Consider the following 226,508-nt stretch of genomic DNA (forward strand, 5'->3'; position numbering starts at 1 on the left):
CGGCACTGGATCGAGCGCATGCCCGCCGCCTTCGATGGCAGCTGGAGCAACCACTCCACCTTCCTGCCCTATCGGCTTGCCCGCGAATTTCCCGACACCATCCATGTCGAGCCGGAAAGCCGGTTCTTCGCGCTCGACTGGACCCGTGACGGCCTCGCCGGGCTGTTTCGGGAGAGTCGCCGCCTGCCGCCGGAAGCGACCAGCCTGCATCTGTGGGCGCATCTGTGGTGGGATGTGGAGCGGCGCGACATGTCGGACTTCAACCATACGCGGCTGACGCCCGATTATGTCGCCCACGCCCGCACCACCTATGCCCGGCTGGCGCGCCGGCACCTGCCGCCCGGCCTCGCCTCCCCGGCGCTCGTTTATGGGCTGCGGCGGCTGTTGCGGATGAAACGATCATGAGCGCCGCGCCTCCCTCCAAGAGCCGGGCGGTGCTGCTCACCCATGTGGTGCCCTCGCCCCAGGGCGTGGGGCTGGTGCGGCGGGCTTGGCGCTGGGCCTGCGAGCTGGCGGCGGTGCATGAACTCGACATTGTGGTGGTTCCCCGCGAGGCCGATCCACCGCTGCCGCCAGTTCCACTGCCGGGCCGGCTGCATGTGCTACGCGGCGCCGGCCCGGCGCTCCACCGCCGCCACCTGGCGGACTGGTTCGAACCGGACGCGACAATCGCCGCCGCGCTGGCGGCCCTTCCCGGCCCGGTGCCGGCGAGGGTCATTGTGTTCCGCTTCTACCTGCACGACATGGCCGCGCATCTGCCCCCCGCCTGGCGCGCGGTGGCGGAGATGGATTGCGATGACTGGGAATCGGCGACACGGCTCAGCCTCGCCGGGCTGGCGCTGCGTCGGGCTCGGGTGCGCCGCGCCGTGAAGCGGCTCTGGCAGGCTTGGCGCTATCGCCGGCTGGAGCGGCGATTCCTGCCAAGCTACCGCGTGGTTCATCTCGCCGCCGCCGAGGACGCCGCCCGCGTCAGTCGCTGGCCGGGCATGGGCGAGGTGCGCGCCACGCCCAACCGCGTCGTTGTCGATGCGCTGCCGGCCCTGCCCCCGCCGCCCGCGGGCGGGCGCACCCTGTTGTTCGTCGGTGCGTTGTTCTACCCGCCCAATGAGGACGCGGTGCTGTGGTTCGCCCGCGCCGTGCTGCCGCGCCTGCGCCGCCTCGTGCCGGAGGTCGAGATCGTCGTCGCCGGCACGGCCGGGCCCTCGCTGCGCCGCAAGCTGGCGGCGCATGGCATCACCTATGCACATGCGCCCGCCGATCTGCGCCCGCTCTATGCGCAGGCCAGCGCCATCATCGCCCCGGTGCGCGGCGGCGGCGGCACCAAGGTGAAAGTGCTGGAGGCGTGGCATTATCGGCGTCCTCTGGTCGCCACCTCGCATGCGATGCGCGGGCTACAGGGCGAGGCCGGGCGGCACGCGCTGGTGGCCGATACTGCCGAGCCCTTCGCCCGCCATTGCGCGGCGCTGCTGACCGATCCGGCGCTCGGCGCCCGCCTCGTGGGCGAGGGCGAGAAACTCCTGCGCGCGCAGTACAGCCTCACGCCGCCGCCCTTCGGCCTCCCCCCTGGAGCCGGAACGCCCCGTGCCTGAATCCGCCCCCCTGCTCATCGTATCGGTCGCGACAGGCTATGGCGGCGCCGAGCGCACCATCGAGACGCTGCTGCCGTTGCTGCTCGCGCAGCGCCGCGTCGAGGTGTTTGCCAGCAATCCGCTGCATCTGGAGCGGCTTCAGCGTCTCTCGCATCCGGGGCTGGGCATCCATGCGGTGGATGCGACACAGGGCGACTTCGCCGCCGCCGCGGCCCGCCGGCTGGTAAAGCGCGTTCTGGCGCTGCGCCCGGGCGCCCTGCTGACCAACACGCTCGATTCGCTGCGCATCCTCGCGCTGGCGACGAAATGGCTGCCGGGGCTCGACGCCCTCGCCTGCGTCGCCGCGCATGATTTCCTCTGGTTCGACCATGCCGCGCTGCTGCCGCACGTGCCCCGCGCGACGCTGGTGGTGCCGGACCGCTCCGTGCTGGAAAGGCCGGATTATCTCGCCGCCCATGTCTGGCCGCACGGGCCGATGCGGGCAGTGGTGATCCCCAATCCCGTCGACATGCCCGAGGCACCGCCGGCGGCGCTGACCAGCGACGCCCCCTTCCTGCACCTCGCGACGCTGAACGGCTTCAAGGGCCATGCGGCGCTGGTCGAGGCCGCCGCTGTGCTGAAAGCGCGCTGTCCCGGCCTGCGCATCGTCTCCGCCGGGCATCGGCCGATCCCCGCGCTGGAGCGCGACCTCATGGAACAGATGGCGGCGGTCGACACTGCCGGCACGCTGGAACTGAAGGACCATGTGCCCGACCCGTCGGCGCTGCTGCGCCAGGCCCGCGCGGTGCTCGTCACCTCCGTTTCCGAGCACGGCGGCCCGGAGACCTTCAGCCGCGCCATCATCGAGGCCTGGGCGCAGGGGCGCCCGGTCATCGCCTTTGCCTGCGGCGCGCCGGCGCAGCTGATCCGGCACGAGGTGGACGGCCTGCTGGTCGACGAAGGCGATGTCGCGGGGCTGGCGGAGGCCATCGAGCGACTGCACCGCGATCCCGCCCTCGCCGATCGTCTCGGCCGCAACGGACGCGAACGCGCCGCGCGCGACTTCGCCACGCCGCAGGTTCTGGCGCAGTGGACGGCTGTTCTCGACGGGCGCTGGTGCGTGCGCCGCCTCGCCCCTCCCGCCGGAGCGGGCCGCAGCGGCCCGGCGCTGCTGCTGGATGTCTCGCTGACGCTGGAAATCGGCTGGCACTCCCCCGTCGGCATGTCGCGGGTGGAACGGCACACGGCGGACCACATCGCGACGCAGCCGGTGCGGGTGCAGCTGGTGCGGCGCAGCCCGGAACACGGCGGCTACCGCCGGCTCACCGGGCAGGAACTGGAATTTCTCGCCGGCACGCCGGACGGCCTAGGGCGGATCGCCGATGCCGAGCTGGCCGATGCCGAGCTGGCGGCGGGCGCGCTGCCGCCACCGCCCCGCCCCCGGCCGCCGGGTCCGGTGACGCGGGCGCTCGCCTCGCTTCAGCTCACCGACCCGCGCCTGCGCCGGCTGATAACGCACCGGCTTGCGCGCCGGCTGATCCGCAAGCTGGAACGCCGCCTGACGGCGCGGCTGCGCCGCGCGCCGCTGCCCGCCCCACCCCTCACACCGGCGGCAGGCGATGTGCTGCTGAGCGTTTCCAACCCGTGGGACTATCTGGCCCCCACCGTCTTCACCGCGCTGCGGGCGCAGGGCGTGCGGCTGGTGCTCGCCGTGCACGATCTGATGGTGTGGGAAACGCCGCAATGGACCGCCGGCCGCGACCCGCGCCGCTACAGCGCCGACATGCTCGGCACGCTGGCGCAGGCGGACGCGCTCGTCGCCGTCTCCCAGCACACGGCGCGGCAGGTGGAGCGGGCGCTGGCGGAACAGGGCCACCCCGTCCCCGCCCTGCGCGTCGCCGCACCCGGCGGCCTCGACACGGCGGGCGCCCTCGCCGGCGGGCCGCCGCCGGGGCTGCCAAAGGACCGGCCCTTCGTGCTCTATTGCTCGACCATCGAGATCCGCAAGAATCACATCCTGCTGCTGAATCTGTGGGAACAGCTGCGCGAGACCCTGCCGCCGGAGCGCCTGCCGGTGCTGGTTCTGGCCGGGCGCTGGGGCTGGGGCGTCGACGCGGTGCGGCTGGCGGTGGAGCGCAACTGGCGGCTGGCGCCGCATGTGCGGGTGGTGCCGGCGCTGCGCGACGAACAATTGCGCTGGCTCTACCGCCATGCCTGCTTTTCCGTCTTCCCCTCCTTCACCGAAGGGTTCGGCCTGCCGGTGGCGGAAAGCCTTGCCCTCGGCACACCGGTGCTGATCGCCGCCCACCCCGCCTTGATCGAAGCCTCGGCCGGGCTGATGCCGGCGCTCGATCCCGGCGATCTGCCGGTCTGGCGCGCGGCGGTCAGCCGCCTGTGCCTCGACGACACATATCTGGCGCAGTTGCGCGCGAAAGCCGTGCACTACGCTCCCGCGCCCGCGGACCTTCTGCCGCGGGCGCTCCTTCAAGCCGCCGACGTGGCCCGCGAATGAACGTCCCCCCGCCCCAGACGCCGCCCCCGCTGGAGCCGCAGGCGCTGCGGGCCGCGCTGCGCCATTTTCAGGACCGGCTGCAGGCGCAGGAGGCGCAGTTCGCCCGGCTTCAGCGGCAGATCAAGCAGCAGGCGGCCGAGCTGGCCGAGTGCCGCGAGGCGCTGCAACGCCAGCCGGGTGCGCGGTCGCGCCTGTCCGATACGCCGGCGCTGCGCCACCTGGCCCGCGCGCTGCGCGGCCTGCTGCCGCGCCGCTGGCGCGAGAGGCTCGCCCGCATACCCTTCGCCACCGGGGCGGAGGGGGCGCCGGACTATCGCGTGCGCCTGCGCTCCCTGCGCGCCTCCGGCCAGCTGGCAGGCACGCGCAGTGTGGCGCTGGTCGCGCCGGAAAGCCTGCACCGCGCGGCGACGGCAGCAGCCCATCTGATCGAGGCGATGGGGCTGCGCTGCACCGTGCACACCGCCATGCCCACCGCCTTCACCGACGACCTCTATCTCGTGCTCAGCCCGCGCGCTTTCGCGGAGCTGCCGCCGCCGGACCGGCGCATTCTGTGGCTGGTGGAATCCGGCGAACTCGCCGGGGAGTGGAACGCCACGCTTCACGCCCGGCTCGACGGCTCGCTCGCCGTGTTCGAGGCGGTGCTGCCGCGCATCGCCGAGTTGCAGGCGCACGGGCTGGTGCAGCACCAGATTTTCCATGTGCCGCTGACGCCGTTCACCGCCCCCAACCCGGTGCGGCCGGACCGCTCGCCGCTCGGCCTGCCGCATATGCTGGCGCGGGCGCTGCATGGCTGCGGCGTGGTGGATGACGCCACCTTCGAGGCCGCCACCGCCGAGACCCGGCTCGACGCGCCAGCGCTCGTGCTCTGCCTGCCGGAGGCGCCGGAACGCTTCGCCCTCGCCCGCGAGAGCCAGCGCCACGGCGCGCTGCTGTTTCCCGGTCTGCGCCATGTGGAGGGCTGGAAGGGCACCGCGCTCAGCTACCGCTATCTCGCGCGCCGCGCGCTGGCGGCGGGACGCGAGCGGCTGGTGATCTGGGAGGACGATGCGCGGCTTCCCGCCGATTTCGACACCCGCCTTCCCGCTCTGCTGGCGCGGCTGGAGGCGCAGGCCGGCGCCTGGGACGTGTTTTCCGGCCTGATCACCGATCTCTCGCCGCACGGAGAGGTGAAGGACGTGCATGCCGATGGCGCGAATCTGCTCGTCGAGCTCGACACCGTCATCGGCATGGTGTTCGGCGTCTACGGTCCCAAGGCGCTGAACGCGCTCGCCGGCTACCGGATGGAGGGCGAGGACGTGATGAAAGACACGATCGACCGCTATCTCGAAACACTCGAACTGCGCTGCTGGACCGTGTTTCCGCCGCTGGTCGGCCATGCCGACCATGTGTCGTCCACGCTTTGGGACCCGAAGGGCGGCCGTTTCCTCAGCAATGAGTGGCTCAACCCGATGATCGATGGCAGCCAGTTCCGTCTGCTGGCGAAGATCGCCGACCGGCTGGAAGGCGCCGCGCCTCCCCCGCCGGACGGGCGCTGACGCCTCCACCAGCGGGCGCCGGCGCCCGCTCCGTGCATCACGCGATGCCCACCGCGCGGACAGTGGGTTCCTCGTCCGCCACCTCCTCCACCGGGCTGATCGACACCGCCATGTCGGTCATGACGGCATTGCCGAAGATCGTGGCGAAGGCGGCATCCGCCGCGTCGCGCCCGACGCCGATGCGCACCAGCCCCTGCAGCGCCGCCTTGCGGGTGGGGTCGAACAGATACCAGGCGCCGTCGAGATAGCATTCGAACACGGCGTGGAAATCCGGCGGGTCGAGCTGCCAGGCATAGGAGCTGGCGAAGCGCGCCGGGATGGAGAGCGCGCGGCAGAAGGCGATGCCGAGATGTGCGAAATCCCGGCAGACACCGGCGCGCTGCACCATGGTGTCATAGGCCGAAGTCTCGGAGGTCGAGCTGCCGCTGAGATAATCGACATGGTCGTAGATCCAGTTGCAGATCGCCGTGACCCGCTGGTGCCCCGGCGGCAGGGCGCCGAATTCCCGCAGCGCGAAACGGGCCAGCCGGTCGGACTGGCAGTAGCGGCTGGGGTTGAGGAAGGGCGTCACCTCCAGCGGCAGCTCCGCCACCGGCGTTTCGCTGAGGCTGGCGGGGTCGGCGTCATACATGGACAGGTCGATGGTCGCGGCATAGTCGACCTCGAACGTGCCGGGTTCGACCACCACCCGCACCAGCCGCGTGCCGCCGTCGAGTTCGTGCCGGTCGACGGCCACCGTGGGGGTGAGGTTCAGCCGCTCGCTGAGGATCTTCTGGTTGCGCAGCGCCGCCGCCTCGATGTTGAGGAGAAAGACGGTGGTGTCGCGCACCTCATAGGCGAGCCGGGAGGCGACGTTGAATTTCATGGGGGCGGTTCCGGTGGGAGGACGTGCCCCTATGACGCACGCCGCGCGGTTCGGTTCCCCGGGATACCGCAGGATTCGCGCGGGCCCTGCTTGAAGCCTCAGTCATTCCGGAAAGACCGCAGGCCTGTCCGGGAGCGTGGCCGCCCAGGCTAAACCCAGACCCTCAACCTTTTTGGGCAGCCGCGGGGACGGGCTGACCTCTGCCCTCTTCTGCGCTGAAGGCCGCAGGATCGGCGTCATCTGAGCGCCGATATGCTCCTTTCAGTTGCCCATACAGAAATACTAAATACTATAGGTTGCAGTCTGACTTCGCCGCACGGGCGAGCCAGACGATCTTTATCGTCACTACATAGGGCATTCCTTTTGGAGTCATCATCATGTCCACGCTCCTGACGATCAATGTAACCAACCAAATATCAGCAACGCTGAATTTCTATATATTCCAGCAACCCTCCCTATACACAGGCGGCTCGAGGGTCTACAGCAACTCACTCTACAGTGAGCCCCTCGGCAATTACGACTCAACCGGCAGCGTGCTGACGTTCCAGGTCAGCCCGCAGCCCTACGCCTGCATTCAGGAGGCGTACCAGCAGCCGCAGGTCGGCCAGTCCTCGGGCTTCGCCTCCGCCTACCGCGCGATCGATCTCGCACCGGCATCCGGCACCGCCAGTGACTGCACCACCGCGTCGGTGAGCCCCCTCGGCCTGTCGCCACCCACGGTAGGCCAGAATGTGCAGACGGGCGCGTTTCGTATCATCACGCCGACCTACCAGCCACCGTACATGTACAATATCGGCTCGGCGGCGCAGGCGAACGGCAGCGTCATGCTCTCGAACTTCGTCATCGCCAACCCGACCAACAACACGGATTGTCAGCCGATCCTGCAATACTACGTGCAGACAGGCAGCTACACGCCCGGCACTGTGATCAACTTCACCCAGTCGAGCGTCAACGCGGCCCTGTGCGACTTCACGGGCGGCCATTCCACAATCGATGTCACGCTGAATGCGGACTTCACGTGGACCGTCCAGACGATCCGGTAAACGATCTCAGCCGGCGGCGGCCGCATCGCGGCAGTTCTGGCACCCGCGGCGCGCTCTATCTCGGCCGCACGGCGGAGACTGATGTGGAGCCGTTTCCGGGTTAGGCCCTGGCGATCTTCACCCTATTGTCGTGCAGCGCCGCGCCGCCGATTCATATCCATTCACCACAGGAGAAGGGTAACGACGTGACAGACCTGGATCAGATCTGCACCATTCTGTATCGGGCCTTCATCGAGATCCGCGTCGATGCTTATGAGAAGAACAACAACGTCGCCTTCTGGCTGGCGGACTTGCTGCACAACATTCCCTGCGCCATCAAAACCGAAGCGGCCGCCGGTGGCGATTTCAGCCGCGTCCTCAGCGAACTCCATCGTCGCGCCGAAGAGCGCGGGTTGACGTCTTGGGTCAACAACGCATTGTCCAACGGTCGCTGACCCCGAACGCCGCTCGAGTACACCTCACACCTTCCCGATCCGCACCCTGTTGTCGTGCAGCGCCGCGCCGCCGACGGGGGCGATGGGATCGGCGCCGGTGAGGCTGTTGATGCCGCGCCCGCCCTTATGCGCGCGGTTGGGCCAGATCGATTCCGCCACCACCACGCCGCGCCGCAGCCCGTCGAACAGCCGCGCGTGCAGCAGCACCGCGCCGCGCGCGCTGGCGACATCGAGCAGGTCGCCCTCCCCGATGCCGAGGCCGGCGGCGTCCTCGGGGTGGATCAGCAGTTCCGGCCGCTTCTCGCGGGCGAGCGACCCCTCGGTCTCGGTGAAGGTGGAGTTGAGGAAGGAGCGCGCCGGCGCGGTGACGAGGCGGAACGGGTACTCCGCAGTCGCCTCCTCGGTCACCGCCCAATGGTCGGGCCATTCCGGCATGTCGCGATAGGGGCCGAACTTGCCCGGCGAGGCATAGCGCGAATGCGCCCAGTCCGGCTTCAGCCGGAACTTGCCGTCCGGCCAGTTGAAGCCCTTCACATAATGCGCGGTGTCGAAATCCGGCTGCACGTCAAGGAAGCGGTTCGCCTCCAGTTCCTCCACCGTGCCGCGCCCCTTGGCCTGCAGCAGCCAGTCGACATGCGCGCGCGGCGTCATCTCGAAGCCGGGATGCGACGCGCCGAGCCGCTGCGCCAGCGCCACGATCACCTCGTGGTTGGTCCGGCACTCGCCCGGCGGCTCCACCAGCTTGGGGCCGAGGATGACATATTGATTGCCGCCGCCCTGATAGAGGTCGTCATGCTCGGTGAACATGGTGGCCGGCAGCACGATGTCGGCCATGGCCGCCGTCTCGGTCATGAACTGCTCATGCACGGCGACGAACAGGTCGTCGCGGGCAAAACCGCGCCGCACCGTCTCCTGGTCCGGCGCCACCGAGACCGGGTTGGTGTTCTGGATCAGCATGGCGGTGACGGGCGGCCCGCCGAGCAGCGCCTCGGCCTCGCCGGTGAGGATGGCGCCGATGCGCGACTGGTCGAGCTCGCGCGCCGTGGTGGGAATGTCGAGCCCCTCCACCATGCGCTTGTTCCAGCCATAGATCGCGCTGTTGGAATGGAAGGCGCCGCCGCCCTCATGCTGCCAGGCGCCGGTGACAGTGGGGATGCAGCTCACCGCATGCATCGCCACCGCGCCATTGCGCGAGCGGGTGAAGCCATAGCCGGCGCGGATGAAGGTCTTCTTGGTGCGGCCGATGGCGTGGGCGAAGGCGACGATCTCCTCCGCCGGCAGGCCGGTGAGGTCCGCCGCCCATTCCGGCGTGCGGGTGGCGAGATGCGCTTCCAGCCCGGCCGGGTCGTCGGCGAAGGCGGTGAGATAGGCGCGGTCGGCCATCCCGTCGCGAAAAAGCACATGCATCACCGCGCAGGCGAGCGCGCCATCCGTGCCGGGGCGGATGAGGATCGGGATATCCGCCTGCTCCATGGTGGGCGAGCGATAGACATCCACCACCGCGATCTTCGCCCCGCGCTCCTTGCGGGCGCGGATGGCGTGGGTCATCACATTGATCTGGGTGGACACCGGGTTGGTGCCCCAGATCACGACGAAATCGCTCTTCGCCATTTCGCGCGGGTCTGGCCCGGCGAGCTTGCCGGTGCCGGCGAGGAAGCCGCTCCAGGCCGGGTTGACGCAGATCGAGGAGAAGAAGCGCGAATAGCCCTTGGCGCGGGTCAGCCGGTTGATGCCGTCGCGCATCACCAGCCCCATCGTGCCGGCATAGTAATAGGGCCACACCGTCTCCGGCCCATGCCGCTTTTCCGCCTCGGCAAACTGGTGGGCGATCTCGTCCAGCGCCTCGTCCCAGGCAATCGGGGCGAAGCGCCCCTCCCCCTTGGCCCCCATGCGGCGCAGAGGCCGGGTCAGCCGGTCCGGGTGGTTGGCCCGCTCGGCATAGCGCGCGACCTTGGCGCAGATGACGCCGGCGGTGAAGCTGTTGGCGCGCGAGCCGCGCACGCGGCCGATGCGCCCGTCCTCCACCTCGATCTCCAGCGCGCAGGTGGAGGGGCAGTCATGCGGACAGGCGGAATAGAGGGTGCGGGTCGGCGTGATGTGCTGATTCATGAAAAAGGCGCTCCGCCAGTATCCTAGCGGAGCGCCCTCGGTTTTTACACCTGTCCGATCGGTGCTGCGATCAGGCTCAGTGCGCGGTCGCCTCGCGGCGGCGGCTCTTCACGATCCAGCCGAAGGAGACAACGAAGACCGCGCCGACCACGGCCGCGAGATAATGCGGCAGCGGCGAGGCCTTCAGGCCGACCGGGTCCTCGGGATCGGCGATCACCTCGACCAGCCACGGCGCCCAGCCCTGCATCGCCTGCAGCACCACCTTGTCGCCCACCAGCATCTCGCCGGCGATCCAGCCGAGCAGCGCGGCGCCGAACCAGATGAGGATGGGGAAGCGGGAGATCAGCTTCAGGATCAGCTGCGAGCCGAAGATGATCAGCGGGATGGTGAGCAGCAGGCCGAAGATGAACAGTTCGGCATGGCCGCGCGCCGCGGCGGCGATCGCCACCACATTGTCGAGGCTCATCACCGCGTCGGCGATGGCGATGGTGCGCACGGCCTTCCACAGGCTGTCGGCGCCTTCGACATGGTGCCCCTCGCCGCCCTCGTCGAGCACCAGCTTGATGGCGATCCAGAACAGCAGCAGGCCGCCCACCACCTTCAGGAACGGCACGCCGAGCATATACGACACCACGAGGGCGAAGATGATGCGCAGGCCCACCGCCGCACCGGCGCCGAGCAGGATGCCCCATTTGCGCTGCTTTTCCGGCAGCGAACGGCAGGCGAGCGCGATGACCACCGCGTTGTCGCCGGAGAGCAGCAGGTCGATCCAGATGATCTGGAGCAAGGCCACCCAGAAGATCGGGCTTGAGAAATCCATCATGTCCTCTCTGGTCGTCAGGTCTTGTTCAAGATGACGGCAGTACACCCGCCCCATTTCTGGCATACATTATAATTTACGCCAGAAATCGCCCCTGAAACTGCCGACGCCCGCGCTCTTCTCGAGTCGCGGGCGTCGAGGGGGAGGGAAGCCCCGTCAGATCACGAGCCGTGCGGGCCCGCCGCATGAGCCCCGCCCTTGAAGCGGGAGATCGCCCAGCCGGCGGCCAGCACGATCACCGCGCCAGCGGCGGCGGCGGCATATTCATAGTGGTGGACGACGGCCTCGCCGAAATAGTCCATCACCTTCACATCGGAGACGAACATCTCGCCGGCCACCCAGCCCAGCAGCGCCGCGCCGGCCCACACCAGGAAGGGGAAGCGGGCCAGCAGGCCCATGATCAGCGCCGCGCCGGCGATGATCATCGGGATGGAGATGACGAGGCCGATGATGATCAGCGTCCAGTTGCCATCCGCCACGGCGGCGATGGCGACGACATTGTCGAGGCTCATCACCAGGTCGGCGACGGCGATGGTACCGACAGCGCGCCACAGATTGTCATGCGCGGCGACGCCGCCCTCTTCGCCCTCTTCCGGCAGCACGAGATCAACGGCGATGTACATGAGCGCCAGCGAGCCTACGATGCGCAGCCAGGGCAGGCCGAGCAGCACGGCGATGATGGCGGTGAACACGATGCGCATGCCGACGGCGACGCCGGCGCCCAGGATCATGCCAGTGCGGCGCATCTTGTCGGGCAGCGAGCGGCAGGCCATGGCGATGACCACGGCGTTGTCGCCCGAAAGCAGGACGTTGATCCAGATGATTTTGAGAAGTGCCAGCCAGAATAGCGGCTCAAGGTAGCTCATTGCGGTCGTTCCCTCACCTTCCCGTCCGGATGCGGACGGGACTCCAAGTCAGTTGTGTCGGCGTTGGCGCGCCATGATTTGAGGTGAGGCAAGAGGAGGTGGCTCCGGCGGGCCCACTCCCGGGCGCTCTTGGCGCGCCATTAACGGCATCCCCGCTGCGGGCCACTTCTCCATGGCCGGACCCCCGCAGCGCCCATTTGGGGAACATACATAATAATCCATGCGGTGGCCAAGCCCGAATACCGCATTTTTCTCAGCAAATGATGTTGCGAGAGCTTAGTCTACGCTGCTTCGCAAAAAGAAACACCCCGTCCGGTGGTCCGGACGGGGTGCGATTTCACCGCCTTGCCACCCTTACGGGCGGCGGATCGTGCGATCAGCCGACGATTTCGTTGCCGGAGAAGAACTGCGCGATTTCGATCTGCGCGTTCTCCAGGCTGTCGGAGCCATGGGCCGAGTTCTCGCCGACGGACAGGGCGAATTCCTTGCGGATGGTGCCCTCGGCCGCGTTGGCCGGGTTGGTGGCGCCCATCACTTCACGGTACTTGGCGACGGCGTTCTCGCCTTCCAGCACCTGCACGACGATCGGCTCGGAGATCATGAAATCCACGAGCTCGCCGAAGAAGGGACGCTCCTTGTGGACGCCGTAGAAGGTCTCGGCCTGGGCGCGGGTAAGCTGGATGCGCTTCTGCGCGACGATGCGCAGGCCCGACTTCTCGATCAGCGCGTTGACGGCGCCGGTGAGATTGCGACGGGTGGCGTCGGGCTTGATGATGGAAAAAGTGCGCTCGAGCGCCATGGTCTGTATCCCTGGAAATGTGGGGGCGAAAGGTTCGCAGCGGCTTATAGCGGCGCCTCCGTCCGCGGACAAGAGAAGGCCGGGCGGCGTTTTCGACACGCCTTGGCAACATCCCCCGCCGAATCGTTCGTACACGAAATAACCCGCTTGCGGCGGAACCCCGCCGCGCTCATCTGTTTAGGCAACAGAGCGGCCGGAGTGCCGTGGCGCAGGGATGTTACCGATGAAGAAATGTGTTCTGGCCATCGCGGGGATGGTGGCCGTGCTCGTGGGATTTCTCGCCGTGCCTTTTCTCCCGGTCGCCGACGCGACGACCGACCCGGCGCGGGAGCCGGCAGGCTACAAGACCTGCTATCTCGAACACCGCGCCGTGTTCACGGACGGTGCCCCGCGCTGGGTGAAGGCGCCCCGCTGCGTATTCGCGGAATAATCGCCGTTCACGACTTCATGATTACCTCTTGGAACTCTTCCGGGAGTACGCACGTTAAGTAGGTGTTAACGGACGAAACGAGACGCATACGAATGAACGTACCTGAAACGTATCGTTCCGCTGCAGCCGCCAGAACGGGCGGCGCAGAAAGAGAAGTTCTGTGCCTGGAGTTTCGTGCCGACGTGATGAGCGCGTTAAGGACGCAATGAAGCCCGGTGGCCCTTTCCACCGGCAGGTGGATGAGGTGCCGAGATGTACAAGGCCATTGCCATCAGTGCTGTAGCCGCCGTCATGGGTTTCACCGCGCTCTTCGTCGGCGCGGCCGACGCGACAGGCTATTTCAAGCGGCAGCTTCCGGTCGCCACGGTTGAGATCCCCGTCGAGCAGGTGGCCGGCGATTGCGTGATGCAGTCGCGCTGGGTCACCGATGCCGGCCGCATGGTCGAGGTCGAGCGGCCCGTCTGCTACTGACGTGCGGCGGCGGTCCGAGGCGGTGTCGTCGGTCTCATCGGACACACACTCCACCTCACCGCACTCATCATCCACTGGTTTCACAGGTTAGGCTCGCGGCATCCCCACTCCCCCAAGCCCCAACGCGAGCCCATCAGCCCCGGCTTCTCCCCCAAGGAGCCGGGGCACTTTTTTGTGCGTTACTCCGGCGGCCGGATGAACAACAGCCAACGGCGCGTTCAGCCTGCGTTGCGCCGCCCCCGCGCAGGATAGGCGCATTCCGGAAACGGAAACAGCCAATGGCAGCCGCCGTTCCCGCCGACCCGGCGGAGGCTGAAGGCTGAACGCCCCGGCCGCGCTGCGCGAGGCCGGGGCGTTTCTCCCCCTCCCCCATGCCAGCTTCAGCCACGCTGATAGAAGCGATCATCCTTCCGAATTAGTCAGTACCGCCAAGCTGTTGCACACTGCCAGCCCTGTTCGGCGCGCCCATGCGCCGGCCATGACCCGGGAGTGCTCTCATGCCGACCTCGCCGCTGCCCGAGACGTTGGAACAGCTCGTCACGCGCCGCTACCGCATCTTCGCCGCCTATAATGCATGGGCCAATCAACGGCTTTTGGCCGCCGCGTCCCAGCTCAGCGACGCGCAGTACCGGGCCGCGCGCGGGGCGTTTTTCGGCTCGGTGCACGGTACGCTGAACCATCTCCTCGTGGGCGACCGGCTGTGGATGCGCCGGCTCACCGGGTCCGGCATGGAGCCGGCGGGCCTCGACACTATCCTGTTCGAAACGCTCGCGGAATTGGCGCCGGCCCGCACGGCCGAGGACGCTCGAATCGCCGCCTATGTCGACGGGCTCGACGCGGCGACCCTGGCAGCCGAGCACAGCTACGTCACCGTCAACGGCACCCGCTTCACCCAGGTTCTGGCGACGATTCTCGACCATGTGTTCAATCACCAGACCCATCACCGCGGCCAGGTTCACTGTCTTATCAGTGGCTTGCTCGGCAATGACGCCGCGCCCTCGCTCGACCTCGTCGCCTTTCAGCGCGAGAGCGGCTCCGCCCGCCAGGGCTAGGCGGCGCGCGCCGTTACTCTTGCCGACGGACCGCCGGCGCGGCACAAGACGGGCATGATCATTCTCGACGATATCTCGCTCCGCATCGCCGGCCGGCTCCTGATCGACCACGCCTCGGTGGCGCTGCCGGAAGGCGCGCGGATCGGCCTCGTCGGCCGCAACGGCACCGGCAAAACCACACTTTTCCGCGCCATAACCGGCGAATTGGAGCTGGAAAGCGGAGACATCCGCATCCCCGCCGCTGCGCGCATCGGCCAGGTGGCGCAGGAGGCCCCGGCCGGGCCGGAGAAGCTGATCGACGTGGTGCTGGCGGCGGACACGGAACGCGCCAAGCTGTTGACGGAGCGCGAGAAGACCAGCGACCCCACCCGGATCGCCGAGATCGAGCTGCGCCTTGTCGACATCGACGCGCACGCCGCACCGGCACGCGCTGCCCGCATTCTCGCCGGCCTCGGCTTCGATGATGCCGCCCAGCAGCGCGCCTGTTCGGAGTTTTCCGGCGGCTGGCGCATGCGGGTGGCGCTGGCCGCCCTGCTCTTCGCCGAGCCGGACCTGCTGCTGCTGGACGAGCCGACCAACTATCTCGACCTTGAAGGCACGCTGTGGCTGCAGGACTTCCTGTCCCGCTACCCCCGCACCGTGCTCATCGTCAGCCATGACCGCGAACTGCTCAACCAGTCGGTTGGCTTCATCCTGCATCTCGACCAGGGCAAGCTAACCCTCTGGCGCGGCGGGTATGATTCCTTCGAGCGCCAGCGCGCCGAGAAACAGGTGGTCGACCAGAAGGCACGGGCCAAGCAGGAAGCCAAGCGCAAGCATATGGAAGCCTTTGTCGAGCGCTTCCGCGCCAAGGCGACCAAGGCGAAGCAGGCGCAATCGCGGCTGAAGGCGCTGGCCCGCATGGCACCAATCGCCGAGGCCGCGAGCGAACAGGCAGCGGCGATTTCCATCCGCCATCCCGAGCGCATTCCCTCCCCGCCTATCCTCACGTTGGATGGCGTCTCGGCCGGCTATACGCCGGGCAAGCCGGTGCTGCGCAACCTCACGCTGCGCATCGACCATGACGACCGCATCGCCCTGCTCGGGCCGAACGGAAACGGTAAGTCCACCTTCGCCAAGCTGATTTCCGGCCGGCTGGCCCCACTGGGCGGCAGCATCGTGCGCGCGGCTGGGCTCGACATCGCCTATCTCGCCCAGCACCAGCTCGACGAGCTGGTCGCCAATGAGACGGTCTACGACCATGTGCGCCGGCTGATGCCGGAGGCGCCGGAAGCCAAGGTGCGCTCGCGCGCGGCGGAAATGGGCTTTTCCGGCGCGACGGCCAATACGATCATCGCGGCGCTGTCGGGCGGTGAGAAGGCGCGGCTGCTGCTCGGCCTCGCCGCTTTTCACGGTCCGCATCTGCTGATTCTGGACGAGCCGACCAACCATCTCGACATCGCGGCGCGGCAGGCGCTGATCGAGGCGATCAACGATTTTCCCGGCGCCGTCATCCTCATCAGTCACGACCGCACCCTCCTCGACGCCTCCGCCGAGCGTTTGTGGCTGGTGGCGGAGGGGACGGTGCGTCCCTATGACGGCGATCTCGACGAATATCAGCGGCTCGTCGTCGGCCGAACCGCCTCCGCGTCGCGCAAGGAGGCGTCAGGCAGCCGCGCCGATGAACGGCGGCAGGCGGCGGATCGGCGCAGCGAGACGGCGCCTCTGCGCAAGCGGATCAAGGATCTCGAAGCTGCGATCGTGAAGCTGGAGCGCAGCCTCAGCGCGCTCGACGCCAAGCTCGCCGACGACACGCTGTATACGCGTGCGCCGCTGGAGGCGCAGCGTCTGGCGCGTGAGCGCAGCGCGGCGGCGGAAACGCTGGCGAAGGCGGAAGAAGACTGGCTCGACGCCTCGGCCGCGCTCGACGAGGCCATGGCCTCCTAGCTCCAACGCCGCGCACGAAGCCGGAATGCCGGGCTGAAGCGGACTTTCATTTTCTGAGACACAAGTAAACGCCGTGGGAGGCCCCTCGCACGGCGAGATGCCGCATGCGCGTTACAGAATCGCCCGCCGACCGATAGCCGTGACAACCGCATCGCACGATGTCCAAAAGCAAAAAGCCCCGGCACAAGGCCGGGGCTTTCCGTAGAACCGATCCTGGAAAGGATCAGAAAGAACGCTTCGCCGAGAAGGTGACGCGGTTCTGCTCGGTGGTGTCGGTGACGTAGGTGCCGGCCAGAGCCGAACCACCGTTGTATTCAGCCGACAGGTAGTCGTACTGCAGGACGAGGGTGAGACCCTTGACCGGCTTCCAGCCGATGTTCACGCCGACGTTGTAGCCGGTGAAGTCGACGCTGTTGACCGCGTCAACCTTGTAGTTGTCGGTCGCGGTGTAGCTGCCGACCACAGTGGTGAACACAGTGGGGGTCCAGTAGTGGCTCAGCGAACCGCCAACGTACCAGCCGGCGACGCCTTCACCGAAGTAGTCAACAACCGGGATGGTGCCGGCGAGGCCGAGGTAGCCCGGAGCGCCCTGGGCATAGGCGCCCTCGACGTACAGAGTGGTGGTCTCAGCGAAGTCGAAGCGCACGCCAGCGAGAGCGGCCCAACCAGCGCTATCCTGCCCGAACACGAGAGGCTGATTGTTGAAGTAGGTGTCGCTCAGGTCATGATAGGCGCCCGAGATCTTGAACGCGCCCCAGGTGCCTTCATAGGCGATGTTCGCGACGATATCCGGAACCTGCTGGCCGTCGGACGTGAAGCTACCACCAAACGGGGTCTGATCGCCGAAGGAGTAGTCGTCTTCACGGGCATTGCCGTCTTCGATAGCGATGGTCGCCGAGAAGCCGTTGCCGAAGTCAGCGGTGTACTGGACCACGTTGAGCGACTGATCCGAGTAGAAGTTACCCGGACGGATGCCGTACCAGCCGTCGCCAGCCCAGAAGTCGAAGGCCGAGGTGGCCTGACCGAAGGTGAAGCCCGCGAACTGGATGTAGGCGTACTTCAGAACAGCGCGGTTACGCGTGCCGTCCGAGAACACACCGGTGGTGCCGTCCGAGGACTGACCGTAGCCGTAGGACTGACCCTGCTCGAAACGACCCTCGATGTAGGAACGGAGGGTGCCGTATTCGGTCTGGGTGCGGGCGTCGAGCTGAACAGCGGCGCGGCTGTAGAAGTCGAACTGGCCGTCCGGATCGCCCTTGTAGCGAATGCCGCCTTCGCCGATCTGACCGGCGGTGATGGTGCGCTCGACCTTGGTGTAGTAGGTGTCGGCCGTCACGTAGCCGCCGACCTTCAGGCAGGTATCGGTGCCGGGGATGTAATAGAAGCCCGCGCCGTAGGTGGAGCAGATCTTCACATATTCCGCAGCCTTCGCCTTCACAGGCAGATCGGCCGCCGCAGCAGTCCCGACCATCGCAAGCCCGGCAACCGAGCCGAGCAGCACATTCTTAATGACCGTCTTCAATTTCATTCTCCCCCAAATTGGACCAATGTTGGGTTTTCGATTGTCAGGACCCGCCGCACGGCGCGGCACCCACAGCGATACTGTTCGAAACCACCGGGCGGTGCAAAGCCAAAGTGGTACCAAAGGGCCCTCGGCGCCTATTCCGCCACGATGTGTTGCTGTCGAGACACAATTCTCACGCCCCACCAAGCGGCCGCGAGACCGCCCGAAAGCCCGTCAAAAGCCTTGGTAAATCAGGGGTTAACCGGCACGCGACAGAGTTCGTCGCCATTGGGCGCTGCAGAATGTGGCGACGGGCGCCACCCGTGGGCCGCAATCAGCGGCGCTGCCAACGCCCGTTCTCGTCCTGCTGCCAGTAGGTAACCTCGTGACCTTCGGCCTTCGCCGCGCGCCACGCCTGGCGGACAGGTTCGACGGCGTCGGAATCGTTGCCGTCAAAGAGATGGATCACCCGCTGATAGCGCCCCGTGTCGGGAATCACCGCGCCATCAATGAGAAAGCGCACCACGGCGCAGTTGAGATTCGATTCGTCCGTGGTGAGCAGGATGGGCTGCCGGGCCGGTTCGCCCTGGCGGTCGGTGCCATGCGGCAGGAAGGCGGCGTCGTCATAGGTCCACAGCAGCGCATCCAGCGCCTCGATACGCTCGGTGGAGGTCGCCTGCACCGCGCAGCGCCACCCCCGCTCCAGGCACTTCTCCAGAAGCTGGGGCAAGGCGGCGTCGAGCGGCCGGTTCTGCAGGTGATAGAAGAACACGTCGCTCAATGTCCCCTCCCCCGCCTGCCCGGCCGCATTTTCTCAGTGCGGATCACGATTCGTAGTGACGGGCCACCAGATCGTCGAGCAGGCGCACGCCCCAGCCCGAGCCCCAGCTCCGGTTGAACTCGGTGGCGGGCGAGGACATGGCCGTGCCGGCGATGTCGAGATGTGCCCACGGCACGTCGCCGACAAAGCGCTGGATGAACTGAGCGGCGGTGATCGAGCCGCCGAACCGCCCGCCCGTGTTCTTCATATCGGCGAACTTCGAATCGATCAGCTTGTCGTAGTCGGCAGAAAGCGGCAGGCGCCACACCTTCTCGCCCGTCGTCAGCCCCGAATCCGTGAGTCGCTCGGCAAGCGTGTCGTTGTTGGAGAACAGGCCCGCATGTTCGGTGCCGAGCGCGACGATGATGGCACCGGTGAGCGTGGCGAGGTCCACCATGAATTGAGGCTTGAACCGCTCCTTGGCGTACCAGAGCACATCACCCAGAACGAGCCGGCCTTCGGCATCGGTGTTGATGATTTCGATGGTCTGGCCCGACATGGAGGTAACGATATCGCCCGGCCGCTGTGCCTTGCCGTCGGGCATGTTCTCAACGAGGCCGATAAGGCCGACCACATTGGCCTTGGCCTTGCGGCTGGCCAGCGCATGCATCAGGCCGACGACACAGGCGGCACCCGCCATATCGCCCTTCATGTCCTCCATGCCAGCGGCCTGCTTGATGGAAATGCCACCGGTGTCAAAGACCACGCCCTTGCCGACGAAGGCCACCGGCGCCTCATCCGCCTTGCCGCCGTTCCACCGCATCACCACGACGCGGCTTTCCTCGCCCGACCCCTGGCCGACGCCGAGCAACGCGCCCATGCCGAGCTTCTTCAGATCCTTCTCGCCCAGCACCTCGACATCTACGCCCACCTTGGCGAGGTCGCCCGCGCGCTTGGCGAATTCGGTCGGGGTGAGCACATTGGCAGGCTCGTTCACCAGATCGCGGGCGATCACCACCCCCTCACCGATGCCCTCGCGCTTCTTCCAGGCGCGCTTCGCGGCGGAATCGTCCGTTATATAAAGAGTCACTTTCGGCTTCGCGGTCGCCTCGTCCGGCTTCTTCTTCGTCTTGTAGCGGTCGAAGGCATAGGCGCGCAGGCGCAGGCCAAGCGCGAGTTCGGCCGCCGCATCGCCCGGCACTTCGCCACCCGGCAGCGCGAGGATGACGCTCACATCCTTCGCCCCAGCCGGCAGGCGGCCCATGATGGCCCCGCCCAGCTTCAGCCAGTCGAACGCCTTGAGGTCGGCGGGCTTGCCGACACCCATGACGAGAAGGCGTGAAGCGTCGAGACCTGCCGGCGCCAGCAGATCAATCTGCTTGCCGGACTTGCCGGTGAAGCGCTCGGCCTGCATCGCGCTCGCCAGCTGGGCGGAAGCGGGAGCAAGCAGCGCTTCGACTGACCCCGCCAAGGCTGGCGCGTCTCCTTCCACGGGCTCGGCGGCGAGAACGACGACAAGCCCCTCCAGACGGGCCGGGAGCTTGGCAAAACTGATCTTCACATGGTCGGGCATCGGGGCACCTTGATTTGTCGCGGCTCGGTTCGTTTCTCTTTAGCCGAATGAGCGACAGGGCACGAGCCTCAAACGGGCCGTGCGGGGGACGCGGCTCCGCCCGATTTGCGCCGGAAGGCCCGGGCAATTATGCATCGTGTTCAAGCATGGCCACGCCGGGGCAGCGGGCAGTCGTCGACAGGGATCAGGATAGCCGCTGGATGAACCGCCTGGACCGCTATGTGTTCCGATCGGCCGTGACCGCGTTTCTCGGGACGCTGCTCGTGCTGACCGCCATGATCTGGGTGACGCAGGCCCTGCGTGAACTCGACATCATGACGACGCAGGGCCAGACGATCCTTGCCTTCATCCTCATCACCGCCCTCGCGCTCCCCGCTCTTATTCTCGGCCTGGCGCCGGCGGCGCTGTTCATGGCGGTCGCGCAGACGCTCTTCCGCATGAACAGCGATTCCGAAATCGTGGTGGCGAGCGCGGCCGGCATCTCGACCTGGCGATTCCTGCGTCCGCTGGTGATTCTGGCGCTGCTGGTGGCGGCGGGATGTGCGGCGTTGTCGATGGAACTCGTTCCGGCGGCAATGCGCCAGTTCCGCTATGAGATCACCCGCGTGCGCGCGGATGTGGTCGCCTTCATCGCCCAGCCCGGCCGCTTCACCACCCTGTCCCAAGGCATGGTGTTCCATGTGCGCGAGCGCAACGCCAATGGCGTGCTGGGCGGCATCTTCATCAATGACGCGCGTGATCCCAAGCAGGTGAACACCTATCTCGCCGAACGCGGACAGGTGATCGACTCGGCTGAAGGCACGTTCCTCGTGCTTGAAGACGGTGCCATCCACCGGCGCACGCCCGGAAAACCCGACAGCAATGTCGTCGAATTCCAGCGCTATGCCTTCGATCTCTCGCCTTTCACCACGAGCGGAGAGACCACGATCTATCGGGCACCGGAGAGACCGTTCGCCGACCTCTGGAACCCGGACCCCAAGGACATCGTCGTCCGGCTCGAGGGCACGGGCCGCTTCACCGAAGAATTGCACCGCAGGCTCTCGCTGCCGTTTTACGTGCTGGCCTTCTTCGCCATTGCCTGCGCCGCCCTTGCAGAACCGCGCACGACGCGCGAGGGACGCGGTCTCGCACTGGCGGGCACCGCGCCGTTCATCATCTTCCTGCAGGTGACGAGCTTCGGATTGATCAACCAGGTTCGCAGCGAGCCGGCCCTGATCCCGGTCGTCTATCTCGTGCCCATCCTGTTCATCCTTGGAGCGATGGCCTCGCTGAGCGGCCGTTTCAAGCCGCGGATGCCGGAAGCGATTCGCATCCGGATCGACCGTCTTGCCCAGCGTGTCGCACGCGCTACCGTGAACTGAGCCGCCGATGCGTCATCGCAACAACACCACCGGCAGCGGAGCGGCGGCATGATCGGCCCCACGCTGGGATTCTATTTCGGGCGCCGGTTCATCTCGGCGGTGATGGGCATCTTCCTTGGCTGCGCCAGCCTGATCATGCTCATCGACCTGCTCGAACTCTCCCGCCGCGTGGGCGAGCGCGATGTCGACTTCGGCACGCTGCTGCTGCTGGTGTTCTACCGCATGCCGTTCTTCACCGAGCAGCTGCTGCCCTTCGCCGTTCTGTTCGGCGCGATAGGCACCTTCCTCACATTGTCACGTCGGCTGGAACTGGTCGTGGCGCGCGCGGCCGGCATTTCCGCCTGGCAGTTCATCGCCCCGGCGGCACTCATCGCGGTGGCGCTCGGCACGTTTTCCACAACGGTCTACAATCCGATGTCCGCCGTCTTCAAGGAGCGCGCGAGCCGTTTGGAGGCGGAGATTTTCAACCGCCAGACCGGTCTCTTCTCGGCCGGTCGCAGCGGCTTCTGGCTGCGCCAGCAGAGCGTCGACGGGCAGGCTATCATCCAGGCGGCCGCGACCAGCGATGGCGGGCGCGAACTGACCGGCGTCAACGTTTTCCTGTTTGACGACAAGGACAAGCTCCTGGAGCGCATCGAAGCCCGCCGCGCTATCCTTGATACCGGCGCGTGGCGGCTGGAAAATGCGCACGTATTAACTCCGGCAATAGGTTTGCAGGAGTACGACGTCTACATGCTGGCCACCAATCTCACCCCGAACCAGGTTCAGGAATCGCTGCAGAGCGAGACCGTCCCGTTCTGGGATCTCCCGGCCGCCATCGATGCGGCAACGCGGGTGGGATTTGGGGCTGAACGCTACCGGCTGCAGTATCAAAGCCTCCTCGCCAGACCCGCGCTGTTGCTAGCGATGGTGCTGATTGCGGCTTCGGTCAGCCTGCGCGTGTTCCGGTTCGGCGGCATCGGCCAGACGATTCTCGGTGGCGTCGCCGCCGGCTTTCTGCTTTATGTTTTCACCAAGCTCGCCGAGGATCTCGGTGAGGCCGGGATTGTGCATCCCATTATCGCAGCGTGGTTTCCAGCGGTCGTAGGGGCATTGATGGGTATTCTCATCCTGCTTCACCGGGAGGACGGATGAAGGTCGGCACTGTGCTAGCCGGCCAGGCAGATTCGGCGATCCCGCGACTGAAACGTCGCCTGCGTCAGTCTGCCTGCGCGTTTGTGTTCGGCTCCATTGCGTTGGCCGCCCTCGGCCCAGCGTCGCCTGCGCTTGCCCAGATGACGGCTGCCCAGCCTACGGCGGCCCAAACATCACCCCAGCCGTCCGCCGCGCAGCCGGTAGGCCTCGCGGGCGGCTTTGTCACGCGCCAGACCGACCCCAACGCCAAGATGCTGGTGACGGCGGACCAGCTCGTCTACGACAACACCCGCAACGAGGTGATCGCTGACGGCAACGTCCAGATTTATTACGACGGCGCCGTGCTGGAAGCGCGACGCGTCGTCTATGACCGCAACGCCAACCGGCTGCGTGCGGAAGGCGGCGTCCGCCTGAAGGACAAGGACGGCACGGTCATTGCGGCCGACAATCTCGATCTGTCCCAGGATTTCAGCGACGGCTTCGTCAATTCTCTGCGGATCGATTCGCCGAAGGACATGCATTTCGTCGCCTCCCGCGCCGACCGCGAGAATGGGGACACCACGATCCTGACGAGCGGCGCCTACACGCCGTGCGAACCCTGTAAGGAGAACCCGCAGAAGCCGCCCATGTGGCAGGTGAAGGCGGCGAAGATCATCCATAAGGAAAAAGAGCAGACGATCTATTTCGAGGACGCCCGGCTCGAATTCCTGGGCATCCCGATCGCGTGGGCTCCCTATCTCGAGGCGCCCGACCCGACGGTGAAGCGCAAGTCCGGCTTCTTGATTCCGCAGTTTGTGAACACGTCCGAGATCGGTTACGGCGTGACCGTTCCCTATTTCTGGAACATCGCGCCCAATATGGACGTGACGTTCTCGCCGCTCTTCGTCTCCAAGCAGGGCGTGCTGCTCGACGCCGAGTTCCGGCACCGGCTGGAGACCGGAACCTACAGCATCCGCGCTGCGGGCATCGACCAGCTGGACAAGGACGCGTTCAACGGTCAGCCCGGCGATCGCGACCAGCGCGGCGTGCTCGAGACGCACGGCCGCTTTAACATCAATGAGAATTGGTACTGGGGTTGGGACGGCTGGCTGATGTCAGACCAGACCTTCCTCCAGGACTACAACCTCATCAGCGCGCAGACGCGCGAGGTCACCTCGCAGATCTACCTCGTCGGCCAGGGCGACCGGTCCTATTTCGACCTCCGGGCGATGTATTTCACGGGCCTGACCTCTTATGACGTCGAGGCTCAGCAGCCGGTCATCCACCCGGTGCTCGACTACAGCAAGACACTGGGCGAATCGATCTTCGGCGGGCAGTTCAGCTATGACGTGAACTTCACCAGCCTGACGCGCGATCAGATTGACCTGCGCGCCACCTCGGCCGCCTATGCGCCGTTGAACCCGACGCTGTTTGACGGCCCGACCAATCAGTGCGACCTCACCCGTGTTGCGGCGGCAGGCGCAAACGTTCGTGATGCGTGCCTGATGCGCGGCATGGTCGGCAGCTACAGCCGCCTGTCCGGCGTGGTCGACTGGCGCCGCACCTTCATCGATCAGGCCGGCCAGACCTGGACGCCGTTCTTCAACATGCAGCTCGATGTCGCCTCGGTGCAGGCCCAGACCGAAGACGAGCCCTGGCTCGGCACCGGTGGCGACACGCAGCTGGTGCGTGCCATGCCCGCCGTCGGCCTCGAATACCGCTACCCCTTCATCGCTGTGCAGAGCTGGGGCACGCAGACCATCGAGCCAATCGCTCAGGTCATCGTCCGCCCGGATGAAACCCATATCGGCCAGCTGCCGAACGAAGATGCCCAGAGCCTGATCTTCGACGATACCAACCTGTTCGAGATCAACAAATATTCCGGCTATGACCGCGTCGAAGGCGGTGGCCGGGCCAATGTCGGCATCCAGTACACCGCCAACTTCAACGACGGCGGCCAGATCAATGCTCTGTTCGGGCAGTCCTACCAGCTGTTCGGCACCAACTCCTACGCCAATTACGATATGGCGAATACGGGTGCGGAATCCGGCCTTGAGGACGATGCCTCCGACTATGTGGCGCGGCTTTATTACCAGCCGACGGATAGCTTCTCGCTCGTCAATCGGTTCCGTTTCAACAATACCGACTGGTCGGTCGAACGTTACGAAGTCGAAGGTCGGGCCGTCATCAACAAGAAGCTGACGGTTTCCGCCCTTTACGGCCTGTACACCGCCCAGCCGCTGCTCGGCTATTACGAGGAACGCGAGGGCATCCTCGGTACGGGAACCCTGAAGCTGAACGACAATTGGAGCCTGCAGGCGGCCGCCCGCTACAATCTCAATCTCGACGAGATCGACTTCACCCTGTTCGGCATCTCCTATATCGATGAGTGCTTCGGCATCGCGCTCAGCTATCGCTCCGACTACACGGAGAGCGGAAACCGGCAGCGCGTGGACACGGTGCTCCTCACCTTCACGTTGAAAACCCTGGGTGAAGCGGGCATCTCTACCAATGTCGGTTCGAACAGCAGCAGCAATTGAGCGGCGGGGTCGCATTGACGCCACATCCGCCGACAAGAACAGCGGGTGAGCGTTCGGCCGAATGTGCCGAACGCCGGTGTGATCGTCAGGATGGAGAGAAAATGCGGGCAGGGTCATTGATACGGGATGGCTGGCATGCCAGTCGTCATCGGGTCGTGGGCCCGTTCGTTCGCGCGCTCCTTTTCGGCTGCGCGCTCGTCGTTTGCTCACCGCTCGTTCCGGCGCCCGCGCAGGCCCAGCAGATACTGGTGCTCGTGCAAGGCCAGCCGATCACCAGCTTCGATGTCGCCCAGCGCATCAAGCTCGCCCAGCTCACCGAGCGGCAGACGCTGACGCAGAAGCAGGCGCTTGAAGACCTGATCGACGAGCGCCTCAAGATCGTCACCGCCGAGCGCTTCGGCGTCACGGCGGACCAGGACGAAGTCGACAAGATGTTCGCCCGCATGGGCAGCCGCAGCGGGCGTACGCCCGAGCAACTGACCCAGGCCTTGGCGCAGTCCGGCCTCGACGCCGGCATGCTCAAGAACAAGATGCGCGCTGACTATGTCTGGAACAACTATGTGCGCGGTCGCTTCTCGTCGGTCGCAACCATCCGGGATTCGGACGTGTTCGCGGCGCTTCAATCGAAGGGTGAGGACCTGACCCGTGCCCAGCGCACCACGGAATACACCGTGCGCCAGATCGTGCTTGTGGTCGGACGCACGGCCAGCCCCGGCGAACGTTCGCAGCGCATGGCGGAAGCCAACACCCTGCGCAAGCAGTTCACCGATTGCGAGGCCGGCGTCCAGACCGCGCGCGGCATGCGCGAGACCGTCGTCCGCGATCCCGTCATCCGCACCTCGGCCGATATGAGCGCGCCGGTGCGCAAGATCATGGACGAGACGCCGGTCGGCCAATTGACCGCTCCGGAAGTGACCCGCGCCGGCATCGAGATGATCGCCATCTGCAACCGACGCGAAGTGGTCGGTGAAAGCGCGCAGAAGCGCGAGGTCCGCGCCGACCTGGAGAACAAGCAGTTTGAAGCGGTGTCGCGCAAGCTCCTCGACGAGGCGCGCAAATCCGCCATGATCCAGTACCGCTGAGCGGCGCATGACACCCCCGCCCGCTCTGGCGCTCACTCTGGGCGAGCCGGCCGGCATTGGGCCCGACATTACCCTCGTGGCCTGGCTGACGCGCCAGGAACGCGCCCTGCCGGCGTTCTTCGCCATCGGCGATGCGGCGGTGCTGCGCCGACGGGCCGCAATTCTCGGCCTCGACGTGCCGGTCCGCGAATGCGCCCCGGAAGAGGCCGCTGCCCTCTTTCCGAATGCGCTTCCGCTCGTGAGCGCGGGGCCGGCCGTCACCGCCGCGCCGGGCCATCCGGATGAGACCAGTGCGCCGTCTGCCCGCGCGGCGATCGATGACGCCGTGGCCCTGGTGAAGGCGGGACGTGCAACGGCGGTGGTGACCAATCCAATCTCGAAGGCGGTGCTTTACGCCGACGGCTTCGCCTTTCCCGGCCATACCGAATATCTCGCTCATCTCGCCGGCACACCGGCCCCGCGCCCCGTCATGATGATCTGGTCGCCGGAACTCGCCGTCATTCCCGCCACGATCCATGTACCGCTCGCCGATGTGCCGCGCCTGCTGACGCGCGAATTGATCATCGAGACCGCCCGCATCACCGCCCATGATCTCAGGCACCGCTTCGGCATCGAGGCGCCTCGCCTCGCCATTTGCGGGCTCAATCCGCATGCCGGCGAAGAAGGCACGCTGGGGCGCGAGGATGAGGAGGTTACCCGTCCGGCGGTCGAGGCGTTGCGGCAGGAGGGAATCGACGCCCGCGGTCCGCTTCCGGCAGACACGCTGTTTCATGCGGCCGCTCGCGCCACCTATGACGCCGCCATTGGCGCCTATCACGACCAGGTGCTGGCGCCGGCCAAGGCGCTGGCCTTTGATCGCGCGGTCAATGTGACCCTGGGCCTGCCCTTCGTGCGCACCTCGCCCGACCATGGCACGGCCTTCACTCTTGCGGGGACGGGTCGGGCCGACCCGTCCAGCCTGATCGAGGCCCTGCGTCTGGCGGACCGGCTCAGCGCGCGCGACGCGGCTCGGACAGAGCGCTGAGGCGAGACAATGAGCATCGACAATCTGCCGCCGCTGCGTGACGTCATCCGGGAGCACGGGCTCTCGGCGCTGAAGTCATTGGGGCAGAACTTTCTGCTCGATCTCAATCTCACCTCGAAGATCGCCCGTACCGCTGGCCGCCTCGAGGATTTGACTGTGATCGAGGTCGGCCCCGGTCCGGGCGGCCTGACCCGGGCGATCCTGGCGTTGGGCGCGCGGCGCGTGATCGCCATCGAGCGCGATACACGTTGCGTGGCAGCACTGGGCGCGGTCGCGGCGCACTATCCCGGCCGGCTGGACGTGATTGAGGGCGACGCGCTGGAGGCCGACTATCGCGCCCTCCTCTCCCCGGGGGAGCGCGCCGTCATCATCGCCAACCTGCCCTATAATGTTGGAACGCCGCTGCTTGTCGGCTGGCTGTCGGCCGATCCCTGGCCGCCCTGGTATGACAGCCTGACGCTGATGTTCCAGCGCGAGGTCGCCGAGCGCATCGTCGCGGCGCCGGGTGACGATCATTATGGCCGCCTCGCCGTGCTGACCGGTTGGCGGGCACAGGCGCATATCGCTTTCGACGTGCCGCCGTCCGCCTTCGTGCCACCGCCGAAGGTCACGTCCTCCGTGGTGCATATTGTGCCGCGCAAGGCCCCCCTGCCCTGTGCGCTGAACGCGCTGGAGCGCGTCACCGAGGCCGGCTTCGGCCAGCGCCGGAAGATGCTGCGGCAGAGCCTCAAGGGCCTGGGCGTGGACACTGGCGCTCTTCTGGAGGCTGCCGGCATCGCCCCGACGGAACGGGCCGAGCGGGTGACGGTGGAGGGCTTTGTCGCCCTTGCCAACGCCTGGGTAGCGATGCGGCACGCCGGAAGGGAGTGAGCGCGGCGACCCGCGCTTTTCCGCTGCTAGTCCACCAGTTCGGCGAGTTCGCGGTCCAGCCGCTCGATCACGGGCTCAAGGCCCGGCTGGCGTTCACGCCGCAGACGCTCGGCGAGCAGGATGTTGCGCAGATTGGCGAAGGTCGAATTCAAATCGGCATTCACCAGCACATAATTGTAATCGCGCCAATGCGCGATCTCGGTACGCGCGTTGCGCAGCCGCTTCTCGATCACACCGGAGGCATCCTCGGCGCGCCGCTCAAGCCGGGTCTTTAGCTCGGCCGCCGAGGGGGGCAGGATGAACACGCCGACAATATCCTGGCGCATCTTCTCATAGAGCTGCTCGGCGCCCTGATAGTCGATATCGAACAGCACATCCCGTCCGGCGGACAGCGCGGCTTCCACCGGTTCACGCGGCGTGCCGTAGAAATTTCCGTGCACCTCCGCCCATTCCAGGAGGTCACCGGCATCCCGCAGCCGCTCGAAGCGCTCGCGGGTGAGGAAGTGGTAATGCACACCCTCGACCTCGCTCGGCCGCCGCCCCCGCGTCGTCACCGACACGGAGAGATAGATGTCGGGATTCTGTTCCAGAAGCAGGCGGGCCAGCGTCGACTTTCCAGCCCCGGAGGGGGAGGAAAGGATAAGCATCAGCCCCCGCCGCCCGCCAATCGCGGCGCCTGGGGTCGCGGCATTCTCGTTGGTGTCGCTCACCCTGTCCCTCACTCGATGTTCTGAACCTGTTCGCGGAACTGTTCGACCACGCCCTTCAACTCCAGCCCGATAGCCGTCAGCGAGACGTCATTGGCTTTGGAGCAGAGCGTATTGGTTTCGCGGTTGAATTCCTGCGCGAGGAAATCGAGCCGGCGGCCGATCGCGCCACCTTCTCCAAGCATGGCGCGCGCCGCCGCCACATGGGTCACAAGCCGGTCTAGCTCCTCGCGCACGTCCACCTTGGAGGCGATCATCAGCGCCTCCTGGTGCAGGCGGTCAGGGTCGAAATTGGCACCCGTATCCATCAGCACGCGGATCTGGTCGGCCAGCTTCGCACGGATGGCCTCCGGCCGCCGAGCCGGATTGGCCTCGGCGGCGGCCGTGAGCCTGGCAATCGCGTCGAGACGATCGCCCAGCACGATCGCCAGCGCTGCGCCTTCCTGCACCCGCATGGCAGCAAGATCCGCCAGCGCCTGCTCGAAGCCGGCAATGATGGCCGTCTCCAGCGCCGCCCGCGCGTCGTCGCTTTCTTGTGCCTCGCTGATTTCAAGCACGCCTTTCAAACTGATGAGGCTTTCCAGCTGAACAGGGGGCGCGCCAAGATCCTCGGCCACGCGTCGCACCGACTGTGCGATGCTGCGCAACACGGCCTCATTGACGCGCACGCTGACCTCGGGGTCGGTGCGCGTGAGCGAGAGATTGGCATTGACATTCCCGCGCGCGAGGACACGCGCCGCGCTCTGCCGCAGGCCGTTCTCCAGCCCCTCCCAGCCGCCAGGAAGCCGCAGCCGAACGTCGAGGCCCTTGCCGTTGACGGATTTGAGCTCCCAGGCCCAGCTCCAGGCACCGCTGGTGCCCTGCGCGCGTGCGAACCCCGTCATGCTGGCCAGCGTCATGCCTTCCCCCCCCCTGCCCCGTCCCCAGACGGCGGGCGGACCATAACGGCGGGCGCTCCCGGCCTCAAGCCGGCAAAGGCTCCTCGCGGGCTCAGTCGACGGGAGTGGCGCCCGTCGTACCCGACGTGCCGGCCGGCTGCGCCGCCGGGTCGACCTTGCGCTCGCGCTCGATCTGCCGCCAGCGCGCGACGTTCTTGTTGTGCTGGTCGAGCGTCGGGGCGAAGGCGTGTCCGCCGGTACCGTCGGCGACGAAATAGAGATTGTCGCTCGTGGCGGGACGGGCGGTGGCCTCCAGCGAGGCGCGTCCGGGATTGCCAATCGGCCCCGGCGGCAGAGCGGGAATCGTATAGGTGTTGAACGGGGTCGGCGTGGTGATGTCGGTACGGGTCAGCGGCCGCTCCAGCCGGCCTTTGCCGCGCACCAGACCATAGATGATTGTCGGGTCCGACTGCAGCCGCATCTTCTTGTTCAGCCGGTTGATGAAGACGGACGCCACCTCCGCCCGCTCCTCGGGGACACCGGTTTCCTTCTCCACGATGGAGGCGAGGATCACCAGTTCCTGCGGCGATTTCAGCGGAAGGTCGGGGTCGCGCTTGTCCCAGATTTCCTTCAGTGCGGCATCCTGCGTGCGCGCCATACGGCGCAGCAGGTCCTCGCGCGACGTACCGCGCGTGATCTTGTAGGTATCCGGCATCAGGCTGCCCTCACGCGGCACCTGACGCACGCTGCCGGACAGTTCCTCCACCGCCAGCACCCGCTCCACGATCTGGTCGCTGGTCAGGCCTTCGGGGATGGTGACGACATATTCGATCACCTTGCCCGAGACGATGGTGTTCAGCACCTGCTGGATGGAGGAGCCGGCGGCGAAGGCATATTCGCCAGCCTTGAGCTTACTGGAGGCGCGCGTGCCTGCAGCCGCACCGACGAAAACCCATTTGTCGTCGATCACCCCCTGCTTGAGCAGGAGATCGGCAATGTCCATCAAGCCATAGTCATTGGGGATGATGACCGCCTTCTCTTGGGCCAGCGGACCGGGCGCGTAGTAGCGCGTCTTGCCGATCCACAGCGCGCCGCCGCCAAGGACGATGGCGACAATGAGCAGGGTGAACACCATGCTGCCGGCGACGACGAGCGGATGATTCGCACGACGCGACGCCCGATGCCGGTCGCGCTCCTTGCCGGGGGGCGTGGGAGCGGCAGCGCCGTTAGGCGTCGGAGAAGTCGGATCGGTCATCGGATGCCTCGCCTCGCGTTCGCGGGCAGCGCAACGCACTGGCAGACTACCCGGAAAAATGGCGAAAGCGGGAAAGCGACCACTCCAGGGCGTCGCTCTCCCGCCGTTTGCCGGTCTCGCTCAGTTCGCGTAGCGCTTGAACACGACGGACGCGTTGGTGCCGCCGAAGCCGAAAGAGTTCGACAGCGCATACTCGATCTCACGCTTGCGCGGCGTGTGCGGCACAAGGTCGATCGGTGTGTCGATCGAGGGATTGTCGAGATTGATCGTCGCCGGGGCGATCTGGTCGCGGATGGCGAGCAGGGAGAAAATCGCCTCCACTGCGCCCGCCGCGCCGAGCAGATGACCGATGGCCGACTTGGTCGACGACATCGACACCTTGGCGGCGTTATTACCCAGCAGGCGCTGGACCGCGCCGAGCTCGATCTCGTCTGCCATGGTCGAAGTGCCATGAGCGTTGATGTAGTCGATCTCGGCGGCGGTGATCCCCGCACGCTTCAGCGCCGCAGTCATGCAGCGGAACGCCCCGTCGCCGTCCTCGGACGGCGCAGTGATGTGGTAGGCGTCGCCCGACAGGCCGTAGCCGACGATTTCGCCGTAAATCCTGGCGCCGCGCGCTAGCGCGTGATCGAGCGCCTCGACCACGACAACGCCGGCGCCTTCACCCATGACGAAGCCGTCGCGGTCCTTGTCATAGGGGCGCGAGGCCTTCTCGGGCGTGTCGTTATAGCTGGTGGACAGCGCACGACAGGCGGCGAAGCCGGCCAGACCGAGGCGATTGATCGAGGATTCGGTGCCTCCCGCCACCATTACATCGGCATCGCCGAAGGCAACCAAGCGGGACGCATCGCCAATGGCATGCGCACCGGTGGAGCAGGCGGTGACGACGGCGTGATTCGGGCCCTTGAGGCCGTGCTCGATAGAGACATAGCCGCCTGCGAGATTGATGAGGCGGCCGGGAATGAAGAAGGGGGAGACGCGGCGCGGGCCACGTTCCTGCATCAGCAGCGCGGTCTCGGCGATGCCCTGAAGCCCGCCAATACCGGAGCCGATCATCACGCCCGTGGCGCACTGGTCTTCATAGGAAGCGGGATGCCAGTCGGCATCATCCAGAGCCTGACGTGCCGCCGCCATCGCATAGACGATGAAATCATCGACCTTGCGCTGCTCTTTCGGCTCCATCCACTGATCGGCATTGAACGTGCCGTCGGAGCCATCGCCGCGGGGTAGCTGACAGGCAATCTTGGCCGGAAGGTCGGAGACATCGAAGCTCTCGACGCGACGGGCCCCGCTCTGTCCGGCAAGCAGACGCTGCCAGGTGATCTCGACACCGCATCCGAGCGGCGTCACCATGCCGAGGCCGGTAACGACGACGCGCCTCATCCGATATCTCCGGAAACGTCACACCAGTGGGCGCCGCGACGGACAAGCCGCCGCAGCGCGCGAGAGCAGCCCTCAGGCCGCGTTCTTTTCCAGGAAGGTGATCGCGTCGCCGACGGTCAGGATCGTCTCGGCGGCGTCGTCGGGAATCTCGCAGTTGAAGGCTTCTTCAAAGGCCATGACCAGCTCGACGGTGTCGAGGCTGTCAGCGCCGAGGTCGTCGATGAAGCTCGCATTCTCGGTAACCTTCTCGGGCTCGACGCCCAGATGCTCGGCTACAATCTTCTTCACGCGCTCGGCAATATCGCTCATCGGTTCACCCTCGTCCGTATCCGGAGGTTGCTACGTTGTACCATTTGGCCCCCGCGCGAACGCGGCTTTGGCGGCCTGCTTTTTTGCCCCGATTACAGGATGTCCCGAACGATTCCGCAATGGATATGCGGTGTTCGACCCTGTGAGCCGAGGCGGCTGTTAGCACACTTCAAACGCCAAAACCAGCACCGTTAAAGTCCGGTTAAAGGCGCTTGGGCGGGCCTCGTCAGATCATGGCCATCCCGCCATTCACATGCAGCGTCTGGCCGGTGACATAGCCGGCCTCGGCGGATGCGAGATAGACGGCGGCAGCGGCGATATCCTCGGGCGAACCCAGCCGCGCGGCCGGGACGGCGGAGAGAATCGCCTGCTTCTGCTTGTCGTTCAGCACGTCGGTCATCGGCGTGGCGATGAAACCCGGCGCGATGCAGTTCACCGTCACGCCGCGCGCTGCAACTTCCTTGGCGAGCGCCTTGGACATGCCGATCATGCCGGCCTTGGCGGCGGCATAATTGCCCTGGCCGGCATTGCCGGTCACCCCGACCACCGAGGTGATGCCGATGATGCGGCCGGTGCGCCGGCGCATCATCGAGCGGGCGGCGGCGCGGGTGAGGCGAAAGCCGGCGGTGAGGTTCACCGCGATCACCGTGTCCCACATCTCGTCGGTGAGGCGCACGAACAGGCCATCGCGGGTGATGCCGGCATTATTGACGAGAATGTCCAGCTCGCCCATGGCCTCCTCGGCCTGCGGCACCAGCTGCTCCACCTGCTCGATGTTCGAGAGGTCGCAGGGCAGCACATGGGTGCGCTCGCCCATCTCGGCGGCCAGCGCCTCCAGGACCTCGCGCCGCGTGCCCGACAGCGCCACCGTCGCGCCCTGCGCGTGCAGCGCCTTGGCGATGGCGCCACCGATCCCGCCCGTGGCGCCGGTGACGAGCGCCGTCTTCCCGGTCAGATCGAACATGGGAAACTCCTGAATTGCTGTCTCAAGCCTGGGCTGCGGAAGCGACGTAGGCGGCGACATCCTCGGGCGCGCCAACGCTCGTCGCGGCCACCTGGCGGGCGATACGCTTGGTGAGGCCGGAAAGCACCTTGCCAGTCCCCACCTCGACCAGCCGGTTCACGCCCTGCTCCGCCATGAACGCGACGGATTCGCGCCAGCGCACCGTGCTCGTCACCTGCTGGACCAGCAGAGCGCGAATCTCATCCGGCGTGTTGACCGGCGCGGCGGTGACATTGGCGACCAGAGGCACCTTCGGCGCCCGAACCTCGACGCCTGCCAGCGCGTCGCGCATGGCGTCGGCGGCGGAAGCGATGAGACGGCAGTGGAAGGGAGCGGAAACCGTGAGCGGAATCGCGCGTGAGGCACCCTCGCGCTTGGCGATCTCGCAGGCGCGCTCGACCGCGGCCGCGTTGCCGGAGACGACCACCTGACCGGGCGCGTTGTCATTGGCGATGTCGCACACCTCGCCCTGCGCCGCTTCGGCGGCAACAGCGGCCACCTTATCGAAGTCGAGACCCAGGATCGCCGCCATGGCACCCGTGCCCACCGGGGTCGCGGCCTGCATCGCGGTGCCGCGCAGGCGCAGCAGGCGGGCTGTATCGGCAATGGAAAGCGAACCGGCAGCGGCAAGCGCCGAGTATTCGCCCAGCGAGTGGCCGGCGACGAAGGCCGCGTCGCGGGCGAGGTCCAGCCCCGCCTCGACTTCCAGGACGCGGAGCGCGGCGAGCGAAGCGGCCATCAGGGCGGGCTGGGTGTTGGCGGTCAGCGTCAGCGTCTCGATCGGACCGTCCCACATCACGGCGGAGAGCTTCTCGCCAAGCGCGGCGTCCACTTCCTCGAACACGGCGCGCGCAACCGGGAACTGGTCGGCGAGGGCCTTGCCCATGCCGACGGCCTGGCTGCCCTGACCGGGGAAAACGAACGCGATGCTCATGACGTTGGAAGAACCTATACGCTGAGAATTGGCGGGCGCAGGAACAACGCCCTGCGTGACATGTCAAGTTGCAGCGGCCCGGCCCTGTGGGCAGACGTGCGATTCCTGCGGCTCGACGACGCTCTATTCTGTACGGGCGGCGGCGCCGATGTCCGGAGGGACGCGATGCCGCCACACCTCGCGTATATAGAGTGTGGCGGGGGCGCAGGGATGGGGAGCGCGGCGCAGCAAAGCCCGCCTCTCCTCTCCCCGCGCCTTGATTTCCCGCGTTTTTCGCGTATAAGCCCGCGCACTGTCAGTCCCGGCCGGGGGCTGAACGGACGGTTGCGCATGGCTTTTTGGTTCCGCGCAGCAGTGAATCTGCGGATTCGCGTCGTCCCGTGTCCCCGCCTTCGAGAATATTCGAGCCTTTCCGGGCTCGAAGGGCTCGGCGTCGGGATGATGGCCGCAATAGTGCGGAACATATGGAAAGGCATGAACATGGCTCTTTACGAGCACGTGTTCCTCGCGCGCCAGGATGTGACGGCGCAGCAGGTCGAGGAACTCACGACACGCTTCAAGGGCGTGATCGAGGCGAATGGCGGCACGGTCTCCAAGACCGAGTACTGGGGCGTGAAGACGCTCACCTACCGCGTCCGCAAGAACCGCAAGGCGCATTTCTCGCTGTTGAACATCGACGCTCCCCCGGCCGCTGTGGCCGAGATGGAGCGCCAGATGCGCATCGACGAGGACATCCTGCGCTACCTCACCGTCCGGGTCGAGGAGCTTGAGGAAGGCCAGTCGGTCATGCTGCAGAAGCGCGACCGTGATGACCGCGGCGACCGCGGTTTCGGTGACCGCGGCTTCGGCGGCGATCGCGGCTTTGGTGGCGGCGGACGCAGCTTCGGCGGCGATCGTGGCGACCGCGGCCCGCGCCGTGACCGTGAAGAAGCTCCGGCCAACGTGGAGACTGAGTGATGGCTTTCGGTGGCACCGGCGGCGCAGCCGCGAACTCCTCGGGCGCCCGTCGCCCCTTCTTCCGCCGTCGCAAGACCTGCCCGTTCTCCGGCGCCAATGCGCCGAAGATCGACTACAAGGACGTGCGTCTGCTGCAGCGCTACATTTCCGAGCGCGGCAAGATCGTTCCCTCGCGCATCACGGCCGTGTCGGCCAAGAAGCAGCGCGAACTGGCCCAGGCGATCAAGCGCGCGCGCTTCCTCGGCCTGCTGCCCTTCGTGATCCGCTGATCGCGTGAAATTTCTGTCCCCGGCCACGGCCGGGGACATTTTCTGAACCCCATTTCCGACAGGTCGCCGGCCTTCCGGGGATCTTGGCTGGGACGGACGATGATCCGCCCCTAACCGCTAAAGGCGGGACAGCGCGTCGATGATACAGAACTGGCTCATAGCGCTCGGCGCCGGCGCGGCGTCCGCACTTCTCGTGGCGACCGTCTCCACGGGCAGCCCGCTTGCGCTCCCGCTGTTCTATCTCGCCCCCCTGCCCGTCCTCATTGTCGGCCTCGGCTGGACGCATGTTTCCGCGCTGGTCGCTGCCTCGACGGCGGCGGTCGCCATCGGGGTGTTCTTCGGCCTCGAACTGCTGACCGCCTATGTCGCGGGCGTCGGTCTGCCGGCCTATGTGCTGGCCTATCTCGCGCTGATGGCCCGCGAGCCGCAGCCGGGCGCGCCGCTGGAATGGTTCCCGGTCGGGCGCATCGTCCTTGCCTCCGGCATTCTCGGCTGCCTCGCCGTGGCGGCACTGATCCCGCTCGTGGCCGGCAGTGTCGAAGGCTATCAGGCCGCTCTGCGCGCGCTGTTCCAAGCGATGTTCGAGGAGACGCCGGGCGCCGGCGGAGCAGATGTGGAGCGGATGATCGACCTTCTGGTCCTCATCATGCCGCCTGCCGCCGCTGTCGTGACCATGGTTACGCAGATCGGCAATCTGTGGCTGGCCGCCCATGCCGCTCGTCTCTCCGGCCGGCTTATGCGCCCCTGGCCCGATCTCGCGGCTATCTCGGTGCCGCGTCCGGTCGCCGTCGTGCTCGTGGGCGCGTTCATCGCCGCCAATCTGGCAGGTGGTTTCGTCGGCCTGCTGGCGCAGCTGCTCGCCTCCACCCTGGTCATGGTGTTCGCCTTCATCGGGCTCGCCGTCATCCACTGGATTACGCGTGGTGCCGCCGGCCGCGCCCTGGTGATCGCCACGGTCTGGATCGCGGCGCTGGCCCTTGGCTGGCCCTTCGCCATCCTCGCCCTGCTCGGCCTCGCGGAAACGCTGTTAGGCGTGCGCTACCGGTTCCGCCGGGGCGGGCCGCCCGGACGCCCGCCGGCCGCCAACGACATCTGAATTTCCCACCTTTCCGCATTGACGCATCGAATGGAGAACTAAAATGGAAGTCATTCTGCTTGAGCGTGTCGCCAAGCTCGGCCAGATGGGCGAAGTCGTCCGCGTCCGCGACGGCTATGCCCGCAATTTCCTTCTGCCCTCGGGCAAGGCGCTGCGCGCCACCAAGGAGAACAAGGGTCGCTTCGAGTCGATGAAGGCCCAGCTCGAAGCCCGCAACCTCGAACTCAAGTCCGAGGCGGCGAAGGTTGGCGAGAGCCTCAAGGGCACCGAGGTCGTTCTCGTCCGCCAGGCTGGCGAGACGGGCTATCTCTATGGCTCGGTGTCGACCCGCGACATCGCCGACGCGCTGACCGCTGCCGGCTTCTCCGTGGAGCGCCGCCAGATCGTCCTCAACCACCCGATCAAGACCATCGGCGTGCACGAGGTGCCGGTCACCCTCCACCCGGAGGTCGAGGTTACGGTTCGCGCCAATGTCGCCCGCAGCCCCGAGGAAGCGCAGCGCCAGTCGCGCGGCGAGGATCTCAGCGTCGTGCGCGATGACGAGGACGAAGAAGAGTTCCTGGAAGAGGCCGCTGCTGAAGACGGCGAAGACGCCGAAGGCGAGCAGGCCTGACACTTTACCTTGCGTTATCGGCGCAAAGTCCAAGCCCGGCCAGCGATGGCCGGGCTTTTTTGCATAGATGGGGCTGTTCAGGAGGTTGCGAGGCTCGAAAGCTTGTGATGCAATGATCGGCAGATAAACGACATGCCCAGCGCATGGGCAGGCAGTCTTCGTGCGGAGACGGGCCTATTCGCGTTGTCTTCGCCGGCTGCCCCGTACTTTGGGATTGGCCGATGGAACGGTTGCTCGCCAAGGTCCTCGCGCGCATTGTGCGCCGTGGCTCTCTCTCCGTGGTCTTCGCCTCCGGCGATCGCGCCGTGTTCGGGGATGGCAGCGGACCACCCCTCGCAGTGCGCTTCACCTCTCATGCCTGGCAACGCCAGATCGTCCTCGATCCCGAATTGAGCTTCGGCGAGGCCTATATGGAAGGCGGCATGGTGGTGGAGCAGGGCGACATCGCCGAGGTGCTTGCGCTGCTGATGGCGCAGGTCGGCCTTGAGGTGCCCAGTGCCAGCGCGCATCTCTTCCTGCGGCTGCGCTTTCTGTTCCGACGCCTCGCCCAGTTCAACCCACCGGACCGTTCGCAGAAGAACGTCGCCCATCATTACGATCTCGATGGACGGCTCTATTCGCTGTTCCTCGACGCCGACCGGCAATATTCCTGCGCTTATTTCGAGACGCCCGACCAGTCGCTGGACGATGCCCAGCTGGCCAAGAAGCGCCATATCGCCGCCAAGCTGCTGTTTGATCGGCCGGGTCTTTCCGTGCTCGACATTGGCTGCGGTTGGGGCGGAATGGGACTTTACCTCGCCGCCCATGCGGGAGCGAAGGTCACCGGAGTGACGCTGTCGCAGGAACAGCATGGCGTGGCGAGGTGCCGCGCCGAGGAGCGGGGCCTCGCCGGGCGGGCCGATTTCCGCCTGCAGGATTATCGCGACGTGGAAGGGCCGTTCGATCGCGTCGTCTCGGTCGGCATGTTCGAGCATGTCGGCGTCGGCCATTACGAGGAGTATTTCGCCAAGGTGGCGCAGCTCATGAAGGAGGACGGCGTCGCCCTCATCCATTCGATCGGCCGCTCGGAAGGTCCCGGCATCACCAATCCCTGGATCGCCAAATACATCTTCCCCGGCGGCTACATCCCCGCGCTTTCGGAAGTGCTGCCGGCGATCGAGAAGGCGGGGCTACTCGTCACGGATATCGAGATCCTGCGCCTGCATTATGCTGAGACGCTCAAAGCGTGGCGGGAGCGTTTCCTCGCCCATCGCGAGGAGGTGGAGCGGCTCTACGATGCGCGCTTCGTGCGGATGTTCGAGTTCTACCTCGCCTCGTCCGAGATGGCTTTCCGCCATCAGGGGATGATGGTGTTACAGGTGCAGCTGGCCAAACGCGAGGGCGTGGTGCCGATGACCCGCAGCTATATCGCGCAGGGCGAAGCGGCGCTGCGGGGCATGGAGAACCAGAACCGGCCCGGTCTGCGATTGGCGGGTGAGTAGCCGACAACCTCTGGCCGTCGGGCGGGTGGCGGCGGAATCCCGTCAAGCGAGATTCGGCTTTCCACAGGCGCTCCACAGGACAAAATAGGCCGCGCGCGATTCGCCCCGGACATCTGCCCGGTGCGGCGTTAGCTGTGGCGTCGACCCACCTGCACCCGGAACAGCCATGCTCGATTCTCCGAACCGCCCACCGGCGGAGACCGATGCGTCCTATCGCACCGCCCCGCACAATATCGAGGCCGAACAGGCACTGCTGGGGGCGATCCTCGTCAACAACGAGGCCTTCTACCGCGTGTCCGACTTTCTGGAGCCGCGGCACTTCTTCGAGCCGATCCATGTCGCCATCTTCGAGACGGCGGCCGCGCTGATCCGTGCCGGCAAGGTGGCGACGCCGGTGACGCTGAAGACCTTTCTGCCGGCCGATTTCGACGCCGGGGGGCTGACAGCGCCGCAATATCTCGCCCGCCTTGCGGCGGAAGCGACCACGATCATCAATGCCGAGGATTACGGGCGCACCATTTACGACCTCTCGGTGCGGCGCGATCTCATCCAGATCGGCGAGGAGATCGTCAACGAGGCCTATGAAGCCCCGATCGACGCCACACCGCAGGAGCAGATCGAGGAAGCGGAGAAGCGGCTCTACGAGCTGGCCGAAACCGGCCGCTACGATGGCGGTTTCATGCGCTTCAACGACGCGCTGAAGGAAGCCGTCGACATGGCGAGCCGCGCCTTCCAGCGCGACGGCCACCTCTCCGGCACCGCCTCCGGCCTCGACGACCTCGACCAGATGATGGGCGGGCTGCAGCCTTCGGACCTCATCATCCTCGCCGGCCGCCCGGCGATGGGTAAGACCTCACTCGCCACCAACATCGCCTTCAACGTCGCGGCGGCCTACACATCGGAAACACTGCCCGACGGCTCGATCCGCGCGGTGGATGGCGGCGTGGTCGGCTTCTTCTCGCTGGAAATGTCGGCGGAGCAGCTCGCCACCCGAATTCTCGCCGAGCAGGCCGAGATCGCCTCCTACAAGATCCGACGCGGCGACATTTCCGAGCACGAATTCGACAAGCTCGCCAGCTGCGCCCAGATGATGCAGACGATCCCGCTCTATATCGACGACACCGGCGGCATCTCCATCGCCCAGCTGCGCGCCCGCGCCCGAAGGCTGAAGCGCCAGCGCGGTCTCGATTTCATGGTGGTGGATTATCTCCAGCTGCTCACCGGCTCGTCCAAGAGCTCTTCGCAGGGCCGCGTACAGGAGATCACCGAGATCACCACCGGCCTGAAGGCGCTGGCGAAGGAACTCGGCGTGCCGATCATGGCGCTGTCGCAGCTCTCGCGTCAGGTCGAGGCCCGCGACGACAAGCGTCCGCAATTGTCCGATCTTCGCGAATCCGGCTCGATCGAGCAGGATGCCGACGTGGTGATGTTCGTTTTCCGTGAGGAATACTACCTCAAGGGCCGCGAACCGAAGGAAGGCACCGAGGAATGGTTCAAGTGGGACCAGGACATGAAGGCCGCGCAAGGCATCGCCGAAGTCATCATCGGCAAGCAGCGCCACGGCCCGACCGGCACGGTGAAGGTCTCGTTCGAGCCGCAGTTCACCCGCTTCTCCAATCTGGTGCAGTCGGACCGGCTGCCTGAGCCGTGAGCACCATCGTGAGTTCTGATTCCCTCCCGCTCGATGAGGCCGGCGGTCTTCTCACCCTGGATCTCTCGGCCCTGGCGGCGAACTATCAGGAACTGGCGCGGCGCGTCGCGCCGGCTAGCTGTGCCGCCGTGGTCAAGGGCGACGGCTACGGCATCGGCTTGGCGGCGGCAGCCACCACGCTCTGGCAGGCCGGTGCGCGCAGCTTCTTCGTCGCCCTGCTGAGCGAAGCCCGGCGCCTGCGGGCCCTTCTCCCCGACGCTGAAATCTTCGTTCTCAACGGCCTATTCCCCGGCACCGAGGCTGCCTATCAGGAGAACGGGCTGCGGCCGGTGCTCGGCAGCACGGACGAGATCGCGAGCTGGCGCGATTTCTGTGATCGTATCGGCCAGGCGCTGCCCGCCGCCATCCATGTCGACACCGGCATGAACCGGCTGGGGCTGACCCCGGCCGAGGCGGTGAATGTGGCGGAGGGCCGGGACGAACTCGGCTTTCCGCTCGCCCTGCTGATGAGCCACCTCGCCTGTGCCGACGAGCCGGACCACCCGCTCAATGCGCGCCAATTGGAGGATTTCCGCGCCATTGCCGCGCTGTTCCCTGGCGTGCGTGCCTCGCTGTCCAATTCCGCCGGGGCGCTGGGCGATCCTGCCTATCATTTCGATCTCGTCCGACCGGGTATCGCCGTCTATGGCGGGCGCCCGCGGGCGGATGTCGCGCCGCTGCGGCCGGTGGTGCGGCTCGAACTGCGTATCGCCCGCATCCGCCACGTGCATGAGGGTGAAACGGTCGGCTATGGCGGCGCCCACACTGCCATACGACCTTCGCGCGTCGCCATACTCTCCGCCGGCTATGCCGACGGCATCCCGCGTCTCGCCGGCGCATCCGACTTGCGCCCCGGAGCGGAGGCCGTGGTGGCGGGCCATCGCTGCCCCTTGATCGGCCGCATCTCGATGGACCTGCTCGCCGTCGACATCACCGAGCTGTCTGAGGATGCGGTCCAGCTCGGCGACTTCGCGACCCTGCTTGGAGACGGGCTGACGCTCGACAATCTGGCGCGCCACTCCCAGACCATCGACTACGAAATCCTCACCTCGCTCGGCCGCCGCTATCACCGGCGCGCCGTCCCGGCGGCGCAAGAGATTTGATCCCGGTTTGTTCCCGCGCTAGAAGCGCGGGATCTTCTCAGTGCGGGACCCCTTCTCCATGGCCAAGCGCAGCACCAGCTTTCTCTGCCAGATCTGTGGCGCCGTGCATGCGCGCTGGCAGGGCCGCTGCGATGCCTGTGGCGCGTGGAACTCGATCGCCGAGGAAACCACGGCGGCCGATACCATGCCCGCCACGCTGCGCGGCGGACGGCGCGGCCGACTGATTGCGCTGGAAAGCCTCACCGGCACCTCGGAAGACGCGCCCCGCGTACAGGTCGGCATTTCTGAACTCGACCGCGTCGCCGGCGGCGGCATCGTGCCCGGCTCGGTGCTGCTGATCGGCGGCGATCCCGGCATCGGCAAGTCGACCCTGCTGATCCAGGCCTCGGCGAAGCTGGCAGGCGCCGGGCACCGCATCATCTATGTCTCCGGCGAAGAAGCCGTCGCCCAGGTGCGCCTGCGCGCCGAACGGCTCGGCCTCTCCGGCGCTCCGGTGGAACTGGCCGCTGAGACTAATGTCGAGGATATTGTCACCACCCTCTCCGGAGGCCGCCGGCCCGCGCTGGTGGTGATCGATTCGATCCAGACCATGTGGACCGACACGGTGGAATCCGCGCCCGGCACGGTGACGCAGGTGCGCTCCTCGGCGCAGATCCTCATCCGCTACGCCAAGCGCGCCGGCGCCGCTGTCATTCTGGTCGGCCACGTAACCAAGGACGGCCAGATCGCCGGCCCGCGTGTCGTCGAACATATGGTCGACGCCGTGCTCTCCTTCGAGGGCGATGGCGCCCATCATTTCCGCATCCTGCGCGCGCAGAAGAACCGCTTTGGGCCGACCGACGAGATCGGCGTGTTCGAGATGACCGGCCTCGGCCTCGCGGAAGTGGCCAACCCGTCCGCCCTGTTCCTGTCGAACCGCGACAGCGGCGCCCCCGGCACGGCGGTCTATGCCGGCATGGAGGGCACGCGGCCGGTGCTGGTGGAAATCCAGGCGCTTGTCGTGCCGACCAGCCTCGGCACGCCGCGCCGGGCCGTGGTCGGTTGGGACCCCAGCCGCCTCTCCATGGTGCTGGCCGTGCTGGAAGCGCGCTGCGGCATCAAGCTCGGTGCGCATGATGTGCATCTCAACGTCGCCGGCGGCTTCCGCATCAGCGAGCCGGCGGCGGATGTGGCCGTGGCGGCGGCGCTCATATCCTCGCTCTCCGGCGCAGTGCTGCCACCCGACAGCGTCTATTTCGGCGAGGTCAGCCTCACCGGCGCGGTGCGCGCCGTGCCGCATGCGGTGGCGCGGCTCAAGGAGGCGGCGAAGCTTGGCTTCACCCGCGCCGTGGCGCCGGCGGCCAAGGGAACAGTGGCCAAGGGATCGCCCCCCAACGGACGCGACGCCGGCGAGGCGCCACTGGCGGTCGATGCCATCACCTCTCTTGGGGATATCGTCGCCACCATCGCGGCCAAGGGATCGCGCCGCAGCAGCGGCAAGCCGCAAGAGGGATGACGCGCGGGCCTCACCGCGCTATACCTCGCGCGGCCCGCTGCGGGGCCGGAACAGTCCAGATTCGCTGCGCTTTCGCGTGAAGCCCAGCCCCACCACGGTGAGATCGTCTTGACGCTCCTCGACATCATCCTGATCGCCGTGATGGTCGTGTCCGGCCTGCTCGCCATGGTGCGAGGCTTTGTGCGCGAGGTCTTCGCCATCGTCTCCTGGGTGGCGGCGGCGCTGGTCACGCTCTATGCGTATCCGCACGCTTTGCCCTTTGCCAAGCAGTACATCAGCAACGACACCTTCGCGATGGCCGCGACCGTCGGTTCGCTGTTCATCGTTACCCTCTTGATCGTCTCGATCATCACGGTGCGGATTTCCGACCTCGTGCTCGACAGCCGCATCGGCGCGCTCGACCGCACCCTCGGATTCCTGTTCGGCCTGGCCCGCGGCTTCCTGATCATGGTTGTGGCCTTCCTGTTCTTCAACTGGCTGGTCCAGAACGAGCAGGGCCAGCCTGAGTGGATTCGCGACGCGCGGACCAAGCTGGTCTTGCAAAGTGCGGGTGACTGGCTCATCTCCATCCTGCCGGAAGACCCTGAGAGCCTCATCCGCGAGATGCGCAGCTCGAAGGACGCCGAGCCGACCGAGCCGCCGCCCGAGCCCGTCGCACCGGGCAGCGCGCCGGCCACGCCGAGCCCGGTGACGCCGTCGGCGCCTTAATTCGACCGTGCCCGTGCGCGAAGCGTCCCGGGCACAGTTGCTTTTGAGCAGAGTGGAGCGGGCGCAGCCTTGACCTGCGCCGAGGAGCGAAGACCCAATGGCCGATCTGATGGGTGATCATGTGGCGTCGAAATCGGCGCAGCCGGACGATTTCTACGACGACTACGGGGACACGCTGCGCGAAGAGTGCGGCGTGTTCGGCATTTACGACCACCCCGATGCGGCGGCGATCACCGCCCTCGGCCTGCATGCCCTGCAGCATCGCGGCCAGGAAGCGGCTGGCATAACCACTTATGACGGAAGGCGTTTTCACTCCGAGCGGCGTCTTGGCCTGGTGAGCGACGCCTTCTCCGATGGCGAAGCGATCAAGCGTCTGCCGGGTCATATCGCGGTCGGCCATGTGCGCTATTCGACCACGGGCGAAACCATCCTCCGCAACGTCCAGCCGCTCTTCGCCGAACTCGATGGCGGCGGCTTCGCCATTGCCCATAACGGCAACCTGACCAACGGCCTCACCCTGCGCCGCCAGTTGATCCGCGACGGCGCGATCTGCCAGTCGACCTCCGATACCGAGGTGATGCTCCACCTCGTCGCCCGCTCCAAGCGCGCGCGCTTCACCGAGCGTTTCATTGATGCGCTGCGTTCGCTGGAAGGCGCCTATGCCTTTGTCGGCCTCACCAACAAGAAGCTGGTCGGGGCCCGCGACCCGCTCGGCATCCGCCCGCTGGTGCTCGGCGAGCTCGACGGCCACCCGATCCTGACCTCCGAGACCTGCGCCCTCGACATAATTGGTGCGCGTCACGTGCGGGACATCGAGCCCGGCGAGGTGATCGTCTTCTCCTCCGACAAGGTGGAAACACTGCGCCCCTTCGGCAGCGTGCCGCCGCGCCCCTGCATCTTCGAGTACATCTATTTCGCCCGTCCGGACTCCGTGGTTGGCGGCCGCTCGGTCTATCAGGTGCGCAAGACCATGGGCATGCAGCTCGCGGCGGAAGCGCCGGCCAACGCGGATCTCGTGGTGCCGGTGCCGGATTCCGGCGTGCCGGCGGCGATCGGCTATTCCCAGGCGTCGGGCCTGCCCTATGAGCTCGGCATCATCCGCAACCACTATGTTGGGCGCACCTTCATCCAGCCGACCCAGTCGGTGCGCGACCAGGGCGTGCGGATGAAGCACTCGGCCAATCGGGCCGTCGTCGAGGGCAAGCGTATCGTGCTGATCGACGACAGCCTCGTGCGTGGTACCACCTCGGTGAAGATCGTCCGTATGATGCGCGAAGCCGGTGCGCGCGAGGTGCATTTCCGCATCTCCTCGCCGCCCATCACCCATCCCGACTATTACGGCATCGACACGCCCGACCGCGACAAGCTGCTGGCGGCGACGCACGACCTCGAAGGCATGCGCCGCTATATCGGCGCCGACAGCCTCGCCTTCCTTTCCATCGACGGAATCTACAAGTCGATGGGTTATGAGGGCCGCGACCCGCTCCGGCCGCAATTTACCGACCATTGCTTCACCGGCGAGTACCCCACCCCGCTGTCGGATCGCGACGGCGAAGTGGCGCCGCGCCAGCTCTCGCTCCTGGCCGAGGCGAGCTGAGCGGCATGGTCGAGCTGCGCGAATGGCATCGCGGCCGGCTGATCGACCATATCTCACTGGTCGTGGCCGATTATGAGGCCTGCCGCCGCTTCTATGCGGCGGTGCTTGCCGTGCTTGATGTGCCCCTTGTGGAGGGCGATGGCTACTTCTTCGCCGACGAGCTCTTCGTCTCGCCCGGCGTGCCGACCACGGGGCGCGCGCATATCGCCTTCCAAGCGGGCGACGAGGAGACGGTGCGCCGATTCCACGCCACCGCCCTCGCCCATGGCGGCCGGGACAATGGATCGCCGGGGCTGCGCAACTATCACCCCGGCTACTACGCCGCCTTCGTGCTCGATCCCGAAGGCAACAACATCGAAGCGGTCTTCCACGGCCCGGCCCGGCGCTCCGCGCCGTCCGTGGTCATGACCGACGACAACTGAACCTTCAAGGAAACGCCATGTCCGACCTTCCTGCGGCCGAAGCTTCCCTGCGCCCGCTCGATGGCCGCATCGCCCTCGTTACCGGCGCCACACGTGGCATCGGCCGGGCGACGGCCCTCGCTCTTGCCGCCGCCGGTGCGCATGTCGTGGCGGTGGGTCGTACCAGCGGCGCGCTGGAGGAGCTCGATGACGCGATCATCGCAGCAGGCTCGACGGCAACGCTTGTGCCGCTCGACATCAAGGACGGCGAAGGCATCGACCGGCTTGGCGGCGCGCTTTATGAGCGTTTCGGTCGGCTCGACATTTTCGTGGGCAATGCCGGCGTGCTGGGCCCGATGACCCCGCTGGCACAGATCGAGCCCAAGGAGTGGAACGACACGCTGGCGGTGAATCTCACGGCGAATTGGCGCCTCATCCGCTCGCTCGATCCACTCCTGCGGCTCTCCACGGCCGGGCGCGCTGTCCTCGTGTCCTCCGGTGCCGCTCACAAGGCCCGGCCATTCTGGGGCGCCTACGCGGTCACCAAGGCGGCCGTTGAAGTACTCGCACGCACCTGGGCCGCGGAGGTGGAGAACATCTCCAGCCTCAGGGTGAACCTCATCAATCCCGGCCCGATCCGCACCCGCATGCGCGCCAAGGCCTTCCCAAGCGAAGATCCGGACACGCTGCCGAGCCCGGAAGAGCTGGCGCAGGCCATCCTCGCGCTGTGCCTTCCGAGTGTCGTGGAAACGGGTCAGCTGTATGATTTTCCGACGCGCGGCTTTAAGGGTTTCCCGATACCTTCCTGAATAAGCGAACGGTTGAGGGTTGGAATGTGGAGATATTGATCGGCACCAACCATCTGGCGCTGATGGCCGGTTCCGAGCTGATATGTCTGGAACTGGCCCATTATTTCCGCAGCTTGGGACATCGCGTCACGCTGTTCGCCAATGTCGCGTCGGACCCGATGGCGGGCATGTTCAAGTCGCGGCTCGGGCTGGAAATCGTCACCGACCCACAGGCGATCGCGCCTTTTTCCTATGATGTCGTCTATCTCCAGCATCATGTCGCCGGGCTGTTCGACTACCGTCTTGACTCCGCTTCGCGGGAGCGCACGGCCTTTGTGTTCGGCAAACTGGGGCGCCGAACGTTCATGGAAAGCGGTGGCTGGCGGTTTGATCGCCTGCTGGCCGACGCCTATTTCGCAAATTCCGTAGAAACCGCGCGAAGGCTCAAGGAGCTTGAGGTTACCGCGCCCGTTTCCGTTTTCTACAACGCTGCCCCGTCGGCCTATTTCCGGCAACCTCCCGAAACCGCGCGAAAGCTGGGGAGGATCACCGTCATCACCAACCACCTCGATCCGGCTCTGGCTACTGCATTGGACCAGCTCTCACCCGACATCGAGGTTGAGCGCGTTGGGCTCCAGTTCCGCCAAAGGCTGGTGAGTCCCGAACTGATCGGCCGTTCCGACCTCGTCATCAGCATCGGCAAGACGATCCCCTACGCGCTCGCCGCGCGCGTGCCCGTCTATGTCTACGACCATTTCGGCGGGCCGGGCTATCTCACGGCCGACAACTTCGCCCTGACAGCGCGATTCAACTTTACCGGCCGCTGCTGCGAGCGGCGGCTGGGCCCGGGTGAACTTGCCCGCGAGATCACCGCAGGCTACGCCGCTGCGGATGCGTTCGCCCGGGCACTGGGCGACTCAGTGCTCGAGCGTTACCGGCTGGAGCCCTATCTTGACGCCATGCTCTCCGTGCCGCCTTCCCAAAACGCCGAACGTGCGGAAAAGCTGGCCCGCGACCCTATGATCGCACAGGAGCGACTTCTGGCCGCTGATCTGCGCGAGCACTGGCGCAACGCGCAGAACCAGCAGCGGCAGGGACGAAGGTTCAGACACTCCGTGCGCCGTTGGCTTGATGCCGGCCGCCGCTGGACGCGGCACACCGCCCGCAAAGGGCTGCACAAGCTGCGAAAACTGCCTCAGTCCTTCTCGGCGTAGGGATTGTCCTTCTCGCGCAGCGTCAGGCGGATCGGAACGCCGGGAAGGTCGAAGGTGGTGCGCAGATTGTTGACGAGATAGCGCACATAGCTCTCCGGCAGCGCATCGGCGCGCGAGCAGAACAGCACGAAGCTCGGCGGGCGCGCCTTGGGCTGTGTGATGTAGCGCAGCTTGATGCGACGGCCCGACACGGCCGGTGGCGGATGTTGGTCGGTGGTCTCTATCAGCCAGCGGTTCAGCGGATTGGTGGAGACGCGGCGGTTCCACACCTCATGCGTCTGCTGCACCGCCCGCACCAGGCGGTCGAGCCCCTCTCCGGTGAGGGCCGAGACCAGCACCACCGGCGCGCCCTTCACCTGTGGCAGCCGGTCGTCGGCCTCCTGGCGCATGCGGGTGACGAACCCCTGCTGGTCCTTCACCAGATCGGATTTCGAGATCGCCAGCACCACCGCCCGCCCCTCGCGCTCGACGAGGTCGGCGATGCGCACATCCTGCTCCTCGAAGGGATGGGTGGCGTCCATCAGCACAATGACGACTTCGGCGAAGCGCGCGGCGCGCAACCCGTCGGCGACGGATAGCTTTTCCAGCTTGTCATCGATGCGCGCGCGCTTGCGCATGCCGGCCGTATCGAAGACGCGCAGTTCCACGCCGTGGCGTTCCACATCCACGGCGATGGAATCGCGTGTGATGCCGGCTTCAGGCCCGGTCAGCAGCCGATCCTCACCCAACAGGGCGTTGATCAGGGTCGACTTGCCCGCATTCGGCCGCCCGAGAACGGCGACGCGAATGCGTCGCCCGGCCTCCGGGTCGGTCCCTTCGTCCTCATCCTCTTCGTCCGGCACGCAAAGCGCCAGCGCACGAAGCAGGTCAGCCATGCCATCGCCATGCTCGGCGGAAAGCTCCACCGGCTCACCGAGCCCGAGCGCATAGGCGTCGAGCGTGCCGCTTTCAGATCCTTTCGCCTCGGCCTTGTTGGCCACGAGAATGGTGTGCTTGCCGGAACGCCGCGCCAATTCGCCGAAAGCCCGGTCGCTCGGTGTCACACCGGCCTTGGCGTCGATCAGGAACAGCAGCACATCGGCATCGGCGATGGCGGCTTCCGTCTGGGCGCGCATGCGGCCTTCGAGCGATTCCGCCTTGGCCTCCTCCAGCCCCGCCGTGTCGATGACGCGGAAGGACAGATGGCCAAGGCGCGCATCGCCCTCGCGCCGGTCACGGGTCACGCCGGGGCGATCATCGACCAGCGCCAGGCGCTTGCCGACCAGACGATTGAACAGCGTCGACTTGCCGACATTCGGCCTGCCGACAATCGCGACGGTAATCGTCATGGGAAAAAGGGGCCTCCGCGCCCGTCAGCTCTACCGGGCCGGCGCAGTGGCGCCCGCCGCTCCGGCCGCCGGCGGCTCGTTCTGGTAGGGATTATAGGCCGAGTTCGCCGGCTGCGGCGGGGCCTGATTATAGTCGACCCCCGGAACACCCTCGGGGAAAACCGGCTGGCGCGCGCCCGGAAGCGGCTTTTCACGTTCATTGAACGGGTTGATCGCGTCGAGCGTCTCGCAGCCGGCGGCAGCCAGCGTGAGACCGAGAACCGGCAGCAGAAACAGGACGCGGCGCAGGCGGGAACGATAAGAGGACGTGTCACGGCGCATCAGCACCTCCTCACGGCGCGGGGGGAGCGGAAGCCGGCGGCGTGGCCGGAACGGGCTCGGCTGGGGCCGGCGTGGCAGTAGGCGTTTCGGTGGGAGCGGGAGCGGGAGCGGCCGCCGCTGGCACGGCAGTTGCGGGCACCGGCATCGATGAGGCCGAAAGCGTGCGCATCAACTCGGCGCGGCGGCGCAGACCGGGCGGCGTCTGCCCATCGTTGAGGATCGCGGTAAAGGTCTCCGTCGCCGCTTTATAGTCACCTGCCTTGTACTGGGCGAGGCCGATGATCTCGCGGGCGGAGTGGCGGAACGCCCCCTCGGGCGTGTCGAGCGGCTTCATCCGGCCTTCGATCTCGGCGAGCGACGCCGTATCGACCAGCAGCATTGCCGCGCGAACCTGGGCGACATTCTGCATCAACGTGCTGACCGAAGGGTCCTTCGCCAGCCCGTCGTAATCCGCGACGGCGGCGGCGGCATCATTCTTGGCAAGTTCGTCGGCCGCCCGGAAACGCGCGAGGAGCCGGTAACCGCTGGTGCCGTCCCTCTCCAGTGCGACGAAAGCGGCTTCGGCTTCCGCCGTCTTACCCTCGGTGGCGAGCTTCTGGGCCGCCTCGAAACGCGCGCCAGACGCCTGATCCTGTTTCAGCTTCCACCACTCGTAGCCGCGCCAGCCGGCGACGGCGACGACGATGAGCACGGCCAGGCCGATGACAAAGCCGCCATAGCGGGTCCACAGGCGGCCGAAACGCTCGCGGCGCAGGTCCTCGTCGATCTCGTTGAAGATGTCAGCCATGAAACGTCCGTGAGCAACTCGTCGCGGGCCGCCGCAGCAAGGCGGGGCCGGTACTGGAAAGGGCCGCGTAAACTACCGATGCGGCTTGAACAAGGCAAATCGAGCGGCGGAGCGGGCGGCGCCGCGCTTTGCCCCGGAAAGAGGCCGCCTATCCCTTCTTGGGGGCGTAGACATGCTCCGGCCCGGGGAAGCTGCGCGCGCGCACCTCGCTGGCATAGGCTTCCACGGCGGCGCCGATGGCGGGCCCGATTTCAGCGAACTTCTTGACGAAGCGGGGGACGCGGTCGGACAGGCCGAGCATGTCTTCCAGCACGAGAATCTGGCCGTCGCAGGCCGGCGAGCCGCCGATGCCGATCGTGGGAGGCGCGACCTCTTGGGTGATCTGGCGGGCCAGCGGTTCGGAAATCGCCTCCAGCACGATGGAAAAAGCGCCGGCATCGGCGATAGAGCGGGCGTCGTCGAGAATCAGCGCCGCACTCGCCTCATCGCGGCCGAGCGCCTTGAACGAGCCGAGCGTGTTAATCGCCTGCGGCGTTAGTCCGACATGGCCCATGACCGGCACACCGCGATCGGCGAGAAAACGCACTGTCTCTGCCATGCGGCGCCCACCTTCGAGCTTCACGGCACCGGCCCCGCTCTCCTTCAGCACCCGGGCGGCGGTGGCGAAGGCCTGCTGCGGCGAACCCTCATAGGAGCCGAAGGGCAGGTCCACCACCACCAGCGCCCGCGCCGAGCCGCGCATCACCGCCTGGCCCTGCAGGATCATCATGTCCACTGTCACCGGCACGGTGGTCTCCATGCCGTGCATCACCATGCCGAGCGAATCGCCCACCAGCATGAAGTCGACATGCGGGTCGATCAGGCGGGCGGTATGGGCGTGGTAGGCGGTCAGCGAGACAATGGGCTCGCCGCCCTTCTTCGCGCGGATGTCCGGAGCGGTAAGGCGGCGGACAGCGGACTGAACGGACATGTCAGGCGATTTCCTCGTTTTCCTGCATGGGCTTACTCAGCCCATGACCGGCACCCCGACGATGTGGGGGTGGAACCAGAAAGAGAGGAAGGCATAAAGCACGACACCCAAGCCCACCGCAATGAGATCACCCCACCAGTTGGTCGGCGCGACGGGAAGCGGGGCGTTCCGGCGCTTGGCCATGATCCGCAGCACCACCGCCCAGGCGAGGATGACGACCGCGAGCGTTACCGTCGCGGCGTCGCCATTGGCGAGAAGATGCGCCAGCGCCCAGGTCTTGATGGCGACGAGGAAGGGGAACTTCAGCCACGCCTTGATGTGGCTCGGCACCAGCGCCGCCACGGCGAAGATGGACGAGAACAGCATGAGCAACAGAGCGAGATGGCGCAGACCCACCGGCGGATCGTAGAGCTGGGCCGGACCTTCCGCCCGCCACTGGCCGAAGCCATAGGCGATCATCAGCACCCCGGCGATGGCGAGGACGCCATGCACGATCCGATAGGTGGTGGCCCCCAGCTGCGCCGTGGCCGCTGCGGCCATCTTGCGGCGCGCGGCAATAATGTGAATGGCAACGAACAGGGCGAGCCCCGCCAGCATCAGGATCATGATCGTCCTCCCCGTGTGACGGCGCGCACGCTAGAGGCTTTCCAACCGCCGCGCCATCCGGGCAAGGGCCGACTTTTTGTCCCGCCCCGCCGATGCTGGGGGTCCGTGGCGATGCGTAAACCATAGGGCGCATCTGCTCTCCCACCGGCGACGCCCGCATGTCACAATGATGACACCATTGGTGGGAGGAGCCGGAATGAAAGCCGTGCTGGCGTTTCTTGCGCTGGGTCTTGCGTCGGTTCTCGTACAGCCGGCATCCGCCCAGTCCACGCGGATGGCGGCCGTCGACGCGCCGCCGGCAACGGTCGCAGCGCCGCCGGAGATGAGCCCGCCCTCCACGGCCACCCCGGCCGCGCTCTCCGCGCCCGCCGTCTCCACCACGCCGGACGGCGCTCTTCCCGCGACTGCGCCGTCAGGTGTCACGCCACCGATCGAGGCGGCATCAGCCGCTCCCCTTCCCACACCGCTGGAAGCCGCAGCGCCGCCACCGCCCGAGGTGCAGGTGACGATCAGCCTTTCCAAGCAGCGCATGGTGGTGTCGGTCGCCGGCAAGGAGCGTTACGCTTGGCCGGTCTCAACCGCCCGTAAGGGCTACCGCACCCCGCTCGGCACCTATCGGCCCGAGCGGATGCACAAGCGCTATTTCTCGCGCAAATACGACAATGCGCCGATGCCCTACGCGATCTTCTTTCACCGGGGCTGGGCGATCCACGGCACCGACGCCGTCGGCCGTCTCGGGCGCCCCGCCTCGCATGGCTGCGTTCGCCTGCACCCGAGCAATGCGCGCGCGCTGTTCGCCCTGGTGAGCGAACATGGCCGCGCCAACACGCAGATCACCGTCAGCCGCTGAGAGCAGGCCGGAAGGCGGAGAGAGTCACGCCGCCTTCTTCACATCCTTCACATCGGTGAAGACGATGCCCGGCCAGCGATCGCCGGTGTAACCGATCATGAAGGCCGAGGGGCTGAGGAAGACCAGATCGCCATCCAGGTCTTCCGCCGTCGACAGTCGATTACCGGCGGCGAAATCCGCGAGCTTCTTGGGATCCTCCGACGACACCCAGCGGGCGAGCTGAAATTCCGACATGTCGAAGCCGACCTCCAGCCCGTATTCGGCCTCCAGCCGGTTCTTCAGCACATCGAGCTGCAGCGGGCCGACAACGCCGACCAGCGCAGGCGAGCCGTCCGTCGGCCGGAACACCTGAACGACACCTTCCTCGGCCATTTCCTGCAGCGCCTGCTTCAGCTTCTTCGCCTTCATCGCGTCGGGCAGCTTCACCCTGCGAAGAATCTCCGGCGCGAAGGAGGGCACACCGACGAAGTTGATGTCCTCGCCCTCGGTCAGCGTGTCGCCGATGCGCAGATTGCCATGGTTGGGGATGCCCACAACGTCGCCGGCATAGGCCTCCTCGGCCAGCTGGCGGTCCTGGGCGAAGAAGAACTGCGGCGTGGCGAGGCTCATCGGCTTGCCGGTGCGCACCAGCTTCGCCTTCATGCCGCGCTGAAGCTTGCCCGAGCACAAGCGGGCAAAGGCGATGCGGTCGCGATGGTTCGGGTCCATGTTCGCCTGGATCTTGAACACGAACGCGGTCATCCGCGCTTCCTCGGCTTCCACCTTGCGCTTGTCGGCCTGCTGCGCGCGCGGCGGCGGGGCGTAGCGGCCGAGCCCCTCCAACAGGTCGCCGACGCCGAAATTGCGCAGCGCGGAGCCGAAATAGACCGGTGTCAGATGCCCTTCGAGGAAGGCCTGGATGTCGAAGGAATTGCCGACCTCGCGCACGAGGCCGAGTTCCTCCGCCAGATTCTCCTCGTCCAGCGTGACATTGAGCGCGGCGATCTGCGCCATGCTCATCTGCCGCAGCGGGCCGGTCTTGCCCTCGTCGCCATCGAGCAGGCGCATGCCGCCAGTGGCGACATCCATGGTGCCGACGAAATCACGCCCCTGCCCCACGGGCCAGGTCATCGGCGTGGTGTCGAGCGCCAGCGTCTTCTCGATCTCGTCGAGAATCTCGAAGGGATCGCGGCTCTCGCGGTCCATCTTGTTGATGAAGGTGATGATGGGAATGTCGCGCAGGCGGCACACTTCCAGCAGCTTGCGGGTGCGCGCCTCGATGCCCTTGGCGGCGTCGATCACCATCACCGCCGCGTCAACCGCCGTCAGCGTGCGGTAGGTGTCTTCCGAGAAATCTTCATGGCCCGGTGTGTCCAGCAGGTTGAACACATGACCGTCGAACTCGAAGGTCATCACCGAAGTCGCGACGGAAATACCGCGCTCGCGCTCGATCGCCATCCAGTCCGAGCGCGTGGAGCGGCGGTCCTTCTTCGCCCGCACCTGCCCGGCAAGCTGGATCGCGCCACCGAACAGCAGCAGCTTTTCGGTCAGCGTGGTCTTGCCCGCATCGGGATGCGAGATGATCGCGAAGGTGCGGCGGCGCGCAACCTCGGTGGCGATGGGTGAGGCTGCTGAATTGGAGAGTGCGTTCATGCGAGCCGATGTGGCAGGGAAGCTGCAGCGGATCAAGGGGTGGGCGGGCTTTCGTGGTAACGAGAAAGCCGCCGTCAGCCGAACTGCTTCTCGTAAATCTCGGGCTTGAAGCCCACCAGCAGCGTGCCTTCGGCTTCGAGCACCGGCCGCTTGATGAGGGATGGCTGGGCCTGCATCAGCGCCACCGCCTTCGCCTCATCGATACCGGCCTTCTCCGCGTCGGGCAGATTGCGGAACGTGGTGCCGGCGCGGTTGAGCAGGACTTCCCAGCCGACCTTGCCGGCCCAGTTCTCAAGCCGTGCCGCGTCGATGCCGGCAGCTTTGTAATCGTGGAACGCATAGGCGACGCCCCGCCCGTCAAGCCAGGCGCGCGCCTTCTTCATCGTGTCGCAGTTCTTGATGCCGTAGATCGTGACGCTCACGCTCGCCTCCTCCGCAAGGCCGCCCCCGTGATAGCGGGGACGGCACGGCGTTTGAAGACCGAAGGGCGCAGTCTACTTGGCGGTCGCGGCACCGATGGCGCCACCGGCAACCGCGCCAATGCCCGCGCCCCAGGCCGCGCCGGTGCCGCCGCCGGCGATGCCACCAATCACGGCGCCCGTGCCAGCGCCGATCAGAGCGCCCGTGCCCGCCCGGCGCTGTGTGGTGGTGCAGCCGGCGACGAGGAGCGCGGCGACGGCGATGACGGTGAGCTTCGTGGCGATAGCTTTGGACATTGGCGTTCTCCCCAGGATTCGATGGCTGAAAGTACCTCCCCCACGCCACCCTCACAATCGCGCTCGACTAAGCATAAGCACGGAGAGCAACCCAGAAGCGAAAACCGTCAGCGCCAGCTTCTCACCCACCGGCCGGGTTCGTAGACCCATTGACCTCGACGCAGCACCCAGCGCGGGCCGACATATTCAAACCCACGGCGGCTTTCTTCCCAGTGCCCGGCCGACCAGACCCATCCCCGCCCCGGCCACCAGGCCCAATGTCCCGGCACCCAGGTGTAACCCCGGCGTGGCGCCGGGCGAGGTTCGCGTCGGGGAGCCGGCGGAGGGCTCGTCGGCGCGGACTGCGCCTGTGCCGTTTGATGCGCCGCGATGCCGAGAGGCACGGACACAAGCGCGGCGGCGGCCTTGAGAAGGGATCGGCGCGAGAGCATCAAACTCACTCCAGCTTGAAAGAGGTGCGGCAACAGCCAAGCCCTGAGCAGGGCGTGGGTCGCGAAGCTGGATGATGACCGCCGCGCGCTGCCAGCGCAATCGTCGCGGCCTCGCGGTATCGTGGCCTGCGATTCAACGTCGAAAAGGTGTATGATGGCGCCAACCGCCGGACGGGCAACGATCCGGCAGGCCGGGAGGTCGCCATGCACCGCTATCAACGCCGTCTACGTCTGTTCCTCGCCGTCACGCTGTTTTCCGCCCTCGCCGTCAGCGCCGCCGCCGCGCAGGAGCCGGGAGCCGATGCCACCTGGAAGTCGCTGCGGCCGGATATCTTCGGCGAGCGTCCCATTGAGGAGGCGAGCCCGCTTGTTCGTCTCACCGCCCCGAAACGGGCGGAGGACGCGGCCATGGTGCCGATCGATGTGGAAATCGTGCTGCCCGAGGGCGATCCGCGCACCGTTTCCAAGCTGACGCTTATCGTCGACGAGAACCCTGCTCCGCTTGCGGCTACCTTCACCTTCGGTGGCAGTCGCCGCGATGTGGCGCTCGGCACCCGGCTGCGGGTGAACTCCTATTCCTATGTGCGCGCCATCGCGGAAACCAGCGATGGCGGGCTCCACATGGCCGAGCGCTATGTGAAGGCCTCGGGCGGCTGCTCCGCCCCGGCGATGAAGGACGAGGAAGCACAGCTGAAAAATCTCGGCCAGCTCAAACTGAAATCGGTGAAGGCGGACGGGATGGGTGACGCCAGCCAGGCGAGCCGCGTGTCGCAGCTGCAGCTGATGATCCGTCACCCGAACTATTCCGGCCTGCAGATGGACCCGCTGACGCGGGCCTATATCCCCGCCAAGTTCGTCGACAATATCCGCGTGACCCAGGGCGACGAGCTGATCTTCTCGATGGTCGGCGGCATCTCGCTCAGCGAGGATCCTGCGATCCGCGTCTCCTACGACCCGGACGGCAAGGAAGTTCATGTCGACGCCGGCGACACGGACGGGCGCAAGTTCGAGGGCGAGCTGAAGCCGGCGAGTTGACCCGCCGGAGCGGCGACAAGCGGGAGCCGCGCCTCGCGGCTTCCGCTTTCCATCAATAAAAACAGGTGACTTCCGCTTCCGCCTGCGCCCGATGCAGATCGGCCACGATGTCGCGGAAAAGGCCGGTATTGCGGAACAGCTCCGCCTGCTGGCCCGCCACCTGGCTCACGCTCATGATGGTCTCGGCTTCCTCATAGCGCTCATAGGGCATGATCGTCGCGATGGTGTCGATCGAGCAGGAGCATTTCTCGAGTGCCTGCCGGGTCTGGCCGTTCACGATCATGCAGGCGAACACATAATCGGCCCGCGCCGCCGTCGGGTAATCGTTGATAAGGCCGGAATTCGGCGCCTTGGGCGCCGGCTTGCGCGCGCCGGCGGTGAGGCCAGGGGACAGCATCTCCTGTGCCAGCACGCCGCCCGCCCCCAGCAGCGTGAAGGTCAGGACGGCGGCGAGGCGGCCCGCCTTTGAAATCCGCGCGGAGCGTGTGTTCGCCATGGTCATTTCCTCTCTGGGGCGGCCGCCTATTTCACCGCCGGCGTGTTGGTCACGCCGGTCAGAGTAAGGCTGGTCTCGATCATGTTTGCACTGCCATCCGCCTTGGGCGTGACGACATTGATGGAATAAAGTCCGCCGGGCACCGCGTCGGCGAACAGGAATTCGTAGCGCCGCCCCACCAGTTCCAGCAGCTTGTCCTTGTTGGGGTCCTCGGCGAAGGGAAGCATGGTGAGCTTCCAGCCCTCGACCTCACGGCCCTCAAAGGAAAAGCGCGCCGGCGTCACGGTGCCGGTGGAGAGATGCTCACGCACGCGGTTGCGCAAATAGAACGGGCTGCCCTTGGTCAGCTGCGCGATTTCCTTCACGTCGCGTTCCAGAAGGATAAGCGCGATCGGGTTGCCGTTCATGGTCGGAAACGGACCAGCCTCCCCCTCCTGCGTGCCGCGATGGATGACCACATCCGCGATCCGCTTGGTGGGATCGTCGGCCGGCGCCTCGACCTTCATGTCCAGCGTTTCCTCGAAGCCGTCGCCAAGCTTGGCCTCGGAGGTCACGTGCTTATAGGCATAGATCAGTGTCGTTCCCGGTTGTACCTGGGCGAGATAGGGACGCTCGAAGAACAGTTCGGCAGCCGTCGGCGCGGCAAACGCGGCGGTAGCGGCAAGGGTCGCGAGCGAGGCTGCGGCGGCAAGGGTCCGGGCAATACGCAACATGGAAGGCCTCCGTCAGCCGGCACGATCGGGCTGGAAATAGCGTCGGTAGTCATAGATCTCGGAGCCGTCGGCATCGGCTTCGGCCAGCGCCAACAGGTCGGCATGCAGCGGCGACAAATGGCAGGCGGGATCGGTGGCGGCGGCATCGCCGGCAATTGCCATGGCTTGGCAGCGGCAACCGCCCCAGTCGATTTCCTTGCGGTCGCAGCTCTTGCACAGCGGCGGCATCCAGTCCGTGCCACGGAAGGCGTTGAAGGCAGGCGAATTCACCCAGACATCGCTGAGCGAATGGTCGCGCACGTTCCAGAAATCGAGGCTCGGAATCGTCTCAGCCGCGTGGCACGGCAGTACCTTGCCGGAGGGCGTGACATTGAGCGACTGCCGGCCCCAGCCATTCATGCAGGGCTTGGGATACCTGGCGTAGTAGTCCGGCACGACGGCATCGATGGTGAGGGTGCCCTTGAGCCGGGTGCGCGCCTCCTCCACCACGTCCAGCGCCCAGAACACCTGGTCGCGCGTCGGCATCAGCGCGCCGCGATTGCGCAGCGCCCAGCCATAATACTGCGAATGGGCGATTTCGATACGCTTGGCGCCGAGGGACAAGGCCAGGTCGATGAAGTCCGGGATCTGGTGGATGTTGGCGCGATGCACCACGGAGTTGATTGTGAGCGGCAGGCCGAGCCGGCGCACCTCATGGGCAACGGCGAGCTTCCTCTCATGCGCGCCGCGGAAATTTGAGACCTTGTCGGTCATATCCGCCGTCGCGCCCTGGAAGGACAACTGCACATGGTCGATACCGGCATCGGAAATCGACTGCAGACGCTCCGCCGTCACGCCCACGCCGGCGGTGATGAGATTGGTGTAGAGCCCCACCTCGACACAGTGGCGGATCATCTGTTCGAGATCGCGCCGCGCCGTCGGCTCGCCGCCGGAGAGATGGACCTGCAGCACGCCGAGCTTGGCCGCCTCGGAGAACACCCGCAGCCAAGTCTCGGTGTCGAGTTCGACATTGCGCCGGTCCAGTTCCACCGGATTGGAGCAATAGGGGCATTGCAGCGGACAGCGATGGGTCAGCTCCGCCAGCATGCCGTAGGGGATGGGAGGCGCCGGGCGTGCCGGCACCTCCACCTGGTGGCGAGGTTCGTCGATCAGGCTCATGATGCGGCATCCCCGACCAAGGGCGAGGCGACCTCGATCAGCCCTTTCTCGGCCAGCCCGGCGAGGAAGGCATCGACATCGGTCGCGATGGTCTGGCGCTCCACCGTGAAGGCGGCGGCGAGTTCGTCGACGATGAGGCCGATGGAGCGCACACCGTCCACCTTCTTCAGGATCTCGACCGCGACAGGATCGGGATTGAGCACCCGTTCCGGCGCCAGCAGCACCCACTGGCCCCGCGCCTCGTCATGCCGAAGGCGCACGCCGCGCGCCAGCCTGGGAACGCCGTTCGCCGCAAGAGTCGCTGTCATCACCCCTCCTTCGGGACGAAGGCTCCCGGATAGGCCATCTTCGGGTCGATATAGGCGAAATAGAGCGCGTCGAGTTGCACCCACAGCACGTCGCACTTGAATTCCAGCGCCCGGATCGCCTGTTCCTGCTGCTCCGGCGTGCGGGCGTGCTGCTTAACATAGTCGAGCGCGAAGTCCGCATCGCGCGGCGCCTGGGTCAGGCGCTTGTCGAAATAGGCAAGAGTCTCCTTGGAGACGAAATCATAGTTCTTCAGCATGCCGGCCACACGCTCGCCGATGATCCCGGGCGAGAACATCTCCGTGAGCGAGGAAGCGATGGCCTCCAGCAGCGTCTTCTCACGGACGAAATGTACATAGGCGTCGACCGCGAACTTGGTCGCCGGCAGCAGGCCCCGCAGCGAGGTGACGGTATGGCGGTCGAGCCCTAGGCTGTCGGTCAGCACCAGCCAGCGGGCAATGCCGCCCTCCCCCTCATGGTCGCCATCGTGATCGACGATGCGCTGGCGCCAGACACGGCGTAGTTCCGGCTCCTCCATGCGGGCGAGAATGGCGGAATCCTTCACCGGGATCATCGCCTGGTAGTAATAGCGATTGAGCGCCCAGGCCTGAACCTGACCAAAGGTCAGTTTGCCATTATGCAGCAGTTTGTGAAAGGGATGCAGGCTGTGATAGCGGCGCGTGCCAACATCGCGCAGGCGCGCTTCAAGTTCTTCCGGCGAAAGAAGCGTGGTCATAGGGCAATCTCCATCCCATCGTGAGCGATTTCCCATCCGGCTTTATTCGCCGTGATCCGCTCATCTGAGCCATCAACCAGCACCGGATTGGTGTTGTTGATGTGAACATAGATTTTTCGCCCGACGTTGACCTCGCGCAAAGCCTCGATCGAACCGCGCGGACCCGACATCGACATATGCCCCATCCGCGCCCCGGTCTTGGTGCCGACACCGGCAAGCACCATCTCGTCGTCCTGCCAGAGCGTGCCGTCGAACAGCACCGCATCCGCCCCGTCCAGCCGCGCGCGCAAGCCGTCGGTCATGGCCGCACAGCCAGGGATATAGAGAACGCGCCTGCCGCCGGCGGTGAGTTCGACGCCGATGGTTTGCTCGCCCTCGCGATCGGTGGTGAGCGACCCCTGCTCGGCCTGCTCGCGCGCTTCAAGATAGAGGGCGATCTTGCCCGGCACCGGGAAAATCGTCGCCTGCACGCCTGCGACAAGTTCAAAAGACGCGCCCAGCTGCACCGGGCGGCGCGCCACGACATCGGGAGCCAGCACATCGAAGGCGCTGCTGCCCGCGAGCACTGACTGTACGCCCGGCGTCGCCAGCAGACTGAAAGGCTGCGCCTCGCGCAGGCTCAGCAGACCGGCGACGTGGTCGATATCGGCATTGGTCAGCAGCACGGCTTTGAGCGGCGAGTGCCGCAGCCCCTCTCGGGGATGCAATGCGGGTGTCGCCTGCAATTGCGCGAGAATTTCGGGCGCGCAGTTCACCAGCGCCCAGTCGCGACCATTAGAAGTCACGGCGATCGACGCCTGCGTTCGCCGCCGCACACGGGGATCGTTCGCCCATGCAAGCGAACAGACCGCGCAGCGGCAGTTCCACTGAGGGAACCCACCGCCCGCGGCTGATCCGAGGATCACAAGCTTGAAGTGGGACGGGGGCGTGGTCATCGGCAAAGCGATTTCATGCCATCCCGTCCCCAGAAGGCTCAGAAGTCAGCCGGATAGTAGGCGTTGACTTCCATGCCGACGCAGACTTCAACAATGCGAGGAGCAGTCCAGGCCATATCGTCCTCCTGATGTTGTCCAATCCCTCTTTACTTCATAAGAAGATTATAAGAGATTGAGTTGCTTTGCGGATATTTCACCGCTTCAATAATGTGATGATCCTTTGGTCATCCGTCAAGAAGACCTGACCATCTTTCCCTCAGGCACACATTATACCACGGCGATGTGATCGCGAACGCTGCATCTCAATTCCCGTCCGCGTCCAGCATGAATCCACGGCCTCGCACCGTGACGATGAGGTGCGCCCCTTCCGGCAGAGCCTCCGCCAGCTTGTGGCGGAGATAGCCGACATACACATCCACGACGTTCAGCGAGGCGCCGCCATGGCCAGCCCACAGCGCCGCGAAGATATCCGCACGCGAGAGGGGCTCACCGGGATGACGCATAAGCAGCGCAAGGAGTTCCACCTCACGCTCGGTCAGCCGCACACGGACGCCGCCAAGCTGCGCCTGCCGGGTGTCGAGATCGAGCGAGAGCGCGCCGACCTCCAGCGTGCGGGGCTCACTCCCGGCACCGCTGCGGCGCAGGGCCTGCACCTTCACCCGCGCCAGCAGTTCCTCGAAGGCGAAGGGCTTGACGATGTAGTCGTCCGCCCCCGCCATCAGCCCCTCGGTACGCTCATTCACGCTGGAACGGGCGGACAGCATGAGAATCGGCGCCGTCTGCCCGCCGGCCCGGAGCGCCTTGCACACTTCGATGCCCGAACGCCCCGGCAGCATCACGTCGAGAATGATCGCCCCCCACGGCTTGCCCGTGGCAACCCGCAGCGCCGCCTCGCCGTCACCGACCAGCTCCACGTCGTAACTCTCGGAGGAAAAACCCCGCCGCAGCAGCGAGCCGATATCGGGATCGTCCTCCACGACCAGAATGTTCATTGGGCGGCCTCCAGTGTGATGTCCGGCAGCGGGAGCGGCAGGCGCACCGCGACGCAGGTGCCGCGCCGCCCCCCGGCCTCTCCCGTACTGCTTTCAATGGCGATTCGACCCCCATGGCGGTCGACGATCCACTTTGCGAGGGCGAGACCTATACCGAAACCCGTCCCTTCGCGCGTGCCGGCCGAGCCGCGCCAGAAGCGCTCGAACACATGCGGCAATTCGTCGGGTGGAATGCCGGTGCCATGGTCGCGCACCTCGATCACCACCTCCTCACCCTCCCGGCGTGCGCCGAGCCGCACGCTCTCGCCGGGAGGCGAGTGACGCACCGCATTGGCGACGAGCCCATCAAAGGTCTGACGCAGCCATTCGCGGTCGGCATCGACGGCCAGCCCCTCCGCCCCCTCCTCCGCCTCCAGCACGAGCCCGCTCGCCCGCGCCAGCGGCGCCATGCCCTCGCACACGTCGGTCAGCAGGTCCGACACCAGGAACAGCGAGCGGTCGAGCTCGATCTGGCCGCTTTCGGACCGCGCGATACGCAAAAGGTCCTCCACCCGGCGATGTAGCCGGCGCGCGCGCGACTGGATCACCAGCAGGGCCGCGCGCAAATCCTCCTCGCGCGGTTTCTGGGGACGCAAGGTGATCTCGACCTCGCCGAGAATCACCGTCAGCGGCGTGCGCAATTCGTGGCTGACATCGGTGAAGAAGCGCCGGCGCGCCATGTCGACATTTTCAAGCCGGGTGTTGGCGGCGCGCAATTCAGCCGTGCGGGCCTCGACGATTTGCTGCAATTGCTTCTGATCGGCAACCAGCCGGGCTTCGCGGCGGGCGAGATGCGCCGCCATGCGGTTGAACCGCGCCATGGCGAGGCTGAGTTCGTCATGCCCCGTCACGTTGACACGGGTATCCGATCGCCCGCGCGCGATCGCCGCCGCCGCCGCCGCGACATCCGCCACCCGGTTCACCAGCGTGCGTCCGAGAAGATGGTAGAGCGCGACCGCCAGCAGGAAGGCGAGCGCCACGCCGGCCAGCCCCCAGCGGATGGTGCGTTCACGCAGTTCCCGCACCTGATTATAGGCGTCGAGGGCGGTGGTACGCTCCTCCTCCATGGCCTGGCTGAGCGGCGCGCCGAAGCCAGCGGCGAACACATCGAGCGCGACGCGGGCCGCCGTCGCGGGCTCCTCCGTCTTCAGCGCGAGGTCGACCTGCCGGTCCAGCACATCGAACTGCGCCCGCAGCCGGGCGATGGTGCGGCTGCGGGCCGCCATCAATGTCCGCTGTTCCTCGCCGACCAGCCGGCCGACATAGGACGAAAGCGCCTCCTCCAGCCGCGCGAAGGCTTCCCGCGTCCGCTCGGCGGCGAGAACGCGGCCGGCGCGGGCGGGTGTACGCTCGGCCTGCGGCGACTCGTGCCCGGCCTGCAACGCCAGAAGCGCGTAATCGCCGATGCGTCCCGAAATCGTGGAGAGGAGTTCCAGCCGGGTCTGCGCGGAAACGAGCCGATCCAGCTGGCCGCTGACCGCTCCCAGCGCGAGGACAAGCGCCAAAGTCGAAGCCGCCGTCACAAAGACGGCAACCGACAGCAAGAGCGCCATGCGCGCTCTAAGCGATGAGAACAAGCCGCGCCCCATCCCGCCTCACCGGATGACGCCACCCCATGCGATGGCGTCCCAATGATTTCACGGACGCGACCCGTGCGCACGCTGCGATGCAACAGGCCGCCCTGGCGAGGGGCCCACGCTACGGCGCTGTCAGATCTCTCGCCCACTCGCGCCGGGAGGCGCGCAGCGCCATTTGAGCACCTTCCATTTAGGGTGGGTCTCGGTCCACTCGGCAATCACCGGCATGGCGCCGATCATGCACTGCATGGGCGCCGGTGGCGCTTCAAGCCCGACAGAGACCGCCTCCTCGCGGCACGTGCCGGGGCTGGCAATGAGGCAGATGGAAAGAATGAGCTCCATGTTGTTCCTCGTGGCGTGAGTGCAACGCCGTCCGAACGCTCCCCCGAAAGGCCGGCCTCGATCTCTACGCCGCACGCGGCAGTCGGATCACTCATGAATGCTGCAACGCAGCAAGAACCTTGCCAGCTGTATCCGGCTTGGCCGTCGCATGCGCTCCAGGCGATTGTGCGCATCCCTCGCCCACAGCCGGCGAACTATGCCGCATTTTTGGTCGTGCCGCCAGTTTCCTCAAGGTGCGAGCGTTAGGCATGCGCGACAATATTCCGTGGGGCAAGCGCGCGTGCCGGCGTCATACGAATGAAGAATCCCTTGCAGATAAAGGCGAAGCGGGCCTAGTCTCTCGCCGTAACGTGTCTGGTCGCGCTATCGGGCCAACCGGTTTGGTGTTCCAAACGCTGCAACAAAGATAGCCGGGACATCGGGGGACAATTCCCGTCCCTTGTCATGCAACCCCGTTCTGGGAGGAATAGATGGCCAAGATCAACAAGGTACTCATCGGCGAGTCGCTGGTGGGCGACGGCAACGAGGTCGCCCATATCGACCTCATCATCGGACCGCGCGGCTCCGCGGCCGAAAGCGCCTTCCTGAATGCGCTGACCAACAACAAGGACGGCTTCACCTCGCTGCTCGCGGTCGTGACTCCGAACCTGCTCGCCAAGCCGAACACCATCCTCTTCAACAAAGTGACCATCAAGGACGCCCGCCAGGCCGTCCAGATGTTCGGTCCCGCCCAGTATGCGGTCGCCAAGGCCGTCGTCGACAGCGTCGCTGAAGGCGTGATCCCGGAAGAAGAAGCCGACGACCTGTTCATCTCGGTCGGCGTGTTCATCCACTGGGAAGCGGCGGACGACGCCAAGATCCAGCAGTTCAACTATGAGGCCACCAAGGAAGCGCTCAAGCGCGCCGTGGAAGGCCAGCCGACGATCAAGGAAGTGCTCGCTCAGGCCGCTTCGGCCAAGCACCCCTTCGCCGCTTAGATCGGAAGCAACCCTGGGCAGACAACAGCTCCGCCCGCGGCCCAATACCCGAAGGGCCTGCTCCAGCGGTTGGCGGCGATCTTCCTGAACAAGTGAGGGCCGCACAGGCCCTTGCTTGCGCCACGGAGGCGGCGGTTTCCGCCCTCTCACGCCGACGCAGATCATTTTGGCCCGGGGCTTCATCGCTCCGGGCCTTTTTCATTCAGGGCATGCGGGAGGCGCGCTTGTGGCCGGCCAACGCTGCCGATCCGTCAGACCACCGGAGAACAAGCTTCGTTTCGTTCGGCTAGGCCGCATCCAGGCTAAGGCGCACCGCGTCGAGGCACGCAGGCGTCGCCCGCTCCTCCGGCGTCAGGTTGATCGGCATGTCGCGGACGACCCGCACCGGCGCGCCGTCCAGCACGACGATACGGCTCGCCAGTTCCACCGCCTCGCGCCGGTCGTGCGTCACGAACAGCACGGCGGCCGGACGACGGGCGAGCAGGCGACGCAGCAGATCCCGCAGCCGCGCCGCGCCCGCCTCATCCAGCGAAACGAAGGGCTCGTCCATCAACAGCACGTCGGGCGCGATGGCGAAGGCGCGGGCCAGCGCCACGCGCCGCTGCTGGCCGAGCGACAAGCGCTCAGGATAGGCCCCCGCGAGATCCGCCATCCCAACCTCCTGGAGCATCTCCTCCGCCTGCAGTCGCCCCGCGTCCCCCGACGGCAGCGGCAGGGCGACATTCTGAAGCACCGTGCGCCATGGCAGAAGCCGGGGGTTCTGGAACGCATAAGCGAGGCGCGGCGCGGCAGTGCCGAAACGGATCGTTCCACGGAAATCACGGTCCAGCCCGGCCACGATGTTGAGCAGCGTGGTCTTGCCGATGCCGGACTCACCCAGCAGTGCCACGAAGGCACCTTCCGCAATATCGAGATGGAAGTTGCGAAAGACCGCACGACCAACCCCTCCCGCCTGCGCGGGATAGTGCTTCTCATCGATCTCGATTGTGATCGCGCTCATCGCCGCCACCGGTTGGCGCGACGTTCCCAGGGCTGGAGAAGACCGATTTCGATGAGTTGCACCACCGCCGTGAAGGCGAGCGCATAAGCGAGGATACCAGCGACATCGAATAGCTGGAACGCGGTCTGCAACTCGAAGCCGACGCCGTTCGAGCGGCCGAGCAGTTCCACAACGAGCACGATCTTCCAGGTGAGCGCCAAGCCGGAACGGGCACTGGCGGCGAAGAACGGCACCAGTTGCGGCAGGACCACCTCGCGCAGCGCCCGCAGGCGCGGCACCCGGTAGACCTGCGCCATCTCGTCGAGATCGCGCGACAGCGCCGCCGCGCCTTCGCGCATCGTCACCGCGACATTGGGAATCTTGTTGATCGCCACCGCCGTGATCGCCGCCACCTCGGTGAGGCCGAACCAGACATAGCAGAGAATGATGACGACCAGCGCCGGCAAGTTGAGCAGCACCACCAGCCACGGTCCGAACAGTTCATTCAGCGCCACCGACCGGCCCAGCACGATGCCGATGGCGGATCCAAGCGTCATGGCGATGAGGAAACTCGCGGCGACGCGGGCGAGCGTGATGGCGACGCTTTCGGGCAGCACGCCGGTGCGCGTGGCGCGCAGCATGGCCGCGAACACCTCAAGCGGGCCGGGCAGCAGGCGCGACTGCGCCCACAGCGCGGCGACTTGCCAGAACAGCAGCAGCGCCAGCAAGGAGGCGGCCGTCAGCAGCAGACGCCGGGACGTGGACACGGTTTCACTCGCCGATAGGGCCGAACAGCGAACGGTCGAAACGGGGATCGGGTCCCACCAATTCCTCTCCGCCTATCTGCGCCAGCACCTCGAACAGCTTGGCGCAGGAAACCCGCTCCGCCTCGCCGAACGCGCCGGGAATGCCGGCGCGGTAATAGTCGCGCAGGCGGGCGAACTCAGCATCGTCCGCCACCTGCATCAGCGGGCGAAGACGGGTCCAGGCCGAATCGTCGGTGGCGAGCACGCGATTGGCCGCCGCCGCCGCACGCAGGAAGGCCGCGATCGCCGCGCCGCGTTCCGCCATGACGGCGTTGCGCCAGACAAAACCGACCAGCGGCGGCACCGGGTCGATGCCAAGCCCTCGCACCATCTCGCTGACATCGATCAGCCGGGCGAAACCGCGGGCGTCGAGCCGCGCGGCATAGGGCCAGAAAGTCAGCACCGCATCGACGCGGCCGAGCGGCAATTGCTCGCTCACCAGCGGCGGGGCGCCATAGACCGGCTCGGCGGCGCTGGCGAGATCGACGCCGAGCTTCGCCTTCCCATAGGCGCGCAGCAGCAGCCAGCTCTTGTCGAGCGCGCCGCCGGCAACGCCGATGCGCCGGCCGCGCAGATCCTCCAGTGTCTTAACCGGCCCATTCGCCGCCACCATCACCGCGCCCAGCGCGTTGGAAAACGGCGCGAAACGCATGCGCTCACCATCGCTCGTACGCCGCATGGCCCAGAGCCAGTCGCTGACGATGAGGTCGATATCACCCGCTTGCAGCGCCACCGTGGTCGCCTGCCCGCTGGCGAAATCGACGCTTTCCAGCGCCAGCCCTTCGCGCCGGTCGAGCCCCTCGGCACGCATCGTCTCCACCAGCCAGTTGAGCGTGCCGAATTTCAGCGTCCCGACACGCAGCGCCAACGCCGGGCCACCTTGGGCGCGCAGCAGCGAGGGCGTGGCGACGAAGCCCGCCGCCGCCGCGAGCAAGGCTCGGCGCGAAAGCGGCGAGAGGGTGGCACGGGTCATGGGGCGGCCTTCCCGGTAAGCGGCGGATCAAGCAGACGGTTGCGCACGAGATAGGAGATGCCACGCAGCCAGGATTCATCCGTGTTGTTGCGGATATCGGCGCTGCCGGCGCGCAGCACCTCGCCGGTAGCGGCATCGCGCAGCTGGAAATTGATGTTGAGAATGAGATTCGACACCTTCTGCACCAACCCTATGACCTCGATCTGCGCACCGAGGGCCTGAGCGATCGGCAATTCACAACCATTGCAGTTGCGAAACGGCGTAGCTTCCGTGATCTGCGCCCGCTGGGGCGAAAGGTCCAGCACGTCATAGCCCGCCTCCTTCAGCCGGCGCCGAACTTCTTCGGTGATGAGGTCGAGCCTGCGCTTCTCCTCCGGCTTCGGACCACGAATGTCGACCTCGCTGCTGGTGTCGAGCAACTCGAAGTCGAACACCGCAACCCGCGTCGCGGCCTGCGCGGCGCTCACCACTCCAAGGCCGGACCCCAGCGCTATCGACAAGGCGAGAGCCAAACCGAGGAAGCGGCCGGCACGAATTGGAAATCTCATTCGACTTGCCTCCTCGATGGGCGACTTCTTCCCGGCCGGCGCAATCATATCGACAAGAACTCCTCCTGCAACCCATCGGGAAAAAGTTCCCGTCTGAAATATTTCGTCTATGCTTGCGACAATAGGAACGTTACATTCTCTTATTAGTTTCTTATGTACTCAATTTTATTGAATGCCGGATTTTGTTTGCGTAGAGTTTTCCCCAAGGCTCACGAGAAAAGTTCCGAGGACCATCTCCTCGAGAACGCAAGCCGCGGGATGGAAAGCCGATGATGAGGATGGCAGGCGCTGTCGGCGCGACGCTTATGGCGATGGTATACGCCTCTGCCCCCGCCGGGGCGCAGGAAGCGGCGGCGCCCACAACTCCCCCTGCCTCCCCGCCTTTGGCCGCCAAACCGGCGGCGGCGATCGGTCCGGAACAGACCTTCCTGATCGGCGTAGTGCGCCAGCTTCCCGAGCCGCCGCCTTGGATCGCGCCCCTGCAGATGCCGCCCGATGACCTCGGCATCGCCGGCGCCGAGCTCGGCATTCGTGACAACCTCACCAGCGGCCGCTTCCTCAAGCTCGACTACAAGCTGTCGAGCGAGATCGTGCCCACGGATGGCGACCCGCTTTCGGCCGTGGCAAAGCTGGTCGAGGCCGGCAATCGCTTCATCCTGCTGGACGTGCCGCCGGATGCGCTGCTGAAGATCGCCGATACCTATAAGGATCGCGACATCGTCTTCATCAATGTCGGTGCCACGGATGATCGGCTGCGGCAGAAGGACTGCCGGGCCAATGTGTTCCACATCGCCCCCAGCCGCTCCATGCTGACCGACGCGCTGGCCCAATTCCTCGTCACCAAGCGCTGGCAGAACTGGTTCCTGATGGTCGGGCGAACCGACAATGACAAGCTCTATGGCGAGGCGGTGAAGCGCTCGGCCAAGAAGTTCGGCGCCAAGATCGTGGCCGAAAAGACCTGGGACTATGGGCCGGACGCCCGCGCCACCGCCCAGTCCGAAGTGCCGCGCGGCACACAGGTCGGCGAGTACGACATGCTGATCGTCGCCGACGAACTCGGCGAGTTCGGCGACATCCTGCCCTACAATACCTGGCTGCCGCGCCCGATCGCCGGCACCCAGGGCCTGATGGCGCTTTCCTGGCACCCGACGATGGAAAACTGGGGCGCCTCGCAGCTGCAGAGCCGGTTCTTCAAGCAGTCCAAGCGGATGATGCAGCCGCTGGATTTCCAGATGTGGCAGGGCGTGTTTGCCGTCGGCTCGGCCAGCCTGAAGACGCGCAACAGCGACCCGGCGAAGATCGAGGCGCAGATGCTCTCGCCCGATTACGACTTGCCGGTGTTCAAGGGTGTCGCCGCGTCATTCCGCAGCTGGGACCACCAGCTGCGCCAGCCGATACTGCTGACCCACGCCACCAATACGGTGACGCTCTCGCCGCAGGCCGGCTTCCTGCACCAGACCTCGCCACTTGATACGCTGGGCTTCGACAGACCCGAAACGCTCTGCAAATTCCAATAAAATCAAACGATTGCCTGGAGGAAACGATGAAACGACAGATGCTGCTGTCCACCGGCCTGGCCACCCTTGCGGGGCTGATGCTGGTGGATGCCCTGCCGGCCGAGGCGTCTCCGCGCGCCTTCGTGACCAATGAGCGCGACCACACGATGAGCGTGGTCGACATGTCGACGCTGAAGGTCACGAACACCATCAAGACCGGGCGTCGCCCACGCGGCATCATCGCCAGCCCGGACGGCAAGCTGATCTATGTCTGCGCCTCCGACGACAACCGCGTCGAGGTCTATGACGCGGCGACCCTCAAGCTGGTGAAGACGCTGCGCTCAGGCCCCGACCCCGAGCTGTTCGTGCTCCACCCCTCGGGCAACCCGCTCTACATCGCCAACGAAGACGACAACATGGTCACGGTGGTCAATGTCGAGAACAACGACCTGATCGCGGAAATTCCGGTGGGCGTCGAGCCGGAAGGCATGGGCATCAGCCCCGACGGCAAATACATGGTCAACACGTCCGAGACGACCAACATGGCGCATGTGGTCGACACCTCGAACAATGAGATTATCGAGAACATCCTCGTCGATTCCCGCCCGCGCATTGCCGAGTTCAGCAAGGATGGCAAGCAGCTCTGGGTATCGTCGGAGGTCGGCGGCACGGTGGCGGTGATCGACCCCGCGACCTGGAAGATCGTCAAGAAGATCTCGTTCAAGATCCCCGGCGTGGCGGATGACGCCATCCAGCCCGTCGGCGTGCGGATCACCAAGGACGGTTCGAAGGCCTTCGTCGCGCTCGGCCCGGCCAACCGGGTCGCAGTCGTCAACGCCAAGACGCTGGAAGTCGAGAAATATCTGCTGGTCGGCCAGCGCGTCTGGCAGCTCGGCTTCACGCCGGACGAGAAGTTCCTGCTCTCGACCAACGGCAATTCCAACGACATTTCGGTGATCGACGTCGCCGACGAGAAGGTCACCAAATCCGTCACGGTCGGCCGCCTGCCCTGGGGCGTGGTCGTGGTGCCGTGACCGACATTTTCACCAGAAAACTAAGCAATATCGGGAGGAACCCCTTCATGACTCTTCGACGCAAAGCCGCTCTTTCCTTCACCTTCGCCGCCCTTCTCGCCACCTCCGGCGCTGCCCTCGCGGCCGGCGACCTGACGCTGAAGCCCACCGAACTGAAGCCGCTCGAACTCGGGCTCGGCAATGCCGGCTATGGCGTCTCGGAGACCAAGTACAATCTGGAAACCGGCAAGGCCTACAGCCTCGAACTCAGCTCCACGGGCAAGAAGGAATGCGCCTGGCAGGCGCCGGAATTCTTCAAGAGCATTTTCCTGCGTAAGGTGGAGGTCGAGGAGGTCGAGGTGAAGGCCGTCGCCCTAACCGAGATCGAGTTTGAAAAGGAAGGCGAGGCCGAACTTTTCTTCGTGCCCATCAAGCCCGGCACCTTCGCCTGGTACTGCAAGGGCATGGAGGAGCGGGGCATGAAGGGCGAGTTCATCGTCAAATAGCCCCGACCAGGCCTGTATTTCGATCCTCGTGACCCTTGTCCCCGGCCCCGCCGGGGACTTTCTTCTCTCGGTACGGGAGATGCCATGACGGAACCGACCAGCTCCACGCCCCACGCCCCCGGCCCGGCCGATGGTGTGCCGGCGCTCGATATCCGCGCGGTCAGCCATGCTTTTGGTGCGCGCAAGGCGCTGGACGATGTCAGCCTCACCGTGCCCGCCGGCAGCTTCACCGCCCTCCTCGGCCCCAACGGCGCCGGCAAGACGACGTTGTTCTCACTGGTCACCCGGCTCTACGACAACCGCAGCGGCGCGATCCATGTGCTCGGGGCCGACGTGCGGCGCCGGCCCGCCGAAGCGCTCAGTCGGCTCGGCGTGGTGTTCCAGGCCCGCACGCTCGACCTTGAACTCTCCGTGCTCGACAATCTGCTCTACCACGCCACGCTGCACGGCATCGGCTTTGGCGCCGGGCGCCGCCGGGCGATGGAACTGCTGGCGCAGGATGGCCTGGCCGAACGCGCGCGCGAAAAGGTGCGCGACCTCTCGGGCGGGCAGATGCGCCGGGTGGAAATCGTGCGTGCGCTCATGCACCGCCCGCGCCTGCTGCTGCTCGACGAGCCGACCGTCGGCCTCGACATCGCCTCGCGCGCGGCCGTGGTCGCCCTTGTCCGCGCGCTGGTGGCAGATGAAGGGATCGGCGTACTATGGGCGACCCATATCATCGAGGAGATCGGCCCCGGCGACCGCGTTGTGGTGCTGCACCGCGGACAGATCCGCGCCAGCGGTTCCTATGAAGAGATGCGCGCCCGCGCCGGCGGCGAGGACCTGTCCACGGCCCTCCTGCAGCTGGTGAACGACACGGGTGAGGCAGCGGCATGACCCCGGCGCGATTCCGCCTGCCGCTGACCGGCTATGTCATCGTCCTCACCGGCATTTGCTGGCGGGAGGCGCTACGTTTCCTCAACCAGCGCGGCCGCTTTCTCTCCGCCCTGGTGCGCCCGCTGGTGTGGCTGTTCATCTTCGCCGCCGGCTTTCGCTCGGTGCTCGGCGTCTCGATCATCCCGCCTTATGAGACCTATGTGCTCTACGAGGTTTATGTGACACCGGGCCTGGTGGCGATGATCCAGCTGTTCAACGGGTTGCAATCCTCGCTCTCCATGGTTCACGACCGCGAGGTCGGCGCCATGCGTATCCTGCTGGTGAGCCCCTATCCGCGCTGGTACCTGCTGGTGTGCAAGCTCGTCGCCGGCATCGGCGTGTCGCTGCTGCAGGTCTATGCCTTCCTCGCCGTCGCCTGGTTCTGGGAGGTGGAACTGCCGCCCATCGGCTATGTCACCGTTATCCCCGCGCTCCTCCTCTCAGGCTTGATGCTCGGCGCCATGGGGCTGCTCATGTCCTCGCTGTTCCGGCAGATGGAGAACTTCGCCAGCGTGATGAACTTCGTCATCTTTCCGATGTTCTTCGCCTCCTCGGCGCTCTACCCGCTGTGGCGGGTGCAGGAGAGCAGCCTCGCACTATGGTGGATCTGCACATTCAACCCGTTCACCTATGCCGTGGAGCTGATCCGCTTCGCGCTTTACGGCCAATTCGCCCCTTTTGCCGCGCTGGTGGTCGCGGGGTGCGCGGCGCTGTTCCTTGCCGCCTCGATCTTGGCCTATGATCCTTCCGCTGGCGTCATGGCCCGTCGCGGCGGACCGGAAACGGCAAAATGAGCCGGCCCCTGCACGGCCATGTCGAAACGGAAGCCGGAGAGCTTCCGGGCAATATCTCGAGGAAAAGCCCATGCCCACATCCTACCCCGCCTTGCGTCGCCTAAGCCTCGCCGTGCCTCTCCTGCTCGTGGGCGTCGCCCCCGCCCTCGCCGCCGCCCCCAGCGGGGGGCTCTGGCCCTGCATCCAGCGCAAAGTGCCTGAGCTTGCGGTCGGTCAGATGTGGTCCGGCCCTCCGATCGAAAACCTGCAGTGGCAAGACGACCGACAGGTCGCCGATCTTGTGCCGGTGCTGGCCGCCCAGCGCACACCCATCGAGGAGGCGACGAAGCAGATCGACGCCTTCGCCGGCACGCTCGGGCCGAACGACAAACAGCGTCTCACCCTGCTGTTCGCCGGCGTGTTCGAGCAGATCAATGCCCGCCGCAGCCGCATCATGAGCGGCATCGAGCGCTATTCCGAGCACCAGATCGAGCTCTCCAAACGCATCAAGGAAGAGAGCCTCGCCCTCGCCAAGGCCAAGAAGGCCGCGACCACCGACGAGGACAAGACCAAGGCGCAGGAACTGGAGAAGCAGTTGCTGTGGGACACGCGCGTTTATGATGCGCGCCAGCAGTCGATGACGGCCGTGTGCGAAAGCCCGGTGCTGCTGGAACAGCGCATCTTCGCGCTCGCCCGGGCCATTCAGGAAAAGCTGCCGTAAACAGGTGGCCCCGGCCTGTGCGGCCGGGGCGTCCCCCAACGCGCCGCGAGGTGTCGCGCGCCGAGTTGAAGGCGACGTTCAGGGAAGAAAGCGACGCTCAGGGCGTCGGCTGGCCTTCTTCCAGCGGCAGGCCGGCCTTGGCCCAGCCATCGCTACCGGCGGGATACCAGGCGATGTTAGTGTAGCCATATTCGGTGATCGCGCGCTTGGCGGCGTTCCAGCTCATCCAGCAATCGGTCTGGCAGTAAAGCACCAGCGGGGCTGCGCGGTTGCCGCCGGCCAGAGCATCCAGCCGGGTGCGGAAATAGGCGTCGATCTCGGCCGAAAGGGCACCATAGCCGACATTGGGAAGCCAGACGCTGCCGGGCAGATGATCGCGCCTCTTGTCGCGCCACAGCGTGCCTGGAGGGAGGTTGGCCGGCTTCACATCCCGCGGCATCACATCAACGAAGATCGCCGCTTTAGCGCGCCAGAGCTTTTCGGCCTGGGCTGTGTCGATCACCTGGGCGCCTTTGAGGGTGGCCGGCGTCGGGGCACGGTAAGCCTCCATGCGGTAGCCCGTCGGCTCGGGCACAACGTCTTCGCCCCGGCCGGCGGCGGGGGCAAAGACATAGAGAACGGCGGCGAGCCCGGCCATGCCCAGCCAGGCCAGCCGGTGGAGGGTGGAATCGGGCCGATAGCGCTTCACCGCCGCCTCCTGCAGATCTAAGGCGCCGCTTCGAGGGGGCGGTCCTGATTGTCGAGAAGAGGCACACCGTAATCGAGCAGGATACGGTTGATCGCGCCCTGCTCCTTCTGGATGAAGCCGTTCAGCTGATGCTTCCAGTTCAGCTCGCCGGGGCGGATGCCAAAGGTGATGCGGTAAATAAGCGAGGGGTCGCCCTTCTCCTTCACCAGCGGCACCACCGAGAGCGGGACAGTCGACTTCTTGGCGTAGTAGCCGCCGATCGGGCCCCACAGGATGCCGGCATCGATCTCACCCTCGTCGAGATCGGCAATCATCGCCTCGGCCGGGCTGTCGAAGCGGCGATCCACCATCAGCGCGTAGGGCCGCGCCAGCGGCATCAGGCCATTGCGGGTGAGGAGATCGCCCGGCGGCGTCCCTGCGATGACGCCGATCCGCCGGCCCTTCAGACGCGGATCCTCCAGCGTGTCGACGCCGGCGAGATCGCCATCCTTCTTGGTGATCAGCACCCAGGCCGAGCGGTAATAGGGATTGGTGTTGAGGATCGGGTCGCCGGCGGCGACATAACCCATCACCACATCGCAGCGCTTGGCGCCGAGCGTCATGCGGTAGAAGCCGGTAGCCTGCGGAAACCAGGTGTAATCGAGGGCGAGGCCGAGCTTCTCGGCCATGAGCTCGGCGATCTTGTTCTCGAAGCCCTGCCCTTCCTCATTGGTGAAGGGCATGTTTGCGGGATCGGCGCAGACCCGCAATGTCGAGCGATCAACCAGATCGGCCACCTGGGCCGAGGCCGCGTGGGGAAAGGCGGCGAGGGCGAGGAGCGTCACGCAGACCGCGACACCCCTCCCCTTCTTGCGCGCCGAGCGATGGCAAAGTCCCGGCTGTGCGCTGTCCGCCATGGGCTCAGCTCGGCCGTCCGAAGCACTGGTTTTCATTTGACGTGTACGCCTTGGTCTTGTCCTCGCGCTTGCTGGGACGCTCGCGGCCGAGGGCGCCGTCGGCGCGGGCCTTGAGATAGACGTAGATGTCGTCGAGATAGCACATAACGTTCTTATTCTCGCCGAAGGCGGGCATGACCTGGTCGGCCGTGCCGACACCGACATTCTGCTTGCCGTTGACGACGATCTCCATGAACTGCGCATAGGTCATGGTCTTGAGCGAGTTGGCGAGCGCCGGCGCATAGCTGGAGCCCATGCCGTCCGGGCCGTGGCAGACATGGCACTCGGCATGGTAGCGGCGATAGCCGGAATAGGTGTACCAGTCCATCGTGCCGTCGGCCTGAATATTGTAGATCGGATCGCCGTCCGGCAGCGTGTACTTGCCGAGCTCGTCCTTCTCCTTTTCGACCGGTGCCGGGGCGGCGGCGGCCGGAGCCTGTTCCTGCGCGAGGACCGGAGCGGGAAGGGACAGGGCGGCCGCCAGGATGAGCGCCGCAGCGCCGGCGGATGCCGGCAGCATGCCGGAAACAAACCATCCGCGAACAGGTTTCGTCATGAAGCAGTCTCCTCAAGGCGCCGCAGGGGCCATTCTGGCGTCCGGGCAGCGTCACGCGGGACGCCGCTCCACGGCTTGGAATTTTTCTAAGAGTCTCATAAACGCCGGGGCTGCGAGACGTGAGGGCCCGGCGCACCGGTCAAGCCGGCGGCCAGGCCCCTTTTTCGTCTCGAACCGGCGGGCGCGGTAAGACGCCCGCCGTTCCTTGGCTCAGTTCGGCAGAGCGAACACGGTCAGCTGGCCGCCGAGATTGGTGTAGTTGGACAGGGCGGCATAACCACCCACCGCACCGAGGCCGGCATTCGGGTCGGTCAGGCCGGCCGCCAGGCCGATGCCCGCCCAGCCACCGACACCCGACAGGATGGCGATGTACTGCTTGCCCTTGTGCTCATAGGTGGTGACGTTGCCGATGATGCCCGACGGGGTCTTGAACTTGTAGAGTTCCTTGCCCGTCTTGGCGTCAACCGCCTTCAGGTAACCTTCGAGCGTGCCGTAGAAGACCACGTCGCCGGCGGTGGCGAGAGCACCCGACCACACCGAGAAGGGCTCCGGCAGCGACCAGACGATCTTACCCTTGGTGTTGTCCCAGGCGATGAAGTTGCCCATGCCGCCATGGCTGTTCGGCGCGGGATACATCGACAGGGTGGCACCGACATAGGGCTGGCCCGCCGTGTAGCTGACGCGGAACGGCTCGTAGTCCATGCAGACGTGGTTGGTTGGCACGTAGAACAGGTTGGTCTTGGGCGAGAACGCGGCCGGCTGCTGATCCTTGGTGCCGAGCGCGGCCGGGCAGATGCCCTTGGTGTTCACGTCCTCACCCTGCTGGGCAGTCGAATACTTGGCCACGACCAGCGGACGACCATAGGTCGGGCTGTTCTTGTCCATGTCGACCTTGGTGGCCCAGTTCACCACCGGATCGAACTTCTCGGCGACGAGCAGTTCGCCGCTCACGCGGTCAAGGGTGTAGCCGAAGCCGTTACGATCGAAATGGGTGAGCAGCTTGCGCGGCTTGCCGTCGAACTGCTGATCCGTGAGGATCATTTCGTTGACGCCGTCGAAGTCCCATTCGTCATGGGGGGTCATCTGGTAGACCCACTTGGCCACGCCGGTATCCGCGTCGCGAGCCCAGATGGTCATCGACCACTTGTTGTCGCCAGGACGCTGGGCCGGGTTCCAGGTCGAGGGGTTGCCCGAGCCGTAATAGACGAGGTTGGTTTCGGGGTCATACGAATACCAGCCCCAGGTGCACCCGCCGCCGATCTTCCACTGATCGCCTTCCCAGCTCTTCAGCGAGGAGTCCTTGCCGACCGGCTTGCCGAGCGCCGTGGTCTTCTCCGGGTCAATGAGCATCTCATTGTCCGGGCCCATGGAATAGCCGCGCCACACCTGCTTGCCAGTCTTGGTGTCGTAGGCCGTCACATGGCAACGCACGCCGAATTCGCCGCCGGAGATGCCGACGATGACCTTGTCCTTCACCGGGAGAACGGTCGCGGTGTTGGTTTCGCCCTTCTTCGGGTCGCCGTTGACGACCGACCACTTCTTGGCACCGGTCTTGGCGTCGAGCGCGACGAGGGTGGTATCGGCCTGATGCAGGAAGATCGTGCCGTCGGAATAGGCCAGACCGCGGTTGACGGTGTCGCAGCACATCACCGGGATGACGTTCGGGTCCTGCTTCGGCTCGTACTTCCAGATGATACGCCCGTCATTGTTCAGATCGAGGGCGTACACGATGTTGGGGAAGGGCGTGTGGACATACATCACATCGCCGATGATGAGCGGGCCGCCCTCATGACCACGGAGGACGCCCGTCGAGAAGGTCCAGGCTACCTGGATCTTGCCGACATTGCTGGCATTGATCTGGTCGAGCTTGGAATAGCGGGTATTGGCGTAGTCGCCGGTCTGGATACCCCATTGCTTGGGGTCTTTGATGATACTGACCAGCCCGTCATTGGCCGATGCGGGCCAAGCATAGAGCGCCGCAGCACCCAACAGTGCTGTCGCAAGAAACTTGCGCATGCTTATTCTCCTCGTGAACGATCCTCCGGGACCGACCGAATGCACGGACGACCCGCCGCGGCTTGTTTGCCGTCTGACCTTTTTGTCTTCGACAGCGTGTCACGACCGGCTGGAGGGAGAAACAGCCGGATCTCACGGGGGCTTCCGCCCTAAGCTGGCCTACGAACCGGACCCGGGAACTTCTTCCCGATTGCCGTTGAAGCCGAAGACGAGGTTACGCTAATCCGAATCCCTCGGACTGGCAATAAGAACTCTTATGAGAAATCGCTCTTATTATATTTTTGCTGCAAGAGCGAAAAGATATACAAAATACCACGTGCGAGCACTGTTTTCCGGGCAGTTTTACCTCCGAACGCCTGCTGCAACGCAGCACACTATTCCCATTCGAGCTCGTGATAGGCCGCTATGGCGTTACGCGCGTTGAACTCGGCAAAAAGCGCCCAGTCCTCGCGCTCGGACACAACTGCGTGCGCGGGCGCCTCGCTCATCGGCTGGCCGGCGTCGAGAAGCTGGCGAATGTCGCGACGCAGCGCGGTGAGGTAGCGCCGCTCCGCCTCCGCGCCCTGTGGCCAGGCGACGCTGGCGGGGCCGTGGCCGGGAACCGCGCGGGCAACCGAAGCCCCCGCCAGTTGGTCCAGCAGGGTGAGCCAGCCGTTAAGGCTGCCATCGAGGGTCGGGATGTGGCCAACAAACAGCAGATCGCCCATGACCCACGTGCCGGTCGTCGAATCGAAGATGGTGAGGTCGTTGTCGGTATGCGCCGTGGGATGCGCGCGCAGTTCCAAGGGCCGTCCGCCGAGATCGAGCGTCAGGCGGTCTTCGACCAGCAGGTCCGGCAGCACGATCCGCGTCCCCTCCCCTGCGGGGCCAAGCAGGCGCTCGACCTGGGCGAGATAGGTCTCGGCGCGCAGCGAAAGCGCGCGCGGCATCTTGTGGTGCGCGACGAAGCGAACGCCGGCCTCCGCGAAGGCGGCATTACCCAGCGTGTGGTCGGGGTGCATGTGGGTATTGATGACGTAGCGCAGCGGCTTGTCCGTCACCGCGCGCATGGCGTCGCGCATCAGCGCCCCGGCACGATAACTATTGCCGGTGTCGATCACAGCGGCGGCATCATCGCCGACGATCAGCGTCATATTGGCGATCGCCCCGTCATTGGACGGAGCGACCAGTTCATAGGGCGCGCGGAACACGTGCACCCCAGGCGCCACGGTTTCGAGGGCGACAGGATGGCCGGCACTCGCCGGCTCGGCCTGCCCCCAAGCGGACCGCCCGCCCCCGAGTGCCAGGGCCGCACCGAGGGTGAGCAGGTCACGCCTATGCAGTCGCGGCAGCTTCGCCATCGCCGCACCTCTCGCAATGCCTCCCTCAGGAGGCACGCCGACTACTTCTTGGTGCCGTCGGCGTTGAACTGGCCGAGATAGGCCTCGAGGTTCAGGCGGTCGCTTTCCTTCGGCAGGCCGGCGAACACCATCTTCACACCCGGCATGTAGCCCTTCGGGTTTTCCAGATAGGCGCTCAGCACTTCCGCCGTCCACACATCGCCCTTGGCATTGTGCTCCTTCAGCGTGTCGGAATAGGCGAAGCCTTCGATGGAGCCCATCTTGCGGCCAATGATGCCGTTCAGTTCCGGGCCGACCTTGTTCTTGGCGCCTTCGCCGACGGCGTGGCAGGCCATGCACTTCTTGAAGACGTTGGCGCCCTTTTCGGCATCGCCAGCGGGGCTTTGGGCCAGCGCGGCGGTGGTACCAAGAACGAGCAGGGCGGCAGTGGTGACGAAGCGATTCATGGCGTCCTTCCAGGCGGTGATCATTGAATGGCGCCCTTATGTGAGGCGCTTGCGACGGGCGCGGATGTTAGCGCTACCTTTAGAATGATCCTAGAGGGCGAAAGGTCCAGTCCGCCAACGGCGAAACGCCCGGCGCATTTCGTCGCGGGAGCCGCTTCACCGGGTGAGATCGGCGGGATAAAGCGACTTCCAAAAGGCGCAGTTATGCGCTGTCGAGGCATTGAAAAGCCCCAGCTTGCCCGGCTCCAGATTCATCACGTCGTCATCGGTCTGGAAGGGCTTCCATCCGGGCGCCCCCGGTGCGGAAGGCGTGCCGGTGAGGGCGAAGCTCGACCAATAGGCGGTCATGATCGCCGCGAGCTGCTGCGACGCCGGCTTCAGATCTGGTCCGGCACGTTTCATCGTGTTGTCGAAATGCGGGAAGAAATAGGGCAGCTCGGACGAATGCACAGCCCCCATCTCAAAACCGGGATCGGATGGGGTCACTGGCGGCGCGTCCGAATCCCCAAAGACGAATTCATAGACTGGCACGAACGCGCCCATCAGCTTGGCCGCTTCCAGATAGGCGCAGTTGTTGATCCCGACATCCCGGCGGAAATCCGACCACACCGAGCCGAGTGTCGCCGGTGGCGAAGAGGCGTAGGTCGGCGGGTATTTTTCCAGCACCGCCTCAGCCTTGTCGCCATAGACCTTGCGGATCTCGTCGGGATAACTCGCCGCCGTGACCACCTCGCCTTCAAGGGCGGCATAGCCGACATAGAGCCGCTGCTCATCCCTTGTGCCCCCATTCATGACGGGCACCTTGACGAACTTGCCGGCCGGAAACGCCTCGGCGCCCGGCAGCGGCACAGTCTTGGCACCGATCAGCGGCGTGAAGGTGAGGATATTGGCGCCGGCAATGTCGGCCGCCGCCTTCAACAGTTCGTCCACCGGCTTTGCCCGCAGGCAGGCCACCGCGCTCGCGGGATCGCCGCAGCCGACCTTGGCGGCCATCGCCAGGCCAACCTTCTCGCCCTCGGCAACGCTCGGCAGCCAGCTGGCACAACCGGCGCTCACCACGATGGCGCGCTCAAACAGGCCCGTGGTCTCTTCCGGCGCCAGCAGGTGCATGCAGACGGAACCCGCGCCCGCCGATTCGCCCGCCACCGTCACATTGCCGGGATCACCGCCGAAGGCCGCGATGTTGCGCTTGACCCAGGCGAGCGCCGCGCGCTGGTCCAGCAGGCCATAGCCGCCATTGTAATCGGCGGGAAAGGAGGGATGGGCGACAAAGCCGAACGCGCCCAGCCGGTAATTGAACGACACGACGACGAGATCGCCGTCCTTCGCTAGCGCATCCAGCGGGTAGAGGCCGCTGGAGCCGCCGACAAACGCCCCGCCATGGATCCATACCAGCACCGGGCGAGGCGCGGCGGCGGCGTCTCCCGGGCGGTTGGGGGCGGTGACGTTGACGAACAGGCAGTCCTCATCATCGCTCGATTCCGGGATGCCGTAGCGTTCCAGCTGCGGGCAGGCGCTGCCATAGCGGGTGGCGTCGCGCACGCCGCTCCAGGGCGCCGCTGGCTCCGGCGGGGCGAAACGGCGCTCGCCGGTCGGCGGCAGCGCGTAGGGAATGCCCTTGAACGCCCTTAAACCCTCCGCGACGACGCCGCGCACCGCGCCCTGCTGCGTCATGACAACGGCAGGATCGCCTGCCACCGGCGTCTGCGCCTTGGCATGGCCCGCCAGTCCAAGAGCGGCGCAAAGCAAAAGCGCGCCCTGCCATGGAGGGGAGAGAAGCTTCATGACGCCACCTCGTGAATTCGCCGGTACCGAGCCTGCCACGACAAGCTACAGGATACCATCAAATGATGGCGCTATGATACTTCCAGTTGCAGGCCCTGAGCGGCCTCCGTATGGCCCAGCCACTCGAAATGCGCCATCTGCCAGACGGACCAGCGCTCGAATTCGGCGAGAAACGCCGGATCGAGAGCGGCGAGACGCCCGTCAGAGCCTACGCGGAACCAGCCTTTTGCCTCCGCATCGGCGAGGAGGCTGCCAATATGGGCGGTCGACACCTGAAGCCGGTCGGCGAGATCGCGCCGCCGCAGCGGCACATTCGGGGCGGCGCCGTGGACACTCTGCGCGTAATGGTTGCCGATCACGACGGTCAGCAGCAGGTAGCCGCAATCGCGCTGAGCAAAGGACAGCACGCGGGGGAAAGGGTGAAGCAGCGTGCCATGGGCAAGCACATAGGCGGCCGAACGGGCGATGAGATCGCCGAGGGCGTCGGCATCGCCGAGGAGCGCGGCGCTGCGCGGTCGCGCGGGCTCGCAGGGCGGATCGAGCCGGTCGAGCGCCTCGACGAACAGGCGCAGCGAGCGACCGATTTCGGCGATCACCAGCGGAGAGGGGCGCAGCAAGGTGACACGGCGGTCGGCGGGGTCGGCCTCCACCGTGACCAGCCGTCCGGCCCTGAGCGCCGCAACGAAGCCGGCGGTCTGGCGCGGGCTCACCCCCGCCACCTTCTGCAGGGAGGAAAGCGTCGGCGGCGGCCCGGCGCGGTGGCGCCACTGGTAGTAATTATGGATCAGCATGTAGCAGACGAGATAGCGCCCCAGCTGATCGAACATTTTGTAATAGGGCCAGCGCACCGGCGGGCCCGCCGCCATCCCGGCGCAGTACTCAGCCAAGGCGAGCGGCAGGCCGGGATGGCGCAGCAATTCGTCCGCGCGCGCGGAAAGTTCGGCGGGAAGTCCCGCTGGCCGGCCAGTGGGGCCGCGTGTTCCCTGCTCGAGCGTACGCCGCGCCACAAGTGATACCTGCAAAGTTTGGGCTGGTCGGCCCGATCGACTTAGAAATACTTGGAACCGACCTGAGAGCGGAGGTAGCCTGAGCCGGGCGCCTTCGTTGGCAGCTGCACGCCGTCGCCACCACCAAGACACGCCCCCGGGAGAACCGCCCATGTGCAACGATCACACCTTTGTCCCATCGCGCCGCATGACGCTCGCCGCCGGTCTGGGGTTCGCCTCGGCGGCCTTCCTCGGGGGTCTGGCGCTGCCGGTCGGCGCCTTCGCGCAGGAAGCGCTGCCGAACGCCATCAGTCCCGACGAGGCGCTGAAGCGGCTGATGGAAGGCAATGGCCGCTACACCTCGAACGCTCTCAACAACCGCGACTTCTCGGCGGGACGCGCCGCCCGGGCCAAGGCTCAATACCCCTTCGCCGGGTTGGTGAGCTGCGCCGATTCTCGCGTTGCTCCGGAACTCGCCTTCGACCAGGGACCGGGCGAATTGTTCGTCGTCCGCGTCGCGGGCAACTTCGTCAATGACGACGGCCTCGCCAGTCTGGAATATGGCGTGAAGTTTCTAGGAGTGCCGCTCATCATGGTGCTCGGCCACACCAACTGCGGAGCCGTCGACGCGGCGATCAAGGTGGTGAAAGAGAACATCAGCCTGCCGGGGCATCTCAACGAGCTCATCGACAGCATCAAGCCCGCCGTCCAGACCGCGCTGAAATCCAACCCGCAAGACCCGCTCAACGCGGCGATCGTGGAAAATGTGCGCTATAATGTGAAGGAACTGTCCGAGGCGACGCCGATCATCACCGAATACGTCGCGAACGGGAAGCTGAAGGTCGTCGGCGGCGTGTATGATCTTGCGACGGGCAAGGTCAGCCTGGTGTAGTCAGTCTATGGGCAGCCCGGTAGATCGGGCTGCCCGTTCGAACGCGCCCGGTCGCCGGGCAATATCTCAGATGGCCGGCCCGAGATCGACGATGCGCTCATGCGTCACCGTCGGCGGCGCCTCGAAAGTGGGCCCGACGAGGCCGCGCCACAGCTGGAAATCCTCCGAGTTGCGGAAATCCACCATATGGTTGTCGAGCGTCTCCCAGCGCACGACGAGCCGGTAGACATTCGGCGTCTCGATCACCTGGTGCAGGGCGACGCCGTGACAGCCCTTGGCGCGCAGGAACAGCGGCACGGCCTTGGCCACCCCCGCCTCGAAGGCGGCTTCCTCGCCCGGCTTGATCCGTAGTTCGGCAATCTCAATGATCATGCGTTTCCCCAACCCTTGTGATCGTGGCGCGCGGCGGCGCCCTAGGGATCACAAGCACGAACCCGGCGCCGCAACAAGGCGGCGCCTTTCATGAGGCGCCGGGTGCACCAGCGCTATTTCATCAAACCCGCAGCCCGCAACGCCTGCTCGATGACTCCCTTGATGCGGGAAACGGCCGCCGGGCTCGAGGGCGAGGCGGGATCAGCCTTCGCGGTGGCCACAGACTTACGCGGAGGCGGCGCGGCCAACGGCCTTTTCGCGGCCGGGCCGCTCCGGGGGGCAGGTTGCGGGGCAACCGACTTGGACGGGACGTTGTGGACCGAACCGGCTCCGGCCGCATCGTCCGCGATACCCCAGAAAACGGCGATTTCCCGCGTCGAGGAGATACCGACATCGAGCATGTAAGGCCCCGGCGCGCCAAGATCGCTTGCCAGCGGCGTGCCGTGGCCCATGGCGGCGACGGTGTTCAACTCGATCACCGCTTCCCCGGCCCGGTTGCTCCAGATGCGCCGCACCCGGCCTCCGGAGATTTCCTCCTGCGACGGCGCGTCATCGAGCCGATGCGCCGTGCGCCATTGCGCGGCGATGTCCTCGGCATTGGACGGCGCCACGGTGTGATCGGCCATACCCTGCCAGATCGCCACCCGCGGCCACGACCCGGCATGGCGCGAGGCCTGCCGCAGGCGCGCCCACAGTTCCTCGTCCGACGCCGGCGCCTGCCCACGCATGCAGTCGAAGGCTTCCGGCACGCTCGACGCACAGCCATAGGCGAGGCCGGCGATGATCGCGCCGCCGGCGAAGACTTCCGGGTAGGTCGCCAGCATCACATTCGCCATCGCCCCACCGGCGGAAAGGCCGGTGACGAAAACGCGGTCGCGATCGAGGCCGTGGGCCGCGATCATCGCGTCGATCATCTGGCGGATGGACAGCGCCTCGCCGGAATCGCGCCGCGTATCGCCGGGGCGGAACCAGTTGAAGCACAGATTGGGATTATTGCCGGGGCTCTGCTCGGGATAGAGCAGCGCGAATCCCGCCCGATCGGCGAGTTCAGACCAGCCGGAGCGATGGTCATAATCGCCCGCATTCTGTTTGCAGCCGTGCAAAACGACGACGAGCGGCGCGTTCTTCGGAAGCCCCGCCGGGCAGTAGCCATGCGCCCGCAGCCGACCGGGATTGGAGCCAAAATCGGCGAGAGATTCGAGCTGGCTGGGCGACGAGCCCGGCGTGTAAAGCGAGCCCTGGCGCGCGCCGAAGGCGGCGAACTGGGCCATTGTTTCCGACATTGTCCGCAAGGGAAGTCTCCTGGTTGCGGCGCCCAGTATCTGGACGGCGAAAGGCTAACGCCCCTCCGTCGAGATCGTTGCTGCACTGCACAAAAACAAGGGGTGTCGCGTGGGCGTGAGCAGGAAACGCATGTCGAGTACCTTCGCTGCGCTTATGCTGCGCAACATATCGACCCGTGGGGGCGCCTCGCGCTCCACAGCCTCGCTCGGCTCAACGTGCGGCTATTTCTCGATAATCTCGCGAATGCGGGTTGCCAGCACGTCCATGGCGAAAGGCTTGGTGATCATCGCCATGCCCGGCTCGAGGAAGCCGGATGCCAGCGCCGCGTTTTCGGCATAGCCGGTCATGAACAGTACCTTGAGGTGTGGCCGGGAGACTCGCCCGCCATCGGCGACCTGCCGCCCGTTGAGGCCGGGCAGGCCCACATCGGTGATGAGGAGGTCGATGCGTTGGCGGGACTGAAGGATTTCCAGGCCCTTGGGCCCGTCCCCCGCCTCTATGGCGCGATAGCCAAGCTCGCCCAGCACTTCGACAATGAGGCCTCGCACGACAGGCTCGTCCTCCACCACCAGCACGACCTCGCCATCCTCCGAACCCGGGGCTTCGCTGAGGCTGCTTCCGCCTTCCTCGATCTCCTCCTCCCCACGATAGCGCGGCAGATAGAGCTTGATCGTCGTGCCCTGCCCCAGTTCGGAGTAAATGCGGGCATAGCCTTCGGACTGGCGTGTGAAACCGTAGACCATGGAAAGGCCGAGGCCAGTCCCCTGCCCGATCGGCTTGGTGGTGAAAAAGGGCTCGAAGGCGCGGGCAATGGTTTCCCGGCTCATGCCGGTGCCGGTGTCGGTGACACAGATGCAGACATACTGGCCGGGTTTGACCTCGCGCTGGCGGGCGGCGAAGTGGCTGTCGAGATGGGCGTTGCAGGTCTCGATGGTCAGCTTGCCGCCTTCCGGCATCGCATCGCGCGCATTGATGGCGAGGTTGAGAATGGCGCTCTCCAGCTGATTGGGGTCGCAGCGTGTCAGCCACAGACTGCCGCCCAGCACCAGCTCCAATTCGACGCGCTCGCCCAATGTGCGCCGTAGCATGTCCTCCAGCGAAGCGATGAGCGGGTTGGCCCGCACCGGGCGCGGGTCGAGCGGCTGGCGGCGCGAGAAGGCGAGCAGCCGGTGGGTAAGCGAGGCCGCGCGGTCGGCGCAGGTCTTCGCCCCGCCCACCCAGCGCGCGAGATCATCCGTGCGCCCCTGCGCGATGCGGTTGCCGAGAATGTCGAGGCTGCCGGTAATGCCTTGCAGCAGATTGTTGAAATCATGCGCGATGCCGCCGGTGAGCTGGCCCACCGCCTCCATCTTCTGGCTCTGCCGCAGCGCTTCCTCCACCGATCGCTGTTCGGTGATATCGCGCCCCACGGCATGGATACGGCCATTGCCGGGTACCGCGCTCCACGCGAGGAGGCGATACTCGTCCGCCTTGGTGCGATAGCGGTTCTCAAAGGCCACCGTGGTCCGGCCGTCCGAGCACTTCTGCAGTTCGCGCGTGTTTGCTTCCAGGTCCTCGGGATGCAGGAACTCGGCAATCTTGCGCCCGACCATCTCCGCCTCGTCCCATCCCAGAAGCCGCTCGGCCGAAGGGTTGACGGCCGTGATGACGCCCTCGAAATCGCAGACGAGCATCAGGTCCTGGCTGATACGCCAGAGCCGGTCACGATCCTGGGCAAAAGCCTCCTCCGCCCGCTTCTGCGCCTCGATGTCTGTATTGGTGCCGACCCAGGCGGTGATGGCGCCGCGCGCATCGATGAGCGGCACGGCGCGGGCCAGATGCCAGCGATAGCCGCCATCGGCGGCGCGCAGGCGGAACTCGGCCTCATAGGTGTCGCCCGAGGCTAGCGCCTGGACCCACCGCTCGCGGGCGCCCGGCAGGTCGTCGGCATGCACCAGCTGCATCCAGCCATCGCCGTCAAGGCTGCCGCGCTCCGTCCCCGAATAGGCGTAGATCTGGTCGTTGAACCAGTCGAGCCCGCCATCGGCCCGCGCCGTCCAGACCTGGTTGGGCATGTTCTGCGCCAGCGCGCTGAACTGCGCCTCGCTCTTTTCCAGCGCCAACTGGGTGCGGCGCCGCTCGGTGACATCGAGCACGGCGCCGACCAGCCGCAGCGGCGCGCCCGCCTCGTCGCGGTCATAGGCGGCCTTGCGCGCCATGATCCGCTCCTCGCCGGTGTCGTGGCGGCGGATGCGGTACTCGACATCGAGCAGGGCGACGCCGGCGGCGCGGCTCGCGGCGTTGGAGATGATGCCGGCATCTTCGGGGATCACCAGCGCCTCGACCCGCTCGGCCGGCATCTCCGGGACGGGAGCAAAGCCGAACAGGCGGCAGAATTCGGGCGTCGCGCTGATGAGATTGGTACGCAGGTCGATGGAGAACAGGCCGACGCCGCCCGCCGCCTGGGCGCGGCGCAGCCGCTCCTCGCTCTGGCGCAGCGCCTCCTGCGCCTCATACTCGGCCGTCCGGTCGCGGATAAGCTTGACGAAGCCGATCGGCCGGCCGCTCTCGTCGCGCAGCGGCATCATTTCGCTGAGGCCCCAGAAAAGCTCGCCATTCTTGCGCAGGTGCCAGCGCGCATCATGCGCCCGGCCGGACTCCAGTGCCTCCCGCCGCTTCGCCGCCGGACGGCCGGCGGCGCGATCCTCGGAGGTGAAGAAGATGTCCATGGGCTGGCCGAGCATCTCCGCCTCGCTCCAACCGAGCATCTCGGCGGCGCCCCGGTTCCAAAGCGTGCAGAACCCATCGAGATCGGTCGAGACGATGCCGTAATCGACGGCGCTATCGAGGATCTGCCGGTGATGCGCCTCGCGCTCCCGCAGGACTCCCTCCACGCCGGCACGCTGAATATGGGCCCAGGAGCGCTCCGTGACCTCGCGGATCACGCTCAACTCATAGTCCGACCAGTCATGAGGCCGCTTGTCGTGGATGGCCATCAGCGCGATCAGGCGACCATCCTTGACCAGCGGCATGCAAATCGTCGCCGCGATCCCGAGAGTGGCGAAGGCGCTCGCTTCCTGCGCGGACAGTTCGACATTCGTGTCGCGCAAGATCAGCGGACGCCCGCCCCGCAGGTAATGGCTGACATGACTGCCGAAATCGCTCAAACGGTAGCGACCCAGAATGGAAGGCGAGCCGGGCGCGTGCCAATCACCGCGAATGGTGAAGCCGTCCTCGTCCTCGTCCATATCGGCATAGGCGCAGATGGAGACTCCGAGGTGCTCGGCGGTCATGCGCGTGGTGATGGCGAGAATGTCGGCCGCATCATGGGACCCGGCCACCGCGCGGCCGAGATCGTCGAGGAAGCGCAGCCGTGTCTCACTCTCCTCCAGCGCCACCCGCGTATGGTGGGCCTCGGTGACTTCCACCACCACGGCGATGACACCGGCGGGCGCCCCGTCGTCGCCGGCCACGGGCGAATAATCGAGGTTGAGCCAGACCTGTTCGGGATGACCGTCGCGATGAAGGGTCAGCGGAAGGTCGCGATAGGAGAGCGTGCTACCCGCTAGCCCGACGCGCATGACATTGTCGTTGAAATCGGCGACTTCGGGCCAGCCTTCCCGGACATTCGAGCCCAGCAGCCGGCTGTCCCGTCCGCCGGCGAAGACCGAATAGGCATCGTTGTAGATCATCACCCCGTACTCGCCCCACAGCAGGACGAGCGGCACCGGGCTGGCAAGCATCAGGCTGACGGTGTTGCGAAGGCTGGCAGGCCAGCGTTCCAGAGGACCGATGGGGGTTGCGGACCAGTCAAACGCTGCGATGCGTCGCGCAAGGGGACCACCGCCGGCAATGAATGCGCGATCGGTGTTTACGACGCTCTCGTCCAGCCGCACTTGACACCCCATGACCCAAGAGTGGGCCCTGCCTCCCACCGGAAGGGACCTCGACGTGCCTAAACGCGCCTGACGCAAGCGGGTTCCGCCCGCAGGGGAATTTCGTTCGGTCGCACACCGGCGCCCGTAGCGGCCTCAGCTTCCGGGCAATCGTCTAGATCTCGGCGGGGGCCGGCATGTGCGCTGGCTGGAGCAGAAGCCGGACCAGGGGATTTGGGAAACGTCGCGCCATGGTGACGGCGTGGAACGTCTCCACGATGCCCGGCAACTGATCGCCTTCCACGAGCACGCCCGCCGCGATCTCGTCCTTGACGACGATGGGCGGAAGAACGGCTAGTCCAATGTCCTCGCGGGCGAGAAGGCGCATCATCGCCATATCCTCGACTTCCGCCACGATTTGCGGCCGGACGCCGAGGCGATCGGCGAAGGCGTCGAAGCCGATGCGCACAGGGCTGTCCACCGTCGGCAGGATGATGGGATGGCGCCGAAGCCGCTCCGCGAAGCTCGCGGCATGGCCCAGCCGGTCCGGGGTCCCGACCAGGCTGACCGGACGCTCCGCCAGACGATGGGTGACGAAGGGCGTGAGGGCATCACCGGCCGGCGCCTGATTCAGCAGAACGACATCGAGATTGAGCGCCTCCAGCGCCCGCAGCAATTCGCCCGCGCTGCCCGAGCGCAAAACGAGATCGATATCCGTGCGGCCAAGCACCGGGCGCAGGAACTCCATCTGGAAATTGCGCGACAGCGTGGCGAGCGAACCGACCCGCAACGCCTGCCGCGCCGCTCCCGTCTGGCGGAGCGTCCCCAGCAGTTCATCGCCCGTCGCGAAAATCGCGTCGGCATGATCGAGGACGATCTTGCCGGCCTCGGTCAGATGCAGCTGCCGCCCGCGACGCTCGAACAGCGCATGGCCCAGCCGTTCCTCAAGTTTGCGGATCTGCACCGAGAGCGCCGACTGGGTGAGATTCAGCCGCTCGGCAGTGCGGGTCAGATGGCCGTCATGCGCGACCGCCCAGAAATAGCGCAGATGATTGTAGTTCAGCGAGGACATGACGTTCGATATTAGCGAACGATTTTACGCCGACAATGAATTTTTCTTCCATTCCACCGATCGATAACCAAGGCCGCCAACCGCCATTCGTGCAGGGGAACCGCCTTGTCGCTGTATCTGCTCCCACTCGCCGCACCACTCCTGCTGCTGGTCGCCGCCCTCGCCGGGTTCGTGCGAAAAGGCCGGCGCCCGCCCCTCGTGCCAGCCCTCGCGGAGGGTGCCGCGCTCGGCGCGCTGCTGATCGCGCTCGCGTCAGTCGCGGCTCTGATCCTTCGCGGCCCCGGCGACAGCGGGCTGATCGGATGGGCGGGCATCGGCCTGTCGATCCGGCTCGATGCGGTCAGCGCGACCATGCTCCTGCTTGTCACCTTCATCGGCTGGATCGTGGTGCGATACGCGCGCACCTATCTCGATGGCGAGGCACGGCAGGGCCTGTTCCTCGGCTGGCTGTGCGCGACACTCGCGGCGGTCCTGTCCCTCGTCCTCGCGGGCAATGTCGTCCAGCTGGTTGCGGCATGGATTGCCACCAGCGCCGCACTGCACCGCCTGCTTCTGTTTTATCCCGAACGCCGGGCAGCGCAGCGCGCCGCCCGCAAGAAGCACCTTTTCTCCGCGATCGGCGCCACCGCGCTGCTGATCGCCGGCGCGCTCCTATGGATCAATTCCGGCACGAGCGATATCGCCACCATCAACACGCTGGCGCGCAACGGCGACGGCTCCTGGCTCATCGTCACGGCGGCCGCCCTGCTCGCACTCGCCGCCCTGCTGAAATCGGCGCAGTTCCCGACCCATGGCTGGCTTACCGAGGTGATGGAGGCCCCGACCCCGGTCTCGGCCCTCCTTCATGCCGGTGTAGTCAATGCGGGCGGCTTCCTGCTGATCCGTTTCGCCGATGTGATGCTCGCCGCGCCCGGCGTACTCGCCGTGCTGGCCATGATCGGCGGGTTCACCGCGCTGTTCGGCGCGCTCGTGATGCTGACGCAGCCGGCGGTGAAGACCTCGCTCGCCTGGTCCACAGTGGCGCAAATGGGCTTCATGATGCTGCAGTGCGGCTTGGCGCTGTTTCCGCTCGCCCTGCTCCATATCGTCGCCCACTCGCTCTACAAGGCGCACGCGTTCCTTGCCTCCGGCGGAGCTGTCGAACAGGTGGCCGCCCTTCGGCGCCCGGGACCGGTCGCCGTCCCCGACGGGCACGCGGTCGGCCGCGCCTTCCTGATCGCGCTCGGCATCTATGCCGCAATCGGGGCGGCGTTCGGCGCCACCTTCGGCTTCGAGCATAAGTCGCCCCAAGCGCTCGCGCTCGGCGCCATCCTGATCTTCGGTGTCGCCTATTTGCTGGCGCAGGGCCTGGCGGACGCCGCGCCGCAACCGCTGACACGCAGGACTGCGCTCTTCGCCGGTGCCGCCGCCATCGGGTACTTCACGCTTCAGACCGCGGCCGAATGGCTGACGCGGGGGCTTCTCCCGGCGACGCCGGCGCCAGGACGGCTGGAATGGACGCTGATGGCGCTCGCCGTGCTGAGCTTTGGGCTGGTGGCCGTCGCCCAGGCGCTGTTCCCGCTCTGGGCCTCGCATCCCGCCGCCGCCGGCCTGCGCGTCCATCTCTCCAACGGCCTTTATGTCAACGCGATCCTCGATCGCATCCTCGGCGGCTGGTCCATCTCCAAGGCGTCGTGAAGAAAGAAGCTCCAGGACAAGCCCATGCTGATGACCCCGATCCATCCGCCGCTGCTGTCGCCTAATGCCGTCCTCGAAGCGGCTAACCGGGCGGCGCGCGCCATTCCCCCGCTCTGGCCCCTCGCCGCGAGCGTGGCCGTCAATCCCTTCCTGGGCCAAACCAGAGAGCCCCTCGCGACGGCCGCCGCCCGCCTCCGCCGCGCCGCCGGCATCGCGCTGACCATGCCAAGGAGCTGGTACGCGGCGCGGCTACGGTCCGGCGAGATGACCGAGGACGATCTGCACGCGGCCTTCCAGAGCGCGCCTGCGGCCGCCGGGCCGGCGACCTTCGCCGCGTTCAAGGAGGCCATCCAATCTGAACGCCCCGCGCCTCACGCGCTCCCTACCGTCGCCGATCTGGCGCGCGATGTCACGGCGATCGACTGGCCGGGCGTGGTCAATGAGCGCATCAGCCACTGGGCCGCCGGCCATTTCGATCAGGGACAGGCCCTCTGGGCCACGGAGCGGACAGACGGCGCCTACACCGCGTGGCGGGTCATCGCGACGCGCGATCTGACGCCCGAAATCGCCGGCCTCACCGGCTTCGCGCGGTATGTGGCGGAGGCGCCACCCAAGGCCGAAGACGCGATCATCGACTGTGTCGCCCGCCTTGGCCTCTCAGGGGCGGCGCTGGAAGGTTATTTCCACCGACTGCTGGCGTCGCTCGGTGGCTGGAGCCAGTTCGCCCGCTATCGGCTCTGGCAGGCGGAACTGGGCGGCGGCACCGACACGTCGGTCTCCGACCTCCTCGCCATCCGCCTGATCTGGGAAGTGGCTCTCCTGCGCCATTTCGGCGCTGCGCTCGCGCCGCAGTGGCAGGCGACGCGCGCGGCCTATGCCGTGCCGGTTTGCGCCTCCCCGGACGACATCATCGACGCCCTGTTGCAGGAAGCGAGCGAGCGCGCGGCGCAGAGGCGGCTCGCCACCCTGTTGGCGGGAAGCGCGCCATCTCCCGCAGAAGGTGAACGTCCGACACTGCAAATGGCGTTCTGCATCGACGTGCGCTCGGAAGTGTTCCGCCGCGCGCTGGAGAGCCTCGATCCCGGAATCCGTACCCTTGGCTTTGCCGGGTTCTTCGGGCTGGGCATCGGCCATCGCCGCTTCGCCTCGGACACTGTCGAGGCGCGTCTGCCGGTGCTGCTGTCTCCGGGCGTTTTCACCTGCGCGGGCGACGCGACGCCGGCCGTCGCAAAGGCGGACCTGGCCGCCCGGATCACCGCCCGCGCCCATCGGGCGTGGGGACGCTTCAAGCTGGCCGCCATTTCCTCCTTTGCTTTCGTCGAGGCCACCGGCTCGATCTATGTCGCCAAGCTGCTCCGGGATGGACTCGGACTGAAGGGCAATAGCGCGCCAGACGACCCCGCGCCGCGCCCGGCGCAGGGGCTCGACCTTCCCACCCGGCTGACGATGGCCATGCGCGTGCTTCAGGCGATGTCGCTCACAACAGGCTTCGCACGGCTTGTTCTCCTCGCCGGCCACGGCGCCAGCGTCGTCAACAATCCCCATGCCAGCGCGCTGAACTGCGGCGCATGCGGCGGCTATTCGGGCGAGGTGAATGCGCGGCTGCTGGCCTCGCTGCTCAATGACAGGGGGGTACGGGCGGGTCTTGCCGAGCGCGGCATCGTCATCCCCGACGACACGCTGTTCCTCGCCGCCCTGCACGACACGACCACGGATGATGTAACCATCTACTCCGCCGACCATCCCTCCTCGGCCCATGCCTGGGATATCGACCGGACGGAGCGCTGGCTGGCGTCTGCCGGGGCGCTCGCGCGGGGCGAACGGGCGCTGCGCCTGCCCCGCGCGCGGCGCCCCGGGGACATTCCGCATCGCGCTCGAAACTGGGCCGAGTTGCGCCCCGAATGGGCGCTGGCTGGTTGCCAGGCCTTCATCGCCGCGCCACGGTCGCGCACGGCCGGGCGGGATCTGGCCGGCAGAGCCTTTCTCCACGACTATGACTGGCGGCGCGACGACGGTTTTGGTGTGCTGGAGCTGATCCTGACCGCACCCGTCGTCGTCGCCAGCTGGATCAGCCTGCAATATTACGGATCAACCGTCGCGCCCGAGGTCTTCGGAGCGGGCAACAAGCTGCTGCACAACGTGACGGGCGGCATTGGCGTGGTCGAAGGCAATGGCGGCCTGCTGCGGGCGGGGTTGCCGTGGCAGTCCGTGCATGATGGCGAACGGCTGACGCACGAACCCCTGCGCCTTTCCGTACTGATTGAGGCCCCGCGTGAGGCGGTGGGCGGCATATTGGAGCGTCACCCGGAGGTCCGCGCGCTGTTCGACAATCGCTGGCTGCACCTGTTCACCCTGGACCACGAAGGCCGCATGGCATGGCGCTACGCGGGCGACCTCGGCTGGGAAAACAGTCTGAGCGAGACGGCAGACAAGATCGAACCTCAGCCCGACGCGGATGCCGTCCCGCGTCACTCCCACTCGATGGTCAATGGGCTTGAGTTCGTATTGTAATTATTGGTGTTTCAGCTTAGTTCGCCAAGTCCATACCAACTGCGATACCATCAGAGTAAAGGTGCTGGATTCGTGGATTCTATACAGCAACCAGATCGCCATAATTGCGTTCAACATCATAAACGAGCGTCGGGAGAAGGAAGAACATTTCGCCCTATGGCGCGAATGGTGCGGCGTTCAGTCTGTTCTGCCCAAGCACGATGACGGTGCAATGATTCTGAGCGCGTGTGATGCCGTTGTAAAGCAGCCTGCGCAGATGCTCGGCGCTGCCAGTCGCCGTGTGCGGCCACAACACGATGACGTTCGGAAACTCACGGTTTTTGGCGCGCTGGATCGTCATGGCCAAATGGCCGTGCTGCTGCCGGAAACCTAGACGCGAGCGGTTACGCACGGCCTCCCGCACGAACTCCTTGACTTGCGCCGAGGTGAAAGACGCTTGCCCGTGCGCGCGGCGCAAACGGTCCATTCGGCTGATTGCCTGCACGATGGGCGCGTGTCCGGTCAGCGGCGCTAGAAGCGCGCGAAGTTCGGCGTATGACGCGGTTTCTGGCAATGCGACGTCGGCCATTAAGGCATCCGCTTCGTCGTTGTCGCGGCGATCCCATGTGTGAGGATACGGGCCAAAGGTCGCGCCACCGTTGTTGCGTGTCCACTGTCTCGTCTGCACAGTGGCAAGCGCCGCCCGGATGATGGCGTTGCTTGCATCGGGTGTGAGAATGGCCACCTGCCCTTGGCGCTGCGATATGTCGTTGGCAATCGTCCAAGCAAGTAGACCCGTATTGGCCTGCGTCGCAACAGCATCCTGAAGCCGAAAACCTGCGCCGTTCCATGTCGTCCTGTTCTGTGCGGTTCTGGCGGTAAGGACCGCTTTCACATCGCGGCCTTCGCGCACGGCCAGCGCAGCGGCGAGAAGGCCGCGCTGACTGGTACGCCGGACAACTGTTAGACGATGTGTCTGGCCCGCGCCTTCGAGCCAACTCATGAGTGGCGCGGTGTCACGTCCGTTGTGAAGACACTGGAAGGCATCCGCCGCCGCCACGATCCGGCAAGAAGGCGAAAGCCCTTGAAGAACGCGCATCCGGTATTCATCGAGGTCTTGCGCCTCATCCACCAGGATAAGGGGAAAACTCCGCGCTACCCATTTCTGAACGGCTTCGTTTTCCAGAAGCCCCGCTGCCAGAGCGCATGGCCCGTCAAATTCGCTCAGGGCATCGGCCTGCGTCTGCATCGCTGGTGTAATCAGACTCCGGCGCCGCGCGGCCAGCGTCCTGGCGAACACATCGAAGGTTTGGCAATCAAAGCGCCGGTAGAATGCCGGGTTCTCGCCAAGGCGCGCATCCAAACGGCGGCGCGCCCCGTTCATGAAGGTCAGCGCCAAGAGCTTGTGCCCTTCGCCAAGCGCGCCGTCCTGAACTATCTCCCCCGCGCGGCTCACAAGATTGTGGGTCTTGCCAGTGCCTGCCGCACCCTCGAAGAAATCGAACGTCATGTGGGTACAAACTGGAAAACGTGCATGTCGGCGGTCGAGTCCGCTACAATGCGCGTAAAGAACGGCGTGTTGGCGTTCGCGGGATCGCGCAACACGCCACACAAGGCATTGAGCAATTGCGCGGCACGCGCCCGGCAGGCCACATTCTCCATGAGAACGACGGCGGCGCTCTCATGGGTCGGGGCATAGGATTTCTGGGTGAGTAAGTGGGCAGTAAGCGCCTGCGCGTTAGCGAACGGCCTCCCCAGCCCGGCCCCCAGCGCGGCCAGCATCACGGCTTCATCTGCGGCCGCGATCCACGAAACCACATGCTCCATCGCCCAGCCCTGCGGCCAAAACACCACGCAACGCGGCGGCGGGTTGCTGGCCTTCACCGCATCGAAGTAGCCACGCCCGTCATTGTCCCCATCCACCAGAATGCTGGGCCGCGCGTGAACGGCGCTGACCAGCCTGAACGTGTCGGCGATCTTGGCGTCGATGGTCGGCACGACTCCGACGAAGGTGGAAAGAAGCGGAGCATCGTCCCCGGCGTCCTGCCAGCCTTGATGCAGTTCAAGTGCGGTTTGCAGCGTCTCCAGCCATGCCACGTCTGAAACTCCTTCGGGGATCAGGACGCTTTCGTGCATGAGCGCGGCTACCAACTTCTGCCGCCATGCAAAGAGAAGATGCTGCTGGTGATTGGTCGGCTGTGCGGGCACCGGGTCCATGAGCGGCTTGGCGCTCAGGATTCCCTCGCGCGTTTCGACAAAGAGCGTGTCGGGCGCGGGAAACATCGCAGCGACGATGGGCGAATGCGTGGTGACGACGGTCTGGTTGCATAGCGCGTTGAGGCGATTGACCAGCCGCTTCTGCTGCGAAGGCTGGATATGAAGTTCCGGTTCCTCGACGGCCAGCACGAAGGACTGGCCGGTTTCCGCGCGCGCCTTACCGAATTGCATCAGCAATAGAAGGCTTTGCAGGGAGACAAGGCCCGTGCCCTGCCGCTGTGAGGGAAGGGTCGGCCCGGTGCCATGCACGAAATGCGGCATGACGCTTTCCAACACGGAATCGCTGTCGGTCGCGGTCAAGCGCAATTGAAGTCGTGGCGCGGTGGCCATGAGCGTCCGCAGTTCGTCGTTGGCGGCGTTGACGATCTCGGAAAGTCCCGGCTGGTCTTCAAGCCGCGCGCCCTCCGGCGGATTCGAGAGTCGCGCCCGTTCGGCGCGGACGGTCTGTGCGGGCATGTCCCCGCGCGTCGCTACCACGCGGCGGAACAATTCCGAGGAAAAGGAAATCCAGCGGTCCCATGTGCGCGAGGCCGGAACCAGAAAGAAGCCCAACTCTTGGAGCGCCTTGGTCTGAATCGTTCGCAGATGCGCGTCTTCTGCGAACGGATCGCCCAGCGTCGCCTCGTCGTCCACGAAAAAACGGATCGTCTCGGCCTCCAACTCGTCGAGATCGAAGCGCGCGGCAAAGCCAATCTGCACCGCCAGGTCGGTATGCTGTGCGTCCGGCGCGGCGTTCAGCGTCTTGGCGTTCGGGTCGTACCATTTCTCGACCCCTCGTTCGGGGCTGAACCAAGAGGAATGATGATGCGGGTCATTGGGTGTAAAGCCCGTCACGGTGGCGATGCACAGGATGCGCGCGGATTCATCCGGCGCGCTGCCGTGAAAATCGTGTTCGGTCAGGCGGCGCACCAGACGGTCGCGCCCGAACAGCAACGCCAGTGCTTCGACGACAGTGGTTTTGCCGCTGTTGTTCGGCCCCACCAGCACGGCATGACGGCCCAACGAAATGTCCGCAGAACGCACGCCCCGGAAGCCGGAAATCGTCAGACGTACAATGTGCATCCCGCCCCCTATTTTTAGCGTTCAGGATTCGTGTTTTTTCTTGTCGTCGGCCATGTCGTCACAATTCCCCCTTGAACGCCTTGTCGAGAATCGCCGGAAGCATGGCGTCCAGCTCGGTGGCGGCTTCGGTTTGGAGCGCCTTCACTGCATCGACCTTGGCTTGAAGGGCATCGAGTTCGGCAATAACTCGTTCCTGCACCAAGATGCTTGGAACAGGTATCTCAAAGGAAAGTAACTTGTCTGTATTGAGTTTCCTCGTGTCGTGCCCAGAACGATCTACAAGACCGAGGACTCGTGGATTCCAAGCCCATAGCACCGCACACAAGTATTCTGGCAATATTCTCGCATCAGGGATGAGGGCCTTCATGTCCTGGTTGATAGTCGCTGGGGCATGCAACAAAGCGGCAGGAAATGTGTGCGCGAGGATCATGCCGCGGACGACGACCAGCACGGCACCTGGGGCTATGAGCTTTGCCGGACTCTCCTTGCTGGCAATCTCGGTGATGTGGTCAACGGCGTCGGCTAACACACGACGCTTCATATCCTTAGGCGTTATCCACGGAATATCGCCGCCCCAAAAGTGCGGTGCATCCTTCGATGGTGTTCCGCCGCCACGAACTGTCACGAGCGAACCAAGCGCAAGGCGGGGGGCGGTTTTGGTCAGTGCCTCTAGGATGCGCGCGGCGGCACTTGTGGTTAAGGCATCCATGCCTTCGGCGGATACCACTCGCAATCCACGCGCCTCCGCCACCTTCGCAGCCAATTCCTCAATGCGCTCGACGATCCGGCGCTGCTCGTCGAGCGGAGGCAGGGGAACGTGGATAGCTGCAAGTTTCTCCACGCCAAGAGTTCGGTTGCGACCGGCGCCTCCTGGTGACGCTCGTAGAAGCTGGTCGCGCCCTTCTGCCTGCGTGAACCAGTAGTTAAGGAACCGAGCATCGGCTTTTGACTTGTCGGTCACGCAAGTCAGAAACCTGTGTGAGCCAATCATTCCTCGCTCAGCTTGGGAGGCAACGGCAGTTGCTCCCTCCCAAGCGAAGACGATATTGAACAACAAGTCGCCCGGCTCTACAGCGAAGACTCGCTTGTCTCCAATTTCTAAGCCGGTGGTGGGCGCTTTGTGGAAGACACCTTTCCCGAAGGAGCGTATGCCGATTTCCCGATACAGCTCCTCAGCACTGGTGAGAACGGGGCGTCTCACCAGTGGAGCGATTTCACCCATGGATGCTTTGGGCCACGCTGTCGTCATGCAGGCGACCCCAACGCCGTCTTGATTTCCCGCATCAACTCGGCGATTCGCAGTTCTTTCTTCAAGATGTCATCGGCAAGCTTCTCCGGCGGCAGATGCTCGAAGTCTACCTTCGCGCGTGGGTTCTTACGGTCAAGGTTGCAGGCAGCGTCCAACAACTCCTTGACCGGCACCTTCCACGCCTGATCGTTCTCCTCGCGTTTTGTCCACCACGCCATGCAACTCTTGAACTCGTCGAACTGCATGGGCTGGGTCTTGGTGTAATTCTTGCGCCCTTCGGGCAACGGCTGCTCGTAATACCAAACATCTTTAGTCGAACCAGATCGGTCGAAAAACAGGATGTTGGTTGGGATGGGCGTGTATGGAGAGAAAACGCCATTGGGCAGCCGCACAATGGTATGCAGGTTGAAGTCCTTGATAAGCTCTTCCTTGATGCGAGCACAAACACCATCGCCAAACAGTGTTCCATTCGGCACGACTACGGCAGCACGCGCTGGGCGGCCGCTTGAAGTCGGCTGGCGTTTGAGTTTGCGCATTATAAGTTGGAGGAACAGCAGCGTAGTTTCTGCCGTCTGACGGTCTTCGGGAAAGTTGCCCTGGATGCCCTTTTCCTCCTCTCCGCCGAAAGGCGGGTTGGTGATGATCACATCGACGCGCTCTTTTTCACCGATCTCGGAGAGCTTGAAGCGAAGCGCGTTGCCCGGGTCGATTTGCGGCGCGTCCAGCCCGTGCAGCAGCAGGTTCATCTGGCAGAGCAGATAAGGCAGGGACTTGGGTTCGCAGCCGGTGATGGTGTCGTTTTGCAGGCGCTTGCGGTCGGCGACGGTCTTCACCTGCTTTTCAAGGTGGTTGTACGTTTCCACCAGAAACCCGCCCGTGCCGCTCGCCGGATCGAGGACAGTTTCGCCGAGGCGCGGGTCGGTGACTTCCACCATGAAGCGGACGACGGAGCGCGGCGTATAGAACTCGCCGGAATCGCCCGCCGCGTCGCGCATTTCGCGGAGCATGGATTCGTAAAGCGCGCCGAGGGTGTGAAGCTCCTCCGACGACGTGAAATGAATCCCGCCAACCTTGTTGATGATGTCGCGAAGCAGATAGCCGCTCTTCATGCGGTTATCGACGCCCTTGAACACCATGGCGATCACGTCGCGGCGGTTGTCGCCGTTGGAGCTCGAGAGCGACCGCAGGTAGGCGAATAGGCCGGGGCCCTTCGTCCCATCCGCCCGCACGGCTTCGTCGGAATTGATGAAGGAAAGCAGTTCGTCGCCCGTGACGCCCTGCGGATCAGCGGCCCAATCGCGCCAGCGATACGGAGCCTCGATGGCGGCCCTGAACTTCTGGCCAGACAGCGCGGTTTCCTCCTCGCGCTGCTGCTCAAGGTCGTCGAGGAATTTGAGGAACATGATCCATGTCAGCAGCGGCAGGCGGTCGAGGTCGCCGTTCAGCCCCTTGTCCTTGCGCATGATGTCACGCGCAGACTTGAGGAGGCTCCCGAGCATCTGGGAGGTCGTCATTGGTGCGGCGTCTGAGCCGTTCTTCTTTTTAGTTCGTGCCATAGAGCAGTCCTTGCAGGTCGGTCACGGCCCGGCGAAGCTCGTCGGGGCCACCGAATAGCTTGATGATTTCGGCGGGCTGGCCGTGGGTTGAGATGGGCGGAACCTTGAGCACGTCCGGCAAGACAAACTGAGCGTCGCCATGTTCCGCATATTTTTCCAGAAGCTCGTCGAGCACCTGGCGCGCCTCGGGGGAGAACTTCTCGAAATAGTCCTTGCGCTCGGCCTTGAGGCTCTGCGCTCGTTCGCGCCGGGTGCGAAGCGGCGCGTTGAAGGCGAGATGGCATAGGAGGTCGAAGGGGTCGGCATCAGTCTGGCCCGTCTGTTCGGCCAGCACGTCGAAATCGATCCCGCGCTCGGTCAGGGCAGCGATGATCTCGCTACGCTGGTCCGCGTCCGCCCACCGCCTGCGAAGCTCGGCGGAGGTCGGAGCCAATGACCGCACGCTTTCGGCAGCATAGTCAGTGTATTTGACGACGCGAAGCTGCTTGCCGTTCGGATCAAGCTCGTGGACCAGATGGGCCACGACTTCGACTTTGCCGCCGTCGAAATAGAATTTGCGCGGCTCGCCGGTCGGCGGTTCGATCACGCCGGGTTCGCCTTCCTCTGGCGGGGCGGGCTCCGGCTCCTGCCCTTCGGGAATGATCTCCGTCGTTGCCGTGGTCTCGCCGTCGTCGTTGACTTCTTCTTCCGTGATCCGAGCCGGATCGCCGTCGAAATCCGGGTCAGCGAACATGCGGGTGGCCGAGCCGGTGTAGTCGAGGATGTTGAACCACAGCTTGCCGTAATCGTCGCGCAGGCGCGTGCCGCGTCCGATGATCTGCTTGAACTCGCTCATGGACCCGACAACGCGCGCCAGCACGACATTCTTGCAGGTGGGCGCATCGACGCCGGTCGTCAGAAGCTGCGACGACGTGAGGATAACCGGCGTTTTGGTTTCGAGGTCCTGGAACTTGGACAGGTGGCCGCGCCCGATGGCGCCCTCGTCGGCGGTGACGCGCGCCACATAGTCGGGATACTGCGCCACAAGGTCGGCATTGAGGTTGACCAGCGCCTGCCGCATTTCCGAGGCGTGTTCCTGATCGACGCAGAACACGATGGTCTTGGCGAAACGGTCGGTCTTCTTGAGAAAGTCGGACAGGTGGCGTGCGATCGCCTCCGTCCGGGCACGCAAGGCTATGGTCCGCTCGAAGTCCTTGGTCTGGTACTCGTCATCCGGGATCGTCCGGCCGAAGCGGTCAACCTCGTCCCTGCTCGGCCGCCATCCGGCCGCGTCCCATTGTGTAACAACACGATGAACGCGATAAGGCGCGAGAAAGCCATCGTCGATGCCCTGCCGCAGGCTGTATTCATAGATCGGATTGCCGAAATAGAGGTAGGTGTCGCGGTTGTCTTCGCGCAGGGGCGTAGCTGTCATGCCAAGCTGGTAGGCGGGCTTGAAATGCTCAAGGATGACGCGCCATGAACTATCATCCCGCGCGCTTCCCCGGTGACACTCATCGACAATGATGAGGTCGAAGAAGTCCGGCGGATAGTCGCGAAAAAGCCCTGCGCGGCGCTCGTCCTCTGCAAGCGCCTGATAGATGGCGAAATACATTTCCCGGCTTTTGACGATTTCACCAGATTCGATCTTGTGGCGAGCATCCCCGAAAGGGGTGAAGGTCTTGTCCTTCGGATCGTCGATGAGGATGTTGCGATCCGCGAGGAACAGGATGCGCGGCTTGCGATACTCCCCGGTCGTGTTCCAGCGGCTCGACCAGAGCTTCCAGCAAATCTGGAAGGCCACGATGGTCTTGCCCGTTCCTGTCGCCATCGTGAGAAGCAGGCGCTTCTTTCCGGCAAGGATGGCTTCGACCGTGCGGTTGATGGCGATCTGCTGGTAGTATCTCGGCGGCTTGCCGCCGACCGTATTGTAGGGGGCAATCAGGTGTTCGGCGCGCTCGGGCGTGTCGATCCCGCTGCCCGCCTGATAGCGCCGCCAAAGGTCGTCGGGCGCGGGGAAGTCGGCGACGCGCGTTTCCGTCCCCTTGAAATAGTCGATCTCGATGATTTCGGCGCCGTTGGTGGCGTAGGCATATTTGAGGCCGAGGATTTCCGCATAGTCGCGGGCCTGCTGCACGGCATCGGTCGCGGATTTGTAGCCGGCCTTCGCCTCGACCACGGCGAGCGGAAAGTCCCGCGTGTAGCGCAGCAGGTAGTCCACCCGCTTGGGCGGCTTGCGGACGAAGCCCTTGCCCACGGGAATGACGCGACCATCCGTGATGGTGCGCTGCTCGGCGATGGAATGGGGTTCATTATCCCACCCCGCCGATTGCAGCTTGGGCACGACGAATTTTCGGCAGGTATCGGCTTCGTTCGTCATGCGCCCCCGCTGCCCCCCTGCTGTTCCTCGACCTTACGCTTTATCCAGTTTGCGATTTCCTGCCGCTGGAATCGCCACGATCCGCCGACCTTGAAGCCAGGAATCTTGCCTGCCGAGGCGAGCTTGTAGGCGGTCTTCTCATTGATCTTGAGAAGTTCCGCCACCTCCCGGATCGTCAGGATTTCGTCGCCCATGCGCCCACCGTGACTCGTAGTTGGGGAAGTTTATAGAAGATCGGAGAAAATCAGGGAAGATAGCGGCAGCTCCCCATCCTGGGGCGAGCAGCGGCGGTTGGGCCGGGGCTGCCGCAGCATCACGTTGAAAATTCCGCTCTGAAAACGGGGCTTTAAGGATGGTCCGATGTAGGCGGCCACCTCATCGATTTTGATGGGTGGTTTGTCAGGTTCATGAAACGCTAAGCGAGCCTTTGCGAATCGCGAAGAGTGCGAACTCGACATCGGTTTGCAAATCAGCCAAAATACCGAGCATGAATATGCGTTCTGGCGGAAAGTTAAACCGACTCCAGCAGGAGCTCCCCGAAGGGCTCCTGGCCGATGCCGCCTGGATGGAAGCCCACGACTATTCGTCGGCGCTGCGCAGCCAGTATGTTCGCGCGGGCTGGCTCGATAGCCCGGCCCGGCGGGTCTATCGCCGGTCGCGCACGCCACTCACCTGGCAGCAGGTGGCCGTCTCACTCCAGACGGTGCTGGGCCTTCCGTTGACGGTCGGCGGGCGTACCGCGCTCGAACAGCAGGGTTACGCCCACTACCTTTCGACAGCAGTGCGCGAGGTTCACCTCTACGGGCCGAAGCGCCCGCCAACCTGGCTGGCGGGCCTGCCGCTCGACGTGACCTTTCATTGGCACAACAGCCTGCGGCTGTTTCCCCGCGGCGCCGATGCACCGCCCGAGTCAAACCCGGTCATGGTCAGCGCCGGCGGCCTGACCTTACCTGTCCGCTATTCCGGCAAGGAGCGGGCCATTCTCGAATTGCTCGACGGACTGCCCGAGCATGAGAGTTTTCATCAGGCCGACGCCTTGATGGAGGGGCTGAGCGATCTGAGCCCACGCCGTTTGCAAGCCCTACTGGAGGCTTGCGCCAGCGTGAAGGTGAAGCGGCTTTTTCTCTACTTCGCCGACCGCCACCGCCATGCGTGGCGATCCCGGCTCGATGTATCCCGCGTCGATCTGGGTTCGGGCAAGCGCGTCCTCGCTAAAGGCGGCAAGCTCGATCCGCGCTACAACATCACCGTGCCGTCCGATCTTGGAGGTCCGTGAAGTTCATGGCCTTCCTGGACGCATATCGGCAGCAGGTCGCCCTGCTCATTCGCGTCCTTCCTTTCGTGGCGGAGGAGCGGGCTTTCGCGCTCAAGGGCGGCACCGCGATCAACCTGTTCGTGCGCGACATGCCGCGCCTCTCCGTGGACATCGACCTGACCTATCTGCCGGTCGAAGACCGGGCCACATCGCTCGCGGCAATCAACGCCGCCATGCTGGGGATCAAGGAACGGATCGAGCGGGGCATCCCTGTCGCGCGAGTCAATGCTTCGCGTTCCGCCGACGAGAATATCGTCACCAAGCTGATCGTTCGGGCGAGCGGCGTGCAGATCAAGATCGAGGTGACGCCAGTGCTCCGCGGTGCGGTCTATGATCCCATCGTAATGAGTGTGGTGCCCGTTGTCGAAGACGCCTTCGGCTTCGCCGAAATGCAGGTCGTGTCATTCGCCGACCTCTACGCGGGCAAGATCGTGGCGGCCTTCGACCGCCAGCACCCGCGCGACCTCTTCGACGTGCGCAGCCTCTTGGCAAACGAGGGCGTCGGCGACGAGTTGCGCCGCGCTTTTCTGGTCTACCTCATCAGTCACAACCGTCCGATGGCCGAAGTTCTCGCCCCGACCCGCAAGCCGCTGGGCGAAGAGTTCGCGCGGGGCTTCGCCGGCATGACTCAGGAGCCTGTCGCGCTCGCGGCCCTTGAGGCCGCGCGGGAGGCGATCATCGCCGCGATGGTCGCCGACATGCCGGAAGATCACCGGCGCTTCCTTGCCGGCTTCAAGCGCGGCGAACCGGATTGGGCACTTCTCGCGATACCGGAGGCGCAGCATTTGCCCGCCGTCATGTGGAAACAGCGCAACCTCGCCCAGCTGCCCGATGCCAAACGGCGCGAACTGGTCGATGCATTGGAGCGCGTTCTCTTTCCCTGACCTCAATGCCATCGAAGGGGCGGGTCCTTCGGCGGTGCTGATGCTCAGTTATCCTCGAACGCCTGCTTTCCCTTCGCAACCCACAGCGCCAGCGCCTTGTCGCGCTCTTCGCTTCGGAGCTTGTCGGCCATCCAGAGCAGTGCGCCGTAGATCATGGCGCGATCATCGCCGGTCAGGTCCACGATCCCGGCCTTAACCACGAGGCCGCCGAGTTCGATCAGATGCCGCGTCCGCCTGCGACGCTCGACCTGCCAGGTGCGCATATCATTCCGCGCCCGCGCTCCCTGATGCCGGTTGCGCGCCGCCCGGTTGCGGTTGAGCGCCACCAACGTCGCGGTCAGACGCTGATGCAGTTCGGCGTGTCCGCCCCGGAAAGAACGCGGCGCCACGCTTCGCCCATGCCTCCCTCTTTCCGGCGTCCTTGGTTTCGGCCAGCACGATCAGCGCGCCCGCCAGTTCGTCGGCGGTCAGCGCGTCGGCTCCTGTGGAGATGACCAACTCGCCGAGTTGCTGCACTTTGCGGGCTTTCAAGTCCCGCGCCTTCTCTTCCAGCGATTTCAGTTCTGCATCGAAGTCCCGTGGTTTGCGCATCATCGTCTCCATAAGCTGTCGATGGAGCGATGATAGTTGAGCGCCTGCCGAAATGCTTTAAGGGTGACGGGACGGCCTGGAACGGCGCGATCGGTCCCGAGAAATTAGTTTCGAGGGCGCGCTTATACGTCGTTCCGACGCGCGCTTCGCCGTGGTGATGTTCGGATCGCGATGGCGATCTATCATCTTCACGTCAAGGTCATTGGCCGCAAGGCCGGCTCCAGCGCGGTGGCGTCCGCAGCTTACCGCTCGGCCTCGCGGCTGCGCGACGCGCGGATTGATCGCGTTCAGGACTTCTCGTCGAAGCGCGGTGTCGTGCACTCAGAGGTGTTGCTGCCCGACGGGGCGCCCGAGATGTGGCGCGACCGCGAGCGGCTGTGGAACGATGTCGAAGCCTTCGAGGTGAGGAAGGACGCCCAGCTCGCCCGCGAGGTCGAGTTTGCCCTGCCGCGCGAGATGAGTCAGGCGCAGGGGATCGCGCTCGCCCGTGACTTCGTCGAGGCGGAGTTCGTCGATCTCGGAATGGTCGCCGACCTCAATGTGCATCGGGATATTGGCGGGGACGGCATGGCCAAGCCCCATGCCCATGTCATGCTCACGATGCGCTCGGTTGACGAGGACGGTTTCGGCCCGAAGGTGCGGGAATGGAATGCGACCCAGATGGTGGAGCGCTGGCGCGCACGCTGGGCGGAGCTTGCCAATGAGCGGTTGGCCGACCTCGATATCGACGCGCGGATTGATCATCGCAGCCTGGAGGCTCAGGGCATCGCGCTGGAGCCGCAGAGCCAGATCGGTGCACCCGCGCAACGCATCGAGGGAGAGGGGATCGAGGCCGCCGATCGTGCTGAGGTTCATCGCGAGATCGCGCGCGGCAATGGCGCGCGGATCATCGCCGATCCGGCGCTGGCACTGGATGCCATCACCCACCAGCAATCGACCTTTACCCGGCGGGACATGGCTCGGTTCGCCCACCGCCACAGTGACGGCATGGAGCAGTTCAACGAGGTAATGGGCGCGATGGGCCGCGCGCCCGATCTCGTCGAGCTCGGCAAGAACGGACGCGGCGAGGACCGCTTCACCACCCGCCAGATGATCGAAGCCGAGCAGCGTCTGCACAGGGCTGCCGGTCTCATGGCGGAACGCGAACGCCATGCCGTAAAGGATACAGAGAGGGAGGCGGCTCTTCAGCGTGCTGAGCAGCGTGGCCTTGTTCTCTCCGGTGAGCAGTCTAACGCTCTGGCGCACATCACCGGCACGCACGATCTCGGCATCGTCGTCGGTTATGCCGGGACGGGGAAGAGCGCCATGCTGGGTGTCGCGCGTGAGGCCTGGGAGGCGGCGGGCCTGGAGGTTCGCGGCGTCGCGCTATCCGGCATCGCGGCGGAAAATCTGGAGGGCGGATCGGGTATCACGTCCCGAACGATCGCCAGCCTCGAACATGGCTGGGGGCAAGGCCGGGATCTGCTCACCTCACGCGATGTTCTGGTGATTGACGAGGCCGGCATGGTCGGCACGCGCCAGTTGGAGCGCGTGCTCTCCCATGCCGCTGATGTTGGCGCCAAGGTGGTACTGGTTGGCGATCCGCAGCAACTGCAATCGATCGAGGCGGGCGCCGCCTTCCGCTCGCTTGTTGAGCGTCACGGCGGCGCCGAGATCGGCGAGGTGCGCCGCCAGCGCGCGGACTGGCAGCGCGACGCCACGCGCAATCTGGCGACCGGTCGGATCGGCGATGCGATTCATACCTATGAGAGGAACGGCATGGTCCATGCCGCTCAGACGCGGGAGCAGGCGCGGGGCGAGCTGATCGAACGTTGGGACCGTGACCGGCAGGTCGCGCCTGATCGCAGCCGCATCATCCTCACCCACACCAATGACGAGGTGCGCGCCCTCAACCAGGCCGCCCGCGAGCGGATGCGGGAGGCGGGCGATCTCGGCGAGGAAGTGCAAGTCATCGTGGAGCGGGGAGAGCGTTCCTTCGCCAGTGGCGACCGTGTGATGTTCCTGCAGAACGAGCGCGGGCTCGGGGTGAAAAACGGCACGCTCGGCACCATCGAAGAGGTCAGCGCGCAGTCCATGTCCGTGCGTATTGATGATGGCCGATCCGTCGCCTTCGACTTGAAGGACTACGACCGCATCGACCATGGCTATGCCGCCACCATCCACAAGGCGCAGGGCATGACCGTGGACCGCACCCATGTGTTGGCAACGCCCGGCATGGATGCCCATGCCAGCTATGTCGCGCTATCGCGCCACCGCGACGGGATGGAGCTGCACTTTGGCCGCGACGACTTCGCGGATAGGGACCGGCTGGTGCGCACCCTGTCGCGTGACCGGGCCAAGGACATGGCGTCGGACTATGCGCGCTCCGATCCGGCGCAGGACTATGCCGAGCGGCGCGGCATCACCTTCCGCCAGCGTGTCGTCGAGATGATGCGGAAGGTTCCGGAGAAGCTGCGCGACCTCGTCGACGCGCTCAGGCCGTCCGTAGACATGGCACAGGAAGCACCAGCTCTGCGCGAAGAGCTCGGGAACAGAGCCGGGCCGCTCGCGAAGGAGCCTCCCGAGGATCCGGAGGCGGTGCTGCGGCAGGCGCGAACCCGCGCTCTCGTCAGGCATGCCCGCGCGTGGGACGCGATCCTCTCTACGGCCGACGCGACCGGCCAGGGGACGCCCGAGCAGATTCGCGAACTCTCTGACGCCCGCAAGGCCTTCGAGGAGCTACGCCCTCATGGCTGGCGGGACGCGGAAGCGGCCTACGAGAAGAACCCGGAGCTGGTGCACGAGGCGGCCGGCGGCAAGCTCAATCGCACCATTCGCGCCCTCCAGCTTGAAACGGAAATCCGCACCGATCCGGAGCGCCGCGCCGGTCAATTTGTCGAGCGCTGGAAGAAGCTCGACCAGCAGCGTCAACGCCAGTACAGCGACGGCGATTACTCCGGCTACAAGGCCACCCGCGTCCAGATGGGCGACATGGCGCGGAGCCTGGAGCGCGACCCGCAGCTCGAATCCCTGCTCGCCACGCGCAAGAAAGAACTGGGCATCAGTGCCGAGACCGGCCGCAGTCTTGGTCGCGAGCTCGCCTTCAGCCACGGCATCGACTTTGACCGCAGTCGTGGCCTCGGGCTTTAAAACCGTCCGATGTGCCGCCGCCGGTTCGCCAGGCCGCACCGGCGCCGTTCATCCTCTTGCCGGTCGGCGGCCCGATGCCTTGTCTTGCTCAAGCGCCCTCAGGCGCATCCAGCAGGAGGCAGCACCGCCATGCAGACACCAGAGCGTATCATCCGCCTCAAGACCGTCCTTACCCGCACTGGCCTGTCCCGTTCCACCATCTACCGCAAGATCGCCGAGGGGACGTTTCCCGCCCAGCTCAGGATCAGCACAAACGGCGCGGGCTGGCGGGAAACCGATATCAACCGATGGGTCGCGGATCCACCCCGTTGGCGGGCCACTAATGACTGACAAAATGGATGGCGAAGAATCTCGCTCAGAGATCATCATCCAATGCGTCATCGCGCACCTCAGCGGCGCGCTGTTTTGCGGCGGCGATCAGATCCCTCGCGGATCGCCCGTCTACCCAAGCGTCGAGCATGTCAGCCCAGCACTGGAGCATGATCTTCCGCTCAGCGAGATAACGGTTCACGTTGTAGACGGCCGCGATCCGGTTGCGGGGCGCGTGGGCCAAGCTCATCTCGATCCAGCGATCATCGAACTTGGCGCGGTTCAGGCCGGTCGAAAACGTTCGACGCAGGTCGTGAACACCGAAGCTCTGAAAATCCGGATCATCCTCGCGGATGCGCTCTACCACCGTGTCGATCACGCGGTTGAGCGTGGCGTTGCTGATGGGCGTGTCGCCGTCGTACCGGCCGGGATGCAGGTATCGGCTGGCGCCGAACATGGTGCGGAACGCCGTCAGGATGTCGAGCGCCTGATCGCTCAGCGGGACGACATGCGCCTTGCCGGCCTTCATGCGCTCGGCCGGGATCGTCCAGCGCGCGGCGGCGAAGTCGATTTCCTTCCATGTGGCGTCGATGAACTCCGACTTGCGGACGCCGGTCAACAGGACGAACTTCACCGCTGAGCGCAGCGTGGGCGCCGCCGCCACATGATCCAGAGCAGTCAGGACCGCGCGGACCTCAGACGGCGATAGGGCGCGCTCGCGCGGCTCGAAGGTGGCGATGGCGCTGGTACGGATCGACTCGGCCGGGTTGCTCACGTCCAGTCCGCTTCCCTGGGCATGGCGGAACACCAGCAACACGACCTCGCGGACATGCACGGCGACGGCCGGCCCGCGCTTCTCCTTGACCTCGTCGCACAGGCGTTTGAGACGCTGCGGCGTCACCTCCCCCAGCTTGAGCTTCGACAACTCTCCCGCGATAGCGCGATCATAGACCGAGCGGCGCATGGCCAGTGTGCTGTCAGCCAGTTTCTCGGCCCCTGACTTGGGATCGGCCTTATGCTTGAAATAGGCTTCCGCCCACCCGCCAAACGTCAAAGCCTCGGCTGACGCGGTGCGCTTCTCTACCTTGGCTTTCGACGGCGACTCGCCCCGCTCGACCTGACGTCGAGCCCGAGCCAGCAGCGACCTTGCCTCCGCAAGCGACACCTCCATGCCGTATTCCAGCGCGTCGGGCGCCCGTGTCAGCTTGCGCGCCGCCTCGGCGCTATATCGGCCGATGGTCAACACCTCCTGCCGCCCGTTCACCCGATACTGATACCGGAACGAAACGACCCCGGTCGGGGTGACGGCCGCATACATCCCGTCGCGGTCCGTCACCTTGTAGAGCTTGGCCCTCGGCTTCAGATTTTTCAGTTCTTTATCAGTGAGTTCGCTCATAAATCCGCATCCGGTCGGGGGGCGAACGGATACCATCAACAGGCGCTGTTGGTACCGGAAGCCCGTTTCTCGACCATCCTGCGCCATACCAACATCGGTACCAACAAAGTGGTCCGGCTGGGGTGACATGCAGTGATACGGGGTAGGAAGAAAAATCGTTGTTAGCCAGAGGGTTGGTGCGATTTCCGGCACGGCGCGGGATGGTCTGAAACCACCCTAGTTCACTCCCACTCGATGGTCCCGGGCGGCTTCGAGGTCACGTCGTAGACCACGCGGTTGACGCCCTTGACCTCGTTGACGATGCGGGTGGCGACCCGGCCGAGGAAGGCCATGTCGAACGGGTAGAAATCCGCCGTCATGCCGTCGACCGAGGTCACGGCGCGCAGGCCGACCACATAGTCATAGGTGCGGAAATCGCCCATCACGCCCACGGTCTTCACCGGCAGAATGACGGCGAAAGCCTGCCAGATTTCCTCGTAAAGCCCATGGCGGCGGATCTCTTCGAGGTAGATTTCATCGGCGAGGCGCAGGATGTCGAGCTTCTCGCGGGTGATCTCGCCGGGGCAGCGAATGGCGAGGCCCGGTCCTGGGAAGGGGTGGCGGCCCACGAACACGTCCGGCAGGCCGAGTTCGCGGCCGAGCGCCCGCACCTCGTCCTTGAACAGTTCGCGCAGCGGCTCCACCAGCTTCATGTTCATGCGCGCGGGCAAGCCGCCGACATTGTGGTGGCTCTTGATCGTCACCGAGGGGCCGCCGGTGAAGGAGACGGACTCGATCACGTCAGGATAGAGCGTGCCCTGGGCGAGGAAGGCGGCGCCGCCGACCTTCTTCGCTTCCGCCTCGAACACGTCGATGAACAGCTTGCCGATGGTCTTGCGCTTCACCTCGGGGTCGGTGACGCCTTCCAGCGCGCCGAGGAACATCTCGGAGGCATCCACATGCACCAGCGGGATGTTGTAGGCGTCGCGGAACAGCGTAACCACCTTCTGCGCCTCGCCGAGGCGCAGAAGCCCGTGATCGACGAAGACACAGGTGAGCTGGTCGCCGATCGCCTCATGGATCAGCACCGCCGCCACCGAGGAATCGACGCCGCCGGAAAGGCCGCAGATCACCTTCTCCGACCCCACCTGCTCGCGGATGCGGCGGATGGATTCCTCGCGATAGGCCCGCATGCCCCAGTCGCCGCGGGCGCCGGCGATCTTGCGAACGAAATTGCGGATCAGCGCCGCGCCATGCGGCGTGTGCACCACTTCCGGGTGGAACATGGTGGTGTAGATGCGCCGCTCTTCATTCACCGCCACGGCGAAGGGCGCATTCTCGGACGTTGCCACCACCTCGAACCCTTCCGGCAGGCGGGTCACGCGGTCGCCATGGCTCATCCACACGGGATAGCGCTCGCCCACGTCCCACACGCCGTCATAGAGCGCGCTGGGCTTGTGCACCGTCACCTCGGCGCGGCCGAATTCGGCGGCGTGGCCGCCCTCCACCTCGCCGCCCAGCTGGAGCGCGCAGGTCTGCTGGCCGTAGCAGATGGCGAAGATCGGCACGCCGAGGTCGAACGCCTCCTGCGGGGCGCGCGGGCTGCCTTCGTCCATCACCGAGGCCGGGCCACCGGAGAAGATGATGCCCACCGGCTTGAGCCGCCGCACCGCTTCCGCCGCGCTCTGGAACGGCACGATCTCGGAATAGACCCCCTCCTCGCGCACGCGGCGGGCGATGAGCTGCGTGACCTGCGAGCCAAAATCGATGATGAGGATGGTGTCGTGCTCGGCGGTGGCGGCGGTCGGGTCAAACTGGGTCATGGCGGGCTCTGTCTCGTGGCTCTCGGCGGCGCGGGCGGTCTCGGTGGCGTTCATTTATCCGGCTTGGTCGGCACGCACCATCAGGCTGATGAAGAAGCCGTCCGTGCCGGTGCGGCGTGGGGTCAGCAGCAGGCCCTCGGGCCGCTCCAGCGCGGCGGCGCGCAGCGTGATGCCGCGCTCGCCGAGCGCCAGCGCGGCTTCCGCCGGCGGCAGGAGGTGGAACCCGGCATGGCGGGCGAGGAAGCCCCGCACCTGGTCGACATTCTCTTCGTCCAGCAGCGAGCAGGTGACATAGGCCAGCCGCCCGCCAAGCTTCACATAGTGGGCGGCGGTATCGAGGATCGCGGCCTGCTCCTTCACCCGCTCTGCCAGCGCGCCGGGGCGCATACGCCATTTCGCATCCGGGTTGCGGCGCCAGGTGCCCGTGCCGGTGCAGGGCGCATCGACCAGAACGAGGTCCATGCGGCCGGCAAGGTCTTCCAGCACATCCGCCTTGCCGCGCGGCGAGCGGACCTGAACATTATGGGCGCCGGCGCGCTGCACCCGCTCATGGATCGGCGCGAGGCGGCGCAGATCGTCGTCATAGGCGTAGAGCTGGCCGGCACCATCCATCAGCGCGGCGAGTTCCAGCGTCTTGCCGCCACCGCCGGCACACAAATCCAGCACCTGCCCGCCGCGCGGCGGGGCGGCGAGAATGGCAGCGATCTGCGAGCCTTCGTCCTGTATCTCCACCAGCCCCTTTAGATAGGCCGGTTCGGAGGTCAGCGGAGGCGCCTTGCCGTCGGCCTCCAGCGCGATGCGCAGAGCGAGCGGCGACCAGGCGCCGGGAGTCGGCGCCAGATGGGCGATGAGTTCGCTCGCCTTCTCCACATCGCCCTTCAACGAATTGACCCGCAGGTCGAGCGGGGCACGCTCGGCAAGCGCCGCGCCCTCCTCGGCACGCGCTTCGCCGAACACGGCGGCGAGCGGGGCGTCGAGCCATTCCGGGTAATCGCCGCGCACCGGCGCAGGCGCGTCGTCGAGGTTTGCCTGCGAAAGGCGCTGATGCTCGGCCTCGCTCAGCGGCGCGGGGGCGAAGCGCCCGCCGTCGCACAACGCGGCGATGGCGTCGACATCGAGGCCGCGCGCCACCTTCAGCATGCCGAGAACCAGCCCGCGCGAGGTCTCCTCGCCGACACGTTCGCCCATGATCCAGGCGGCGGAGGCGCGGCGGCGCAGCGTGTCGTAGACCAGCGAGGCCAGCGCCGCGCGGTCGCCCGAGCCGGCGAAGCGGTGGCTGCGGCCCCAATCCTTCAGCACGTCGGCGGCCGGACGGCGTTCGGCGAGGATCGTGCCGATCACCTCGATGGCGGCGGAAAGCCTGGCAGCCGGCGTCATGTCAACTCCACAATAAACAAAGGCGTCACGGCAGCGCCGGCGCCAGCAGGATCGCCAGCGCGAACAGCACCCACATCGCCAGCAGCACCAGCGCACCGAAGGCAAAGGCGCCGAAGCGCCAGCCAATGTGATTGCTGGTCACATAGACATAGGCGTGGACGATGCGGCTGATGGCGAACAGCCACGCCAGCACGAGAAAAAGGTCGCTCGCCTGGCGCGTCAGCAGCGCCAGAACCACCAGGACATAGAACAGCACCGGCAGTTCGAACTGGTTGCGGAAGCAGTTGCTGGCCTGCCGCACAATCGGCGGCCAGCCCGTGTCGCCCAGCACCACCTCCTCGCGCACCAAGCCGCCGGCCCGGATGGCTTTGAGACGCACCGCCCCCAGCCGGAACAGCACGGCGAAGGTAAGGGCGACCTGTACGAACACGGGCAACAGCGTGGCAGTGACGTACATGGATCAGCCCTCCCTCATCGGTGCGGCGCCGGCCAAAGCCGACGCTCAGACGGCCCCCGGATAGTTCGGGCTCTCGCGGGTGATGGTCACGTCGTGCACATGGCTCTCGCGCAGCGAAGCGCCGGAGATGCGCACGAACTGCGCCTTCTCGCGGAAATCCTGTAGCGTGGCGCCACCGACATAGCCCATGGCGGCGCGCAGACCACCGGCGAGCTGGTGCAGAACGCCGCCCACCGGCCCCTTATAGGCCACCTGACCCTCGATGCCTTCCGGCACCAGCTTCAGCGTGTCCTTTACCTCCGCCTGGAAATAGCGGTCGGCCGAGCCGCGCGCCATGGCACCCACCGAGCCCATGCCGCGATACGACTTATAGGAGCGGCCCTGGTAGAGATAAACTTCGCCCGGGCTCTCATCCGTGCCGGCCAGCAGCGAGCCGATCATCGCGCAATCCGCGCCGGCGGCCAGTGCCTTGGCGAGATCGCCGGAGAACTTGATGCCGCCATCGGCGATCACGGGCACATCGCTCTTCTTCGCGGCTTCTACCGCGTCAAGGATGGCGGTGAGCTGGGGCACGCCGACACCGGCGACGATGCGGGTGGTGCAGATCGATCCCGGACCGATGCCGACCTTGATCGCGTCGGCGCCGGCGTCGATCAGCGCCTGCGTCGCCTCGGCGGTGGCGACATTGCCGGCGAGGATCTGCACGCTGTTGGACAGCGTCTTGATGCGGCTGACTTGGTCGAGCACCTTGCGGGAATGGCCGTGCGCGGTGTCGACCACGACGAGATCGACGCCGGCCTCGATCAGCAATTCGGCGCGGCGATAGCCGTCCTCGCCCACCGTGGTGGCGGCGCCGACGCGCAGGCGGCCCTGCTCGTCCTTGGCGGCATTGGGGTTGGTGACGGCCTTTTCCATGTCCTTGACGGTGATCAGGCCGACGCACCGGCCTTCATCGTCCACCACCAGCAGCTTCTCGATGCGGTAGCTGTGCAGCAGGCGCTTGGCCTCGGCCTGATCGACGCCTTCGCGCACGGTGATCAACCGTTCCTTGGTCATCAGCTCGGAAATCGGCTGCGCCGGATTGGTGGCGAAGCGCACGTCGCGGTTGGTGAGAATGCCCACCAGCTTGCCGCCGCGCCCGTTCGGGCCGCGCTCGACCACCGGGATGCCGGAAATGCCGTGGTTCTTCATCAGCGCCAGCGCATCGGCCAGCGGCTGGTCGGGATGAATGGTGACGGGGTTCACCACCATGCCGCTCTCGAACTTCTTGACGAGGCGCACATGCTCCGCCTGTACCTCGGGATCGAGGTTGCGGTGAATGACGCCGAGGCCGCCGGCCTGCGCCATGGCGATGGCGAGCCGCCATTCGGTAACGGTGTCCATGGCCGAGGACAGGATCGGGATATTGAGCGAGATGTTCCGCGTCACCCGCGAGCGAATATCGACTTCGCCCGGCATGACATCGGACAGGCCGGGCTTCAGCAGCACGTCGTCGAAGGTGAGCGCTTCCCGCGCGAGGCCGTCATAGACCGACATCGCCAACTCCCGATTAGGGGCAAGGGGAACACGGCTCCCGACCCGCCCGATGGATGGATGAAACGAAGCGAACCGGGCCTTTGTCACAGCGCCCGCGCGCTTCGAGTTGGCGAGGGCTCATACCATGGCCTTGTACGCTTTCCTAGGCGTCTATCTCTGTGCAGAACGCAATGCCGATGCGCGCCAGCAAGCCCCTGCGTAACGGGCGTGGATGACAGATTTGTGCGTGCATTTGTGGTCGCGGGGGCGCGATTGCGGCGTTATAGCCGGAAAGCTGCTCGTCTCCCCCCCGCCCGCCATCCCGGAACGGCCCGTGCGCTCCGAACGTCTCGTCCCGCTCATCGTCGCCTGCGCGCTGTTCATGGAGCAGCTCGATTCGACCGTGATCGCCACCTCGCTGCCGGCCATCGCGGCCGATCTGCACGAGGACCCGATCTCGCTCAAGCTGGCGCTGACCTCCTATCTGCTGAGCCTCGCCGTGTTCATTCCGGCGAGCGGCTGGTTCGCCGACCGCTTCGGCTCGCGCACCGTGTTCCGCGCCGCCATCGCCATCTTCACCGCCGGCTCGCTGCTGTGCGGGCTCGCCCATTCGCTGCCGGACTTCGTTGCCTATCGCATCCTGCAGGGCATGGGCGGGGCGATGATGGTGCCAGTAGGGCGGCTGGTCATTCTGCGCACCGTACCGAAGGAAGAACTGGTCTCCGCGCTCGCCTGGCTCACCATTCCCGCGCTGCTGGGGCCGGTGATCGGCCCGCCGCTCGGCGGCTTCATCACCACCTATTTCGACTGGCGCTACATCTTCTTCCTCAACCTGCCGATCGGCCTGCTCGGCTTCCTGCTGGTGAGCCGTTTCATTCCCGATATCCGCGAACCGAACGTGCCGCCCTTCGATCTCAAGGGCATGGGCCTGTCCGGGCTGGGTCTCGCCGGCCTCGTTTTCGGCTTCGCTCTGCTCGGCCAGCACGCGGTGGCACCCTCGCTCGCGCTCGCCGTCATCGTCGTCGGCGCGGTGTCGATGGGCTTCTATGTCCGCCACGCCCGACGGACGGTGAAACCGATCCTCGATCTGGCGCTGTTGAAAATCCCGACCTTCTTCGCCGGCGTGGTGGGCGCCTCGCTGTTCCGCGTCGGCATCGGCGCCCTTCCCTTTCTGCTGCCGCTGCTGCTGCAACTCGGCTTCGGGCTCAGCCCCTTCGCCTCCGGCATGATCACCTTCGCCTCGGCGGCGGGGGCGATGACGATGAAATTCACCGCGGCCCCCATCATCCGCGCCTTTGGCTTTCGCCGCGTGCTGGTGGTGAACTGCGTCATCGCCGCCGCCTTCATCGCGGTGGGGGCGCTGTTCCGGCCGGGCATGCCCTATCTGGTGCTGGTCGGGGCGCTGCTGCTCGGCGGGTTCTTCCGCTCGCTGCAATTCACCAGCACCAACGCCCTCTCCTATGCCGATGTTTCCTCGGAGGAGATGAGCCGGGCCACCAGCTTTGCCAGCGTGGCGCAGCAGGTATCGATCTCCACCGGCGTGGCGGTGGCGGCGCTGGTGCTCGACGGGCTGCGCAGCTGGCGCGGCGACGGCACCATCGCGCTCAGCGATTTCAGCGCCGCCTTCCTGGTCGTGGCGGGCATCGCGGTGTGCTCGGTGTTCTTCTTCCTGCGCCTGCCGCCCGATGCCGGCGCGGAACTCGCCCAGAGGCGGGTGAAGCCCGCGCAGGTGTCCGAGCCGCCAAACGAGATGGGGAGTGCGGGCTAGAGCCTGATCCGATCAGGTTGAAACAACCTGATCAGTGAATCAGCCTCTAAATGATTGATAGAGAACGTTTTACCGATCTAGTTGCGATGCAATCAAATCCGAACGTGCTCTAATCGGCTTCCGGCGCCGCGCGCGGCCGGCCACGGAAGCCCGTTGCCACCACATAGAGCTCCGCCGAATCCGCCCGGCTCGCCTGCGGCTTGATGTGGCGCACGGCGGTGAAATCGCGCTTGAGGTCAGCGAGCAGCGTGCCTTCCGTGCCGCCCTGGAACACCTTGGCGATGAAGCAGCCGCCGGGCGCCAGCACCTGGCGGGCGAAATCGATGGCCAATTCCACCAGCCCGACGATGCGTAGATGATCGGTCGCCCTGTGGCCTGTCGTGTTGGCGGCCATGTCGGACATGACGATATCCGCCTCGCCGCCGAGCATGGCCTTGAGCTGCTCGGGCGCCTCGTCCTTGAGAAAGTCCATCTGGGCGAAATCGACGCCGGGGATGGGATCGATCTCCAGAAGGTCGATGGCGACGATCTTGCCGCGGCCTTCGTCCACCTTCAGCTTCTTCGCCGCCACCTGGCTCCAGCCGCCGGGGGCAGCGCCGAGATCGACCACGCGCAGACCGGGCTTGAGGATCTTCAGCTTGTCGTCGATCTCGATCAGCTTGAAGGCGGCGCGCGAGCGCCAGCCCTCGCGCTTGGCGCGGGCGACATAGGGATCGTTGAGCTGGCGCTGGAGCCATTTCTGCGAGGAAGAACTGAGCGAGCGGGCCTTTTTCAGCCGCACCTTCAGCGGCCGCGCCTCGCCGCCCTTGCCGGGCTGGGGCTTGTCAATCACGTCGAGGCTCCGCCCCTCGGACGCCACACACCATCGGCACGCATCAGTTCCACCAGAATTCCTTCCCTGAGGCCACGATCGGCCACGCGCAGGCGGTCGCAGGGAAACGCCCGGCGCACCGATTCGAGGATCGCACAGCCCGCCAGCACCAGGTCGGCCCGTTCCACCCCGATGCACGGATTGGCCGCGCGCTCGGCGAAGGGCATGGCCAGCAGCCGGTCCACCACCACACGCACCTGCTCGGCCCCGAGCCAGGTGCCATCGACCTGCGAACGGTCATAGCGCGGCAGATCGAGATGCACACCGGCGATGGTCGTCACCGTGCCGGACGTGCCGAGCAGGTGCAGCCGGCCGCAATTATGCGGGCCCACCGCCTGCACGAAGCCGGCGAGATGCGGCGTGAACTCATTGACCATGGCTTCGAAATCGTCGCGGGTCACCTTCACGCCGCCATGGCGCTCGGCCACGGTGACGACGCCGAGCGGCACCGACACCCAGGCCCGGATCACCGCCGCCGGCGGGCCGCCATCGCGTGTTTCCACCCGATCGAGCCACACGACTTCGGTCGAACCGCCGCCAATATCGAACAGCACCGCGCCATCGGAGGTCGGATCGACCAGCGGCGTGCAGCCGGAAGCGGCGAGACGGGCCTCGGTTTCGCGGTCGACGATTTCCAGTTCGAGCCCGGTCTCGCGCGTCACACGGTCGATGAACTCGGCGCCATTGACGGCGGAGCGGCAGGCCTCGGTGGCGATCAGCCGGCGATCGACGATATGGCGCGCCTCGATCTTGGCGGCGCAGACTTTCAGCGCCTCGACCGCCCGGTCCATCGCCGCCGCGCCGAGCCGGCCGGAGCAGATCAGCCCCTCGCCCAGCCGGACGATGCGCGAGAACGCATCGACGACACGGAAGCCGCTGCCGGTGGGGCGGGCGACCAGGAGCCGGCAATTATTGGTGCCGAGGTCGAGCGCGGCATAACAGGGGTCGTTGTTGCGCGGGCGCGCCGCCTGCCGCGGGTCGCGGCCCGCCGCACCGGACGCCCCGCCATAGGGCGGCCCGTTCGGACGCACACGCACAGAGGGCCGCTCGTCGCCGGCGGACGTTTCCGTCACCCGCTCCCCGGCCCATATCTGGGTCTCGTCGACCATTTCAACTTCCCCGGCCGAAGCCGTCGTGCCGGCCGCGCGAAGTGCGGTTCCAGGCTCGCATTGTTCAACATCTCGAATGAAATGTAACATTCGCCAGCGCTGGCGCAATCGACTTCATGGCAGCCCGGCGCGGGAGGCAGGGCTGGTCAAGCCGCAAACCCCGGCAGGACAAGGGCGCATCGGCCGTCCTGCCGGTCACGTGAACGACATGTGCCGCCCGGCGCCCTCGCCTGGCAGCGATTCGCCGCCGCCAGCCCGCTCAGCCTTTCAGCGCCGGTAGAGCCTGGGCAATGCCGGCCATCGGCAGGGTGACGTTCACCGTCTGGCCATTGGCGAGCACGAAACTCGCGACCACCTCTTTCGCGGTGAGCAGTTCCTTGCCGAACGCCTCCTCGAACGGGCCGATGGCCTCGCAGCCGCCCGAATGGCAGGAGGCATAGTCGATCTTGCGCGGCTTGCCCTTGGCAATGGTGATCTGCACCCCATCCTTCAACCGGACGCCGAGGGGAGTGCGGACGAGATAGGTCGGCGCCCCGGCCTTGTCCTGGCCGATCTGCCAGAGCAGCACCGTCTTTTTCGACTTCGACTCCGTCACCTTGAGCGAGGCGACGCAGCTCTTCTTCGCCCCCTTCTCCAGGCTGGCGCGGCAGGTGACGACCCAATTGTCGAAGGTGGTGGTCTCGGTGCGGACGGGCGCCTTCGGCGCGGCCGGCGCCGCCGGCGCGGTCTGGGCGAAGGCGGCGGGGGCGCCGGCCAGAAGGCACGGGCCGAGCATCAGGGCGGCGGCACGGCGGGCGAAACGGTGCATGAGGTCCTCCGGAACGGTCCCGGGCATGAGCGAGGGGCGAAGTGCCGTCATGGCACGCCACGGGGTGAAAATCACGGCTCCGTCTGTGCCACCGATCCCAGCGCTTGGCGAGGGCTGGCGACAGCCGGCGTGACGAAGCCCAAAAGCAATGGGCCGACCACAAGGGCCGGCCCAGCTATTTCTTGCCAGCGCGCGGCGGAGGCCGCGCGCCACGCACCAGAGCTTACCAGCGGACCTTGATACCGCCCTGGCCGGCCCAACCCTGCACATCGCCGAAATTGTATTCGCCGTTGCCGAACAGGGCCACGCTGCCCGTCAGATCGGCGGTGAAGCCGATGCCGGCATTGTACCAGGTGCCGTTGATGTCGCTGGTGAGGATGGTGCCCGCGACATTGGTCTTGTTGTCGCCCAGGAGCTCCGAGTTCACGTTGAAGATCGCGTAGGGCGTGATCGTCTGGCCGGTGGCCATGACGAAGGTGGACTGCACCTGCAGACCCAGGCGACCGATCAGCGATTCCGCATCACCCGGCGTGACATAGGTCCCGATCGAGTCGACATAGGCGTCCTGATTGGCGCTGACATAGGCCAGCTGCGCCTGGGGCTGGATCACCCAGCTGTTCCCCAGATCGAAGCCGTAGCCCATCTCGATCGAACCACCCCACACCGTGGCGTTGGTATTCGCCGTCACGTTGCTGCTCGAGCTGATGTCGAGGTCGAGCACGTCCACCTTGCCGACGATGTCGGTATAGAAGCCCGCGCCGCGCACCAGGCCGACCTGACGGATGCTGGCATAGATGCCGGCGTTCCAGCCATCGATGTTGAGCGAGGAACTGCCGCCCCAGGACGTCCAGTCGCCGTCCACGTCGACATCCGACCAGCCATAGCCGCCGAAGGCGCCGGCGGTGATGCGCCAGCTGTCATAGTCGAACGTGTAGTCCCCGCCCGCCTGCAGGCCCCAGCTCTGCTGCGAGAAGTCCCACCCGTTGCTGACGTCGTACCTGAGATCCGATCCGCCGCCGCGACCCCACATCTGGAACTTCGGCGCCGGCACCGGCTGATAGGCCGGGGCCTTGGTCGCCGCCACGGCCAGATCGGCATTGCGGCCTTCCAACTGGTCCTGCTGACGCACCTCGCCGAGCCGCTTGTTCAGCGTGTCGAGGCCCGCATAGAAGTGGCGCTGGATCGCCGAAGGCGCCGTGGCATAGCCGGTGGCCTGGGCTGTGTAGCCCGCACGCAGATACCAGTCGCCCGCGCCGGTGTCGGGGTCGGGGATCCCCTTAGGCAGGACGACGTTGTCCGGATCCTGGAACAGGCGGTAGGAATAGGCGCCCGCCATCACTTCGCGCTGACCGCTGACGCTGTTGCGCGCCAGCTGGAACGTGTCGGTCGGCGAGGTGCCCCATTCCGCCACATCCACCACCTTGATGCCCTGGCCGAGGCCCGAGCCGGTGAAGACGCCCTCACCCGTGTTGGTGTTGTTGACATAGATGGTGGTGGTGGAGCCCGGCGCGACATCGCCATCGATGACGAGGATGTCGGTCGGGCTGTTGGAGGCGCCCAGATAGGTATCGATCAGCAGATTGCCGCCGCCCTGGTAGTTGCCGTTGATGGTGAGGCGGTCGCCGGTCACGTCATCGACGCCATTATGCAGCGCGATCGTGCCGCGGTTGAGGAAGGTGGCCGCCGGGTTGTCGCCGGGAACATAATTCCCGTCGACATGCTCCAAGTCGATCGTCGTGTTGTGGGTGTTCGACGTGTCGCCGGCAACGTCCAGCACGCCGCCCGTCTGGTTCAGCCAGCCGGCGTCGCGGCCGGTGTAAATGGAGCGGTAACCGTCTTCACCCTCGGCGGCCACCAGCTCGAAGGTGCCGGTGGTGAATTGCGCCGCCGTGTTGGAGAGCTGGAGGTAGGAGGTGGCGTCAACATAGGTGCCGCCGTCCCTGATCCCGCTCTCGTCGAATTCCACCGACTGCTGGGTGAGCTGGAGGAACGAGTCCTTCTGAACCGTGAGGATATTGAAGTCCGTGACGTCGCCGAGCGAAAGCTTGCTACCCTCGACCACATTCAATTCGTCGTAGCCGCTGTCACCGTCAACTTCACCGGTGATCTTGAAGTTGCCGGTCGGATCGATGTTGTTGAGACCGGAGAGGGTGACCTCGTCATCGCCATCACCGCCGCGGATATCGTCAACTGTAATCAGCGTACCCTTGGTGGCAGTCCCCGTCAGCGTGATCTCGTCGTCGCCATCGCCGCCTTCGATATTGTTGAGGCTGATCGTGCCGCCATCGGCCTTCAGGCTGATCTTGTCCGCCCCCGAGCCGGCCTCGATGCTATCCGTCAGGCTGATGTCACCACCATTGGTCGCCGTCAGCGTGATGTCGTCCTTACCCGAGTCGCCGTAGATATTGTCGAGGGAGATCTTGCTCCCCTGACCATCCGCCTTCAGGCCGATCGTGTCTTCACCCGAGCCGCCGTCGAGATCATCGAGGGTGATCGTTCCGCCCTTGGTCGCTTCCAGCCTGATTTCATCATCGGCCTGGCCGCCGTTAAGATCGAGGAGGTCGATGTTCCCATCCTCAGCGGTCAGGGTGATCTTGTCCTGGTCATCACCGCCGTCGATATCGCCGTCGACGCTGATGTCACCATCGTTGGTCGCCAGCAGCGAGATGGTGTCCTTGCCGGCGCCACCCTTGATATCGTCGACGTCGACCTGGCCCTTCGTGGAGGCTTCGAGGGTGATGGAATCGTCGCCGTCACCGCCTTCGATATCGTTACCGCGGACATTGGAGCCGGCATCCGTGGCGGACAGCTTGATCGTGTCGTTGCCGTCACCACCCTTGATGGTGTCGAACTCGACCTCGCCCCACTTCTCTGCGATCAAGCTGATCTTGTCGTTGCCATTGCCGCCCTCGATATCATCAAGGCCGATGTCGCTCTTGTTGCCGGTGGCCTTGACGGTGATCGTGTCGTTGTCATCGCCGCCGGTAATGTCGACCACGGTGATGTCGCCGCCATCGATGGCGGTCAGGGTGATGGTGTCCTCGCCGTCGGCGCCCTTGATGTTAGTGTTGACGACGATGTTGCTGCCACGATCCGTCGCCTTCAGTTCGACCGTGTCGTTGCCGTCGCCGCCGTCGATCGAGTCAACCGTGACGTCGCCGCCTTCAGTCGTGACGATCTTCAGTTCGTCATTGCCGCTGCCGCCACCCAGGTCTTTCGCGACGATATCGCCGCCGTCGCCGGCGTTCAGCGTGATCTTGTCATTGTCAGCGCCACCCTTCACGTCGCCGACAGTGACATCGGAATCCGTGGCGCCGATCTCGATGGTGTCGTCGCCATTACCGCCATCAACCGCGCCCGCCGTGAATGTACCGTCGGTCTTGCCGGTGATGGTGATGCTGTCCTTGCCGTTGCCGCCCTTCAGGTCACCGGCGGTGAGCTTGCCGCTGTCTTCGACCAGCAGCGTGATGGTGTCGTCATCATCGCCGCCGGTGAGATCGGCGATGCTGAGCTCGCCCTTGGCGGCGGACAGCTTGATCGTGTCAGCACCCGTGCCGCCATCGATATCGTCACCGATGGTGATCTTGGAGGAGCTCGTCTGGCTGATCGTGATCTTGTCGGCGCCGGAATTGCCTTCCACGCCACCTTCGATGCTGATGTTCTGCTTCGAGCCGTTGGTGATGTTGATCTCGTCGTCGCCGGCGCCGCCGAGGACATTGCCGCCTGCGGTTTTGGCCTCGTTCTTGTTGATGCCTGTAAGCATCTGATCCGAGGCGGTAATGTTGATGATGTCATCATCGTCGCCGCCATCGACGTCGCCATTGACGTTCGTCCACCCCGTCCAGGCCGGGTTCGACAACCCGCCGCCACCGATGGTGATGGTGTCTTTGCCGCTGTCGCCGTTAACGTCGCCGTCAAAGGCAAGCGAGGATCCGCCATTGTTCGGGTCCGCCCGGAGCGTGATGGTATCCGCGCCGGCGCCGCCGTTCACATTCGAAGAGGGGTAGTCGCCAAGGGTGTAAGAGCCACCGACAATCTCGATGGTGTTGTCGTTGGCATTGCCATTGATATCGCCAGAAACCTCGGGCGGATTGTTGTTGCAGAACCAGTTGCCGCTGTTGGGGCTGCTCTCCGTGCAGCTCGCCGGCGCCGCCTGAACGGGGCTGGCCATGAGGCCCACGCTGAGCAGCGCGGCGAGGGCGACCGCCGAGGCCGAGCCGAACAGGGCAACCTTGCTGTTATCGACGGCCGCGGGCGCCACCGGCGCAGCCTTGCGGCGGATCACGAGCTTGGCCTTGCCGGCGCCCCGGCGCGGAATGGCAAACTTCTTCGACATCAAATGCCCCCGGTCCTTTTATGTACGGCGTTGCCGCAGTGCGTGCTTTTTCGAATCCGTCCGTGTCCGCATGGCATGACGGTTCGATTCGACGGCACCCTAGTCCGGTCTCAATCCGGGCCACAAGACGGCCGCTGGAGCGCCACAATCTTGCAAAAATGGCGCAAAAAAACACTTTTCTAATGCGCCTCACCGCCTTGGGGCAAAGTTGCTTGTAAATTCAATGTTTTATAAACCAAATTTGCCACCAGCCTCCTCTCTCAGAATTTTCGCCAAAATGATACCTCCCGAAAAAGCAAGGGCAGCAGCATAGCGGTTCTCACAATGTGTGCTATTTTTGCACCTAATGAGGGGGAAGGCTGGCGGTTATCGGAGTGGTTCTGAGCCTGCGCGCCGTTGCGGGGGCGCATCCAGCCTGCGGGGAATGATGCTCATCGGTTATTGTTTGGTCGAATCCGAAGGGGGGGTATCCCCCCGTCCCGTCACCGAATCCACGCTTCTTGCCCGTCGCGACACGCTGCCGCCGGCCGCTGGATCAGAGCCTTCCGAAGCCGCCGCGCTGCGGGCGCTGGGCTGCGAGCATGTGTTCAGCGACATTGACGACGACCGCCGGATCGACCGGCCCGGCCTGCGGGCGGCGCTCGATTTCGCGCGGGTCGGCGATGTGCTGGTGGTGCCGGCGCTCAATCATCTCGGCGTGGATGTGGAGGCCGTGGTGCGCATCGTGGCGTCGCTCAGCCGGAAGGGCGTGACCATCCAACTCGGCCACATGCCGATGGACATGATGATCCCCTCCGGCGAAGCCCTCGCCTTCGCCTGCCGCGCGCTCGCCCAGCTCAGCGAGCCGGCCCCCGCCCCGGCGGCCACCGGCGGAAGCCCGCGGCGGCGCGGGCGGCCGCAATCGCTGTCCAACAAGGATATCGCCAAAGCCCACCGCCTGCTCGCGAGCGGCAATGCCGTGCCGGATGTCGCCCGCGCGCTTGGCGTTTCCCCGGCCACGGTCTACCGCATCTTCCCACGCCGCCCGCCAAAGGCGGACCATCCCGAGGATAGCGGCAGCTGATTCCCCCCGAAGCCGCGGGGGCATCGACCGTCGCGGCGGATGGGATGCCCCCCCGCCGCGCACTGTCCGTTCAATCAGCGACGCATAAATCCGCTGGCGAGCGCTTCGGCCACACACAGCACCAGCGCCTCGACAGGGCGCTCACCGTCGAGGCGCAGTACCGGGGCGCCCTGCTCGGCCAGCCAGCGCTCATGCTGGGCCCGGTTGCGGCCTTCGAAAGACGGGTCGTCATAACGCGACGCCCATTCGCGGAACGCACGGCTGGCCTCGTGCATGTCCCCGCCGGGCCGAATGCGCGCGCCGTGCCGCTGCTCCTCCCGCGCATCCAGACGCTGCAGCCGAACGGGTGTTGGCGTGTAGAGGAACACGATCAGGTCCACGGCCTGAACCAGCGCCTCGCCCCAGCCGATGAACGAGCCGGCAAGCACCCAACCATCGGCTTCCCGCTGCTGCTGCGCGATCAGGCGCACCCGGTCTTCCGGCGCGCGCTTGACGCGGTAGGGAGGATCGGTCGGCATCCAGTAGAAATCGTCCACGTCGAGAGGCGGGACGGCGAACCGCGCGGCCAGAGCCCGGCCCAATGTCGACACGCCGGAACAGGAGGCGCCCAACACATAGAGCCGCGGCTTTGCTGTCATTGCCAATCCCGGGAGGGTTTTTCGGACGGCCGATGAACGAGGCCGCTACGTGGGCTGTGGCCGCCGGGGCATCAAGCCTCTGATTTCACGGCCCTATCGGAAGTGGCTGGGGGACCAGGATTCGAACCTGGACTAACGGAGTCAGAGTCCGCAGTTCTACCGTTAAACTATCCCCCACCAGAGCGCCGCGAGCGACGCTTCCAGGGCTCTCCGCGTCGACTCTTGGGATGTCGGGGCGCGGGGCAGCGGCAGTGGCGCGCTCTATAGACGCTCCCGCTGGCCCGGTCTACCCCCTCTCGCGCAGTTTCCACCGTCCTCCCCGGACGGACACCGCCGCGTCCCGCGAAGACGCAACCCGCCACCCGCGTCTCCGTTCGACACCGTCGCCCGTGCCGCATCCCTCGTCACCGCACCGGCCGGGCCGCGCCCCTCGCGGCGCTAAGCAATCTGCGGCCCAGCCATGCCGCTAAGGAAGGGCAGGCATGCCAACCAGCGCTTTTGGCATAGCTTATCCGCCAAAAGGCGCAGATATGGGCGGCAAATTCTGCGGGTCTGGAACACTTCCAACCATTTTGGTTGATCGTCGCCACCCAACCACCGTTAATGCCGGATTAACGGGCACTCACAGGCATGCACGCACCTCAGTGCTGCCATGCAGCATTCCGTCTTTTGCGCTGCGGTGGAATCTCTATATTTGCTGGCATACAGAATACAGGAGCCAGAGATGTCCACCACAACCCTGAACCACACCTCGTCCGACTTCTTCTCGCGTTTCGTCGAGAACGTCACCAGCTTCTTCGAAGCCATCGGTGAAGGCCGCCGCATCGCCCAGCGCTATGAGGCCCTGTCCCGTCTGTCCGACGCCGCCCTCGCCAAGCGTGGCCTGACCCGCCAGGACATCGCCCGCGCCGCCGTCAACGGCCGCTGAGACGTCCACTCTGAGCGGCCCCTTCCTCATCGGCCGCTCCGCGAATACGCAAGGTGACGCTGTCGGATGATCCCGCAGCGTCCATGACGGTCAGACGCACGAAGCCCGCGCCCGCCGGCCGCCAGAACAATGTGGCGGCCCCGGCGGGCTGGCTGGCCGGCACACCGTCGACAAACACGGTCAGCGGGCCTGTTCCGCCGCTCACCTTGAGCACCATCGGCTCGTCGCCATCGCGCTCCAGATTCGCCCCATCGGGCGGAAACGCGATTTTCGGCCCTTCCTCCGCGCCCGCCTGCCCCGACGCCCGCCCGAAAAACCGGAGCGGCGGCGGCAATTGCGCGTTCTTCGCCTCAATCGCCTCGCGCGGCGCCGGCGCGAAGGGCGCGGGCCGCGTCACCAGCCGGGCGAAGGCCTCGAACAGGATCGGCGCCGCCGCCTCGCGCCCGATCATGCCCGGCACGGGCTGGCCGTCCGGCCGCCCCACCCACACGGCGATGGTCCGCCGCCCGTCGAACCCGACCGCCCAGGCGTCGCGATAGCCGAAGGACGTGCCGGTCTTGAAGGCGATGCGGCCGGCACGCTCATTGCGCGGCGCCGGCGTGCCGGCAAGCGACTGCGCGAGATAGGCCGCCGCCACCGGGCTCATCAGTTCGCGCGTCCCGTCGGGACCGGAGGCGGCGCCGTCCAGCCGCTCGCGCAGCGCCTGCGCCCGCCCGCCATTGGCGATGCCGGCATAAAGACCGGCGAGCGCATCGAGACTCATGCCGACGCCACCGAGCCCCACCGCCAGCCCCGGCACCTCGCCGGGCGGCAGCTTCAGGGCGAACCCAGACTGGCCGAGCCGGCTGGCAAGGCGCTGCGGCCCCACCGCCTGCAGCAGCACCACGGCCGGCACATTCAGCGACAATTGCAGCGCCTGCCGCACCGACACCGTGCCCTGATAGTCGCGGTCGAAATTGCGCGGACGATAGGCGCCGAAGCGCGCTGGCCGGTCCTCGATCAATGTCTCGGGATGAGCGATGCCGTCTTCGAAGGCGAGGCCGTAGATGAAGGGCTTCAGCGTCGAGCCCGGCGAGCGTATGGCGCGCGTCAGGTCCACCGCCCCGGCGCGGGTGGCGTCCAGCGGGTCGGCACCGCTCACCCGGGCCAGCACCTCGCCGCTGGTATTGTCGACCATCACCAGTGCCAGCGACACGCCGGTGCCGAGCTCGCGCACGCGCTCTGCGGCCAGTTCTTCCAGCCGGGCCTGCGCCGCCCCGTCGATGGCGAGATCGTGCCGCTGCAAGGCCGGCTGCTGGCGCCGCGCCTCCTCCGACGCATGCGGGGCGAGCTTGGGCAGGTCGAGACGGCCGCCCGGCGCGGGGGCGCGCAGGGCGTATTCCACCTCCGCCGGGCCGAACAGCCCCGCTTCGCCGAGCCGCGTCAGCACCTTCTCCCGCGCCCGCGCCGCCCGTTCCGGGAAACGGTCGGGCCGGCGCGATTCGGGGGCCTGCGGCAGCGCCACCAGCAGCGCCGCCTCGGCCAGCGAAAGCCGGCGCGGCTCCTTGCCGAACCAGGCGAGGCTCGCGGCCCGCACGCCCTCGATATTGCCGCCATAGGGCGCGAGGGTGAGGTAGAGCGCCAGGATCTCGTCCTTGCTCAGCCGCGCCTCCAGCTGGATGGCGCGGCGCATCTCGGCGAACTTGGCGCCGAGCTTGGCTTTGAGCCCGCGGCCCTCGCGCGGTTCCAGGAGGCGCGCCACCTGCATGGTGAGGGTGGACCCGCCGGAGACGATGCGCCCATGGCGCAGCATCTGCCCGGCCGCCCGCAGCAGCGCCAGCGGATCGACACCGCCATGGGCGTAAAAGCGCCGGTCCTCATAGGCGATCAGCATGTCGCGGAAGCGCCGGTCGATGTCGCGCGTCTGCGCCGGCAACCGCCAGCGCCCGTCCGGTAGAGCGAAGGGGCGCAGCAGCCGGCCCTCGCGGTCGCGCACCTCCACGGAAAGCGCGAGACGAGGCGGCGGCGGCGCGCTGGCGCGCACGCCGGCGAGCCAGGCATAGGAGCCCCCGCCCAGCAGCATCGCGCCGAGCAGGCCCCCGGCCGCGAGACGCTGCAGCCCTCGCCTCACTGCGCCCCTCATAACCGCCATCTCATCGCGCCGGCCCCGTCACCTCGGTCTGGCCGGCGCTGGTGCGGGCGAAGCGGCCCGGGCGGTACATGTCCTCGACGATGGCCGGGGGATGGGCGTAGCGGCCGGGCGAGACCGCGCGCACGATATAGGCGACCCGCAGCAGGCCGGGCTCCTCGCCACCTTGCGTGCGGTCGAAGGCGGCGGCGAAGAAGGCGTCGCGGAACTCCGCATGGTCGGGCTGCGAGGTATCGCCCAGCCAGGCCAGCGCCCCAGTATCGGCGCCCACCGCCAGCGTCGGATTGTCGATCTCGAAGCCGGCGGGCAGATGGTCGACCAGCAGCACATGGCTCGGCCCGGCCTCCTCCTCCGTCGCTTCCAGCACCACGACGAGACGCTGGTTCTGCGCCACCTTGGCGGGATCGGCGGGCGCGCCGCCGAGCGTGTAATAGCTGCGCGTCAGGGTGAAGCCGTCCGCCGCCGCCGGCTCCGGCGCCACCGGCGGGCCGTCGATGGAGACCGCGACATCCAGCGGGGCAATGCCGCGATTGGTGAGGATGATCGGCTTGGCGAGTTCCTGCGGCGTCAGGCTGCGCTCATAGAGGCCGGTATGCGCCCGGCCGTCGATGTCGAGGGCGATGCCCTTGCCCTCGCGCAGCGCGCGGGCGGCGAGCAGCAGCCAGGCGTCTTCCTGCGTCGAGGTCGGACCCGCCTCGACAAAGGCGGTGGCGACGCGCTGGCGCGCGGTGCGGGCGGTAGCGGTGAAGCCGGCTTCAGAGGCGAGCGTCGCCACGCCGGCGGCGTCGCGCAGGATCGAGCCGAAATCCGGCCGGCCGGTGGTCAGCGTCTCCGAAGCGTCGGGGAGAATCTCCAGCGCCGCGTTGAACACCTTCTCCGCCCGCCCCTTGTCGCCGAGCATGGCGAGCGCCGCCGCGAGCTGGCCGCGCGCCATGGCGCTGGTCACCGCATCGAGCTTGGCGTCCGCGACATAGCGCAGGTCGCCCAGCGGTGCCCGGCCGTTACGGGCCAGCACATAGATCGCATAGGCGGCGCCGTCATCGGTGGCGCCGTCGCCGGCATAGGCGAGCGAATTGCGCAACCGGTCGAGCGCGAGGGTGAAGGGCTGCTCCGGCACGGCGTGGCCACGCTCGCGGGCCCGGGTGAGGAAGTCGCTCACATAGGCGTCGAGCCACAGATCGTTGCCGCCCGCATCCCACAGGCCGAAGGAGCCGTCCGAGCCCTGCCGGGCAATCAGCCGGGCAATGGCGTTGCGGATCGTCTCCGCCGGGTCCCTGGTCAGGCGGAAGCGGTTCGGCGGGCCGAAATCGCTGAGATAGAGCAGCGGCAGCGCCCGACTGGTGAGTTGTTCGGAACAGGCGAAGGGGTAGCGGTCGAGCGCACCGATCAGCGCCGGCACGTCGAAGGCCGGGTCGAGCCCGGCGGAAACGCTGACCCCGCCCCGTCCCGGCACGAGGTCCGCCACGAGATCGGCGCTCAGCGTCAGTGCCGCGCCCGGCGCCAGCGTCTCGACGCTGCGACGGGAGATGGCGGGATAGGCCGGGCGGACATTGAGCGCATAGTCGCGCACGATGGCGAGCCCGCCGGGGCCCGACAGCCGCACAGAGACCTTCGCCCCGCCGATGCCGGCGCCGTTCAGTTGCACGGCGAAGGACTGGCGCGCGCCCTTGGCGAGCGGCACCGTCTTCGGCGCGCTGGCCACTGTGACCGGGCCGTCGGTGACGATCTCCAGCGCATAGTCGCCCGCCTCGCCATCCACATTGTCGAGGGCAAGGTTGAGTGTCGAGCGGTCGCCAGCGGCGAGGAAGCGCGGCAGGGTGGCGGTGATGACCACGGGGTCGCGGATCACCACATCGCCCTGCGCATGCCCCACCGCCGCGCCGGACCACGCCACCGCCATCAGCCGGCCGGTGCCGTCGAAGGGCGGCAGTGTGAAGTCGACGGTGCCCCGGCCCTGCGCGTCGAGCTTGACGAGGCCGGAGAACAGGGCGAGCGGCGGCTGCGTCGGGGGCTCGGCCTGCAGGCCCATATCCATGGCGTCGCCGCCGGCGCGCAGGCGCCCCCGGCTGCCGAGCATGCCGTCGATCAGCTGGCCGTAGAAGTCGCGCACCTGCGTGCCCAGCGCCCGCTGGCTGAGATAGAAGGCCTCCGGGTCCGGCGCCTTGAAGCCGGTGAGGTTGAGAATGCCGACATCGACCAGAGCGAGCGTCACATAGGCCTCGCCTTGACCATTGCCCGCCACTTCGACCGGCACGGACAGCGTCGTCTCCGGCCGGGCGAGCGCGGGCGCGCCCAGCTTCACCGCCAGCACCCGCTCGGCGCGGTCGACGCCGAACCAGGCGAGGCCGATGGCGCGGCCGGGATTGCGGCCCGCCGCCACATCGAGCGGCCGGTGCAGGAAGGCGAGCGCATAGGCGCCCGGCGCCCAGCCGGCGGCGACCTTGAAGTCGACCGCGTTGTCGCCCGCCTTCACGTCAAGCGTCTTCGCCGCCAGCACGCCGTCGCCGACGATCAGCACCGTTGCCGAGCCGGCATAGCGGCTGGTGAGGTTCACCTTCAGGGTGTCGCCGGCGGCGTATTGCGCCTTGTCGAGGCCGACTTCCAGCCGGTCCGGCGCGTCGGCAGTGGCGCCGCCGCCCCAGCCGGCATTGAACGGCACGGCGGTGGCGCGCGTGCCGTCCGTCACTTCCAGCCGGTAGCGGCCCCAGGCGACGGGAACGCTCAGCCGCGCCGGGGCGCCGCCGGTGAGGTCGAGCGTGCCGTCGGCGACCTTCGCCACCGATTCGACCGGCTCGAAATCCCAGCTGCCGCCGAGACGGTACCATTGATAGCGGGTCTCGATGCGGTAGAGCGCCCATTGCGCGCCCTTCAGCGCCACAGGCTGGCCGGCGGCATCAAAGCCCTGCACCTCGAAGCCGGCAGTGGCGTTCTCGCCCGGCCCCGCCTTGTCGAACAGCGGCTTGACGCCGATGCCGTTGCCGGCGGGCTGCACCGGCAGCACCAGCGAGCGGCGCACCGCCCGGCCCGCGCCCTCGTTCAGCCCGACGAAAATCTCCGCCTCCAGCGGCCGCGCGGTGGCCGGCAGGGTCGGCAGCAGCACGGAAAGGCTCGCCTTGCCCTGCGCATCCGTCACCGGCGCGTCGGCCAGCGGCTGGCGCACGGGGGTGAAGCCGTCGTCAGTGCGGCCGAAACGCCAGCCCGGCAGGCCGGGACGGGAATCGGCGACGCGCACCTCGATTTCCGCGTCGATGTCGAGCCCGGCCGCCGGCGGGCCGAACAGCCAGCGCCCATCCGCCGCCACCGTCACCGGCGCGTTCGGCGCGATCGTGGTCGCGGTGGTGGAGAGGTTCAGCGCGAGCCGCTCCGGCACATAGTCCTCAAGCAGGAAGGTGGTGGAACCCACCGGCGCGCCGCGCGGATCGACATAGGCCTCGACCCGCCAGGTGCCGGTCATGGCGTCGCCCATGAGGGCATAGGTGACCGTGCGCCCGCCCGCGCCCTGGTCGGCGACCAGTTCGCGGCGCTCCTCCACGCCGTCGGGGCGCTTGAAGATGACGGTGAGCGGCACGCCCGCCGCCGCGCTGACCTGCGGGCTGCGCAGCAGCGCGGTGACATGGACCTGCTCGCCGGAGCGGTAGACGCCGCGCTCGGTGGTGACGAAGGCGTCATAACGTTCCGGCGCCGCGCGCCCGCCGACGCCGCGGTCGGTGAGGTCGAACGCTTGGTCGGCCAGCGAGAGGAAGGCATAGTCGCCCTCCTTCGCCTGGGCGACGATCACCGCCGGGGCGAAGCCTTCCGTGCCGCGCATCAGCCCGGCGTCGAAGGCGGCGCTGCCGCTGGCATCGGTCCGGGCGGTGGCCAGCACGTCGTTGGATTTGGCGAGCAGGCGCAGCTCCACCCCTTCCAGCGGCTGCGCGGTACCGAGCGCGCGCACCAGCACGGTCAGTCCGTTGCTGCCGGACAGGGCGGTGAGGCCGAGATCGGAAACGACGAACCACTGGGTGGCGCGCGACTGCCACTCGTCATTCGGGTCGGCGGCATCCCCTCCCGGCCGCGCCGCGAGCACGTAGACGCCGGGCGCGAGCGTCTTCACCGCCTCATCGACGGGAAAAGAGGTGGTCACATCCTCATTGAGCGGGGAAGCGGTTTCCAGCTCGCCCTTGAAGATGAGTTCGGCCTTGCCGTCTTTGAGCTGCTGCAGATCATAGCCGCCGAGATCGCGGCGGAACTCGCCGTCAATCGCGGTGGGAATCAGGCTGCGATCGCCGATGCGGTAGAGATCGACCGCCACTTTCGAGGTGTTCACCGAGACGACCGGAATGCCGCGTGGGCCGGTGCGCGGCAGCACATAATTGCGGCCGGTGAAACGCACGCCCGGCTTGCGGTCGCGCACATAGATGGTGAGTTCGGAGGCGGCAGCGAGCGGCTCGGCGGCAATCGAGGACGGCAGCCCGGCGCGCAGCGTCACGTCATAGCTCTCGCCATGCTTGAGCCCCTCGACGCAGAGCTGGCTCTCCTCTGCCGTCACCGCCGGCTTGTCGATAGGGCCCTGCGGCCCGCGCAGCGTCACATAGGCGGAATAGTCCTTGCCACCCTTCACCAGCGGCTCGGAGAACTGCACGCAGATGCGCGGGTTGGAGGCGTCCGAATCGACGCTGTAGTCGAGAATGCGGAAGCCGCGCTCCTCGCGCAGCTTGTTGTAGAAAGCGCGCTGCTCCGGCACGTCGACATAGGTGAGGCCGGTGGCGAGCGTGTCGAGCGCCGGGCGCCAGAGCGAGCGCTGATCGTAGAGACGGCCGATGGCGAACAGCGCGTCGGCCTGCTGCGCCTTGGTCGTCGCGGCGCGATAGGCGAGGAAGGCGGCGGCCTGCGCCCGCTCCAGGAAGGTGTCGGCGCTCTCATCGTCGTTCGGCTTGATGCGCGAGAGGGCGCGCGAAAGGCGCTGCCACAGCCCGGCATCGCCGGGGCTCGCCAGCGCCAGCTTGCCATAGAGATCGGCGGCGGTGCGCGCATCCCCGGCGGTGAGCGCGGCGTCGGCATCCTTGCGCAGCTGGGCTGCGGGCTTGGGCAGCGGGCCGCGCTCGCGCTGCAGCAGGGCCTGCAAGCGGCGCGCGGCCTCCACCAGTTCCTGCGGTGCATAGGTCTTCGGCAGCGCGTCCGGCGCCGGCTTGGCCGGTGCAGCCGCGGTCGGCGTGGCGGCAGCGGGCTTCGCAGTCGTGGCCGCGGCGGCGGCGGCCGCCCCAGCGGCGGCGGCGCCCGGCTTGGTCGCCGCCGGCTTCTGAGCCTGCGCGTGGGCGGCTGTCGCCAGCGAGAGCGCGAGGAGCGAAAGCGCCGCCCCCTTTCCGAGCCATGAAAAGGCCGAACTAAAAGGGTTCATGACACCTGCTCCGCAACTGGACTGCCGATCGACGCGGGGGACGATAGGACGAAATCGATCACCTCGCCATGACGCCGCGCAACCCATGTGGATGCCGGGCCGGCCAAAGCGCGACGGCAGGGATGTCACACTGCCGAGGATTGCCGTGCCGGCGCCATTGAATCGCCGGTCGCGCTTAGGTATACGGGCCGACATCCATTCGGGGGCCTGCGACGCGGGAGCGCCGGGCGAACCCATTCAACTGTGGCCGGACGCGGCTGCGAGATCAGAGGCCTTTCATGTCGACCACGTTCGAGACCGTTGCCAACATCATTGCCGAAACGTGCGACATCCCGCGCGAGAACATCACGCCCGAGAGCCACGCCATCGACGATCTCGGCATCGACAGCCTGGACTTCCTCGACATCGCCTTCGCCATCGACAAGGCGTTCGGCATTAAGCTGCCGCTTGAAAGCTGGACCCAGGAAGTCAACGAAGGCAAGGCGACGACCGAGCAGTATTTCGTGCTCAAGAATCTCTGCGCGCGCATCGACGAGCTGATCGCGGCCAAGTCCGCCTGATCCGGCGGAAGGGCGACGTAGAAGCGGGACGGGTAATGCGCCTCGAATATTTTCAGATGATCGACAAGGTGGTTGAGCTCGACCTCGAGGCTCGCACCTTGCGGACTGCCAACACCGTCCCGTGCGAGAGCCCGATCTTTGAAGGCCATTTCCCCGGGCACCCGCTGTTGCCGGGCGTGCTGCTGTTCGAGATCATGGCGCAGAGCTGCGGCATGCTGCTGCTGCGGCTGCACAATTACGACCGCATGGCGTTCCTCGCCTCGGTCGACAAGGGCAAGCTGCGCACCTTCGTGACGCCGGGCCAGGTGATCGAGGTGTTCGCGCGCCTCGATCATGACGGCTCGGGCTTCGCCCGGCTGAAAGCCGAGGGGCGCGTCGATGGCAAGCTTGTCTGCAATGCCGATGTGACGCTCAAGACCATGCCCTTCCCGGCCCCGGAACTGCGCGGCTATCTGCTTTCCACTGCCGAACGCATCGGCATGCCGATGGGCGAGGCCGTGTTAGACACGGCGGAAGCCGCAGGAAATCTCACGCATGTCTAATCGTCGCGACGTCTGGATCACCGGCATCGGGCTTGTTTCCTCGCTCGGTGAAGGGCCCGAGGCCCATTGGCAGGCCCTGTCCTCCGGCGCCCGCCCGGTGATCGACGAATCGGGCTTCGCGCCCTACGTCGTGCATCCGCTCGCCCCGATCAGCTTCGACGCGCAGATCCCCAAGAAGGGCGACCAGCGGCAGATGGAGCCCTGGCAGCGCATCGGCACCTATGCCGCCGGCCTTGCGCTGGATTCCGCCGGCATCAAGGGCAACAAGGACATTCTCTCCACCACCGACATGGTGGTGGCGGCGGGCGGCGGCGAGCGTGACCAGGCGGTCGACGGCGCCATTCTCACCGACATCGAGAAGCAGCCGAACCCCGAGGTTTTCCTCAACGAGCAGCTGCAGTCGAATCTGCGTCCGACGCTGTTCCTGGCGCAGCTGTCGAACCTGCTCGCCGGCAACATCTCCATCGTCCATGGCGTCACCGGCTCCTCGCGCACCTTCATGGGCGAGGAAAGCTCCGGCACGGACGCGGTGCGCATCGGCTGGTCGCGCATCGCCGCCGGCACCAGCGAGATCGCCCTTGTGGGCGGCGCCTATAATGCCGAGCGGCGCGACATGCTGCTGCTTTTCGCCCTCAAGCGCCTCGCCATGCATGCCCCCTGGGCGCCGGTGCTGGCGGAGCCGAAGGGCGTGCCGACCGGCTCGGCCGGCGCCTTCCTGGTGCTGGAATCGCCCGAGCACGCCACGGCGCGCGGCGCCAAGCCCATCGCCAAGCTTTCCGGCGTGTGGTCCGAGCGCGCCCGCCGCAACGAGCCCGGCGCCGTCGAGGCGGTGCTGGACGAGTTGTTGAAGACCGCCGGCGCCGACGCGGATGCCACCGCGCTGTTCTCCGCCGCCAGCGGCGCGCCCGAGCCGACGCAGGCGGAAGCCGCCGTGCTCGCCCGTTCCGGCCTGCCGGTGCGCTCGGTCACCGACCGTGTCGGCCACGGGCTGGAAGCGCAGATGCCGGTGGCGCTGGCGCTGGCCGCGCTCTGCGTGGCCGAGGGCAAGCTGTTCCCGCCGCTCGACGGCGAGACGCTTGAAAAGCCTTTCGATGGCTCGCTTTCCCGTGCCATCGTGACCGCAGTGGGGCATTGGCGTGGGGAAGGCGTCGCGCTGGTCGAGCGCGCCGACTGACCCACCAGCCGGGAGCATATCGCTTCCGAGGAGCAGATCATGGCTTCCTATACCGACAAGGCCGGCCGGCCGATTGTCGTCGTCACCGGCATGGGGCTCGTCACCTCGCTCGGCCAGGGCAAGCAGGATAACTGGGCGAAGCTGACCTCCGGCACGTCCGGCATTCACCGCATCACCCGCTTCCCCATCGACGCGATGCGCACCACCATCGCCGGCACGGTGGACTATCTGCCGAAGAGCAAGAGCACGGCGCCCGACCTTTCCGAGGAACTGGCGACGCTGGCGGCGGAAGAGGCGATCGCCGAATCCGGCATTGGCGGCAAGGGCGCCTTCCCCGGCCCGCTGTTCTGCGCCGTGCCGCCGATCGAGCTGGAATGGCCGCAGCGCCGCATCCTTGCCCAGGAAGCTGCGCCCAACGCCCCCGTCTCCTATGACGACCTGCTGCGCGCCGCCGAGGCCCATGGCCACGATGCCTGGCACGAGCGCTTCCTCTACGGCTCGATCGCCGACCACCTCGCCGACCGCTTCGGCACCAAGGGGCAGCCGATCTCGCTGTCCACCGCCTGCGCATCCGGCAACACCTCGATCCAGCTCGGCGTCGAGGCGATCCGGCGCGGCGATTGCGAGGCGGCGCTGTCCATCGCCACCGACGGCTCGGTGACGGCCGAAGCCCTGATCCGCTTCTCGCTGCTCTCGGCGCTGTCGACCAACAACGACGTTCCGGAAGCCGCCTCCCGCCCCTTCGCCAAGAATCGCGACGGCTTCATCATCGCCGAGGGTGCCGGCGCGCTGGTGCTGGAGAGCCTGGAGCACGCGCTGGCGCGCGGCGCGAAGATCCTCGGCGTGGTCGAGGGCGTCGGCGAAATGGCCGACAGCTTCCACCGCACCCGCTCCTCGCCGGATGCCAAGCCGGTGATCGGCTGCATGCGCAACGCGCTGGCCGATGCTGGTGTCGAGCCGGATGCCATCGACTACATCAACGCCCACGGCACCTCGACGCCGGAGAACGACCGCATGGAGTTCACCGGCATGAGCGCCGTGTTCGGCGAGCGGCTGGCGGGCATCCCGATCTCGTCGAACAAGTCGATGATCGGCCATACGCTCACCGCCGCCGGTGCCATCGAGGCGGTGGTGTCGCTGATGACCATCGCCAATGGCCGCATTCCGCCGACCATCAATTACGAGCTGCCCGACCCGGCCATCCCGCTCGACGTGGTGCCGAACGTCGCCCGCGACGCGACGGTGACGCGGGTGATGTCGAATTCGTTCGGCTTCGGCGGCCAGAATGTGTGCCTGATCCTCACGGGCGAACCCGCGTGAGCCAGCGCGTCCTCGTCACCGGCGGCGGGCGCGGCGTCGGCGCCGCCATCGTGCGCGCCCTCGCGCTCGCGGGGTTCGAGGTCGTCTTCACCGTGCGCACGGCCGAGGCCGAAGCGCAGGCGCTGATCGCCGCCATCACGGCCGAGAAGCCAGACGCCCGTGTTGAGGCCCGCGCGCTCGACCTCGCCGACAAAAGCGCGGTGGAAGCCTTCGCCGCCGTGCTCGCGGAGGAGCCGACCTATTTCGGCTTCGTCCACAATGCCGGCATGAGCTACGACACGCTCGCGGCGCTGGTCGACCAGCACCGCGCCGAGCAGCTGATGCAGGTGAATTACTGGTCCTTCGTCAAGCTGGTCGGCGCGCTGGTGCGGCCGATGACGCGGGCGCGGGCCGGGCGCATCATTGCCATCGGCTCCATCGCGGCGGATGTCGCCAATGCCGGCAACGCCATCTATGCCGGCTCCAAGGCCGCGCTGGCCGGCTATTGCCGCACGCTGGCCATCGAGAGCGCCCGGCGCGGGGTGACGGTGAACGTCGTCGCCCCCGGCTTCGTCGATACGGCGATGCTGGCGCCCTATGCCGCCTACCGCGCCAATGTCGAGAAGCAGATTCCCGCCGGCCGCTTCGCCGCGCCGGAGGATGTGGCGGGCGTGGTGTCGTTCCTGCTCTCGCCCGGCGCCGCCTATGTCACCGGCGCAACCCTGCCGGTGGATGGCGGGCTCACCGCCGCACTAGCCATACAGCGCTGATTTCGTTATCCACCCTCGTCCTTTCGCGGACGGCATCCACGCGCGCCCCACTCCCGTATCGACGGGTTGCGGGGCGCGTCCTGCCGCCGCCGTCTGTCCGGAGTTGTTCATGCGCGCGCTTCAGCTGGTCTCCGACCGCGAACTCATCCTCACCGACCTGCCCGCCCCCGGCGCGCCGGAACCGGGCGAGGTGCAGGTCAGCATCAAGGCGCTGGCGCTGAACCATATCGATGTGTGGGGCTGGCGCGGCATGGCCTTCGCCAAGCGCAAGATGCCGTTGGTGGTGGGCGCCGAGGCCGTGGGCGAGGTCACCGCCATTGGTGAGGGCGTCACCCGTTTCCGGCCGGGCTCCAAGGTCGCGATGTATGGCGCGCTCACCTGCGGCCAGTGCAAGATGTGCCGGCAGGGCCGCGACAATCTCTGCGAGGAAGTTGCCGGCGTGATGGGCTTCCATGTCGACGGCTTCGCCCGCGACCAGCTCAACATCAAGGAACGCCTGTGCGTGCCGATCCCGGACGGCATTTCCTGGACCGACGCCGCCACCGCGCCCGTCACCTTCTCCACTGTCGAGCACATGCTGTTCGATAATGCCAAGCTTGAGCCGGGCGAGACGATTCTCGTCCACGCGGCCGGCTCCGGCATCGGCACGGTGGCGATCCGCATGGCCAAGGAAATCGGCTGCACCGTCATCACCACGGCGGGCGACGACGAGAAATGCGCCAAGGCGAAGGCCCTCGGCGCCGATCACGTCATCAACTACAAGACCGACCGCTTCGAGCACGAGGTGCGCAAGATCACCAAGAAGAAGGGCGTGGACGTGGTGTTCGAGCATGTCGGCGCCGAGACCTGGAACGGCTCGCTGCTGTCGATGAAGCCGGGCGCGCGTCTCGTCACCTGCGGCTCGACCTCGGGCGTGTCGGTCAACATGAACCTGATGCAGCTGTTCCAGCGCCAGTACCGCATCATCGGCTCCTTCGGCGCGCCGATCCGCGCCATTGCCGACGGGCTGAAGCGGATGGAGCGCGGGGTGAAGCCGGTGATCGATTCCGAATTCCCGCTGGAGCAGTTCGGCGCCGGGCTGGAACGGCTGGAAACCCGCCGCGTGTTCGGCAAGGTCGTCATCACCTTCTGAGCAAAGGCGAGGTTCGGGCCTTAAACGCGATGACCCCTTCCCGCCCCTGGACCACGCGCCTGCGCGATGCCGCGCTGTCGGCGGGCGTGTGGACGCTGATGCGCGTCATGCGGCTGCAGCCGCCGCGCTTCGCCTCGTGGAATGGCGGCTTCTGGGCCCGCCTGATCGGGCCCTACACCTCGATCCACCGGGTGACGCTGAGCAATTTGCGCCGCGCCTACCCTGAGAAGACCGAGGCCGAGCGCGAGGCGATCGCGCGCGGCATGTGGGACAATCTCGGCCGCATGGCCGGCGAGTTCGTCCATCTCGACCGCATCTGGCAGTACAATATGTGGGAGCCGGCCAAGAGCCGGATCGAAACCACGGGCGTATCGAACTTCGTCGCCATGCGGGTGGACGGAAAGCCGGCGCTGGTGTTCACCGCGCATCTCGCCAATTGGGAGTTGCCGGCCATCGCCGCCACCGCGCAGGGGCTGGACAGCGCCGTGCTGTTCCGCGCGCCGGACAATTCCTTCTTCGCCGACCTTTTGTTCGAGGCCCGCAGCCGGGTGATGGGCAATCTGGTCGCCGCCTCGCATGTGGCGGTGTTCGAGCTCGCCGCCGTGCTCGACCAGGGCAAGCATCTCGGCATTCTCGTGGATCAGGCGCGCCGTGGCGGGCCGACCGTGCAGTTCTTTGGCCAGCCCTGCTCCGCCAACCCCACCATCGCCCGCCTCGCCCGGCTCTATGAGTGCCCGGTGCATGGCGTGCGGGTGATCCGTCTGCCGGAAGGCCGGTTCCGCATCCAGTGCACCCCGGCGCTCAACCTGCCGCGCGACGCCAGCGGGCGCATCGACGTGGACGGGGCGATGCAGATGATCACCTCCGTGGTCGAAGGCTGGGTGCGCGAATATCCCGAGCAGTGGACCTGGTTCTACAAGCGCTGGCGGATGTAGGGGGCGCTGGGCGCCTCTCCAGTACCCCGGACAAGCCGTCCTGAATGCGAGGCCCGTCATGCTGAGGCGCCGGGCACAGCCCGGCCTCGAAGCACGCAGATCCCTCTCCCGGCTGGGCATCCTTCGAGGCCCGCTGTGCGGGCACTTCAGGATGATGTCGCATAACGCCTTCGCACCGCCAGCAAACAAAAAGGCCGGGCGCTGGGCCCGGCCTTTCGCATCAGTTGAGAACGGCGTTCACCGCACGCTCACTTGCCGCGCTTGAAGTCGTTCCAGGTGCGGGTGACCACGCGCTGGACCTTCTGCGGGTAGGTGGTGACGGTGAACAGCTTCGCCTGCGTCTCCTTGTCCGGGTAGATCGCGGGGTTGTCGATGATCGCCTTGTCGATGAACTGCTGCGCGCCGAGATTGCCGCTGGCGTACGAGATGAAGTTGGCGTTCTTCGCCGCCACTTCCGGCTTCATCATGAAGTTGATGAAGGCCAGCGCCTCCTCGGGGTGCGGGGCATCCTTCGGGATGGCGAAGTTGTCGAACCACATCAGCGCGCCTTCCTTGGGGATGACGTACTCGATGTTGACCGGCTTCTTGCCCGTCTTCTGCGCGGCTTCCTCGGCGCGGGTCTTGGCCTGGAACACGTCGCCGGACCAGCCGAGCGCGATGCAGATGTCGCCACCGGCGAGCGCGTTGATATAGCCCGAGGAATCGAACTTCTTGATGTATTTGCGGATCGGCGCCAGCAGCTTGCCGGCGGCCTCGATATCGGCCGGGTCCTTGGAGTTCGGGTCCTTGCCGAGATAGCGCAGCGCGGTCGGAATCACTTCTTCCGGCCCGTCGAGGATGTAGACGCCGCAATCCTTCAGCTTGGCCAGCAGCTCCGGCTTGAAGATGATGTCCCAGCTGTTGAGCGGGGTGTCGCCAAGGCGCTCCTTCACCTTGTCGACATTCATGCCGATGCCGGTCGTGCCCCACATATAGTTCACGGCATATTCGTTGCCGGGGTCATAGACGGCGAGGCGCTCGGAAATCAGCGGCCACTGATACTGCAAATTGGGCAGCTTGGCCTTGTCGAGCTTGAGGAATACGCCGGCCTGGATCTGGCGCTGCAGGAAGGAGCCGGTGGGCACCACCACGTCATAGCCGGTCTTGCCGCCGAGGAGCTTGGTCTCCAGCACCTCGTTCGAGTCGAAGACGTCGTACCGGACCTTGATGCCGGTTTCCTTGGTGAACTCCTCCAACACCGATTCGTCGATGTAGTCGGACCAGTTGTAGACGTTCACGACCTTTTCCTGCGCCGCAGCCGGCGCGATGGCCAGCGCGGTCAGCAAGCCGGCCGCGATGGTGGTCAGGAGGCGGGACATCCTATTCTCCTCGGGAAAGCGTTGTTCGGCTGAGGTTCGCAGCCTCATCATACCAAGGCTAGAGCGTCGGTGGGCTTTGCTCAACCCGCTGTTTGCTCATCCCTTGGCCGTGCTTACAAATAGGTCTCGTATTCCAGCGGGTTGATGCGCCGCTCGAAGGCGAACAGCTCCGCTTCCTTCATGATGGCGAACACCCGCTGATATTCGGTGCCGAAGGCCCGCCCGACGAAGTCGGAGGCGCCGAACAGCCGGATCGCCTCCCCCATGTCGTAGGACAGACCCGGCGCGCCCTGCTCATAGGCATTGCCGGTCAGCGGCGCCGGTGGCTCCTCGCCGCGCTCGATGCCTTCCAGCATGCCGGCGAGGATCGCCGCCAGCACGAGATGGGGATGGGCATCGGCGCCGGCGATGCGGTGCTCCAGCCGGCGCGCCTTGGGCGGGCCGTTCGGCACCCGCACCGCCACGGCGCGGTTGTCATAGCCCCAGGAGACGCTGGTGGGGGCGTAGCTGCCCGGCACCAGCCGGCGGAAGCCATTATAGCTCGGCACATAGAGCACGGCGGTGTCAGCCATCGTGCTCAGCAGCCCAGCCGCGCAATGGCGCAGCAGCCGGTCGCCCGCCTCGCCGGCGCCGAAGGCGTTGTGGCCGGCGGCGTCAGTCAGGCTCACATGCACATGCATGCCGGAGCCGGCGAAATCGAGGAAGGGCTTGGCCATGAAGCTCGCCCGCACGCCGTGCTTGCGGGCCACACCGTCGATCAGCCGGCGCAGCAGAATGGCGTCGTCCGCCGCCGCCATCGGGTCGCGGCGGTGATAGAGGTTCACCTCATACTGGCCGGGCGCAGCTTCCGAGATCACCGTGTCGGCGGGCAGGCCCTGGATGCGCGCGGCCTCGCGAATGTCGTGCAGCAGCGGCGCATAGGCGTCGAGATCGGACATGGAATACATGTTCTGCCGCGCCGGCCCGCCGGAAGAGGCGGGAAACACCGGTTCGGGCAGGCCGTTCGGCCCCGGCGCCGGCTTGAGCAGGTAGAATTCCAGCTCGAAGGCGACGCAGGGGGTGAGCCCCAGCGCGGCGAGGCGCTGCACCTGCGCTTCCAGCTTGTGGCGCGGGTCGAGGTCCCAGGGCCGCTCGCCGCCGCGCCCGTCCGGCTCGTTCATGGTGAGCATTACCTGCGCCGCCGGGCGCGGCGACCACGGCACCGGCTTCAGCGTGCCCGGCACCGGGCGGCAGATGCCGTCGCGGTCGCCGGTCTCGATGTGGATGCCGGTCTCCTCGACCTCGCGGCCCCAGATGTCGAGACCGAAGATGGAAAGCGGAATGGCGACGCCGTCGCCCCAGATCTTGCCCCCTGCCCCGCCGGGAATCCATTTGCCGCGCAGCACCCCATGGGTGTCGGGCAACAGCACCTCGACGATCTCCGGCGCGCCGTGCGCGGCGACATAGGCGCCGAATTCGTCAATCTGCGGAACGGTTTCGCGGGCAGCCGCCGTGGCGTCTCCCACGGCTTCGGGCAATGGCATGATCCACCTGGTATAAGTCGACACGTCAATTCTGGTCACGGCGCGGGGGCCTCGGTCAAGCCGCCTCCGCCTGCGCGTCGGGGCCCGGCCGGCCCCCGGCCCGCCGAGCGCACTTGTGACACGCGGCAAGGCTTGACGCACGCAAAATGTGATCACATTGTGCCGCTCAGCTTCATAACTCTCGCGAGTGCGCGTCATGACCCTGCCGAAAACCACCGCCGAGCTGCGTGCGCTCGATGCCGCCCATCACCTCCACCCGTTCAGCGACATGAAGTCCCTGAACGCGGAAGGCTCCCGCATCGTGGTGAAGGCGGAAGGCGTCTGGCTGACCGATTCCGACGGCAACCGCATCCTCGACGGCATGTCCGGCCTGTGGTGCGTGAATGTCGGCTATGGCCGCGAGGAGATCGTGGAGGCGGTGGCGGCGCAGCTGCGCGAGCTGCCCTATTACAACACCTTCTTCAAGACCACCCACCGCCCGGCCATCGAGCTGTCGGCCAAGCTCGCCGAACTGACCCCGCCGCAGTTCAACAAGGTGTTCTTCACCGGCTCCGGGTCGGAATCCAACGACACGGTGATCAAGCTCGTCCGCCGCTATTTCCAGATCAAGGAAAAGCCGGAGAAGAAGATCATCATCTCCCGCCGCAACGCCTATCACGGCTCCACCGTCGCCGCCGGCAGCTTAGGGGGCATGGCGCCGATGCACGGCCAGAGCGCGGTCATCCCGGACATCCTCCACATCGCCCAGCCCTATTTCTGGGGCGAGGCGCGCCAGGGCGAGACGCCGGAAGAGTTCGGCCTGCGCACCGCCCGGGCGCTGGAAGCCACCATCGACGCCATGGGCGAAGACCGCATCGCCGCCTTCATCGCCGAGCCGGTGCAGGGCGCCGGCGGCGTCATCATCCCGCCCGCCAGCTATTGGCCGGAAATCGCCCGCATCTGCCGCGAGCGGGACATCCTGTTCGTTTCCGACGAAGTGATCTGCGGCTTCGGCCGCACCGGCAGCTGGTTCGGCTGCGAGACCTTCGGCACAGAGCCGGACATTCTTGTCATGGCCAAGGGCATCACCTCGGGCTACATGCCGCTCGGCGGCGTCATGGTGGCGGACCGGGTGGCGGAAGTGCTGCACGAAGGCGGCGACTTCAACCATGGCTACACCTATTCCGGCCATCCCGCCGCCTGTGCCGCGGCGCTGGCCAATCTCGCCATCATGCAGCGCGAGGACCTCGTCGGCCGCGTCGCCAGCGATGTCGGCCCCTATCTCCAGGCCCGCTGGAACGCGCTGGCCGAGCATCCGCTGGTCGGTGAAGCGCCGATGCTCGGCCTTGTCGGCGCGCTGGAACTGACGCCGGACAAAACCGGCCGCACCAAATTCCCCGATGTCGGCAAGGTCGGCACGCTGGCGCGCGACTTCTCGTTCAAGAACAACCTCGTCATGCGCGCCGTGCGCGACCGGCTGATCATCGCCCCGCCGCTCGTCATCTCGCATGAGGAATGCGACGAGCTGATCGCCCGCGTCCGCAAGACGCTGGACGACACCTTCGCCGAGCTCAAGCGCTGGGGCTGGGTCCGCTAGTCCAGGCACCCGGCAGCGAAACATGCTTAAATGCGCCCCAAGGGGCGCGCTGGCGCCCCGGCGCCGAGACAACGCACGAGCCCGGACATGAATGCCGTGACCTCCTTCGCCGAAGGACCGGGCGTCAGCCCGGCCCGCACCGCCGCCCTGCGCGCAGAGGCGGAAGCGCTGTATCTCGGCACCCGCCCGAAGACCCGTGCCGCCGCTGGCGCCGCCGCGCATCTGCTCGACGGCGTGCCCATGCACTGGATGGTCGACTGGTCGACCCCGGTGCCGCTGGTCATCGCCGAGGCGTCCGGCGCGCGGCTCCTGGATGTCGACGGCCATGGCTATGACGATTTCTGCCTGGGCGACACCGCCTCGCTGTTCGGCCACGGGCCGGCGCCGGTGGCGCAGGCGCTGGCGCGACAGGGCCAGCGCGGCCTCGCCACCATGCTGCCGAGCCCGGATGCGGCCATCGTCGGCGATCTGCTGAGCGCGCGCTTCGGCCTGCCCTATTGGCAGATCGCCACCACCGCCACCGACGCCAACCGCTTCGCCCTGCGTGCCGCCCGCGCCGCCACAGGGCGCCCGCGCATTCTCGTCTTCGACGGCGCCTATCATGGCGCGGTGGACGAGACCTTCGTCGAAATCGGCCCGGACGGGCGCGCCGCCAACCGCCCGGCGCTGATGGGTGAACCGCGCGACCTCGCCCAGCTCACCCGCGTCGTGCCGTTCAACGATCTCGACGCGCTGGAAGCGGCGCTGGCCGACCGCACCGTGGCCTGCGTCATCACCGAGCCGGTCATGACCAATTGCGCCATGGTGCTGCCGCGCGCCGGCTTCCACGAGGGGCTGCGCGAGATCACCCGCCGCCATGGCACGCTGCTGCTGATCGACGAGACCCACACCCTCTCCACCGGGCCGGGCGGCTATACGCGCGCGCATGGGCTGGAGCCGGACATGTTCGTCGCCGGCAAGGCAGTGGCCGGCGGCATTCCCGCCGCCGTCTGGGGCATGAATGCGGAGGTGGCCGAGCGCTTCCGCACCGCCCGCATCAACCGGCCCGACGGCCATTCCGGCATGGGCACCACCCTGTCCGGCAGCCCGCTGCAACTCGCCGCCCTGCGCGCCAATCTGGAAGAAGTCGCCACCGACGCGGCCTATGAACACATGAACCGGCTGGCCGACCGCATGGAGGCGGGGCTGGCGCAGGTGCTGAGCGAGGCCCGCCTGCCCTGGCACGTCGCCCGCTGCGGCGCGCGGGTGGAAGTGGTGCGCGCGCCTGCCCCTCTCTCCGATGGGCGCCAGGCCAAGGGCGCGCATTTCCCGGCGCTGGAAGCGACCATCCACCTTTCGCTGCTGGTGCGCGGGGTGCTGATCTCGCCCTTCCACGACATGATGCTGGCCTCGCCCGCCACGTCGGAGGCGCAGGTCGACAATCTCGTCTCCGCCACGCGCAATGTGGTGGAGCGGCTGGCCGGCTAGAGCGTTTTCGAGCGAAGTGGGTACCGGTTCGCGTGAAGAAAACGCGACAAAACAAAGAACTAGATCATTTCACTGCTTCTGTGACACGGTGAAATGATCTAGAGCCTGATCCGCCAGCGACGCCGCTGTGCGGCTTTGGTCGCTCGGGTCTCAAGCGCCGAAAAGCGCTGGCCCAGCGTGTGGACTGCGCGCAGCAGCAGCGCGTTCTCGGCGCGCAGCTTGTCGATGTCCGAGCATTCCACCACCTGCTCAGGCCGCAACGGCGGGAACAGCGGCCCGGCGCCGAACTGCGGCAGGTAGCGGGCCTTCAGCGCCTCATCGTCCGCCTGAGCATGCTCCAGCAGGGCACGGCGCTGGTCGAGCGTCATGAGAAAAGAGGCCGAGCCGGACTTATAGGCCGCCGGCCCGATCAGCGGCGCCAGGATGCCGAGCACGTCATTGTCGTTCTCATCCGCGAACAGGTCGCGCGCGCGGTTCATCAGATCGGACAGATGCTCGCTGGTGCTGGGATTGACCGGCGTCGGGCGCACCATGCCGGGAAAGGACAGGCCGCTGACCTCGAAGAAGTGCGCGGCCACGTCGCCCTCGGGGAAGATGTCCCGCCGGAACGGATAGACCTTCAGCCCCGGGAGCCCGACCTGCTCTTCCCACGCCCGCAGGCCCGTCAACCAACTGGGGAAACCGTGATCCTTCCAATAGGCCTCCGGCGAGTCATGGGACTTGATGCCCCATTGCTGCCAGGCCGCGATCAGGAAGTCGTCCCACCGGCGCACATAGGCCACGACTTCGGGCGTGAACCCGGCTGCCCGCGCCGGCGGAATCAGCATCTCGGCGGCGCCGGTCCGCAGCAGCAGGTTCTCTGCGCTGATCACCAATGTGTCGGCCGCGCGCTCGTCCATCGCGACGGCCAGCCGCCGGAAGCGGCCCGCGAGTTCCGCAGCGCTGTCCTGCCGGCCTTTCAATTCGTCGAAATAGCCGACCTGACCATGGATGAAGCCGCCCTCCGCGTCCATCCGGTCGGAGGCCAGCAGCACGCCCCGCGCGGCCAGTGCCGCGCTATTGGCGGCGAGCGCCGCCTGTATCGCCGAGCTGCCGCATTTGGGGCCGCCGACATGCAGCAGCAGGCGCCGGGCGCGCGGCTCCGGCTCGCGCGCGGCACGCGCTCTCGCACGCCTTTTGGCCAGCGCGTCGCGCCATTTCCTGGGAAGACGAAGGGCGCGCGGGCCCCCCATCAGCCCTGCGTCGTCTGGAAGCCGGCGGCTTTCCAGGCGAGGATGCCGCCCGCCATGTGGCGGTGCAGGTCGAGCCCGGCGGCCTGCGCGGCGGCGGCTGCCTTCTGCGAGCGCTGGCCGGAGCGGCAGGAGAACACCAGCGTCTTCGCGCCGGGGTCCGGCAGGGCGGCGGCGTCGAAGGTGGACAGGGGAAAATCGACCGCGCCGGGTATGCGCTCGGCGGCCAGTTCGTTCGGCTCGCGCACATCAACGAGAAGGATGGTGCCGTCCTCAAGACCGGCCTTCACCTGCTCGACCGTCAAATTCTCGATAACGCCACCGAACGGGTTGGGCTGCATCGTCATGCTCCTTGGCTCAGGGGACGACGTAGTGCCCTGAGCCGGAGCGCGCAAGTCCGTTGCCGTCAGGTCGCGGTCAATTCGGCCGCGCCGTGGTGACACCCGCGACCACGAGCAGCCCGCCGGCCAGCACGATGAGCGAAGGCACTTCGCCAAACAGCAGCGCCGCAAGCGCCACGCCGACGACGATCTGCAGCAGCAGCACCACCGAGATCACGCCCGCCGGTAGCCGGCCGAGCGCAAAGGTGGCCAGCCCCTGGCCAGCGGCGTGGGGGATCAGACCGAGCCCGATCACCGCCAGCAGCCCCTGCAGCGACTGCGGCACGAGCACCTCACCCGCCGCCACCGCCCAGGCGAGGCAGACCACGGCGCCGGTGCAGCTGGCGACGAGCGACACCATGCCGCCACCGAGCGGCACCGCATCACCCTTGCCGGCCCGGCGCACCGCGCGCGTCGCCAGCATATACGAGGCATAGGCGAGCGCCGCGCCGACGCAGAGCAGGTCGCCGATCACGCTCACCGGCCGCGCCCCGGAAGCGCCGCCGCCCGCCGCGCTCGACCCGATGATGATGAAGGTTCCGGTCAGCGCCAGCACCAGCGCGATCAGCAGCCCACGGGTCGGCCGCTCGCGCAGGATCAGCCAGCCGAACAGGAACACGAACACCACGGCGAGATTGCCGAGCAGCAGCGCATTGGCGGTGCTGGTCAGGGCCAGCCCCTTGTGGAACACGATGAGGTCGGCGCCAAAAAACACGCCGGCCAGCATCGCCAGCAGCACCTGCCGCAGCGAAGGGCGCAGCGCCGTGGCGCCGGAGCGGCGCGCCTTGAGCGCCCGAGAGCGATGCTCGGCATAGGCCCACACCATGGCCGGCCCGAGCGCGAAGAACAGGCGCCAGAAGCCGATTGCCGCCGGCCCGGCATCGGCCAGCCGCACCAGCGGGGCCGAGCAGCCAATGCACATCGCGGCCATGACCACGGCGAAGAAGGCCTGCCGGCGCAGCTGCGTCTCGCGCAGCACGGAAGGGCTCGCGAGGGGAAGCCCCCCGAGCGAAGGCTCAAGGGCGGCGGCGGGGGGCGGAGACATTGCCGAACTCGACAGGTGCACAGGTGACGTGGCCTGCATCCCGACCGGGGCCGCACCGGCGCGGCGGCCGGGGCGGGCCTTATGTCGGCAGGCCCATGACAGGATGTCTAACCCGCCGGCTGAAATCGCCAAAGCGAGTTTATTTTGTCATTCCATCATGGTTTCTGATATAACCCCCGCGCGCCGGTCTGGGCGCTGACCATACTCATCCGGCGGACCGGGGAGCGCGATGCGACATCTCGACACCGAATCGCTGGGCATGCTGATCGCCATTGTCGACACGGGCGGGTTCACGGCGGCAGCCGAGCGCGTCGGGCGCACCCAGTCCGCGGTCTCGGCCCGCATCGCCCAGCTGGAGGACAATCTCGGCGTGCGGCTGCTGGAGCGCTCGCGGCGCGGCATCTCGCTCACCGAGACCGGCGAGCGGCTCGTCGCCCATGCCCGCCGTCTTCTGGCCTATGAGAGCGAGGCGCTGGCCGATCTCAAGGGCGGCACGCCGGAGGGCAGCGTGCGCGTCGGCATGCCCGACGATTATGTCGACGCCTATTTCACACCCACCATCGCCCGCTTCGCCGCCGCCTATCCGCGCGTCGAGATTTCCATCCGCGCCGATCTCTCCAAGCATATCGAGCCGGAGGTCGATCGCGGGCATATCGACGTGGCGCTGCTCACCCGCGACAGCACCCGCCCGACCGGCGAACTGATCAAGCGCGAAAAGCTGCTCTGGCTGGCGGCGCGCGGCTACCGCCCGGAGCGCAACTCGCCTTTGCCGCTGGCGCTGTTTCCCACCGGCTGCCGCGCCCGCCCGCACATCTCCTCCAGCCTCGACAAGGCGGGCTTGAGCTGGCGGGTGGCCTGCACCTCCTCCTCCCAGGGCGGCATCCACGCGGCGATCGAGACCGGGCTGTGCATCACCGCCCTGCCCGAATGCGCTGCGCCGCCGGACTGGCGCCGGCTAGGCCCGGCGGATGGGCTTCCGCCGCTGCCGGATATCGAGGTGGCGCTGTTCCTCGCCCCCGCCGCCTCCGCCGCCGCCCGCCGCCTCGCCGACATGCTGCGCACGGCACTCGCCATGCCGGTGGTGGAAGCCGCCTGACCCCTCGACCTCCCGCCTCCACCCGCCAGGACGCCGCGTGGGGCCATCAGCGCGCGCTGAATGTAACCTATAATTGCATGTATTGATTTACTTATATTAAGGATTGTATTACCGTTTCCCCATCTCTGAGAGGGGATCGGATATGTCGACGACGACGCCCACGGAAGGATCCGTGCAGACGTTCCGCCAGATCGTCGCCACCCTCATGCTGCTCGCCTACTGCGTGCCGCTGATTGTCGTCACCCTCTATGCGGCGTTGAAGATGAACCCGCTGACCTGGGAACTCGAAGACAAGACGATCCTGTCCAACGTCACCGATTTCGCGAAGAATTCGGCCGGCACGTTGAACATCCTGCGCCAGGTCCTGCTGCCCCTTCTCGCGGCTCTGACCGCCAACCTGCTGGCCTTCAATCCACATACAAGGCTGCTGTTCGGCCTGCTTGTGGTGGTGTCGACCCTGGCGCTGCTGGCGAGCCTGGTCGGCAGCACCCTGTTCGCGCCCGATCACTGGGACGACGCGGCGGTCAACCGGGCGTTCTTCGTCGACATCGCGTCCTCGCTGGCCGTCTATGTCATGCTGCTCGTGGGTTTGAAACTATGACCGCCCCCACACTCTCAGGCTTGGGCATCGGGCTCATCACGGCTGCGATCGCCGGGGCGCTGGCGATGACGGCGCCTTCCGCCCACGCCGAGGACGCCCCTACCGGCACGCCGCACTTCGTGCTCAACCTGACCGCGAATCCCGAATCCGCCATCCGCCGCGTGTCGATCTCGCGCAATGGCAGCGGCATCACCCTGGCGGAGGGTCACACCGGCCCGCTGCGCATCGAGCTCTCACCCCCGCTGCCGGAAAGACTCTGGCTGGTGGCCGACTGGAATGAGGGGCAGGACTTCTCCGCCTATCCCATCATGCTGGTGCACAGCCTCGCCGGCCTGAAGGCGGAGATAGTGTTTGTGAAGGATCCGCCGACCCGGCTTTCCAACGCCGCCATCCAGAGGCAGTGCGGGCAGTCCTCGGTCACGAGCGTTCCCCATGCCTTCCAGATGTATTTCACCTGCAAGGCCGCGGCGGTCGTCAATCCCGAGGATATCGGCATCACCCGGCGCGCCGCGTTGCAGGGCTGGCTGAAGGCCAATCTGTATCTGGTCAAGGCGGTGCAGCCGATCTCGCCCTTCGCCTATGACGACGATCTCGCTTCCGCCCTGCGCGCTGTCCTCGAACGAGGCGGAAGCGAGCGCGACTGGCAGCCGCTGCGCCTTGCCGACGCGCGCGACTTCGTCACCGCCTATGATGCGCGCGACATGCGCCTGTACGCGCTCGTCGGCCAGCTGAAGGACAGCGGCAATCTGGAGGCGGCCATGGCCGTGCTCGACTACGTCACCGCCGCCTATGACGCCCTTGTGGGCAAGGACGGAACGCAGCCGGTGGACCGCATCGACCGCGCCGTTCTCACCAGCACGCGCACCTATCTCGAAACACTCATGGCCGGCCGCGTCGCCCGTCAAGGGTAGCCTGACCTACGCTGCTGCCGACGAAGCGACCGCAAGGCCGACGTCGTCGCCCGCGTCGTCAAAATTTCACATGCGGCGCGGGCGCGGGCGCGGTAAAGCCGCGCGATGAGCGACACGCACGCCTCCACCGCCTCGCCCCATGAAGGAACGCCGCGCGAGGTGTTCCTCACCTTCCTGCGCCTCGGCCTCACCTCCTTCGGCGGGCCGGTGGCGCATCTCGGCTTCTTCCGCGAGGATCTGGTGAAGCGGCGCCGCTGGCTGAGCGAGGAGAGCTATGCCAGCCTCGTCGCGCTCTGCCAGTTCCTGCCGGGTCCGGCCTCCAGCCAGGTCGGCATGGCGGTGGGGCTGATGCGCGCGGGGCCCCTCGGCATGGCGGCGGCCTGGGTGGCGTTCACCCTGCCCTCGGCCCTGCTGATGCTGGCCTTCGCCTATGGGGTCACGCATGCGGACAAGGCCGGCCTCGCGGGCGGCTGGCTCGCCGGGCTGAAAGTGGCGGCGGTAGCCATCGTCGCCGATGCCGTGCTCGGTATGGCCAAGAACCTGTGCCCCGACCGCACCCGCCGCAGCCTCGCCCTCGTGGCGGCGGCCGCCGCGGCCATGGTGCCGGGCGCGTTGGGCCAGATCGGCATCATCGCCGGCGGCGCCCTCATCGGCCTCGCCTTCAGCCGGCTGGACGGCGTCGCCGTGACCGAGCCGGTGCGGCACCATCTGCCGGGCCGCATGGCCTCGCTCGCCGCCTTCGCGCTGTTCGCGCTGCTGCTCGTCGGCCTTCCCCTCCTCGCGCAAGCGACGGGCAATGCGGGAATTTCCCTGTTCGACACGCTCTACCGCGCCGGGGCGCTGGTGTTCGGCGGCGGCCATGTGGTGCTGCCGCTGATCGAGGCGGAACTGGTGAAGCCGGGCGGGCTGACGCGCGAGGTCTTCCTCGCCGGCTATGGCGCGGCGCAGGCGGTGCCGGGACCGCTGTTTTCCTTCGCCGCCTATGTCGGCGCCGTCATGCCGGTGCCGCCCAACGGGATTGCCGGCGGCCTGCTGGCGCTGGTGGCGGCCTTCCTGCCCTCGGCACTCCTGGTCTTTGCCGCGCTTCGCTTCTGGACGCGGCTGGCCGCGAACCGCCGGGTGCGCGACGGCCTTGCCGGCATCAATGCGGCGGTGGTCGGGCTGCTCGGCGCGGCGCTGTGGGACCCGGTGTTCACGTCCAGCGTCACCTCGGGCCGCAGCTTCGCGCTGGCGCTCCTCGCCTATCTCGCCCTGGCGCTGTGGCGTGTGCCGGCCTGGGCGGTGGTCGCGGGCGCCGCCGTTGGCGGCGCCATCCTTCTCTAGAAAGAACCCGCCGCCTTTGGCGGCGCCATCCTTCCCTAGACAGAACCGGCCGCCCTGGACGGCGCCATCCTTCTGTAAAGGCCTCAGCCGCGCGAGACCTTGAACGGGGCGAAGCTCTGGCAGGTGGCGAAGGCCTGGATGCGGTTGATATTAACCCGGCGCGGCAGGGTGGAGGCGAAGAACACCTGCTCGGCGATATCCTCGGCCGTCATCGCCTCAGTGCCGGCATAGACGCTCTCCGACTTGGCGGCGTCGCCATGGAAGCGCACCAGCGAAAACTCCGTCTCCACCATGCCGGGCTCGATATTGGTGACGCGCACGCCGGTGCCGGCGACATCGGAAATCAGGTTGAGCGCGAACTGCTTCACGAAGGCCTTGCTGGCGCCATAGGCGTTGCCGCCGGGATAGGGATAGTCGCCGGCCACCGAGCCGGTGAACAGCACATGCCCCTCCTTCGCCTCCACCATGGCCGGCAGCGTGGCGCGGACGGTGTAGAGCAGGCCCTTGATGTTGGTCTCCACCATGTCGTCCCAGTCCTTCAGGCTGGCGGCATGGGCCGGCTCCAGCCCGAGGGCGAGCCCGGCATTGGCAAACACGACATTGAACGGGGCGAAGGCCTCCGGCACGCCGGCCAGCGCCGCGACCAGCGCGTCATTGTCGCGCACATCCACTTCCAGCGGGTGGAAATGGCTGCCGAGTTCGTCGCGCAGGGCGATCAGCCGGTCGGCGCGGCGGCCGGTGCCGACCACGCGGGCGCCCGCCAGCGCGAAGCGCCGGGCCGTGGCGGCGCCGATGCCGGAGGTCGCTCCGGTGACAAGGACACGCAGTGTGGCGGGATCCAGCATCTCATACATGGCGCAGCTCCTCTTCGCTGCAACGCACATAGACCAGTTCGAGGCAAAACTGAACGGTGCTGAAGGCAGGGCGGCCGCGCGGTATCTTATTGCCTTGACGCTGCGCCGCGTTAAGCCTTCCTTGAGCATAACCGCGCCAAATGTCGCCATGGCGAAACCCTGCCCCGGTTGCGCGGCGTTAGGGTCACGCTGATGCCATCTTCCCCACCGAAACAGGGCCACCCTGTTTCCGCGTGGAGACGGGGCCGGCAGCAGGGATAATGCGCATGTCGCACCCGACCCTGCCGCGTGTAAGTTGCAGAAGACGCCCGGCCACCGTGCTGGGCGAGGAGTACGAGTTGATGAAGTGCAGCGCCCTCGTCCTCACGTCCGCCACCGCCCTGCTTCTGGGCGGATGCAGCACCGTGCTCGACGGGTTCGGCGACAAGGCGCCCAGTCCCGTCGAAACCAGCCAGATCACCCCGGCCCCGTCCGGCTCTGTGGAGAGTTCGCCCGTCGCGGCCCCCACCGGCTATGGCGCCTCGGCCGCCACCGCCGCCGCCGCTGTCACCCCAACCAGCCAGAGTTCCGCCACGCCGGTCGCGCTCGCCCCGCCGGCCGCCACGGCGCCGGGCGGCGTCGCCTATGCCGAGCCGGGCGCCGCCCGCACCCAGCTCGCCGGCACATGGAACTACAGCTGGGACGGTGGCCAGAAGAAGTGCAAGGTCACCCTCTCCACCGATCGCGGCATGTCCGGCTTCGCCGCCACGGCCGATGTCGATTGCCCCAACGATATCTTCATGACCAAGGGCTGGGACGTGTGGGGCAGCGAGATCGTGCTGCAGAACCATGTCGGCAAGGTCACCGCCCGGCTGCAGCCCGCCGGCGCCGGCCAGTATGACGGCGTCGCCACCGGAGACGGCGCCAAGGTGACGCTGACCCGCACCTGATCGCCCGCGCCCTGAAGGGGCGCCTCGGCTTACCGCCTTCCTCGACGTTCACTCCGGAAAACCCCGCCGCAAGGCGGGGATAAGCTGGCCCGCGTCTTCGTACTGTCTCGTATGGCGGACAAGGTCGGGATGTGTGAGCGTGTGCAGAGCGCCCGCTCACATCAAAGGGAACGTGGATTTAGTTCGTGCGTTTGGCGTCTGGCGCGCTCATCTTATGCATGAGCAAAGCCGATTGATTCGTGACGGCGATCGGAGGAAGTTGTGATGCTGCAGTCAGCGCGCGTGACAGTGACGGCTCCGACCCCCGCCCCGCTGCGCGCGGCCGAGCCTCGCCTCACCTATGGCCGGCCCGACGCCGCAAACGCGGCGCAGATGATGTCCCAGCATCTCGACCTCGCCCGCCCCGACTCGGACGCCGAAGCGCTGCGCCTGCTGCGGCAGGCCTTTCCCGCCGTGCCGCTGTCGGCGCGTGTCGAGGCGATGAAGGCCCGCGCCCGCTGAATGGCGGGCGCTAAATCATCTAGTTCAGCGGACCCGGCCGGTCCTCACGCGTCCCGCCCGCCAGTGGCGCCGCGTGGAGCGCGGCGGCGTTGTCACGGGCGCGATGCTGCTCATATTCGCGCGCCAGCTTGTTGTAGCGCATGACCGAGAAGGGCAGCGCCGCGAGATAGGCGACGCAGATCACCGAGAGCACCGCCCAGGGCCAGGTCACCAGCACCGCGACGAACAGCACCACGCAGACGAACAGCGGCAGCACCTTGTCGCGAGGAATGCGCGCGCCGAGCCGCTTGCCGGAATAGGCCGGCAGCTTCGAGACCATCAGCAGCGCCATCACCAGGCAGTAGAACGCCGCCACCGCCGGCGAGGCGACGAGGCGCGGCAGGCCGATCAGTTCGAGATAGACCGGCAGCAGCACGCAGATCGCGCCCGCCGGCGCGGGAATGCCGGTGAAGAAATCGCCGGCGAAGGCCGGCTTGTTGGGGTCTTCCAGCATTACGTTGAAGCGGGCGAGACGGAGCGCGGCGCAGATGGCGAAGGCCAGCGCGGCGATCCAGCCCACCGAGCCCAGCGTCTCCAGCCCCCACATATACAGCACCAGCCCCGGCGCCACGCCGAAGCAGACGAAATCGGAGAGGCTGTCCAGCTCCGCGCCGAAGCGCGACGTGCCCTGCAGCAGCCGCGCCAGCCTTCCGTCGAGCCCGTCCAGCACTGCCGCCAGCACGATGGCGCCGAGCGCCAGTTCCAGCCGTCCCTCGATCGCCATGCGGATGCCGGTAAGGCCGGCGCACAGCGCCAGCAGCGTCACCAGATTGGGCAGCAGCACGCGCAGCGGCACCGCCTGGAAACGGCGGCGCGGCGGCTCGGGGGCATTCGGCTCAAAAGGCGCAAAAGGATCGGCCATCGCACGCTCGTGGCTTGAGGAACTCAGTCGACGCGGAAGGTCGGCTCGGTGCCGAACGCCGCGCGGTCCGCCAGCACGGTTTCGCCGGCAATGGCGCGCTGGCCTTCGGCCACGGCGGGACGCGTGCCGAGCGGCAGATAGACATCCACGCGCGAGCCGAAGCGGATCAGCCCGAAGCGCTCGCCCGGCGCCAGCAGGTCGCCCTCGCGCACGAAGCTGACGATGCGGCGCGCCACCAGCCCGGCAATCTGCACCACGCCCACCAGCCCGATGGCGGTGTCGAGCACCATGCCGCTGCGCTCATTGTCCTCGCTCGCCTTGTCGAGATCGGCGTTGAGGAACTTGCCGGGGCGATAAGCGATGCGGGTGATGCGGCCGGCCAGCGGGGCGCGGTTCACATGAACGTCGAACACGTTCATGAAGATGCACACGCGCGGCAGCGGCAGATCGCCGAGGCCGAGCTCGGCCGGCGGCACGGCGGGGCCGACAAGGCAGACGCGGCCATCGGCCGGGGAGACGACCAGCCCCTCGCGCACCGGCGTCACCCTCTCGGGATCGCGGAAGAAATAGCAGATCCAGGCGGTGATCAGCACGCAGATCCAGCCCAGCGGCGGGAACAGCCACAGGAACAGCAACGCCACGGCGGCGCCGATCAGGATGAAGGGGTAGCCCTCGCGGTGGACGGGGGCGAGACCGCTGCGGATCGAATCGAGGACGGACATCAACTGGCCTTTCTGCCCGGCGCCCCTGGGGCCTGCGCCGGGTCCTGCGGGGAGAGGTAGGGCCAGCCGCGCCGGCCGTCAAATGCCGGATGCGCGACATGGTTCCGCATCGGCACCCGCCGGCCGATGGCCCGGCTCAGGCGAGCGCCGTGTCCGGCGCGTCCACGTCCTCCGCCTCCACCTCTTTCAGCGTCTCGCGGGCGCGCTCGGCCTCGCGCTGGCGCTCCCACATGGAATGGTAGAGCCCGCCCCGGTCCATCAGTTCGCCATGGGTGCCGCGCTCGGCGATGCGCCCATGCTCCAGCACGATGATCTCGTCCGCCCCGACCACGGTGGAGAGGCGGTGCGCGATGACGAGCGTGGTGCGCCCGCGCGAGACGCGCTCCAGCGCGTCCTGGATCTCGCGCTCCGTGTGGCTGTCGAGCGCCGAGGTGGCCTCGTCCAGAATGAGGATCGGCGGGTCCTTGAGGATGGTGCGGGCGATGGCGACGCGCTGCTTCTCGCCGCCGGAAAGTTTGAGCCCGCGCTCGCCGACCTCCGTCGCATAGCCCTTGGGCGTGCGGCGCACGAAGCCGTCGATCTGCGCCAGTTCCGCCGCGCGCACCACCTCCTCCTCCGAGGCGCCGGCGCGGCCATAGCGGATGTTGTAGCCGAGCGTGTCGTTGAACAGCACCGTGTCCTGCGGCACCATGCCGATGGCGGCGCGCAGCGTCTGTTGCGACACCTCGCGAATGTCCTGCCCGTCGATGACGATGCGGCCGGCATTCACGTCGTAGAAACGGTACAGCAGCCGCGAAATGGTCGACTTGCCCGCGCCCGACGGCCCGACAATGGCCACGGTGCGCCCGGCCGGTACCTCGAAGCTCACGCCTTTGAGGATTTCGCGGTCGGGGTCGTAGGAGAAGCGCACGTCCTCGAACCGCACCGTGCCGCCGACCAGCGCCAGCGCCGGCGCGCCGGGCCGGTCGCGGATTTCCGGCGAGCGGGCGAGGATGGCGAACATCGCCTCGATGTCGATCAGCGACTGCTTGATCTCGCGGTAGATCATGCCGAGGAAGTTCAGCGGCTGATAGAGCTGGATCATCATGGCGTTGACCATGACAAAGGAGCCGACCGACTGCCGCCCGGCGCGGATATCGAGCACGCACAGCGCCATGACGGCAGTGAGGCCGAGGGTGAAGATCGCCGCCTGTCCGGCGTTCAGCCAGGCCAGCGAGGTGTGGGTGGACACGGTGGCCCGCTCATAGCGGGCCATGGAGCGGTCATAGCGCTCGGATTCCCATTTCTCCGCGCCGAAATACTTCACCGTCTCGTAATTGAGCAGGCTGTCCACCGCCTTGGCGTTGGCCTCGGTGTCGCTCTCGTTCATCGCCGCGCGGATGCCCATGCGGTATTCCGTCATCACGAAGGTGAAGACGGTGTAGCCGACGATCATGCCGAGGGTCGCCGCCACATAGCGCCAGTCGAACTGCCAGAACAGCACGCCGATCACCATCGCGAATTCGAGGATGGTGGGGCCGAGATGCAGCACCAGCATGCGCACGATGGTCTCGATGCCCTCGCGCGAGCGCTCCAGCACGCGGGTCAGGCCACCGGTCTTGCGCTCCAGATGGAAGCGCAGGGAAAGCGCGTGCATGTGCTGGAAGGTCTCCAGCGCGAGGCGCCGCACGGCATGGATCGCCACTTTGGCGAACAGCCCGTCGCGCCACTGGGTCAGGCTGGCCATGACGATGCGCGAGCCGCCATAGGCGAGCGTGAGCATCAGCGGGCCGGCGACCAGCCAGGCGATGGCGTCGGTGGAAATGCGCGCGCCCTCGCCCTCCGCCACCGCGTCGGTCGCCCATTTGAAGAAGAAGGGCGTGGACAGGGTGGCGATCTTGGCGAGCACCAGCAGCAACAGGCCCCAGACGACGCGGGCGCGCAGATCGGCGCGGTCGGCGGGCCAGAGATAGGGCCACAGCCCCTTGAGCGCGATCAGCAGGCTGCCGCGCGGATTGATCTCGGACGCTTTGGACGGGCGGGCGACGGCGGGAACGCCCTGGGCAGCGGACATGCGGATTTCCGTTCTTCTCAAGCACGGGCGGCGGCGGCCCGGGCGGGTCAGTCGTCGTCCAGATGGTGATGCGGCGCGCTCAGGCCAGAGCGCCCTCGCGCGGATCAGGGTTGCCGGGCGCGTCGGTCTCGCCGAATGCCGTGCTCGCTTCCGCCGGGGTCGCTTCCGCCGGGGTCGCTTCCGCCGGGGTCGCTTCCGCCGGGGCCGCGAGCCGCGCCAGCAGCGGCAGCAGCTCGTCGGCCAGCGCCTGCACCGTGGCGCGGTCGAGGCAATAGCAGGAGCGCGGCCCTTCGATGGTGCCGGTGATCAGCCCCGCCTCCTTCAGCACCTTGAGATGCTGGGAGACGGTGGACTGGGCGAGGGTGAGCCCGCGCACGATCTGCCCGCACTGGCAGCGCCCGGTCTGCGCCAGCGCACGGACAATGGCCAGCCGCGCCGGATGCGCCAGCGCCCGCAGGCGCAGCGCCAGCACCTCGTCGGGTTCGGCAGAGGTTTCATGAACATTCATCGCCATCGTTTATCGTCGATTGACGATGGTTTCAAGACGGCGATGCGGCAACCGATGGTCGCGACAGGTACACCGTTGCGCCCATACTGGTGGCCAACCCCATCGAGAGGATCGATTCGTGTCGCGCCAGCATGCCACCCCTCTCCTCTTGGGCAGCGACAGCAGCATTGCCCCGCTGAAACTCTCTCCGCTGGCGATGCAAGCCGGCGACGGCGCCGTTGCCGAGGCCGACATTCAGCGTTTGGTGCATGAGCACCCCACCGTCCTCCCAATCGAGGAGATCGACCCGACCTTCGCCGGCGCCGTTTCCATCTGCCGCGAGCTGCGCACGCCTGCGGGACCGATCGACAATTTCCTGGTCACGCCGGGCGGCCTTCCGGTGCTGGTGGAATGCAAGCTGTGGCGCAACCCCGAGGGACGGCGCGAGGTCGTCGGCCAGATACTCGACTACGCAAAGGAACTCAGCCGCTGGACCCAGTCCGACCTTCAGCGCGAGGCGAATGTGCGGCTGCGGACATCAGGCAACATCCTGCTGCAGAAGGTGCGCGAGGTCGCCCCTCACGTGGACGAAATCGCCTTCAACGACGCATTGAGCTCCAATCTGCGGCGGGGGCGGTTCCTGCTGCTCATCGTCGGTGATGGCATTCGCGAAGGCGTGGAGGCCATCTCCGAGTATCTTCAGCGGCACGCCGGCCTTCACTTCTCCTTCGGTCTGGTCGAACTCCCCATTTTCGTTCTTCCCGACGGCAGCCGCCTCGTGACGCCCCGGGTGCTGGCCCGCACCGTCAACATCGTCCGTCAGGTCGTTGCCGTCCCGGAAGGCATGGCCGTGGCCGACCTCGCCTCCGAGGACGAAACCACCGAGGTGCTGGACCCCGATCAGGCGGAACTTGCGGCAAAGCGTCAGCAATTCTGGAAGGAGTTCCTCGCCGTGCTGAAGCTCGACGACCCCGAGCAGCCGATTCCCCGTCCCGCACGGCAGGGCTATCTCAGCTTCATGTTCCCCGCGCCGAATGGCAGCAGCTGGCTGACCGTCTATCGCGACATGAAGAAGAACGAGGTGGGCGTGTTCCTGTCCGCCTCGCGCAACAGCGCGGGTGAATACGCAGCGGCGACAATCGCCGAGGAATGGAACGCCGTTCAGCCCCAGCTTGCGGGCACGGCGGCGCTCTGGAAGGACAGCTTTGGCCGCCCGAAGGTCAGCGACCATCGCAGCTTCTCGGATCTTGAAAACCCCGGCCAGCGCGCCCTCGCCTTCGCGTGGCTCGCCGAACGGGTGAACACCTTCGTCAATGTCCTGCGTCCGCTTGTCCGCTCTGCGGTAGACGATTATCGAGCGCGCGAGGGCCTGTGAGACATCCTTACGGAACCTCGACACCTCGCAGCAACTTCACCCCGCGCGCCCGCCGGGCGGACTTGACGGACCTTTTGCGCAGTGCACCATGGTGGCCATGACAAAGATTAAGAGCATTTGCGTCTATTGCGGCGCGGCCACCGGGGCCGATGCCGTCTATCTCGACACCGCGATCGCCCTCGGGCGCCTGCTCGCTGCCGAGGGCGTCCGCCTCGTTTATGGCGGCGGCGGCGTCGGCTTGATGGGCGCCACCGCCCGCGCCTGCGCCGAAGCCGGCGGGCGGGTGACCGGCATCATCCCGGATTTCCTGATCGGCAAGGAGCAGGCCTTCGACCATGCTCACGAACTGATCGTCACCAAGGACATGCATGAGCGCAAGCGGCTGATGTTCGAACGGGCGGACGCCTTCATCGCCCTGCCCGGCGGCATCGGCACGCTGGAAGAGCTGATCGAACAGCTCACCTGGGTGCAGCTCAACCGCCACGCCAAGCCGGTGATGGTGCTGAACGTGGCCAATTTCTGGGACCCGCTGCTGACCCTGCTCGACCACATGCAGGCCACCGGCTTCGTCAATGTCGCCCGGCCGGTGAAGCTGCTGGTGGCGCATAATGTGCGCGCGGTGCTGCCGAAGCTGCACGGTGCCGTCGCCCATCTCGGCGAGGGCGATCTGCACGGCGCGGCCGAGGAGCGCGTGCTCGACCGGATGTGAGCGCCGCCTCGCCGGGCCTGTCAGGATCGTGATGCCGCGCGCGATGGCGCTGCGCCGCCGGAAACGGTAATCGAAGACGGTTGCCGTTCCGGCGTTCACAGGTTTTCCCATGACAGTCTCCGCCTTCTCGCTCCGCCGCCCGCTCGCGCGCCTGCTCGGTCCCGCCTGCCTGTCGCTCACCCTGGCGCTCGCGCCGGCCGCGCAGGCCTGCACCTCGCTGATCTATCGCGACGCCAACGGCGCGGTGTATTTCGGCCGGACGCTGGAACTCGCCATGGAGCTGCCCTACCGGGTGGCCTATATCCCGGCCGGCCAGCGCTACAGTTCGACCGCCACCGCCGGTGCCGCCGCGCTCGCCTACACCACGAAATACCGCATGCTGGCGATCACCGTGCCGGACGGCTCGCTGGACGATCTGAAGATCGTTGAAGGCTTCAACGAAAAGGGCCTCACCTTCAGCCTGCTCGCCTTCGCCGGCGCCGCCGGTCCCACGCACGCCTTCGAGATGACCAAGGCGGCGCTTTCCGCCATCGACCTCGGCTCCTGGACGCTCGGCCAGTTCCAGGATGTGGCCGAGGTGAAGGCGGCGCTCGCCAGCCAGCCGGTGCTGCTGGCGCCGCTCGCGGTGCTCGGCAATGCCAAGTCGCCCTTCCACTATGTGCTGCACGACCGCAGCGGCGCCTCGATCGTCATCGAGTTCGCCAATGGCAAGCAGACCGTCTACGACAACCCGGTGGGCGTGATGACCAACGGGCCGGAGCTGCCCTGGCACCTCACCAACCTCAACAACTACACCTTCCTCAGCAATGTCGACCAGTCGAGCGGCCAGTTCGGCGCGCTCAAGGTGGCGCAGCCCGATTCCGGCATCGCCACGGCGGGGCTGCCGGCGTCGAACACGTCGGTCGGGCGCTTCGTGCGCGCGGTGTATTATTCGCAGTACGCGCAGAAGGTGACCGCGCCGGACGACGCGGTGCGCACGCTCGCGCATATCATGAACAATTTCGACCGGCCCAAGGACATCACCATCGACACCAATGCCGGTGGCAATGAGGGCATCGCGGCGGTGGCGACCAAGGACTCGCCGCCCTTCACCAGCGAATACACCTCATGGACGGCGCTGACGGATCTGAACCGCAGCGTGCTCTATGTCCGCACCTATGGCGGGCTGAACTACAGCACCTTCGATCTCACCAAGCTGGCGGCCGGCAAGGCTGTGCTGTCGCTGCCGCTGGCCACGCTCGACGGCATGGCCGGCGACGCCACCGCCGCGCTGATCGCCGCCAAGGCCCCGTGAGCGAGAGGCAGCGCCCGGCACACATTGCCGGGCGCTTCTTCAATGGGTGGTCGCCGGCGCGGCGAGCTGCTTTTCCATCGTCGTGTTGGCCAGCCACACCCCGCCGAGGGAGAGTGTGTTGCGCTGCTTGGGCTGGAAGCCGCGCTTGCCGAAGAAATCGAGCGCGGTGTCGCTGGCGTCGACCGTGAGGCTTTTCGCCCCGCGCGCGCCGGCCAGCCGCTCGATGGCGTCATAGAGCAGCGCGCCGACGCCCTCGCCCGCCACATCCGGCCGCACATAGAGCATGTCCACCAGCTTGTTGTCGGCCAGCGCGATGAAGCCCACCGGCTCGCCATCGCGGGTGGCGACAAGGGTGAGGTGGTCCTTCAGCCGCGCCGCCAGCGCCTCCACGTCGGACGCCGCCGCCGCCCAGGCTTCCTGCTGGTCGCTATCATAATCCTCGCCCGTCAGTTCGAGGATCGCCGCCTCGGCAATGGCAGCGAGCGCCGGTAAGTCGCCGGGCAGTGCCGGGCGCAGCGCGGCGGCGGGCGGGCGCTTCGCCTCGCCGCTCACCGCTTCGGCTCCCAGCTCGTGGTGCCGTCCTTATTGTCCTTCAGCGCCACGCCGAGCGCCAGCAGCTCGTCGCGGATGCGGTCGGAGGCCGCCCAGTCGCGGTTCTGCCGGGCGACGATGCGCTCGGCGATGCGGGCCTCCACCTCTTCCGGCGCGATGGCCAGCGCCGGCACGCGGGCCGCCGCCCAGGCTTCCAGCGGGCCGGGCTCGAAGCCGAGAAAGGCCAGCGTGCCCGCCAGCGCCTTCTTGCCGGCATGGTCGCGTAGCGCGTGCATCTCGGCAATCGCCTTGGGCGTGTTGAGATCGTCCGCCAGCGCCTCCAGCACGGAGGGTGCCGGGCGCGGATAGGCGTCGGGCGCAGCGGCGTCGAACCACTGCTCCAGCGTCTTGGCGCTCTCCTCCAGCCCCTTCACCGTCCAGTCGATCGGCTGGCGGTAATGGGTCTTCAGCATGTTGAGCCGCAGCACCGGGCCGGGCCAATCGGCGAGCAGCTGGCGGATGGTGATGAAGTTGCCGAGCGATTTCGACATCTTCTCGCCTTCCACCTGCAGGAAGCCGTTATGCATCCACACCTTGGCCATCAGCCCGGAATGGAAGGCGCAGCGGGACTGCGCCACCTCGTTCTCATGGTGCGGGAAGACAAGGTCGATGCCGCCGCCATGAATGTCGAAGGTCTCGCCCAGATGCTTCCAGCTCATGGCCGAGCACTCGATGTGCCAGCCCGGCCGGCCGGGAACCGCGATGCCCGCCGGCGAGGTCCAGCCCGGCTCGCCCGGCTTGGACGGCTTCCACAGCACGAAGTCCATCGCGTCCTGCTTATAGGGCGCGACATCCACCCGCGCGCCGGCGAGCATGTCGTCCAGCGGCCGGTTGGAGAGCTTGCCGTAATCGGGCATGGACGGCACCGAGAACAGCACATGGTCCTCGGCGACATAGGCATGGCCGGAGGCGACCAGCTTCTCGATCAGCTGCCGCATCTCGGCGATGTGCTCGGTCGCGCGCGGCTCCACATCCGGGTGCAGCACGCCGAGCGCTTCGAGGTCGTCATGGAACTGCGCCTCGGTGGTGAAGGTCACCTTGGCGATCGCCTCATTGAGGTCGAGGCCCGGGTGCTCGGCCGCCGCGCGCGCGTTGATCTTGTCGTCCACGTCGGTGATGTTGCGCACATATTTGACATGGTCGGCGCCATAGAGGTGGCGCAGCAGCCGGTAGAGCAGATCGAACACGATCACCGGGCGCGCATTGCCGATATGGGCGAAGTCGTAGACCGTCGGGCCACAGACATACATGCGCACCTTGGCGGCATCGAGAGGCGTGAACACCTCCTTGGTCCGCGAGAGCGTGTTGTAGAGCTTCAGCTCAGGAAGCGCCTGTATGCCCGACATGAGTGTGCCTTCTCGATCCTGCCGCGCCCGATGAGGCGCGGCGTGGCGTCTGTCGTCCGTTTGGCCCGCCGCGTCAAGCCGAGCCGGCGACAACGCCCCCACCCGCGCGGTTTTCCGCAACGCCCGCGCCGGTCGCCCGGCCTGTATTGACCCTGGGAGAAGGCGAGGTTATCCCCCGGCCGCGATGACGCCGGTGCGAAATTTTAAGGGTCGGTTCAAACCTTTTCGCCACATTCACGTTGTCGGACCGCCACCTTGTCGCCACCAGTGAACGCACCTCCCATGAACGCGATGCCGCGCCTGCGCCTGTCCCTGCTTGCCCTTGCCCTGATGCTGGCCCCCGGCCTCGCCCAGGCGGAAGAGAACACCGGAATCTTCAGCGTCGATCTCTCCGACGGCTATGGCATCGACGCCTGCATCGCCTCGGGCGCGAGCTGCGGCCAGGCAATGGCGGATGCGTGGTGCCGCGTGCACGGCTTCACCCGCGCCACCAGCTTCGGCGTGGCCCGTTCCGACGTGCAGGCCAGCCTGGGCGAGGTCACCGCCCCGGTGCGCACCGCCGCCTGCGAAGGCAGCGCCTGCCAGGGCGCCGTCGCCATCACCTGCGCCCGCTGACGCCTCCGGGCGCGCCGCAGCGGGCGCGCCCCTTCGCTCTCACTCAAGAAAATCCGCGCATTTGGGCGCCTCGTTGGTCGCGCCCCACGGCATGATGGGAACGGTCGAGGTCGAGTTCTTCGGGCTCCCCTCGATCAGCTTGTCAGAATAGACGAGATAGACCAGCACGTTGCGCTTGGTGTCGCAGCCGCGCACGATCTGCATCTTCTTGAAGATCAGCGAGCGGCTCTCGCGATAGACCACATCGCCCTGCTCGAATTTGCGCTTGAAGCTGATCGGGCCGATCTGCCGGCAGGCGATGGAAATGTCCGACACCTCCTCCGCCACCCCAAGCATGCCCTTCACCCCGCCGCGCTCGGGCACGGTGTAGTGGCAGGCGACGCCATCGACCACGGGATCGTCGATGCCATAGGTCGCGAGCTTGTCGTCGGGGGTGAGGAATTTCCACACCGTCGACTTGCGGAAGATCAGGTCCGGCTCCTGCGCCTGTACGGGCGCGACGGCGAGGCCGGCGGCCAGCGCCAGGGCGGCAAGGGCGGCGCTGCGGAAGACGGATAGGCGGGGGGCACGGATCATGCGGATGTGAACTCCGGTCGGAACGCCCCGCATATGGGGAGGCGAGGGCCGCGCGCAACGCCCCTCCCACCGCCCTTGCTCACCAGGGCGGACGCGCGGCAGCCCTCAGGGAAAGCGGGTTCAAACTTTCGACAAGCTTGCCATGCTCATTGCGCCGTTCGCCTGATTCCGGCACACCCTCTCCCGTCCGCCATCGCGATTGCAGTCCCCTTGATGATGTTCCGCCGTCCCCGCTTCGCCGTCCGCCTCCTCGTCGCTGCGGCTCTCCTGGCCCCGGCCGGCCTCGCGGTCGCGCAGGATTATCCGCCCGGCAGCGTCGGCGGCGGCTATGAGAGCGGCGACCGCTCGACCTGCATCCGGCTGGAAGGCCAGCTTGCCGGGCTCGATCGCGGCCAGGGCGGCGGCCAGCCGGATTACGGCGCCGCCATCGCCCAGCAGCAGCAGGACATCGCCAATCTCACCGCGCAGGTGCGCCAGCTCGGCTGCGACAAGCGCGGCTTCCTCATCTTCCAGCCGCAGCTGCCGCCCCAGTGCGAATCGCTCAACCGGCGCCTCACCCAGGCGCGCTCGACGCTCGACCGCACCATGATGCAGGCGCGCGGGCAGCAGAGCGGCAATGACGAGCAGCGCCGCCAGCTCATCTACGCCCTCGCCCAGAACAATTGCGGCCCGCAATATCAGGCTGCTCTCGGCCAGGGCGGCGGCGGTGGAAACTACGGCAACGCCAATCGCCGCCCGCGCAATTTCATCGAGCAGCTGTTCGGCGTGCCGACGGAAGAAACCGGCCCGCTCGACGTGCAGCCGCTGGAAATGCCGAAGGTCTCGACCTATCGCACCGTGTGCGTGCGCACCTGCGACGGCTTCTTCTTCCCCATCTCCTTCGCCGCCACCCCGGCCAAGTTCGGCTCGGACGAGGCGCAGTGCCAGCGCCAGTGCCCCGGCACCGAGGCGCGGCTGTTCGCCTATCGCAACCCCGGCGAGGACATCAACCAGGCGGTCGGCATCAACGGCCAGCCCTATATGTCGCTGCCCACCGCGCTGCTGTTCAAGAAGGAATATGTCGCCGCCTGCTCCTGCCGCCCCGCCGGCATGAACTGGGCGCAGGCGCTGTCCGGCGCGGAAGACCCGACCCTGCGCAAGGGCGACATCGTCGTGACCGAGGATGCCTCGCGCGAAATGTCCCAGCCCCGCCCGGCCGCGCCGCCCGCGACCAAGAAGCCCTGATTCTCCAAATATCCGTCATCCCGGAACGGCCGTCACGCCGTATCCGGGATCGTCTCCCCGATCGGCATGCGGTCCCGGCTCTCCGCTTTGCTGCGGCCGGGATGACGGCCGGAGCCTTTAAAGCCCTACAGGCTAAGCGCTCTCGCCCCGCAGCCGCGCCGCCGCCTTGTCGCGGCCGATCAGCGGCAGCAGCGCCTTCATTTCCGGCCCGCTCTCGCGCCCGGTGAGGGCGAGCCGCAGCGGGTGGAACAGCGCCCGTCCCGCGCGCCCACTCGCCGGCTTTAGCGCCGCGATCCAGCGCGGATAGACATCCCCGCCCCATTCCTCCGGTAGCAGCGCCGCCGCCTGAATGAGGAAATCGGCATCTTCCGGGGCCGTCACCGGCGCCAGCGGCCCCTCGACCACGCGCCACCAGTCGGCCGCCTCGGAAAGCCGGGCCAGATTGCCGCGCACCGCCAGCCAGAAGGCCTCGCTGCCGCCGACGCCGAGCCCCTCCATCCGCGCGGCCACCGCCTCATAGGGCAGGTGATGCAGCGTCGCGGCGGTGAGCGCGGAAAGCTCGGCCGGGTCGAATCGCGCCGGGGCGCGGGAAATCTTGGCGAAGTCGATCTTGCCCGCCAGCGCCTCCAGCGAGGCCACCGGCTCCACCGCCAGCGAAGTGCCGGTGAGCACGGCGAGGCTCGCCACCGCCAGCGCCTCCTCCCCTTCCGCCCGCAGCGCCCGCAGCGAGAGATGGCCGAGCCGCTTGGACAGCCCCTCCCCGCTCGGCAGCACGAGCAGATTGTGGTGCCCGAAGCGCGGCACCCACCCGCCCAGCGCCTCGATGATCTCGATCTGCACGCCGGTATTGGTCACGTGGTCCTCGCCGCGCACCACATGGGTCACGCCCATATCGATATCGTCGACGACGGAGGTCAGCGTGTAGAGATAGGACCCGTCCTCGCGCACCAGCACGGGGTCGGAAAGGGTGGCGGTGTCGACGCCCTGCCGCCCGCGCACCAGATCGTCCCACACCACCTGCCGGCCATCGAGACGGAAGCGCCAGTGCGGGCGGCGGCCCTCGGCTTCGCGCGCGGCGCGGTCGGCGTCGGTGAGCTTCAGCGCCGCGCGGTCATAGACCGGCGGCAGCCCGCGCCGGCGCCGCGACTGGCGCATCGCCTCCAGTTCCTCTTCGCTCTCATAGGCGGGGTAGAGCCGGCCCTGCGCCTTGAGCCGCGCCACCGCCTCGTCATAGCGCGCGAGCCGCCGCGACTGGTGCTCCACCCGGTCCGGGGCGAGGCCGAGCCAGGCGACATCCTCGGCGATGGCATCGGCGAATTCCGCCGTCGAGCGGGCGGTATCCGTATCGTCATAGCGCAGGATGAACGTACCGCCCCATTGCCGCGCATAGAGGGCATTGTACAGCGCCGTCCGGGCGTTGCCGACATGCAGCAGGCCGGTGGGCGAAGGCGCGAAGCGCAGGACGGGCGGGGTGTCGGGAGCGGTGTCGGGCATGGCGTCTTATCGCCGAGGACGGCCCCCCGGAGCAAGCGCCCCGGTCCGCGTCGACGCCCCACAGCTTTACCTCAGCAGCCGCAAATGAGAGATTGCGCTGGTCGACAATATGCAAGAGGCGCTGCGGCGCTGATTAGTGGAGTTTCGCGTGACCCCGATCATCCAGGATATTTTCTCCATCTTCTTCGTCCTCGCTCTTGGATATGTCGCGGGAAAACGCTCCAGCTTCGATCAGGCTCAGGCCTCCGGCTTCAATCATCTGGTACTCACCTACTGCCTGCCGGCGCTGCTCTTTGTCTCCATCGCCAATTCCTCGCGCGAGGCGCTGTTCTCCGACACGCGGCTGCTGTCGATCTCCGTCATCGTGCTGCTGTTCTGGTACTTCGTCGCCTTTGCCGGGGCGCTGCTCGTTTTCGGCCATGACCGGCGCGAAGCGGGCATCGCCGGCCTCAGCGCTGGCGCACCGACCGTGGGCTTTCTTGGCATGGCGGTGCTCTCGCCGCTGTTCGGCGGCACGGCTGCACTGAGTGTCGCCATCGTCGCGCTGGTGGTGAACGTCATTCTCGTGCCGCTCGGCATGTTCTTCGTCGCGCCCAAGGGCACCAAGCCGGCGGCGGCTTTGATCAAGGCGGCGAAGGAGCCGGTGGTGCTGGCGCCGATGATCGCCGTGGCGCTGGTGCTGGCCGGCGTGCGCATGCCGGAACTGTTGCAAGCGCCGCTGGCGCTGATCGGCCACGCCACGTCAGGCGTCGCCGTGTTCGCCGCCGGGCTGGTGCTGTCGGCGCACAAGTTCCAGCTCAATACCGAAGTGCTGTGGAATTCGCTGGTCAAGGTCGGGCTGATGCCGGCCTCGATGCTGGCCCTCGCGGTGATGACGGGCGTCAGCCCCACCCATCTGGAACAGGTGGTGCTGCTCGCCGCGCTGCCGCCGGCCTTCTCCGGCATCGTCATCGCCGGGCGCGAGCAGACCTATGTCGGCCTCGCCTCCTCGACGCTGATCGTCAGCGTGATCGGCTTCGCCGTCGCCGCGCCGCTGTGGACCGCACTGGCGCGCCATTTCGCGGGGTAAGCTGGGCCCCCGAGAGCGATCAGGCGGACGGAACGTCGTCCGCCCCGGCCGGTTCCGCGTCGCTCCAGGCCAGCAGCCGCTCGGGGATAACCTGCCCATCCGGGCCGAGCGCCCCGGCCGGCTTCCAGCGGTTGCGCAGCGCGGCCAGAGCGTGCCGCCGGGTGGCGTCAAGCTGGCGCAGGGTGCCGCCGGGCGTCACCACGCGCGCGCCGAGCCGTTCGGCCAGGGCGGTGAGCAGCGCGCCACGCACGCCGGACGCCAGCGCGGCGGCCGCATCTGCCTCGGCAGGGCCGGCGAGCGGCGCCAGCAGCGCCTCCAGCGCCGCCACCGCCGGGTCGAGCGGCACACGGTCGACGCGCACGCCCAGCGCCCCGGCGAGGGCCGCCGCCTCCGTGAAGGTTTCGGCCGCGGCCGCGTCAAACGACAACGCCACCGCCCGCACCCGCGCCGGCCCCAGCGCGTCCACCGCCATCACCGCTGCCAGCGCCGAATCGCGATCGGCGGACAGGGCGAGCAGCGCGCCGCGCGCGCCCCTCTTTTCCACCTGGTCGCGCAGGCCGAGCACGCCGGCGGCATAATCCGCCTCGTCGCCGGCCAGCAGCGGCGCCCGCGCGCCCTCCTCGCAGCGCCAGCCATCGGCCCAGCGTTCCCAGCGTGTGATCCGCACCCGCTCCTGAAAGTTCGGCAGTTGCACCGCCAGCGCGCGGTCGGCATTGAGCACGAAGGAGCCGCCATCGAACACGGCCTCGCCCTGCCCGCCCAGCCCATTGACGAAGGCCAGCGGCAGCCCGCTCTCCACCACCCGCGCCACGACGCGGTTCAGCCGCGCGTCCTGCGCGTCGCGGTGATAAAGCGAGGCGCTGGGGACGAGCAGGATTTCCGCGCCCGTTTCCATCAGGCATTCGGCCACGTCGGGCGCGGCGATGTCGTCGCCCACCGGCACGCCGAGCCGCACGCCACGAAACGCCATCGGCCCCGGCATCGGACCGGGGGTGAACACGTCCCGTTCGCCGCCATCAGTCAGTTCCACCTTGAAGCGGCTCGCCGCCACCGCGCCGCCATCCAGCAGCAGGACGGCATTGTGCAGCCGGCCGCCCTCGTCCCATGGCGCGCCGATCAGCAGTGCCGGCCCGTCCTCGCCGGTCTCGCGTGCCAGTTCCTCCACCGCGCCCCGGCAGGCGGCGACGACGTCCGGCGCGCGGTCCTTGGGCAGCCCGCCGGAAAGGAACAGTTCGGGGAACACCAGCAACTCGGCCCCCTGCCCGCCCGCCAGCGCCCGCGCCTCGCGCACGCGCCGCACATTGCCGGCGATATCGCCAGCCACGGGGTTCAATTGGGCAACCGCGATGAGCAGCTGGTCGGCAGGCGCGGAGGAGAGCGTGCTGGACATGCGGCTTGATGTAGCCTTCCCGAGCAGTGGCGGCAACGCCGCTCCCCGTGCCTCGTTTCCGCCCGTCAGTCCCAGTCCGTGCCCGGCACGCGCACCGCAGCCGTGGTGAAGCCGGCCTTGCGCACCGCCATGGGCAGCAGCCGCTCCAGCCCGTGCATCAGCGTGCCGTCATCGGGAATCGGCTCGGCCGGGTAATCCGCCCAGTCGAGGCCGAGCGCGAGATAGGGCGCCAGCGCCGCCGGGCGGATGGCGAACATGTTGCCGACGGGAAAATCGACATAGGTGCCGGGCGGCTCGGTGAGCGCCAGATCCGCGCGCAGCTCCTCGGCGATGCGGCCATTGCGCGCCCAGTCGAGCAGATGCGTGTCCTCGGGATAGACGAGGCCGACCCTCGGCTGCGCCTCCATATGGGCGAGCACGGCGTCGAGCATGGGATGGGCGCCACCGATCAGGTTTTCCCACAGGAAGTTCCGCCACGGGTCGCCGATGGCGCGGCGCCTTCCCTTGGTCTTCTTGCCATGGACATGCAGGAACACGTCATAGCCGCCGCCCGCCAGCACGTCGCGCAGCGCGGAGAGGAAAGGCCCGACATCGCGCCCGACATTGGGCACCACGTCGATCCGCACCGGCGCGGGATAGGTCGCCGTCAGCGCCTTGAGTTCCGCCGCCTTGGCGGGCGTGTCTGTCGTGAGGAACAGGTCGGGGCGCGCGGCATTCACCGCGATACGCTCCAGCAGTTCCGGCAGCAGGTCGGGATAGAAGAAATGCCCGTGCAGCGCGCTCCTCAGCCCGCTCGCGCGCGGTTCCGGCAGCGGCCCGAAGACGGGGATCGCCCACGGCCCCGCCGGGCGCCCGCGCTCGATCCAGTGCGCGAGCGGGTAGCGCCGCTGGTCGAAGCACGCGACCGGGTGATGCTCGGCATAGATCAGCGGGTGGAAGCCGGAATAGGGCCGGCGCAGCGGCGGCCGGTTGGGGTGGCGCTTCAACAGCGCCTTGCGCCGCCAGTCGGCGATCCGCGCTTCCAGCTTCTCCACCACGGTGAAATCGCCCGGCGGGTCGTTCTCGCGCGGAATGTCGAGCACTTCCAGCCGCTCCGGCTCGGTCGCCAGCACCAGCGCCACTTCCCGGTCCAGCTCCTCGCCGATCTCGCGGCCGATGGCGACGACCTCGGCGGCGCCGGTTCCCAGCGGGTCCCCGGCCGCCACCAGCCGGCGCCGGGCGGCGAAGCGCGGCATGGCCGCCAGTGCCGCCTCGCGCGCGGCCGGCGAGGGAAACACCAGCGCGCTCGCCCGGTCGAGCGCCAGCTCCAGCGCCGGGCCGAGTGCGGGGTCGAGCGCGAGGTCCTGCGGCAGCGGCCCGGCCCGCTCGCTCTCCGTGGCGCCGATCACCGCGACGACGGGAATGTTGCGCTGTTCCAGCGCGTCGGCGGCGTCGATGGTCGAAAGCCCCACGGTGACGGCGAAGAGCGGCCGCTCCACGCGGGCGCGATAGGCCAGCGCGTCCAGAGTCACCGCGCGCGGCACGCGGGAGCGGGCGACCGCCACCGGCACCTCGACCGCGCCGCTGTCGCCGCTGTCCCCGCCCTTATCCAGCACGACAACCACCACGGCATAGTCCCGCGCCAGCGCGCGCAGCAGCGGCGCGGCGGGGCTGGCGCTGCTCTCGACCACCACCAGCACGGTGCGTCGGCCGGCCACCGGCGGGGGAAAGGCGAAACCGGCGGCGAGCGGGGCCAGCGTCGCATCGGCCTGGGTCAGCCAGCCGGCGAAGGGGCGGCGCGGCCGGCCGGGCTCCTTGAAGATCACGCCTTCCAGCCCCGGACGCGGGCGCTGATAGGCGTCGAACAGCAGCGCGCGCAGGAAGGCGCGCGGACGCCCCTCCGCGTCGAACAGCAGCTGGCCCAGCCACCGGCCGGCCTTCTGGGTGTGAACGGTGATCGAGCGCCGCAGCTTGCTGCGCTGCTTGGGCATATAGTAGCGCGCGCGCTTGGCCGGACGGTCGGTGGACGGACCATCGGTCGCCGGCAGGGCCTGTTCCGGCAGGGAAGACTCGGGACGGGTCATGACACTCCGGCGGGCCGATGCGGATCAGCGGAAGGGGCAAACGGGCGTTCCCGCAGGAAGCGCGGCGCCGCCCGGCGCTTGCGGGGTTCTAAAGAGCGCGGCCGGCGAAGGCCAGACCCTTGGCGCGCAAACTCACTCGGCGGCGACCGCCAGCGTGGCGCCATGCGAGCCTTGCCGCCGGCTGCCCCAGCGGTGCAGCGCCAGAATGGCGGGACGCAGGCCCTCCCCCGCGTCGGTGAGGCGGTAGCCGACCTGGGGCGGAACGGTGGGATAAACCGTGCGGGCGATCACCCCGTCCGCCTCCAGCTCGCGCAGCGCCTTGGCCAGGATGCGTGGCGTGACATTGGGCATGCGCCGGCCGAGTTCGGCGAACCGCACCTCGCCGGACAGCAGGTGATAGACGATGCCGCCCTTCCATTTGGCGCCGATGATTTCCAGCGCCGCCTCCACCGGGCAGCCCTCGCCGCACGCATAATCCTGATGCCGCCTTGCCATGGCCTGTCTCCGCTCCGGGCGCGCCAAATCTAGGATTTCGGGGGCGCGGGGGAAAGGGCGTATCCTTTTCGATAGCAGCCGACATTCTCGTGCGTTCTTGCGTCCGCCGCGCGCATCGCGACATCTGGGGACAGATCGTCACCCCACGCGCCGCCCCACGCGCCACCCCACGCGCTCCTTGGCGGCGCGACGCAGGAGAATCCAGATGAAGGCCATCGGCTACAGCACCTCGCTTCCCATCACCGAGGCGCAGGCACTGTTCGATTTCGAGACCGCCGCCCCGACCCCCGGCCCGCGCGACCTGCTGGTGCGGGTGAAGGCGGTGTCGGTGAATCCCGTCGACACCAAGGTGCGCCGGCGCCGTGCGGGCAGCGCGGAGGCGCCGGTCATCCTCGGCTGGGACGCCGCCGGCATCGTCGAGGCCGTCGGCGCCGAGGTGACGCTGTTCCAGCCGGGCGACGCGGTGTTCTACGCCGGCGACCTCAACCGCCCCGGCACCAATGCCGAGCTTCACCTCGTCGATGAGCGCCTCGTCGGGCTGAAGCCCGCTTCGCTCGGCTTCGCTGAGGCCGCCGCCCTGCCGCTCACCGCGCTCACGGCGTGGGAAGGGCTGTTCGACCGGCTGCAGGTGCCGATTGAGGGGGGAGAGGGCGCGAGCCTGCTCGTCGTCGGCGCCGCCGGCGGCGTCGGCTCCATGGTGGTGCAGCTCGCCCGCCAGCTCACCCGCCTCACCGTTATCGGCACCGCGTCGCGGCCGGAAAGCCGCGCCTGGGTGGAGCGGCTCGGCGCTCATGCGGTGATCGACCATTCCCGCCCGCTCAGCGAGGAGATTGCCTCCGCCGGGCTGGGGCCGATCGACTACACCTATTCGCTGACCCAGACCGACCGGCACTGGGGCGAAATCGTCAAGGCCGCGCGTCCGCAGGGCCGCATCGCCCTCATCGACGACCCGGCCAGCCTCGACGCCCTGCCGCTCAAGGCCAAGAGCCTGTCGCTGCACTGGGAACTGATGTTCACCCGCTCGCTGTTCGCCACCCCCGACATGATCCGCCAGCACGAGATCCTGCGTGAGGTGTCGCGCCTCGTCGATGCCGGCACGCTGGTCGCCACGGCCGGCGCGGCGTTCGGCACCATCAACGCGGAAAACCTCAAGCGCGCCCATGCCGCCATCGAGAGCGGGACAACCATCGGCAAGATCGTGCTGGAAGGCTGGGACTGAGGTTCAGTCTCCGCGCGGCACCGCCCCTGCCGGCACACCCGGCTGGGGGCGGTCGCCGGCGCCGCGGCGATAGCGCAGGTCGAGCCAGCGCTCGATGAGGCCATAGCGCCAGCGGCGCAGCAGGCCCCGGCATTTGCGCGGGCGCAACGCGCGGTAATAGGAAATGCCGGCGCGCCGCCGCCAGAGTTCGGCCTGCCAGGCGCAGGCATCGAACGTCCCCTGCGCAATGCCCAGCAGCAGCGATTCCAGCAGGCCGCTCTCCAGCACATATTCGGTGACGTGGTGGTCGCTGAAATGGCTGTGCAGCGGGACCAGCGTCACCTCGCGGCGCAGCAGCGCCACATGGCGGCAATCCATGTTGAAGGGATCGTAGACGACATAGCAGGTCGCCTGCCTGTGCGGCGCCAGCCGGTCCCAGCACAGGGCCGGCGTCTGCGGCGCCCAGCGCTTCTCCCACCCCGCGCGCGCGGGATCGACGCTCGCCTGCGGGGCGAAGGCGATGATGGTGTCAGGCGCCAGCCAGCCGGAAAAGCGCAGCGCGGCATAGCCTCCCATGCTGGAGCCATAGAGAATGACCCGCGCCCCCGGCGCGATGTCCGCCCGCAGCGCCGCGAGGGCCTGCTGCATCTCCGGGTAGTGGTACCAGTCATTGCCCCGGCACAGCACGTGATAGGCGGTGATGCCGCGCTTGGCGAAGAAGGCTTCGCCAAAGCCGCGCCGGTCCGGCGCGCGCGCCTCCAGCATCGGCTCGAAGGTGACGAAGACCGGGCCTTCGCCGCGCCCCGGCACCTTCACCACCTCAAGATTGTCGGACTGGAACAGGGCCTGCCGCACCGCGCCGCCCTCAGCGCGCACGGTCGGGGGTCAGCCCCGCCGGCTCGGAACCTCGGCCGCTGCCGAGCCGGCGTTCGAGCAGATGCTCGATCACGAGGTAACGCAGCCGGCGGAAAAGACCCGTGCGCTTGCGCTGGCGGATCTTGGCATAGGTCTCCGACACCTGCCGCCGCTGCCAGATGCGCCGCTCGAAGCCGGCGGCGTCGAAGCGGCCCTCGGCGATGTCCATCACCACCGCTTCCAGCAGGCCGCATTCATTGACATAGGCAATGGAGGCATGGCCGCTGAAATAGATGCGCACCAGTTCCAGCGGCGCCTCCCGCCGCAGGGCGCGGATATGGCGCCGGTCCTGGTTCAGCGGGTCGTAGAAGACGTACTTCACCGCCTCGGCGCGCGGCCTCTGCCGGTCCCAGATGACGGAGCGGCTCTGCGAGCGCCAGCGCCGCTCCCACCACACGCGCCAGCGGTCGATGCTGTATTGCGGCGAGAAGGCGATCACCACATCGGCGCCGAGCGGCGCGGAGAAGCGGTAGGCGGCATAGCCGCCCATGCTCATGCCATAGGAGATGATGCGCGTGCCCGGCGGAACATCGGCCCGCACCCGCGCCAGCGCCTCGGACATTTCCGGATATTGATACCAGCAATTGCCGGAGGGCAGGAACAGATAGACGGTGCGCCCGCGCTTGGCGAAAAAGTCCTCGCCGAATCCCTTGCGGCCCTTGGGCCAGTCGGCCCGCATCGATTCGAAGGTGACGAAGACCGTGTCGTCCTGTTCGCCGGGAACCTTGACGACCGTTAGATTCTCGCTCTCGAAGATGAGCTCACGCACGCCTGCCTCGCTGGGCCGCCAGAAGGGGCCCCTTCATGCGAGGGCAAACTAGCCAGAGGCGCCGCCCGCGGACAATCACAATTTCCGAAGGTTGCGCGATTATGTCTGAGCCCGCCGGCGCGGCGCGGCGTCAGAGGCCGAAGCGATCGACGATGTCGGCGATGAGGCGTCGGTGGAACCGCCGGCGCTTCAACGCCCGCTTGTCGCGGTAGAGCGGCGAGCGGTCGAGCTGGGAGGCGAGTTCGCGCTGGAAGCCGGCCGCGTCGAAGCGGTTCTCGCCGACATCGAGCACCGCCTTGGCGAGCAGGCCGCTCTGCATCACGGCGGTGATCGAGCCATGGCCGACATAGGGCACCCGCACCGGCACCACATCGGCCTCGCGCGCATAGAGGCGCACATGCCGGCGGTCGCGGTTGTGCGGGTCGTAGAACAGATAGATCGGCACGCCGCGCGGGGCCATCAGATGCTCCCACAGGATCTGGCGCGGGCGGTCGAACAGCCGGTCCCAGCGGCTGTCCCACGGCACTTTCTTCGGATCGATGCTGTATTGCGGGGAGAAGGCGAGGATGCGCGTGACCCCGAGCCGCCCGGCGAAGCGGATGGCGGCATAGGCGCCCATGCTCACGGCATAGGCGACCATCTGGGTGCCGGGGGCGATATCGGCCCGCACCTTGGCCAGCACCTCTTCCATTTCCGGGTACTGGAACCAGAAATTGTCGTTGGCGAAGAAGTGGTAGGCGGGAAAGCCATTGTCGCGCAGGAACTTCTCGGCGAAGGCCTGGCGCTCGGGGTTCTTGTCGAGCACATGCGGCTCGAAGGTGACGAACACCACATCGCTGCGAGTGCCGCCGGTGCGGACGACACGCACATTCTCGGTTTCAAGCAGGACATGCCGTGCGGTCTCAGGCTGCGACACGCATCCTCCTCACGAAAACACCGCGGCCCGGAGACCGCGGTGCGTTGCTTTCCGGACGCCCGCCCGCGCGGGGCGGCGCCGGCTTATTCGGCGGCCTCGATCACCGGGCGCACCCGGTTCGAACGTTCCTGCTTCAGCAGCTCGGCGACGAGGAAGGCCATTTCGATGGCCTGCTCGGCATTGAGGCGCGGGTCGCAATAGGTGTGGTAGCGGTCCTTGAGGTCCGCATCCGAGATCGCGCGCGCGCCGCCGGTGCATTCGGTGACGTTCTTGCCGGTCATTTCCAGATGCACGCCGCCGGCGAAGGTGCCTTCGGCCGCGTGGACGGCGAAGAAGTCCTTCACCTCCTTGAGGATCTGGTCGAACGGCCGGGTCTTGTAGCCCGAGCCCGCCTTGATGGTGTTGCCGTGCATCGGGTCGCACGACCACACCACGGTGCGGCCCTCGCGCTTCACCGCGCGCACCAGAGCCGGCAGGTGGTCACCCACCTTGTCGGCGCCGAAGCGGGCGATCAGCGTGAGGCGGCCGGCCTCGTTCTGCGGGTTCAGCGTGTCGATGAGCCGGAGCATATCGTCCGGCTTCAGCGACGGGCCGCACTTCAGCCCGAGCGGGTTCTTCACGCCACGGCAATATTCCATATGCGCGTGGTCGGCCTGGCGGGTGCGGTCGCCGATCCAGATCATGTGGCCGGAGGTCGCGTACCAGTCGCCCGTGGTCGAATCCACCCGCGTCAGCGCTTCCTCGAAGCCGAGCAGCAGCGCCTCATGCGAGGTGAAGAACTCGGTCGAGCGCATCTCCGGATGCGTTTCCGGGTCGATGCCGATGGCGCGCATGAAGTCGAGCGCCTCGGTGATGCGGTCGGCGAGCGCCTGGTAGCGGCCGGACTGCGGGCTATCCTTGATGAAGCCGAGCATCCACTGATGCGCGTTGCCAAGGCTGGCATAGCCGCCATTGGCGAAGGCGCGCAGCAGGTTCAGCGTCGCCGCCGACTGGCGGTACGCCTCAAGCTGGCGGCGCGGATCGGGGATGCGCGCTTCCGGCGTGAACTCGATGTCGTTGACGATGTCGCCGCGATAGGAGGGCAGTTCCACCCCGTTCACGGTTTCCATCGGCGCCGAGCGCGGCTTGGCGAACTGGCCGGCGATGCGGCCGACCTTCACCACGGGGGAGGCGCCGGCATAGGTCAGCACCACCGCCATCTGCAGGAAGACGCGGAAGAAATCGCGGATGTTGTCGGCCGAATGCTCGGCGAAGCTCTCGGCGCAGTCGCCGCCCTGCAGCAGGAAGGCCTCGCCATTGGCGACCTTGGCCAGTTCGCGCTTCAGGCGCCGCGCCTCACCGGCAAAAACCAGCGGCGGAAACGAGGCCAGCTGACGCTCCACCGCCGCCAAAGCGGCGGCGTCCGGATATTCCGGCACCTGCTGAACGGGCAGTGCCCTCCAGCTATCCGGCGTCCAGCGATCAGACATGACGGCCTCCACAAGCTCCACACTCACCGGGCTCTTCCCGGCGGAAAGGCGGGCCTTATACACCCAAGCCTCGCCGCCGCGCCAGTGCACCGCCGCAAGGGCAGACATGCCCCCGCGCGCCCTTGCGCCGCGCCACCCGCGACACCGTCATCCTGAGGCGTCCGGCCGCCTTACAGGGGGCTCCCATGCGTCATCCCGGCCGGAGCGCAGCGCAGAGCCGGGATCGCTCTCCATTCGCGCGCGATCCCGGATCGGCCTTCGGCCGTCCGGGATGACGTCTGCACGGCCCCCCGCCTCACAGCGCCGGCGTCGCCTCGGCGGAGGATTCGGGCAGCGGGTCGCTGCTGGCGTGCTTGGAACGCAGCGTCACCAGTTCTTCCGCGCTGGAGGGGTGCAGCGCCATGGTGCGGTCGAAATCGGCCTTGGTGGCGCCGATATTCATCGCGATCGCCGCCATCTGCACCATTTCGCCCGAGCCCTCGCCGATGAGGTGGAGGCCGAGCACCCGGTCATCGGCCTGGTCGACGACGATCTTCATGAACACGCGCGAGGTGCGGCCCGACAGCGTGGCCTTCAGCGGGCGGAAATCGGTCTTGTAGATGTCGAGCCGCCGGCCCTGCGCCCGCGCCTCCTCCTCCGTCAGCCCCACCGTGCCGATCTCCGGCTCGGTGAACACGGCGGTCGGGATGTTGTCGTAGCTCACCTGCCAGGGCCGCTGGCCGAACACCGTGTCGGCGAAGGCGTGGCCCTCGCGGATGGCGACCGGGGTGAGGTTCACCCGGTTGGTGACATCGCCCACCGCGTAGATGGAGGGGACATTTGTGCGGGACTGCGCGTCCACCGCGATGGCGCCGGCCTCGTCGAGATGCACTTCGGCCGCGTCGAGGCCGAGGCCGATCGTGTTCGGCACCCGGCCGATGGCCAGCATCACCTCGTCGGCATAGAGGTCGCGCCCGTCATTGAGCCGCACGCGCTTCTCGCCGCTCTCGGCATAAATGCCCTCGACGGTGACGTTGAAGGCGAACTCCACCCCGGTCTGCGCCATCTCGTCGACGATGCGGTCGCGAATGTCGCCGTCGAAGCCGCGCAGCAGCTTGTCGCCGCGATGGATGACCGTGACCTTGGCGCCGAGCCCGGCGAGCAGGCTGGCGAACTCCAGCGCTATGTAGCCCGCGCCCTGAATGATGATGCGTTCCGGGAAACGTTCGAGATGGAAGATCTCGTTGGAGGAGATGCCCAGCTCGCAACCGGGGAAATCCAGCCCGCGATTGGGCCGCCCGCCCGTGGCGATGAGGATGGTGCGCGCCCTCACCTCGGTTCCGTCGGCAAGGCGCACGCTGTGGGGGCCGGCAAGGCTCGCCCGCTGGCGCACGATCTCGACGCCGGAACGGCCGAGGTTGGCGGTATAGGCGCCTTCCAGCCGGGCGATTTCCTTGTCCTTGTTGGCGATCAGCGTCGGCCAGTCGAAGCGCGCGCCCTCCACGCTCCAGCCGAAGCCGGCGGCGTCCTCGAATTCATGGGCGAAGCGGGCGGCATAGACGAACAGCTTCTTGGGCACGCAGCCGCGGATGACACAGGTGCCGCCGAGCCGGTATTCCTCCGCCAACATCACCCTGGCCCCGTGGCCCGCCGCGATGCGGGCGGCGCGCACGCCGCCGGAGCCGCCGCCGATGACGAAGAGGTCGACGTCGAACTGGTCCATGTGAGGCTCTCCGTGCTGCGCTGTCTCTCGCATGTCGCCCCGCACGCCGCCCCCGTCAAGCATCGGCATGGCTCCCGTGCGAATTCGTGGGGGCGAGGGCAACTCATACTTGCGTGGAACTCGACAGCGAGGGCCCAGCGGCCTTAGCTTCCCTTAGTGCGTCCAAAGCGGCGGCCAGCGTCCAACGTGCCGTCGCCCAGTCCTCGGAGGAAACCATGAAGCATCTGTTTCGCGGGGCGCTGCTCGCCGCCGCCGTCGCTGCCGCGCCTTTCAGTGCGGCCTATGCCGAGATCAACGAGCTGAAGATCATCGCCCCCGCCGCGCCCGGCGGCGGCTGGGACCAGACGGCGCGGTCGATCCAGCATGTGCTGCAGACCGACAAGCTGGTTCAGAACGTCCAGGTGCTGAACGTGCCCGGCGCCGGCGGCACCATCGGCCTCGCCCAGTTCGTCAATGGCAGCAAGGGCGATCCCAATGTGATGATCGTCGGCGGCTATGTCATGGTCGGCGCCATCATCACCAACAAGTCGCCGGTGAACCTGTCCATGGTCACCCCGATCGCCCGCCTCACCGGCGAGTATGAAGCCATCGCGGTGCCGGCGAATTCGCCGCTGAAGTCGCTGGCCGATCTGGTCGCGGCGCTGAAGGCGGACCCGCAGAAAGTGTCCTGGGCCGGCGGCTCGGCCGGCGGCACCGACCACATCACCGCCGGGCTGTTCACCAAGGCGATCGGCGTCGATCCGCGCAAGGTGAACTACATCGCCTTCTCCGGCGGCGGCGAATCGCTCGCCTCCATCCTCGGCGGCAAGGTCACGGTCGGCATTTCCAGCCTGTCGGAGTTCGACGCGCAGGCCAAGGCCGGCAAGCTGCGCATCCTCGGCGTCTCCAGCGCCGCCCGCCTGCCGGAAGCTCCCGATGTGCCGACCTTCAAGGAATCGGGCGTCGACGTGGAAATCCAGAACTGGCGCATGATCGCCGCCGCTCCGGGCATCACGGCCGAGCAGAAGCAGGCGCTGAGCGCAACCATCGAGAAGATGGTGAAGTCCAAGGCCTGGACCGACATGCTGGCGCAGAAGGGCTGGGCCAACACCTATCTCTCGGGTGAGGCCTTCGACGCCCAGCTGGCCAAGGACATCGCCGCCACCCAGACCATCCTGAAGGACATCGGCCTCGCCCAGTAAGGCGCGCGCCGTCCGCACCTGTCCCCGCTCCCTCGCGGCATGCCGCGGGGGAGCCTTTGCTTTCCGCCCCACCCCGGAGCCTCGCCGATGAGCGATCCCCGCCCCGCCTCCACCCACGGCCCCGACAAGGCCCGCTTCGTCATCGCCTTCGCCCTCGCCGTGCTGTCGCTCGTGATCGGCTGGGATGCGTGGCGGCTCTCCGGGATCAACTCCTACTCGGCCGTCGGGCCGGAAGTGTTCCCCGCCATCATCGCCGCCGGCCTCGCTTTGCTGGCGCTGGCCAATGCGGTCGAAGCCGTGCGCGAGGGCGCGCAGGACCGCCCGCGCGACGAGATCGTCCCCATGGCCTGGGTGCTGGCCGGGCTGATCGGTCAGATCGTGCTGCTGGCCTTCGGCGCCGGCTTCGCCCTCGCCACCGGCTGGCTGTTCGCCGCCACCGCCAAGGGCTTCGGCAAGGGCCCGCTCTGGGGCCATTTCCTCGCCGGGGCGGCGATGTGCTTCCTCATCTATGTGGTGTTCGCCAAGGGGCTGCAGCTGGCCCTGCCGGCCGGCCCGCTCGAACGGCTGATCTGAGGGCGCCGCCATGGATACGTTCGCCGCTCTCAGCCAGGGCCTGATGGTCGCCCTGCAGCCGATGAACCTGCTGTTCGCGTTCGTCGGCGTCATGCTCGGCACCGCGGTCGGCGTGCTCCCGGGCATCGGCCCGGCGCTCACCGTCGCGCTGCTGCTGCCGATCACCTTCAAGCTCGACCCGGCCGGCTCGCTCATCATGTTCGCCGGCATCTATTATGGCGGCATGTATGGCGGCTCCACCGCCTCCATCCTGCTGAACACGCCGGGAGAAAGCTCCTCCATCGTCACCGCGCTGGAAGGCAACAAGATGGCCCGCGCCGGGCGCGGCGGGCCGGCGCTCGCCACCGCCGCCATCGGCTCCTTCGTCGCCGGCACCATCGCCACCATCGGGCTGGCGCTGGTGGCGCCGACCGTGGTCGATCTCGCCATCTCCTTCGGCCCGGAGGATTATTTCGCGCTGATGGTGCTGGCCTTCACCACGGTGTCGGCAGCCTTCGGCTCCTCGGTCACGCGCGGCCTCACCAGCCTGTTCATCGGCCTCGCCCTCGGCCTCATCGGCATCGACCTGCAGAGCGGGCAGGCGCGGCTGTCGTTCAGCGTGCCGGACCTGCTCGACGGCGTCGAGGTGACGACGCTCGCCGTCGCGCTGTTCGCCATCGGCGAGACGCTCTCCGTGGTGGCGGCGGGCGCGCGGGCGGACGAGATCATCGAGCCGGTGAAGGGCTCGGTGTTCATGAACAAGGAGGACTGGAAGCGCTCGTGGAAGCCGTGGCTGCGCGGCACGTTTCTGGGCTTCCCCATCGGCGCTATGCCGGCGGGCGGAGCGGAAATCCCCACCTTCCTGTCCTATGCGCTGGAAAAGCGGCTGTGCCGCAAGCCGGACGAGTTCGGCAACGGCGCCATCGAGGGCGTCGCCGGGCCGGAGGCGGCCAATAATGCGGCGGCGGCCGGCGTGCTGGTGCCCCTCCTCACCCTCGGCCTGCCGACCTCGGCGACTGCGGCCATCATGCTCGCCGGCTTCCAGCAATATGGCATGAACCCCGGCCCGCTGCTGTTCGCCACCAACCCGGACCTCGTCTGGGGCCTCATCGCCAGCCTGTTCATCGCCAATGGCATGCTGCTGGTGCTGAACCTGCCGCTGGTCGGGCTGTGGGTGCGCCTGCTCGCCATTCCGCGCCCGTGGCTCTATGGCGGCATTCTGGTGTTCGCCACGCTCGGCACGCTGGGGGCGAACCCCTCGCTGGTCGAACTCGGCATGCTGCTGGCCTTCGGCCTGCTGGGCTATGTGCTGCGCCGCTACGACTATCCCATCGCCCCGGTCGTGGTCGGGCTCATCCTCGGCCCGCTGGCGGAGCAGCAGCTGCGCCGGGCGCTCGCCATCAGCGTCGGCGATCCCGTGGTGCTGTTCCAGAGCCCGGTGGCGCTGACGCTCTATGCGCTGTCCGCCCTCGCTCTGTTCGGGCCGCTGCTGTTCTACGTCATCACCGGCCGCAAGGCGCCGGTCGGCGGCGACGAGGACTGAGCGCGCCGACCTCCAGACACAAAAATGCCCGGCGCGAGCCGGGCATTTTCATTTCGGGGGAGCGGATGGCCTCAGATGGTGAAGCCGCGCTTCTTCATCTCCTCGCGCACGCGGACTTCCATCTCGCGGGCGAACTGGGCGCTCCAGGCCTGGATGCTGCTGAAGCCGACCTTGAGCAGCTCCTCGCGCTTGGTGACCAGCTTCTTGCCGGCCTCCGAGCGGTAGAAGGCCAGCAGCTCGCGCAGCTCCTGGGTGGTGAACTCGGTGGCGTAGATGGTGGCGAGGATCTGCACGATCTCGGTGCGGCGGCTCTCATACTGCGCCGAGAGCTGCTTGGCGACCTCGCGCAGGTCGCGAATCAGGTCCGGATTGGACTGCACGAAGCCGGCGGCCGTCTGCTCCACCACATTGGGGATCACGGCATCGAAGCTGCTGGCCTCGCCATTGGCCACCAACAGCTCATTGGCGAGCTTCAGCTGCTCGGCGCTGGGCTGCGGCGGCTTGGCGGTCGCGGCCGGCGCGGTCGCCGCCTGGGCCAGCTGGAACGGGGCGGTGTCCTGCGCCAGCGCCGGCGTGCCGGCGACGAACAGGGCGACGCCTATCGCGGCGGCGGCCAGCGGCGTGGCACGCCGGGCGACACGCGGTGCGGCAATATCAAGCTGCATGAAAGTCTCCTGACGAACTGCTCACGCGCGGTCGATGACCGTCACGCCGCCGGCGCCCGCGAGAATGACGCGGCTCGCCAGATTGATGAAGAGGCCGTGCTCGACCACGCCCGGCACATTGGAGAGCTCGGCGGCAAGCGCGGTCGGGTTGGTGATGCTGCCATAGGCGGCATCGAGGATCAGGTGTCCCTGATCGGTGACGAAAACATGGCCGTCGGCGCGGCGACGCAGCGTCAGCAGGCCATGACAGCCGGCCGCGCGGGCGGCGCGGTCGATGCCGCGGCGGATGGCGGCGACGCCGAAATCCACCACCTCGATCGGCAGCGGGAAGGTGCCGAGCACCTCCACCTTCTTCGAGCCGTCGGCGATGACGATCATCTGCTTGGCGGCCGAGGCGACGATCTTCTCGCGCAGCAGCGCGCCGCCGCCGCCCTTGATCAGCGTCAGGTCCGGGCCGATCTCGTCGGCCCCGTCGATGCACAGGTCGAGCACGGGGTGCTCGTCCAGCGTGCCGAGGGGAACGCCGAGTTCCTCCGCCTGGGCGCGGGTGGCCTCGGAGGTCGGCACGCCGACCACTTCCAGCCCCTCCTTCACCCGCAGCGCGAGCAGATCGACCAGATGCCGGGCGGTCGAGCCAGTGCCGAGGCCGAGCTTCATGCCCGAGCGCACATATTCCAGCGCCTGCGCGGCGGCCTGTCTCTTCAGCGTCTCTGCGTCGGACATGATCGTCCCCGGGGCCCCTGTTTTTAGGACTTCTTGATCCTCAGCTCGTGCGTAGCGCCGTTGGCGCGCGCCGACAAGCCCGCCGGCCGCGCCTCCCCGGCGATCATTGGCTGGAAGGCGGCGTGCACACCACGGCCGGCTCGACGCCGCCGCCCTCCTTGGGCATGTCGCGGACATAGCAGACGCTCATCTGCCCGGTCATCGCATTGACCCGGAAGATGCCGGTCTCGCCGGAATAGCGGGTGGACATGATGTCGTAGCGCCCAGGCGCCGTGCCTTGGGCGCTGGCATCGCGGTGGAAGCAGCGGGTGACGCCGACGAGGCTGCCCTCGGGGCGCTCGAACTGGCAGGCATTCACCTCGCCGGTGCGCACATTCACGGAATAGAGCCGGTTGGCCTGCGCCGCCGGGGGAGACGCGAAGACATAGCCGACGCCCTCACTGGGGGCGCCAGTGGCCTCGGCCCCGCCATCCGGCTTGCCCTCCTGCGCCAGCGCGCCGCCGGCCGCCAGCACGGCCAGCCCGAAGACGGCCGCCGCGATTGCCCTGTGCCCGTTCTGCATCGTCATCCTCATAGCCGGATCATCCTGCGTCTTTCTCGTCCACCGCCGTCGCGGCCTCGCCCGCGTGCGCCCGATGGACGCGGAAGGCTGGACAGCAAAAGCGGCAGGATTGTAGGCCTAGAGCGGCACGCCCGTCTCGCGGCGGCGGGTCGCCGCCCTTTTCCCGTCACCCTCCACGGAAATCGCCATGCCCTCCACGCCCCCTGCCGTGATCGCCTTCGACCTCGACGGCACGCTCGTCGACACCGCCCCGGACCTGCTCGACACGCTCGACATCGTGCTCGACGAGGCCGGCGCCGCGCGCCTGCCGCGCGAGGACACCCGCAAGATGATCGGCGCTGGCGCCAAGGCGCTGGTCAATCGCGGCCTCACCGCCGCCGGCCTCACCGTCACCCCGCCGGAATTCGACGCGCTCTATGCGCGCTTCCTCGACCATTACGCCGCCCACATCGCCGATTCGTCGACGCCCTTCCCCGGGCTGATCGCGGCGCTGGACGAACTGGCGGCGCGCGGCCATGTGCTGGCGGTGTGCACCAACAAGCTGGAATATCTCTCCCGCCTGCTGCTCGACCGGCTGGAACTCTCCGACCGCTTCGCCGTCATCGCCGGCTCCGACACGTTTCCGGTGTACAAGCCCGATGCCGGCCATCTGCTCGGCACCATCGAGCGCGCCGGTGGCCTCCCCACCCGCGCCATCATGGTCGGCGACAGCATGACCGACGTGCTCACCGCCAAGAATGCCCGCATTCCCTCCATCGTCGTGCCCTTCGGCTACACCGAGATTCCGGCCGAGGAACTGGGTGGCGACGTGTTCATCGACCATTACGACCGGCTGGTGGAGACGGTGGAGCAGCTACTCTCCCGTGGGTAGCTGCGCGCGGCGCTTGACACCCGGGGCGTGGACACACTAAACCCCGCCGCGATGGCGCTGGCCCGGAACCTTTACCGGGCCAACGGGCGATTAGCTCAGCGGGAGAGCACTCCCTTCACACGGGAGGGGTCGCAGGTTCAATCCCTGCATCGCCCACCATCTCTTTTAAGTTCAATGACCTAGCAATCACTATCACCCGGTGGGACATCGGAGTGAGACACGTCATTGCACAATCCCACCTATCTCCAGCTGTCACGTAACGGCATTTTCTACTTCCGGTGGCCGATTCCTCGCTGCGCTCATCCGAGGTGTGTCGCCACGACCATCAAGACATCACTTCGGACGCGAGAACCCAAGGAAGCCTTGCGCCTGTCCCGCGTACTGACCAACCTTGCCGAGTTGGTCACTACGGAATCGATGGCGCGTGGCATGAAGTTCGGAGAGATACGGGAGCATCTGCATGAGCGACTTTCCTATTGGCTGAACGAAGCCAAGCAGCGCGTCCACGATCGAGGTCGCCCCTCCCAAGATACGATGGACGACCTGGAAGGGCAGATCATCCTGGTAAATCAGGCGATTCGAGGCGGCACACCACTTCGCACGGGCCTCACTGAGCGCGAATCGTTGGAGTACTATGCTCGTGGCTTTAAGTTCGAAGTGCCGGACGATCCTGCCGCATTCGACAAGTTCAATGACGAGTTCAAGCTAGCGTACCGCGACTTTCTTAAGGCCTTCGTTGCGCATCTGCGTACGCTTGACAGCTACGATTTCTCGGAAGCGTCTCCTCCCGCAGTTCCAGATGTCCTATCTAGCCATATTGAGCCGGAACCGGAGGCGGGCATCGCACTAGGTCACATACCCATAAACGGGATTCCCTGCGGGCTGGTGTTCTGATTCACTTATCTCAGCCTTGGAGGTTGAGATGGCCCGCTTTGATCTGACGGATTTCGAGTGGTCGGTGATCGAGCCGCTTCTGCCGACGAAGGTGCGTGGGGTCGCGCGGGTAGATGACCGGCGCGTTCTGAATGGCATTTTCTGGCGCCTGCGCACTGGGGCGCCCTGGGCCGATATCCCGGCGCGCTATGGCCCGCATACGACGTGCGTCAACCGCTTCAACCGATGGCGCAAGGCGGGCCATTGGGCGCGCATTCTGCAAGCCGTCTCAGCCGCTTACGATGGCGATATCCAGATGATCGACGCCTCGTCGATCCGCGTTCACCAGCATGCCGCCAACGGCCAAAAAAAGATGGGCGATCCCGTTGCATGGGTCGCTCGCGTGGCGGCCTGACCACCAAGATCCACGCCCTTGTCGATGCTGAAGGCCGACCGATCCGCCTCAAGCTGACCGAAGGCCAGGCTCACGACGGGCGCTCGGCCGCCGACATGCTGGGCACGCTCGAGCCGGGAAACATCCTTCTCGCCGATAGGGCTTACGACAGCGACGCCTTGCGCAAAGAGATGAACCGGCGCGGAGCATGGGCCAATGTCCGCGCCATGCCCAACAGGGTCAAAACCTTCGCCTTCAGCGCCTGGGTCTACCGCCAGCGCAACGCCGTCGAGCGGTTCTTCAACAAACTCAAACATTTCAGGGCCGTCGCCACCCGCTACGACAAGCGAGATGACAACTTTCTCGCGTCAGTCCAACTCGCTTCAATCCGCATATGGCTGCGAAGTTATGAGTCGGTCACCTAGGCGAACTAATCAGGCGCTTCACCGCCGACAGGCAAAAGGCGAAAGCGTGGGGACTACGTACGGCCGATGAGAAGGAGAAGCACTTCAAGCTGCTGTGCGAATTGCTGGGCAGTGAGAAGGACGTGAAGTCCATCGCAATAGCGGACGCTCAGCGGATTAAGAATGTCATCACTCAATATCCGAAGAACCGATCCAAGAACCCTAGCCTCAAAGGCCGATCACTCGACGAGATTATGAAAGATCCCTCGGTTGAAACGATCGACGTGCTGACGGCGAACAAGTACATTCAGACGTTCTCAACGTTGTTCCAGTGGGGTGAGGATAATTTCTATGTCTCACAGAACCTTTTTGAACGCATGGTCATTCAAAAGGCCTCCTCCGGCGAAACGAGGGAGGCCTTCAGCAAGAACCAGATACAGCGCATGCTTGCGGAACTAACGAATGACGACAGCCTGTGGATCAGAGAAGAGTACCAACGCTGGGGACCGCTGATCGGCATCTACACCGGCGCCCGCCTCAATGAAATTGCCCAACTGCGTCTCGACGACGTAAAGATAGATCCGGAGACGGGCGTCCGGTACTTCGACTTCAATGACGACGGCGACGGCATGCAGCTCAAGAACCGGGCGTCAAAGCGCTGGGTTCCCGTGCATAGTCAGCTCGTTTCCTTAGGACTGCTCGACTACATTGAAGGGTTACGGAAGAGAGGGCACGACCGCCTATTCCCAACCTTCACTAGGGACGCAAAGAACGGCTACGGGCGCACCCTGGGACGATGGTTCAACGACCGCTTCCTACCGAAACTGGGGCTGAAGACGGTCAAAGTTAGCTTTCACAGCTTGCGGCATACGGCAGTGACGACGATGATGCAGGCAGGGATTGAGGAACCTATCGTCAAATCAGTGGTCGGACACACGAAGAGTGGTGTTACACAGCAGTACTATTTCAAGGCGGGATACAGACTTACGCAATTAGCACCCGCTGTCGAGGCTATACGTTTCGTGTAATTTTTCTTGAACTCCCACCCATCCGCCTGGCATTGAACGAGAAAGTTAGCATGACGGACAAAGCTCCGTGCTGTAGCTTACTTTCAGCCGCTTTCCAGGCTCCTTGAGAGGCTAACACATATGCGTCCGGCTGCTTTGCCTGATTCTCAGCGTGAGAATTTCGCCAATCTGCTCCTTGAGGAAATGGCCAGAGAGCAGGAGGAAGAGGGTGTTAGCCCCGACGAAGCGTTTCTCAGGGTCGCCCTCAAGACGCACGGCTTCGACCCTGACGAGGGCCATCAGACCGACGGCGGGTACGACTGCGGGTTCGATTTCGTCAATGTCACGCAGGAAGAGACCTCAATCTTCCAAGCGAAGAGCCTCGGTTACGGAAGCAAACTACCGATCGATGCAAAATTTGATGCATCCTATCTGAATGACCTTCGTCGCATAATAGATGTTATTAGAGATCTCGATCATATACCCAGAGAAGCAAATAGCGGAGTAACAGACGCCTTAACATCGATGCGTACCGAGATAAATAGGCGGGCACTCGCACCAGCCGCGCAAATAGCAATTGACGGTGACGGGCCTGACGTCCTCGACCAACAACCTGAGTATCGCATTAATATCTATTTTTTTGGTCTTGGACGCGGCTTTACGTCTCAGGCTGAAGAGGAATTTACAAAAATAGAGTCGGTTCGGCCAATTCGGTACGGGCGCGTACTGTTAACTATTTCTGTTCATCATGTATTTATTGACGATTTACTTTCGATAAAATGGCAACAACGTAATGTTGATTGGCGAGATAAATTAGGTCGCAAGCGTGATGAAATTCAGCTCAACATTGTTGGAGACGCCATACTTGTCGGAAAGTCGGCCGTATTTTTTGCTCCCGCTTACGACCTTGTTCAGGCATATGAAGATTTTGGCTACCAGATATTTGAGCCCAATGTACGCTGCGAACTCAAAGAGTCGAAGGTCAACCAAGCTATAAAAAGTACCGTTCAGACCCGAGAGGGACGGCGCGAGTTCCAGCACTTAAATAATGGAATTACCTTAATTTGCACCGGATGGGGCAAGAAACAGAATGCCGGTCGCGTGTCTGCATTGCAGATACGAAAGCCTGGCGTAGTGAACGGCCTTCAGACAGTTAAAAGCCTTCACGATGCATTTCGGCGCCTCTCGCAGGACGAGCAGATAGACTTTAAGGAGAATTGTCTTGTCCTTTGCAGAGTACATCAAGAGGGAGCAGTTAAGCGTCCAGAACAGTTGGTGAAAGCCACCAACAATCAAAATCCCATGAAGGCCCGCAATCTGCGATCTAACGACCCCGAGCAAATTGCATTTGAAAGATTATTTTCCAACATAAATTGGTTTTATGAGCGTAAGCAGGGAGCATGGGATGCATTCAAAGCAGACCACAGAGCATGGCGCGGCCTAAACGGCAAGAGACCAGAGCACTTCCATGTAAGTGGAAAACTATATCGCGTAGTAGACAACGATCAAGTAGCCCAGAATTGGCTCGCTTTTATAGGATTTTCTACAGAGGCCATCAATGAAAAGAAGACTATATTCGATAAGGATGAATATTATAGCCTAATTTTTCTTAAGAGAACGATTCGACATGGATTTGATTATGACTTTAAACTCACTATGGACTCCAAGGTGTGGAATGAGACAGAAGCAGGATCCCCCAGACCAGAGGCAATGCTCGTTGCCTATCTTTGTCGAGAGGCTGCCGATCATTTGGCGCTAGGCAGACGAGAAAATCGCGACCTTTCTATCGCGCGACTGAGCCTCGAAACACGCTCCCGCGACGAACAAGACAGAGCCCTAGACACGGATCCCGAGTATCAGAAGCAAAAAATACTTAGGGGAATGTTAACTTTGTTCTCAGAGTTTGTTGGTTTTGTGATGTTCAGATCACTCGACAAGAAATTTCACGAGAACGTCGGAAAGCTACTTAATATTGGCACACTAAAATCCGTAACTGGCGCATACGATTTCACATCATTAACATCAAAACATCGAAACCGAACCTTTGATAAGAATGATATAATAATTATACTTTATCTCGCATTTGAACATTGCATAAGCCAACTATACGAAAGCAACTGGCTGCGCGGATATAACGACGCACCTGTAAAAAATAAGTATATTTATTCAACACGGACAAGGCGCCAGCTTTTGGAGGAGCTCATTGAACTCGACAAGCGCTTCTCGCGTACTGAATGGGTGCGAGATTGGGCAGATGGATTCAATGAAAGCAAGGGAGTTTTTGCGTTTGTACGAGAGGTTGTTCTTGAGCAGACACGTCGAGCGGGTCGATAGCGCACTCACACTCCCCCCAACGATGAGCGGCCATACGGCTGGGATGCATATAGTGGATGGTTGGTGTGGACCTACGTTGATTCGGCGTGTTGGACGCGGGCCCAGCCTTAATAGCCGCTCGCATTGACACCCACCAGCAAACACGGGACATAAGGTGCGGAGCCGTACGTGCGGCTCTGGGGCGTGGAAACCCCTTACTTGCGGTTGATGCTGGCCGTTACAGCGTCGCACTCCTCGACCTATGGTCGGGGAGCCTGTGGCGTATGTCCAGGTTCTCCGAACTAAAGGCCACAGGGGCCGTCAAGTACGGTTTTCCAACTCCCCGATCACCAGAGGATCAAGGGCAAATCGCGGGGACGCACCGCGACTAGTGCCCTTCCGTACGGGGCCATGCAATGGAAACCATCCTCATTCTCGGGCTCATCGCCTTCGGCGGCTACAAGCTGCTGAAGTTCAATACGGCAGCGGGTTTAGAGGCGGTTCGAGCCTTCAGTTACCTCGAAATCCTGCAAAAAGGCGGCTCTGTCGATGACGCTAATGCGATCACCGACAAATTCCTGAGCGATCTATCGTCAGAGACTGCCAGCAAGGTGATCGCCCTTGCCAAGTTCGAATACGAGCAGGTTCACCAAGGCAAGAAGCTCGCTCTCGTCGGCTACGCATATCGGCAAGGCCTGAGGCCGAATATGCCGAACTGGTACGCCTCATTTGTGCGCAGGGCGCCATCAACTGCGACCATCGAACTCAGTTACCGTGCCCGTCAGGTTGCGTCTGGCAGTCCCGTGGCTACGCCCGTTGGTGCAGACAGCGACGCCGGATTCGATGCCTTCTATGAGACGTTCGCGAACGAGGTGCAGCGCATCTGGGGCGAGTCTTCAGGCAATTTCCGCATCGTCGACATAATGGAGGACGAGCCTTTTCGCCGCGCTCACAGGGACGGAATAGACCCGCTCGTGCTGGCTGTTGAGCAGTGCGAGCAGATGGGAAAGATCGAGCGGTTTTCCAGCTACCAAAGCTATCAGGATGCCCTCGGTACCGAACTGACGCGCCTATGCCCCGACCCGAGCAAGGCCGCGACCTTGATGGCAAAGATCGATCCAGCTTGGCTGAGGGATAAGTTCACCAGCGGCATCCATCCCCGTCGTGTAGCGGTGGCTTGCTGCGAAGCAGCGGCAGCATAGATCGACGTTGTCGAGGTGCGGATTGCTGTCGCTGTTTGCACGGGCGCATGCTGCGTGATGTTGATCAGTTGCATGGCGCCGGATGCGGAAGATCCGTCGTATTCCCGATGCGGAAAAGACGTGCGCAGAAACTGCGTCATCGATGGCGATACGCTGAGGGTGCAAGGCATCGTCATCCGCGTTGCCGATATAGATACGCCAGAGACCAGCCGCCCCGGCTGCACCGAGGAAAAGCTGCTAGGGGAACGAGCGACGACACGGCTCCTTGAACTCTTGAACGCCGGCCCCTTTGGTTTGATCGCATGGAAGCGCCGCGACGAAGACCGTTACGGCCGCAAACTCCGGGTATTGATGCGACACGGCCGCTCGCTTGGGAGCATTCTCATATCCGAGGGGCTGGCGCGGCCGTGGACAGGCAAGCGACAGCCATGGTGCAGCTTCACAACCCGGAGGACGAGCGGGGCTCCAAAGGCCTCCTAGCCGACCAGAGCCCCCACATCTCCAAAGCCTTTATCTGCTCGGCCGGACGGTCCTTGATCCGGTAAATGGTTTGGCGAGTGACCCCCGTTAGCTTGGCTATCTCGCTCGCACCGGTATCCTGCGCCAGCAGTTCGCGAACCCGTTCGAACTGCTCACGATCAAAGCCGGGCTTGCGGCCTCGGTACTTGATTGTACCGTCTGTAGCCTTGGCATGAGCGATGCCGGCCTTTTGGGCTTCCTTGGTAGCCTCCGCTTGCGCCTGCGCTGTTGCAGCCATGAAGGCGATCAGAGCATCCCGCACCGCCATCTGCACCGGATCATTTGTAGCGCCATCGAACGTCAGACCGTTGATGATGGTTTTGATCACCACACCGCGCCGCATGAAGTCGCGAATGGTGTCCGTCACATCGGCATAGTTCCTGCCGAGCCGATCAACCCATCGCACGACGAGAGTGTCACCGGACCGCAGGATATCGAACAAACGGCGCCCCTCTGCGCGCTCTCTAAGAGGGACAGAAACCCCGGACACCCCTTCATCAGCTATGATCCTATCGAACTTGAAGCCAGCCGATTCAGCCTGCGTCTGTTGATGAGCGAGCGTCTGATCTGCGGTGGAGACACGGGCATAAAGAATGACGGACATAGACACCTCGACTGTCCATAAGGATCATGTCCGTTTAATTGCATGTCCGTTGATTGATATCAACCCCAGTGGACAGCCCCATTCGCCACATTTGCGCCGACCGTTAGGGCATACCTATATGGACACAACGAAAGCCTGACTAGATCAGCCTAAACCGTAATGCATTGTACAATAAGTTACATTATAATATATTGTAATCATAACATAATTATATACCAATTAATGTATATATACATTATACATAGGCTGTATTAATTGTTGTATATATATCTTTTTCTCTAATCTGAAAACCGATACAGGTCGGCATTTGCACCCTCTATCCGTAGGCGGTTAACACAAGTTCTGCATCTTCAGCCTGACGACATTATCCGTCGACTGCATTGAGATTGTAGAGCTACCCTTTTATTCCACATACGAAGGACCGAGGCTCCCATCAGCACTCCGACAAGCGCACCGCGGCATCGGCCGCTGTTCCGCACCTGAGGGTGGGGAGGATGGCCTACCGTTCCGAAGTGGAGGCGCTGAGGCCAAGGCAGAGCTACCTATGCCAAGCCGACAGCGCTTTAATAATCGCGACGCCCTCCCCCCGGTACGGGGGCGCAGCCGCACTTGACCCCTTAAGATACCCTCGGAAAAAAGCTCATCGGATTTTTAGCCGAACACGCTGCATTCCGCAGCGCGGCTCCGCAGCTTGTCGCTGCACCTCCGCGTCCGATGCGGTTCATCATCGGAATTATCGCCTCAGAGCAAAGAAGTCACCGGCCATCGGCCGCACCATGCGGGAGTAGCTGGCGCAGGCGGCGCATAGCGCCGACCTCACGCCCCAAGAATCGCCGCTGACGGGCGATTGCCCGCCCGTTCGAGGTAACCTGCCTGCCGAACAGGAAGCCAGCCCACGGCCATTTATGCCGATCAGGTCGGGAAGGGCCCGAAATCAGGAGATTCCCGCGACCGGCGCCAACCTTCTTCCGCACTTCGCCTCCGCACACCCCTTGCCGTAGCTCTCCAAATCAGGCCTAATCTGTGCTCACGGAAGTGAGACATAATCATAACCTCCCGTCGTAGATAGCGCTTTGTAGTCAATGGCTTGATGGATTGGCGGGCCGCCCTGCATCGCCCACCATCATCGCTTCCCTCCTACCGCCGCGCCCACGGGATGCGGCAGGCCGGGAGCCGGCCAGCGGGGCCGCCATGTGCAACCTCTACAGCCATCACTCCAATCTCCACGCCATCGCCGATCTCGTCGGCACGCTGCGCAATCTCGCCGGCAATCTGCCGCCGCAGACCGGCATCTTCCCGGATTATCCCGCCCCCATCGTCCGCACGGGCGAAGACGGCATGCGCGAACTGGCGCTGGCGCGCTGGGGCATGCCCTCGCCGCCCTCCGTCGCCGGGCCGCCGGTGACGAACATCCGCAACCTTGGCTCGCCGCACTGGCGGGCGTGGAGCGGGCCGGCGCATCGCTGCCTCGTGCCCTTCACCAGCTTTTCCGAATATGCGCCGGTGCCGAACCCGGCCACCGGCCGCAAGGATGTGGTGTGGTTCGCGCGGGATGAGAGCCGCCCCCTCGCCTTTTTCGCCGGGCTGTGGACGCGCTGGAGCGGCACGCGCGGCACCAAGGCCGCGCCGGTGGAAGGGCAGCACGAGCTGTTCGGCTTCCTCACCTGCGAACCGAATGGGGTCGTCGCCCCCATTCACCCCAAGGCGATGCCGGTGATTCTCACCACCGCCGAGGAGCGGGAGACCTGGCTGCGCGCGCCCTGGAACGAGGCGAAGGCCCTGCAGCGCCCGCTCGCCGACGCGCTTCTCGTCATCGTCGCGCGCGGAACGGCCAAGGAAGACCCGCCAGACGCGACGGGCGGGGCGGAGGCGAAGCCGGAGGCGGCGGCGCAGGCTCAGGCGGGACCGGGGCCGGGGCAGCTTTCGCTCCTGTGAGGCCGGGCCCCTCCATCAGCCGCGTGTGGCGGGCGATGGCGGCGGCGAAGGCGGCCTCGCGCAACGCCTCGACGGCCGCTGGCTTCATGTGCTGGCCGACCACATAGCGCCACAGCGCATCATCGAGCCGCGAACGCTGCGCCAGCGCCGTCATCGCCTCGGGCGTCAACATGCGCTCCAGCGGCGCGCACAGCTCGACTGGGACCGGCATGGTTTCGTTCGCGCGCTGAAGTCGGAAGTCGCCGCCGATCCACTGCGCCAGCCGCGATTCGAACCGCGGATTTTCGATGTAGTCGACGCAATCGAAGTCATCGAGCGCCTTGATCGCCAAAGCGAGCAGCTCGGCATCGTCGCTTTCGGCGATGAACGCTTCGTCCCGAATCAACGGATGCGGCCACAGCAGCATGCGCAGCCCGACATTGTCGACCGGCCCGGCGAGCAGGGGATCCGACAGGAAATCCACCAAGGTGCCGGTGGCCTTGGCCACATAGCGCTCCCAGCCTCCCCAGCCCGGAGCGTGGCCGGGGGACGCGCAGCGCCAATAGGTCCAATGGGAAAGCAGGCGCGCACGCGCCTCGCGCAGCACGGTGATGTGCGGCGCCCCGGGGTAGCGCGCGCGGGTCGTGCTCAGGGCATAGTGGCCGCAAACGATATCCGGTGTGGCTGGCAGTTCCTCAGGCGCGAGGGCCACGATCGCCCGCACCTGCGGCTCGAACGCGTCGAAATTCCTGAAGCCGCCGAACAGGGAGCGGTCGAAGCCGGCCACCACTGACTGCGCCTGCGTGGCGGTAATCAGCGAATAGCGCAGCGCCGTCCCCGCCGATTTGGGAATGTGAGTAAGGACCAGTCTGGGTCCCGGCCCCGGCTTCAGCATGGCCACGCCTTGTACATCCTCAATCGGGCTCCGCAGGAGACGCGGAAGCACCCACACACCGTAGCAGCGTGGGTTATGGGCTACCACCCCGGCTCCGCCCCGCACAATCCATATGGCCAGCCGGCCTCGGCTTGGCGTAAACGGGGCTGCTCCGGCGCCACCCTTCTATCCGCTCCAAGGTCATCAGCTCCCCGTGCATTACCCCCTGCGCTATCGCGCCCATATCGACGGCTTGCGGGCCATCGCCGTGCTCGGCGTGGTGCTGTTCCATTTTGGCGCGCACTGGCTGCCGGGCGGCTTCATCGGCGTCGATGTGTTCTTCGTCATTTCCGGCTTTCTTATCGCCAAGTCGCTTTATGCCGATGTGGATGCCGGCAGCTTCTCGATTCTCGGCTTCTATGAGCGGCGGATGCGGCGCATCGCGCCGGCCTTCTTTGCGGTGACGGCGGTCACCAGCCTGTGCGCCTTCCTGATCTTCTTCCCCAATCCGCTGATGACCTATGGCCGCTCGCTCATCTGGGCGGTGCTGGCCTTCGGCAATGTCTATTTCTACCTGCGCACCGATTATTTCGGCCCGTCGGCGGAAGAGACGCCGTTGCTGCATTACTGGTCGCTGGGGGTGGAGGAGCAGTTCTATTTCCTGTTCCCCGGCTTCCTGCTGCTCATCGCCCGCTTCGCGCCGAAAGCGCGGGCGAAGCTGGTGCTCGGCCTGCTCGCGGTCTCGCTCATCGCCTGCGAGATCGTCCGCCCGTTCAACCCGGCGGCGGCGTTCTATCTGCTGCCCTTCCGCGCCTTCGAGCTGCTGATCGGCGCCGCCCTTGCCCTGCCGGGGGTGCGCTTTCCCGAAAGCGCGAAGGCTGGCGGCGCGGCGATGGCGGCGGGGCTCGCCCTCATCCTCGCCGGCATGCTGCTCATCACCGAGCGCGCGCCCTTCCCCGGCGTGCTGGCGCTGGTGCCCTGCCTCGGGGCGGCGCTCGCCATCTGGGGCGGCGAGCGGGTCATGAGCCTGCCGGCGCGGCTCCTGGGGGTGGGGCCTCTCGTCTTCTTCGGCGCCATCTCCTATTCGCTCTATCTCGTCCATTGGCCGATCGTGGTCTTTGCCCGCCCGCTGCTGCCGAACCTCCCGGCGCCGGCCTTTCTCATCGGCGGGGTCGCGCTCTCCACCCTGCTCGGCTGGCTGTCCTGGCGCTTCGTGGAACAGCCGGTGCGGCAGAACCGGGCGCGGTTCTCCCGCCGGTGGGTCTTCGGCGGCACGGCCGTGGGCGCGGCGCTGCTCATCGCCTTCGGCACGGCGGCGTCCGACACGCGCGGCTTTCCCGGCCGGCTGGCGCCGGAAATCCAGCGCGTGCTCAGCTATACGCGCTACCCCTTCCGCGAGGTGGTGCGCGACGGCACCTGCTTCATCAACGGCAACCGCCCGCGCGAGGCGCCGGCGCCGGAATGCCTGCCGCAGACGCATCCCAGCCTCGTGCTGTGGGGCAGCAGCCATGTCGCCCAGTTCATCGGCGCGCTGGAACCCATCGGCAAGGCGCATGGCTACGCCGTCGGCCAGATGACCGGCGCCGCCTGCCTGCCGCTGGTCGAAGCGCCCTCCAGCCCGATGTGCGACAAGCTGAACCGCTTCGCCTTCGACTGGCTGATGGCGCACAAGCCGAACATCCTGGTGATCGGCGGCGACACGCTGGTCTCCGAGGACCATTTCCGCCTGCTCGACGCCCAGCTCGCGCAGCTGCACGCCGCCGGCATCCGCGTCATCCTGCTCGGCCCGGTGCCGCAGTTCGGCCGCCCCGCGCCGGAAATTCTCGCCGAGCGCATGTACCGCAACGAGCCGAGCCGCATGGCCGATGACGATCTCACCGAGGGCACGCGCCGCGCCGACCGACTGATGCGAGAGCATTTCGCCGGCAATCCCAACGTCACCTTCGTGTCCATTCTCAACAGCATGTGCCCGGAGGGGAACTGCCCGATGACGGTCGACGGCGTGCCGCTGCAATTCGACCCCTCGCATTTCACCCGCGCGGGCGTCGCCTATTATGGCGACCGGCTCGGCGCGCTGATCTTCGGCGAGATCTCGGCGGGCAAGACCTCGGCTGGCCCGCCCGCGCGTCCTGCCGCGCCGCCCGCGCCCTGACGCCCCGCCCGGACGCCGCCCATGGCCCGGGCGCAACATCCCAGCCAAGATCGACGGCCGGCACCGCGCATAGGCGTTACTTCGGCGAAGGTCGATGCTAGGTCGTTACGCCCACAAATGGCGCGGCCCGGCCTTTCGCCGTTCCGCCTCCCCCAGCCGTCGATGATGTCTCGTGCACCAGTCGCTTCGCTACCGCGCCCATATTGACGGCCTGCGCGCCATCGCCGTCCTTGGCGTCGTCCTCTATCATTTCGGTGCGAACTGGCTGCCGGGCGGCTTTGTCGGCGTCGACGTGTTCTTCGTCATATCCGGCTATCTGATCTGCAAGTCGATCTATGCCGACGTGGCCGAGGGCCGCTTCTCGGTGCTCGCCTTTTATGAGCGGCGCATCCGCCGCATCGCGCCGGCCTTCCTCGCGGTCACGGCGGTCACCGCCATCGCCGCCGCGCTGATCCTGCTGCCGTACCAGATGATGATCTTCGGCCGCTCGGTGCTGTGGTCGGTGTTCGCCGTCGGCAACATCTTCTTCTACCAGCGCACCGACTATTTCGCCCCGGCGGCGCAGGAAATGCCGCTGCTGCACTATTGGTCGCTGGCGGTGGAAGAGCAGTTCTATTTCCTGTTTCCCGCCGTCGTCCTGCTGCTGAATCGCTTCGGCCGCCGCGCCCTCGCCGTGGGCGTGGTGGCGCTGTTCGTCGCCTCGCTGGCCGCCAGCCAGCTCATGCTGACGCGCGATCCCGCCGCCGCCTATTTCCTCCTGCCCTTCCGCGCCTTCGAGATGCTGATCGGCGCGGCGCTGGCGCTGCCAGGCGTGCGCTTCTCGCAGAAGCCGGCCGAATGCGCCGCGGCGGTGCTGGGCGGTTGCGCGATGATCCTCGGCGCGATGCTGATGCTGAAAGCCTCCTCGCCCTTCCCGGGTCTGCGCGCGCTCACGCCCTGCGTCGGCGCGGCGCTGGTAATCTGGGGCGGGGAAGGCGTGGCCACGCTGGGCACGCGCCTGCTCGGCAGCCGGCCGATGGTCTTCGTCGGCAAGATCTCCTATTCGCTCTATCTCGTGCACTGGCCCATCGTCGCGCTGGGCAAGGAGTGGCTGGGGCCTGTGGCGCCGCTGCCCTTCCTCATCGGCGGCGTGGCGCTGTCGCTGCTGCTCGGCTTCCTGTCCTGGCGCTTCGTCGAACAGCCGGTGCGCGTCAACCGGCGTCTGTTCACGCCGAAGGTCCTCGTCGGCACCACGCTCGCCGGCACGCTGGTGCTCGCGGTCTTCGCCCAGGTCGCCATCGCCACGCGCGGCCTGCCGCAGCGGCTCTCGCCCGAGGCGCAGCGCCTCGCCGCCTATGCCTTCTACAATGGCGATCCCGTGTTCCGGCAGGGCGTGTGCTTCACCCCCTTCTTCCTCGCCGACTACAAGGCGAAGCCGGAATGCCTGCCCACCCGCCATCCCTCGGTCATGGTCTGGGGCAGCAGCCATATCGCCCATTTCATCACCGCCATCATCGCGGCGGGCGAGGCGCGCGGCTATGATGTCGGCCAGATCACCGGCGCCGCCTGCCCGCCGGTGAGCGAGCGCTTTGCCCGGATCGTGCCCTATTGCCGCGACATGAACCTGTTCGCGCGCAAATGGGTCGAGGAAAACAAGCCGGACATTCTGGTGCTGGGCGGCCTCAGCGTGGCGACGCCCGATCTCGACGCGGCGATCGCGGACTTCGTGCGCTTGGGGATAAGGGTCGTGGTGGTGGGTCCCGTGCCGCTCTACCGCGACGCGGTGCCGAAGCTGCTCGCGCGCCGCATCGAGGCCGGCGACAGGTCGACCGACGCCGGCAGCGATGCCCTCCCCGGCGCCCGCACATCCGACAAGACACTGGCCGCGCATTTCGCCGCCATGCCGGGCGTCACCTACATCTCGGTGTTCGACGCCGCCTGCGGCAGCGCCGACTGCCCGCTGATGGTGGAGGGCGAACCGCTGCAGCATGACAGCTCGCATTTCACCATGGCCGGTGCGCGCTTCTTCGGCCGGCCGGTGAGCGAGCTCATCTTCGGCAGCCCGGCGAAATAGTGCCCGGCCAAATAGTGCCCGCCAACTCACGCCCGCCTGTGGCTTTCGCGCCATAGGCCGGCGCAAATGCGGCGGGAATGCGCCTTAGGCCAAGGCATCCGCCGGATTTTCGCCGCATACTGCACCGGCGGCCGCCGGCGTCCCGAATGCCGGCCGGGCGGGGGTCCCCCTCCACGGCGGGCCGACAAACGGGGCATGTGATGAGGCTTACGATGCGATTGAAGACAATGGCCGCCCTGGTGCTGGGCGCCGCGCTCATCGCGGGCAGCGCGCCCGCCATGGCGCAGAGCGCGAGCACGCCTTCCTTTTTCAGCTTCTTCCCGCGCCCGTCGAATTTCGGCAACGGCCCGGTGAAGGGCACGTCCTCGATCCGGCGCCAGACCGTGGCCTATAACGGCCCCTACAAGCCCGGCACCATCGTGGTGAACACCGCCGAGCGCCGGCTCTATCTGGTGCAGGACAATGGCACCGCGCTGAAATACGGCATCGGCGTCGGCCGCGACGGCTTCCGCTGGGGCGGTATCAAGACCATTACCCGCAAGGCCGAATGGCCGGGCTGGACCCCGCCGCCGCAGATGCTGCAGCGTCGCCCCGACCTGCCGCGCTACATGCCCGGCGGCATCGACAACCCGCTCGGCGCCCGCGCCATGTATCTCGGCTCGACGCTCTACCGCATCCACGGCTCCAACGAGCCGGAGACGATCGGCCAGGCGGTGTCGTCCGGCTGCTTCCGCATGACCAATGACGACGTGACCGATCTCTATGATCGGGTGAGGGTCGGCACCACCGTGGTCGTGCTCAACTAACGCCAAGGCCATCCCGGACGGCCGCACGGCCGCTCCGGGATCGCCCGCCAGACGGCGCGATCTCTCAGTGCCGGCGCACCGCGCGGTCTTTAGTGCCGGCGCACGGCGCCGGGGGCATCGCGCGACAGGTTCTTCGCCGCCAGCTCCTGCAGATAGCGCTTGAAGCGCGCCTCCTGGTCGCGGCCAAGCTCAAACAGCCAGTCCCAGGTGTAAATGCCGGTGGAATGGCCGTCGTCGAAGATCAGCCGCACCGCGTAATTCCCCACCGGGATCGCTTCCTCGATCCGCACCTCGCGCTTGCCGGCCACCAGCTGGCGGTCGGCCGGCGAATGGCCCTGCACCTCGGCGGAGGGGCTTTCCACCCGCAGCAGCTCGGCCGGCAGCGCGTAGCTCGCCCCGCCCTCGAAGGCGATGGTGAGCACACGGCGGTCCTTGTGCACCTTGATCTCGGTCGGCCAGTTGGCGGCGTCGGTCACGGGCGTCTTCCTCTTCTCGCGTTCCTCCCCACATAGACAGAGCGCGCGGCTTCGCCAATCCCCCCGCACCGGGTCCTCCTCTGCGTGGCGGCATTTGCGCAAAACCCGCGTCACGAATGGGTTAGGCTATCGGCCGATAGGGTGGCGCGGCTTGGCAGGCCCGGCCCCGGCCTTTAGAAATGGACGCAAGAAACAGCGCCCTTCGGCGCGGGAGCGACTGCGTGAGCACCAGCGAAGCCGTCATCGACCGTTTTCAGCGCGAGACCCCGCGTGCGCCGCTCGTCGATACGTTCGGCCGCGCCGTCACCTATCTGCGCGTCTCGGTCACCGACCGCTGCGATTTCCGCTGCGTGTACTGCATGGCCGAACACATGACCTTCCTGCCGAAGCCGGAATTGCTGACGCTGGAAGAGCTGGACCGCCTGTGCTCCGCTTTCGTCGCGCGCGGCGTGAAGAAGCTGCGCCTCACTGGCGGCGAGCCGCTGGTGCGCCGCGATGTGATGACCCTGTTCCGCTCGCTCGGCCGCCATCTCGAAACCGGCGCGCTGGAAGAACTGACGCTGACCACCAATGGTTCGCAGCTCGCCCGCTTCGCGCGCGAACTCGCCGATTGCGGGGTGAAGCGCATCAATGTCTCGCTCGACACGCTGGACCCCGACCGTTTCCGGGCGCTGACCCGCTGGGGCGACCTCAACAAGGTGCTCGCCGGCATCGACGCCGCGCAGCAGGCCGGGCTGCATGTGAAGCTGAACGCCGTGGCACTGGCCGGCGAGAATGAGGACGAGATCCCCGGACTCATCGAGTGGGCGCATGGGCGCGGAATGGACCTGTCGCTGATCGAGGTGATGCCGTTGGGCGAAACCGGCGCCGAGCGCATCGACCAGTACCTCCCCCTCTCCACCGTGCGCGACCGGCTGGCCCAGCGCTGGACGCTGGAGGACATTCCGTTCCGCACCGGCGGCCCGGCGCGATATGTCCGCATCAAGGAGACCGGCGGCCGGCTCGGCTTCATCACCCCGCTGACGCATAATTTCTGCGAGGGTTGCAACCGCGTCCGCGTCACCTGCACCGGCACGCTCTATATGTGCCTCGGCCAGGACGACGCCGCCGACCTGCGCGCGCCGCTGCGCGCCTCCGAGGGCGACGAGACGCTGCACGCCGCGCTGGACGAGGCGATCTTCCGCAAGCCCAAGGGGCACGATTTCGTGATCGACCGCCCCGGCCAGGCCCCGGCGGTGCGCCGGCATATGAGCCTTACCGGCGGCTGAGCCCGGCCCTTTCCAGCATTTCGCATGGCTGCCGCGCGCCCCGCCATGTTGCTGCATTGCAATACAACGTGCATAGGTTTGGTTGAATCGCGCTGCTAAAGGGCAGCGAACACACCTTTTTTCGACATAGAGCGTTTCGCGATGCAGCTTCCGCTGTTGGCCCTCGCCATGGCCTCCTTTGGCATTGGCACGACCGAATTCGTCATCATGGGCCTCCTGCCGGAGGTCGCCGCCGATCTCTCGGTCACCATCCCCGCCGCCGGCCTGCTGGTCACCGGCTACGCGCTCGGCGTGGTGGTGGGTGCGCCCATCGTCGCCATCATCACCAATTCGCTGCCCCGCAAGGGCACGCTGATCGGCCTTGCCAGCATGTTCGTGCTCGGCAATTTCCTCTGCGCCATCGCGCCGGACTACTGGTTCCTCATGGGCGCGCGGGTGGTCACCGCCTTCTGCCACGGCGCCTTTTTCGGTATTGGCGCGGTCGTGGCGGCCAATCTGGTGCCGCCGAATCAGCGGGCCAGCGCCATCGCGCTGATGTTCGCCGGGCTGACGCTCGCCAATGTGCTCGGCGTGCCGCTCGGCACCGCGCTCGGGCAGGCGGCCGGCTGGCGCTCCACCTTCTGGGCGGTCGTGCTCATCGGCATTCTCGCGGTCAGCGCCATCGCTTTGTGGGTGCCGCGCGACATTCCCCATGCTTCGGGCAACATCCTGCGCGAATTCGCGGTGCTGAAGCGCCCGCAGGTGATCCTCACCATGCTGATGAGCGTGCTGGCCTCGGCCAGCCTGTTCTCGGTGTTCACCTATATCGCCCCGCTGCTGCGCGACGTGACCGGCTTCGCGCCCCACGCCGTCACCTATGTGCTGCTGCTGTTCGGGGTGGGCATCACTATCGGCAATCTGCTCGGCGGCAAGCTCGCGGACTGGCGGCTGATGCCCTCGCTGATGGCGAGCTTCATCGGGCTGGCCGCCGTGCTGGTGGCCTTCGTCTTCCTCAGCGGCTTCGCCGCCGCCACGGTCGCCACCGTCTTCGTCTGGGGCATTCTGGTGTTCGCCGTGGTGCCGCCGATCCAGATGCGGGTGGTGGACGCGGCGGAAGGCGCGCCCAACCTCGCCTCGACGCTCAATCAGGGCGCGTTCAATCTCGGCAATGCGGCCGGCGCCTGGATCGGCGGGGCGGCGATCACCTTCGGCATCAGCTATGCCGACCTGCCCTGGGTCGGGGCCGGGCTGGCGGTGGGCGCGCTCGGCCTGTGCGTCGCCTCGCAGGCGCTGGAACGCCGCAGCGGCGGGCTGGTGGAAGCGGACGACCTCGCCGGCGAGGTCGCCTGCGAAGAGTGCTGAACCGGCCTTGAGCCGCCCCCTTTCCCCGGGGCGCGGCACTCGTTCGGCGCCGTCGCCAAAGCCGCGATTGCGCCGCCTTTGCATGGCTTAAGGGCGCTTCTGCCTCCGGATACTCCTCATGCACGCCCAAAGCGCCAAGCGCGGCATCCTTCTGATGATCGCGGGCTCGTCGATCTTCTCCACCAATGACGCCTTCTCCAAGCTGGCGGTGGCGCACATCCCGACCTCGCAGATCCTCGCCATGCGCGGCGTGCTCGCCGCGCTGGTGCTGCTGGCGGTGCTGGGCTGGATGGGGCAGCTGCCGGCGCTGCGCCACATGATGGAGCGGCGGGTGCTGCTGCGGGCGCTCACCGAGGCCGGGGTGGCGATGCTTTTCATCACCTCGATCTCGGTGATGTCGATCGCCGATTCGACCGCCATCCTGCAGGTCACCCCGCTCGCCACCATGGCGGCGGCGGTGCTGCTGTTCGGGGCGCATATCGGCTGGCGCCAATGGGTGGCGGTCGGCATCGGCTTTCTCGGCGTGACGCTGATCGTCAAGCCCGGCACCTCCGCCTTCGACACCATGGCGCTGCTGCCGCTCGGCGCGGCGCTGCTGATGGCGCTTCGCGATTTCATCACCGGCCGCATCGGCGCGCATGTGCCGACGCTGGTCGTCACCTTCACCACGGCCGTGGTCGGCATGGGCTTCGGCTTCGCCGGCAGTTCGGTGGAGCCCTGGCAGGCGGTCGATGCGCGGACGCTGGCCTATCTCGTCGGCGGCAGCATCTCGCTGGTCATCGGCCAGCTGCTGACCATCGCGGCGATGCGCACCGCCGACATCTCGGTGGTGGCGCCGTTCCGCTACGCCGCCGTGGTCTGCGCCGTCGGCCTGTCCGCCGTGGTGTTCCACGACACGCCCGATCTGGTTTCGATCGGCGGCATGGCGCTCATCATGGCGGCGGGGCTCTACACCATGCACCACCATATGAGCGCCCGCGCCCTCACCGCCGCCCGGCCGGTGCCGCGCGAGGCCGCCTGCGAGGGGCCCCGCGCCGGCGGCTGACCCTCAGCCCTTCTGGCGGGCGCGGATCATGTAGCCGTCGTAAGGATATTCGCCGACCTGCCACCACAGATACTCCTCGTTGCGGAAGGCGAGCATCGAGTCGTAGATCTTCTTGAAATCGGCGTTCTTGGCGGAAATCTCCGCCATCAGCGCGATGTTCTCCTTATAAGCCGCGTCCATCACCTCCGGCGGGAACGGGCGCAGCTGCGCGCCGCCGGCCACCAGACGGCGCAGCGCCGCCGGGTTGCGGGCGTCGTATTTCGCCAGCATGTCGGCATTGGCATAGGCGGAGGCCGCCTCGAACGCGGCCTGGTAGGCCTTGGGCAGTTCCTCCCACGCCTTCGCATTGGCGATGAAGTGGATGGTCGGGCCGCCTTCCCACCAGCCGGGATAGTAGTAATAGGGCGCCACCCGCACGAAGCCGAGCTTCTCGTCGTCCACCGGCCCGACGAATTCGGCGGCGTCGATCGTGCCCTTTTCCAGCGCGGGATAGATGTCGCCGCCGGCGAAGTTCTGCGGCACCAGGCCGAGGCGGGCCAGCACCTGCCCGGCAATGCCGGGAATGCGCATCTTCAGCCCCTTGAGATCGGCGACCGACTTGATCTCCTTGCGGAACCAGCCGCCCATCTGCGCGCCGGTATTGCCGCCGGCGAAGCCCACCACGCCATACTTCGCCAGGAACGCCGCCTGCAGCTCGTTGCCGCCGCCATGGTAGAGCCACGCCGTCTGCATGCGCGCGTTCAGCCCGAAGGGCAGCGTGGTGAAGGGGGCGAAGGACGGGTCCTTGCCGATGTAATAATACAGCGCGGTCTGGCACACCTCGACCGTGCGGTTCTGCACGGCGTCGAACGCCTGCAGGCCGGGCACGATCTCGCCGGGGGCGAAGACGTCGATGGTGAAGCGGCCATCCGTGGCCTCGCCGACATATTTCGACAGCAGCGTCGCCGCGCCATAGATGGTGTCGAGCGATTTCGGGTAGCTGGAGGTCAGCCGCCAGCGCAGCGTCGGCAGGCTCTGCGCCAGGGCGGGCGCCGCCAGCGTGGAAGCGGCGGCGGCGAGGCCAGCGCCCGTGATGAGGCCCCGGCGGGAAGGCGAATGCGGCATCGGCGTTTCCTCTGTGTTTTTCGTTGCGTCATCCCGGCCGCAGCGCAGCGGAGAGCCGGGATCGTGGGCCGCATCGGTGGGCCGATCCCGGATACGGCCTCCGGCCGTTCCGGGATGACGTCTTTGCCTCACCCCCGCGTGCGGGCGCGGATCATGTAGCCGTCATAGGGGTATTCGCCAACCTGCCACCACAGATACTCCTCGTTGCGGAAGGCGATCTGCGCGTCCATGATTTTCTTGAAACCGGCATTCTTGGCGCTGATCTCGGCGATAAGCTCGTTCGAGGCCTTCCACGAGGCGTCGAGGAAGCTCTGCGGGAAGGTGCGCAGCTGCGCCCCGGCCGCCACCAGCCGGCGCAGCGCCGCCGGGTTGAAGGCGTCGTATTTCGCCAGCATGTCGCTATTGGCATAGGCCACCGCCGCCTCGAACGCCGCCTGATAGGACTTGGGCAGGGCGTTCCACTTGTCGCGGTTGACCACGACATTCATCGTCGGCCCGCCATCCCACCAGCCGGGATAGTAGTAATAGGGCGCCACCCGGACGAAACCGAGCTTCTCGTCGTCATAGGGGCCGACCCATTCGCAGGCGTCGATCGTGCCCTTTTCCAGCGCGGCATAGATGTCGCCGGGGGCGATCTGCTGCGGCACCACGCCGAGCTTGGCCACCACCTGCCCGGCAATGCCGCCGATGCGGAATTTCAGGCCACGGAAGTCGGCGAGGTCCTTCACCTCCTTGCGGAACCAGCCGCCCATCTGGGTGCCGGTATTGCCGCCGAGAAAGCCGACAAGGTTGTATTTGGCCAGGAACTCGTCCTGCAATTCGCGCCCGCCGCCATGGTAGAACCAGGCGTTCTGCATCCGCGCGTTCAGCCCGAAGGGCATGGTGGTGAAGCAGGCGAAGGCCGGGTCCTTGCCGGTGTAGTAATAGAGCGGCGTCTGCGCCACCTCGACCGTGCCGTTCTGCACCGCGTCGAGCGCCTGCAGCCCCGGCACGATCTCGCCGGCGGCGAAGTTCTGGATGACGAAGCGGCCTTCCGTCACCTCGCTCACATATTTCGACACCAGCTCATTGGCGCCGAAAATGGCGTCCAGCACCTTGGGCACGGAGGAGGTGAGCCGCCAGCGCACCTGCGGCGCGCCCTGCGCCAAGGCGGGGGCGGCGAGCGTGGCGGCGGGGGCGGCAAGGGCGGCGGTGCGGAGAAAATCGCGGCGCTTCATGGGCAGGCAGAGCTCCGGGGGCTGGCTCCGAGGGGGCGGCGGATGTTTGCAGCAGCCCGGCCCGCAGAGCAACCGGCTGTTGCCGCGCTGCTGAAATGTTCTTGATATGTTCACGCGCGCCCGCTAGCGTTTCGCCCGCATCCGGAGATGATCGCCATGAACGACAAGGCCGCCCGCTTCCGCGCCCTGCATGAAGGGCCCGGCGCCTTCATCCTGCCCAACCCGTGGGATGCCGGCACGGCGCGCATCTTCGCCGCGCTGGGCTATCCCGCGCTCGCCACCACCAGCGCCGGCATGGATTTTTCGCGCGGTGTCGCCGAGGGCACCACCTCGCGCGCGGATCTGTTCGCCCATTGCGCTGGCATCGTCGCCGCGACGGACCTGCCGGTGTCGGCCGATCTGGAAATGGGCCTCGGCGACAGCCCGGAGAGCGCGGCCGAGACCATCCGCGCCGCTGCCGCCCTTGGGCTGGCCGGGGGATCGCTGGAGGACCACACGGGCCAGCGCGACGCGCCGATCTACGACTTCACCCTCGCCGTCGAGCGCATCGCGGCGGCGGAGGAGGCCCGCAATGGCCTGCCGGGCGATTTCGTGCTCACCGCGCGGGCGGAGAATTTCCTCTGGGGCCGGCGCGATCTCGACGACACCATCCGCCGGCTGCAGGCCTTCGAGGCGGCGGGGGCCGATGTGCTCTACGCCCCCGGCCTGCCGGATATCGAGGCGGTGCGCACGGTGTGCGCGTCGGTGTCGCGGCCGGTCAATGTGGTCATCGGCATCGGCAAGACGCGCTTCACCCGCGAGGAGCTGAGCGCGGCCGGGGTTCGCCGCATCAGTGTCGGCTCCAGCCTCGCCCGGCTCGCCTATGGCGCGGTGATCCGCGCGGCGCAGGCGATGCAGCGCGAGGGGCGGTTCGACTTCCTCGACGAAGCGATGGGCTTCGCCGAGATCGAGGCCGTCTTCACCGCCTTCGCGGCGCAGCAGCGTTGAGCGCGGAAGGGTGAGGCGGCACGGGCCGCCTCCCCTCGCCGGTTCGCGTCAGCCTTCCATCACGATGCGGGGCGCCGGGCGCGCCGCACTGCGCCGGCCGGCCAGCGCCTCGCGCACCGAACTGGCGATGGCGCGGTAGATGCCGGCCTCCGCGCTGTCCGGCCGGGTGGCGACCACAGGTAGGCCGGCGTCCGAGGTCTCGCGGATCGACATTTGCAGCGGCACCTCGCCGAGGAAGGGCACGCCGAGGCGCTGTGCCTCGTGCCGCGCCCCGCCATGGCCGAACACGTCGGAGCGGGTGCCGCAATGCGGGCACATGAAGTAGCTCATATTCTCGACCACGCCGAGCACCGGCACGTTCACCTTCTGGAACATGGCGACGCCGCGCCGCGCGTCGATCAGCGCGAGGTCCTGCGGGGTGGAGACGATGACGGCGCCGGCCAGCGGCACCTGCTGCGCCATGGTCAGCTGCGCGTCGCCGGTGCCGGGCGGCATGTCGACGACGAGAATGTCGAGCGGCGCCCAGTTCACTTCCTTCAGCATCTGGCTGATCGCCGACATCACCATCGGCCCGCGCCAGATCATCGGCGTCTCTTCCTCCACGAGGAAGCCGATGGACATCACCTTGAGGCCGAAGGCCTGCATCGGCGTGATCATCCGGCCGTTCACCTCCGGCCGGCCCTTCAGCCCCATCAGGCGCGGCACGGAGGGGCCGTAAATATCGGCATCGAGCAGGCCGACCTTGAGGCCGGAGGCGGCGAGGCCGAGGGCGAGATTGGCCGCCAGAGTGGATTTTCCGACGCCGCCCTTGCCGGAGGCCACCGCGATGATGGCGCCGACGCCCGGCAGGCCCGGCGTCTCCTTCTGCGGATCAGCCGGCGGCTGGGCATGCGAATGGCCCGCATGGCTGTGGCCGGCATGGGAGTGGCCGCCGGCGGCCGGGGCGCGCGCGGCGGCGGGCGTGTGCGAGGCGATGGGCGGCAGGCCCGCCTTGCGTTCGGCGGTGAGCGCCACCAGCGCCGAGGTCACGCCCGGCGTGCCGCGCACGGTGCGTTCCACGGCGGCGCGCACCGGTTCCCAGGCGCGGGCCTCGGCGGCATCGACGGTAAGCGAGAGATAGACCTTGCCATCCGAGACCAGCACCTCCGAGAGCACGCCGGCCTCGGTCACGGGACGGCCATCGGGGGCGGAAACCTGCGCCAGCCGCGCCTTCACATCGTCTGCCGTCGCCATAGCGCGCTTCTCCTCAATAGAGCTGTTTCAAGCTGAGACACACCAGCGCGCGCGCAGCGTCAACCCGTGCCGCGCCGTCGGGTGATCGACGTCCGCTATGGCGCTGCGCTGCACACAAAAGGGTCAGTTCGACTTTGTGATGAGGGATGCGGCACCCCGTTGCGCATCCTTCGCAAATAGTGCCAGCATGGGTTGCCGGCAACGACAGAACAAACCGGCGCAGCGTACTCGTTCAGAGGGGAACATCATGAGCCTCGTCACCCGGTTCGCGGCGGCGGCCACGCTTGCTGTGGCCATCCTTGCCATGCCCCTGGCCGGCGGCGCCTCCGCCAAGGAATGGAAGACCGTCCGCATCGGCACGGAAGGCGCCTACCCGCCCTTCAACTATATCGAGAATGGCGAGCTGAAAGGCTTCGACATCGACATCGCCAAGGCGCTCTGCGCCAAGATGAAGGTGGAATGCACCTTCACCGCGCAGGATTGGGACGGCATCATCCCGGCGCTACTGGCGAACAAATACGACGCCATCGTCGCCTCGATGTCGATCACCGAGGAGCGCAAGCAGCAGATCGCCTTCACCAACAAATACTACAAGACGGCCGCCATCTTCGCGGCGCCCAAGAACAGCGCCATCACCGAGACCTCGCCGGCAGCGCTGAAGGGCAAGGTGCTGGGCGCGCAGGCTTCCACCATCCACGCCAACTATCTCGAAGACGTGTACGCCAAGGCCGGCGCCGAGGTGAAGCTCTACGGCAAGCAGGACGAGGCCAATCTCGACCTCGCCAATGGCCGCCTCGACGCCGTGCTCGCCGACAAGATCGTGCTGCTGGAATGGCTGAATTCCAAGGAAGGCACCTGCTGCAAGTTCACCGGCGCCGACCACACCGACCCGAAATATTTCGGCGAGGGCATCGGCATCGGCATCCGCAAGGGCGACCCGGAACTGGTCGCCATGTTCAACAAGGCGATCGACGAGATCGTCGCCGACGGCACCTACAAGACCATCAACGACAAGTATTTCCCCTTCAGCGTCTACTGACGCCCCGCCCGGCGCCGCCCCCCGTTCGGGGACGGCGCCTTCTCGTCCGCTGACCGGGGGACCTGCCGTCCGTCATGCTGAATCTGCTTGAGCTGCTCTCCTTCGGCCCGAATGGCTGGGGCGACGAGATGTTGCAGGGTACGCTGCTCACCATCGAGCTCGCCCTCGTCACCCTCCCCGTCGGCATCGCCATCGGCCTCGCCGTGGCGCTGGCCAAGGATTCGTCCTCGCGCGTGCTGCGCGCGGTGGGCGATCTCTACACCACGGTGTTTCGCGGCCTGCCGGAACTGCTCACCCTGTTCATCGTCTATTATGGCGGGCAGATGCTGCTCACCCGCCTCGCCGGCGCGCTGGTCGAGGGCGCGCATATCGAGGTGAACCAGTTCGTCGCCGGCGTGGTGGCGCTCGGCCTCGTGCTCGGGGCCTTCTCCAGCGAAGTGCTGCTCGCCGCCATCCGCGCCGTGCCCAAGGGCCAGAAGGAAGCCGCCCACGCGCTCGGCCTGTCGGGCTGGCGCACCTTCCGGCTCGTCACCTTCCCCCAGCTCTGGCGCGTCGCGCTGCCGGGCCTGTCGAATAACTGGATGGTGCTGTTGAAGGACACCTCGCTGGTCTCGGTCATCGCCATCACCGACCTGATGCGCCAGACCTCAATCGCGGTGGGCGTGACCAAGCAGCCCTTCTTCTTCTACCTCGTCGCCTGCCTGATCTATCTGGTGTTTTCCGGCCTCTCCAGCCTCGTCTTCACCGCGCTGGAAAACCGGGCCTCGCGCGGCTTCAAGCGGGTGGGAGGCCATTGATGGAAACGATCCTCGCGGCCCTCGCCGACGGCTTCCTGTGGCTGATGGGGCTGATCGGGCTCAACACCGACCTCATGGCCCGCTACGGCCTGCGCTTTCTCGATGGCGTGTGGGTGACGCTGCAGCTGGTCGGGCTGTCCGTCTTCCTCGGCGTGCTGCTCGCCGTGCCGCTGGCGCTGGCGCGGGTGGAAGGCGGCAAGGCGCTGTCGCGCGCGGCCTGGACCTATTCCTATTTCTTCCGCGGCACGCCGCTGCTGGCGCAGACCTTCCTCGTCTATTACGGGGCCGGCCAGTTCCGCGAACAGCTGACCGATATCGGCCTGTGGTGGTTCTTCCGCGACGCCTTCAACTGCGCGGTGTTCACCTTCACGCTCAACACCGCCGCCTATCAGTCGGAAATCCTGCGCGGCGGCATACAGAGCCTGCCGGCCGGGCAGATGGAGGCGGCGCAGGCGCTCGGCCTCTCCCGCGCGCTGGCCTATCGCAAGATCATCCTGCCGCAGGCGCTCGCCATTGGCCTGCGCCCGCTCGGCAATGAGCTGGTGCTGATGATCAAGGCCAGCGCCATCGCCTCGGTCATCACCGTCTATGATCTGATGGGCGTCACCCGCCTCGCCTTCTCCCGCTCCTACGACATGGAGGTCTATCTCTGGGCGGCGGTGCTGTATCTGCTGATGGTCGAGATCATCCGCCGGGTGTGGAACGTGCTGGAGCGCCGGCTGAACCGGCATCTGGCGGTGTCGAGGTAGCGCGGCCGGTTGCCATCCTTCGAGGCTCGCTTTCGCTCGCACCTCAGGATGACGGCGTTCGCCGCACCACGCCGTCATGCTGAGGTGCCGGCCAACGGCCGGCCTCGAAGCACGCAGGTCCGTGCCTCCCGTCCTCCTATCGCACCAGCCGCGCCACCTCTTCCCGCAGCACCGGCACCAGCTCGGCCTCGAACCAGGGGTGGCGCTTCAGCCAGCCAGTGTTGCGCCAGGAGGGGTGTGGCAGCGGCAGCAGGCGCGGCGCCTCGCGTGCGTCCCATATTTCCCGCCAGCGTTCCACCCGTTCGGTCAGCCCGCCGCCGGCGAACCGCGCCAGCCCGAGCCGCTTGAGGTGATAGTCCTGCGCCGCCGCCCCCACCGCGACGACAAGCTCGAACGGCGCCCGCGCCGCGAACAGCCGGTCGTGCCAGAGGCTGGCGCATTCCCGGCGCGGCGGCAGGTCGCCACCCTTGGCGTCCTGCCCGGGAAAGCAGAAGCCCATGGCGGCCACGGCGAAGCGCTCGGTGTCGTAAAACGTCTCCGGCGTCACCCCCAGCCAGTCGCGCAGCCGGTCGCCGGACGCGTCGGTGAAGGAGCGGCCGGAAGCGTGCACCCGGGTGCCCGGCGCCTGCCCGGCGATGAGGATGCGGGCGCGCGGCCCGACATGCAGAACCGGGCGCGGTTCGTGCGGCAACGGTTTTCCGCGTGGCGTCTCCACGCAGAAGCGGCAAGCGCGGATGGCGGCGAGAAGGGCGTCGAGATCGTCGGCGGGCATGGCGGTTAGATAGGCGCGGCCGGACCATCCGTCATCCCGCCCAGATCACCGTCATCCTGAGGTGCTGGCCGCAGGCCAGCCTCGAAGGATGTCGTGCAGGGGCCTCACTCCGCCGGCCTTGGATGCCGCGCCCACCACTCCGCCGGCGATGCCCCCTTTCCTCCCTCTCCCCGTGGGGGAGAGGTGGCCCCGCGCAGCGGGGTCGGTGAGGGGCGAGAAGATGGCGGAGCGTCGAAGGCCCCTCACCCCAACCCTCTCCCCGTGGGGGGAGAGGGAAGTCGCCTTCTGGCGCGCGGGTGATCGCGTTGCCTCACTCCGCCGGCCTTGGGTGCCGCGCCCGCCACTCCGCCGGCATCTCGAATGGGCCGGCCCAGATGCCGGCGCCGGCCGCCTGTGCCGATCGCTCCTCGCCGCGATAGGCAAGGCTGGTCGCCACCGCCCAGCCCTTGCGCACCAGCGCGGCGCCGATATCGGCGCCATCCACCGTGCAGCGGGCCACGGCGCGGCCATAGCGGTCCTCGTCCACCGGGCGGCAGGTCACCGCACCCTGCGCGACCAGCGCCTCCAGCGCCTCCCGCGCCTTCAGCCCGCAGGGCCAGCTGCGCTCGCCCTCGCCGCAGCTCTGGTGCAGTTCCGGCGCGTCGAGCCCGTCGAGCCGCACCCGCTCGCCCGCCACTTCCAGGCTGTCGCCATCCGCCACTCGCACCTGCCCGGTGAGCGGGGGAATGACCCGCTCCACCACCAGCGCCACGACGATGAGCCCGGCGGCGAGGAGGATGCCGCGCCAGGTCTGCGGCCGCCAGCCGCGCGGGGGGCGATGTCGTCGCCGAGAGGTCAGCTTGTCGAACCGCATGGCGTCATCCCGGCCGAAGCGAAGCGCAGAGCCGGGATCGCTCGCCGGTTCCATCGCGATCCCGGATCGGCCTGCGGCCGTCCGGGATGACGGCAAATCCCCGGGTCAAGCCCGGGGATGAGGGACGAAGGTTCAGACGCACCACGTCGCGCCGCACGCCCGTGCCCTCACGCCCCCGCCACGCCGGCTTCGGCAAAGGTCGCCATGCCGCCATGGCAGGCGAGCGCGGATTTGATGACGCCGATCGACAGCGCCGCGCCCGAGCCCTCGCCGAGGCGCATGTCGAGATCGAGCAACGGGCGCAGGCCGAGCCGTTCCAACACCCGCCGATGCGCCGGCTCGGCCGAGACATGGCCGGCGAGGCAATGGTCGAGCGCGCGCGGGTCCAGCGCCTTCAGCACGGCGGCCGCGGCGGTGACGACATAGCCGTCGAGCACCACGGGCACGCGCTGCAGCCGGGCGGCGAGGATGGCGCCAGCCATCGCCGCCACTTCGCGCCCGCCCAGCTTGCGCAGCACTTCCAGCGGGTCGTCGAGATGGCCCTTCGCGCGCACCACCGCCGCCCGCACCGCCGCGGTCTTGCGCTCCAGCACCTCGCCCGTCGCGCCCGTGCCGGGGCCGACCCAGTCGGCGGCGTCCCCGCCATAAAGCCCGTGCAAGATTGCCGCCGCCACGGTGGTGTTGCCGATGCCCATTTCGCCGAGGCACAGCAGGTCCGGTTCGCCCGCCAGCGCCTCCATGCCGAAGGCCATGGTGGCCGCGCATTCGGCTTCCGTCAGCGCGTCCTCGTCGACGATATCCGGCGTCGGCAAATCGAGCGCGAGGTCGAACACCCGCAGCCCGGCGCCGAACACGCCGCAAATCTGGTTCACCGCCGCCTTCCCCGCCGTGAAGGTGGCGACCATCTGCTTGGTGACCTCTGAGGGGTAAGGCGACACGCCGCGCCCCGCCACGCCATGGGTGGCGGCGAACACGGCGACGGTCGGCCGGTTCACCTGCGGAATCTCCCGCCCCTGCCAGCCGGCGATGAAGACCGCGATCTCCTCCAGCCGTCCCAGCGCGCCGGGTGGCTTCACCAATTGCCCCTGCCGGGCGCTCGCGGCGGCGCGGGCGGCCGCGTCCGGGCTGGGCATCTGGGCGACGAGGTTGCGGATGTCGTCGAAGGGCAGGCCGGTGGCGGAGCGCAGCATGGGGGAGCCTCAGCAGCAGAACGGGCGACGCCAAATCGGGCGAGGCGGCGAAGAAGTGTCGCCTCGGGCGCCAAGGCGGGGTAGACCCTCACCGAGGGACACGCAACCCTCAGCATCGCAGCCGCCGCCTCGGGAAGGCGCATGGACGCGCGCGGACGCGCAAGAAGGGGATCACGGATGGAAGCCCGTAAGGAGGCCCCCTTGGCCGCTCCTCTCAAGGCCTCTGTCGCCACGCCGGTTTTTGACGCGGCGTTTTGCGACCTTCTCGACACGCTGTTCGCCTGGCGGCGCGACGTGCGTTGCTTCCGCACCGATCCGCTGGACGAGGAAGCGGTGCGCGCATTGCTCGCCACCGCCTGCCGCGCGCCGAGCGTCGGCTACAGCCAGCCCTGGCGGCTGGTGCGGGTGCGTGCGCAGGCCCGCCGCGCCGCCATACGCGCCCTGTTTGAGGCCGCCAATGCGCAGGCGCTGGCGCAGCAGCCGGGGGAGCGCGCCAGCCTCTATGCACGGCTCAAGCTCGCCGGGCTGGACGATGCGCCCGAACATCTCGCCGTCTTCGTCGAGCCCGATCCCGCCACCGGCCACGGCCTCGGCCGCGCCACCATGCCGGAAACCGTCGCCTATTCCGCCGTGCTCGCCATCCACACGCTGTGGCTGGCGGCGGCGGCGCGCGGCATCGGGGTGGGCTGGGTGTCGATCCTCGACCCGCAGGCGGTGGGTGCGGCGCTGGACGTGCCGGCGCACTGGCAATTGGTCGGCTATCTCTGCCTCGGCTATCCCGCCGAGGCCTCCCCGGTGCCGGAGCTGGAGCGCGCGGGGTGGGAGCACCGCCGGCCGCTGGCCGAGCTTCTGGTCGAGCGCTGAGGGGCAAACGCGCATGCCCGTGCCCCTCCTCTCCGATGTACCCGCCGCGCTGCGCTTCCTCTCGCGCCTGCCGGTGCGCCTGCCCTCCGAACCCCGCGAGGACGGCCCGCCGGACCTCGACCGGCTCGGCCCCGCTCTGCCGCTCGCCGGCGCGGTGCTGGGGCTGATCGCCGCCATGGTGCTGCTGCTCGCCCATGCGGTGGGGCTGGGCGACTTTCTCGCCGCGACGCTGGCGGTCACCGTGCTGGTGGCGATCACGGGCGCGCTGCATGAGGACGGGCTGTCGGATGTCGCCGACGCGCTCGGCGGCTGGACCGTCGAGCGGCGGCTGGCGATCATGAAGGACAGCCGCGTCGGCGCCTTCGGGGTCTGCGCCCTCATCCTCGCCTTCGCCCTGCGGATCGGCGCGCTGGCGGGCCTGCTCGCCGCCGGCCCGGCCGTGGCGGCGGCGGGGCTCATCGCGGCGGCCGGCGTCTCCCGCCTCGCCGGATTGTGGATGCTGGCCGCCCTCCCCTTCGCGCGGCCGGACGGTCTCGCCCGCAGCGCCGGGGTGCCAAGCGCGACGAGCCGGTGGCGCGCGCTCGGCATCGGCCTCCTCATCGCTCTCGGTCTCATCGTCCACCCCATCGGCCTCATCGGTCTTCTCGTCGCGAGCGCTTTCGCGGTCGTGATCTTCCTTGGCGTGGTGCGCCTTGCGCGCGCCCAATTCGGCGGACAGACCGGCGATGTCGCGGGCGCCGCCACGCTTCTCGTCGAAATCGCCTTCCTCCTCGGCCTGCTTATCGTCGCGCATTGACCCCTTCCGCCCGCCCGGGCTTAACCGGATGGACAGGAAAATGCGTCAGGATGAGAAGTCCCTTAGCGTACCGAATCATGCCGCAAACCCTTTCCACACCTTGCGTTTCCGTCTGCACGCTGGATGCCGCCGGGCGGACCTGCCTCGGCTGCGGCCGCACCCTGGAGGAGATCGGCGCGTGGCCAGCGCTCAGCGAAACCGAGCGGCGCGCCATCATGGCGCGCCTGTCCGCCCGGCCGGCAGGAGCCGCGCAATGAACGCCGACCGCCTGATGTGGATCGTCGTCATCGGCCTCGCCGCCGGCATCGGCCTGGTGTTTTTCGCGTCACGCTATGGCGATGTCGCGGGTCTTGGCGCTAACGACTTGGCGCAGCTCGTATTTTACGGCTCGTTGCTGCTCGTGGTCGGCGCCAGCGTGTTCGCCACCTTCACCGGCAGGCTGGGCGAAGCACTGCGCGCGGCCGGGCTGTGGCTGGCGATTTTCGCTGTTCTGGCCGTGGGTTACACCTATCGGATCGAGCTGCACGCCGTCGCCTACCGCGTGCTGGCGGAACTTGCCCCGGGCTACGCGGTCCCGCTGGCCAGCGACGGCCCCGCCGTCGAAGTCGCCCGCGCCCGCGACGGCGATTTCAACGTGCGCGTCGAAATCAACGGCACGCGAATCCCCATGCTGGTGGACACCGGCGCGTCCAGTGTCGTGCTGACCCCCGAGGATGCGGTGGCCGTGGGCCTACCGCTGGAATTCCTCAGCTATGACATACCCATAGACACCGCGAACGGCCGTGGCCGCGCGGCGGCGGTGGTGCTTCAGCGCATTGGCATCGCCGGCTCGATCGACGAGCGCGACGTGCCGGCCCTCGTCGCCAGCCCCGGCACGCTCAAGCACAGCCTGCTCGGCATGACCTTCCTCTCCCGCCTCGGCAGTTTCGAAATCCGCGGGGAAAAACTGGTGATGCGGGCGAAGGTGGTGGACTAAACACGGAGAACCGCAGCACGCCTCAAAGCATGCGTGGAAGGACGTCGGTCTCGCCGCCTCTATCCTCAAGCCGATGCTTCATGGCGCCGGCGACGTGGAGAATGATCACCGCCAACAGAAGATAGGCACTGTATTTGTGCAGCGCCTGGAACACCTCGAACGCCGCATAACTCTTCGGCAGTATTTCCGGCACATGGGAGACGAAGAAGAACGGTACCCCGTCGCTCTCGGGGAAGCTGCTCGACATGGCATAGCCCAGCAGCGGAATGAGTAGCGTCAAAGCGACAAGCGTCCGGTGAGTGGCATGGGAGAGCCATTTCTCCCAAGATTTCAGAGCCTCTGGCTCATGCGGCAGGACGGCACGGTACCGCCAGCGCAGCGCAATGTGAACCAGCGCCAATAGCCAGACCAGGACTCCGAACTGCTTGTGATTGGGATAGAGGATGCCGGCAATGGAATCATTTTCGGTGAGGCCGGTCATATACCAGCCACAGGCGATCAGCCCCAGGATCAGAATGGCTCGAAGCCAATGCAGGAGGCGGATCGAGACCGGATACCGGACGTTGCGGTGGATTTGAAGCACTTCAGTCATGTAGCCATCTTTGTTCTGCCGGCCCCCTGCCGAAACCCGTTTTAATGGTAGTCTAATCATGGAAGATGAAGCCGGCGTGGCGTATGTGTGGGCGCCGTGTGGTACGCGTCCGGCCTCCTTCCTCCTGGCGTTCAGAACAGTCGAACGCGGCCCGCTGCCGATCGACCGCGCAGCGCGCGAGGGGCTCAGACCATAAGGGGAGAACTCCAGTTCAAACGGGCCTGAACGACGGGAACACGTCAGATCTTCAGGTCTGAACCGTGTCGGCTGATGGCTGGGCCTTTCGACGCTCAGCCATTCGCATGACGATCGTGAAGAATACCGGCACAAAGAGCACGGCTAGCACTGTGGCTGAGATCATTCCGCCGAAGAGGCCCGTGCCCAGCGCATTTTGGGTCTCGGAGCTCGGCCCCTTCGCGATGACCAGCGGGACGATGCCAAGCGTGAAGGCGAGCGAAGTCATCACGATCGGCCGCAGCCGCAGGCGAGATGCTTCGACGGCGGCGGCACGCAGACCCAGGCCCTCAGCGTGGAGTTTGCGCGCAAATTCCACGATCAGCACCGCGTTCTTGGCCGACAACCCGATCAGCGTGATCAGGCCGACCTTGAAGAACACGTCATTTTCCAAACCCCGCAGATGTACGGCCACCACCGCCCCCAGAATGCCGAGCGGAACGACCAGCATGACGGAAAACGGAATGGCCCAGCTTTCATAGAGCGCTGCCAGAACCAGGAACACGACCAGGAAGGAGAAGCCGACCAGAGTCAGTGCCTGCGCGTCCGCTTGGCGCTCTTGAAACGACTGCCCGGTCCATTCCACCGCATAACCACCTGACAGCTTCGACGCCAGGCGCTCGACCTCACCCATCGCGGTACCACTGGACACCCCCGGGGCGGCATCGCCTGAAATGCTCAGCGAGGGATAGCCGTTGTATCGGTCAAGCTGGAGAGGGCTGACCGACCATTCCGGGGTGACCACTTCGGCCAAGGGAACCATCCCACCCTTTTCATTTCGGACGTGAAGCCTGAGCACGTCCTCGACCTGCATCCCGTCCTTGGGCTCAGCCTGTATGATGACCTGCTGGAGTCGACCCGCGCGCGGGAAATCATTGACATAGGTCGAGCCCATCGCCGCGGCCAGCGTGTCGCTGATCGTCGAGAAGGTCACCCCCAGCGCGCCGGCCTTCGCGCGATCGACAAGAAGGCGAACATTCGGGCCGCTCGGCAGTCCGTCGACCCGGACGTTCTGCAGAAGCGAGCTCTGTGACGCCAACTCGATGAGTTCGTCTGCAGCCTTCCGATGGGCCACAACTCCGTTGCCGGCACGGTCGACGAAGCGCATGGCAAAGCCGGCGGTCGTGCCGAGTTCATCGATGGCCGGCGGCTTCATCACGAGGATTTCTCCCTCCGTGGCCTCCTGCATCGCCGCACTGGCAGCCGCAATCTCGGTGGCGGTGTCGCCCGCGCGCTCACTCCAGTCGCGCAGGGTCGTGAATGACATGGCGGTGTTCGCCCCCGATCCCGTGTAGCCGAAGCCCAACACGGACAGGTTGTTCACGATGTCCGGGCGTGTAGCGACGTGGCGGTCGAAGCGTTCAACGATCGCTCGTGTGCGCTCGGCGGTTGCGTCGGCAGGAAGCGTGAAGGACGTCAGGAACGTGCCCTGGTCTTCGTCCGGTACGAAGGCCGTGGGCAGAGCATTATAGCCAAAGGTCAGCGCGCCGACGATCGCGGCATAGACAAGCATAACCCGCACGCCACGCGTTACCAGTGCGTCGACCCACATCGTGTAGCGGCCCGTCAAACGGTCGAACGAACGGTTGAACCAAGCAAAGAACCCTCTGCGCTTGTGATGACCCGCGATGGGCTTCAGGACCGTGGCGCACAAAGCGGGTGTCAGGCTAAGGGCGAGGAACGCCGAGAAGAGAATCGAAACCGAAAGCGAGACCGTGAACTGGCGATAGATCGTTCCGACGGACCCCGTCGCAAAACCTATTGGCAGGAATACAGCCGTCAGAACCAGCGTGATACCAATTACGGCGCCCGTGATCTCCCGCATGGCTCGACGGGTGGCTTCCACCGGCGACAGTCCTTCGGTGGCCATCAGCCGCTCAACACTCTCCACGACGACGATGGCGTCATCGACGATGATGCCGATAGCCAGCACCATACCGAACATCGTCAGCGTGTTGATCGAATAGCCAATCCCCCACATCACGGCGAAGGTGCCCAGCAATGCGTTCGGAGCAACGATCGCCGGGATCAGCGTGTATCGAACGTTCTGAAGGAACAGCAGGATGATGAGGAAGACCAGCACCATCGCTTCGACCAAGGTATGGACGACCTTGATGATCGACACTTTCACGAAGGGGGCCGTGTCGTAGGAGACCGCATATGTTACGCCGGCCGGCATGGAAGGTGCCAGTTCGGCCAGCCGCGCGCGGATACCTTCCGAGGTGCGCACAGCATTGGCGCCGTGCGCCAGCTGGATTCCCGCCGCAGTTGCCTGCTTGCCGCCGTCGAGATTCGAGAAGCTCGACGTCTGAGCACCGATTTCGATCCGGGCGACATCACCAAGTGTCAGCTTCGAGCCGTCGGGATTGGATCGCAGCACCAGCTCGGCGAACTGCTCGGGCGTCTCGAGCTGGCCGCTGACACTGAGCGGCACGGTGGTCATCTGGCCGGGGACGGTCGGCTCCTCTCCAAGCCTGCCCGGAGCAACCTGAACATTCTGCGTCTGTATCGCCTGGACAATCTCGGCCATCGAGAGCGAATACGAGACGAGAAGTGCCGGATCCAACCATACCCGCATCGCCGCCTCCGAGCCGAATGACTGCACGCGGCCAACGCCAGGAATCCTTTTCAACTCGGGGGAGAGGCTGCGGGCGAGATAGTCGTCGAGCGCCAGAGTTTCGACCGCCCCATCGGTCGAACGCAGCGAGACAATCAAGAGGAAGCTGGACGACGCCGCCTCGACCGACAACCCAGCGCGGCGCACCTGTTCCGGCAGGCGGGCCTCGACCGATTTCAGGCGGTTCTGCACGTCTACTTGGGCAAGCTCGGGATCGGTGCCGGGCTTGAATGTCACCGTGATGCTGGCGTTTCCCGAGGCGTCCGCCGAGGATGAAAAATACAGCACGTTCTTGACGGCGGTCAGCTCGCGTTCGATGGGCGCGATCACACTGTCGGTAAGGGTCTGTGGGCTGGCGCCGACATAGCTCGCCGAGATGCTAACGCTGGGCGGCGCGATCGGGGGGAAACGAGAGACAGGCAGCTGCGGAAGCGCGACGATGCCGGCGAGCGCGATGACGATGGCGATGACCCAGGCAAAGACGGGGCGTTCGATAAAGAATTGAGGCATGCTGGGCTCTATTGTGCGCTCGTTTGGATGGCAGGCTGGTACGCCACCGCTTGAAGCTTCGCTCCGTCCCTCGCGCGATCCTGACCCTGAACCACCACCTCATCCCCGGCACTGATGCCGGACAAGATCACGTACTGACGATCGACCAGCGGACCGAGTTCGACCTTGCGCTGCGATGCCGTCCTATCCGGCCCGACGACCGCCAACTGCGGCCGACCAGAGCTATCCCGCACCACAGCCTCCTGCGGCACCGTCAGGGCGCTGGGATGCACTGAACGTGGCACTCTCGCGCGAAGATACATGCCGGGCAGGAGTTGGCCGTGCGGATTCGGCACTTCGACACGGATGGTGATGCTGCCTGTGCCGGGATCGACGGTGCTGTCAGAGAACCGGATATTGCCCTGAAACTCGTAGGGCTTTCCCGTGATGGTCAGAATGTCGACCGGCAACCCGCCCGCATCGTCCCCCAGTCCATCGGCGAGTACGCCTTCGAACATTTCGGGGCGCATCGACGGCTGGCGAATATCCAGGAACAAGCGGTCCAGTTGCTGAACGACCGCCATCGCATTCGTGGCCCCTGCCGTGGCGAGACCACCTTCCGTGATGAGGGCTTGTCCGATCCGGCCGGCGATGGGACTGCTGACAGTGGCATGCGCCAGTTCCAGCTTCCGCCGGGAGAGGTTTGCCCGCGCCTCGGCCACGCTCGCGCGCGCCTGTGCCAAGGCTGCCTTTGCATCTCCCAGAGCGGCGGCGGTCGCGGTGCGGCTTTCGGCCAAGGCCGCGATACGGTCGTGCTTGAGGGAAGCATTGAGTTCGTCTGCCTCGGCGCGCGCCAGCGCGGCCGTCGCCGCCTCGACATCCGTGACGAACGGCGCGGGGTCGATCTCAAACAATGGCTGTTCCGCCGCGACTTCCGAGCCTTCCTCGAACAGCACCTTACGGATGATTCCACTGACCTGCGGACGGATCTCGGCCGTGCGCAGTGCTGATACGCGACCGGGCAGTTCATCATAGACGACGACGCGGCGCGGTCGGACGGTGACTGTCGCGACGCGGGCTGCGCCTGCTTCATTCCCTTGCTGAGGGTGTCCTTCCTCAGTCGCGGCCGACGGCCCGTTGTCGGAACAGGCAGCAAGAGCCAGCAAGGTCACGCCGACAAGAACGCATTTGAACGGATTGCTGGAAGCCATCATCGAGACGTCCTCTCAAGAAACTGGGTCGTTCGCGGCCACCAGGCGATATCGGGTCGCCCGGTTTCGGCGCGGGACCTTGGCGATGATCGGCGAGCTGAGATCGCGCCCGGTCGCTGGGCCTCGCCTCGGCGGCACTACAGCGATGGACGTTTGAACCGCACATACACACGCTGTCCGACCAGAAACGCGCCCTTGGCATCCAGAAAAACGATGCAATCGGCCACGCGCACGTCGACCCGCTCGGCGACATTCTCGTTGGAGCGGCGGGTATCGAGGACCTGCCCGACCCGCAGCACTCGGCCGACGGAGGTCACACGTTCGTCACTCTCCGAAACGATCTCCGCCTCAAGACCGGCTGTGATCTGGCGGACGAATTGCTCCTGGATTTCCGCCCGCACCACCAAGGGCGCGTCGGGCATGATGACAAACATCTCGGTAAGAGCCGCAGCCGAGACCGTGTCCCCACGCTTCACCGCGCGGCGCACCACCTCGCCGTCCAGCGCCGCTCGGATCTGGCGCTGGTCCAATTCGAATCGTGTGACACCAAGTTTAGTCGTGGCTGCGGCTACCGCCGCTTCGGTCAGCCGCACATCCGCCGTTGCCGCCGCCAGAGCGGATTCGGCTTCGTCCAGAGCCTGAGGTGCGATGGCTTGGGCCTTCGCCGCCCGGCGCAACCGGTCGACCTGACGGGCTTGCCCGTCGCGCCGTGCCTGCGCGGCGGATAGACGCGCTTCGGCTTCCCCCTGCTCCGCCAGGGCGGCCTGAACGGCGAAATCGGCGGCGCGCTCGTCCAGCACCGCCAACACCTCACCGGCCTTAACCTGCTGGCCTTCCTTGATCCGCACCTCGCGCACGATCCCGTCACGCGCGGCGAGGACGCGGGAGAGGCCGCCATCGACTTCCACCCGTCCGCGCGCGACGGCGATCACCGGAGACTGAGCCAGAATGGTCGCGGGGTCCGGTTCTCCGGCAGCAGGGGAGAGCAAGGCCGCAAGGCCTGCCCCGAGGGCAAAGAACAGGACGAGGCCCAGCGTTCCGGCAGCAATGAGAGTCCGATTGCGCATCATAGGGAATCCATGGTTCAGGAACGAGCCGGGCGACGGTCCCGAAGCACGCGCCCGTCCTCCATTTCCAGCACGCGGTCCGCGCGTGCGATCAGGCGTGGGTCATGCGACACGCAGGCGACCACCGCGCCGGTTGCATGGGCGACCCGCCGCAAAAGGTCGGTAACGATGCCGCCATTGGTGCTGTCGAGGGCGCTGGTCGGCTCATCCGCGAACAACAGCGACGGCCGCTTGACCACGGCGCGCGCAATGGCCACCCGCTGCTTCTCGCCACCGGAGAGTTCGGCCGGCCGCAAATGCCGCCGATGCCACAGCCCCACCATGTCGAGAGCTGCGGCGGCCTGCCGGGCCGCGCTGTCCTGCGGCACTTTCAGGTAGTCGAGCGGGATCTGCACCTGCTCCAGCGCAGTGAGCGCCGGGAACAGATTGAAGCCCTGGAAGACGAACCCGCAATGGGCGAGGCGAAACGCATCCCGCTCGGCGTCACCCAGCGCACTCAACTTGACACCTGAGGCATACACGATGCCCCTGTCCGGGCGGGTGAGCCCGCTCATCAGGGACAGCAAGGTACTCTTGCCACACCCGGATGGACCGATGATGAGCGAGAGCTCTCCGGGCCAGAGGTCCAGAGAGACATCCCGCAGCGCATCCGTGCGGATGTTTTGCACCGTGTAGGATTTGAAAAGCGCGCGCGCGCTCAGCTTGGCCTCCATGGCTTAGCGCAACAGGGCAGCGGGGTCGGCGTGGCGCAGCCGGCGCAGGGCCAGCAAGCCGGCGACAAGCGCCACGGAAAGAACCACGGCGCCCGAGAACAGCATCATGCTTAACCGCAGCTCGAAGGGGATATCGTTCAGTCGTGCCAGCACGGCAGCCAGCAGGCTGCACACCAGCCCCATGCTGAGGCCCACCGCACCGACCCAGCCGGATTGCTCGATCACGATCTTGCGCAACTCGGGAAAGGAGACGCCCAGTGCCCGCAGGGTGGCATACTGCGTGATCGAGGCGGCCACGGCCGCCATCAGCGTCTGGCTGGTGATCAGCGTGCCGACCAGCATCGCGATCACGGTGGCGAAGACGAAGCCGATGCCCGCGCCGGATTCCAGCAGCCAGTAGCGTACCGAGAGGCCGGCGAGTTCACCGGCGGTCCAGATCTCGAAGCGGGTTTTTTCCGAGATCGACGACAGATGGGCCTGCACCGCGGAGATATTCCGGGGCTCAAGCACTTTCGCGAGATAATAGGTAACGCTGTCAGAGGCCGAGATCGCGTTGTCCAGCATTCGTGCCGTAGC

General features: G+C 66.6%; 202 protein-coding genes, 2 tRNA genes and 1 pseudogene (2 of these 205 only partly in view). 96 read left to right on the forward strand and 109 right to left on the reverse strand.

Annotated features, from left to right (window positions below; all coding sequences use genetic code 11):
- The 4 genes in view from ACP2AH_RS03090 to ACP2AH_RS03105 are tightly spaced (each overlapping or abutting the next) and all read left to right on the forward strand, a layout consistent with a single transcriptional unit that may run on beyond the window.
- Positions 1-405, forward strand: partial view of a glycosyltransferase gene (locus ACP2AH_RS03090; RefSeq protein ID WP_425104444.1) — the 3' portion only. 516 nt of this gene lie to the left of the window's left edge; only the last 405 of its 921 coding nucleotides appear in the window; the start codon falls outside the window, past its left edge; it ends in the stop codon at positions 403-405.
- Positions 402-1,589 carry a glycosyltransferase gene (locus ACP2AH_RS03095; RefSeq protein ID WP_425104445.1) on the forward strand — a complete coding sequence of 396 codons (1,188 nt, stop codon included), beginning with the start codon at positions 402-404 and terminating at the stop codon, positions 1,587-1,589. The genes ACP2AH_RS03090 and ACP2AH_RS03095 overlap by 4 nt, the downstream gene beginning before the upstream one ends.
- Positions 1,582-4,080 carry a glycosyltransferase family 4 protein gene (locus ACP2AH_RS03100; RefSeq protein WP_425104446.1) on the forward strand — a complete coding sequence of 833 codons (2,499 nt, stop codon included), beginning with the start codon at positions 1,582-1,584 and terminating at the stop codon, positions 4,078-4,080. The genes ACP2AH_RS03095 and ACP2AH_RS03100 overlap by 8 nt, the downstream gene beginning before the upstream one ends.
- Positions 4,077-5,615, forward strand: a complete 1,539-nt coding sequence (locus tag ACP2AH_RS03105) for a hypothetical protein (protein ID WP_425104447.1) — start codon at positions 4,077-4,079, stop codon at positions 5,613-5,615. Before ACP2AH_RS03100 ends, ACP2AH_RS03105 begins: the two co-directional genes overlap by 4 nt.
- Positions 5,616-5,652: 37 nt before the next feature.
- Here the strand turns inward: ACP2AH_RS03105 and ACP2AH_RS03110 are convergent, their stop codons facing one another.
- Positions 5,653-6,480: a transglutaminase-like domain-containing protein gene (locus ACP2AH_RS03110; RefSeq protein WP_425104448.1), complete on the reverse strand. Its 828-nt coding sequence runs from the start codon at positions 6,478-6,480 to the stop codon at positions 5,653-5,655.
- A 377-nt stretch (positions 6,481-6,857) separates the two neighbouring features.
- On the opposite strand from ACP2AH_RS03110, the gene ACP2AH_RS03115 reads away from it, so the two are divergent.
- Both ACP2AH_RS03115 and ACP2AH_RS03120 read left to right on the forward strand, forming a co-directional pair.
- Positions 6,858-7,523: a hypothetical protein gene (locus ACP2AH_RS03115; RefSeq protein WP_425104449.1), complete on the forward strand. Its 666-nt coding sequence runs from the start codon at positions 6,858-6,860 to the stop codon at positions 7,521-7,523.
- Between the two features lie 185 nt (positions 7,524-7,708).
- Positions 7,709-7,957, forward strand: a complete 249-nt coding sequence (locus tag ACP2AH_RS03120; protein WP_425104450.1) for a hypothetical protein — start codon at positions 7,709-7,711, stop codon at positions 7,955-7,957.
- 24 nt (positions 7,958-7,981) lie between these two features.
- Here ACP2AH_RS03120 and ACP2AH_RS03125 read toward each other — a convergent pair whose 3' ends face one another.
- The 4 genes from ACP2AH_RS03125 to ndk form a co-directional block, all read right to left on the reverse strand.
- The gene (locus ACP2AH_RS03125) at positions 7,982-10,066 is read right to left on the reverse strand and encodes a molybdopterin-containing oxidoreductase family protein (protein ID WP_425104451.1); all 2,085 of its coding nucleotides are present in this window, start codon (positions 10,064-10,066) and stop codon (positions 7,982-7,984) included.
- 76 nt (positions 10,067-10,142) lie between these two features.
- Positions 10,143-10,886 carry a TerC family protein gene (locus tag ACP2AH_RS03130; RefSeq protein ID WP_425104719.1) on the reverse strand — a complete coding sequence of 248 codons (744 nt, stop codon included), beginning with the start codon at positions 10,884-10,886 and terminating at the stop codon, positions 10,143-10,145.
- Positions 10,887-11,047: 161 nt separating this feature from the next.
- Positions 11,048-11,752, reverse strand: a complete 705-nt coding sequence (locus ACP2AH_RS03135) for a TerC family protein (protein WP_425104452.1) — start codon at positions 11,750-11,752, stop codon at positions 11,048-11,050.
- Positions 11,753-12,128: 376 nt separating this feature from the next.
- A complete protein-coding gene (gene ndk / locus ACP2AH_RS03140; RefSeq protein ID WP_425104453.1) occupies positions 12,129-12,551 on the reverse strand; it encodes a nucleoside-diphosphate kinase in 423 nt (140 codons plus the stop codon).
- Positions 12,552-12,774: 223 nt separating this feature from the next.
- On the opposite strand from ndk, the gene ACP2AH_RS03145 reads away from it, so the two are divergent.
- The 4 genes from ACP2AH_RS03145 (at position 12,775) to ACP2AH_RS03160 (ending at position 16,430) form a co-directional block, all read left to right on the forward strand.
- A complete protein-coding gene (locus ACP2AH_RS03145) occupies positions 12,775-12,981 on the forward strand; it encodes a hypothetical protein (protein WP_425104454.1) in 207 nt (68 codons plus the stop codon).
- Between the two features lie 252 nt (positions 12,982-13,233).
- Positions 13,234-13,452 (forward strand): hypothetical protein, encoded by a 219-nt coding sequence (locus tag ACP2AH_RS03150; protein ID WP_307020147.1) that lies wholly within the window; start codon positions 13,234-13,236, stop codon positions 13,450-13,452.
- Between the two features lie 497 nt (positions 13,453-13,949).
- Positions 13,950-14,504, forward strand: a complete 555-nt coding sequence (locus ACP2AH_RS03155; protein WP_425104455.1) for a DinB family protein — start codon at positions 13,950-13,952, stop codon at positions 14,502-14,504.
- A 54-nt stretch (positions 14,505-14,558) separates the two neighbouring features.
- Entirely contained in the window at positions 14,559-16,430 is a 1,872-nt protein-coding gene (locus ACP2AH_RS03160; protein ID WP_425104456.1) for an ABC-F family ATP-binding cassette domain-containing protein, read from the forward strand.
- 223 nt (positions 16,431-16,653) lie between these two features.
- On the opposite strand, the gene ACP2AH_RS03165 is transcribed toward ACP2AH_RS03160, so the two are convergent.
- The 3 genes from ACP2AH_RS03165 to ACP2AH_RS03175 form a co-directional block, all read right to left on the reverse strand.
- Positions 16,654-17,958, reverse strand: coding sequence for a porin (locus ACP2AH_RS03165; protein WP_425104457.1), 1,305 nt, complete (start codon positions 17,956-17,958; stop codon positions 16,654-16,656).
- Positions 17,959-18,268: 310 nt separating this feature from the next.
- Positions 18,269-18,715: a DNA polymerase III subunit chi gene (locus ACP2AH_RS03170; protein ID WP_425104458.1), complete on the reverse strand. Its 447-nt coding sequence runs from the start codon at positions 18,713-18,715 to the stop codon at positions 18,269-18,271.
- A gap of 43 nt (positions 18,716-18,758) precedes the next feature.
- Positions 18,759-20,267 carry a leucyl aminopeptidase gene (locus ACP2AH_RS03175; protein ID WP_425104459.1) on the reverse strand — a complete coding sequence of 503 codons (1,509 nt, stop codon included), beginning with the start codon at positions 20,265-20,267 and terminating at the stop codon, positions 18,759-18,761.
- Positions 20,268-20,281: 14 nt separating this feature from the next.
- On the opposite strand from ACP2AH_RS03175, the gene lptF reads away from it, so the two are divergent.
- From lptF to rsmA, 6 genes are all read left to right on the forward strand, one after another.
- Positions 20,282-21,628 carry an LPS export ABC transporter permease LptF gene (lptF, locus tag ACP2AH_RS03180; protein ID WP_425104460.1) on the forward strand — a complete coding sequence of 449 codons (1,347 nt, stop codon included), beginning with the start codon at positions 20,282-20,284 and terminating at the stop codon, positions 21,626-21,628.
- 48 nt (positions 21,629-21,676) lie between these two features.
- Entirely contained in the window at positions 21,677-22,762 is a 1,086-nt protein-coding gene (gene lptG / locus ACP2AH_RS03185; protein ID WP_425104461.1) for an LPS export ABC transporter permease LptG, read from the forward strand.
- Entirely contained in the window at positions 22,696-25,281 is a 2,586-nt protein-coding gene (locus ACP2AH_RS03190) for an LPS-assembly protein LptD (protein ID WP_425104462.1), read from the forward strand. Before lptG ends, ACP2AH_RS03190 begins: the two co-directional genes overlap by 67 nt.
- Before the next feature lie 101 nt (positions 25,282-25,382).
- On the forward strand, positions 25,383-26,363 hold the full coding sequence (locus ACP2AH_RS03195) for a peptidylprolyl isomerase (protein WP_425104463.1): 981 nt from the start codon (positions 25,383-25,385) through the stop codon (positions 26,361-26,363).
- Positions 26,364-26,370: 7 nt separating this feature from the next.
- A complete protein-coding gene (gene pdxA / locus ACP2AH_RS03200; protein ID WP_425104464.1) occupies positions 26,371-27,387 on the forward strand; it encodes a 4-hydroxythreonine-4-phosphate dehydrogenase PdxA in 1,017 nt (338 codons plus the stop codon).
- A gap of 9 nt (positions 27,388-27,396) precedes the next feature.
- Positions 27,397-28,257, forward strand: coding sequence for a 16S rRNA (adenine(1518)-N(6)/adenine(1519)-N(6))-dimethyltransferase RsmA (gene rsmA, locus ACP2AH_RS03205; RefSeq protein ID WP_425104465.1), 861 nt, complete (start codon positions 27,397-27,399; stop codon positions 28,255-28,257).
- 26 nt (positions 28,258-28,283) lie between these two features.
- Here the strand turns inward: rsmA and gmk are convergent, their stop codons facing one another.
- From gmk to fabD, 7 genes are all read right to left on the reverse strand, one after another.
- Positions 28,284-28,904: a guanylate kinase gene (gmk, locus tag ACP2AH_RS03210; RefSeq protein ID WP_425104720.1), complete on the reverse strand. Its 621-nt coding sequence runs from the start codon at positions 28,902-28,904 to the stop codon at positions 28,284-28,286.
- Between the two features lie 71 nt (positions 28,905-28,975).
- Positions 28,976-29,863, reverse strand: coding sequence for a YicC/YloC family endoribonuclease (locus tag ACP2AH_RS03215; protein WP_244377288.1), 888 nt, complete (start codon positions 29,861-29,863; stop codon positions 28,976-28,978).
- A gap of 91 nt (positions 29,864-29,954) precedes the next feature.
- Positions 29,955-31,097 (reverse strand): endolytic transglycosylase MltG, encoded by a 1,143-nt coding sequence (gene mltG / locus ACP2AH_RS03220; protein WP_425104466.1) that lies wholly within the window; start codon positions 31,095-31,097, stop codon positions 29,955-29,957.
- A gap of 120 nt (positions 31,098-31,217) precedes the next feature.
- Positions 31,218-32,480 carry a beta-ketoacyl-ACP synthase II gene (fabF, locus tag ACP2AH_RS03225; RefSeq protein WP_425104467.1) on the reverse strand — a complete coding sequence of 421 codons (1,263 nt, stop codon included), beginning with the start codon at positions 32,478-32,480 and terminating at the stop codon, positions 31,218-31,220.
- Positions 32,481-32,552: 72 nt separating this feature from the next.
- Positions 32,553-32,789, reverse strand: coding sequence for an acyl carrier protein (locus ACP2AH_RS03230; protein ID WP_307020162.1), 237 nt, complete (start codon positions 32,787-32,789; stop codon positions 32,553-32,555).
- Between the two features lie 226 nt (positions 32,790-33,015).
- Positions 33,016-33,753, reverse strand: coding sequence for a 3-oxoacyl-[acyl-carrier-protein] reductase (gene fabG, locus ACP2AH_RS03235; RefSeq protein ID WP_244377297.1), 738 nt, complete (start codon positions 33,751-33,753; stop codon positions 33,016-33,018).
- Between the two features lie 22 nt (positions 33,754-33,775).
- On the reverse strand, positions 33,776-34,726 hold the full coding sequence (gene fabD / locus ACP2AH_RS03240; RefSeq protein WP_425104468.1) for an ACP S-malonyltransferase: 951 nt from the start codon (positions 34,724-34,726) through the stop codon (positions 33,776-33,778).
- A 480-nt stretch (positions 34,727-35,206) separates the two neighbouring features.
- On the opposite strand from fabD, the gene rpsF reads away from it, so the two are divergent.
- The 13 genes from rpsF to ACP2AH_RS03305 all read left to right on the forward strand — a co-directional run bounded on the left by rpsF (position 35,207) and on the right by ACP2AH_RS03305 (position 48,138).
- On the forward strand, positions 35,207-35,683 hold the full coding sequence (gene rpsF, locus ACP2AH_RS03245; protein WP_425104721.1) for a 30S ribosomal protein S6: 477 nt from the start codon (positions 35,207-35,209) through the stop codon (positions 35,681-35,683).
- Positions 35,683-35,952 carry a 30S ribosomal protein S18 gene (rpsR, locus tag ACP2AH_RS03250; RefSeq protein WP_244377301.1) on the forward strand — a complete coding sequence of 90 codons (270 nt, stop codon included), beginning with the start codon at positions 35,683-35,685 and terminating at the stop codon, positions 35,950-35,952. Before rpsF ends, rpsR begins: the two co-directional genes overlap by 1 nt.
- A gap of 139 nt (positions 35,953-36,091) precedes the next feature.
- Positions 36,092-37,048 carry a DUF2232 domain-containing protein gene (locus tag ACP2AH_RS03255; protein WP_425104469.1) on the forward strand — a complete coding sequence of 319 codons (957 nt, stop codon included), beginning with the start codon at positions 36,092-36,094 and terminating at the stop codon, positions 37,046-37,048.
- Between the two features lie 43 nt (positions 37,049-37,091).
- Positions 37,092-37,661, forward strand: coding sequence for a 50S ribosomal protein L9 (gene rplI, locus ACP2AH_RS03260; RefSeq protein ID WP_425104470.1), 570 nt, complete (start codon positions 37,092-37,094; stop codon positions 37,659-37,661).
- Between the two features lie 221 nt (positions 37,662-37,882).
- On the forward strand, positions 37,883-39,142 hold the full coding sequence (locus ACP2AH_RS03265; RefSeq protein WP_425104471.1) for a class I SAM-dependent methyltransferase: 1,260 nt from the start codon (positions 37,883-37,885) through the stop codon (positions 39,140-39,142).
- A gap of 166 nt (positions 39,143-39,308) precedes the next feature.
- Positions 39,309-40,793 carry a replicative DNA helicase gene (locus ACP2AH_RS03270; protein ID WP_244377309.1) on the forward strand — a complete coding sequence of 495 codons (1,485 nt, stop codon included), beginning with the start codon at positions 39,309-39,311 and terminating at the stop codon, positions 40,791-40,793.
- Positions 40,794-40,801: 8 nt separating this feature from the next.
- Positions 40,802-41,935 (forward strand): alanine racemase, encoded by a 1,134-nt coding sequence (alr, locus tag ACP2AH_RS03275; RefSeq protein ID WP_425104472.1) that lies wholly within the window; start codon positions 40,802-40,804, stop codon positions 41,933-41,935.
- 58 nt (positions 41,936-41,993) lie between these two features.
- Positions 41,994-43,430 (forward strand): DNA repair protein RadA, encoded by a 1,437-nt coding sequence (radA, locus tag ACP2AH_RS03280; RefSeq protein WP_425104473.1) that lies wholly within the window; start codon positions 41,994-41,996, stop codon positions 43,428-43,430.
- 102 nt (positions 43,431-43,532) lie between these two features.
- Positions 43,533-44,138 (forward strand): CvpA family protein, encoded by a 606-nt coding sequence (locus ACP2AH_RS03285; protein ID WP_421697869.1) that lies wholly within the window; start codon positions 43,533-43,535, stop codon positions 44,136-44,138.
- 97 nt (positions 44,139-44,235) lie between these two features.
- The gene (purF, locus tag ACP2AH_RS03290) at positions 44,236-45,735 is read left to right on the forward strand and encodes an amidophosphoribosyltransferase (protein WP_425104474.1); all 1,500 of its coding nucleotides are present in this window, start codon (positions 44,236-44,238) and stop codon (positions 45,733-45,735) included.
- Positions 45,736-45,740: 5 nt separating this feature from the next.
- On the forward strand, positions 45,741-46,157 hold the full coding sequence (locus tag ACP2AH_RS03295; RefSeq protein WP_425104475.1) for a VOC family protein: 417 nt from the start codon (positions 45,741-45,743) through the stop codon (positions 46,155-46,157).
- A gap of 17 nt (positions 46,158-46,174) precedes the next feature.
- Positions 46,175-46,945, forward strand: a complete 771-nt coding sequence (locus ACP2AH_RS03300) for an SDR family NAD(P)-dependent oxidoreductase (protein WP_425104476.1) — start codon at positions 46,175-46,177, stop codon at positions 46,943-46,945.
- A gap of 35 nt (positions 46,946-46,980) precedes the next feature.
- On the forward strand, positions 46,981-48,138 hold the full coding sequence (locus ACP2AH_RS03305; RefSeq protein ID WP_425104477.1) for a hypothetical protein: 1,158 nt from the start codon (positions 46,981-46,983) through the stop codon (positions 48,136-48,138).
- Here ACP2AH_RS03305 and der read toward each other — a convergent pair.
- The 5 genes from der to ACP2AH_RS03330 form a co-directional block, all read right to left on the reverse strand.
- Positions 48,120-49,466, reverse strand: a complete 1,347-nt coding sequence (der, locus tag ACP2AH_RS03310; protein ID WP_425104478.1) for a ribosome biogenesis GTPase Der — start codon at positions 49,464-49,466, stop codon at positions 48,120-48,122. The two genes, ACP2AH_RS03305 and der, sit on opposite strands and share 19 nt — an antisense overlap.
- A gap of 30 nt (positions 49,467-49,496) precedes the next feature.
- Complete coding sequence (locus ACP2AH_RS03315; RefSeq protein ID WP_425104479.1) at positions 49,497-49,787, reverse strand: hypothetical protein; 291 nt, start codon at positions 49,785-49,787, stop codon at positions 49,497-49,499.
- A gap of 10 nt (positions 49,788-49,797) precedes the next feature.
- Positions 49,798-50,574, reverse strand: coding sequence for a tetratricopeptide repeat protein (locus tag ACP2AH_RS03320; RefSeq protein WP_425104480.1), 777 nt, complete (start codon positions 50,572-50,574; stop codon positions 49,798-49,800).
- A 148-nt stretch (positions 50,575-50,722) separates the two neighbouring features.
- Positions 50,723-51,544, reverse strand: coding sequence for a 3-methyl-2-oxobutanoate hydroxymethyltransferase (gene panB / locus ACP2AH_RS03325; RefSeq protein ID WP_244377327.1), 822 nt, complete (start codon positions 51,542-51,544; stop codon positions 50,723-50,725).
- 36 nt (positions 51,545-51,580) lie between these two features.
- Positions 51,581-52,150 carry an NnrU family protein gene (locus ACP2AH_RS03330; protein WP_425104481.1) on the reverse strand — a complete coding sequence of 190 codons (570 nt, stop codon included), beginning with the start codon at positions 52,148-52,150 and terminating at the stop codon, positions 51,581-51,583.
- Positions 52,151-52,346: 196 nt separating this feature from the next.
- Here ACP2AH_RS03330 and ACP2AH_RS03335 point away from each other — a divergent pair, with 196 nt between their 5' ends.
- On the forward strand, positions 52,347-53,000 hold the full coding sequence (locus tag ACP2AH_RS03335; RefSeq protein ID WP_425104482.1) for a L,D-transpeptidase family protein: 654 nt from the start codon (positions 52,347-52,349) through the stop codon (positions 52,998-53,000).
- Between the two features lie 24 nt (positions 53,001-53,024).
- Here the strand turns inward: ACP2AH_RS03335 and ACP2AH_RS03340 are convergent, their stop codons facing one another.
- From ACP2AH_RS03340 to ACP2AH_RS03355, 4 genes are all read right to left on the reverse strand, one after another.
- Positions 53,025-54,632: a peptide chain release factor 3 gene (locus tag ACP2AH_RS03340; RefSeq protein ID WP_244377331.1), complete on the reverse strand. Its 1,608-nt coding sequence runs from the start codon at positions 54,630-54,632 to the stop codon at positions 53,025-53,027.
- A gap of 74 nt (positions 54,633-54,706) precedes the next feature.
- Positions 54,707-55,054 (reverse strand): ArsC family reductase, encoded by a 348-nt coding sequence (locus ACP2AH_RS03345; protein ID WP_425104483.1) that lies wholly within the window; start codon positions 55,052-55,054, stop codon positions 54,707-54,709.
- A 72-nt stretch (positions 55,055-55,126) separates the two neighbouring features.
- The gene (locus tag ACP2AH_RS03350) at positions 55,127-55,348 is read right to left on the reverse strand and encodes a YMGG-like glycine zipper-containing protein (RefSeq protein ID WP_425104484.1); all 222 of its coding nucleotides are present in this window, start codon (positions 55,346-55,348) and stop codon (positions 55,127-55,129) included.
- Positions 55,349-55,455: 107 nt separating this feature from the next.
- A complete protein-coding gene (locus tag ACP2AH_RS03355) occupies positions 55,456-55,779 on the reverse strand; it encodes a hypothetical protein (RefSeq protein WP_425104485.1) in 324 nt (107 codons plus the stop codon).
- A 204-nt stretch (positions 55,780-55,983) separates the two neighbouring features.
- On the opposite strand from ACP2AH_RS03355, the gene ACP2AH_RS03360 reads away from it, so the two are divergent.
- Positions 55,984-56,814, forward strand: coding sequence for a quinoprotein dehydrogenase-associated SoxYZ-like carrier (locus ACP2AH_RS03360; protein WP_425104486.1), 831 nt, complete (start codon positions 55,984-55,986; stop codon positions 56,812-56,814).
- Positions 56,815-56,866: 52 nt separating this feature from the next.
- Here ACP2AH_RS03360 and ACP2AH_RS03365 read toward each other — a convergent pair whose 3' ends face one another.
- From ACP2AH_RS03365 to ACP2AH_RS03405, 9 genes and pseudogenes are all read right to left on the reverse strand, one after another.
- Complete coding sequence (locus tag ACP2AH_RS03365) at positions 56,867-57,211, reverse strand: hypothetical protein (RefSeq protein WP_421697868.1); 345 nt, start codon at positions 57,209-57,211, stop codon at positions 56,867-56,869.
- A 125-nt stretch (positions 57,212-57,336) separates the two neighbouring features.
- Positions 57,337-58,023, reverse strand: coding sequence for a hypothetical protein (locus tag ACP2AH_RS03370; RefSeq protein WP_425104487.1), 687 nt, complete (start codon positions 58,021-58,023; stop codon positions 57,337-57,339).
- 12 nt (positions 58,024-58,035) lie between these two features.
- Complete coding sequence (gene pqqE, locus ACP2AH_RS03375; RefSeq protein WP_425104488.1) at positions 58,036-59,181, reverse strand: pyrroloquinoline quinone biosynthesis protein PqqE; 1,146 nt, start codon at positions 59,179-59,181, stop codon at positions 58,036-58,038.
- A pseudogene (pqqC, locus tag ACP2AH_RS03380) lies at positions 59,178-60,259 on the reverse strand (pyrroloquinoline-quinone synthase PqqC). The gene pqqE and the pseudogene pqqC overlap by 4 nt, the downstream one beginning before the upstream one ends.
- Positions 60,220-61,158, reverse strand: coding sequence for a pyrroloquinoline quinone biosynthesis protein PqqB (gene pqqB / locus ACP2AH_RS03385; RefSeq protein WP_425104489.1), 939 nt, complete (start codon positions 61,156-61,158; stop codon positions 60,220-60,222). Before pqqB ends, pqqC begins: the two are co-directional and overlap by 40 nt.
- A gap of 38 nt (positions 61,159-61,196) precedes the next feature.
- The gene (pqqA, locus tag ACP2AH_RS03390; protein WP_081620376.1) at positions 61,197-61,274 is read right to left on the reverse strand and encodes a pyrroloquinoline quinone precursor peptide PqqA; all 78 of its coding nucleotides are present in this window, start codon (positions 61,272-61,274) and stop codon (positions 61,197-61,199) included.
- 186 nt (positions 61,275-61,460) lie between these two features.
- Positions 61,461-62,150, reverse strand: coding sequence for a response regulator transcription factor (locus tag ACP2AH_RS03395; RefSeq protein ID WP_425104490.1), 690 nt, complete (start codon positions 62,148-62,150; stop codon positions 61,461-61,463).
- Positions 62,147-63,742, reverse strand: a complete 1,596-nt coding sequence (locus tag ACP2AH_RS03400) for a sensor histidine kinase (RefSeq protein WP_425104491.1) — start codon at positions 63,740-63,742, stop codon at positions 62,147-62,149. The genes ACP2AH_RS03395 and ACP2AH_RS03400 overlap by 4 nt, the downstream gene beginning before the upstream one ends.
- 156 nt (positions 63,743-63,898) lie before the next feature.
- Entirely contained in the window at positions 63,899-64,108 is a 210-nt protein-coding gene (locus ACP2AH_RS03405) for a hypothetical protein (RefSeq protein WP_425104492.1), read from the reverse strand.
- Between the two features lie 470 nt (positions 64,109-64,578).
- Between ACP2AH_RS03405 and fae the strand changes: the two genes are divergently transcribed.
- The gene (gene fae / locus ACP2AH_RS03410) at positions 64,579-65,085 is read left to right on the forward strand and encodes a formaldehyde-activating enzyme (RefSeq protein WP_425104493.1); all 507 of its coding nucleotides are present in this window, start codon (positions 64,579-64,581) and stop codon (positions 65,083-65,085) included.
- Positions 65,086-65,371: 286 nt separating this feature from the next.
- Here the strand turns inward: fae and ACP2AH_RS03415 are convergent, their stop codons facing one another.
- Genes ACP2AH_RS03415 through ACP2AH_RS03430 form a run of 4 tightly spaced genes read right to left on the reverse strand, consistent with a single transcriptional unit; the run spans position 65,372 to position 68,439 of the window.
- A complete protein-coding gene (locus ACP2AH_RS03415) occupies positions 65,372-66,085 on the reverse strand; it encodes an ABC transporter ATP-binding protein (protein WP_425104494.1) in 714 nt (237 codons plus the stop codon).
- Positions 66,082-66,831 (reverse strand): ABC transporter permease, encoded by a 750-nt coding sequence (locus tag ACP2AH_RS03420; protein ID WP_425104495.1) that lies wholly within the window; start codon positions 66,829-66,831, stop codon positions 66,082-66,084. Before ACP2AH_RS03420 ends, ACP2AH_RS03415 begins: the two co-directional genes overlap by 4 nt.
- A gap of 4 nt (positions 66,832-66,835) precedes the next feature.
- Positions 66,836-67,843, reverse strand: coding sequence for an ABC transporter substrate-binding protein (locus tag ACP2AH_RS03425; RefSeq protein WP_425104496.1), 1,008 nt, complete (start codon positions 67,841-67,843; stop codon positions 66,836-66,838).
- A complete protein-coding gene (locus ACP2AH_RS03430; RefSeq protein ID WP_425104497.1) occupies positions 67,840-68,439 on the reverse strand; it encodes a DUF3280 domain-containing protein in 600 nt (199 codons plus the stop codon). Before ACP2AH_RS03430 ends, ACP2AH_RS03425 begins: the two co-directional genes overlap by 4 nt.
- Before the next feature lie 221 nt (positions 68,440-68,660).
- Between ACP2AH_RS03430 and ACP2AH_RS03435 the strand changes: the two genes are divergently transcribed.
- The 6 genes from ACP2AH_RS03435 (at position 68,661) to ACP2AH_RS03460 (ending at position 73,815) form a co-directional block, all read left to right on the forward strand.
- On the forward strand, positions 68,661-69,908 hold the full coding sequence (locus ACP2AH_RS03435; protein WP_425104498.1) for an ABC transporter substrate-binding protein: 1,248 nt from the start codon (positions 68,661-68,663) through the stop codon (positions 69,906-69,908).
- Between the two features lie 26 nt (positions 69,909-69,934).
- Entirely contained in the window at positions 69,935-70,921 is a 987-nt protein-coding gene (locus ACP2AH_RS03440) for a PQQ-dependent catabolism-associated beta-propeller protein (protein WP_425104499.1), read from the forward strand.
- A 47-nt stretch (positions 70,922-70,968) separates the two neighbouring features.
- Complete coding sequence (locus ACP2AH_RS03445) at positions 70,969-71,406, forward strand: copper-binding protein (RefSeq protein ID WP_425104500.1); 438 nt, start codon at positions 70,969-70,971, stop codon at positions 71,404-71,406.
- An 84-nt stretch (positions 71,407-71,490) separates the two neighbouring features.
- Complete coding sequence (locus tag ACP2AH_RS03450; RefSeq protein ID WP_425104501.1) at positions 71,491-72,282, forward strand: ABC transporter ATP-binding protein; 792 nt, start codon at positions 71,491-71,493, stop codon at positions 72,280-72,282.
- Complete coding sequence (locus ACP2AH_RS03455; protein WP_425104502.1) at positions 72,279-73,115, forward strand: ABC transporter permease; 837 nt, start codon at positions 72,279-72,281, stop codon at positions 73,113-73,115. Before ACP2AH_RS03450 ends, ACP2AH_RS03455 begins: the two co-directional genes overlap by 4 nt.
- 70 nt (positions 73,116-73,185) lie before the next feature.
- Positions 73,186-73,815, forward strand: coding sequence for a hypothetical protein (locus ACP2AH_RS03460; protein ID WP_425104503.1), 630 nt, complete (start codon positions 73,186-73,188; stop codon positions 73,813-73,815).
- Between the two features lie 97 nt (positions 73,816-73,912).
- On the opposite strand, the gene ACP2AH_RS03465 is transcribed toward ACP2AH_RS03460, so the two are convergent.
- From ACP2AH_RS03465 to ACP2AH_RS03500, 8 genes are all read right to left on the reverse strand, one after another.
- Complete coding sequence (locus tag ACP2AH_RS03465) at positions 73,913-74,503, reverse strand: PQQ-dependent catabolism-associated CXXCW motif protein (RefSeq protein ID WP_425104504.1); 591 nt, start codon at positions 74,501-74,503, stop codon at positions 73,913-73,915.
- 17 nt (positions 74,504-74,520) lie between these two features.
- A complete protein-coding gene (locus ACP2AH_RS03470) occupies positions 74,521-75,399 on the reverse strand; it encodes a substrate-binding domain-containing protein (RefSeq protein ID WP_425104505.1) in 879 nt (292 codons plus the stop codon).
- Between the two features lie 4 nt (positions 75,400-75,403).
- Entirely contained in the window at positions 75,404-75,994 is a 591-nt protein-coding gene (locus ACP2AH_RS03475; RefSeq protein ID WP_425104506.1) for a c-type cytochrome, methanol metabolism-related, read from the reverse strand.
- A gap of 210 nt (positions 75,995-76,204) precedes the next feature.
- Complete coding sequence (xoxF5, locus tag ACP2AH_RS03480) at positions 76,205-78,010, reverse strand: lanthanide-dependent methanol dehydrogenase XoxF5 (protein ID WP_425104507.1); 1,806 nt, start codon at positions 78,008-78,010, stop codon at positions 76,205-76,207.
- Positions 78,011-78,384: 374 nt separating this feature from the next.
- Positions 78,385-79,350 carry a quinoprotein relay system zinc metallohydrolase 2 gene (locus tag ACP2AH_RS03485; RefSeq protein ID WP_425104508.1) on the reverse strand — a complete coding sequence of 322 codons (966 nt, stop codon included), beginning with the start codon at positions 79,348-79,350 and terminating at the stop codon, positions 78,385-78,387.
- A 41-nt stretch (positions 79,351-79,391) separates the two neighbouring features.
- Positions 79,392-79,820, reverse strand: a complete 429-nt coding sequence (locus ACP2AH_RS03490) for a c-type cytochrome (protein WP_425104509.1) — start codon at positions 79,818-79,820, stop codon at positions 79,392-79,394.
- A gap of 132 nt (positions 79,821-79,952) precedes the next feature.
- Positions 79,953-81,581 carry a carboxylesterase/lipase family protein gene (locus tag ACP2AH_RS03495; protein WP_425104510.1) on the reverse strand — a complete coding sequence of 543 codons (1,629 nt, stop codon included), beginning with the start codon at positions 81,579-81,581 and terminating at the stop codon, positions 79,953-79,955.
- 71 nt (positions 81,582-81,652) lie between these two features.
- On the reverse strand, positions 81,653-82,588 hold the full coding sequence (locus ACP2AH_RS03500; RefSeq protein WP_425104511.1) for a hypothetical protein: 936 nt from the start codon (positions 82,586-82,588) through the stop codon (positions 81,653-81,655).
- Between the two features lie 151 nt (positions 82,589-82,739).
- On the opposite strand from ACP2AH_RS03500, the gene ACP2AH_RS03505 reads away from it, so the two are divergent.
- Positions 82,740-83,459: a carbonic anhydrase gene (locus ACP2AH_RS03505; RefSeq protein WP_425104512.1), complete on the forward strand. Its 720-nt coding sequence runs from the start codon at positions 82,740-82,742 to the stop codon at positions 83,457-83,459.
- A 66-nt stretch (positions 83,460-83,525) separates the two neighbouring features.
- On the opposite strand, the gene ACP2AH_RS03510 is transcribed toward ACP2AH_RS03505, so the two are convergent.
- The 4 genes from ACP2AH_RS03510 to ACP2AH_RS03525 all read right to left on the reverse strand — a co-directional run bounded on the left by ACP2AH_RS03510 (position 83,526) and on the right by ACP2AH_RS03525 (position 90,041).
- Positions 83,526-83,831 (reverse strand): antibiotic biosynthesis monooxygenase family protein, encoded by a 306-nt coding sequence (locus ACP2AH_RS03510; RefSeq protein WP_425104513.1) that lies wholly within the window; start codon positions 83,829-83,831, stop codon positions 83,526-83,528.
- Between the two features lie 113 nt (positions 83,832-83,944).
- Complete coding sequence (locus ACP2AH_RS03515; protein ID WP_425104514.1) at positions 83,945-85,123, reverse strand: PHB depolymerase family esterase; 1,179 nt, start codon at positions 85,121-85,123, stop codon at positions 83,945-83,947.
- A gap of 213 nt (positions 85,124-85,336) precedes the next feature.
- The gene (locus ACP2AH_RS03520) at positions 85,337-89,002 is read right to left on the reverse strand and encodes a PAS domain S-box protein (RefSeq protein WP_425104515.1); all 3,666 of its coding nucleotides are present in this window, start codon (positions 89,000-89,002) and stop codon (positions 85,337-85,339) included.
- 142 nt (positions 89,003-89,144) lie between these two features.
- Positions 89,145-90,041, reverse strand: coding sequence for a LysR family transcriptional regulator (locus ACP2AH_RS03525; RefSeq protein WP_425104516.1), 897 nt, complete (start codon positions 90,039-90,041; stop codon positions 89,145-89,147).
- Between the two features lie 105 nt (positions 90,042-90,146).
- Between ACP2AH_RS03525 and ACP2AH_RS03530 the strand changes: the two genes are divergently transcribed.
- Together ACP2AH_RS03530 and ACP2AH_RS03535 are read left to right on the forward strand one after the other, a co-directional pair.
- Entirely contained in the window at positions 90,147-91,718 is a 1,572-nt protein-coding gene (locus ACP2AH_RS03530) for a proton-conducting transporter membrane subunit (RefSeq protein ID WP_425104517.1), read from the forward strand.
- A 24-nt stretch (positions 91,719-91,742) separates the two neighbouring features.
- The gene (locus ACP2AH_RS03535) at positions 91,743-94,229 is read left to right on the forward strand and encodes a YbcC family protein (RefSeq protein ID WP_425104518.1); all 2,487 of its coding nucleotides are present in this window, start codon (positions 91,743-91,745) and stop codon (positions 94,227-94,229) included.
- A gap of 154 nt (positions 94,230-94,383) precedes the next feature.
- Here the strand turns inward: ACP2AH_RS03535 and ACP2AH_RS03540 are convergent, their stop codons facing one another.
- From ACP2AH_RS03540 to ACP2AH_RS03565, 6 genes are read right to left on the reverse strand one after another with little or no spacing between them, the layout of a single operon-like run.
- Positions 94,384-95,718 carry an ATP-binding domain-containing protein gene (locus tag ACP2AH_RS03540; protein WP_425104519.1) on the reverse strand — a complete coding sequence of 445 codons (1,335 nt, stop codon included), beginning with the start codon at positions 95,716-95,718 and terminating at the stop codon, positions 94,384-94,386.
- Entirely contained in the window at positions 95,715-97,547 is a 1,833-nt protein-coding gene (locus ACP2AH_RS03545; protein WP_425104520.1) for an ATP-dependent nuclease, read from the reverse strand. The genes ACP2AH_RS03540 and ACP2AH_RS03545 overlap by 4 nt, the downstream gene beginning before the upstream one ends.
- A 58-nt stretch (positions 97,548-97,605) precedes the next feature.
- Positions 97,606-98,769 carry a restriction endonuclease subunit S gene (locus ACP2AH_RS03550; protein ID WP_425104521.1) on the reverse strand — a complete coding sequence of 388 codons (1,164 nt, stop codon included), beginning with the start codon at positions 98,767-98,769 and terminating at the stop codon, positions 97,606-97,608.
- A 23-nt stretch (positions 98,770-98,792) separates the two neighbouring features.
- Positions 98,793-100,352, reverse strand: a complete 1,560-nt coding sequence (locus ACP2AH_RS03555) for a type I restriction-modification system subunit M (RefSeq protein WP_425104522.1) — start codon at positions 100,350-100,352, stop codon at positions 98,793-98,795.
- The gene (hsdR, locus tag ACP2AH_RS03560) at positions 100,339-102,711 is read right to left on the reverse strand and encodes an EcoAI/FtnUII family type I restriction enzme subunit R (RefSeq protein WP_425104523.1); all 2,373 of its coding nucleotides are present in this window, start codon (positions 102,709-102,711) and stop codon (positions 100,339-100,341) included. Before hsdR ends, ACP2AH_RS03555 begins: the two co-directional genes overlap by 14 nt.
- Positions 102,708-102,905, reverse strand: coding sequence for a helix-turn-helix domain-containing protein (locus ACP2AH_RS03565; protein ID WP_414668047.1), 198 nt, complete (start codon positions 102,903-102,905; stop codon positions 102,708-102,710). Before ACP2AH_RS03565 ends, hsdR begins: the two co-directional genes overlap by 4 nt.
- Positions 102,906-103,198: 293 nt before the next feature.
- Here ACP2AH_RS03565 and ACP2AH_RS03570 point away from each other — a divergent pair, with 293 nt between their 5' ends.
- Both ACP2AH_RS03570 and ACP2AH_RS03575 read left to right on the forward strand, forming a co-directional pair.
- Entirely contained in the window at positions 103,199-103,987 is a 789-nt protein-coding gene (locus tag ACP2AH_RS03570; protein ID WP_425104524.1) for a type IV toxin-antitoxin system AbiEi family antitoxin domain-containing protein, read from the forward strand.
- A 5-nt stretch (positions 103,988-103,992) separates the two neighbouring features.
- Positions 103,993-104,910: a nucleotidyl transferase AbiEii/AbiGii toxin family protein gene (locus ACP2AH_RS03575; RefSeq protein ID WP_425104722.1), complete on the forward strand. Its 918-nt coding sequence runs from the start codon at positions 103,993-103,995 to the stop codon at positions 104,908-104,910.
- A 44-nt stretch (positions 104,911-104,954) separates the two neighbouring features.
- Here ACP2AH_RS03575 and ACP2AH_RS03580 read toward each other — a convergent pair whose 3' ends face one another.
- Together ACP2AH_RS03580 and ACP2AH_RS03585 are read right to left on the reverse strand one after the other, a co-directional pair.
- Positions 104,955-105,173 carry a conjugal transfer protein TraD gene (locus tag ACP2AH_RS03580; protein WP_421700659.1) on the reverse strand — a complete coding sequence of 73 codons (219 nt, stop codon included), beginning with the start codon at positions 105,171-105,173 and terminating at the stop codon, positions 104,955-104,957.
- Between the two features lies 1 nt (position 105,174).
- Positions 105,175-105,501: a conjugal transfer protein TraD gene (locus ACP2AH_RS03585; RefSeq protein WP_425104723.1), complete on the reverse strand. Its 327-nt coding sequence runs from the start codon at positions 105,499-105,501 to the stop codon at positions 105,175-105,177.
- A 171-nt stretch (positions 105,502-105,672) separates the two neighbouring features.
- Between ACP2AH_RS03585 and traA the strand changes: the two genes are divergently transcribed.
- Both traA and ACP2AH_RS03595 read left to right on the forward strand, forming a co-directional pair.
- On the forward strand, positions 105,673-108,630 hold the full coding sequence (gene traA / locus ACP2AH_RS03590) for a Ti-type conjugative transfer relaxase TraA (RefSeq protein WP_425104525.1): 2,958 nt from the start codon (positions 105,673-105,675) through the stop codon (positions 108,628-108,630).
- 129 nt (positions 108,631-108,759) lie between these two features.
- Positions 108,760-108,960 carry a helix-turn-helix transcriptional regulator gene (locus ACP2AH_RS03595; protein WP_425104526.1) on the forward strand — a complete coding sequence of 67 codons (201 nt, stop codon included), beginning with the start codon at positions 108,760-108,762 and terminating at the stop codon, positions 108,958-108,960.
- A 25-nt stretch (positions 108,961-108,985) separates the two neighbouring features.
- Here ACP2AH_RS03595 and ACP2AH_RS03600 read toward each other — a convergent pair whose 3' ends face one another.
- The 5 genes from ACP2AH_RS03600 to guaB all read right to left on the reverse strand — a co-directional run bounded on the left by ACP2AH_RS03600 (position 108,986) and on the right by guaB (position 115,507).
- On the reverse strand, positions 108,986-110,335 hold the full coding sequence (locus tag ACP2AH_RS03600; protein WP_425104527.1) for a tyrosine-type recombinase/integrase: 1,350 nt from the start codon (positions 110,333-110,335) through the stop codon (positions 108,986-108,988).
- A 221-nt stretch (positions 110,336-110,556) separates the two neighbouring features.
- Entirely contained in the window at positions 110,557-112,137 is a 1,581-nt protein-coding gene (gene guaA / locus ACP2AH_RS03605; RefSeq protein ID WP_425104724.1) for a glutamine-hydrolyzing GMP synthase, read from the reverse strand.
- Between the two features lie 54 nt (positions 112,138-112,191).
- Positions 112,192-113,514, reverse strand: a complete 1,323-nt coding sequence (locus ACP2AH_RS03610; protein WP_425104528.1) for an RsmB/NOP family class I SAM-dependent RNA methyltransferase — start codon at positions 113,512-113,514, stop codon at positions 112,192-112,194.
- A gap of 25 nt (positions 113,515-113,539) precedes the next feature.
- On the reverse strand, positions 113,540-113,971 hold the full coding sequence (locus ACP2AH_RS03615) for an MAPEG family protein (RefSeq protein ID WP_425104529.1): 432 nt from the start codon (positions 113,969-113,971) through the stop codon (positions 113,540-113,542).
- A 45-nt stretch (positions 113,972-114,016) separates the two neighbouring features.
- Positions 114,017-115,507, reverse strand: a complete 1,491-nt coding sequence (guaB, locus tag ACP2AH_RS03620; protein ID WP_307020216.1) for an IMP dehydrogenase — start codon at positions 115,505-115,507, stop codon at positions 114,017-114,019.
- Between the two features lie 313 nt (positions 115,508-115,820).
- Between guaB and ACP2AH_RS03625 the strand changes: the two genes are divergently transcribed.
- A complete protein-coding gene (locus tag ACP2AH_RS03625) occupies positions 115,821-117,254 on the forward strand; it encodes an MFS transporter (RefSeq protein ID WP_425104530.1) in 1,434 nt (477 codons plus the stop codon).
- Positions 117,255-117,363: 109 nt separating this feature from the next.
- On the opposite strand, the gene ACP2AH_RS03630 is transcribed toward ACP2AH_RS03625, so the two are convergent.
- The 4 genes from ACP2AH_RS03630 to ACP2AH_RS03645 form a co-directional block, all read right to left on the reverse strand.
- The gene (locus tag ACP2AH_RS03630) at positions 117,364-118,086 is read right to left on the reverse strand and encodes an RlmE family RNA methyltransferase (RefSeq protein ID WP_425104531.1); all 723 of its coding nucleotides are present in this window, start codon (positions 118,084-118,086) and stop codon (positions 117,364-117,366) included.
- Positions 118,083-119,234 carry a Ppx/GppA phosphatase family protein gene (locus ACP2AH_RS03635; protein WP_425104532.1) on the reverse strand — a complete coding sequence of 384 codons (1,152 nt, stop codon included), beginning with the start codon at positions 119,232-119,234 and terminating at the stop codon, positions 118,083-118,085. Before ACP2AH_RS03635 ends, ACP2AH_RS03630 begins: the two co-directional genes overlap by 4 nt.
- 259 nt (positions 119,235-119,493) lie before the next feature.
- Positions 119,494-120,042 (reverse strand): invasion associated locus B family protein, encoded by a 549-nt coding sequence (locus tag ACP2AH_RS03640; RefSeq protein ID WP_425104533.1) that lies wholly within the window; start codon positions 120,040-120,042, stop codon positions 119,494-119,496.
- A 223-nt stretch (positions 120,043-120,265) separates the two neighbouring features.
- Complete coding sequence (locus ACP2AH_RS03645) at positions 120,266-124,378, reverse strand: autotransporter outer membrane beta-barrel domain-containing protein (protein WP_425104534.1); 4,113 nt, start codon at positions 124,376-124,378, stop codon at positions 120,266-120,268.
- Positions 124,379-124,802: 424 nt separating this feature from the next.
- Between ACP2AH_RS03645 and ACP2AH_RS03650 the strand changes: the two genes are divergently transcribed.
- The gene (locus ACP2AH_RS03650; RefSeq protein ID WP_425104535.1) at positions 124,803-125,441 is read left to right on the forward strand and encodes a recombinase family protein; all 639 of its coding nucleotides are present in this window, start codon (positions 124,803-124,805) and stop codon (positions 125,439-125,441) included.
- Positions 125,442-125,515: 74 nt separating this feature from the next.
- Here ACP2AH_RS03650 and ACP2AH_RS03655 read toward each other — a convergent pair whose 3' ends face one another.
- Both ACP2AH_RS03655 and ACP2AH_RS03660 read right to left on the reverse strand, forming a co-directional pair.
- On the reverse strand, positions 125,516-126,079 hold the full coding sequence (locus ACP2AH_RS03655; RefSeq protein ID WP_425104536.1) for an adenylate kinase: 564 nt from the start codon (positions 126,077-126,079) through the stop codon (positions 125,516-125,518).
- A gap of 103 nt (positions 126,080-126,182) precedes the next feature.
- Positions 126,183-126,256: transfer RNA gene (locus ACP2AH_RS03660), tRNA-Gln, on the reverse strand.
- Between the two features lie 547 nt (positions 126,257-126,803).
- Between ACP2AH_RS03660 and ACP2AH_RS03665 the strand changes: the two genes are divergently transcribed.
- A complete protein-coding gene (locus tag ACP2AH_RS03665) occupies positions 126,804-127,007 on the forward strand; it encodes a DUF1127 domain-containing protein (RefSeq protein ID WP_425104537.1) in 204 nt (67 codons plus the stop codon).
- Here ACP2AH_RS03665 and pbpC read toward each other — a convergent pair.
- Positions 126,994-129,069 (reverse strand): penicillin-binding protein 1C, encoded by a 2,076-nt coding sequence (gene pbpC, locus ACP2AH_RS03670; protein WP_425104725.1) that lies wholly within the window; start codon positions 129,067-129,069, stop codon positions 126,994-126,996. The genes ACP2AH_RS03665 and pbpC overlap by 14 nt on opposite strands.
- Positions 129,070-129,139: 70 nt before the next feature.
- Positions 129,140-134,512 (reverse strand): alpha-2-macroglobulin family protein, encoded by a 5,373-nt coding sequence (locus ACP2AH_RS03675; RefSeq protein WP_425104538.1) that lies wholly within the window; start codon positions 134,510-134,512, stop codon positions 129,140-129,142.
- A gap of 278 nt (positions 134,513-134,790) precedes the next feature.
- Between ACP2AH_RS03675 and ACP2AH_RS03680 the strand changes: the two genes are divergently transcribed.
- The 7 genes from ACP2AH_RS03680 (at position 134,791) to ACP2AH_RS03710 (ending at position 140,924) form a co-directional block, all read left to right on the forward strand.
- Complete coding sequence (locus ACP2AH_RS03680) at positions 134,791-135,072, forward strand: acyl carrier protein (protein WP_018390121.1); 282 nt, start codon at positions 134,791-134,793, stop codon at positions 135,070-135,072.
- Between the two features lie 35 nt (positions 135,073-135,107).
- Entirely contained in the window at positions 135,108-135,614 is a 507-nt protein-coding gene (locus ACP2AH_RS03685) for a 3-hydroxyacyl-ACP dehydratase FabZ family protein (protein ID WP_425104539.1), read from the forward strand.
- On the forward strand, positions 135,607-136,788 hold the full coding sequence (locus ACP2AH_RS03690; protein ID WP_425104540.1) for a beta-ketoacyl-ACP synthase: 1,182 nt from the start codon (positions 135,607-135,609) through the stop codon (positions 136,786-136,788). The genes ACP2AH_RS03685 and ACP2AH_RS03690 overlap by 8 nt, the downstream gene beginning before the upstream one ends.
- Positions 136,789-136,827: 39 nt before the next feature.
- Positions 136,828-138,108, forward strand: a complete 1,281-nt coding sequence (locus ACP2AH_RS03695) for a beta-ketoacyl-ACP synthase (RefSeq protein ID WP_425104541.1) — start codon at positions 136,828-136,830, stop codon at positions 138,106-138,108.
- On the forward strand, positions 138,078-138,857 hold the full coding sequence (locus ACP2AH_RS03700) for an SDR family oxidoreductase (protein WP_425104542.1): 780 nt from the start codon (positions 138,078-138,080) through the stop codon (positions 138,855-138,857). The genes ACP2AH_RS03695 and ACP2AH_RS03700 overlap by 31 nt, the downstream gene beginning before the upstream one ends.
- Before the next feature lie 109 nt (positions 138,858-138,966).
- The gene (locus tag ACP2AH_RS03705; RefSeq protein WP_244377449.1) at positions 138,967-139,989 is read left to right on the forward strand and encodes a zinc-binding dehydrogenase; all 1,023 of its coding nucleotides are present in this window, start codon (positions 138,967-138,969) and stop codon (positions 139,987-139,989) included.
- A gap of 29 nt (positions 139,990-140,018) precedes the next feature.
- Positions 140,019-140,924 carry a lipid A biosynthesis lauroyl acyltransferase gene (locus ACP2AH_RS03710; RefSeq protein WP_425104543.1) on the forward strand — a complete coding sequence of 302 codons (906 nt, stop codon included), beginning with the start codon at positions 140,019-140,021 and terminating at the stop codon, positions 140,922-140,924.
- 248 nt (positions 140,925-141,172) lie between these two features.
- Here ACP2AH_RS03710 and ACP2AH_RS03715 read toward each other — a convergent pair whose 3' ends face one another.
- Entirely contained in the window at positions 141,173-142,282 is a 1,110-nt protein-coding gene (locus tag ACP2AH_RS03715; RefSeq protein ID WP_425104544.1) for a polyamine ABC transporter substrate-binding protein, read from the reverse strand.
- A gap of 113 nt (positions 142,283-142,395) precedes the next feature.
- On the reverse strand, positions 142,396-143,805 hold the full coding sequence (locus tag ACP2AH_RS03720) for a glutamine synthetase family protein (RefSeq protein ID WP_425104545.1): 1,410 nt from the start codon (positions 143,803-143,805) through the stop codon (positions 142,396-142,398).
- A 196-nt stretch (positions 143,806-144,001) separates the two neighbouring features.
- Between ACP2AH_RS03720 and ACP2AH_RS03725 the strand changes: the two genes are divergently transcribed.
- Complete coding sequence (locus ACP2AH_RS03725; protein ID WP_425104546.1) at positions 144,002-145,381, forward strand: aspartate aminotransferase family protein; 1,380 nt, start codon at positions 144,002-144,004, stop codon at positions 145,379-145,381.
- 87 nt (positions 145,382-145,468) lie between these two features.
- A complete protein-coding gene (locus ACP2AH_RS03730; RefSeq protein ID WP_425104547.1) occupies positions 145,469-146,848 on the forward strand; it encodes a transaminase in 1,380 nt (459 codons plus the stop codon).
- Positions 146,849-146,946: 98 nt separating this feature from the next.
- Here ACP2AH_RS03730 and ACP2AH_RS03735 read toward each other — a convergent pair whose 3' ends face one another.
- From ACP2AH_RS03735 to ACP2AH_RS03745, 3 genes are all read right to left on the reverse strand, one after another.
- The gene (locus ACP2AH_RS03735; RefSeq protein ID WP_425104548.1) at positions 146,947-148,080 is read right to left on the reverse strand and encodes a hypothetical protein; all 1,134 of its coding nucleotides are present in this window, start codon (positions 148,078-148,080) and stop codon (positions 146,947-146,949) included.
- Positions 148,080-148,418, reverse strand: a complete 339-nt coding sequence (locus ACP2AH_RS03740; RefSeq protein WP_425104549.1) for a rhodanese-like domain-containing protein — start codon at positions 148,416-148,418, stop codon at positions 148,080-148,082. Before ACP2AH_RS03740 ends, ACP2AH_RS03735 begins: the two co-directional genes overlap by 1 nt.
- Positions 148,419-148,494: 76 nt before the next feature.
- Complete coding sequence (locus ACP2AH_RS03745; protein ID WP_425104550.1) at positions 148,495-149,436, reverse strand: DMT family transporter; 942 nt, start codon at positions 149,434-149,436, stop codon at positions 148,495-148,497.
- 295 nt (positions 149,437-149,731) lie between these two features.
- Here ACP2AH_RS03745 and ACP2AH_RS03750 point away from each other — a divergent pair, with 295 nt between their 5' ends.
- From ACP2AH_RS03750 to chrA, 4 genes are all read left to right on the forward strand, one after another.
- The gene (locus ACP2AH_RS03750; RefSeq protein WP_425104551.1) at positions 149,732-150,598 is read left to right on the forward strand and encodes a LysR substrate-binding domain-containing protein; all 867 of its coding nucleotides are present in this window, start codon (positions 149,732-149,734) and stop codon (positions 150,596-150,598) included.
- Positions 150,599-150,740: 142 nt separating this feature from the next.
- The gene (locus tag ACP2AH_RS03755) at positions 150,741-151,199 is read left to right on the forward strand and encodes a hypothetical protein (RefSeq protein WP_425104552.1); all 459 of its coding nucleotides are present in this window, start codon (positions 150,741-150,743) and stop codon (positions 151,197-151,199) included.
- Positions 151,196-152,110, forward strand: coding sequence for a hypothetical protein (locus ACP2AH_RS03760; protein ID WP_425104553.1), 915 nt, complete (start codon positions 151,196-151,198; stop codon positions 152,108-152,110). The genes ACP2AH_RS03755 and ACP2AH_RS03760 overlap by 4 nt, the downstream gene beginning before the upstream one ends.
- Positions 152,111-152,215: 105 nt before the next feature.
- Positions 152,216-153,433 (forward strand): chromate efflux transporter, encoded by a 1,218-nt coding sequence (chrA, locus tag ACP2AH_RS03765; protein ID WP_425104554.1) that lies wholly within the window; start codon positions 152,216-152,218, stop codon positions 153,431-153,433.
- A gap of 83 nt (positions 153,434-153,516) precedes the next feature.
- On the opposite strand, the gene ACP2AH_RS03770 is transcribed toward chrA, so the two are convergent.
- Positions 153,517-154,287, reverse strand: coding sequence for an SDR family NAD(P)-dependent oxidoreductase (locus ACP2AH_RS03770; protein ID WP_425104555.1), 771 nt, complete (start codon positions 154,285-154,287; stop codon positions 153,517-153,519).
- Between the two features lie 266 nt (positions 154,288-154,553).
- On the opposite strand from ACP2AH_RS03770, the gene ACP2AH_RS03775 reads away from it, so the two are divergent.
- Both ACP2AH_RS03775 and ACP2AH_RS03780 read left to right on the forward strand, forming a co-directional pair.
- Positions 154,554-155,216, forward strand: a complete 663-nt coding sequence (locus tag ACP2AH_RS03775; protein WP_425104556.1) for a protease inhibitor Inh/omp19 family protein — start codon at positions 154,554-154,556, stop codon at positions 155,214-155,216.
- Between the two features lie 264 nt (positions 155,217-155,480).
- The gene (locus tag ACP2AH_RS03780) at positions 155,481-155,717 is read left to right on the forward strand and encodes a transferase (protein ID WP_425104557.1); all 237 of its coding nucleotides are present in this window, start codon (positions 155,481-155,483) and stop codon (positions 155,715-155,717) included.
- A 19-nt stretch (positions 155,718-155,736) separates the two neighbouring features.
- Here ACP2AH_RS03780 and pssA read toward each other — a convergent pair whose 3' ends face one another.
- From pssA to ACP2AH_RS03800, 4 genes are all read right to left on the reverse strand, one after another.
- Positions 155,737-156,618, reverse strand: a complete 882-nt coding sequence (gene pssA, locus ACP2AH_RS03785) for a CDP-diacylglycerol--serine O-phosphatidyltransferase (RefSeq protein ID WP_425104558.1) — start codon at positions 156,616-156,618, stop codon at positions 155,737-155,739.
- A gap of 23 nt (positions 156,619-156,641) precedes the next feature.
- Positions 156,642-157,340, reverse strand: a complete 699-nt coding sequence (locus ACP2AH_RS03790; RefSeq protein WP_425104559.1) for a phosphatidylserine decarboxylase — start codon at positions 157,338-157,340, stop codon at positions 156,642-156,644.
- Between the two features lie 136 nt (positions 157,341-157,476).
- Positions 157,477-159,393, reverse strand: coding sequence for an ABCB family ABC transporter ATP-binding protein/permease (locus ACP2AH_RS03795; protein WP_425104560.1), 1,917 nt, complete (start codon positions 159,391-159,393; stop codon positions 157,477-157,479).
- 79 nt (positions 159,394-159,472) lie between these two features.
- The gene (locus ACP2AH_RS03800; protein WP_425104561.1) at positions 159,473-159,907 is read right to left on the reverse strand and encodes an ArsR/SmtB family transcription factor; all 435 of its coding nucleotides are present in this window, start codon (positions 159,905-159,907) and stop codon (positions 159,473-159,475) included.
- A gap of 112 nt (positions 159,908-160,019) precedes the next feature.
- Between ACP2AH_RS03800 and ACP2AH_RS03805 the strand changes: the two genes are divergently transcribed.
- The 3 genes from ACP2AH_RS03805 (at position 160,020) to ACP2AH_RS03815 (ending at position 163,258) form a co-directional block, all read left to right on the forward strand.
- Positions 160,020-161,255 carry a hypothetical protein gene (locus ACP2AH_RS03805; RefSeq protein ID WP_425104562.1) on the forward strand — a complete coding sequence of 412 codons (1,236 nt, stop codon included), beginning with the start codon at positions 160,020-160,022 and terminating at the stop codon, positions 161,253-161,255.
- An 88-nt stretch (positions 161,256-161,343) separates the two neighbouring features.
- Entirely contained in the window at positions 161,344-161,964 is a 621-nt protein-coding gene (locus tag ACP2AH_RS03810) for a TIGR00730 family Rossman fold protein (protein ID WP_425104563.1), read from the forward strand.
- Positions 161,965-162,073: 109 nt separating this feature from the next.
- Positions 162,074-163,258 (forward strand): linear amide C-N hydrolase, encoded by a 1,185-nt coding sequence (locus ACP2AH_RS03815; RefSeq protein WP_425104564.1) that lies wholly within the window; start codon positions 162,074-162,076, stop codon positions 163,256-163,258.
- A 39-nt stretch (positions 163,259-163,297) separates the two neighbouring features.
- Here ACP2AH_RS03815 and ACP2AH_RS03820 read toward each other — a convergent pair whose 3' ends face one another.
- A complete protein-coding gene (locus ACP2AH_RS03820; RefSeq protein WP_425104726.1) occupies positions 163,298-163,825 on the reverse strand; it encodes a GNAT family N-acetyltransferase in 528 nt (175 codons plus the stop codon).
- Complete coding sequence (gene cysS, locus ACP2AH_RS03825; RefSeq protein ID WP_425104565.1) at positions 163,807-165,195, reverse strand: cysteine--tRNA ligase; 1,389 nt, start codon at positions 165,193-165,195, stop codon at positions 163,807-163,809. Before cysS ends, ACP2AH_RS03820 begins: the two co-directional genes overlap by 19 nt.
- A gap of 282 nt (positions 165,196-165,477) precedes the next feature.
- On the opposite strand from cysS, the gene ACP2AH_RS03830 reads away from it, so the two are divergent.
- The gene (locus tag ACP2AH_RS03830; RefSeq protein ID WP_425104566.1) at positions 165,478-165,810 is read left to right on the forward strand and encodes a hypothetical protein; all 333 of its coding nucleotides are present in this window, start codon (positions 165,478-165,480) and stop codon (positions 165,808-165,810) included.
- Between the two features lie 39 nt (positions 165,811-165,849).
- Here ACP2AH_RS03830 and ACP2AH_RS03835 read toward each other — a convergent pair whose 3' ends face one another.
- On the reverse strand, positions 165,850-166,386 hold the full coding sequence (locus tag ACP2AH_RS03835; protein WP_425104567.1) for a CreA family protein: 537 nt from the start codon (positions 166,384-166,386) through the stop codon (positions 165,850-165,852).
- A gap of 213 nt (positions 166,387-166,599) precedes the next feature.
- On the opposite strand from ACP2AH_RS03835, the gene ACP2AH_RS03840 reads away from it, so the two are divergent.
- Positions 166,600-167,610, forward strand: a complete 1,011-nt coding sequence (locus ACP2AH_RS03840) for a DUF2865 domain-containing protein (RefSeq protein WP_425104568.1) — start codon at positions 166,600-166,602, stop codon at positions 167,608-167,610.
- Between the two features lie 132 nt (positions 167,611-167,742).
- Here the strand turns inward: ACP2AH_RS03840 and ACP2AH_RS03845 are convergent, their stop codons facing one another.
- On the reverse strand, positions 167,743-169,104 hold the full coding sequence (locus ACP2AH_RS03845; protein WP_425104569.1) for a glutamate--tRNA ligase: 1,362 nt from the start codon (positions 169,102-169,104) through the stop codon (positions 167,743-167,745).
- Positions 169,105-169,252: 148 nt separating this feature from the next.
- Between ACP2AH_RS03845 and ACP2AH_RS03850 the strand changes: the two genes are divergently transcribed.
- Positions 169,253-170,173, forward strand: a complete 921-nt coding sequence (locus ACP2AH_RS03850) for an AEC family transporter (RefSeq protein ID WP_425104570.1) — start codon at positions 169,253-169,255, stop codon at positions 170,171-170,173.
- A 19-nt stretch (positions 170,174-170,192) separates the two neighbouring features.
- On the opposite strand, the gene ACP2AH_RS03855 is transcribed toward ACP2AH_RS03850, so the two are convergent.
- The 3 genes from ACP2AH_RS03855 to ACP2AH_RS03865 form a co-directional block, all read right to left on the reverse strand.
- Positions 170,193-171,563 (reverse strand): nitrilase-related carbon-nitrogen hydrolase, encoded by a 1,371-nt coding sequence (locus ACP2AH_RS03855; RefSeq protein ID WP_425104571.1) that lies wholly within the window; start codon positions 171,561-171,563, stop codon positions 170,193-170,195.
- 65 nt (positions 171,564-171,628) lie between these two features.
- Positions 171,629-173,626, reverse strand: a complete 1,998-nt coding sequence (locus tag ACP2AH_RS03860; RefSeq protein ID WP_425104572.1) for a rhamnan synthesis F family protein — start codon at positions 173,624-173,626, stop codon at positions 171,629-171,631.
- Positions 173,627-173,758: 132 nt separating this feature from the next.
- On the reverse strand, positions 173,759-174,121 hold the full coding sequence (locus ACP2AH_RS03865) for a winged helix-turn-helix transcriptional regulator (RefSeq protein WP_425104573.1): 363 nt from the start codon (positions 174,119-174,121) through the stop codon (positions 173,759-173,761).
- A gap of 205 nt (positions 174,122-174,326) precedes the next feature.
- On the opposite strand from ACP2AH_RS03865, the gene ACP2AH_RS03870 reads away from it, so the two are divergent.
- Positions 174,327-175,340, forward strand: coding sequence for a zinc-binding alcohol dehydrogenase family protein (locus ACP2AH_RS03870; protein WP_425104574.1), 1,014 nt, complete (start codon positions 174,327-174,329; stop codon positions 175,338-175,340).
- A gap of 3 nt (positions 175,341-175,343) precedes the next feature.
- Here ACP2AH_RS03870 and ACP2AH_RS03875 read toward each other — a convergent pair whose 3' ends face one another.
- The 5 genes from ACP2AH_RS03875 to gor form a co-directional block, all read right to left on the reverse strand.
- The gene (locus tag ACP2AH_RS03875; RefSeq protein WP_425104575.1) at positions 175,344-176,195 is read right to left on the reverse strand and encodes an alpha/beta hydrolase; all 852 of its coding nucleotides are present in this window, start codon (positions 176,193-176,195) and stop codon (positions 175,344-175,346) included.
- On the reverse strand, positions 176,185-177,003 hold the full coding sequence (locus tag ACP2AH_RS03880) for an alpha/beta hydrolase (protein WP_425104576.1): 819 nt from the start codon (positions 177,001-177,003) through the stop codon (positions 176,185-176,187). Before ACP2AH_RS03880 ends, ACP2AH_RS03875 begins: the two co-directional genes overlap by 11 nt.
- A 130-nt stretch (positions 177,004-177,133) precedes the next feature.
- Positions 177,134-177,919 carry an alpha/beta hydrolase gene (locus tag ACP2AH_RS03885; RefSeq protein ID WP_425104577.1) on the reverse strand — a complete coding sequence of 262 codons (786 nt, stop codon included), beginning with the start codon at positions 177,917-177,919 and terminating at the stop codon, positions 177,134-177,136.
- An 83-nt stretch (positions 177,920-178,002) separates the two neighbouring features.
- On the reverse strand, positions 178,003-179,388 hold the full coding sequence (locus ACP2AH_RS03890) for a class II 3-deoxy-7-phosphoheptulonate synthase (RefSeq protein WP_425104578.1): 1,386 nt from the start codon (positions 179,386-179,388) through the stop codon (positions 178,003-178,005).
- Between the two features lie 295 nt (positions 179,389-179,683).
- Complete coding sequence (gor, locus tag ACP2AH_RS03895) at positions 179,684-181,090, reverse strand: glutathione-disulfide reductase (RefSeq protein WP_425104579.1); 1,407 nt, start codon at positions 181,088-181,090, stop codon at positions 179,684-179,686.
- A 215-nt stretch (positions 181,091-181,305) separates the two neighbouring features.
- Here gor and ACP2AH_RS03900 point away from each other — a divergent pair, with 215 nt between their 5' ends.
- The 3 genes from ACP2AH_RS03900 to ACP2AH_RS03910 all read left to right on the forward strand — a co-directional run bounded on the left by ACP2AH_RS03900 (position 181,306) and on the right by ACP2AH_RS03910 (position 184,366).
- Positions 181,306-182,271 carry a Bug family tripartite tricarboxylate transporter substrate binding protein gene (locus tag ACP2AH_RS03900; RefSeq protein ID WP_425104580.1) on the forward strand — a complete coding sequence of 322 codons (966 nt, stop codon included), beginning with the start codon at positions 181,306-181,308 and terminating at the stop codon, positions 182,269-182,271.
- 87 nt (positions 182,272-182,358) lie between these two features.
- Entirely contained in the window at positions 182,359-182,844 is a 486-nt protein-coding gene (locus ACP2AH_RS03905) for a tripartite tricarboxylate transporter TctB family protein (RefSeq protein WP_425104581.1), read from the forward strand.
- Positions 182,845-182,854: 10 nt separating this feature from the next.
- On the forward strand, positions 182,855-184,366 hold the full coding sequence (locus tag ACP2AH_RS03910; RefSeq protein WP_425104582.1) for a tripartite tricarboxylate transporter permease: 1,512 nt from the start codon (positions 182,855-182,857) through the stop codon (positions 184,364-184,366).
- Positions 184,367-184,437: 71 nt separating this feature from the next.
- Here the strand turns inward: ACP2AH_RS03910 and ACP2AH_RS03915 are convergent, their stop codons facing one another.
- The 3 genes from ACP2AH_RS03915 to ACP2AH_RS03925 form a co-directional block, all read right to left on the reverse strand.
- Entirely contained in the window at positions 184,438-185,031 is a 594-nt protein-coding gene (locus ACP2AH_RS03915) for a DUF2059 domain-containing protein (RefSeq protein WP_425104583.1), read from the reverse strand.
- A 21-nt stretch (positions 185,032-185,052) separates the two neighbouring features.
- Entirely contained in the window at positions 185,053-185,754 is a 702-nt protein-coding gene (rpiA, locus tag ACP2AH_RS03920; protein WP_421697176.1) for a ribose-5-phosphate isomerase RpiA, read from the reverse strand.
- 103 nt (positions 185,755-185,857) lie between these two features.
- Positions 185,858-186,328, reverse strand: a complete 471-nt coding sequence (locus tag ACP2AH_RS03925) for a hypothetical protein (RefSeq protein WP_425104584.1) — start codon at positions 186,326-186,328, stop codon at positions 185,858-185,860.
- Between the two features lie 175 nt (positions 186,329-186,503).
- Here ACP2AH_RS03925 and ACP2AH_RS03930 point away from each other — a divergent pair, with 175 nt between their 5' ends.
- From ACP2AH_RS03930 to ACP2AH_RS03965, 8 genes are all read left to right on the forward strand, one after another.
- Positions 186,504-187,187, forward strand: coding sequence for an HAD-IA family hydrolase (locus ACP2AH_RS03930; RefSeq protein WP_425104585.1), 684 nt, complete (start codon positions 186,504-186,506; stop codon positions 187,185-187,187).
- Positions 187,188-187,271: 84 nt separating this feature from the next.
- A tRNA-Val gene (locus ACP2AH_RS03935) sits at positions 187,272-187,346 on the forward strand.
- Positions 187,347-187,412: 66 nt separating this feature from the next.
- Entirely contained in the window at positions 187,413-188,081 is a 669-nt protein-coding gene (locus tag ACP2AH_RS03940) for a DUF6538 domain-containing protein (RefSeq protein ID WP_425104586.1), read from the forward strand.
- A gap of 28 nt (positions 188,082-188,109) precedes the next feature.
- Positions 188,110-188,879 (forward strand): IS5 family transposase gene (locus ACP2AH_RS03945; RefSeq protein WP_425104587.1). Its coding sequence is split into 2 segments (ribosomal slippage): positions 188,110-188,424 and positions 188,427-188,879, totalling 768 coding nucleotides; the frame shifts between segments, so codons are not numbered across the junction.
- Between the two features lie 122 nt (positions 188,880-189,001).
- Complete coding sequence (locus ACP2AH_RS03950; RefSeq protein WP_425104588.1) at positions 189,002-189,886, forward strand: site-specific integrase; 885 nt, start codon at positions 189,002-189,004, stop codon at positions 189,884-189,886.
- Positions 189,887-190,006: 120 nt separating this feature from the next.
- Complete coding sequence (locus ACP2AH_RS03955) at positions 190,007-192,199, forward strand: AIPR family protein (protein ID WP_425104589.1); 2,193 nt, start codon at positions 190,007-190,009, stop codon at positions 192,197-192,199.
- Between the two features lie 395 nt (positions 192,200-192,594).
- Complete coding sequence (locus ACP2AH_RS03960) at positions 192,595-193,380, forward strand: hypothetical protein (RefSeq protein ID WP_425104590.1); 786 nt, start codon at positions 192,595-192,597, stop codon at positions 193,378-193,380.
- A gap of 72 nt (positions 193,381-193,452) precedes the next feature.
- Positions 193,453-193,860, forward strand: coding sequence for a thermonuclease family protein (locus ACP2AH_RS03965; RefSeq protein ID WP_425104727.1), 408 nt, complete (start codon positions 193,453-193,455; stop codon positions 193,858-193,860).
- Here the strand turns inward: ACP2AH_RS03965 and ACP2AH_RS03970 are convergent.
- The gene (locus ACP2AH_RS03970) at positions 193,820-194,503 is read right to left on the reverse strand and encodes a recombinase family protein (RefSeq protein ID WP_425104591.1); all 684 of its coding nucleotides are present in this window, start codon (positions 194,501-194,503) and stop codon (positions 193,820-193,822) included. The two genes, ACP2AH_RS03965 and ACP2AH_RS03970, sit on opposite strands and share 41 nt — an antisense overlap.
- Before the next feature lie 1,191 nt (positions 194,504-195,694).
- Here ACP2AH_RS03970 and ACP2AH_RS03975 point away from each other — a divergent pair.
- The 4 genes from ACP2AH_RS03975 to ACP2AH_RS03990 all read left to right on the forward strand — a co-directional run bounded on the left by ACP2AH_RS03975 (position 195,695) and on the right by ACP2AH_RS03990 (position 202,302).
- On the forward strand, positions 195,695-196,438 hold the full coding sequence (locus ACP2AH_RS03975; protein ID WP_425104592.1) for an SOS response-associated peptidase: 744 nt from the start codon (positions 195,695-195,697) through the stop codon (positions 196,436-196,438).
- A 1,067-nt stretch (positions 196,439-197,505) separates the two neighbouring features.
- A complete protein-coding gene (locus ACP2AH_RS03980; RefSeq protein ID WP_425104593.1) occupies positions 197,506-199,443 on the forward strand; it encodes an acyltransferase family protein in 1,938 nt (645 codons plus the stop codon).
- Between the two features lie 172 nt (positions 199,444-199,615).
- Positions 199,616-201,496, forward strand: a complete 1,881-nt coding sequence (locus ACP2AH_RS03985) for an acyltransferase family protein (RefSeq protein ID WP_425104594.1) — start codon at positions 199,616-199,618, stop codon at positions 201,494-201,496.
- Between the two features lie 200 nt (positions 201,497-201,696).
- Positions 201,697-202,302, forward strand: coding sequence for a L,D-transpeptidase (locus tag ACP2AH_RS03990; RefSeq protein WP_425104595.1), 606 nt, complete (start codon positions 201,697-201,699; stop codon positions 202,300-202,302).
- An 89-nt stretch (positions 202,303-202,391) separates the two neighbouring features.
- On the opposite strand, the gene ACP2AH_RS03995 is transcribed toward ACP2AH_RS03990, so the two are convergent.
- Complete coding sequence (locus ACP2AH_RS03995) at positions 202,392-202,778, reverse strand: gamma-butyrobetaine hydroxylase-like domain-containing protein (protein WP_425104596.1); 387 nt, start codon at positions 202,776-202,778, stop codon at positions 202,392-202,394.
- 221 nt (positions 202,779-202,999) lie between these two features.
- Here ACP2AH_RS03995 and moaA point away from each other — a divergent pair, with 221 nt between their 5' ends.
- The 3 genes from moaA to ACP2AH_RS04010 all read left to right on the forward strand — a co-directional run bounded on the left by moaA (position 203,000) and on the right by ACP2AH_RS04010 (position 206,432).
- A complete protein-coding gene (gene moaA, locus ACP2AH_RS04000; RefSeq protein ID WP_425104597.1) occupies positions 203,000-204,046 on the forward strand; it encodes a GTP 3',8-cyclase MoaA in 1,047 nt (348 codons plus the stop codon).
- 141 nt (positions 204,047-204,187) lie between these two features.
- Positions 204,188-205,387: an MFS transporter gene (locus ACP2AH_RS04005; protein ID WP_425104598.1), complete on the forward strand. Its 1,200-nt coding sequence runs from the start codon at positions 204,188-204,190 to the stop codon at positions 205,385-205,387.
- 118 nt (positions 205,388-205,505) lie between these two features.
- The gene (locus ACP2AH_RS04010) at positions 205,506-206,432 is read left to right on the forward strand and encodes a DMT family transporter (protein ID WP_425104599.1); all 927 of its coding nucleotides are present in this window, start codon (positions 205,506-205,508) and stop codon (positions 206,430-206,432) included.
- A gap of 3 nt (positions 206,433-206,435) precedes the next feature.
- On the opposite strand, the gene ACP2AH_RS04015 is transcribed toward ACP2AH_RS04010, so the two are convergent.
- Together ACP2AH_RS04015 and ACP2AH_RS04020 are read right to left on the reverse strand one after the other, a co-directional pair.
- Positions 206,436-207,536: a TRAP transporter substrate-binding protein gene (locus ACP2AH_RS04015; protein WP_425104600.1), complete on the reverse strand. Its 1,101-nt coding sequence runs from the start codon at positions 207,534-207,536 to the stop codon at positions 206,436-206,438.
- A 128-nt stretch (positions 207,537-207,664) separates the two neighbouring features.
- On the reverse strand, positions 207,665-208,753 hold the full coding sequence (locus ACP2AH_RS04020) for a TRAP transporter substrate-binding protein (protein ID WP_425104601.1): 1,089 nt from the start codon (positions 208,751-208,753) through the stop codon (positions 207,665-207,667).
- A 156-nt stretch (positions 208,754-208,909) separates the two neighbouring features.
- Here ACP2AH_RS04020 and ACP2AH_RS04025 point away from each other — a divergent pair, with 156 nt between their 5' ends.
- Positions 208,910-209,740, forward strand: a complete 831-nt coding sequence (locus ACP2AH_RS04025) for an isocitrate lyase/PEP mutase family protein (protein WP_425104602.1) — start codon at positions 208,910-208,912, stop codon at positions 209,738-209,740.
- A gap of 48 nt (positions 209,741-209,788) precedes the next feature.
- On the opposite strand, the gene ACP2AH_RS04030 is transcribed toward ACP2AH_RS04025, so the two are convergent.
- A complete protein-coding gene (locus tag ACP2AH_RS04030) occupies positions 209,789-210,973 on the reverse strand; it encodes an Mrp/NBP35 family ATP-binding protein (RefSeq protein ID WP_425104603.1) in 1,185 nt (394 codons plus the stop codon).
- 247 nt (positions 210,974-211,220) lie between these two features.
- Here ACP2AH_RS04030 and ACP2AH_RS04035 point away from each other — a divergent pair, with 247 nt between their 5' ends.
- The 3 genes from ACP2AH_RS04035 (at position 211,221) to ACP2AH_RS04045 (ending at position 213,558) form a co-directional block, all read left to right on the forward strand.
- Complete coding sequence (locus tag ACP2AH_RS04035) at positions 211,221-212,012, forward strand: ABC transporter substrate-binding protein (protein ID WP_425104604.1); 792 nt, start codon at positions 211,221-211,223, stop codon at positions 212,010-212,012.
- A gap of 74 nt (positions 212,013-212,086) precedes the next feature.
- Entirely contained in the window at positions 212,087-212,809 is a 723-nt protein-coding gene (locus tag ACP2AH_RS04040) for an ABC transporter permease (protein ID WP_425104605.1), read from the forward strand.
- A complete protein-coding gene (locus ACP2AH_RS04045; RefSeq protein ID WP_425104606.1) occupies positions 212,809-213,558 on the forward strand; it encodes an ABC transporter permease in 750 nt (249 codons plus the stop codon). The genes ACP2AH_RS04040 and ACP2AH_RS04045 overlap by 1 nt, the downstream gene beginning before the upstream one ends.
- A gap of 136 nt (positions 213,559-213,694) precedes the next feature.
- Here ACP2AH_RS04045 and ACP2AH_RS04050 read toward each other — a convergent pair whose 3' ends face one another.
- The 3 genes from ACP2AH_RS04050 to cobT form a co-directional block, all read right to left on the reverse strand.
- Complete coding sequence (locus ACP2AH_RS04050; RefSeq protein WP_425104607.1) at positions 213,695-214,330, reverse strand: uracil-DNA glycosylase family protein; 636 nt, start codon at positions 214,328-214,330, stop codon at positions 213,695-213,697.
- Between the two features lie 310 nt (positions 214,331-214,640).
- Positions 214,641-215,183 carry a thermonuclease family protein gene (locus ACP2AH_RS04055; protein ID WP_425104608.1) on the reverse strand — a complete coding sequence of 181 codons (543 nt, stop codon included), beginning with the start codon at positions 215,181-215,183 and terminating at the stop codon, positions 214,641-214,643.
- A 167-nt stretch (positions 215,184-215,350) separates the two neighbouring features.
- On the reverse strand, positions 215,351-216,373 hold the full coding sequence (gene cobT, locus ACP2AH_RS04060) for a nicotinate-nucleotide--dimethylbenzimidazole phosphoribosyltransferase (protein ID WP_425104609.1): 1,023 nt from the start codon (positions 216,371-216,373) through the stop codon (positions 215,351-215,353).
- Positions 216,374-216,550: 177 nt separating this feature from the next.
- Between cobT and bluB the strand changes: the two genes are divergently transcribed.
- From bluB to ACP2AH_RS04080, 4 genes are all read left to right on the forward strand, one after another.
- Positions 216,551-217,237, forward strand: coding sequence for a 5,6-dimethylbenzimidazole synthase (gene bluB / locus ACP2AH_RS04065; protein WP_425104610.1), 687 nt, complete (start codon positions 216,551-216,553; stop codon positions 217,235-217,237).
- Between the two features lie 13 nt (positions 217,238-217,250).
- The gene (gene cobS / locus ACP2AH_RS04070) at positions 217,251-218,033 is read left to right on the forward strand and encodes an adenosylcobinamide-GDP ribazoletransferase (protein WP_425104611.1); all 783 of its coding nucleotides are present in this window, start codon (positions 217,251-217,253) and stop codon (positions 218,031-218,033) included.
- Between the two features lie 77 nt (positions 218,034-218,110).
- Positions 218,111-218,290: a DUF1289 domain-containing protein gene (locus ACP2AH_RS04075; protein ID WP_307020306.1), complete on the forward strand. Its 180-nt coding sequence runs from the start codon at positions 218,111-218,113 to the stop codon at positions 218,288-218,290.
- Positions 218,287-219,009, forward strand: coding sequence for a TIGR02281 family clan AA aspartic protease (locus ACP2AH_RS04080; RefSeq protein ID WP_244377573.1), 723 nt, complete (start codon positions 218,287-218,289; stop codon positions 219,007-219,009). Before ACP2AH_RS04075 ends, ACP2AH_RS04080 begins: the two co-directional genes overlap by 4 nt.
- 22 nt (positions 219,010-219,031) lie before the next feature.
- On the opposite strand, the gene ACP2AH_RS04085 is transcribed toward ACP2AH_RS04080, so the two are convergent.
- The 6 genes from ACP2AH_RS04085 to ACP2AH_RS04110 all read right to left on the reverse strand — a co-directional run.
- Positions 219,032-219,601, reverse strand: a complete 570-nt coding sequence (locus ACP2AH_RS04085; RefSeq protein ID WP_425104612.1) for a cytochrome b — start codon at positions 219,599-219,601, stop codon at positions 219,032-219,034.
- A 247-nt stretch (positions 219,602-219,848) separates the two neighbouring features.
- Complete coding sequence (locus ACP2AH_RS04090; RefSeq protein WP_425104613.1) at positions 219,849-222,962, reverse strand: multidrug efflux RND transporter permease subunit; 3,114 nt, start codon at positions 222,960-222,962, stop codon at positions 219,849-219,851.
- Between the two features lie 8 nt (positions 222,963-222,970).
- The gene (locus ACP2AH_RS04095; protein WP_425104614.1) at positions 222,971-224,155 is read right to left on the reverse strand and encodes an efflux RND transporter periplasmic adaptor subunit; all 1,185 of its coding nucleotides are present in this window, start codon (positions 224,153-224,155) and stop codon (positions 222,971-222,973) included.
- A 134-nt stretch (positions 224,156-224,289) separates the two neighbouring features.
- On the reverse strand, positions 224,290-225,222 hold the full coding sequence (locus ACP2AH_RS04100; protein ID WP_425104615.1) for a biotin/lipoyl-binding protein: 933 nt from the start codon (positions 225,220-225,222) through the stop codon (positions 224,290-224,292).
- Between the two features lie 14 nt (positions 225,223-225,236).
- Complete coding sequence (locus ACP2AH_RS04105) at positions 225,237-225,932, reverse strand: ABC transporter ATP-binding protein (protein WP_425104616.1); 696 nt, start codon at positions 225,930-225,932, stop codon at positions 225,237-225,239.
- A 3-nt stretch (positions 225,933-225,935) separates the two neighbouring features.
- Positions 225,936-226,508: the 3' portion of an ABC transporter permease gene (locus ACP2AH_RS04110; protein WP_425104617.1), read on the reverse strand. It continues 561 nt past the right edge of the window; the window shows 573 of its 1,134 coding nt (coding positions 562-1,134); its start codon lies off the right edge, out of view — the gene reads right to left on this strand; the stop codon is at positions 225,936-225,938.

It is taken from the genome of Ancylobacter sp. (genome assembly GCF_965249975.1).
Lineage (GTDB): Bacteria > Pseudomonadota > Alphaproteobacteria > Rhizobiales > Xanthobacteraceae > Ancylobacter.

What these genes read in the sequence shown, in the direction of transcription:
- guaB (WP_307020216.1), bottom strand. Translation starts at nt 115,507, where the DNA reads ATGTCGGTCTATGACGGCCTCGCGCGGGAAGCGCTCACCTTCGACGAC.
- ACP2AH_RS03840 (WP_425104568.1), top strand. Translation starts at nt 166,600, where the DNA reads ATGATGTTCCGCCGTCCCCGCTTCGCCGTCCGCCTCCTCGTCGCTGCG.
- ACP2AH_RS03775 (WP_425104556.1), top strand. Translation starts at nt 154,554, where the DNA reads ATGTCGCACCCGACCCTGCCGCGTGTAAGTTGCAGAAGACGCCCGGCC.
- ACP2AH_RS03320 (WP_425104480.1), bottom strand. Translation starts at nt 50,574, where the DNA reads ATGGCTGACATCTTCAACGAGATCGACGAGGACCTGCGCCGCGAGCGT.
- ACP2AH_RS03495 (WP_425104510.1), bottom strand. Translation starts at nt 81,581, where the DNA reads ATGAAGCTTCTCTCCCCTCCATGGCAGGGCGCGCTTTTGCTTTGCGCC.
- fabD (WP_425104468.1), bottom strand. Translation starts at nt 34,726, where the DNA reads ATGAGCATCGCGTTCGTTTTCCCCGGTCAGGGCAGCCAGGCCGTCGGC.
- ACP2AH_RS03835 (WP_425104567.1), bottom strand. Translation starts at nt 166,386, where the DNA reads ATGATCCGTGCCCCCCGCCTATCCGTCTTCCGCAGCGCCGCCCTTGCC.
- ACP2AH_RS03540 (WP_425104519.1), bottom strand. Translation starts at nt 95,718, where the DNA reads ATGACGTTCGATTTCTTCGAGGGTGCGGCAGGCACTGGCAAGACCCAC.
- ACP2AH_RS03960 (WP_425104590.1), top strand. Translation starts at nt 192,595, where the DNA reads ATGGAAACCATCCTCATTCTCGGGCTCATCGCCTTCGGCGGCTACAAG.
- ACP2AH_RS03665 (WP_425104537.1), top strand. Translation starts at nt 126,804, where the DNA reads ATGTCCACCACAACCCTGAACCACACCTCGTCCGACTTCTTCTCGCGT.
- ACP2AH_RS03720 (WP_425104545.1), bottom strand. Translation starts at nt 143,805, where the DNA reads ATGCCATTGCCCGAAGCCGTGGGAGACGCCACGGCGGCTGCCCGCGAA.
- ACP2AH_RS03705 (WP_244377449.1), top strand. Translation starts at nt 138,967, where the DNA reads ATGCGCGCGCTTCAGCTGGTCTCCGACCGCGAACTCATCCTCACCGAC.
- ACP2AH_RS03755 (WP_425104552.1), top strand. Translation starts at nt 150,741, where the DNA reads ATGTCGACGACGACGCCCACGGAAGGATCCGTGCAGACGTTCCGCCAG.
- ACP2AH_RS03365 (WP_421697868.1), bottom strand. Translation starts at nt 57,211, where the DNA reads ATGCTGTCCCCTGGCCTCACCGCCGGCGCGCGCAAGCCGGCGCCCAAG.
- ACP2AH_RS03975 (WP_425104592.1), top strand. Translation starts at nt 195,695, where the DNA reads ATGTGCAACCTCTACAGCCATCACTCCAATCTCCACGCCATCGCCGAT.
- ACP2AH_RS03545 (WP_425104520.1), bottom strand. Translation starts at nt 97,547, where the DNA reads ATGCACATTGTACGTCTGACGATTTCCGGCTTCCGGGGCGTGCGTTCT.
- ACP2AH_RS03155 (WP_425104455.1), top strand. Translation starts at nt 13,950, where the DNA reads ATGCCGACCTCGCCGCTGCCCGAGACGTTGGAACAGCTCGTCACGCGC.
- ACP2AH_RS03655 (WP_425104536.1), bottom strand. Translation starts at nt 126,079, where the DNA reads ATGACAGCAAAGCCGCGGCTCTATGTGTTGGGCGCCTCCTGTTCCGGC.
- ACP2AH_RS03760 (WP_425104553.1), top strand. Translation starts at nt 151,196, where the DNA reads ATGACCGCCCCCACACTCTCAGGCTTGGGCATCGGGCTCATCACGGCT.
- ACP2AH_RS03165 (WP_425104457.1), bottom strand. Translation starts at nt 17,958, where the DNA reads ATGAAATTGAAGACGGTCATTAAGAATGTGCTGCTCGGCTCGGTTGCC.
- guaA (WP_425104724.1), bottom strand. Translation starts at nt 112,137, where the DNA reads ATGACCCAGTTTGACCCGACCGCCGCCACCGCCGAGCACGACACCATC.
- pbpC (WP_425104725.1), bottom strand. Translation starts at nt 129,069, where the DNA reads ATGCTGCTGGGCGGGGGCTCCTATGCCTGGCTCGCCGGCGTGCGCGCC.
- ACP2AH_RS03575 (WP_425104722.1), top strand. Translation starts at nt 103,993, where the DNA reads ATGGCCTTCCTGGACGCATATCGGCAGCAGGTCGCCCTGCTCATTCGC.
- ACP2AH_RS03340 (WP_244377331.1), bottom strand. Translation starts at nt 54,632, where the DNA reads ATGAACGCACTCTCCAATTCAGCAGCCTCACCCATCGCCACCGAGGTT.
- ndk (WP_425104453.1), bottom strand. Translation starts at nt 12,551, where the DNA reads ATGGCGCTCGAGCGCACTTTTTCCATCATCAAGCCCGACGCCACCCGT.
- ACP2AH_RS04105 (WP_425104616.1), bottom strand. Translation starts at nt 225,932, where the DNA reads ATGGAGGCCAAGCTGAGCGCGCGCGCGCTTTTCAAATCCTACACGGTG.
- rpsR (WP_244377301.1), top strand. Translation starts at nt 35,683, where the DNA reads ATGGCTTTCGGTGGCACCGGCGGCGCAGCCGCGAACTCCTCGGGCGCC.
- ACP2AH_RS03270 (WP_244377309.1), top strand. Translation starts at nt 39,309, where the DNA reads ATGCTCGATTCTCCGAACCGCCCACCGGCGGAGACCGATGCGTCCTAT.
- ACP2AH_RS03915 (WP_425104583.1), bottom strand. Translation starts at nt 185,031, where the DNA reads ATGCAGCTTGATATTGCCGCACCGCGTGTCGCCCGGCGTGCCACGCCG.
- ACP2AH_RS03110 (WP_425104448.1), bottom strand. Translation starts at nt 6,480, where the DNA reads ATGAAATTCAACGTCGCCTCCCGGCTCGCCTATGAGGTGCGCGACACC.
- pqqE (WP_425104488.1), bottom strand. Translation starts at nt 59,181, where the DNA reads ATGAGCCTGATCGACGAACCTCGCCACCAGGTGGAGGTGCCGGCACGC.
- ACP2AH_RS04015 (WP_425104600.1), bottom strand. Translation starts at nt 207,536, where the DNA reads ATGCCGCATTCGCCTTCCCGCCGGGGCCTCATCACGGGCGCTGGCCTC.
- ACP2AH_RS03830 (WP_425104566.1), top strand. Translation starts at nt 165,478, where the DNA reads ATGAACGCGATGCCGCGCCTGCGCCTGTCCCTGCTTGCCCTTGCCCTG.
- ACP2AH_RS03610 (WP_425104528.1), bottom strand. Translation starts at nt 113,514, where the DNA reads ATGACGCCGGCTGCCAGGCTTTCCGCCGCCATCGAGGTGATCGGCACG.
- ACP2AH_RS04100 (WP_425104615.1), bottom strand. Translation starts at nt 225,222, where the DNA reads ATGATGCGCAATCGGACTCTCATTGCTGCCGGAACGCTGGGCCTCGTC.
- ACP2AH_RS03570 (WP_425104524.1), top strand. Translation starts at nt 103,199, where the DNA reads ATGAATATGCGTTCTGGCGGAAAGTTAAACCGACTCCAGCAGGAGCTC.
- ACP2AH_RS03650 (WP_425104535.1), top strand. Translation starts at nt 124,803, where the DNA reads ATGATGCTCATCGGTTATTGTTTGGTCGAATCCGAAGGGGGGGTATCC.
- ACP2AH_RS04005 (WP_425104598.1), top strand. Translation starts at nt 204,188, where the DNA reads ATGCAGCTTCCGCTGTTGGCCCTCGCCATGGCCTCCTTTGGCATTGGC.
- pdxA (WP_425104464.1), top strand. Translation starts at nt 26,371, where the DNA reads ATGACACCCCCGCCCGCTCTGGCGCTCACTCTGGGCGAGCCGGCCGGC.
- ACP2AH_RS03695 (WP_425104541.1), top strand. Translation starts at nt 136,828, where the DNA reads ATGGCTTCCTATACCGACAAGGCCGGCCGGCCGATTGTCGTCGTCACC.
- fae (WP_425104493.1), top strand. Translation starts at nt 64,579, where the DNA reads ATGGCCAAGATCAACAAGGTACTCATCGGCGAGTCGCTGGTGGGCGAC.
- ACP2AH_RS03990 (WP_425104595.1), top strand. Translation starts at nt 201,697, where the DNA reads ATGAGGCTTACGATGCGATTGAAGACAATGGCCGCCCTGGTGCTGGGC.
- ACP2AH_RS03475 (WP_425104506.1), bottom strand. Translation starts at nt 75,994, where the DNA reads ATGACGAAACCTGTTCGCGGATGGTTTGTTTCCGGCATGCTGCCGGCA.
- pssA (WP_425104558.1), bottom strand. Translation starts at nt 156,618, where the DNA reads ATGGCCGATCCTTTTGCGCCTTTTGAGCCGAATGCCCCCGAGCCGCCG.
- ACP2AH_RS03505 (WP_425104512.1), top strand. Translation starts at nt 82,740, where the DNA reads ATGTGCAACGATCACACCTTTGTCCCATCGCGCCGCATGACGCTCGCC.
- ACP2AH_RS03690 (WP_425104540.1), top strand. Translation starts at nt 135,607, where the DNA reads ATGTCTAATCGTCGCGACGTCTGGATCACCGGCATCGGGCTTGTTTCC.
- ACP2AH_RS03485 (WP_425104508.1), bottom strand. Translation starts at nt 79,350, where the DNA reads ATGGCGAAGCTGCCGCGACTGCATAGGCGTGACCTGCTCACCCTCGGT.
- ACP2AH_RS03595 (WP_425104526.1), top strand. Translation starts at nt 108,760, where the DNA reads ATGCAGACACCAGAGCGTATCATCCGCCTCAAGACCGTCCTTACCCGC.
- chrA (WP_425104554.1), top strand. Translation starts at nt 152,216, where the DNA reads ATGAGCGACACGCACGCCTCCACCGCCTCGCCCCATGAAGGAACGCCG.
- mltG (WP_425104466.1), bottom strand. Translation starts at nt 31,097, where the DNA reads ATGACCGATCCGACTTCTCCGACGCCTAACGGCGCTGCCGCTCCCACG.
- ACP2AH_RS03430 (WP_425104497.1), bottom strand. Translation starts at nt 68,439, where the DNA reads ATGATTGCGCCGGCCGGGAAGAAGTCGCCCATCGAGGAGGCAAGTCGA.
- ACP2AH_RS03900 (WP_425104580.1), top strand. Translation starts at nt 181,306, where the DNA reads ATGAAGCATCTGTTTCGCGGGGCGCTGCTCGCCGCCGCCGTCGCTGCC.
- ACP2AH_RS03105 (WP_425104447.1), top strand. Translation starts at nt 4,077, where the DNA reads ATGAACGTCCCCCCGCCCCAGACGCCGCCCCCGCTGGAGCCGCAGGCG.
- ACP2AH_RS04025 (WP_425104602.1), top strand. Translation starts at nt 208,910, where the DNA reads ATGAACGACAAGGCCGCCCGCTTCCGCGCCCTGCATGAAGGGCCCGGC.
- bluB (WP_425104610.1), top strand. Translation starts at nt 216,551, where the DNA reads ATGGAAGCCCGTAAGGAGGCCCCCTTGGCCGCTCCTCTCAAGGCCTCT.
- ACP2AH_RS03735 (WP_425104548.1), bottom strand. Translation starts at nt 148,080, where the DNA reads ATGGGGGGCCCGCGCGCCCTTCGTCTTCCCAGGAAATGGCGCGACGCG.
- ACP2AH_RS03640 (WP_425104533.1), bottom strand. Translation starts at nt 120,042, where the DNA reads ATGCACCGTTTCGCCCGCCGTGCCGCCGCCCTGATGCTCGGCCCGTGC.
- ACP2AH_RS03855 (WP_425104571.1), bottom strand. Translation starts at nt 171,563, where the DNA reads ATGTCCAGCACGCTCTCCTCCGCGCCTGCCGACCAGCTGCTCATCGCG.
- ACP2AH_RS03405 (WP_425104492.1), bottom strand. Translation starts at nt 64,108, where the DNA reads ATGGAGCTCATTCTTTCCATCTGCCTCATTGCCAGCCCCGGCACGTGC.
- ACP2AH_RS03780 (WP_425104557.1), top strand. Translation starts at nt 155,481, where the DNA reads ATGCTGCAGTCAGCGCGCGTGACAGTGACGGCTCCGACCCCCGCCCCG.
- ACP2AH_RS03955 (WP_425104589.1), top strand. Translation starts at nt 190,007, where the DNA reads ATGCGTCCGGCTGCTTTGCCTGATTCTCAGCGTGAGAATTTCGCCAAT.
- fabG (WP_244377297.1), bottom strand. Translation starts at nt 33,753, where the DNA reads ATGTTCGATCTGACCGGGAAGACGGCGCTCGTCACCGGCGCCACGGGC.
- ACP2AH_RS03520 (WP_425104515.1), bottom strand. Translation starts at nt 89,002, where the DNA reads ATGGGGTGTCAAGTGCGGCTGGACGAGAGCGTCGTAAACACCGATCGC.
- ACP2AH_RS04030 (WP_425104603.1), bottom strand. Translation starts at nt 210,973, where the DNA reads ATGGCGACGGCAGACGATGTGAAGGCGCGGCTGGCGCAGGTTTCCGCC.
- ACP2AH_RS03970 (WP_425104591.1), bottom strand. Translation starts at nt 194,503, where the DNA reads ATGTCCGTCATTCTTTATGCCCGTGTCTCCACCGCAGATCAGACGCTC.
- cobT (WP_425104609.1), bottom strand. Translation starts at nt 216,373, where the DNA reads ATGCTGCGCTCCGCCACCGGCCTGCCCTTCGACGACATCCGCAACCTC.
- pqqA (WP_081620376.1), bottom strand. Translation starts at nt 61,274, where the DNA reads ATGGCCTGGACTGCTCCTCGCATTGTTGAAGTCTGCGTCGGCATGGAA.
- ACP2AH_RS03160 (WP_425104456.1), top strand. Translation starts at nt 14,559, where the DNA reads ATGATCATTCTCGACGATATCTCGCTCCGCATCGCCGGCCGGCTCCTG.
- ACP2AH_RS04095 (WP_425104614.1), bottom strand. Translation starts at nt 224,155, where the DNA reads ATGATGGCTTCCAGCAATCCGTTCAAATGCGTTCTTGTCGGCGTGACC.
- ACP2AH_RS03370 (WP_425104487.1), bottom strand. Translation starts at nt 58,023, where the DNA reads ATGTTGCGTATTGCCCGGACCCTTGCCGCCGCAGCCTCGCTCGCGACC.
- ACP2AH_RS04050 (WP_425104607.1), bottom strand. Translation starts at nt 214,330, where the DNA reads ATGCCCGCCGACGATCTCGACGCCCTTCTCGCCGCCATCCGCGCTTGC.
- der (WP_425104478.1), bottom strand. Translation starts at nt 49,466, where the DNA reads ATGACGATTACCGTCGCGATTGTCGGCAGGCCGAATGTCGGCAAGTCG.
- ACP2AH_RS03255 (WP_425104469.1), top strand. Translation starts at nt 36,092, where the DNA reads ATGATACAGAACTGGCTCATAGCGCTCGGCGCCGGCGCGGCGTCCGCA.
- gor (WP_425104579.1), bottom strand. Translation starts at nt 181,090, where the DNA reads ATGGACCAGTTCGACGTCGACCTCTTCGTCATCGGCGGCGGCTCCGGC.
- ACP2AH_RS04055 (WP_425104608.1), bottom strand. Translation starts at nt 215,183, where the DNA reads ATGCGGTTCGACAAGCTGACCTCTCGGCGACGACATCGCCCCCCGCGC.
- ACP2AH_RS03440 (WP_425104499.1), top strand. Translation starts at nt 69,935, where the DNA reads ATGAAACGACAGATGCTGCTGTCCACCGGCCTGGCCACCCTTGCGGGG.
- ACP2AH_RS03965 (WP_425104727.1), top strand. Translation starts at nt 193,453, where the DNA reads ATGGCGCCGGATGCGGAAGATCCGTCGTATTCCCGATGCGGAAAAGAC.
- ACP2AH_RS03125 (WP_425104451.1), bottom strand. Translation starts at nt 10,066, where the DNA reads ATGAATCAGCACATCACGCCGACCCGCACCCTCTATTCCGCCTGTCCG.
- ACP2AH_RS03535 (WP_425104518.1), top strand. Translation starts at nt 91,743, where the DNA reads ATGCTGATGACCCCGATCCATCCGCCGCTGCTGTCGCCTAATGCCGTC.
- ACP2AH_RS04020 (WP_425104601.1), bottom strand. Translation starts at nt 208,753, where the DNA reads ATGAAGCGCCGCGATTTTCTCCGCACCGCCGCCCTTGCCGCCCCCGCC.
- ACP2AH_RS03600 (WP_425104527.1), bottom strand. Translation starts at nt 110,335, where the DNA reads ATGAGCGAACTCACTGATAAAGAACTGAAAAATCTGAAGCCGAGGGCC.
- panB (WP_244377327.1), bottom strand. Translation starts at nt 51,544, where the DNA reads ATGTCCGTTCAGTCCGCTGTCCGCCGCCTTACCGCTCCGGACATCCGC.
- ACP2AH_RS03555 (WP_425104522.1), bottom strand. Translation starts at nt 100,352, where the DNA reads ATGGCACGAACTAAAAAGAAGAACGGCTCAGACGCCGCACCAATGACG.
- ACP2AH_RS04035 (WP_425104604.1), top strand. Translation starts at nt 211,221, where the DNA reads ATGAGCCTCGTCACCCGGTTCGCGGCGGCGGCCACGCTTGCTGTGGCC.
- ACP2AH_RS04085 (WP_425104612.1), bottom strand. Translation starts at nt 219,601, where the DNA reads ATGACTGAAGTGCTTCAAATCCACCGCAACGTCCGGTATCCGGTCTCG.
- ACP2AH_RS03615 (WP_425104529.1), bottom strand. Translation starts at nt 113,971, where the DNA reads ATGTACGTCACTGCCACGCTGTTGCCCGTGTTCGTACAGGTCGCCCTT.
- ACP2AH_RS03490 (WP_425104509.1), bottom strand. Translation starts at nt 79,820, where the DNA reads ATGATCACCGCCTGGAAGGACGCCATGAATCGCTTCGTCACCACTGCC.
- ACP2AH_RS03770 (WP_425104555.1), bottom strand. Translation starts at nt 154,287, where the DNA reads ATGTATGAGATGCTGGATCCCGCCACACTGCGTGTCCTTGTCACCGGA.
- ACP2AH_RS03335 (WP_425104482.1), top strand. Translation starts at nt 52,347, where the DNA reads ATGAAAGCCGTGCTGGCGTTTCTTGCGCTGGGTCTTGCGTCGGTTCTC.
- ACP2AH_RS03550 (WP_425104521.1), bottom strand. Translation starts at nt 98,769, where the DNA reads ATGGGTGAAATCGCTCCACTGGTGAGACGCCCCGTTCTCACCAGTGCT.
- ACP2AH_RS03455 (WP_425104502.1), top strand. Translation starts at nt 72,279, where the DNA reads ATGACCCCGGCGCGATTCCGCCTGCCGCTGACCGGCTATGTCATCGTC.
- ACP2AH_RS04045 (WP_425104606.1), top strand. Translation starts at nt 212,809, where the DNA reads ATGGAAACGATCCTCGCGGCCCTCGCCGACGGCTTCCTGTGGCTGATG.
- ACP2AH_RS03460 (WP_425104503.1), top strand. Translation starts at nt 73,186, where the DNA reads ATGCCCACATCCTACCCCGCCTTGCGTCGCCTAAGCCTCGCCGTGCCT.
- ACP2AH_RS03425 (WP_425104496.1), bottom strand. Translation starts at nt 67,843, where the DNA reads ATGACCCGTGCCACCCTCTCGCCGCTTTCGCGCCGAGCCTTGCTCGCG.
- ACP2AH_RS04075 (WP_307020306.1), top strand. Translation starts at nt 218,111, where the DNA reads ATGCCGCAAACCCTTTCCACACCTTGCGTTTCCGTCTGCACGCTGGAT.
- ACP2AH_RS03470 (WP_425104505.1), bottom strand. Translation starts at nt 75,399, where the DNA reads ATGGCGGACAGCGCACAGCCGGGACTTTGCCATCGCTCGGCGCGCAAG.
- rpsF (WP_425104721.1), top strand. Translation starts at nt 35,207, where the DNA reads ATGGCTCTTTACGAGCACGTGTTCCTCGCGCGCCAGGATGTGACGGCG.
- ACP2AH_RS03175 (WP_425104459.1), bottom strand. Translation starts at nt 20,267, where the DNA reads ATGCCCGACCATGTGAAGATCAGTTTTGCCAAGCTCCCGGCCCGTCTG.
- ACP2AH_RS03230 (WP_307020162.1), bottom strand. Translation starts at nt 32,789, where the DNA reads ATGAGCGATATTGCCGAGCGCGTGAAGAAGATTGTAGCCGAGCATCTG.
- ACP2AH_RS03450 (WP_425104501.1), top strand. Translation starts at nt 71,491, where the DNA reads ATGACGGAACCGACCAGCTCCACGCCCCACGCCCCCGGCCCGGCCGAT.
- ACP2AH_RS03870 (WP_425104574.1), top strand. Translation starts at nt 174,327, where the DNA reads ATGAAGGCCATCGGCTACAGCACCTCGCTTCCCATCACCGAGGCGCAG.
- ACP2AH_RS03910 (WP_425104582.1), top strand. Translation starts at nt 182,855, where the DNA reads ATGGATACGTTCGCCGCTCTCAGCCAGGGCCTGATGGTCGCCCTGCAG.
- ACP2AH_RS03360 (WP_425104486.1), top strand. Translation starts at nt 55,984, where the DNA reads ATGCACCGCTATCAACGCCGTCTACGTCTGTTCCTCGCCGTCACGCTG.
- rsmA (WP_425104465.1), top strand. Translation starts at nt 27,397, where the DNA reads ATGAGCATCGACAATCTGCCGCCGCTGCGTGACGTCATCCGGGAGCAC.
- ACP2AH_RS03150 (WP_307020147.1), top strand. Translation starts at nt 13,234, where the DNA reads ATGTACAAGGCCATTGCCATCAGTGCTGTAGCCGCCGTCATGGGTTTC.
- ACP2AH_RS03845 (WP_425104569.1), bottom strand. Translation starts at nt 169,104, where the DNA reads ATGCCCGACACCGCTCCCGACACCCCGCCCGTCCTGCGCTTCGCGCCT.
- ACP2AH_RS03265 (WP_425104471.1), top strand. Translation starts at nt 37,883, where the DNA reads ATGGAACGGTTGCTCGCCAAGGTCCTCGCGCGCATTGTGCGCCGTGGC.
- ACP2AH_RS03795 (WP_425104560.1), bottom strand. Translation starts at nt 159,393, where the DNA reads ATGTCCGCTGCCCAGGGCGTTCCCGCCGTCGCCCGCCCGTCCAAAGCG.
- ACP2AH_RS03215 (WP_244377288.1), bottom strand. Translation starts at nt 29,863, where the DNA reads ATGACGCTGGCCAGCATGACGGGGTTCGCACGCGCGCAGGGCACCAGC.
- ACP2AH_RS03680 (WP_018390121.1), top strand. Translation starts at nt 134,791, where the DNA reads ATGTCGACCACGTTCGAGACCGTTGCCAACATCATTGCCGAAACGTGC.
- ACP2AH_RS03790 (WP_425104559.1), bottom strand. Translation starts at nt 157,340, where the DNA reads ATGTCCGTCCTCGATTCGATCCGCAGCGGTCTCGCCCCCGTCCACCGC.
- ACP2AH_RS03905 (WP_425104581.1), top strand. Translation starts at nt 182,359, where the DNA reads ATGAGCGATCCCCGCCCCGCCTCCACCCACGGCCCCGACAAGGCCCGC.
- ACP2AH_RS03810 (WP_425104563.1), top strand. Translation starts at nt 161,344, where the DNA reads ATGGTGGCCATGACAAAGATTAAGAGCATTTGCGTCTATTGCGGCGCG.
- ACP2AH_RS03710 (WP_425104543.1), top strand. Translation starts at nt 140,019, where the DNA reads ATGACCCCTTCCCGCCCCTGGACCACGCGCCTGCGCGATGCCGCGCTG.
- ACP2AH_RS03860 (WP_425104572.1), bottom strand. Translation starts at nt 173,626, where the DNA reads ATGACCCGTCCCGAGTCTTCCCTGCCGGAACAGGCCCTGCCGGCGACC.
- ACP2AH_RS03445 (WP_425104500.1), top strand. Translation starts at nt 70,969, where the DNA reads ATGACTCTTCGACGCAAAGCCGCTCTTTCCTTCACCTTCGCCGCCCTT.
- ACP2AH_RS03565 (WP_414668047.1), bottom strand. Translation starts at nt 102,905, where the DNA reads ATGGGCGACGAAATCCTGACGATCCGGGAGGTGGCGGAACTTCTCAAG.
- ACP2AH_RS03355 (WP_425104485.1), bottom strand. Translation starts at nt 55,779, where the DNA reads ATGCTCTCGCGCCGATCCCTTCTCAAGGCCGCCGCCGCGCTTGTGTCC.
- ACP2AH_RS03395 (WP_425104490.1), bottom strand. Translation starts at nt 62,150, where the DNA reads ATGAACATTCTGGTCGTGGAGGACGATCCCGATATCGGCTCGCTGCTG.
- ACP2AH_RS03800 (WP_425104561.1), bottom strand. Translation starts at nt 159,907, where the DNA reads ATGGCGATGAATGTTCATGAAACCTCTGCCGAACCCGACGAGGTGCTG.
- ACP2AH_RS03585 (WP_425104723.1), bottom strand. Translation starts at nt 105,501, where the DNA reads ATGCGCAAACCACGGGACTTCGATGCAGAACTGAAATCGCTGGAAGAG.
- ACP2AH_RS03815 (WP_425104564.1), top strand. Translation starts at nt 162,074, where the DNA reads ATGACAGTCTCCGCCTTCTCGCTCCGCCGCCCGCTCGCGCGCCTGCTC.
- ACP2AH_RS03295 (WP_425104475.1), top strand. Translation starts at nt 45,741, where the DNA reads ATGGTCGAGCTGCGCGAATGGCATCGCGGCCGGCTGATCGACCATATC.
- ACP2AH_RS04090 (WP_425104613.1), bottom strand. Translation starts at nt 222,962, where the DNA reads ATGCCTCAATTCTTTATCGAACGCCCCGTCTTTGCCTGGGTCATCGCC.
- ACP2AH_RS03580 (WP_421700659.1), bottom strand. Translation starts at nt 105,173, where the DNA reads ATGCGCACCTGGCAGGTCGAGCGTCGCAGGCGGACGCGGCATCTGATC.
- ACP2AH_RS04080 (WP_244377573.1), top strand. Translation starts at nt 218,287, where the DNA reads ATGAACGCCGACCGCCTGATGTGGATCGTCGTCATCGGCCTCGCCGCC.
- ACP2AH_RS03315 (WP_425104479.1), bottom strand. Translation starts at nt 49,787, where the DNA reads ATGCGCCGTGACACGTCCTCTTATCGTTCCCGCCTGCGCCGCGTCCTG.
- ACP2AH_RS03510 (WP_425104513.1), bottom strand. Translation starts at nt 83,831, where the DNA reads ATGATCATTGAGATTGCCGAACTACGGATCAAGCCGGGCGAGGAAGCC.
- ACP2AH_RS03195 (WP_425104463.1), top strand. Translation starts at nt 25,383, where the DNA reads ATGCGGGCAGGGTCATTGATACGGGATGGCTGGCATGCCAGTCGTCAT.
- ACP2AH_RS03350 (WP_425104484.1), bottom strand. Translation starts at nt 55,348, where the DNA reads ATGTCCAAAGCTATCGCCACGAAGCTCACCGTCATCGCCGTCGCCGCG.
- ACP2AH_RS04040 (WP_425104605.1), top strand. Translation starts at nt 212,087, where the DNA reads ATGCTGAATCTGCTTGAGCTGCTCTCCTTCGGCCCGAATGGCTGGGGC.
- ACP2AH_RS03750 (WP_425104551.1), top strand. Translation starts at nt 149,732, where the DNA reads ATGCGACATCTCGACACCGAATCGCTGGGCATGCTGATCGCCATTGTC.
- ACP2AH_RS03715 (WP_425104544.1), bottom strand. Translation starts at nt 142,282, where the DNA reads ATGTCCCGCCTCCTGACCACCATCGCGGCCGGCTTGCTGACCGCGCTG.
- ACP2AH_RS03095 (WP_425104445.1), top strand. Translation starts at nt 402, where the DNA reads ATGAGCGCCGCGCCTCCCTCCAAGAGCCGGGCGGTGCTGCTCACCCAT.
- ACP2AH_RS03400 (WP_425104491.1), bottom strand. Translation starts at nt 63,742, where the DNA reads ATGGCGCTCTTGCTGTCGGTTGCCGTCTTTGTGACGGCGGCTTCGACT.
- ACP2AH_RS03330 (WP_425104481.1), bottom strand. Translation starts at nt 52,150, where the DNA reads ATGATCCTGATGCTGGCGGGGCTCGCCCTGTTCGTTGCCATTCACATT.
- ACP2AH_RS03415 (WP_425104494.1), bottom strand. Translation starts at nt 66,085, where the DNA reads ATGAGCGCGATCACAATCGAGATCGATGAGAAGCACTATCCCGCGCAG.
- ACP2AH_RS04010 (WP_425104599.1), top strand. Translation starts at nt 205,506, where the DNA reads ATGCACGCCCAAAGCGCCAAGCGCGGCATCCTTCTGATGATCGCGGGC.
- rpiA (WP_421697176.1), bottom strand. Translation starts at nt 185,754, where the DNA reads ATGTCCGACGCAGAGACGCTGAAGAGACAGGCCGCCGCGCAGGCGCTG.
- lptG (WP_425104461.1), top strand. Translation starts at nt 21,677, where the DNA reads ATGATCGGCCCCACGCTGGGATTCTATTTCGGGCGCCGGTTCATCTCG.
- gmk (WP_425104720.1), bottom strand. Translation starts at nt 28,904, where the DNA reads ATGCTTATCCTTTCCTCCCCCTCCGGGGCTGGAAAGTCGACGCTGGCC.
- hsdR (WP_425104523.1), bottom strand. Translation starts at nt 102,711, where the DNA reads ATGACGAACGAAGCCGATACCTGCCGAAAATTCGTCGTGCCCAAGCTG.
- ACP2AH_RS03115 (WP_425104449.1), top strand. Translation starts at nt 6,858, where the DNA reads ATGTCCACGCTCCTGACGATCAATGTAACCAACCAAATATCAGCAACG.
- ACP2AH_RS03740 (WP_425104549.1), bottom strand. Translation starts at nt 148,418, where the DNA reads ATGCAGCCCAACCCGTTCGGTGGCGTTATCGAGAATTTGACGGTCGAG.
- ACP2AH_RS03685 (WP_425104539.1), top strand. Translation starts at nt 135,108, where the DNA reads ATGCGCCTCGAATATTTTCAGATGATCGACAAGGTGGTTGAGCTCGAC.
- ACP2AH_RS03730 (WP_425104547.1), top strand. Translation starts at nt 145,469, where the DNA reads ATGAATGCCGTGACCTCCTTCGCCGAAGGACCGGGCGTCAGCCCGGCC.
- ACP2AH_RS03135 (WP_425104452.1), bottom strand. Translation starts at nt 11,752, where the DNA reads ATGAGCTACCTTGAGCCGCTATTCTGGCTGGCACTTCTCAAAATCATC.
- pqqB (WP_425104489.1), bottom strand. Translation starts at nt 61,158, where the DNA reads ATGACCACGCCCCCGTCCCACTTCAAGCTTGTGATCCTCGGATCAGCC.
- xoxF5 (WP_425104507.1), bottom strand. Translation starts at nt 78,010, where the DNA reads ATGCGCAAGTTTCTTGCGACAGCACTGTTGGGTGCTGCGGCGCTCTAT.
- cobS (WP_425104611.1), top strand. Translation starts at nt 217,251, where the DNA reads ATGCCCGTGCCCCTCCTCTCCGATGTACCCGCCGCGCTGCGCTTCCTC.
- ACP2AH_RS03130 (WP_425104719.1), bottom strand. Translation starts at nt 10,886, where the DNA reads ATGGATTTCTCAAGCCCGATCTTCTGGGTGGCCTTGCTCCAGATCATC.
- rplI (WP_425104470.1), top strand. Translation starts at nt 37,092, where the DNA reads ATGGAAGTCATTCTGCTTGAGCGTGTCGCCAAGCTCGGCCAGATGGGC.
- traA (WP_425104525.1), top strand. Translation starts at nt 105,673, where the DNA reads ATGGCGATCTATCATCTTCACGTCAAGGTCATTGGCCGCAAGGCCGGC.
- radA (WP_425104473.1), top strand. Translation starts at nt 41,994, where the DNA reads ATGGCCAAGCGCAGCACCAGCTTTCTCTGCCAGATCTGTGGCGCCGTG.
- ACP2AH_RS03300 (WP_425104476.1), top strand. Translation starts at nt 46,175, where the DNA reads ATGTCCGACCTTCCTGCGGCCGAAGCTTCCCTGCGCCCGCTCGATGGC.
- cysS (WP_425104565.1), bottom strand. Translation starts at nt 165,195, where the DNA reads ATGTCGGGCATACAGGCGCTTCCTGAGCTGAAGCTCTACAACACGCTC.
- ACP2AH_RS03930 (WP_425104585.1), top strand. Translation starts at nt 186,504, where the DNA reads ATGCCCTCCACGCCCCCTGCCGTGATCGCCTTCGACCTCGACGGCACG.
- ACP2AH_RS03675 (WP_425104538.1), bottom strand. Translation starts at nt 134,512, where the DNA reads ATGAACCCTTTTAGTTCGGCCTTTTCATGGCTCGGAAAGGGGGCGGCG.
- ACP2AH_RS03145 (WP_425104454.1), top strand. Translation starts at nt 12,775, where the DNA reads ATGAAGAAATGTGTTCTGGCCATCGCGGGGATGGTGGCCGTGCTCGTG.
- ACP2AH_RS03645 (WP_425104534.1), bottom strand. Translation starts at nt 124,378, where the DNA reads ATGTCGAAGAAGTTTGCCATTCCGCGCCGGGGCGCCGGCAAGGCCAAG.
- ACP2AH_RS03725 (WP_425104546.1), top strand. Translation starts at nt 144,002, where the DNA reads ATGACCCTGCCGAAAACCACCGCCGAGCTGCGTGCGCTCGATGCCGCC.
- purF (WP_425104474.1), top strand. Translation starts at nt 44,236, where the DNA reads ATGGCCGATCTGATGGGTGATCATGTGGCGTCGAAATCGGCGCAGCCG.
- ACP2AH_RS03925 (WP_425104584.1), bottom strand. Translation starts at nt 186,328, where the DNA reads ATGAGGATGACGATGCAGAACGGGCACAGGGCAATCGCGGCGGCCGTC.
- ACP2AH_RS03890 (WP_425104578.1), bottom strand. Translation starts at nt 179,388, where the DNA reads ATGTCTGATCGCTGGACGCCGGATAGCTGGAGGGCACTGCCCGTTCAG.
- ACP2AH_RS03435 (WP_425104498.1), top strand. Translation starts at nt 68,661, where the DNA reads ATGATGAGGATGGCAGGCGCTGTCGGCGCGACGCTTATGGCGATGGTA.
- ACP2AH_RS03635 (WP_425104532.1), bottom strand. Translation starts at nt 119,234, where the DNA reads ATGGTCGACGAGACCCAGATATGGGCCGGGGAGCGGGTGACGGAAACG.
- fabF (WP_425104467.1), bottom strand. Translation starts at nt 32,480, where the DNA reads ATGAGGCGCGTCGTCGTTACCGGCCTCGGCATGGTGACGCCGCTCGGA.
- ACP2AH_RS03525 (WP_425104516.1), bottom strand. Translation starts at nt 90,041, where the DNA reads ATGTCCTCGCTGAACTACAATCATCTGCGCTATTTCTGGGCGGTCGCG.
- ACP2AH_RS03865 (WP_425104573.1), bottom strand. Translation starts at nt 174,121, where the DNA reads ATGGCAAGGCGGCATCAGGATTATGCGTGCGGCGAGGGCTGCCCGGTG.